General features: G+C 71.3%; 211 protein-coding genes, 3 tRNA genes, 3 rRNA genes and 1 pseudogene (2 of these 218 only partly in view). 162 read left to right on the top strand and 56 right to left on the bottom strand.

The features are described from left to right. The 3 genes in view from AA0Z99_RS07290 to AA0Z99_RS07280 are tightly spaced (at most 31 nt apart) and all read left to right on the top strand, a layout consistent with a single transcriptional unit that may run on beyond the window. Positions 1–1,433, top strand: partial view of an aldehyde dehydrogenase family protein gene (locus AA0Z99_RS07290; protein ID WP_413316375.1) — the 3' portion only. 7 nt of this gene lie to the left of the window's left edge; 1,433 of the gene's 1,440 nt are visible here — the last part of the coding sequence; its start codon lies beyond the left edge, outside the window; it ends in the stop codon at positions 1,431–1,433. Then, a complete protein-coding gene (locus AA0Z99_RS07285) occupies positions 1,433–2,329 on the top strand; it encodes an aldehyde dehydrogenase family protein (protein ID WP_413316373.1) in 897 nt (298 codons plus the stop codon). The genes AA0Z99_RS07290 and AA0Z99_RS07285 overlap by 1 nt, the downstream gene beginning before the upstream one ends. 31 nt (positions 2,330–2,360) lie before the next feature. Next, a complete protein-coding gene (locus tag AA0Z99_RS07280; protein ID WP_413316371.1) occupies positions 2,361–3,287 on the top strand; it encodes a cation diffusion facilitator family transporter in 927 nt (308 codons plus the stop codon). Positions 3,288–3,791: 504 nt separating this feature from the next. Here AA0Z99_RS07280 and AA0Z99_RS07275 read toward each other — a convergent pair. Further along, positions 3,792–5,114: a M20/M25/M40 family metallo-hydrolase gene (locus AA0Z99_RS07275; protein WP_413316369.1), complete on the bottom strand. Its 1,323-nt coding sequence runs from the start codon at positions 5,112–5,114 to the stop codon at positions 3,792–3,794. 59 nt (positions 5,115–5,173) lie between these two features. Here AA0Z99_RS07275 and AA0Z99_RS07270 point away from each other — a divergent pair, with 59 nt between their 5' ends. The 6 genes from AA0Z99_RS07270 to rpsO all read left to right on the top strand — a co-directional run bounded on the left by AA0Z99_RS07270 (position 5,174) and on the right by rpsO (position 11,698). After that, positions 5,174–6,043 (top strand): tryptophan 2,3-dioxygenase, encoded by an 870-nt coding sequence (locus tag AA0Z99_RS07270; RefSeq protein WP_413316367.1) that lies wholly within the window; start codon positions 5,174–5,176, stop codon positions 6,041–6,043. After that, complete coding sequence (locus AA0Z99_RS07265; protein ID WP_413316365.1) at positions 6,040–7,092, top strand: hydrolase; 1,053 nt, start codon at positions 6,040–6,042, stop codon at positions 7,090–7,092. Before AA0Z99_RS07270 ends, AA0Z99_RS07265 begins: the two co-directional genes overlap by 4 nt. Then, complete coding sequence (locus AA0Z99_RS07260; protein WP_413316363.1) at positions 7,089–8,408, top strand: kynureninase; 1,320 nt, start codon at positions 7,089–7,091, stop codon at positions 8,406–8,408. The genes AA0Z99_RS07265 and AA0Z99_RS07260 overlap by 4 nt, the downstream gene beginning before the upstream one ends. Before the next feature lie 90 nt (positions 8,409–8,498). Next, positions 8,499–9,995, top strand: coding sequence for an aspartate ammonia-lyase (locus tag AA0Z99_RS07255; protein WP_413316361.1), 1,497 nt, complete (start codon positions 8,499–8,501; stop codon positions 9,993–9,995). Positions 9,996–10,029: 34 nt separating this feature from the next. After that, entirely contained in the window at positions 10,030–11,283 is a 1,254-nt protein-coding gene (locus AA0Z99_RS07250) for a PrsW family intramembrane metalloprotease (RefSeq protein ID WP_413316359.1), read from the top strand. 145 nt (positions 11,284–11,428) lie between these two features. After that, a complete protein-coding gene (rpsO, locus tag AA0Z99_RS07245) occupies positions 11,429–11,698 on the top strand; it encodes a 30S ribosomal protein S15 (RefSeq protein ID WP_413316357.1) in 270 nt (89 codons plus the stop codon). Positions 11,699–11,800: 102 nt separating this feature from the next. On the opposite strand, the gene AA0Z99_RS07240 is transcribed toward rpsO, so the two are convergent. Further along, the gene (locus AA0Z99_RS07240) at positions 11,801–12,625 is read right to left on the bottom strand and encodes a hypothetical protein (RefSeq protein WP_413316355.1); all 825 of its coding nucleotides are present in this window, start codon (positions 12,623–12,625) and stop codon (positions 11,801–11,803) included. 260 nt (positions 12,626–12,885) lie between these two features. On the opposite strand from AA0Z99_RS07240, the gene AA0Z99_RS07235 reads away from it, so the two are divergent. From AA0Z99_RS07235 to AA0Z99_RS07225, 3 genes are all read left to right on the top strand, one after another. After that, the gene (locus tag AA0Z99_RS07235) at positions 12,886–15,174 is read left to right on the top strand and encodes a polyribonucleotide nucleotidyltransferase (RefSeq protein ID WP_413316353.1); all 2,289 of its coding nucleotides are present in this window, start codon (positions 12,886–12,888) and stop codon (positions 15,172–15,174) included. Positions 15,175–15,296: 122 nt separating this feature from the next. Then, the gene (locus AA0Z99_RS07230) at positions 15,297–16,670 is read left to right on the top strand and encodes a M16 family metallopeptidase (protein ID WP_413316351.1); all 1,374 of its coding nucleotides are present in this window, start codon (positions 15,297–15,299) and stop codon (positions 16,668–16,670) included. Between the two features lie 67 nt (positions 16,671–16,737). Next, a complete protein-coding gene (locus tag AA0Z99_RS07225) occupies positions 16,738–17,340 on the top strand; it encodes a histidine phosphatase family protein (protein WP_413316349.1) in 603 nt (200 codons plus the stop codon). A 9-nt stretch (positions 17,341–17,349) separates the two neighbouring features. On the opposite strand, the gene AA0Z99_RS07220 is transcribed toward AA0Z99_RS07225, so the two are convergent. Next, the gene (locus AA0Z99_RS07220) at positions 17,350–17,808 is read right to left on the bottom strand and encodes a GNAT family N-acetyltransferase (protein WP_413316347.1); all 459 of its coding nucleotides are present in this window, start codon (positions 17,806–17,808) and stop codon (positions 17,350–17,352) included. 90 nt (positions 17,809–17,898) lie between these two features. Between AA0Z99_RS07220 and dapB the strand changes: the two genes are divergently transcribed. From dapB to AA0Z99_RS07200, 4 genes are read left to right on the top strand one after another with little or no spacing between them, the layout of a single operon-like run. Then, complete coding sequence (gene dapB, locus AA0Z99_RS07215) at positions 17,899–18,603, top strand: 4-hydroxy-tetrahydrodipicolinate reductase (RefSeq protein ID WP_413316345.1); 705 nt, start codon at positions 17,899–17,901, stop codon at positions 18,601–18,603. Then, positions 18,600–19,106 (top strand): hypothetical protein, encoded by a 507-nt coding sequence (locus AA0Z99_RS07210; RefSeq protein ID WP_413316343.1) that lies wholly within the window; start codon positions 18,600–18,602, stop codon positions 19,104–19,106. Before dapB ends, AA0Z99_RS07210 begins: the two co-directional genes overlap by 4 nt. Beyond that, positions 19,103–19,903: a thymidylate synthase gene (locus AA0Z99_RS07205; protein WP_413316341.1), complete on the top strand. Its 801-nt coding sequence runs from the start codon at positions 19,103–19,105 to the stop codon at positions 19,901–19,903. Before AA0Z99_RS07210 ends, AA0Z99_RS07205 begins: the two co-directional genes overlap by 4 nt. Before the next feature lie 26 nt (positions 19,904–19,929). After that, positions 19,930–20,517 carry a dihydrofolate reductase gene (locus AA0Z99_RS07200; RefSeq protein ID WP_413316339.1) on the top strand — a complete coding sequence of 196 codons (588 nt, stop codon included), beginning with the start codon at positions 19,930–19,932 and terminating at the stop codon, positions 20,515–20,517. A 24-nt stretch (positions 20,518–20,541) separates the two neighbouring features. Here AA0Z99_RS07200 and AA0Z99_RS07195 read toward each other — a convergent pair whose 3' ends face one another. Then, positions 20,542–22,128 carry a cell wall-binding repeat-containing protein gene (locus AA0Z99_RS07195; RefSeq protein ID WP_413316337.1) on the bottom strand — a complete coding sequence of 529 codons (1,587 nt, stop codon included), beginning with the start codon at positions 22,126–22,128 and terminating at the stop codon, positions 20,542–20,544. 132 nt (positions 22,129–22,260) lie between these two features. Then, positions 22,261–22,794 (bottom strand): GNAT family N-acetyltransferase, encoded by a 534-nt coding sequence (locus AA0Z99_RS07190; RefSeq protein ID WP_413316336.1) that lies wholly within the window; start codon positions 22,792–22,794, stop codon positions 22,261–22,263. Between the two features lie 48 nt (positions 22,795–22,842). On the opposite strand from AA0Z99_RS07190, the gene dapA reads away from it, so the two are divergent. From dapA to dapF, 13 genes are all read left to right on the top strand, one after another. After that, positions 22,843–23,817, top strand: coding sequence for a 4-hydroxy-tetrahydrodipicolinate synthase (dapA, locus tag AA0Z99_RS07185; RefSeq protein ID WP_413316334.1), 975 nt, complete (start codon positions 22,843–22,845; stop codon positions 23,815–23,817). 85 nt (positions 23,818–23,902) lie between these two features. Next, complete coding sequence (locus AA0Z99_RS07180) at positions 23,903–25,576, top strand: ribonuclease J (protein WP_413316332.1); 1,674 nt, start codon at positions 23,903–23,905, stop codon at positions 25,574–25,576. 106 nt (positions 25,577–25,682) lie between these two features. After that, a complete protein-coding gene (locus tag AA0Z99_RS07175) occupies positions 25,683–28,598 on the top strand; it encodes a DNA translocase FtsK (protein WP_413316330.1) in 2,916 nt (971 codons plus the stop codon). Positions 28,599–28,611: 13 nt separating this feature from the next. Next, on the top strand, positions 28,612–29,214 hold the full coding sequence (gene pgsA / locus AA0Z99_RS07170) for a CDP-diacylglycerol--glycerol-3-phosphate 3-phosphatidyltransferase (protein ID WP_413316328.1): 603 nt from the start codon (positions 28,612–28,614) through the stop codon (positions 29,212–29,214). Beyond that, complete coding sequence (locus AA0Z99_RS07165; protein WP_413316327.1) at positions 29,211–29,870, top strand: CinA family protein; 660 nt, start codon at positions 29,211–29,213, stop codon at positions 29,868–29,870. Before pgsA ends, AA0Z99_RS07165 begins: the two co-directional genes overlap by 4 nt. Before the next feature lie 121 nt (positions 29,871–29,991). Next, positions 29,992–30,318: a helix-turn-helix domain-containing protein gene (locus AA0Z99_RS07160; protein ID WP_413320803.1), complete on the top strand. Its 327-nt coding sequence runs from the start codon at positions 29,992–29,994 to the stop codon at positions 30,316–30,318. 3 nt (positions 30,319–30,321) lie between these two features. Further along, on the top strand, positions 30,322–30,543 hold the full coding sequence (locus AA0Z99_RS07155) for a DUF3046 domain-containing protein (RefSeq protein WP_413316325.1): 222 nt from the start codon (positions 30,322–30,324) through the stop codon (positions 30,541–30,543). 197 nt (positions 30,544–30,740) lie between these two features. After that, complete coding sequence (gene recA / locus AA0Z99_RS07150) at positions 30,741–31,817, top strand: recombinase RecA (protein ID WP_413316323.1); 1,077 nt, start codon at positions 30,741–30,743, stop codon at positions 31,815–31,817. Then, positions 31,814–32,461, top strand: coding sequence for a regulatory protein RecX (locus tag AA0Z99_RS07145; protein ID WP_413316321.1), 648 nt, complete (start codon positions 31,814–31,816; stop codon positions 32,459–32,461). Before recA ends, AA0Z99_RS07145 begins: the two co-directional genes overlap by 4 nt. Before the next feature lie 83 nt (positions 32,462–32,544). After that, positions 32,545–33,012: a hypothetical protein gene (locus AA0Z99_RS07140; RefSeq protein WP_413316320.1), complete on the top strand. Its 468-nt coding sequence runs from the start codon at positions 32,545–32,547 to the stop codon at positions 33,010–33,012. Positions 33,013–33,085: 73 nt separating this feature from the next. Continuing rightward, positions 33,086–34,585, top strand: a complete 1,500-nt coding sequence (gene miaB / locus AA0Z99_RS07135) for a tRNA (N6-isopentenyl adenosine(37)-C2)-methylthiotransferase MiaB (RefSeq protein ID WP_413316318.1) — start codon at positions 33,086–33,088, stop codon at positions 34,583–34,585. Further along, positions 34,582–35,490: a tRNA (adenosine(37)-N6)-dimethylallyltransferase MiaA gene (miaA, locus tag AA0Z99_RS07130; RefSeq protein ID WP_413316316.1), complete on the top strand. Its 909-nt coding sequence runs from the start codon at positions 34,582–34,584 to the stop codon at positions 35,488–35,490. The genes miaB and miaA overlap by 4 nt, the downstream gene beginning before the upstream one ends. Further along, positions 35,487–36,407 carry a diaminopimelate epimerase gene (gene dapF, locus AA0Z99_RS07125; RefSeq protein WP_413316314.1) on the top strand — a complete coding sequence of 307 codons (921 nt, stop codon included), beginning with the start codon at positions 35,487–35,489 and terminating at the stop codon, positions 36,405–36,407. The genes miaA and dapF overlap by 4 nt, the downstream gene beginning before the upstream one ends. Here the strand turns inward: dapF and AA0Z99_RS07120 are convergent. Further along, a complete protein-coding gene (locus tag AA0Z99_RS07120; RefSeq protein ID WP_413316312.1) occupies positions 36,391–36,996 on the bottom strand; it encodes a class I SAM-dependent methyltransferase in 606 nt (201 codons plus the stop codon). The genes dapF and AA0Z99_RS07120 overlap by 17 nt on opposite strands. A 27-nt stretch (positions 36,997–37,023) precedes the next feature. On the opposite strand from AA0Z99_RS07120, the gene hflX reads away from it, so the two are divergent. Beyond that, positions 37,024–38,538, top strand: coding sequence for a GTPase HflX (gene hflX / locus AA0Z99_RS07115; protein ID WP_413316310.1), 1,515 nt, complete (start codon positions 37,024–37,026; stop codon positions 38,536–38,538). 64 nt (positions 38,539–38,602) lie between these two features. On the opposite strand, the gene lexA is transcribed toward hflX, so the two are convergent. Then, a complete protein-coding gene (lexA, locus tag AA0Z99_RS07110; RefSeq protein ID WP_413316308.1) occupies positions 38,603–39,226 on the bottom strand; it encodes a transcriptional repressor LexA in 624 nt (207 codons plus the stop codon). 254 nt (positions 39,227–39,480) lie between these two features. Between lexA and AA0Z99_RS07105 the strand changes: the two genes are divergently transcribed. The 6 genes from AA0Z99_RS07105 (at position 39,481) to AA0Z99_RS07080 (ending at position 43,906) form a co-directional block, all read left to right on the top strand. Then, complete coding sequence (locus AA0Z99_RS07105) at positions 39,481–39,846, top strand: hypothetical protein (protein ID WP_413316306.1); 366 nt, start codon at positions 39,481–39,483, stop codon at positions 39,844–39,846. A gap of 66 nt (positions 39,847–39,912) precedes the next feature. Beyond that, positions 39,913–40,992 (top strand): histidinol-phosphate transaminase, encoded by a 1,080-nt coding sequence (locus AA0Z99_RS07100; RefSeq protein WP_413316305.1) that lies wholly within the window; start codon positions 39,913–39,915, stop codon positions 40,990–40,992. A 9-nt stretch (positions 40,993–41,001) separates the two neighbouring features. Continuing rightward, on the top strand, positions 41,002–41,601 hold the full coding sequence (gene hisB / locus AA0Z99_RS07095) for an imidazoleglycerol-phosphate dehydratase HisB (protein WP_413316303.1): 600 nt from the start codon (positions 41,002–41,004) through the stop codon (positions 41,599–41,601). Continuing rightward, on the top strand, positions 41,598–42,230 hold the full coding sequence (gene hisH, locus AA0Z99_RS07090) for an imidazole glycerol phosphate synthase subunit HisH (RefSeq protein WP_413316301.1): 633 nt from the start codon (positions 41,598–41,600) through the stop codon (positions 42,228–42,230). Before hisB ends, hisH begins: the two co-directional genes overlap by 4 nt. A 73-nt stretch (positions 42,231–42,303) precedes the next feature. Beyond that, positions 42,304–43,053, top strand: a complete 750-nt coding sequence (priA, locus tag AA0Z99_RS07085) for a bifunctional 1-(5-phosphoribosyl)-5-((5-phosphoribosylamino)methylideneamino)imidazole-4-carboxamide isomerase/phosphoribosylanthranilate isomerase PriA (RefSeq protein WP_413316299.1) — start codon at positions 42,304–42,306, stop codon at positions 43,051–43,053. A 7-nt stretch (positions 43,054–43,060) separates the two neighbouring features. Beyond that, positions 43,061–43,906: an SseB family protein gene (locus AA0Z99_RS07080; RefSeq protein ID WP_413316298.1), complete on the top strand. Its 846-nt coding sequence runs from the start codon at positions 43,061–43,063 to the stop codon at positions 43,904–43,906. Positions 43,907–43,965: 59 nt separating this feature from the next. Here the strand turns inward: AA0Z99_RS07080 and AA0Z99_RS07075 are convergent, their stop codons facing one another. Then, positions 43,966–44,325, bottom strand: a complete 360-nt coding sequence (locus AA0Z99_RS07075; protein ID WP_413316296.1) for a DUF1844 domain-containing protein — start codon at positions 44,323–44,325, stop codon at positions 43,966–43,968. 203 nt (positions 44,326–44,528) lie between these two features. On the opposite strand from AA0Z99_RS07075, the gene infC reads away from it, so the two are divergent. The 23 genes from infC (at position 44,529) to AA0Z99_RS06960 (ending at position 71,372) form a co-directional block, all read left to right on the top strand. Further along, complete coding sequence (infC, locus tag AA0Z99_RS07070) at positions 44,529–45,692, top strand: translation initiation factor IF-3 (protein ID WP_413320802.1); 1,164 nt, start codon at positions 44,529–44,531, stop codon at positions 45,690–45,692. A 9-nt stretch (positions 45,693–45,701) separates the two neighbouring features. After that, positions 45,702–45,896, top strand: a complete 195-nt coding sequence (gene rpmI / locus AA0Z99_RS07065) for a 50S ribosomal protein L35 (RefSeq protein ID WP_072313115.1) — start codon at positions 45,702–45,704, stop codon at positions 45,894–45,896. A gap of 35 nt (positions 45,897–45,931) precedes the next feature. After that, positions 45,932–46,318 (top strand): 50S ribosomal protein L20, encoded by a 387-nt coding sequence (gene rplT, locus AA0Z99_RS07060; protein WP_413316293.1) that lies wholly within the window; start codon positions 45,932–45,934, stop codon positions 46,316–46,318. A 1-nt stretch (position 46,319) separates the two neighbouring features. Further along, positions 46,320–47,132, top strand: coding sequence for a TrmH family RNA methyltransferase (locus AA0Z99_RS07055; protein WP_413316291.1), 813 nt, complete (start codon positions 46,320–46,322; stop codon positions 47,130–47,132). A 64-nt stretch (positions 47,133–47,196) separates the two neighbouring features. Then, positions 47,197–47,934 carry an amino acid ABC transporter ATP-binding protein gene (locus AA0Z99_RS07050; RefSeq protein ID WP_413316290.1) on the top strand — a complete coding sequence of 246 codons (738 nt, stop codon included), beginning with the start codon at positions 47,197–47,199 and terminating at the stop codon, positions 47,932–47,934. Between the two features lie 29 nt (positions 47,935–47,963). After that, positions 47,964–48,887, top strand: a complete 924-nt coding sequence (locus AA0Z99_RS07045) for a glutamate ABC transporter substrate-binding protein (protein WP_413316288.1) — start codon at positions 47,964–47,966, stop codon at positions 48,885–48,887. A gap of 82 nt (positions 48,888–48,969) precedes the next feature. Next, positions 48,970–49,617, top strand: coding sequence for an amino acid ABC transporter permease (locus tag AA0Z99_RS07040; RefSeq protein WP_413316286.1), 648 nt, complete (start codon positions 48,970–48,972; stop codon positions 49,615–49,617). Continuing rightward, a complete protein-coding gene (locus tag AA0Z99_RS07035; protein ID WP_413316284.1) occupies positions 49,614–50,552 on the top strand; it encodes an amino acid ABC transporter permease in 939 nt (312 codons plus the stop codon). Before AA0Z99_RS07040 ends, AA0Z99_RS07035 begins: the two co-directional genes overlap by 4 nt. Before the next feature lie 26 nt (positions 50,553–50,578). Next, positions 50,579–51,625, top strand: a complete 1,047-nt coding sequence (gene pheS, locus AA0Z99_RS07030; protein WP_413316282.1) for a phenylalanine--tRNA ligase subunit alpha — start codon at positions 50,579–50,581, stop codon at positions 51,623–51,625. Next, positions 51,625–54,129, top strand: coding sequence for a phenylalanine--tRNA ligase subunit beta (pheT, locus tag AA0Z99_RS07025; protein WP_413316280.1), 2,505 nt, complete (start codon positions 51,625–51,627; stop codon positions 54,127–54,129). The genes pheS and pheT overlap by 1 nt, the downstream gene beginning before the upstream one ends. A gap of 10 nt (positions 54,130–54,139) precedes the next feature. After that, positions 54,140–54,856 (top strand): SIMPL domain-containing protein, encoded by a 717-nt coding sequence (locus tag AA0Z99_RS07020; RefSeq protein ID WP_413316279.1) that lies wholly within the window; start codon positions 54,140–54,142, stop codon positions 54,854–54,856. Positions 54,857–54,865: 9 nt separating this feature from the next. Further along, on the top strand, positions 54,866–55,912 hold the full coding sequence (argC, locus tag AA0Z99_RS07015; RefSeq protein WP_413316278.1) for an N-acetyl-gamma-glutamyl-phosphate reductase: 1,047 nt from the start codon (positions 54,866–54,868) through the stop codon (positions 55,910–55,912). Continuing rightward, positions 55,909–57,087: a bifunctional glutamate N-acetyltransferase/amino-acid acetyltransferase ArgJ gene (gene argJ, locus AA0Z99_RS07010; RefSeq protein WP_413316276.1), complete on the top strand. Its 1,179-nt coding sequence runs from the start codon at positions 55,909–55,911 to the stop codon at positions 57,085–57,087. Before argC ends, argJ begins: the two co-directional genes overlap by 4 nt. Next, the gene (gene argB, locus AA0Z99_RS07005; RefSeq protein ID WP_413316274.1) at positions 57,077–58,033 is read left to right on the top strand and encodes an acetylglutamate kinase; all 957 of its coding nucleotides are present in this window, start codon (positions 57,077–57,079) and stop codon (positions 58,031–58,033) included. Before argJ ends, argB begins: the two co-directional genes overlap by 11 nt. Then, on the top strand, positions 58,030–58,959 hold the full coding sequence (argF, locus tag AA0Z99_RS07000; RefSeq protein WP_413316272.1) for an ornithine carbamoyltransferase: 930 nt from the start codon (positions 58,030–58,032) through the stop codon (positions 58,957–58,959). The genes argB and argF overlap by 4 nt, the downstream gene beginning before the upstream one ends. Continuing rightward, positions 58,956–60,383: an argininosuccinate lyase gene (gene argH / locus AA0Z99_RS06995; protein ID WP_413316270.1), complete on the top strand. Its 1,428-nt coding sequence runs from the start codon at positions 58,956–58,958 to the stop codon at positions 60,381–60,383. The genes argF and argH overlap by 4 nt, the downstream gene beginning before the upstream one ends. A 10-nt stretch (positions 60,384–60,393) precedes the next feature. Then, entirely contained in the window at positions 60,394–61,707 is a 1,314-nt protein-coding gene (gene tyrS / locus AA0Z99_RS06990; RefSeq protein ID WP_413316268.1) for a tyrosine--tRNA ligase, read from the top strand. 645 nt (positions 61,708–62,352) lie between these two features. Further along, positions 62,353–63,875 (top strand): 16S ribosomal RNA (locus AA0Z99_RS06985). 405 nt (positions 63,876–64,280) lie between these two features. Beyond that, a 23S ribosomal RNA gene (locus AA0Z99_RS06980) occupies positions 64,281–67,393 on the top strand. Between the two features lie 110 nt (positions 67,394–67,503). Continuing rightward, positions 67,504–67,620, top strand: a 5S ribosomal RNA gene (rrf, locus tag AA0Z99_RS06975). The 16S, 23S and 5S rRNA genes sit together here, the layout of an rRNA operon. Before the next feature lie 223 nt (positions 67,621–67,843). After that, on the top strand, positions 67,844–69,079 hold the full coding sequence (locus tag AA0Z99_RS06970) for a hypothetical protein (RefSeq protein WP_413316266.1): 1,236 nt from the start codon (positions 67,844–67,846) through the stop codon (positions 69,077–69,079). Beyond that, positions 68,995–70,347: a hypothetical protein gene (locus AA0Z99_RS06965; RefSeq protein WP_413316264.1), complete on the top strand. Its 1,353-nt coding sequence runs from the start codon at positions 68,995–68,997 to the stop codon at positions 70,345–70,347. Before AA0Z99_RS06970 ends, AA0Z99_RS06965 begins: the two co-directional genes overlap by 85 nt. After that, complete coding sequence (locus AA0Z99_RS06960; RefSeq protein ID WP_413316262.1) at positions 70,347–71,372, top strand: HAD-IIA family hydrolase; 1,026 nt, start codon at positions 70,347–70,349, stop codon at positions 71,370–71,372. The genes AA0Z99_RS06965 and AA0Z99_RS06960 overlap by 1 nt, the downstream gene beginning before the upstream one ends. 39 nt (positions 71,373–71,411) lie before the next feature. Here the strand turns inward: AA0Z99_RS06960 and AA0Z99_RS06955 are convergent, their stop codons facing one another. Then, positions 71,412–72,263, bottom strand: a complete 852-nt coding sequence (locus tag AA0Z99_RS06955; RefSeq protein WP_413316260.1) for a phosphotransferase — start codon at positions 72,261–72,263, stop codon at positions 71,412–71,414. A gap of 209 nt (positions 72,264–72,472) precedes the next feature. Between AA0Z99_RS06955 and AA0Z99_RS06950 the strand changes: the two genes are divergently transcribed. The 18 genes from AA0Z99_RS06950 to der all read left to right on the top strand — a co-directional run bounded on the left by AA0Z99_RS06950 (position 72,473) and on the right by der (position 90,384). Beyond that, positions 72,473–73,468, top strand: a complete 996-nt coding sequence (locus tag AA0Z99_RS06950; RefSeq protein ID WP_413316258.1) for a reductase — start codon at positions 72,473–72,475, stop codon at positions 73,466–73,468. Next, positions 73,465–73,611, top strand: coding sequence for a hypothetical protein (locus AA0Z99_RS06945; RefSeq protein ID WP_413316256.1), 147 nt, complete (start codon positions 73,465–73,467; stop codon positions 73,609–73,611). The genes AA0Z99_RS06950 and AA0Z99_RS06945 overlap by 4 nt, the downstream gene beginning before the upstream one ends. After that, positions 73,604–74,416 carry a TlyA family RNA methyltransferase gene (locus AA0Z99_RS06940; protein WP_413316254.1) on the top strand — a complete coding sequence of 271 codons (813 nt, stop codon included), beginning with the start codon at positions 73,604–73,606 and terminating at the stop codon, positions 74,414–74,416. Before AA0Z99_RS06945 ends, AA0Z99_RS06940 begins: the two co-directional genes overlap by 8 nt. Further along, positions 74,413–75,315, top strand: coding sequence for an NAD kinase (locus AA0Z99_RS06935; RefSeq protein WP_413316252.1), 903 nt, complete (start codon positions 74,413–74,415; stop codon positions 75,313–75,315). The genes AA0Z99_RS06940 and AA0Z99_RS06935 overlap by 4 nt, the downstream gene beginning before the upstream one ends. Continuing rightward, on the top strand, positions 75,312–77,021 hold the full coding sequence (gene recN / locus AA0Z99_RS06930; RefSeq protein ID WP_413316250.1) for a DNA repair protein RecN: 1,710 nt from the start codon (positions 75,312–75,314) through the stop codon (positions 77,019–77,021). Before AA0Z99_RS06935 ends, recN begins: the two co-directional genes overlap by 4 nt. 50 nt (positions 77,022–77,071) lie before the next feature. After that, positions 77,072–78,778, top strand: coding sequence for a CTP synthase (locus AA0Z99_RS06925; RefSeq protein ID WP_413320801.1), 1,707 nt, complete (start codon positions 77,072–77,074; stop codon positions 78,776–78,778). A 7-nt stretch (positions 78,779–78,785) separates the two neighbouring features. Then, positions 78,786–79,400 (top strand): NUDIX domain-containing protein, encoded by a 615-nt coding sequence (locus AA0Z99_RS06920; RefSeq protein ID WP_413316248.1) that lies wholly within the window; start codon positions 78,786–78,788, stop codon positions 79,398–79,400. 74 nt (positions 79,401–79,474) lie between these two features. After that, a complete protein-coding gene (gene xerD / locus AA0Z99_RS06915) occupies positions 79,475–80,371 on the top strand; it encodes a site-specific tyrosine recombinase XerD (protein WP_413316246.1) in 897 nt (298 codons plus the stop codon). 100 nt (positions 80,372–80,471) lie between these two features. Then, on the top strand, positions 80,472–81,497 hold the full coding sequence (locus AA0Z99_RS06910; protein ID WP_413316244.1) for a 1-aminocyclopropane-1-carboxylate deaminase: 1,026 nt from the start codon (positions 80,472–80,474) through the stop codon (positions 81,495–81,497). Positions 81,498–81,598: 101 nt separating this feature from the next. Further along, a complete protein-coding gene (locus tag AA0Z99_RS06905; RefSeq protein ID WP_413316242.1) occupies positions 81,599–82,213 on the top strand; it encodes an FMN-binding negative transcriptional regulator in 615 nt (204 codons plus the stop codon). Then, complete coding sequence (locus AA0Z99_RS06900) at positions 82,210–83,691, top strand: amidohydrolase (protein ID WP_413316240.1); 1,482 nt, start codon at positions 82,210–82,212, stop codon at positions 83,689–83,691. Before AA0Z99_RS06905 ends, AA0Z99_RS06900 begins: the two co-directional genes overlap by 4 nt. 271 nt (positions 83,692–83,962) lie before the next feature. Further along, positions 83,963–84,811, top strand: a complete 849-nt coding sequence (locus tag AA0Z99_RS06895) for a ParA family protein (protein ID WP_413320800.1) — start codon at positions 83,963–83,965, stop codon at positions 84,809–84,811. Next, complete coding sequence (locus AA0Z99_RS06890) at positions 84,795–85,610, top strand: segregation and condensation protein A (protein WP_413316239.1); 816 nt, start codon at positions 84,795–84,797, stop codon at positions 85,608–85,610. The genes AA0Z99_RS06895 and AA0Z99_RS06890 overlap by 17 nt, the downstream gene beginning before the upstream one ends. Then, on the top strand, positions 85,597–86,244 hold the full coding sequence (scpB, locus tag AA0Z99_RS06885) for an SMC-Scp complex subunit ScpB (protein ID WP_413316237.1): 648 nt from the start codon (positions 85,597–85,599) through the stop codon (positions 86,242–86,244). The genes AA0Z99_RS06890 and scpB overlap by 14 nt, the downstream gene beginning before the upstream one ends. Then, complete coding sequence (locus AA0Z99_RS06880; protein ID WP_413316235.1) at positions 86,241–86,990, top strand: pseudouridine synthase; 750 nt, start codon at positions 86,241–86,243, stop codon at positions 86,988–86,990. The genes scpB and AA0Z99_RS06880 overlap by 4 nt, the downstream gene beginning before the upstream one ends. 10 nt (positions 86,991–87,000) lie before the next feature. Continuing rightward, on the top strand, positions 87,001–88,080 hold the full coding sequence (locus tag AA0Z99_RS06875; protein ID WP_413316234.1) for a prephenate dehydrogenase: 1,080 nt from the start codon (positions 87,001–87,003) through the stop codon (positions 88,078–88,080). Beyond that, complete coding sequence (gene cmk, locus AA0Z99_RS06870; protein WP_413316232.1) at positions 88,077–88,769, top strand: (d)CMP kinase; 693 nt, start codon at positions 88,077–88,079, stop codon at positions 88,767–88,769. Before AA0Z99_RS06875 ends, cmk begins: the two co-directional genes overlap by 4 nt. Continuing rightward, entirely contained in the window at positions 88,762–90,384 is a 1,623-nt protein-coding gene (gene der / locus AA0Z99_RS06865; RefSeq protein ID WP_413316230.1) for a ribosome biogenesis GTPase Der, read from the top strand. Before cmk ends, der begins: the two co-directional genes overlap by 8 nt. Positions 90,385–90,442: 58 nt before the next feature. On the opposite strand, the gene pdxY is transcribed toward der, so the two are convergent. Genes pdxY through AA0Z99_RS06845 form a run of 4 tightly spaced genes read right to left on the bottom strand, consistent with a single transcriptional unit; the run spans position 90,443 to position 93,473 of the window. After that, positions 90,443–91,309 (bottom strand): pyridoxal kinase PdxY, encoded by an 867-nt coding sequence (pdxY, locus tag AA0Z99_RS06860; RefSeq protein WP_413316228.1) that lies wholly within the window; start codon positions 91,307–91,309, stop codon positions 90,443–90,445. A gap of 52 nt (positions 91,310–91,361) precedes the next feature. After that, positions 91,362–91,874, bottom strand: a complete 513-nt coding sequence (locus AA0Z99_RS06855; protein WP_413316226.1) for a DUF2017 family protein — start codon at positions 91,872–91,874, stop codon at positions 91,362–91,364. Next, positions 91,871–92,212: an ATP-dependent Clp protease adaptor ClpS gene (locus tag AA0Z99_RS06850; protein WP_413320710.1), complete on the bottom strand. Its 342-nt coding sequence runs from the start codon at positions 92,210–92,212 to the stop codon at positions 91,871–91,873. The genes AA0Z99_RS06855 and AA0Z99_RS06850 overlap by 4 nt, the downstream gene beginning before the upstream one ends. Continuing rightward, positions 92,199–93,473 carry an MFS transporter gene (locus AA0Z99_RS06845; RefSeq protein ID WP_413320708.1) on the bottom strand — a complete coding sequence of 425 codons (1,275 nt, stop codon included), beginning with the start codon at positions 93,471–93,473 and terminating at the stop codon, positions 92,199–92,201. Before AA0Z99_RS06845 ends, AA0Z99_RS06850 begins: the two co-directional genes overlap by 14 nt. Before the next feature lie 102 nt (positions 93,474–93,575). Between AA0Z99_RS06845 and AA0Z99_RS06840 the strand changes: the two genes are divergently transcribed. From AA0Z99_RS06840 to AA0Z99_RS06765, 16 genes and pseudogenes are all read left to right on the top strand, one after another. Further along, a complete protein-coding gene (locus AA0Z99_RS06840) occupies positions 93,576–94,373 on the top strand; it encodes a siderophore-interacting protein (RefSeq protein ID WP_413320706.1) in 798 nt (265 codons plus the stop codon). A gap of 108 nt (positions 94,374–94,481) precedes the next feature. After that, a complete protein-coding gene (locus AA0Z99_RS06835) occupies positions 94,482–95,924 on the top strand; it encodes a glyceraldehyde-3-phosphate dehydrogenase (RefSeq protein ID WP_413320704.1) in 1,443 nt (480 codons plus the stop codon). 102 nt (positions 95,925–96,026) lie between these two features. Further along, entirely contained in the window at positions 96,027–96,521 is a 495-nt protein-coding gene (locus AA0Z99_RS06830) for an FBP domain-containing protein (RefSeq protein WP_413320702.1), read from the top strand. Next, on the top strand, positions 96,521–97,735 hold the full coding sequence (locus tag AA0Z99_RS06825; RefSeq protein WP_413320798.1) for an amidohydrolase family protein: 1,215 nt from the start codon (positions 96,521–96,523) through the stop codon (positions 97,733–97,735). Before AA0Z99_RS06830 ends, AA0Z99_RS06825 begins: the two co-directional genes overlap by 1 nt. Then, positions 97,728–98,924, top strand: a complete 1,197-nt coding sequence (locus AA0Z99_RS06820; RefSeq protein ID WP_413320700.1) for an acetyl-CoA C-acetyltransferase — start codon at positions 97,728–97,730, stop codon at positions 98,922–98,924. Before AA0Z99_RS06825 ends, AA0Z99_RS06820 begins: the two co-directional genes overlap by 8 nt. A gap of 39 nt (positions 98,925–98,963) precedes the next feature. Next, a complete protein-coding gene (locus AA0Z99_RS06815; RefSeq protein WP_413320698.1) occupies positions 98,964–100,451 on the top strand; it encodes a S10 family peptidase in 1,488 nt (495 codons plus the stop codon). Between the two features lie 227 nt (positions 100,452–100,678). Then, positions 100,679–100,752: transfer RNA gene (locus AA0Z99_RS06810), tRNA-Pro, on the top strand. Positions 100,753–101,292: 540 nt separating this feature from the next. Then, positions 101,293–102,171: a hypothetical protein gene (locus tag AA0Z99_RS06805; protein ID WP_413320696.1), complete on the top strand. Its 879-nt coding sequence runs from the start codon at positions 101,293–101,295 to the stop codon at positions 102,169–102,171. Between the two features lie 55 nt (positions 102,172–102,226). After that, a pseudogene (gene mobF, locus AA0Z99_RS06800) lies at positions 102,227–105,761 on the top strand (MobF family relaxase). 276 nt (positions 105,762–106,037) lie between these two features. After that, the gene (locus tag AA0Z99_RS06795) at positions 106,038–106,379 is read left to right on the top strand and encodes a hypothetical protein (RefSeq protein ID WP_413320694.1); all 342 of its coding nucleotides are present in this window, start codon (positions 106,038–106,040) and stop codon (positions 106,377–106,379) included. Positions 106,380–106,416: 37 nt separating this feature from the next. After that, positions 106,417–106,614, top strand: coding sequence for a helix-turn-helix domain-containing protein (locus tag AA0Z99_RS06790; RefSeq protein WP_130629193.1), 198 nt, complete (start codon positions 106,417–106,419; stop codon positions 106,612–106,614). A gap of 23 nt (positions 106,615–106,637) precedes the next feature. Next, positions 106,638–107,240 (top strand): DUF1643 domain-containing protein, encoded by a 603-nt coding sequence (locus AA0Z99_RS06785; RefSeq protein ID WP_413320796.1) that lies wholly within the window; start codon positions 106,638–106,640, stop codon positions 107,238–107,240. Positions 107,241–107,260: 20 nt separating this feature from the next. Beyond that, entirely contained in the window at positions 107,261–108,604 is a 1,344-nt protein-coding gene (locus AA0Z99_RS06780; RefSeq protein ID WP_413320692.1) for a hypothetical protein, read from the top strand. Continuing rightward, a complete protein-coding gene (locus AA0Z99_RS06775; protein ID WP_413320690.1) occupies positions 108,597–111,161 on the top strand; it encodes an ATP-binding protein in 2,565 nt (854 codons plus the stop codon). Before AA0Z99_RS06780 ends, AA0Z99_RS06775 begins: the two co-directional genes overlap by 8 nt. 8 nt (positions 111,162–111,169) lie before the next feature. Further along, on the top strand, positions 111,170–113,026 hold the full coding sequence (locus AA0Z99_RS06770; protein ID WP_413320688.1) for a hypothetical protein: 1,857 nt from the start codon (positions 111,170–111,172) through the stop codon (positions 113,024–113,026). A 438-nt stretch (positions 113,027–113,464) separates the two neighbouring features. Further along, positions 113,465–114,475 carry a Shedu anti-phage system protein SduA domain-containing protein gene (locus AA0Z99_RS06765; RefSeq protein WP_413320686.1) on the top strand — a complete coding sequence of 337 codons (1,011 nt, stop codon included), beginning with the start codon at positions 113,465–113,467 and terminating at the stop codon, positions 114,473–114,475. A gap of 361 nt (positions 114,476–114,836) precedes the next feature. Here AA0Z99_RS06765 and AA0Z99_RS06760 read toward each other — a convergent pair whose 3' ends face one another. From AA0Z99_RS06760 to AA0Z99_RS06735, 6 genes are all read right to left on the bottom strand, one after another. After that, entirely contained in the window at positions 114,837–116,276 is a 1,440-nt protein-coding gene (locus AA0Z99_RS06760; protein WP_413320684.1) for a dihydrolipoyl dehydrogenase family protein, read from the bottom strand. A 109-nt stretch (positions 116,277–116,385) separates the two neighbouring features. Then, positions 116,386–117,147, bottom strand: coding sequence for an SDR family NAD(P)-dependent oxidoreductase (locus AA0Z99_RS06755; protein ID WP_413320682.1), 762 nt, complete (start codon positions 117,145–117,147; stop codon positions 116,386–116,388). 9 nt (positions 117,148–117,156) lie between these two features. Then, positions 117,157–117,411: a glutaredoxin domain-containing protein gene (locus AA0Z99_RS06750; RefSeq protein ID WP_413320680.1), complete on the bottom strand. Its 255-nt coding sequence runs from the start codon at positions 117,409–117,411 to the stop codon at positions 117,157–117,159. A gap of 89 nt (positions 117,412–117,500) precedes the next feature. Continuing rightward, positions 117,501–117,812: a hypothetical protein gene (locus AA0Z99_RS06745; protein ID WP_413320678.1), complete on the bottom strand. Its 312-nt coding sequence runs from the start codon at positions 117,810–117,812 to the stop codon at positions 117,501–117,503. A gap of 18 nt (positions 117,813–117,830) precedes the next feature. Then, positions 117,831–118,511, bottom strand: coding sequence for a class F sortase (locus AA0Z99_RS06740; protein WP_413320676.1), 681 nt, complete (start codon positions 118,509–118,511; stop codon positions 117,831–117,833). 27 nt (positions 118,512–118,538) lie between these two features. After that, entirely contained in the window at positions 118,539–119,249 is a 711-nt protein-coding gene (locus AA0Z99_RS06735; protein WP_413320674.1) for a CHRD domain-containing protein, read from the bottom strand. 244 nt (positions 119,250–119,493) lie between these two features. On the opposite strand from AA0Z99_RS06735, the gene AA0Z99_RS06730 reads away from it, so the two are divergent. The 15 genes from AA0Z99_RS06730 (at position 119,494) to AA0Z99_RS06660 (ending at position 131,636) form a co-directional block, all read left to right on the top strand. Then, positions 119,494–120,018 carry a sigma-70 family RNA polymerase sigma factor gene (locus AA0Z99_RS06730; RefSeq protein ID WP_413320672.1) on the top strand — a complete coding sequence of 175 codons (525 nt, stop codon included), beginning with the start codon at positions 119,494–119,496 and terminating at the stop codon, positions 120,016–120,018. Next, positions 120,005–120,820, top strand: coding sequence for a hypothetical protein (locus AA0Z99_RS06725; RefSeq protein WP_413320670.1), 816 nt, complete (start codon positions 120,005–120,007; stop codon positions 120,818–120,820). The genes AA0Z99_RS06730 and AA0Z99_RS06725 overlap by 14 nt, the downstream gene beginning before the upstream one ends. Positions 120,821–120,875: 55 nt before the next feature. Beyond that, positions 120,876–121,772, top strand: a complete 897-nt coding sequence (locus AA0Z99_RS06720; RefSeq protein WP_413320668.1) for a hypothetical protein — start codon at positions 120,876–120,878, stop codon at positions 121,770–121,772. A 55-nt stretch (positions 121,773–121,827) separates the two neighbouring features. Further along, positions 121,828–121,983, top strand: a complete 156-nt coding sequence (locus AA0Z99_RS06715) for a DUF2256 domain-containing protein (protein ID WP_413320666.1) — start codon at positions 121,828–121,830, stop codon at positions 121,981–121,983. Beyond that, positions 121,980–123,425 carry a cryptochrome/photolyase family protein gene (locus tag AA0Z99_RS06710; RefSeq protein WP_413320664.1) on the top strand — a complete coding sequence of 482 codons (1,446 nt, stop codon included), beginning with the start codon at positions 121,980–121,982 and terminating at the stop codon, positions 123,423–123,425. Before AA0Z99_RS06715 ends, AA0Z99_RS06710 begins: the two co-directional genes overlap by 4 nt. Before the next feature lie 56 nt (positions 123,426–123,481). After that, on the top strand, positions 123,482–123,961 hold the full coding sequence (locus AA0Z99_RS06705) for a MarR family winged helix-turn-helix transcriptional regulator (protein ID WP_413320662.1): 480 nt from the start codon (positions 123,482–123,484) through the stop codon (positions 123,959–123,961). A gap of 129 nt (positions 123,962–124,090) precedes the next feature. Beyond that, on the top strand, positions 124,091–124,513 hold the full coding sequence (locus AA0Z99_RS06700; RefSeq protein WP_413320660.1) for an organic hydroperoxide resistance protein: 423 nt from the start codon (positions 124,091–124,093) through the stop codon (positions 124,511–124,513). Beyond that, complete coding sequence (locus tag AA0Z99_RS06695) at positions 124,506–124,961, top strand: DoxX family membrane protein (RefSeq protein ID WP_413320657.1); 456 nt, start codon at positions 124,506–124,508, stop codon at positions 124,959–124,961. Before AA0Z99_RS06700 ends, AA0Z99_RS06695 begins: the two co-directional genes overlap by 8 nt. 114 nt (positions 124,962–125,075) lie before the next feature. Then, positions 125,076–126,053, top strand: a complete 978-nt coding sequence (locus AA0Z99_RS06690; RefSeq protein WP_413320655.1) for a zinc-binding dehydrogenase — start codon at positions 125,076–125,078, stop codon at positions 126,051–126,053. A 144-nt stretch (positions 126,054–126,197) separates the two neighbouring features. Continuing rightward, positions 126,198–127,925 carry a carbon starvation protein A gene (locus AA0Z99_RS06685; protein ID WP_413320653.1) on the top strand — a complete coding sequence of 576 codons (1,728 nt, stop codon included), beginning with the start codon at positions 126,198–126,200 and terminating at the stop codon, positions 127,923–127,925. 4 nt (positions 127,926–127,929) lie between these two features. Further along, a complete protein-coding gene (locus AA0Z99_RS06680; protein ID WP_413320651.1) occupies positions 127,930–128,226 on the top strand; it encodes a cory-CC-star protein in 297 nt (98 codons plus the stop codon). After that, positions 128,217–129,191 carry an ArsA family ATPase gene (locus AA0Z99_RS06675; RefSeq protein ID WP_413320649.1) on the top strand — a complete coding sequence of 325 codons (975 nt, stop codon included), beginning with the start codon at positions 128,217–128,219 and terminating at the stop codon, positions 129,189–129,191. The genes AA0Z99_RS06680 and AA0Z99_RS06675 overlap by 10 nt, the downstream gene beginning before the upstream one ends. A 158-nt stretch (positions 129,192–129,349) precedes the next feature. Continuing rightward, positions 129,350–130,090 carry an ATP-binding cassette domain-containing protein gene (locus AA0Z99_RS06670; protein ID WP_413320647.1) on the top strand — a complete coding sequence of 247 codons (741 nt, stop codon included), beginning with the start codon at positions 129,350–129,352 and terminating at the stop codon, positions 130,088–130,090. Continuing rightward, on the top strand, positions 130,087–130,812 hold the full coding sequence (locus AA0Z99_RS06665; protein ID WP_413320645.1) for a methionine ABC transporter permease: 726 nt from the start codon (positions 130,087–130,089) through the stop codon (positions 130,810–130,812). Before AA0Z99_RS06670 ends, AA0Z99_RS06665 begins: the two co-directional genes overlap by 4 nt. Further along, on the top strand, positions 130,809–131,636 hold the full coding sequence (locus AA0Z99_RS06660; RefSeq protein ID WP_413320642.1) for a MetQ/NlpA family ABC transporter substrate-binding protein: 828 nt from the start codon (positions 130,809–130,811) through the stop codon (positions 131,634–131,636). Before AA0Z99_RS06665 ends, AA0Z99_RS06660 begins: the two co-directional genes overlap by 4 nt. A 189-nt stretch (positions 131,637–131,825) precedes the next feature. Here the strand turns inward: AA0Z99_RS06660 and AA0Z99_RS06655 are convergent, their stop codons facing one another. The 5 genes from AA0Z99_RS06655 to AA0Z99_RS06635 form a co-directional block, all read right to left on the bottom strand. Next, positions 131,826–133,064, bottom strand: a complete 1,239-nt coding sequence (locus AA0Z99_RS06655) for a beta-ketoacyl-[acyl-carrier-protein] synthase family protein (protein ID WP_413320640.1) — start codon at positions 133,062–133,064, stop codon at positions 131,826–131,828. Then, the gene (locus tag AA0Z99_RS06650; protein WP_413320638.1) at positions 133,061–134,680 is read right to left on the bottom strand and encodes a class I adenylate-forming enzyme family protein; all 1,620 of its coding nucleotides are present in this window, start codon (positions 134,678–134,680) and stop codon (positions 133,061–133,063) included. The genes AA0Z99_RS06655 and AA0Z99_RS06650 overlap by 4 nt, the downstream gene beginning before the upstream one ends. Positions 134,681–134,725: 45 nt before the next feature. Beyond that, positions 134,726–135,877, bottom strand: a complete 1,152-nt coding sequence (locus tag AA0Z99_RS06645) for a PQQ-dependent sugar dehydrogenase (RefSeq protein ID WP_413320636.1) — start codon at positions 135,875–135,877, stop codon at positions 134,726–134,728. A gap of 219 nt (positions 135,878–136,096) precedes the next feature. Beyond that, positions 136,097–137,284, bottom strand: a complete 1,188-nt coding sequence (locus tag AA0Z99_RS06640) for a trans-sulfuration enzyme family protein (protein WP_413320634.1) — start codon at positions 137,282–137,284, stop codon at positions 136,097–136,099. A gap of 103 nt (positions 137,285–137,387) precedes the next feature. Further along, positions 137,388–138,644 carry a hypothetical protein gene (locus AA0Z99_RS06635; protein ID WP_413320632.1) on the bottom strand — a complete coding sequence of 419 codons (1,257 nt, stop codon included), beginning with the start codon at positions 138,642–138,644 and terminating at the stop codon, positions 137,388–137,390. A gap of 96 nt (positions 138,645–138,740) precedes the next feature. On the opposite strand from AA0Z99_RS06635, the gene AA0Z99_RS06630 reads away from it, so the two are divergent. Continuing rightward, positions 138,741–140,720: an FAD-dependent oxidoreductase gene (locus AA0Z99_RS06630; RefSeq protein WP_413320630.1), complete on the top strand. Its 1,980-nt coding sequence runs from the start codon at positions 138,741–138,743 to the stop codon at positions 140,718–140,720. Positions 140,721–140,869: 149 nt separating this feature from the next. Then, a complete protein-coding gene (locus AA0Z99_RS06625; protein ID WP_413320628.1) occupies positions 140,870–141,292 on the top strand; it encodes a VOC family protein in 423 nt (140 codons plus the stop codon). 56 nt (positions 141,293–141,348) lie between these two features. Here the strand turns inward: AA0Z99_RS06625 and AA0Z99_RS06620 are convergent, their stop codons facing one another. Continuing rightward, on the bottom strand, positions 141,349–141,519 hold the full coding sequence (locus AA0Z99_RS06620; RefSeq protein ID WP_413320626.1) for a hypothetical protein: 171 nt from the start codon (positions 141,517–141,519) through the stop codon (positions 141,349–141,351). Positions 141,520–141,620: 101 nt separating this feature from the next. On the opposite strand from AA0Z99_RS06620, the gene AA0Z99_RS06615 reads away from it, so the two are divergent. Together AA0Z99_RS06615 and AA0Z99_RS06610 are read left to right on the top strand one after the other, a co-directional pair. Beyond that, entirely contained in the window at positions 141,621–142,799 is a 1,179-nt protein-coding gene (locus tag AA0Z99_RS06615; RefSeq protein WP_413320624.1) for an acetyl-CoA C-acyltransferase, read from the top strand. A 60-nt stretch (positions 142,800–142,859) separates the two neighbouring features. Next, positions 142,860–143,858 (top strand): LLM class flavin-dependent oxidoreductase, encoded by a 999-nt coding sequence (locus tag AA0Z99_RS06610; RefSeq protein ID WP_413320622.1) that lies wholly within the window; start codon positions 142,860–142,862, stop codon positions 143,856–143,858. A 66-nt stretch (positions 143,859–143,924) separates the two neighbouring features. Here AA0Z99_RS06610 and AA0Z99_RS06605 read toward each other — a convergent pair whose 3' ends face one another. From AA0Z99_RS06605 to AA0Z99_RS06595, 3 genes are read right to left on the bottom strand one after another with little or no spacing between them, the layout of a single operon-like run. Then, positions 143,925–145,058: a glycerate kinase gene (locus AA0Z99_RS06605; RefSeq protein ID WP_413320620.1), complete on the bottom strand. Its 1,134-nt coding sequence runs from the start codon at positions 145,056–145,058 to the stop codon at positions 143,925–143,927. Beyond that, the gene (locus tag AA0Z99_RS06600) at positions 145,055–145,774 is read right to left on the bottom strand and encodes a glutamine amidotransferase-related protein (RefSeq protein WP_413320618.1); all 720 of its coding nucleotides are present in this window, start codon (positions 145,772–145,774) and stop codon (positions 145,055–145,057) included. The genes AA0Z99_RS06605 and AA0Z99_RS06600 overlap by 4 nt, the downstream gene beginning before the upstream one ends. Continuing rightward, positions 145,771–146,421 carry a DNA-3-methyladenine glycosylase I gene (locus AA0Z99_RS06595; RefSeq protein WP_413320616.1) on the bottom strand — a complete coding sequence of 217 codons (651 nt, stop codon included), beginning with the start codon at positions 146,419–146,421 and terminating at the stop codon, positions 145,771–145,773. Before AA0Z99_RS06595 ends, AA0Z99_RS06600 begins: the two co-directional genes overlap by 4 nt. A gap of 85 nt (positions 146,422–146,506) precedes the next feature. On the opposite strand from AA0Z99_RS06595, the gene AA0Z99_RS06590 reads away from it, so the two are divergent. From AA0Z99_RS06590 to AA0Z99_RS06570, 5 genes are all read left to right on the top strand, one after another. After that, entirely contained in the window at positions 146,507–147,211 is a 705-nt protein-coding gene (locus tag AA0Z99_RS06590) for an AzlC family ABC transporter permease (RefSeq protein ID WP_413320614.1), read from the top strand. After that, on the top strand, positions 147,208–147,522 hold the full coding sequence (locus tag AA0Z99_RS06585; protein WP_413320612.1) for an AzlD domain-containing protein: 315 nt from the start codon (positions 147,208–147,210) through the stop codon (positions 147,520–147,522). The genes AA0Z99_RS06590 and AA0Z99_RS06585 overlap by 4 nt, the downstream gene beginning before the upstream one ends. A 250-nt stretch (positions 147,523–147,772) precedes the next feature. Further along, positions 147,773–148,141 (top strand): FHA domain-containing protein, encoded by a 369-nt coding sequence (locus tag AA0Z99_RS06580; protein WP_413320794.1) that lies wholly within the window; start codon positions 147,773–147,775, stop codon positions 148,139–148,141. Further along, complete coding sequence (locus AA0Z99_RS06575) at positions 148,138–148,821, top strand: MerR family transcriptional regulator (protein ID WP_413320610.1); 684 nt, start codon at positions 148,138–148,140, stop codon at positions 148,819–148,821. Before AA0Z99_RS06580 ends, AA0Z99_RS06575 begins: the two co-directional genes overlap by 4 nt. A gap of 175 nt (positions 148,822–148,996) precedes the next feature. Then, positions 148,997–149,560: a MerR family transcriptional regulator gene (locus AA0Z99_RS06570; protein ID WP_413320608.1), complete on the top strand. Its 564-nt coding sequence runs from the start codon at positions 148,997–148,999 to the stop codon at positions 149,558–149,560. 749 nt (positions 149,561–150,309) lie between these two features. Here AA0Z99_RS06570 and AA0Z99_RS06565 read toward each other — a convergent pair. Beyond that, a complete protein-coding gene (locus AA0Z99_RS06565) occupies positions 150,310–151,230 on the bottom strand; it encodes a ParA family protein (protein ID WP_413320792.1) in 921 nt (306 codons plus the stop codon). 64 nt (positions 151,231–151,294) lie between these two features. Here AA0Z99_RS06565 and AA0Z99_RS06560 point away from each other — a divergent pair, with 64 nt between their 5' ends. Together AA0Z99_RS06560 and AA0Z99_RS06555 are read left to right on the top strand one after the other, a co-directional pair. Then, the gene (locus tag AA0Z99_RS06560) at positions 151,295–154,699 is read left to right on the top strand and encodes a pyruvate carboxylase (protein ID WP_413320606.1); all 3,405 of its coding nucleotides are present in this window, start codon (positions 151,295–151,297) and stop codon (positions 154,697–154,699) included. Further along, positions 154,696–155,187: a peptide deformylase gene (locus AA0Z99_RS06555; RefSeq protein WP_413320604.1), complete on the top strand. Its 492-nt coding sequence runs from the start codon at positions 154,696–154,698 to the stop codon at positions 155,185–155,187. The genes AA0Z99_RS06560 and AA0Z99_RS06555 overlap by 4 nt, the downstream gene beginning before the upstream one ends. Before the next feature lie 69 nt (positions 155,188–155,256). Here the strand turns inward: AA0Z99_RS06555 and AA0Z99_RS06550 are convergent, their stop codons facing one another. After that, on the bottom strand, positions 155,257–157,092 hold the full coding sequence (locus AA0Z99_RS06550) for an AMP-dependent synthetase/ligase (protein WP_413320602.1): 1,836 nt from the start codon (positions 157,090–157,092) through the stop codon (positions 155,257–155,259). A 127-nt stretch (positions 157,093–157,219) separates the two neighbouring features. Here AA0Z99_RS06550 and AA0Z99_RS06545 point away from each other — a divergent pair, with 127 nt between their 5' ends. Then, positions 157,220–157,927: a lysophospholipid acyltransferase family protein gene (locus AA0Z99_RS06545; RefSeq protein ID WP_413320600.1), complete on the top strand. Its 708-nt coding sequence runs from the start codon at positions 157,220–157,222 to the stop codon at positions 157,925–157,927. A gap of 61 nt (positions 157,928–157,988) precedes the next feature. Further along, positions 157,989–159,386, top strand: coding sequence for a class II 3-deoxy-7-phosphoheptulonate synthase (locus tag AA0Z99_RS06540; RefSeq protein ID WP_413320598.1), 1,398 nt, complete (start codon positions 157,989–157,991; stop codon positions 159,384–159,386). A gap of 79 nt (positions 159,387–159,465) precedes the next feature. Here the strand turns inward: AA0Z99_RS06540 and pknB are convergent, their stop codons facing one another. Next, positions 159,466–161,388, bottom strand: coding sequence for a Stk1 family PASTA domain-containing Ser/Thr kinase (gene pknB / locus AA0Z99_RS06535; RefSeq protein WP_413320596.1), 1,923 nt, complete (start codon positions 161,386–161,388; stop codon positions 159,466–159,468). Between the two features lie 94 nt (positions 161,389–161,482). Here pknB and AA0Z99_RS06530 point away from each other — a divergent pair, with 94 nt between their 5' ends. Further along, on the top strand, positions 161,483–161,827 hold the full coding sequence (locus tag AA0Z99_RS06530) for an Rv2175c family DNA-binding protein (protein ID WP_413320790.1): 345 nt from the start codon (positions 161,483–161,485) through the stop codon (positions 161,825–161,827). 13 nt (positions 161,828–161,840) lie between these two features. Here AA0Z99_RS06530 and AA0Z99_RS06525 read toward each other — a convergent pair whose 3' ends face one another. Further along, a complete protein-coding gene (locus AA0Z99_RS06525) occupies positions 161,841–162,953 on the bottom strand; it encodes a polyprenyl synthetase family protein (protein ID WP_413320594.1) in 1,113 nt (370 codons plus the stop codon). Positions 162,954–163,025: 72 nt separating this feature from the next. Between AA0Z99_RS06525 and AA0Z99_RS06520 the strand changes: the two genes are divergently transcribed. The 24 genes from AA0Z99_RS06520 (at position 163,026) to AA0Z99_RS06405 (ending at position 190,454) form a co-directional block, all read left to right on the top strand. Beyond that, entirely contained in the window at positions 163,026–163,406 is a 381-nt protein-coding gene (locus tag AA0Z99_RS06520) for a DUF3040 domain-containing protein (protein WP_413320592.1), read from the top strand. A gap of 386 nt (positions 163,407–163,792) precedes the next feature. Then, the gene (gene mraZ, locus AA0Z99_RS06515; protein ID WP_413320590.1) at positions 163,793–164,224 is read left to right on the top strand and encodes a division/cell wall cluster transcriptional repressor MraZ; all 432 of its coding nucleotides are present in this window, start codon (positions 163,793–163,795) and stop codon (positions 164,222–164,224) included. A gap of 98 nt (positions 164,225–164,322) precedes the next feature. Beyond that, on the top strand, positions 164,323–165,333 hold the full coding sequence (gene rsmH, locus AA0Z99_RS06510) for a 16S rRNA (cytosine(1402)-N(4))-methyltransferase RsmH (protein ID WP_413320588.1): 1,011 nt from the start codon (positions 164,323–164,325) through the stop codon (positions 165,331–165,333). Next, positions 165,330–166,004 carry a hypothetical protein gene (locus AA0Z99_RS06505; protein ID WP_413320586.1) on the top strand — a complete coding sequence of 225 codons (675 nt, stop codon included), beginning with the start codon at positions 165,330–165,332 and terminating at the stop codon, positions 166,002–166,004. Before rsmH ends, AA0Z99_RS06505 begins: the two co-directional genes overlap by 4 nt. A 138-nt stretch (positions 166,005–166,142) precedes the next feature. Next, the gene (locus tag AA0Z99_RS06500; protein WP_413320584.1) at positions 166,143–167,930 is read left to right on the top strand and encodes a peptidoglycan D,D-transpeptidase FtsI family protein; all 1,788 of its coding nucleotides are present in this window, start codon (positions 166,143–166,145) and stop codon (positions 167,928–167,930) included. Positions 167,931–168,040: 110 nt separating this feature from the next. Beyond that, positions 168,041–169,618 carry a Mur ligase family protein gene (locus AA0Z99_RS06495; protein ID WP_413320582.1) on the top strand — a complete coding sequence of 526 codons (1,578 nt, stop codon included), beginning with the start codon at positions 168,041–168,043 and terminating at the stop codon, positions 169,616–169,618. Positions 169,619–169,658: 40 nt separating this feature from the next. After that, entirely contained in the window at positions 169,659–171,062 is a 1,404-nt protein-coding gene (locus AA0Z99_RS06490; RefSeq protein WP_413320580.1) for a UDP-N-acetylmuramoyl-tripeptide--D-alanyl-D-alanine ligase, read from the top strand. Then, positions 171,062–172,150 (top strand): phospho-N-acetylmuramoyl-pentapeptide-transferase, encoded by a 1,089-nt coding sequence (mraY, locus tag AA0Z99_RS06485; RefSeq protein WP_413320578.1) that lies wholly within the window; start codon positions 171,062–171,064, stop codon positions 172,148–172,150. The genes AA0Z99_RS06490 and mraY overlap by 1 nt, the downstream gene beginning before the upstream one ends. Then, the gene (gene murD / locus AA0Z99_RS06480) at positions 172,147–173,667 is read left to right on the top strand and encodes a UDP-N-acetylmuramoyl-L-alanine--D-glutamate ligase (RefSeq protein ID WP_413320576.1); all 1,521 of its coding nucleotides are present in this window, start codon (positions 172,147–172,149) and stop codon (positions 173,665–173,667) included. The genes mraY and murD overlap by 4 nt, the downstream gene beginning before the upstream one ends. After that, positions 173,627–174,871 carry a putative lipid II flippase FtsW gene (ftsW, locus tag AA0Z99_RS06475; RefSeq protein ID WP_413320574.1) on the top strand — a complete coding sequence of 415 codons (1,245 nt, stop codon included), beginning with the start codon at positions 173,627–173,629 and terminating at the stop codon, positions 174,869–174,871. The genes murD and ftsW overlap by 41 nt, the downstream gene beginning before the upstream one ends. 3 nt (positions 174,872–174,874) lie before the next feature. Then, complete coding sequence (gene murG, locus AA0Z99_RS06470) at positions 174,875–175,957, top strand: undecaprenyldiphospho-muramoylpentapeptide beta-N-acetylglucosaminyltransferase (protein WP_413320572.1); 1,083 nt, start codon at positions 174,875–174,877, stop codon at positions 175,955–175,957. After that, positions 175,954–177,369: a UDP-N-acetylmuramate--L-alanine ligase gene (gene murC / locus AA0Z99_RS06465; RefSeq protein WP_413320570.1), complete on the top strand. Its 1,416-nt coding sequence runs from the start codon at positions 175,954–175,956 to the stop codon at positions 177,367–177,369. The genes murG and murC overlap by 4 nt, the downstream gene beginning before the upstream one ends. Further along, positions 177,366–178,613 (top strand): cell division protein FtsQ/DivIB, encoded by a 1,248-nt coding sequence (locus AA0Z99_RS06460; RefSeq protein WP_413320568.1) that lies wholly within the window; start codon positions 177,366–177,368, stop codon positions 178,611–178,613. Before murC ends, AA0Z99_RS06460 begins: the two co-directional genes overlap by 4 nt. A gap of 200 nt (positions 178,614–178,813) precedes the next feature. Further along, complete coding sequence (gene ftsZ / locus AA0Z99_RS06455; protein ID WP_413320566.1) at positions 178,814–180,022, top strand: cell division protein FtsZ; 1,209 nt, start codon at positions 178,814–178,816, stop codon at positions 180,020–180,022. A gap of 26 nt (positions 180,023–180,048) precedes the next feature. Then, the gene (locus tag AA0Z99_RS06450) at positions 180,049–180,720 is read left to right on the top strand and encodes a YggS family pyridoxal phosphate-dependent enzyme (RefSeq protein WP_413320564.1); all 672 of its coding nucleotides are present in this window, start codon (positions 180,049–180,051) and stop codon (positions 180,718–180,720) included. 27 nt (positions 180,721–180,747) lie between these two features. Beyond that, the gene (locus AA0Z99_RS06445; RefSeq protein WP_413320562.1) at positions 180,748–181,218 is read left to right on the top strand and encodes a cell division protein SepF; all 471 of its coding nucleotides are present in this window, start codon (positions 180,748–180,750) and stop codon (positions 181,216–181,218) included. Between the two features lie 4 nt (positions 181,219–181,222). Further along, positions 181,223–181,525, top strand: coding sequence for a YggT family protein (locus AA0Z99_RS06440; RefSeq protein ID WP_413320560.1), 303 nt, complete (start codon positions 181,223–181,225; stop codon positions 181,523–181,525). 125 nt (positions 181,526–181,650) lie between these two features. Then, on the top strand, positions 181,651–182,418 hold the full coding sequence (locus AA0Z99_RS06435; RefSeq protein WP_413320558.1) for a DivIVA domain-containing protein: 768 nt from the start codon (positions 181,651–181,653) through the stop codon (positions 182,416–182,418). An 8-nt stretch (positions 182,419–182,426) separates the two neighbouring features. Continuing rightward, positions 182,427–183,062 carry a signal peptidase II gene (lspA, locus tag AA0Z99_RS06430; RefSeq protein ID WP_413320556.1) on the top strand — a complete coding sequence of 212 codons (636 nt, stop codon included), beginning with the start codon at positions 182,427–182,429 and terminating at the stop codon, positions 183,060–183,062. Continuing rightward, on the top strand, positions 183,062–183,982 hold the full coding sequence (locus AA0Z99_RS06425; RefSeq protein ID WP_413320554.1) for an RluA family pseudouridine synthase: 921 nt from the start codon (positions 183,062–183,064) through the stop codon (positions 183,980–183,982). Before lspA ends, AA0Z99_RS06425 begins: the two co-directional genes overlap by 1 nt. Positions 183,983–184,025: 43 nt before the next feature. Then, a complete protein-coding gene (gene dnaE, locus AA0Z99_RS06420; protein ID WP_413320552.1) occupies positions 184,026–187,532 on the top strand; it encodes a DNA polymerase III subunit alpha in 3,507 nt (1,168 codons plus the stop codon). 113 nt (positions 187,533–187,645) lie between these two features. After that, positions 187,646–188,974 carry a histidinol dehydrogenase gene (hisD, locus tag AA0Z99_RS06415; protein ID WP_413320550.1) on the top strand — a complete coding sequence of 443 codons (1,329 nt, stop codon included), beginning with the start codon at positions 187,646–187,648 and terminating at the stop codon, positions 188,972–188,974. Then, a complete protein-coding gene (gene nrdR / locus AA0Z99_RS06410; protein ID WP_413320548.1) occupies positions 188,974–189,438 on the top strand; it encodes a transcriptional regulator NrdR in 465 nt (154 codons plus the stop codon). Before hisD ends, nrdR begins: the two co-directional genes overlap by 1 nt. After that, entirely contained in the window at positions 189,435–190,454 is a 1,020-nt protein-coding gene (locus AA0Z99_RS06405; RefSeq protein ID WP_413320546.1) for a quinone-dependent dihydroorotate dehydrogenase, read from the top strand. The genes nrdR and AA0Z99_RS06405 overlap by 4 nt, the downstream gene beginning before the upstream one ends. 48 nt (positions 190,455–190,502) lie before the next feature. Here the strand turns inward: AA0Z99_RS06405 and AA0Z99_RS06400 are convergent, their stop codons facing one another. Next, a complete protein-coding gene (locus AA0Z99_RS06400) occupies positions 190,503–191,063 on the bottom strand; it encodes a DUF3043 domain-containing protein (protein ID WP_413320544.1) in 561 nt (186 codons plus the stop codon). Between the two features lie 83 nt (positions 191,064–191,146). Here AA0Z99_RS06400 and AA0Z99_RS06395 point away from each other — a divergent pair, with 83 nt between their 5' ends. From AA0Z99_RS06395 to AA0Z99_RS06375, 5 genes are all read left to right on the top strand, one after another. Then, a complete protein-coding gene (locus AA0Z99_RS06395; protein WP_413320542.1) occupies positions 191,147–192,571 on the top strand; it encodes a dipeptidase in 1,425 nt (474 codons plus the stop codon). Positions 192,572–192,620: 49 nt separating this feature from the next. Beyond that, positions 192,621–192,962 (top strand): HesB/IscA family protein, encoded by a 342-nt coding sequence (locus AA0Z99_RS06390; protein WP_413320540.1) that lies wholly within the window; start codon positions 192,621–192,623, stop codon positions 192,960–192,962. Positions 192,963–193,117: 155 nt separating this feature from the next. Next, positions 193,118–194,023: a cytochrome c oxidase subunit II gene (locus AA0Z99_RS06385; protein WP_413320538.1), complete on the top strand. Its 906-nt coding sequence runs from the start codon at positions 193,118–193,120 to the stop codon at positions 194,021–194,023. Continuing rightward, the gene (gene ctaD, locus AA0Z99_RS06380; protein ID WP_413320536.1) at positions 194,020–195,744 is read left to right on the top strand and encodes a cytochrome c oxidase subunit I; all 1,725 of its coding nucleotides are present in this window, start codon (positions 194,020–194,022) and stop codon (positions 195,742–195,744) included. The genes AA0Z99_RS06385 and ctaD overlap by 4 nt, the downstream gene beginning before the upstream one ends. 1 nt (position 195,745) lies before the next feature. Beyond that, on the top strand, positions 195,746–196,162 hold the full coding sequence (locus AA0Z99_RS06375) for a cytochrome c oxidase subunit 4 (protein WP_413320534.1): 417 nt from the start codon (positions 195,746–195,748) through the stop codon (positions 196,160–196,162). A 69-nt stretch (positions 196,163–196,231) separates the two neighbouring features. Here the strand turns inward: AA0Z99_RS06375 and AA0Z99_RS06370 are convergent, their stop codons facing one another. The 4 genes from AA0Z99_RS06370 to pepN are packed head-to-tail and all read right to left on the bottom strand — an operon-like array spanning position 196,232 to position 201,829. Continuing rightward, positions 196,232–197,896 (bottom strand): FAD-binding dehydrogenase, encoded by a 1,665-nt coding sequence (locus AA0Z99_RS06370; protein ID WP_413320532.1) that lies wholly within the window; start codon positions 197,894–197,896, stop codon positions 196,232–196,234. 25 nt (positions 197,897–197,921) lie between these two features. Next, positions 197,922–198,320, bottom strand: a complete 399-nt coding sequence (locus tag AA0Z99_RS06365) for a globin (protein ID WP_413320530.1) — start codon at positions 198,318–198,320, stop codon at positions 197,922–197,924. Beyond that, positions 198,317–199,279, bottom strand: a complete 963-nt coding sequence (locus AA0Z99_RS06360) for a mechanosensitive ion channel family protein (RefSeq protein ID WP_413320528.1) — start codon at positions 199,277–199,279, stop codon at positions 198,317–198,319. Before AA0Z99_RS06360 ends, AA0Z99_RS06365 begins: the two co-directional genes overlap by 4 nt. Positions 199,280–199,291: 12 nt before the next feature. Next, positions 199,292–201,829, bottom strand: coding sequence for an aminopeptidase N (pepN, locus tag AA0Z99_RS06355; RefSeq protein ID WP_413320526.1), 2,538 nt, complete (start codon positions 201,827–201,829; stop codon positions 199,292–199,294). A gap of 100 nt (positions 201,830–201,929) precedes the next feature. Here pepN and AA0Z99_RS06350 point away from each other — a divergent pair, with 100 nt between their 5' ends. From AA0Z99_RS06350 to AA0Z99_RS06340, 3 genes are read left to right on the top strand one after another with little or no spacing between them, the layout of a single operon-like run. Next, the gene (locus tag AA0Z99_RS06350; protein WP_413320524.1) at positions 201,930–202,595 is read left to right on the top strand and encodes a DsbA family protein; all 666 of its coding nucleotides are present in this window, start codon (positions 201,930–201,932) and stop codon (positions 202,593–202,595) included. Next, a complete protein-coding gene (locus AA0Z99_RS06345) occupies positions 202,595–203,080 on the top strand; it encodes a ribose-5-phosphate isomerase (RefSeq protein ID WP_413320522.1) in 486 nt (161 codons plus the stop codon). Before AA0Z99_RS06350 ends, AA0Z99_RS06345 begins: the two co-directional genes overlap by 1 nt. Before the next feature lie 15 nt (positions 203,081–203,095). After that, a complete protein-coding gene (locus tag AA0Z99_RS06340; protein WP_413320520.1) occupies positions 203,096–204,118 on the top strand; it encodes an Fpg/Nei family DNA glycosylase in 1,023 nt (340 codons plus the stop codon). A 15-nt stretch (positions 204,119–204,133) separates the two neighbouring features. On the opposite strand, the gene AA0Z99_RS06335 is transcribed toward AA0Z99_RS06340, so the two are convergent. Beyond that, complete coding sequence (locus AA0Z99_RS06335; protein ID WP_413320518.1) at positions 204,134–204,805, bottom strand: hypothetical protein; 672 nt, start codon at positions 204,803–204,805, stop codon at positions 204,134–204,136. Positions 204,806–204,854: 49 nt separating this feature from the next. Continuing rightward, positions 204,855–204,928 (bottom strand) — tRNA-Gly (locus AA0Z99_RS06330). A gap of 71 nt (positions 204,929–204,999) precedes the next feature. Here AA0Z99_RS06330 and AA0Z99_RS06325 point away from each other — a divergent pair. After that, the gene (locus AA0Z99_RS06325) at positions 205,000–206,448 is read left to right on the top strand and encodes a GH1 family beta-glucosidase (RefSeq protein WP_413320516.1); all 1,449 of its coding nucleotides are present in this window, start codon (positions 205,000–205,002) and stop codon (positions 206,446–206,448) included. Between the two features lie 201 nt (positions 206,449–206,649). Here AA0Z99_RS06325 and AA0Z99_RS06320 read toward each other — a convergent pair whose 3' ends face one another. From AA0Z99_RS06320 to AA0Z99_RS06310, 3 genes are all read right to left on the bottom strand, one after another. Beyond that, on the bottom strand, positions 206,650–207,642 hold the full coding sequence (locus AA0Z99_RS06320; RefSeq protein WP_413320514.1) for a 2-hydroxyacid dehydrogenase: 993 nt from the start codon (positions 207,640–207,642) through the stop codon (positions 206,650–206,652). Then, on the bottom strand, positions 207,639–208,946 hold the full coding sequence (locus tag AA0Z99_RS06315; RefSeq protein WP_413320512.1) for an MFS transporter: 1,308 nt from the start codon (positions 208,944–208,946) through the stop codon (positions 207,639–207,641). Before AA0Z99_RS06315 ends, AA0Z99_RS06320 begins: the two co-directional genes overlap by 4 nt. A gap of 145 nt (positions 208,947–209,091) precedes the next feature. Continuing rightward, positions 209,092–209,784, bottom strand: coding sequence for a fasciclin domain-containing protein (locus AA0Z99_RS06310; protein ID WP_413320510.1), 693 nt, complete (start codon positions 209,782–209,784; stop codon positions 209,092–209,094). A gap of 200 nt (positions 209,785–209,984) precedes the next feature. Here AA0Z99_RS06310 and AA0Z99_RS06305 point away from each other — a divergent pair, with 200 nt between their 5' ends. The 3 genes from AA0Z99_RS06305 to AA0Z99_RS06295 all read left to right on the top strand — a co-directional run bounded on the left by AA0Z99_RS06305 (position 209,985) and on the right by AA0Z99_RS06295 (position 213,204). Beyond that, the gene (locus tag AA0Z99_RS06305; RefSeq protein ID WP_413320509.1) at positions 209,985–211,790 is read left to right on the top strand and encodes a cytochrome c biogenesis protein CcdA; all 1,806 of its coding nucleotides are present in this window, start codon (positions 209,985–209,987) and stop codon (positions 211,788–211,790) included. Between the two features lie 192 nt (positions 211,791–211,982). After that, positions 211,983–212,060: transfer RNA gene (locus AA0Z99_RS06300), tRNA-Pro, on the top strand. Between the two features lie 619 nt (positions 212,061–212,679). Further along, positions 212,680–213,204 carry a hypothetical protein gene (locus tag AA0Z99_RS06295; RefSeq protein ID WP_413320507.1) on the top strand — a complete coding sequence of 175 codons (525 nt, stop codon included), beginning with the start codon at positions 212,680–212,682 and terminating at the stop codon, positions 213,202–213,204. Between the two features lie 29 nt (positions 213,205–213,233). Here AA0Z99_RS06295 and AA0Z99_RS06290 read toward each other — a convergent pair whose 3' ends face one another. From AA0Z99_RS06290 to sigK, 13 genes are all read right to left on the bottom strand, one after another. Beyond that, positions 213,234–213,434, bottom strand: a complete 201-nt coding sequence (locus AA0Z99_RS06290; RefSeq protein WP_413320505.1) for a helix-turn-helix transcriptional regulator — start codon at positions 213,432–213,434, stop codon at positions 213,234–213,236. Beyond that, the gene (locus AA0Z99_RS06285; RefSeq protein WP_413320503.1) at positions 213,427–213,831 is read right to left on the bottom strand and encodes a hypothetical protein; all 405 of its coding nucleotides are present in this window, start codon (positions 213,829–213,831) and stop codon (positions 213,427–213,429) included. Before AA0Z99_RS06285 ends, AA0Z99_RS06290 begins: the two co-directional genes overlap by 8 nt. Before the next feature lie 983 nt (positions 213,832–214,814). Beyond that, entirely contained in the window at positions 214,815–215,492 is a 678-nt protein-coding gene (locus AA0Z99_RS06280; RefSeq protein ID WP_413320502.1) for a response regulator transcription factor, read from the bottom strand. Beyond that, positions 215,489–218,017 carry an ATP-binding protein gene (locus AA0Z99_RS06275; protein WP_413320500.1) on the bottom strand — a complete coding sequence of 843 codons (2,529 nt, stop codon included), beginning with the start codon at positions 218,015–218,017 and terminating at the stop codon, positions 215,489–215,491. Before AA0Z99_RS06275 ends, AA0Z99_RS06280 begins: the two co-directional genes overlap by 4 nt. Before the next feature lies 1 nt (position 218,018). Beyond that, positions 218,019–218,630, bottom strand: a complete 612-nt coding sequence (kdpC, locus tag AA0Z99_RS06270; RefSeq protein WP_413320498.1) for a potassium-transporting ATPase subunit KdpC — start codon at positions 218,628–218,630, stop codon at positions 218,019–218,021. An 11-nt stretch (positions 218,631–218,641) separates the two neighbouring features. Further along, a complete protein-coding gene (gene kdpB, locus AA0Z99_RS06265) occupies positions 218,642–220,801 on the bottom strand; it encodes a potassium-transporting ATPase subunit KdpB (protein ID WP_413320496.1) in 2,160 nt (719 codons plus the stop codon). After that, positions 220,801–222,492, bottom strand: coding sequence for a potassium-transporting ATPase subunit KdpA (kdpA, locus tag AA0Z99_RS06260; protein ID WP_413320494.1), 1,692 nt, complete (start codon positions 222,490–222,492; stop codon positions 220,801–220,803). Before kdpA ends, kdpB begins: the two co-directional genes overlap by 1 nt. Next, positions 222,492–222,581, bottom strand: a complete 90-nt coding sequence (locus tag AA0Z99_RS06255) for a potassium-transporting ATPase subunit F (RefSeq protein ID WP_413320492.1) — start codon at positions 222,579–222,581, stop codon at positions 222,492–222,494. The genes kdpA and AA0Z99_RS06255 overlap by 1 nt, the downstream gene beginning before the upstream one ends. Next, entirely contained in the window at positions 222,578–222,715 is a 138-nt protein-coding gene (locus AA0Z99_RS06250; RefSeq protein WP_413320490.1) for a hypothetical protein, read from the bottom strand. Before AA0Z99_RS06250 ends, AA0Z99_RS06255 begins: the two co-directional genes overlap by 4 nt. A gap of 170 nt (positions 222,716–222,885) precedes the next feature. After that, positions 222,886–223,833 (bottom strand): phosphatase PAP2 family protein, encoded by a 948-nt coding sequence (locus AA0Z99_RS06245; RefSeq protein ID WP_413320488.1) that lies wholly within the window; start codon positions 223,831–223,833, stop codon positions 222,886–222,888. Between the two features lie 11 nt (positions 223,834–223,844). Then, the gene (locus tag AA0Z99_RS06240; protein ID WP_413320486.1) at positions 223,845–224,786 is read right to left on the bottom strand and encodes a DMT family transporter; all 942 of its coding nucleotides are present in this window, start codon (positions 224,784–224,786) and stop codon (positions 223,845–223,847) included. 53 nt (positions 224,787–224,839) lie between these two features. Then, positions 224,840–225,769 (bottom strand): anti-sigma factor, encoded by a 930-nt coding sequence (locus AA0Z99_RS06235; RefSeq protein WP_413320484.1) that lies wholly within the window; start codon positions 225,767–225,769, stop codon positions 224,840–224,842. Beyond that, a complete protein-coding gene (gene sigK, locus AA0Z99_RS06230) occupies positions 225,766–226,314 on the bottom strand; it encodes an ECF RNA polymerase sigma factor SigK (RefSeq protein ID WP_413320482.1) in 549 nt (182 codons plus the stop codon). Before sigK ends, AA0Z99_RS06235 begins: the two co-directional genes overlap by 4 nt. A gap of 258 nt (positions 226,315–226,572) precedes the next feature. On the opposite strand from sigK, the gene tig reads away from it, so the two are divergent. The 3 genes from tig to AA0Z99_RS06215 all read left to right on the top strand — a co-directional run bounded on the left by tig (position 226,573) and on the right by AA0Z99_RS06215 (position 229,340). Next, positions 226,573–227,934, top strand: coding sequence for a trigger factor (gene tig / locus AA0Z99_RS06225; RefSeq protein ID WP_413320480.1), 1,362 nt, complete (start codon positions 226,573–226,575; stop codon positions 227,932–227,934). A 123-nt stretch (positions 227,935–228,057) separates the two neighbouring features. Continuing rightward, positions 228,058–228,669: an ATP-dependent Clp protease proteolytic subunit gene (locus AA0Z99_RS06220; protein WP_413320478.1), complete on the top strand. Its 612-nt coding sequence runs from the start codon at positions 228,058–228,060 to the stop codon at positions 228,667–228,669. Next, positions 228,669–229,340, top strand: coding sequence for an ATP-dependent Clp protease proteolytic subunit (locus AA0Z99_RS06215; protein WP_413320476.1), 672 nt, complete (start codon positions 228,669–228,671; stop codon positions 229,338–229,340). Before AA0Z99_RS06220 ends, AA0Z99_RS06215 begins: the two co-directional genes overlap by 1 nt. Before the next feature lie 61 nt (positions 229,341–229,401). On the opposite strand, the gene AA0Z99_RS06210 is transcribed toward AA0Z99_RS06215, so the two are convergent. After that, positions 229,402–230,091 carry a copper resistance protein CopC gene (locus AA0Z99_RS06210; protein ID WP_413320474.1) on the bottom strand — a complete coding sequence of 230 codons (690 nt, stop codon included), beginning with the start codon at positions 230,089–230,091 and terminating at the stop codon, positions 229,402–229,404. Positions 230,092–230,213: 122 nt separating this feature from the next. Here AA0Z99_RS06210 and clpX point away from each other — a divergent pair, with 122 nt between their 5' ends. Beyond that, on the top strand, positions 230,214–230,686 hold the start of the coding sequence (clpX, locus tag AA0Z99_RS06205; RefSeq protein WP_413320472.1) for an ATP-dependent Clp protease ATP-binding subunit ClpX. Its footprint extends 805 nt past the window's final position; only the first 473 of its 1,278 coding nucleotides appear in the window; its start codon is at positions 230,214–230,216; its stop codon lies beyond the right edge, outside the window.

The raw sequence follows: 230,686 nt of genomic DNA, 5'->3' as shown, positions 1-230,686 counted from the left end.
TCCTCGACTACGCGCCGGCTCCCGAGTCGACCGCCATCCTCGACCTGCGCGAGCAGTACGGCCTGTACATCGGCGGTGAGTGGGTGCCCGGCGGCGGCACGCCCTTCGCCTCGATCTCGCCCGCGACCGAGCGGCGCATCGCGATGTTCGGCAGCGCCGACGACGGCGACGTGGATGCGGCGGTGCGGGCAGCGCGCACCGCGTTCCGCGACACCTGGGGCCCGATGTCGGGCCGCGACCGCGGCAAGTACCTCTTCCGCATCGCGCGCATCCTGCAGGAGCGCGCCCGCGAGCTCGCCGTGGCCGAGTCGCTCGACAACGGCAAGCCGATCCGCGAGACCCGCGACGCCGACGTGCCGCTCGTGGCCCAGTGGTTCTTCCACTGCGCCGGCTGGGCCGACAAGCTCGACTGGGTCGGCCTGGGTGCGCGCCCGCGAGCGCTCGGCGTCGCCGCGCAGGTCATCCCCTGGAACTTCCCGCTGCTGATGCTCGCCTGGAAGGTCGCGCCCGCCCTCGCCGCCGGCAACACCGTCGTGCTGAAGCCTGCGGAGACCACGCCGCTCACGGCGATGCTCTTCGCCGAGATCTGCGAGCAGGCCGGCCTGCCGGCGGGCGTCGTCAACCTCATCACCGGCGCGGGAGAGACGGGCGCGGCGCTCGTGCGCCACCCGGATGTCGACAAGGTGGCCTTCACGGGCTCGACCGCCGTCGGCCGCGAGATCGCCAAGGCGCTCGCCGGCACGCAGAAGAGGCTCACCCTCGAGCTGGGCGGCAAGGGCGCCAACATCGTCTTCGACGACGCGCCCCTCGACCAGGCGATCGAGGGCATCGTGGACGGGATCTTCTTCAATCAGGGGCAGGTCTGCTGCGCCGGCAGCCGACTGCTGGTGCAGGAGAGCGTGCACGACGAGGTCATGGAGCGGCTCAAGGAGCGCATGGCGACGCTCCGCCTCGGCGACCCGCTCGACAAGAACACCGACGTCGGCGCGATCAACTCCGCCGAGCAGCTCGCGCGCATCACGCGCCTCGTGGATGCGGGCATCGCCGAGGGCGGAGAGGCGTGGAGCGCGCCGTGCGAGCTGCCGTCGGAGGGCTACTGGTTCGTGCCGACCGTCGTGACGGGCGTGGAGGCCTCCTCGAGCCTGGCTCGCGAGGAGATCTTCGGACCGGTGCTCTCGGTGCTGACCTTCCGCACGCCCGACGAGGCGATCGCGAAGGCCAACAACTCGCCCTACGGCCTCTCGGCGGGCATCTGGAGCGACAAGGGCAGCCGCGTGCTGGCGGTGGCCGACAAGCTGCGCGCCGGTGTGGTCTGGACGAACACGTTCAACAAGTTCGACCCCGCGAGCCCCTTCGGCGGCTACAAGGAGTCGGGCTACGGCCGCGAGGGCGGCCGCCAGGGCATGCAGGCATACCTGAAGGCAGGCGAGTGATGGCGACCACGAAGACCGGCGCGAAGGCCTCGACGCGCACGAGCGATCGGCTCGGCGTGCCCAAGACCTACAAGCTCTTCATCGGCGGCGCCTTCCCACGCAGCGAGTCCGGGCGCGTGACCGAGGTGACGGATGCGCGGGGCCGGTTCGTGGCGAACGTGGCGATGGCGTCGCGCAAGGATGCGCGCGAGGCCGTGCGCGCGGCGCGCAAGGCGCAGCCCGGCTGGGCGGGCGCCACGGCCTACAACCGCGGCCAGGTGCTCTACCGCGTCGCGGAGGTGCTCGAGGGCCGCAAGGCGCAGTTCGTCGACGAGCTGCAGCAGACCGAGGGCCTCACGGCCGCCCGGGCGCTCAAGCAGGTCGAGGACGCGATCGACCTGTGGGTCTGGCACGCGGGCTGGACCGACAAGATCGCCCAGATCGGCGGCAGCGCCAACCCGGTCGCCGGCCCCTACTTCAACCTCTCCGTGCCCGAGCCGACGGGCGTCGTCGCCATCGTCGCGCCGCAGTCGAGCGCGCTCCTCGGGCTCACGTCCGTGATTGCGCCAGCGCTGGTGACGGGCAACGCGGTCGTCGTGGTGCCCGCCGCGTCCGCGCCCCTGTCGGCGATCTCGCTGGGAGAAGTGCTCGCCACCAGCGACCTTCCGGGCGGCGTCGTGAACGTGCTGACGGGCGACCCGGCAGAGCTCGCGCCGTGGCTCGCGGGCCATGCCGACGTCAACGCCCTCGACCTCACGGGTGCCGGCGACCTCGACTGGGTGGAGCTCGAGCAGCTCGCTGCCGAGACGCTGAAGCGCGTCATCCGCCCCGAGCCCGGCATCGCGCCGGAGACGCCGCTGCGCATCCTCGCGCTGACGGAGACGAAGACCGTCTGGCACACGAAGTCGCGCCTCTAGTGGCGCGCTAGGCCCACGGCGGGGGCGAGCGATGGCAGGCGGTCACGCGCACGCGCACGGGCACGACGCGGACGGCTCAGGCGCGATGCGCATCGCCGTCGCGTTCGGCATCACGTCGACGCTGCTGGTCGCGCAGGTGATCGGGTCGATCCTCACCGGCTCGCTCGCGCTCCTCGTCGACACCGTCCACATGCTCACGGATGTCGCGGGGCTCGGCGTGGCGCTCGCGGCGCAGCGGCTCCTGCGGCGTCCGCCGAAGGGGCGGCGCACCTGGGGCCTTGTGCGGGTCGAGGTGCTCGCCGCGGCAGCCCAGGCCGCGGCGCTGCTCATCGTGGCGCTGGTGGTGGTGATCGAGGGCGTCCGCCGCATCGGCGAGCCGACCGAGGTGCCCGGCCCGCTGCTGCTGGTCTTCGGCGTCGTCGGGCTCGCGGGCAACCTCGTCTCGCTCGCGGTGCTCGCCGGCCGGCGCGGGTCGAGCCTCAACCTGCGGGCGGCGTTCCTGGAGGTGCTGAACGACGCGATCGGCTCGGTCGCGGTCATCGCGGCGGCGATCGCGATCTGGGTGTGGGACTTCCAGCAGGCGGATCTCATCGCGAGCGCGCTCGTGGCAGCGCTGATCGTGCCGAGGTCGGTCGTGCTGCTGCGGGACGCGGGGCGCATCCTGCTGGAGTCGGCGCCGGAGGAGCTCGACCTCGACGAGGTGCGCGCGCACCTGCTCGAGCTCGAGCACGTGGTGTCGGTGCACGACCTGCACGCCTCGACGCTCGGCACCGGCATCCACCAGCTGACCGCCCACGTGGTGGTCGAGGAGGCGTGCTTCACCGACGGTCACGCGCCGCGCATCCTGGATGCGCTGCAGGAGTGCGCGGCGGAGCACTTCCCGCTCCCGCTCGAGCACGCGACCTTCCAGCTCGAGCCCCCGGGCCACGCCACCCACGAGCCGCACCTGCACGACTGACCCCGCGCCGCCGCCCGCCGCCCGCCTCCCGCCTCCCGCCGCCCGCCTCCCGCTCGAGTGGCGCCTCCCGCCCCCGAGTGGCGCCCCCGGTGCTCGAGTGGCGCCTCCCGCGCTTGAGTGGCGCCCCCGGTGCTTGAGGGGCGCCTTCCGCGCCTGAGTGGCGCCTTCCGTGCGTGAGTGGCGCCTGCGGTCTCTGAGTGGCGGGGGAGGTGGCACCCAGGACAGGAAGTCGCCGCTCGATCGCGGGATGCGCCATAGGGGTGCGGGAGGCGCCAGTGAGGTGCGGGAGGCGCCACTCAGGTGCGGGAGGCGCCAGTGAGGTGCGGGAGGCGCCACTCAGGTGCGGGAGGCGCCAGTGAGGTGCGGGAGGCGCCGGTCAGGTGCGGGAGGCGCCAGTGAGGTGCGGGAGGCGCCACTCAGGTGCGGGAGGCGCCACTCAGGTGCGGGAGGCGCCGGTCAGGTGCGGGAGGCGCCATTCGAGCGAGGAGCCGGCGACGCGCCGTGTCAGCAGCTGGTCTCGAGCAGGTCCGCGTACCACCGGCACCCGGCCAGCCACGTGTCGATGCGGATGCGCTCGTCGCGCGCGTGCAGCGTCAGCCGCTCCTCTCGCGTCATCTCGAACGGCGCGAAGCGGTAGACGCGATCGGTGATGCGGTGCGCGTGCCTGCCGTCGGTGCCGCCGAGCATCACGTAGGGCACGGTCAGCACATCGGGCCGCGCTCGAGCGATCGCCGCCGCGACGGCGTCCCAGCCGGCCCCGCTCGCCGGGCTCTCGGGGCTCGGCCCGTGGCCGTGCAGGACGGCCAGCTCGACGGCGTCGTCGGCGACGGCTCGGCGGATGCGCTCGAGCGTCTCCTCGACGCTCGAGCCGAGCGCGATGCGCGCGTTGACGACGGCGACCGCCTCCTCGGCGAGCGCGTTGGCGGCGGCGGCGCCCGAGAGCTGCGTCACCACCGAGGTGGTCGACAGCATCGCGCGGGTCTCGTCGCCGCGCGCGAGGATCCGCTCGACGAGCGGTCGCGCCCGCCGCACGTTGCGCAGCACCGCGCCCCGCGCGCCCTCGGCCTCGGCGCCCAGCAGCTCCAGCATCCGCAGCGCCGGCTCGGGCAGCGTGCGGGGCCAGCGCGCGACGTCGAGCCGCCGGATCGCGCGCGCCAGCCTCGATGTGGCGGGCAGGGCCGGAGGGGTCGACGCGTGCCCGCCGACCTGCGCCACGCGCATCCGCACGTTGGCGAACCCCTTCTCCGCCACGCCCACGACCGCGACGTCGCGCGAGACGCCCGCGATGGGCGGCTCGATGATCGCGCCGCCCTCGTCGAGCGCCCACGCCGGGCGCACACCGCGCCGGTCGAGCTCGGCGATCGCGTCGGCGGCGCCGGTGCCCATGGTCTCCTCGTCGTGGCCGAAGACGAGCCACACGTCGCGCTGCGGGCGGAACCCGTGCCCCAGCAGCGCCTCGATCGCCACGCAGATGCCGATCAGCGAGCCCTTGTCGTCGAGCGTGCCGCGACCCCAGACGTGCGTGGCGTCGCGGTGGCCGGAGTACGGCGGGTGCGTCCACGCGGCGCCGGCGGGCACGTCCCCTTCGCGGGCCTCAGGCGCGGGCACCACATCCTGGTGCGCCATGAGCAGCGTCGGCGCACCGTCGCCGAGGCCTCGCCAGCGAGCCAGCAGCGTCGAGCCGATCGCCTCCACCTCGAGCTCGGCGAAGAGCCGCGGGAAGCGCTCGCGCAGGAGCGCCTGGAACGCCGGGATCTGCGCCTCGGTCTCGGTCGGCACGCGGATCGCGGCGATCAGGTCGTCGAGGGCATCGTCGGTGATGAGCACCCGCGCAGGCTATCGCCGGAGCGCGTTACCGTTGGTGCACGAGCAGCGAGGAGGCCGACGTGGCCGTGGAGGAGAACACCCGCGAGATCGAGGCGGGCGTCGTCACCGATCTCAGCGACCGGATGACCTACGGCAGCTACCTGGCGCTCGACACGCTGCTCGCGGCGCAGCAGCCGCGCAGCGAGCCGGAGCACCACGACGAGCTGCTGTTCATCATCCAGCACCAGACGACCGAGCTGTGGCTGAAGCTCGTCATCCACGAGCTCGACGACGCCCGTCGCCTGCTCGCCGCCGACGACCTCGGAGCCGCGCTCAAGCGCATCGCGCGCGTGAAGCACATCCAGGAGGTCCTGACGCAGCAGTGGTCGGTGCTCGCGACGCTCACGCCCACCGAGTACGCCCAGTTCCGCGGCTTCCTCGCGAGCGCATCGGGGTTTCAGAGCGCGCAGTACCGCATGGTCGAGTTCGCGCTCGGCAACAAGCACGCGCGCATGCTGCAGGTGTTCGAGTCGAGCCCGGCCGATCACGCGGCGCTCGAGGCAGAGCTGCACCGCCCGAGCCTGTACGACGAGTTCCTGCGCCACCTCGCGCGCCGCGGCCACGCCGTGCCGACGGCGCTGCTCGAGCGCGACGTCACGAAGGCCCACGTCTACAGCGAGGAGCTCGTGCCGGTCTTCCAGGCGATCTACCAGGACGCCGGGCGAGCCGACGGCGCCGAGGACTGGCGCGCCTACGAGGCCTGCGAGGAGCTCGTCGACCTGGAGGACAACTTCCAGTTCTGGCGGTTCCGGCACCTGCGCACGGTCACGCGCACGATCGGCATGAAGCACGGCACGGGCGGCTCGAGCGGCGTCGACTTCCTGCGGCGCGCGCTCGAGCTCACGTTCTTCCCCGAGCTCTACGCGGTCCGCACCCGGATCGAGGAGTGAGGCCGCCGATCATCGCCCGGGTCGACCGGGCGCGCATCGCCGGTCGCTGGGTGACGGATGCGCTGGTCGAGCTGGGCGACACCGGCATGCGGCTGGTCCCGGACGGCGAGGCCGCGGGCCGCGCTCGCGACCGCGCCCGCATCCGCGCCACGCTGGTGCCGCCGATCACCGACGCGCACGTGCACCTGGGCCTCGCCGACGTCGCCGCGGCGGGCCCGACGACGCTCGGTCGCGTGCTCGACCTCGGCTGGGCGCCGCAGGCGCTGCCGGGGCTGATCGACGCCGCCACCGCCGCGCACCGCGGGCTCGACGTGCGCGTCGCCGGCCCCTTCCACGCGGCCCTCGGCGGGTACCCGTCCGATCGCGCCTGGGCGCCGCCCGGATCCGTCGTCGAGCTCCCAGACTCGGGCGAGGCGGCGCGCTCGGTGCGCGAGCGCGCGCATGCCGGCGCCTCCGTCGTCAAGGTGACGCTCAACGCCGATGCCGGGCCGGTGCCGGACGACGCGCTGCTCGCCGCGATCGCCGACGCGACCCATGCCCTGGGGCTGCTGCTGGTCGCGCACGTGCAGGGCCAGGGCCAGGCGCTGCGCGCGCTGGACGCCGGCGTCGACGTGCTGGCGCACGCCCCCTGGACCGAGCGCTTGGACGACGAGACGATCGCCCGCGCAGCGGCGAGCCAGACCTGGATCTCGACGCTCGCGATGCACGACCGCGACGGCGACCGCGCAGCGCTCGAGCGCGCGAGCGACAACCTCGCGCGCTTCGCCGACGCAGGGGGAGCGGTCGCCTACGGCACCGACCTCGGCAACGGCCTCCGCCGCCTCGACCTCGACCCGAGCGAGATCGCCGCGCTGCGACAGGCGGGCATCGAGGGCACGGCGCTCGTCGACGCGCTGCTCGCCGAGTCCCTGCTGCCGCCGGGGCCGACGCTCACGAGCTGCAGCAGCGACGTCCGCGACGACGCGTCGCTCGTGGCCGCGCTCATCGGCCCGCCCCGCGATCGGCCGCGACCGCTGCCGCGCACCTGGTTCGACCTGGAGGACGCATGACCGACACCGCCGCACGCGACACGCCCGCCGACGCCACCGACGCCTTGGCCGCCGAGCTCGACGCCGCCGACCCGCTCGCCGCGCACACGAGCGCCTTCGTGCGCGGCGGCGACGTCGTCTCCTACCTGGACGGCAACTCGCTCGGCCGCCCGCTGGCCGACCTGCCGGAGCGCTTCGCCGGCTTCGTCGGCGACGACTGGGGTGCGCGCCTGATCCGATCGTGGGACGAGCAGTGGATGCGCCGGCCCTACGACCTCGGCGACCGCATCGGCGCGCTCGTGGGGGCGGCGTCCGGCCAGTGCTTCGTCGGCGACTCGACGACGGTGCTGCTGTACAAGCTCGTGCGCGCGGCGGTCGACGCGCCGTGGCTGCGCGCGGACGAGCGTCGCCGCGAGATCGTCATCGACGACGACAACTTCCCGACCGATCGCTTCATCGTCGAGGGCGTCGCCGCCGAGCGCGGCATGACGATCCGCTGGATCGAGACCGATCCGGCCGCTGGCGTCACGCTCGAGCAGGTGCAGGAGGCGGTGGGCGAGCGGACGGCGCTCGTGCTGCTGAGCCACGTCGCCTACCGCTCTGGCTTCCTCGCCGACATGGCCGGGATCACGGCGGCGGCGCACGAGGCGGGGGCGCTCGTGCTGTGGGATCTCTGCCACTCGGCCGGCGTGATCCCGACGGAGCTCGACGCGAGCGGCGTCGACCTCGCCGTCGGCTGCTCCTACAAGTACTTGAACGGCGGGCCAGGCTCGCCCGCGTTCGGCTACGTCGCCGAGCGCCTGCAGGCCGAGCTCGCGCAGCCGATCCAGGGGTGGATGGGCGCCGCCGACGTCTTCGGCATGGAGCGCAGCTATCGCGCAGCACCTGACGTGCGCCGCTTCGTCAGCGGCACCCCGCCCGTGCTCGCGACGGTCGCGCTCGAGGCGATGGTCGAGCTGATCGAGCGGGTCGGCATGCCGGCCATCCGCGCGAAGTCGGTCGCGCTCACCGACTTCGCCGAGGCCGCGCTGCGCGAGCACGTGCTGGGGGAGCGCGGGCTCGGCGACCGCGCCGGAGCCGCCGCGCCGGCGGTGCTCGCCAGCCCGCCCGCCGGGCCGCACCGCGGCAGCCACCTGACGATCGCGCATCCGGCGTTCGCCGCCGTCAACGCCCGGCTGTGGCAGCGCGGCGTGATCCCCGACTTCCGCGCTCCCGACGGCATCCGGATCGGCCTCTCGCCGCTGTCGACCACCTTCGCGGAGGTCGAGCTCGGCATCGCCGCGCTGGGGCAGGAGCTGCGCGAGCAGCTGCGGTCGGAGGCGCGCCCGGCGAGGTGATGCGCGTCGGGCTAGGCTCATGGCGCGGGCCACCAGCCCGCACGCATCGCACGCCGCCCACGAGGCACACGGAAGGCAACGGAGCCCGCTATGACCGACACCCCTGCATACAAGCTCGACCCCGCACCGCAGGGCGAGCGCAGCTACGCCGGCCCCACGAGGCTCGAGCGCGACTCGCTCGGCGAGCTGCCGGTGCCGGCCGACGCCTACTGGGGCATCCACACCGAGCGGGCGCTCAACAACTTCCCGATCACGGGCCGATCGATCTCGGTGTACTCCGACCTCGTCAACGCGCTCGCGGTCGTCAAGCAGGCCTGCGCCCGCGCCAACAAGGAGATCGGCTCGCTGGAGCCCGAGAAGGCCGACCTGATCGAGCGCGTGTGCGAGCGCATCCGCGCCGGCGAGCTGCACGACCAGTTCAAGGTGGGCGTCATCCAGGGCGGCGCCGGCACCTCGACCAACATGAACACCAACGAGGTGATCGCCAACGCGTGCCTCGTCGAGCTGGGGCACGAGAAGGGCGACTACGAGCGCTTCAGCCCCATCGACGACGTCAACCGCTCGCAGTCCACGAACGACACCTACCCCACGTCGATCAAGGTGGCGATGGCGTTCACGCTGCGGCGCCTGCTCGACGAGCTGGCGAGGCTGACGGATGCGTTCGACGCGAAGGCGGTCGAGTTCCGCGACGTGCTGAAGGTCGGCCGCACGCAGTTGCAGGACGCGGTGCCGATGACGCTCGGTCAGGAGTTCCGCGGCTTCGCGGTGACGCTGCGGGAGGACTACGACCGCCTCGAGGAGACCATCAAGTGGCTCGCGGAGGTCAACCTCGGCGCCACCGCGATCGGCACGGGCATCACCGCCGATCCGCGCTACGCGGAGGCCGCCAGCCGCCACCTCGCCGACCTCACCGGCCTGCCGATCGTCACCGCGAGCGACCTGATCGAGGCCACGAGCGACACGGGTGTCTTCATGACCGTCTCCGGGGCGCTCAAGCGCTGCGCCGTCAAGCTGTCGAAGATCTGCAACGACCTGCGCCTGCTGTCCTCCGGCCCGCAGGCCGGCTTCGGCGAGATCTCGCTGCCGGCGAAGCAGGCGGGCTCGTCGATCATGCCCGGCAAGGTCAACCCCGTCATCCCGGAGGTCGTCAACCAGGTGGCCTTCGCCGTCATCGGGTCGGACGCCACGGTCACGGCCGCGTCGGAGGCCGGGCAGCTGCAGCTGAACGCCTTCGAGCCGGTCATCACGCACCAGATCCTGCAGAGCCTGCACTGGATGACGCAGGCGTGCCTGACGCTGCGCGTCAACTGCGTCGACGGCATCGAGGCCAACCGCGAGCGGCTCGGCCTCATGGTGGGGTCGTCGGTCGGGGTCGTCACGGCGCTGACGCCCTACCTGGGCTACGCAGACTCGGCGAAGCTCGCGCACGAGGCGCTCACGAGCCACAAGTCGATCGCCGACCTCGTGGTCGACAACGGGCTGATGGAGCGCGAGCGGGTCGAGAAGCTGCTCGAGCCCGCGCGGCTGTCGGGGCTCCAGCCGGTGACGCAGGCCATGCCGGTCATCGTCATCGACGACGAGCGGTGACGCGGCGCGGGGCGCTCCTCGATACGATCTGCGGGTGAGCGCCCCCGTCCCGCTGTCTCCGCTGGCCCGGAAGCAAGGCCCGAACGTCGGCGTCATCGCCGGCGTGATCGGCATCGTCGTGCTGGCGCTGGCGTCGTTCGCCGTCATCTTCATCCTCGACGGCGCGATCGGCGATTCGGCGCTGGTCGCGAGCTCCGGCCTGATGGCGCTGTTCCCGCTCGCCTTCGTCATCTGGGCGGTGGCGGCGATCGACCGGTGGGAGCCCGAGCCGCGCATCGCGCTGTGGTTCGCGGCGCTGTGGGGCGGCATCGCGGCCGTGCTCCTGACGCTGCTGCTCAACCAGGGCGTGCTCGAGCCGCTCGTCGTGCCGCTCCTGCAGTCGCAGGAGCAGTACGAGTTCTACGCCACCGTCATCCAGGCCCCCTTCACCGAGGAGCTGTGGAAGGCGATCCCGGTGGTCATCATGTTCCTGTTCTTCAGGAAGACCTTCGACGGGCCGGTCGACGGGATCGTGTTCGCGGCGCTGTCCGCCGCGGGCTTCGCCTTCACGGAGAACATCCTGTACTTCGGCACCTCGCTGAGCGAGAGCGGCGACGGCTCCTTCATCTTCTTCCTGCGCGGCATCATGAGCCCGCTGACGCACGCGATCTTCACCGCGGTCGGCATCGGTCTCGCGCTCGGCTTCGCGGCGCGACTCCGCAGCCGCTGGTGGCTGCTGCTGGCCTTCCCCGTCGGCCACCTGGTGTCGGCGCTGCTGCACGCGCTCTGGAACTCCGCCAGCTGGTGGGTGCCGGGCGGCACCCTCGGCTTCTTCGTGTACTACCTGCTCGTGCAGGTGCCGCTGTGCATCATCGCGGCGGCGCTCGTGTGGCTGCTGCTGCGCCAGGAGATCAGGATCACGCGCGCTCGCCTGCACGACTACGGTCGCGCCGGCTGGTTCAGCCGGGAGGAGGTCGAGCGGCTCTCCTCCGGCGATGGTCGTGCGCTGCTGCTGCAGTGGGCGAAGCGGCGAGGACTGCGGAAGCCCATGCAGCAGTACATCCAGACCGCGACCCGGCTCGCGAACCACCGCCAGCGCGCGCTCGTCGGTCGCGACAAGGCGAAGCACGTCGCCGACGAGGTCTCGCTGCTGTCAGAGCTCGTGGACCTGCGCCGCTCGATGGCGAGCGCGGCGATGGGCCAGCCGGTGCAGATGCAGCAGGGGATCGCGGTCGCCGCGCCGACGGGAGCGCGCGTGCAGCGCTTCGGCGACCTCGAGCTCGAGAGGGCCTGGCCGCCGCGTCGCTGAGCGATGCAGGCCGGGCACCGGTGCGCGCTCCACTGCTCGCGCAGACCTGGTATTCTTGACAGGTTGCCGTGAACCGGCCGCGGAGAAAGAGCGCTCGTGCATCCGGCACGGGCACCGCGCTGTGAGCAGAGAGGGGCCCCATCACATGAGCCTGAACGCAGAGATCAAGAAGGCCATCATCGAGGAGTACGCCACGCACGAGGGCGACACCGGGAGCCCCGAGGTGCAGATCGCGCTGATGTCGCGTCGCATCAAGGACCTCACGGAGCACCTGAAGGAGCACAAGCACGACCACCACTCGCGTCGTGGTCTGCTGCTGCTCGTCGGTCAGCGTCGCCGCCTGCTCGGCTACCTGTCGGACGTCGACATCGAGCGCTACCGCTCGCTGATCGAGCGCCTCGGCCTCCGCCGATAGCCTGATGACTCTCGAGGGCCGCCCCGCACGGGGCGGCCCTTCGTCGTGCCACGGGCCGCGCGCCGGATCCGTCGCGCAGGGGTGGCGCTGCCAGGCTCCGGCTCAGGCCAGCAGCCGTCCCAGCAGCGACGTGCCGACCGCGATCAGGACGGCGCCGACCACCGCGCCGGCACCGACGCGCAGCTGCGCCCGCGCCCGCTGCCTGCCGGCATCGGTCGAGTCGATCGCCGTGGGCCGCTCGACGCTCGCGGCGCTCTGGCGCGCCATCGTCGCGAGGATCGAGCGCACGTCGTGCACGAACCGCTGCACGGCGGGATCCTCCTGCGACCATCCGTCGTGCGCGATCAGGCTGAGGCGACCGTCGCGCAGCACCAGGCGGCACGGGATCCCGACCTCGGCGATGTGGTCGCGCAGCACCAGCAGGGTGGGGTCCTCCGCGGGGTCGCCCGGCGAGGCGTAGGGCACCTCGATGCAGCCGTGGCGGCGCTCGGTGCGGTCTGGCTGCGGGACGGCGAGCACGCCCCAGTCGGCGCCGTCGTGGGCGCGCAGCGCGTCCTCCAACCGGCCACCGGGCAGCAGCGCCGCGGCGGCGTAGGCGAAGCCGTTCGCCTCGGCGAAGGCGAGCAGGCGCACCTCCCGCCGGCGCTTCGAGCGCCGCCCCACCGACCGCCCGACGAGCAGGGCGAGCCCGATGGCGGTCATGACCGAGCCGACGATGAGCATCGCCAGCTCCTCGGGCCGGGCGAGGGCGGCCAGCACGATCACGAGGCCCGGCAGCAGCATCACCCACCCCGCGACGGCGGCCCCGATCGCCCTGACGTCGGCGGGTCGCCTCGTGGCGCGCCTCCAGCGACGGGCTGCGCTCCGGTGCTCGGCGGTGAGCGGTTCGCGCAGCGGTCGCAGGTCGAGGGGCGGGATGCTGGCCATGCGCGCGATCCTACGGCGCGCCGGCGCGCCGGCGCGCGGTCGTCGCGGCCCCGAGCCGCGTCGGTGCCCGACTGCTACCATGCAGAGCGGTCGCAGCATCTGCTCGCGACCGCAGCGCATCCGCTCACGAGACCGAGGCTGGTCGTTGGTGGAGGATGCCGAAGCAGCAGGCTTCGACCTCCTCCACTGATGACCACCTCCTCACCGCGGGTGCCGCGACGTTCGACAGCGCGCCTGCGCGCCTACGAGAGGAGGGACCCTTGGAGGGTCCAGAGATCACATTCGCCGAAGCCATCATCGACAACGGCAAGTTCGGCACCCGCACCGTCCGGTTCGAGACCGGCCGGCTCGCGCAGCAGGCGCAGGGCGCCGCTGTCGCGTACATCGACGACGAGACGATGCTGCTGAGCGCCACGAGCGTCGGCAAGCACCCCAAGGACCACTTCGACTTCTTCCCGCTGACGGTCGACGTCGAGGAGCGGATGTACGCCGCTGGCCGCATCCCGGGCTCGTTCTTCCGTCGCGAGGGCCGCCCCTCGACCGACGCGATCCTGACGTGCCGCCTCATCGACCGGCCGCTGCGCCCGTCCTTCGTCGAGGGCATCCGCAACGAGGTGCAGGTCGTCGTCACCGTGCTCGCGATCGAGCCCGACGAGCTGTACGACGTGCTCGCGATCAACGCGGCCTCGATGTCGACCCAGCTGAGCGGCCTGCCGTTCGACGGCCCCATCGGCGGCGTGCGCGTCGCGCTCATCGACGGCCAGTGGGTCGCCTTCCCCAAGCACTCGCAGCTCGAGCGCGCCGTGTTCAACATGGTCGTCGCCGGCCGCGTGGTCACCGACGCCGCAGGCGTCGAGGACGTCGCGATCATGATGGTCGAGGCCGAGGCCACCGACAACGCCTGGCAGCTCATCGAGGGCGGTGCCGTGAAGCCGACCGAGGAGGTCGTCTCGCAGGGCCTCGAGGCCTCGAAGCCCTTCATCAAGCAGCTCGTCGCCGCGCAGGCAGAGGTCGCGAAGACCGCCGCGAAGGAGACGCAGGACTACCCGCTGTTCCCGCCCTACTCGGACGAGGCGCTCGAGGCCGTCCGCGGCATCGCCAAGGACCGCCTGAGCGAGGTCTACCGGATCGCCGGCAAGATCGAGCGCAACGACGCCGACGACCAGCTCAAGGAGCAGGTCAAGCAGGAGATCAACGAGCGGATCGAGCGCGGCGAGCTGCCCGCGGTCGTCGCGACGCAGGTCTCCGGCGCCTACAAGGCGGTGACGAAGGAGGTCGTCCGCGGCCGCATCCTCACCGACCAGATCCGCATGGACGGACGCGGCCTCGCCGACATCCGCCCGCTCGACGCCGAGGTCGCGGTCGTGCCGCGCGTGCACGGCTCCGCGATCTTCCAGCGCGGCGAGACGCAGATCATGGGCATCACCACGCTCAACATGCTCAAGCTCGAGCAGCAGATCGACTCGCTGAGCCCTGTCACGACGAAGCGCTACATGCACAACTACAACTTCCCGCCGTACTCGACGGGCGAGACGGGCCGCGTCGGCAGCCCGAAGCGCCGCGAGATCGGTCACGGCGCCCTGGCTGAGCGCGCGCTCATGCCCGTGCTGCCGAGCCGCGAGGAGTTCCCCTACGCGATCCGCCAGGTCTCGGAGGCGCTGGGCTCGAACGGCTCGACGTCGATGGGCTCGGTCTGCGCATCGACGCTCGCGCTGCTGAACGCCGGTGTGCCCCTCAAGGCTCCCGTCGCCGGCATCGCGATGGGCCTCGTCAGCGACACGGTCGACGGTGAGACCCGCTACGCGGCGCTCACCGACATCCTGGGCGCTGAGGACGCGCTCGGCGACATGGACTTCAAGGTCGCGGGCACGCCGGAGTTCATCACGGCGATCCAGCTCGACACGAAGCTCTCGGGCCTGCCGGCCTCGGTGCTCCACGGAGCGCTCGGTCAGGCCAAGGAGGCGCGCACGAAGATCCTCGAGGTCCTCAACGCCGCCATCGATGCACCCGACGAGATGGCGCCCACCGCGCCGCGCGTCATCAGCGTGCAGATCCCGGTCGACAAGATCGGCGAGCTGATCGGCCCGAAGGGCAAGACGATCAACCAGATCCAGGACGACACGGGCGCCCAGATCTCCATCGAGGACTCGGGTGTCGTCTACATCGGCGCCGTCGACGGGCCGTCGGCCGAGGCTGCGCGCGCCGCGGTCAACGCCATCGCGAACCCCTCGAACCCCGAGATCGGCGAGCGCTTCCTCGGCACCGTCGTGAAGATCGCGTCCTTCGGCGCGTTCGTCTCGCTGATGCCCGGCCGCGACGGCCTGCTGCACGTGACCGCCATGCGCACGCTGAACGGCGGCAAGCGCATCGAGGCCGTCGAGGACGTCGTCTCGGTCGGCCAGAAGGTCCAGGTCGAGATCACGAAGATCGACGACCGCGGCAAGCTCTCGCTCGAGGTCGTCGACGACAGCCAGCCGGTCGCTCCGACCGCTGCAGCCGGCGACGCGGAGTCGTCGGTCTCGGCCGACTCGGCCGACTCCGCGGAGTAGCCAGACCCGCACCGCGACGGATGCCCTCACCCAGCCGGGTGGGGGCATCCGTCGTCCGCGCCCGTGCACAGCGCGTGGTCGTCGTCGGCGAGCGCGCCCTCCATCGGCGTTAGGATCGTCGGATGCCCGCTGTCGCCCTGCCGCTCGAGACCCCTGAGATCGTCATCAACGCCGCCGGCGGCGCGGTCGTGCGGCGCTCCGTGCTGCCGAGCGGCGTGCGCGTGCTCACCGAGCGCGTGCCCGGCGCGGCGAGCGCCTCGGTGGGCTTCTGGGTGCCGGTCGGCTCGCGCGACGAGCGAGACGACGCGCGCGGGGCCACGCACTTCCTCGAGCACCTGCTGTTCAAGGGGACCAGGACGCGCACGGCCTTCGACATCGCCGTCGCCTTCGACGAGGTCGGCGGCGAGCACAACGCGCTCACCGCGAAGGAGCACACCTGCTACTACGCGAAGGTGCGCGACCGGGACCTCGGCATGGCCGTCGACGTGCTGGCCGACATGGTCACCTCGTCGCTGCTGGACGCCGCCGAGTTCGAGCACGAGCGCGAGGTGATCCTGGAAGAGCTCGCGATGGCGGACGACGACCCGGGCGACGTCGCCGGGGAGCGCTTGAGCGAGCTCGTGCACGGCCTGGAGGCGCCGCTCGGTCGCCCGATCGGCGGGACGGGCGCCTCCATCCGCGCCGTGTCGCGCGACCGCGTCGCCGAGCACTACCGCGAGCACTACGACCCCAGCGAGCTGGTCGTCACGGTCGCCGGTGCCGTCGACCACGACACGGTCGTCGAGCAGCTGCAGGAGGCGCTCAGCCGCTACGGCTGGGCGCTCAGCGAGGGCAGCCCGAAGGAGCGCCGATCCGGCGCGCTGCAGCCGTACACCGACGGCGGGCTGACCGTCGTGCGGCGGCCGCTCGAGCAGGTGAGCCTGATGCTGGGCACGCCCGGGCTGACCGCTGGCGATCCTCGGCGCAGCACCATGGCCGTGCTGAACGCCGTGCTCGGCTCCGGCATGTCGTCGCGCCTCTTCCAGGAGATCCGCGAGCGGCGGGGCCTCGCGTACTCGGTCTACTCCTTCGCCTCCGGCTATGCCGACGCGGGGCTCATGGGGATGGCGGCCGCGTGCCAGCCGCACAAGACGCTCGAGGTGGCGGGGCTCATGCTCACCGAGCTCGAGCGGCTCGCGGAGGGCGTCGCCGATGACGAGCTGCGCCGCGCGAAGGGTCAGCTCGCCGGCGGTTCGGCGCTCGCGCTCGAGGAGAGCGACACGCGCATGTCGCGGCTCGGGCGGGCGGAGCTGACGCTCGGCGAGTTCCTCGACATCGATGCGACGCTGGAGCGCATCGAGCGAGTCAGCGAGGCGGATGTCCGAGCGCTGGCCGTGGAGCTCGCGGGCGGGCCTCGCTCGATCGCTGCCGTCGGCCAGGTGCCGGAGGGCTTGGACGCGCTCGTCGTGTCAGCGCGGCGGGATACGGTGGAGGCGGCGGCCCCAGCCGCTCGCTAGAGAAGGGCCCGTTCGCGCGCCCGCAGCACCGAGACCGGGCGCATCGTCGCGCTCACGCGGAGGAACGATGGCCCACCTGCTCTACCTCGTCAGGCACGGCGAGCAGCTCGACGCCGAGCACGGTGTCGACGATGGCAAGCTCTCGGGGCGCGGCAAGCGCCAGGCGCAGGCGATCGCGCAGCGCCTCTCGGGCGTCGACTTCGACCGCGCCTGGACCTCGCCGCTCATGCGCGCCACCGAGACCGCGGCGATCATGCAGGAGCGCCTGACGGCCGTCGAGTTCGAGAAGTCGGCGCTGCTGCTCGACTGCATCCCCTCCGGCAAGGACGAGCACACGCCGGTGGGGTTCCACCGCTTCCTCGACAGCGTGCGCCCCGAGGAGGCCGAGGCCGGCGCGGCGCAGATGCAGGATGCGGGCGATCAGTGGCTGCGGCCGTCGCGCGGCGACGTCAACGAGCTGCTCGTCACGCACAACTTCGTGATCGGCTGGTTCGTCCGCGAGGTCATGCAGTCGCCCGACTGGCAGTGGATGAGCCTCAACCAGGCCAACTGCGGCCTCACGATCATCCGCCGCCGCTCCGGCAAGCCGGCGCAGCTGGTCGTGCACAACGACCTCGGGCACCTGCCGCCAGAGGACCGCACGGGCATGCCGATCCCGCAGCCCTACTGAGGCCGCGCCTCAGGCGAGCGGCTTCGCGAACCAGCGCGTCGCGTTCGGGTTCTCGTTGTAGGGGGCGATGGCCGCGTAGCCGCGGCTCGTGTAGAGGGCGTTGGCCGCCTTGAGGGCGCTGTTCGTGTCGAGCACGACCTCCGTGGCGCCGAGCTCGGCCGCGCGCGCCTCGAGCGCGCTGAGCAGGGCAGCGCCCGTGCCCTTCCCGCGGCCCGCCGGGGCGACGAAGAGGTGCTTCACCTCGAAGCGGTGCGGCTCGAGGCGCCGCAGCGCACCGCATCCGACCGGCGCGTCGCCGTCGCGAGCGACCAGGAAGGCGCCATCGGGCGCCCGAAGCGTCGCCGGATCGGCCGGGCGGGGCGTGTAGGTGCCGCCGATGAAGGTGATGGCGCGATCGGAGAAGTAGGCCTGCAGGAGCGACTGCGCGACCTCGGTCGCGGGATCCTCGGGAGCGATCGTGATGGGCACCCGCTCACTCTAGGACGACGGCGCGGCGCGCGCCGACGGCGGCTCGCGCCGGCCATCCGAGCGCGCCGCCGGACGCCGTAGGCTGGATCCATGGCACCAACCAGGCGCGTCGGCATCGCCGGCGCCACGGGCCGGCTCGGCTCGCTCGCCCTGCGGATCGCGCGAGAGGCCGACGACCTCGAGCCGGTCGAGCTCGACGTGCGCGAGGGCGTGGACCTCACGGGACTCGACGTGGTGTTCGACGCGACGGTGCTGGGCGCGAGCGCCAAGCTCGTCGCGGCCGCGACCGAGGCATCCGTGCCGATGGTGATCGCCACGAGCGGCTGGAGCGACGAGCGCATCGCGGTCCTGCGGGAGCGGGGCGTCGAGCGCATCCGCATCGTGCCCAACTTCTCGCTCGGCAGTGTGCTCGAGACGCACCTGGCGACCATCGCCGCCCGCCACTTCGAGGCGGTCGAGATCGTCGAGGCGCACCACGACCGCAAGCGCGATGCGCCGAGCGGCACCGCGACGCGGACCGCGGAGGCGGTGGGTGCGGTGCGCGGGTTCCTGCCAGCCACGCCCGACGAGCCCGGCCGCGGTGCGATCATCGCCGGCGTGCCGGTGCACGCGATCCGCCTGCCCGGCGTCGTCGCGCGCCAGGAGGTCGTCTTCGGCGGCATCGGCGAGACCCTCACGATCCGCCACGACACCAGCTCGAACGACTCCTACAGCGCAGGCATCCTGCTCGCGCTCCGCGCCGAGCCGCAGCCGGGCGTGACCGTCGGCATCGACGATCTGCTGGGGCTCGCGTGAGCGAGCCGGTGGCCGCCCGGCGCGCCGCGCCCGCAGGCATGGGCATGGCGCTCGCGCTCGTGATGGCCGGCGCCCTGGCCCTCTACCTCGTGCTCGCCGGCGACCGCGCCGTGCGCCTGATCGCGTCGGGCGAGCTGATCGGCATCGTCACGGGCATCGCGCTGCTGGTCTTCTTCGTCGTCGGGGCGTGGGCGCTCGGCCGCGAGCTCGTCTTCGGCGCGCAGCTGCATCGCGCGGTGCGCGAGCTCGACGCGCAGGGCGGCATGCCGCTGCCGCTGCCCGCCATGCCCTCCGGCCGCGCCGACCGCGAGGCCGCCGAGGGCGCCTTCCCGATCGCGAAGGCCGATGTGGAGGCGCATCCCGAGTCGTGGCAGTCGTGGCTGCGGCTGTCGATGGCCTACGACGCCGCGCGCGACCGCAAGCGGGCGCGGATGGCGGCGCGCAAGGCGCTCGCGCTCCGGCGAGCCGCAGGCAGCAGCACCGAAGCACAGGAGGCACCATGACCGACCACCCCTACGAGTCGCTGCTCGCAGACGTCTTCGAGCACGGCGAGCACAAGGGCGATCGCACCGGCACCGGCACGCGCTCGGTGTTCGGCAGGCAGCTGCGCTACGACCTGTCGCAGGGCTTCCCGCTCATCACCACGAAGCGCGTGCACTTCAAGTCGATCGCGCTCGAGCTGCTGTGGTTCCTGCGCGGCGAGTCCAACGTGCGCTGGCTGCAGGAGCAGGGCGTGACCATCTGGGACGAGTGGGCCGACGCCGACGGCGAGCTCGGCCCCGTCTACGGCGTGCAGTGGCGCTCGTGGCCCGACCCGCACGGCGGCTCCATCGACCAGATCGCGCAGGTCGTCGAGTCGATCCGCACGAACCCCGACTCGCGCCGCCACATCGTGTCGGCCTGGAACCCCGCCGACATCCCCGACATGGCGCTGGCCCCGTGCCACGCGTTCTTCCAGTTCGACGTGACGGACGGGCGGCTCAGCTGCCAGCTCTACCAGCGCTCGGCGGACATGTTCCTCGGCGTGCCGTTCAACATCGCCAGCTATGCGCTGCTGACGCACATGATCGCGCAGCAGACGGGCCTCGAGGTCGGCGACCTCATCTGGACGGGCGGCGACTGCCACGTCTACGACAACCACGTCGAGCAGGTCGAGCGCCAGCTCGCGCGCGAGCCCTTCGCGCTGCCGACGCTCCGCATCCGCCGCCGCCCCGACAGCATCCTCGACTACGACCTCGACGACTTCGAGGTCGTCGGCTACGAGCACCACCCCGGCATCAAGGCGCCGGTGGCGGTCTGAGCGACCGGTCGACGAGGGGCGAGCGGATGCTGGGCATGATCTGGGCGCAGGCGCGCGGCGGGGTGATCGGCGAGGCCGGCGACATGCCGTGGAGCCTGCCGGAGGACATGGCGCGCTTCAAGGCGATCACCATGGGCCATCCGGTCGTGATGGGGCGCCGCACCTGGGAGTCGTTCCCCGAGCGGTTCCGGCCGCTGCCCGGCCGCGACAACATCGTCATCTCCTCGAACCCCGACTACCTCGCCGCTGGCGCACGCACCGTCGCGAGCTTGGAGGAGGCGCTGTCGGCGGCGCGCGCCATCGCCGGCCCCGAGGGCGAGGTGTGGGTCATCGGCGGCGGCCGCGTCTACCGCGACGCCCTGCCGGTCGCCGACCGCCTCGAGATCACCGACATCGACCTCGACGCGCCCGGCGACACCGTCGCCCCCGACCCCGGGACCCACTCGCGCGCCGGCGCCCCCGACCCCGGGGCCCCCGGCCCCGGCGCGCACGACGCAAGCCCGCCGGACGCGCCCTGGGCCGAGATCGCGCGCGATCCGACGACCGGCTGGCACACCAGCGCCTCGGGCTTGCGCTATGCCTACCGCTCGCTCGAGCGCGCGCTGCGCGACTGAGCAGCACGCCCTCGCGTCGGTCGGTCAGCGGATCCGCAGCGTCCAGTCGTTCGCTCGGACCTGCACGACCGAGGGCCCGGCGTGCAGCCGTCCCGACCCCGGCCGCAGGCTGCCGGCGGTGGACACCTCGTCGAGCTGCCGGGCTCCCCAGTGCTCGGTGACGAATGGCCGCAGCGGGGAGGAGGCGGTCGTGAAGTCGACGGCGCCGCCGCTGCCCCCGTAGAGGAAGACGGCGTCGTGACCGCCGCTCGCCGCGCTGCCGAGCACGGGCGCGCTGGTGAGGTCGCGCACCTCCAGCGCCCACGCGCCCGTCGCATCGACGCGGATGTAGCGAGTCGCCGTGCCGTGGGGCTGGATCAGGGTGGTGCCGACGTAGGAGGAGGACCCGTCCGCGAAGGTGTCGAGGTGCGCGCGCGAGGCGTCGAGGGAGTGCAGCGCGAGGAAGCCGGAGGAGCGGATCCGCGCGACCACCTGCGCGTAGGCGATGCTGCGCCCCAGGTCGATGGTGCGCGGGCCGGTGCCGGTGTGTCGCTGCATGGGGAAGGTGCCGTAGATCTGCCCGATCTGCTGCGGCAGCGGTGCCGTGCAGGGCGAGAGCGCGAGCGTGCGATCGCTGAGCGTCGCCTCGCTGCCCAGCCCGACCACCGTCTGCGTGCCGAGCCTGCCGGTCTCGGCGACCAGCATCGCTCGGATCGCCGCGTGGCAGGACTGCGGGGTCAGGTACATCGGCACGCCAGCGGTGGCGGAGAGCACCGCTCCCGCCAGCGCATCCGGGAAGTTCTGCCCGGTCGCGAGGAGGATGTGGGGCGAGGCGGGCGCGCCCGGGATCGACTCGTTGATCAGTCGCGCCGTCTCGTACCGGTCGCGGCCGGCGTATCGGTGCGTGGACGTGGCTCCGGCTCGCTCGAGCCCCACGCGGTCGGCCTCGCTGACCGACGGCTCGCCGCCGGCGATCTGCAGCCCGAGCCCGCGCACGTGCGGTCCCACGAGCTCGAGCCACGCGCGCGAGCCGGCGCTCCCGGGTGCGTGGTGGTCGAGGATGACGGCCTCGCCGTAGCGACCCGCGACCGAGGCTGCCACGAGGGCATCGGGGAAGTTCGCACCCGACACGATCCACGCAGCCGTGACCGGCCCGCTCTCGCGCAGCCGATCCAGCAGCAGCAGCGAGGTCTCGACTCGGTTGACCCCACCGATGCGCGTCTGCTGGAGGTCCGTGCCACTGCCAGCGCTCGCGGCTTCCGCCGCCTGATCGAGGACCGCGTCCGAGACGGACGCGGTCGACCCCACGACGACGATCTCTGCGGGCGCGAGCTCCCAGATGCGCTCCGCGACCGAAAAGGGAAGCCGGTCAGGGAGGGTGAGCAGCAGGTCCCCGCCCTCGGCGGCGACGACCGGCGCGGCTGAGAGCGCATCGGGGAACGTGAGGCCGTTGGCGAGGAAGACGACGCCGCCCGTGATGTCGCCGAGGTTCCGGGAGACCTCGACGCTGGTCTCGAAGCGGTCGCTGCCGGCGATGCGGTCGACCGCCAGTGCGCGGGCGGGCGCGGCGGCCGTCGCGAGGCCGGTGGCGACGAGCGCGAGCGCGGTCGCGAGGGCGAGGAAGGGGCGCATGGGGATCCTCATCGAACGTGGCGGCGCCGCCGCGGTGACCGGGGTGAGGCTGAGCCTAACCTTGAGGCTGAGGTTCACAGCGCCGAACCCATAACGATCGCATCACGGGCGAGCACCGGCCGATCGGCCGCCTCAGCCCAGCGCGATCCAGTAGCGCTCGTAGGTGCCGTGCTCGTCGCTCCAGCGCGCATCCTCCAGCACGCCGCCGGCACCGACGATCGTCGCGCGCGACGCCGGGTTGTCCGCCTCGCAGGTGACCAGCACCCGCTCGATCCCCATCGCCGCGGCGCGCTCGAGCACGAGCCGCAGGGCGGCGCTCGCGACCCCGCGGCCGCGCGCGGAGGGGCGCACGCCGTAGCCGATGTGGCCGCCCTCGGCGAGCAGCCAGTCGTTCAGCTCGTGCCGCAGGTGGATGGAGCCGAGCACCGTGGTCGGCGCCTCGTCGTCCACGATCCACCACGCCGTGGCCGGCACGAAGCCGTCGATGCCCTCGGTCTGCTGCCGCCGCTCCCGCTCGAGCCAGCGAGAGAACCCCGCAGCCGTCGCCAGCTCCTCGACCTCGAAGCCGAAGGTCGAGAAGCCGTGCAGCACGGCGCCGTCGAACTCGCGCATGGCCGCCAGCCAGGGAGCGTGCAGCGCGGGGGAGGGCTCCTCGAGTCGGATCATCCGTCGACGCTACCTGCCGGGCACCGGGCGGCGCGATAGCCTGGGGGCGTGACACACAACCCCTTCGGCCAGGTCCTCGTCGCGCTCGTGACCCCCTTCAGCGCCGATGGCGAGGTGGAGTGGGCCGATGTCGAGCGGCTCATCGACGATGTCGTCACGGGCGGCGCCGACGGCATCGTGGTCTCCGGCACCACCGGCGAGACGTCGACCCTCACCGACCCCGAGAAGATCCGGCTGGTGGAGGTCGCCAAGGCCGTCGCCGGCGACCGCGCCAAGGTGATCCAGGGCGGCGGCTCCAACGAGACCGCGCACGCGATGGACCTCTACCGCCAGGCCGAGCAGGCCGGTGCCGACGGCGTCATGATCGTCACGCCGTACTACAACAAGCCGACGCAGGCGGGCGTGCTGACGCACTTCCGCATGATCGCCGACGCGACCGATCTGCCGGTCATCCTCTACGACATCCCCGGGCGCTCCGGCATCCCGATCCGCTTCGAGACGATCCTGCGGGCCGCGAAGCACCCGAACATCCTGGCGGTGAAGGACGCGAAGGGCGACTTCGCCGAGGTCAGCCGGGTGCTCAACCAGACCGATCTGCTCTACTTCTCCGGCGATGACGCCAACGTGCTGCCGCACCTCGCGATCGGCGCCTCCGGCCTGATCGGCGTGACCGCGAACGTGGCGCCGAGGCCCTACCGCACCATGGTCGACGCCGTGAACGCAGGCGACCTCGCCACCGCGCAGGCGCAGCACAAGGCGCTCGAGCCGCTCGTCCGCGCTACCATGACCCATGTACCCGGCACCGTCGCCGCGAAGTACATCCTCCACGGCCTCGGCCGCATCGGCAGCCCGCGCGTGCGCCTGCCGCTCGTCGGGCCGGAGGATGCAGAGGCGGCGCTCATCGAGGACGAGCTCGCGCTCGTCTCCGGCGTCGACGGTCTCGACCTCACCCGCTTCCGCCCCGACCGCAACGCGGCCGCAGGCGGTGCGCTGCCCAGGGTGCACGGCACCACCAGGCAGTAGCTCGACACAGACATCCATGCGCGCGAGTCGTGCGCAACCACCACATCCGCTCGCACCACTGCGAGCCCCATATCGAAGGAGGGCCATGACGGCCATCACCCAGCCTGCCCCGCTCGCGGCAGGCACGCTCCGCATCTTCCCGCTCGGCGGCCTCGGCGAGGTCGGCCGCAACATGACGGTCTACGAGCAGGACGGCAAGCTGCTCATCGTCGACTGCGGCGTGCTCTTCCCCGAGGAGCACCAGCCGGGCGTCGACCTGATCCTGCCCGACTTCGGGCCGATCCGCGATCGCCTCGACGACGTCGTCGGCCTCGTGCTGACGCACGGGCACGAGGATCACATCGGCGCAGTGCCGTACCTCTTGCGCCTGAAGGCCGACATCCCGCTGCTCGGCTCGCAGCTCACGCTCGCGCTCATCGAGGCGAAGCTCAAGGAGCACCGCATCAAGCCCTACACGCTCACCGTCAAGGAGGGGCAGAAGGAGCAGCTCGGGCCGTTCGAGACCGAGTACATCGCGGTCAACCACTCGATCCCCGACGCCCTGGCGGTCGCGATCCGCACCTCTGCGGGCCTCGTGCTGCACACGGGCGACTTCAAGATGGATCAGCTGCCGCTCGACGACCGCATCACCGACCTGCGCGCCTTCGCGCGCCTGGGCGAAGAGGGCGTGGATGCGTTCCTGGTCGACTCGACGAACGCCGACGTGCCGGGGTTCACGGCTCCCGAGCGCGAGATCGGCCCGGTCCTGTCGCAGGTGATCGCCAAGACCTCCGGCCTCGTCGTGGTCGCGTCGTTCTCGAGCCACGTGCACCGCGTGCAGCAGGTGCTCGACGCCGCCGCCGAGAACGGCCGCAAGGTGGCCTTCGTCGGTCGCTCGATGGTGCGCAACATGGGCATCGCCGCTGATCTCGGCTACCTGAAGGTGCCCGACAAGGTCGTGGTCTCGCAGAAGGAGGCCGAGAACATGCCGCGCGAGCAGGTCGTGTTCATGTCGACCGGATCGCAGGGCGAGCCGATGGCGGTGCTCAGCCGCATCGTCAACGGCGAGCACCGGATCGAGGTGGGGGAGGACGACACGATCATCCTCGCCTCGAGCCTCATCCCGGGCAACGAGAACGCGGTCTTCCGCATCATCAACGGCCTCATGCAGCTGGGTGCGAAGGTCGTGCACAAGGGCTCCGCGAAGGTGCACGTCTCCGGGCACGCCTCCGCGGGCGAGCTGCTCTACTGCTACAACATCCTCGGCCCGGCGAACGTCATCCCCGTGCACGGCGAGTACCGCCACCTGCACGCCGCGGCGCAGCTCGCGATCGACACGGGCGTGCCGCGCGAGCGCGCGCACGTCGGCGAGAACGGCACCGTCTGGGATCTCAAGGATCACCGCATCACGGTCGCCGGACAGCACGAGATCGGCTTCGTCTACGTCGACGGCTCCTCGGTCGGTCGCATCGACGAGGCCGACCTCAAGGATCGTCGCATCCTCGCCGAGGAGGGCTTCATCTCGATCTTCATCGCCCTCGAGTCGCAGACCGGCAAGGTGATCGTCGGGCCCGAGATCCACGCCCGCGGCTTCGCCGAGGACGACTCGATCTTCGACGACATCCGCCCCAAGATCGTGAAGGCGCTCGCCGAGGCCGGTGAGCAGGGCGTGCGGGACCAGCACCAGTACCAGCAGGTCGTGCGCCGCGTCGTCGGACGCTGGGTGGGCACGCGCATCCGCCGTCGCCCCATGATCGTGCCGGTGGTCATCGAGGCGTAGTGCCGACGCTGGCGCTCATCCGCCGGGATGGGCGCCAGGCGCGGCGGCGCGTTCCGCGGCATCGCGGAGCGCCTGCGCGCCCGTGTGGCCGGCTCGACCTACAGTGATGCGCATGTCCAGCACGAAGCCGACGCGCCCGATCGCGCCCAAGAGCCCGGCGAAGGGCAAGCAGACCGCTGCCACCACCAAGGTGCAGCGGCAGGCGCGCGCGACGAAGGCGCAGCCCGTCTTCGAGGACGACGGCCCCGGTCTCGGCCAGCGCGCCTGGATGGGCCTCGCGCACGCCACGGGCGGCGCCGCCCGCGTGTTCGGCCGCGAGGAGCTGGCCAAGGACGAGCGCCGCGACGGCGTCCCCTTCTTCCTGACCCTGCTGGCGATCCTCGGCGCCGTCGTCGAGTGGATCATGCCCGCCAACGCGGTCGCCGAGGCGATCTCCGCCTACACCTTCGGCGGACTCTTCGGCCAGGTGGCGGTCGCGCTCCCGGTGGTGTTCGTGCTGCTCGCGCTCTGGATGTTCCGCCACCCCGCGTCCGTGAGCGACAACGGTCGCGTCGGCGTCGGCCTCGTGCTGCTGCTCGTCTCGGTCGCCGGTCTGTGCCACGTGATCGCGGGCATGCCGGATGCGTCGCTCGGCATGCCCGCACTGGCCGACGCGGGCGGCATCCTCGGCTGGGTCGCCTCCGCGCCGCTCGCAGCGCTGCTGCAGCCGATCGGCGCAGGCATCGTCTGCGGCATCATCGCCGCGCTCTCGGTGCTCGTCGTCACGCGCACAGCGCCCAACCGCATCCCGCAGCGCCTCGTCGAGCTCTACGGCTACCTCTTCGGGGTCGACACCGGCACCGAGGAGGAGCGCGAGGAGTCCCGCCGCGCGCGCCGCGAGGCCAAGGAGCTCGCGAGGGCGGAGGCCGCGGAGGCAGCCGAGGAGGAGCCCGTGGAGGGCGCCGACGCCCTGCCGTTCTGGCGGCGCAACGCGACCGGCCGCGAGGTCGACCCGCCCTACGAGGGCGTCGAGGCGCTCGATCTCGGCGACGCGCACGAGCTCCCCTACGACAGCCCCGTGGTCGTCGATCGCGAGCTGCCGACCACGCGGGTCGCTGCCGTGCCGGCGAACCCCGTCGAGCCGCGGCCAGGCGATGCAGTCGGCGTCGACCACGACGACTACGCGACCTCCGTCCTGGCCTCCCTCGAGCACGCGGAGGAGGCGATGCGCAAGCACACGGGCGAGATCGTGGCGGCCGACGGCGGCGACACCGCGCTGGACGCACCGACCTCCGGCGAGGGCGCAACCGCAGCAGCAGCGGCGCCTCAGCGCGAGCGGCCCTACCGACTGCCGTCGATCGCGTCGCTCGGCCAGGGCGACCCGCCCAAGGCGCGCTCGCAGGCCAACGACGACATCGTGGCGGCGATCACGCAGGTGCTCTCGTCCTTCAACGTCGACGCCAAGGTCACGGGCTTCTCCCGAGGCCCGACCGTCACCCGCTACGAGGTCGAGGTCGCCCCGGGCGTCAAGGTCGAGCGGGTCACCGCGCTCTCGAAGAACCTGTCGTACGCCGTCGCCTCGAACGAGGTGCGCATCCTCTCGCCCATCCCCGGCAAGAGCGCGATCGGCATCGAGATCCCGAACCCCGACCGCGAGACGGTCAAGCTCGGCGACGTGCTGCGCTCGCGCGCGGCCGCCGACTCGAAGCACCCGATGACGATCGGCATCGGCAAGGACGTCGAGGGCGGCTTCGTGGTCGCGAACCTCGCGAAGATGCCCCACCTGCTCGTCGCCGGCTCGACCGGCTCCGGCAAGTCGTCCTTCGTGAACTCGATGATCACGAGCCTGCTCATGCGCGCGACGCCCGCAGAGGTGCGCATGGTGCTCGTCGACCCCAAGCGCGTCGAGCTGACCGCCTACCAGGGCGTGCCGCACCTCATCACCCCCATCATCACGAACCCGAAGAAGGCAGCGGAGGCGCTGCAGTGGGTCGTGAAGGAGATGGACATGCGCTACGACGACCTCGCGTCGTTCGGCTACAAGCACATCGACGACTTCAACGCCGCGGTGCGCGCGGGCGAGATCGTGCTGCCCGCAGGCAGCCAGCGCACGCTCAAGGCCTACCCCTACCTGCTCGTCGTGGTCGACGAGCTCGCCGACCTGATGATGGTGGCGCCGCGCGACGTGGAGGATTCGATCGTGCGCATCACCCAGCTCGCGCGCGCCGCCGGCATCCACCTCGTGCTCGCGACCCAGCGCCCCTCGGTCGACGTCGTCACCGGGCTCATCAAGGCCAACGTGCCGAGCCGCTTCGCCTTCGCGGTCTCGAGCGTCACGGACTCGCGCGTCATCCTGGACCAGCCCGGTGCGGACAAGCTGATCGGCCAGGGCGACGGACTGTTCCTGCCGATGGGTGCGAACAAGGCGATGCGCGTGCAGGGCGCCTGGGTCGAGGAGGCGGAGATCCAGCGCGTCGTGCAGCACGTCACGGGGCAGGCTCGGCCCGAGTATCGCGACGACGTCGCCGAGGTCGCGGAGAAGCGCGAGATCGACGCAGACATCGGGGACGACCTCGAGGATCTCTGCGCGGCGGCCGAGCTCGTCGTCTCGACGCAGTTCGGCTCGACCTCGATGCTGCAGCGCAAGCTGCGCGTCGGCTTCGCCAAGGCCGGTCGCCTCATGGACCTGATGGAGTCGCGCGAGATCGTCGGCCCCTCCGAGGGTTCGAAGGCCCGCGACGTGCTCGTGCCGCCGGACGGCCTCGCTGCCGTGCTCGCCTCGCTGCGCGGCGAAGGGCCCGCCGGCGGCCCTGCGCCCGCGCCTGCGCGCGCACCGACGCAGGCGGCAGCAGCCTCGGCCGCGCCGGCGGTCGCCGCCGCGGACGACGATCCCGTCGACGCGCCCCTCGGGGACGGCTCGTGGAGCCAGGCCGACGACCCCTACGCCGATCCGTTCGACGACGCCAACGCCGCTGGCCTCGAGGTGGTCGAGGCCGAGGGCGACGACGGCGAGGACGCCTGGTCGTTGACCGGCCGGGACTGAGGAGCCGTTCCGCATGGGGATCCTGAGCCCGTGGCGCGGGCGCGTGTGGCGACGCGGTGACGAGCCCGCCAGCGTGGCGAGCGTGCCGAACCTGATCTCGGTCGCGCGCATCCTGCTGACGCCGGTCTTCATCGTCGTCGCGCTCATGAACCCGGAGCCCGGTCTCGCCCGCACGCTCGGTGCGGTGCTGTTCGCCGTGCTGATCGCGACCGACTTCGTCGACGGGCAGATCGCTCGCGGTCGAGGCCTCGTCACCGACTTCGGCAAGCTCATCGACCCCATCGCCGACAAGGCCATCACGGGCAGCGCGTTCGTGGTGCTGTCGGTGCTCGGCGAGCTCGACTGGTGGATCACGGCCGTGGTGCTGCTGCGCGAGTGGGGCATCACCGCATACCGCCTGGTGGTGGCCAACCAGGTCGTGATCGCGGCAGACTGGGCTGGCAAGGCGAAGACGATGGCCCAGGCGATCGCGCTGCCGCTCGCGCTGGTGCCGGTGCAGGCCTGGATCGGTGAGCCGGGCGTCTGGATCTGCACGATCACGATGACGATCGCGGTGGCGCTCACGATCTACTCGGGCGTCGAGTTCGTGATCCACGCGGTGAGAGGGCGACGATGACCGAAGCGGCAGGGCGCGCGACGCGCACGACGAGCACGGACGCCGACCGCAGCGGCGGCACGCAGGGCGGCGACGGTGCGCGTGGCAGCAGCGAGGCGCGGGGCTCGTTCGCCACGGTGCGCGAGATCTCGCAGCTCGCCGCCTCCATCGTCCCGCGCGCGGCCGCGCGAGGGGTCACGATCGCGGTCGCGGAGTCGCTGACCGGTGGCCTCGTCGCCGCGACGCTGGTGCGCATCCCCGGCGCCTCCGGGGTGCTCCGCCTCGGTGTCGTCGCCTACGCGACCCCGATGAAGCAGGAGGTGCTGCGCGTCCCGGCGCAGCTGCTCGCCGAGCGGGGCGCCGTCGACCCCCACGTCGCGATCGCCATGGCGCGCGGGGTGCGCCAGCTCGCGGCCGTCGATCGCTCGGAGTGCACGATCGGCATCGCCACGACCGGCGCGGCCGGGCCCGGCTCCCAGGACGGCCGCCCGCCGGGCGAGTTCCACATCGGCCTGGAGATCGAGACGACGGATGGACGCGTTGCGCTCTCCTCCTCGCACCACGCCACCGGCGACCGGGAGGCGGTGCGCGCTGCGGCGCTGCTCGCAGCGCTACGAGCGCTGTCCTCAGCGCTCGACCGCACCGACCTCCCCATGCACAGCGAATCCACAACCTGACCTGGGCGCGCTGCGGAATGCGTGATGTGACATGGGTGTTGTCAACTTCGTGGGCATCACGGCAGATCGCAGGAGAGCTGCCAGTAGGCTGATGCATCCGACCACGGTGAAGGGGGAGACCATGGTGCTGGTTCGACAGGAGATCGGCGATGTGCTGCGCGACACGCGGCTGCGCCAGGGCAGGACGCTGCGTCAGGTCGCGTCGCGCGCGTCGGTGGCGCTCGGCTACCTGAGCGAGGTCGAGCGAGGCCAGAAGGAGGCCTCCAGCGAGATCCTCGCATCGGTCGCCGAGGCGCTGGACGTGCCGCTCTCGAGCGTGCTGCGAGAGGTGGGGGACCGTCTCGCCGTGCTTGAGGGGCTCACCTTCGGCGAGCTCGACTCGCTGTCCACGACCGTGCCGGACACGCTGCCCGCCGACATGGTGGCGGAGTTCGACCCGGTGCACTGAGCGGTGCGGGCGAGCGAGCTGCAGACCGCGGTCGCCGACGAGTTCGGCGCTCTCGGCTCCGTGCTGATGACCGATCTGACGCTCAGCAGCCTCGGTGGCCGGACGGGCGCCGAGGCGCTGGCCGCCGGAGTCTCCGCCCGGGACGTGTGGCGGGCGCTGTGCGACGCGAAGGACGTCCCGACGCAGCGGCGCCATGGCCGCGGCCTCCAGGAGCCGCAGCGCTGATCTCGGCCGGGTCGGTGCGGTCGCCGCATGCGCGACACGCCGCCGATCGTTCGAAGATGCGTTCGATCGACGCGTAGGCTGCAGAGGTACGAGAGGCCCGCCATCCACAGGCGGGCCAACGGGTCGCACCCATGTCAGTGGCCCGACGTACCGTGAGCGCACAACACCAGCCATGCACGGCGAACGGAAGGCCAGCAATGCCCACACCCGCAGACCGCGAGAAGTCGCTCGAGGCGGCGCTCGCACAGATCGACCGCCAGTTCGGCAAGGGGTCGGTGATGCGCCTCGGGAGCGAGGACCGCGCGCCGGTCGAGGTCATCCCCACAGGCTCCATCGCACTCGACGTCGCGCTCGGCGTGGGCGGCCTGCCCCGCGGTCGCATCATCGAGATCTACGGCCCCGAGTCCTCCGGCAAGACCACGCTGACGCTCCACGCGATCGCGAACGCGCAGCGCAACGGCGGCATCGCGGCGTTCATCGATGCAGAGCACGCGCTCGACCCCGAGTACGCGAAGAAGCTCGGCGTCGACATCGACGCGCTGCTCGTCTCGCAGCCCGACACGGGTGAGCAGGCGCTCGAGATCGCTGACATGCTCGTGCGCTCGGGCTCGATCGACCTCATCGTGATCGACTCCGTCGCCGCGCTCGTGCCTCGCGCCGAGATCGAGGGCGAGATGGGCGACAGCCACGTCGGCTTGCAGGCGCGCCTCATGTCCCAGGCGCTGCGCAAGCTGACCGGTGGCCTGAACCAGACGCAGACGACGATGATCTTCATCAACCAGCTGCGCGAGAAGATCGGTGTCTTCTTCGGCAGCCCCGAGACGACCGCGGGCGGCAAGGCGCTGAAGTTCTACGCGTCGGTGCGGCTCGACATCCGTCGCATCGAGACGCTGAAGGACGGCACCGACGCCGTCGGCAACCGCACCCGCGTCAAGGTCGTCAAGAACAAGATGGCCCCGCCCTTCAAGCAGGCGGAGTTCGACATCCTCTACGGCGTCGGGATCTCGCGCGAGGGCAGCTTGATCGACTTCGGGGTCGAGCACGGCATCGTCCGCAAGTCGGGCGCCTGGTACACCTACGACGGCGACCAGCTGGGTCAGGGCAAGGAGAAGGCCCGTCAGTTCCTGATCGACAACGCAGACCTGGCGCTGCAGATCGAGCGCCAGATCCTGGGCAAGCTCGGCGTCGGCGCGGCAGGCAAGGCGATCGCGGCCGAGCAGCAGGCAGCCGTCGAGTCGCTCGATGCGCGCAGGCAGGAGCGCCAGGGCGCGTGAGCGACCTCGAGCGGCGCGACCGCGACCGGCGGTTGGCAGCCGTGACCGAGCTCTCCACCTGGATCGCCTCGAAGGAGGACGATCCGGTGGAGGCCCGCACCTTCGCCCGTCACGCGGGGTGGCCGCCGTCGGACGACGATGCCGACGAGCGCTCGGAGGCGGTCGACGAGCCTGCGGAGGCGATCGACGAGGAAGCGGCGCGCTCGATCGCGCTGCGGGCGCTCGGGCGCCGCGCGGCCAGTCGACAGGAGCTCGATCGCACGCTCGAGCGGCGCGAGGTGGGACCGGAGGTGCGCGACGCCGTGCTCGACCGGCTCTCCTCCGAGGGGCTGGTCGACGATGCCCAGCTGGCGCAGGACTACGCCGAGCGCCTCCGAGAGCGCAAGCGTCTCGGTGAGCGCGGCGTCGCGGCCGAGCTGCGCAAGCGCGGTCTCGACGCGGCTGCGCTCGAGCCGAGCGATGAGGATGCCGAGCTGCAGCGCGCGGTCGACGCTGCGAGCGAGCGGCGCAGGCGCATGGGCAGCCTCGACGACGCCACCGCGGAGCGCCGATTGGCAGGATTCCTGCAGCGCCGCGGCTTCGGCGGTTCGGCGGTGCGCATCGCCATCGAGCGGAGCCGCCCGACAGGCCCGCGCTTCCGCTGAGCCGGCGGTCGTCGATCGGTGCACGGGATCGAGGCGTCCGCGCGCTCAGGTGCAGGCCGTGCATCCTGGGCTATGTTGAGGCCATGAAGAAGACCAGGATCCTCGCGCTTCCGGCCGTCGCGGCCGTCTCCCTGCTCGCCCTCACGGGCTGCTTCCAGGCGCCGCCCATCGGCGGCACCACACCTGACACCAGCACCGAGGACTCGGGGACCGAGACCGAGGAGGGCACCGAGACGCAGGCGCCCGATGACGGCGCCTCGGTCGACCTGACGGACACGGCGTGGTCGGGCACCGACTCGGCGGGCAACACGATGGACCTCGTGCTCGAGGCGGACGGCACCGTCCTGCTCAACGACTGGAACGAGCAGAACTGGGATGAGCCGTCGGACACGTGGGTCGTCGATGGCGACCAGATCACGATCTTCATCAGCGGGATCCAGGACATCCAGAGCCTCGAGTACACCGGCACGGCCGAGCTGGGAACCATGAACCTGAGCGGCGTCGACGGCAACGGCGACGAGGGCTACGACCTCACGCTCGAGCAGGGCTGACCTCCTTCCACTTCGACGCCGCCTCGAGCCACGGCTCGGGGCGGCGTCGTCGTGCGCCGGTATCCTGGGGAGCATGTCGCTGACCGCGCCGCCGCGCACCTACGAGGTGAAGACCTTCGGCTGCCAGATGAACGTGCACGACTCCGAGCGGCTGCGTGGCTCGCTGGAGGATGCGGGCTACCGCGAGGCGACGGACGGCACGCCCGATGTCATCGTCATCAACACGTGCGCGGTCCGCGAGAACGCCGACCAGAAGCTCTACGGGCACCTCGGACACCTCGCGAAGACGAAGCGCGAGCGGCAGGGGTTCCAGATCGCGGTCGGCGGCTGCCTCGCGCAGAAGGACCGGTCGACGATCATCGAGCGGGCGCCGTGGGTCGACGTGGTCTTCGGCACCCACAACATCGGCTCGCTGCCGACACTGCTCGATCGCAGCCGACACAACGGCGAGGCCGAGGTCGAGATCCTCGAATCGCTCGAGGTGTTCCCCTCCACCCTGCCGACGAAGCGCGAGTCCACCTACGCCGGCTGGGTCTCCATCTCGGTCGGCTGCAACAACACCTGCACCTTCTGCATCGTGCCCTCGCTGCGCGGCAAGGAGCGCGATCGGCGCCCGGGAGAGATCCTCGCGGAGGTGCAGGCGCTCGTCGACGACGGGGCGGTCGAGGTGACGCTGCTCGGGCAGAACGTCAACTCCTACGGCGTCGAGTTCGGCGATCGCCTGGCGTTCGGCAAGCTGCTGCGCGCCGCGGGTGAGGTGGAGGGCCTCGAGCGCATCCGCTTCACGAGCCCGCATCCGGCCGCCTTCACCGACGACGTCATCGATGCGATGGCCGAGACCCCCGCGGTCATGCCGCAGCTCCACATGCCGCTGCAGTCCGGCTCCGATCGCATCCTGCGCGCCATGCGCCGCTCCTACCGCTCGACGCGGTTCCTCGGGATCCTGGATCGCGTGCGCGAGCGCATCCCGCACGCCGCGATCACGACCGACATCATCGTCGGCTTCCCCGGCGAGACCGAGGAGGACTTCGCCGAGACGATGCGGGTCGTCGAGGCCTCCCGCTTCGCCTCTGCGTTCACCTTCCAGTACTCGATCCGACCGGGGACGCCTGCGGCGACCATGCCTGACCAGGTGCCCAAGGCGATCGTGAAGGAGCGCTTCGAGCGACTGGTCGCGCTGCAGGATCGCATCTCGCTCGAGGAGAACCAGCGCCAGGTCGGCCGCGCGGTCGACGTGCTCGTGTCGGTCGGCGAAGGCCGCAAGGACGCCGAGACGCACCGCCTGAGCGGGCGCGCGGAGGACAACCGGCTGGTGCACTTCATGCCCGGCGAGCAGCAGCCGCGGCCGGGCGACGTCGTCACGGTCGAGGTCACAGCGGCCGCCACGTTCCACCTGATCGCCGACGGCGCCCCTCTGGCGCTGCGACGCACGCGCGCCGGCGACGCGTTCGATCGGGCGCAGGCCGAGAGCTGCGGCGTGCCGAGCCCGTCCGGTGCCGCAGCGCAGCCTGCGGGCCCCGTGTCGCTGGGCCTGCCGACGCTGCGGCTGCCGTCCGCTGCCACCGGCGCGTGACGCTGATCGCCGTCGTCGGCGCGACCGGCACCGGCAAGACGGGGCTGTCGCTCGACGTCGCCGACGAGCTGGTGCGCCTGGGCGCTCGGGCAGAGATCGTCAACTGCGATGCCATGCAGCTCTATCGCGGCATGGACATCGGCACCGCGAAGGCCACCGTCGCCGAGCGCCGCGGGCACCCGCATCACCTGCTCGACGTGCTCGAGCCCTGGCAGGATGCCGCGGTCGCCGCCTATCGCGAGGCCGCGCTCGCCGCGCTGGCCGACATCGAGGCCCGCGGCGCCGTGCCGATCCTGGTGGGCGGCAGCGGGCTCTACGCCTCGAGCGCCCTCTACGACTTCGCCTTCCCCGCCACCGACGAGGCGCTGCGCGCGCAGCTCGAGGCGCAGCTCGAGCGGGAGGGCGCCGGGGCGCTGCACGCGCGGCTGCTGCTGGTCGACGCCGCCGCCGCGGAGGCGATCGGCCCCCACAACGGTCGCAGGCTCGTGCGCGCGCTCGAGGCCGTGACGCTGACGGGAGAGCCCTTCCGCGTCGGCCTGCCGCCGGAGGAGTCGATGCTGCGACCGACGCTGATCCAGCACGTGCGGGTCGATCGCGCGGTGCTCGTGGCCCGGCTCGACGAGCGCGTCCGGCGGATGTGGGAGCTCGGCATCGTCGACGAGGCGCGCGCGCTGCGGGAGCGCGGCATCGAGCGGGGCACGACCGCGCAGCAGGCGATCGGCTACCGCCAGGCGCTCCAGCAGCTCGACGGCGCGCTGACCGCCGCGGAGGCGATCGAGCAGACGCAGGCGCTGACGCGACGCTACGCGCGCCGACAGGTCTCCTGGTTCCAGCGCTACCCCGCGGCGCCGCCCACCGATGCCACCAGCCTCGCGCGCGCCGTGCTCGATAGCCTGGAGCCATGACAGCGCTGCGCACGGGAGCTTTCGCCAAGGGGCACGGCACGGGCAACGACTTCGTGCTGATCGCCGACCCCGACGGCTCGACGCCGTTGACCGCGGAGCGCGTGCGCCAGCTCGCCGACCGCCGGTTCGGCGTCGGGGGCGACGGCGTCATCCGCGCGGTGCGGGCCGGCGCGACCGGCGACCAGGCGCTCGACGACGCCCCGGCCGGCACCTGGGCGATGGACTACTGGAACGCCGACGGCTCGCTCAGCGAGATGTGCGGCAACGGCGTGCGCGTCTTCGTGCGGTTCCTGCTCGAGGAGCAGCTGGCGGAGCTGGAGGACGGCAGTGCCATCGACGTCGCCACGCGCGCCGGGACCAAGCGCGTGGTGCGGCGCGGTGACCTCCTGTCGGTCGACCTGGGCCGCTTCGAGCTGGGCGGTGACCGCCTGGTCGCGGCGCACGGGCTCGACGTCGCCCGCCCGGGGCTCGATGTGTCGACAGGCAACCCCCACGTCGTCGTCGCCCTCGCGAGCGAGGAGGAGCTCGAGGCGCTCCAGCTGCACGCGGCCCCCGCGCTCGACCCGGTCGCGGCATCCGGCGCGAACGTCGAGTTCGTCGTCCCCGGCGCGATCGCCGACGGCATCGGGGCGATCCGCATGCGCGTGCACGAGCGCGGCTCGGGTGAGACGCTCTCCTGCGGCACGGGTGCCGTCGCAGCCGCCGTCGCGACGAGGCACTGGTCGGGGGATGCGGCGGATCGCTGGATCGTCGACGTGCCGGGCGGCAGGCTCGAGGTCGAGGTCGACGAGCGCGGCCACGCCTGGCTGACGGGGCCCGCGCAGATCGTCTTCCGCGCCACTGCGGCGCAGCCCGGCGCCGGCGCCGCCGCTCGGCCTGCGACGGACGAGCCCGAGAGGATCAGTCCGGTGCTGTGACGGCGATGATGCGGTACGTGCGCTTGGAGTCGGCGCGCTCGACGTCGAAGTCGGCGAAGCGCTCGGTCAGCCAGCGCAGCAGCGAGTCGGCGCCCAGGTGCTTCTGCACCACGAGCCAGGCGGTCGCGCCCGGAGCGAGCCGGGGGATCCACGTCTCGAGCAGCTCGTGCAGCTGCTGCTTCCCGATGCGGATCGGCGGATTCGACCAGATCGTCGAGAAGCGTACCGATGCAGGCACGAGCTCTGGTGTCGCCGGCGTGATGTTCGATAGACTGAGCAGCTCGGCATTCCGCTCCACGAGCGAGAGCGCACGGGCGTTGACGTCGACCGCCCACACGCTCGCCTCGGGGGAGCGCGTCGCGAGGGTCGCGGCGATCGGTCCCCAGCCGCAGCCGAGATCGAGCAGATCCCCGCGCTCGGGAGGCGCGGGAACCGCATCCAGCAGCACCTCGGTGCCGACATCGAGTCGGTCGCCGGAGAACACACCGGTCGCCGTGACCATCTCTCGCTCACGGCCGTCGATCGGCACCCGGATCGTCCGGACCGACTTGGGCGCGACGGGATCGGGAGAGAAGTAGTGGTCCGGCACGGACTCGACAGTAGCGAAGGAACAACGATGGCAGAACCGCAGGACGCGGGCACCGGCGCCGACGCCGGACAGGAGCACGGCCGCGCGACGGAGCGGATCCTCCGCTGGGCGCAGCCGACGGACGGCGAGGTGCGGGCGCGAGCGCAGGCGCTGCAGGGCGACGATGCCTTCAGCGACACCGACGGCGAGCAGCTGGAGCGCGCAGATCGCGCGGCCCTGCGCCGCGTCGACGGGTTGCGCACCGAGCTCGAGGACGTCACCGAGGTCGAGTACCGGCAGCTGCGGCTCGAGAACGTCGTGCTCGTCGGTGTGTACTCGGGATCTGCGACGGATGCGGAGAACTCGCTGCACGAGCTCGCGGCGCTCGCCGAGACCGCTGGGGCGCAGGTGCTCGACGGCGTGCTGCAGCGCCGGCCGAACCCCGATCCCGCCACCTACGTCGGCCGGGGCAAGGCCGACGAGCTGGCGACGATGGTGAAGGAGCTGGGTGCCGACACGGTGATCGCCGACAGCGAGCTCTCCCCGAGCCAGCGACGCGCGCTCGAGGACCGCGTGAAGGTGAAGGTGATCGACCGCACCGCGGTGATCCTCGACATCTTCAGCCAGCATGCGAAGAGCCGCGAGGGCAAGGCCCAGGTCGAGCTGGCGCAGCTCGAGTACCTGCTGCCGCGCTTGCGCGGCTGGGGCGAGTCGATGTCGCGCCAGGCCGGTGGCCAGGTCGGCGGTCAGGGCGCCGGCATGGGATCGCGCGGACCGGGTGAGACGAAGATCGAGCTGGATCGCCGCCGCATCCACACCCGCATGGCGAGGCTGCGCAAGCAGATCAAGGGCTTCGCCCCCGCGCGGCAGGCGAAGCGCGCGAACCGCGACCGCTTCGAGGTGCCGGGGGTCGCGATCGCCGGCTACACGAACGCCGGCAAGTCGTCGCTGCTGAACCGCATCACGGGGGCCGGGGTGCTGGTGGAGAACGCGCTGTTCGCGACGCTGGACGCGACCGTGCGGCGCGCGCAGACGCCGGACGGTCGCGAGTTCACGATCGCCGACACGGTCGGCTTCGTGCGCAACCTGCCGCACCAGCTGGTCGAGGCGTTCCGCTCCACCCTCGAGGAGGTCGCGGAGTCGGAGGTCGTCGTGCACGTCGTCGACGGCAGCCACCCAGACCCCGCATCGCAGATCGCCACGGTGCGCGACGTGCTGGGGGAGACCGGTGCGCGCTCGATCCCGGAGATCGTCGTGTTCAACAAGGCCGACCTGATCAGCGACGACGACCGCCTGGTGCTGCGCGGGCTGCAGCCGGATGCGATCTTCGCCTCCGCGCGCACCGGCGAGGGCGTCGACGCGATCCTGGCGCGCATCGCCGAGGTGCTGCCGCGCCCCGAGGTCGCGGTCTCGCTGCTGGTGCCCTTCGATCGCGGCGACGTGATCGCGATGCTGCACGACCGCTTCGAGGTGCTCGATGAGCGCTACGAGGAGGCCGGTACCCGCGTCGACGCCAAGGTCTCCGAGGCGGCGGTGAGCCAGCTGGCGGCCTTCCGCGTGTAGCAGCAGGCTGCAGCGATGACGAAGGCGCGGACCCCGTGGGGCCCGCGCCTTCGTCGTACGACGCTCAGACGGAGCGCAGCACCGCCACGACCTTGCCGAGCACCTCGGACTCGTCGCCCAGGATCGGCTCGAAGGCCGAGTTGCGCGGCAGCAGCCAGGTGTGGCCGTCGCGCTGCTTGAACACCTTGACGGTCGCTTCGCCGTCCAGCATGGCCGCGACGATGTCGCCGTTGACCGCGTCGCGCTGCTGGCGCACCACCACCCAGTCGCCGTCGCAGATGGCGGCATCGATCATCGATTCGCCGACCACCTTCAGCATGAAGAGGTCGCCGCCGCCCACGAGCTGCTTCGGCAGCGGCATGACGTCCTCCACCTGCTCCTCGGCCGTGATGGGGATGCCGGCCGCGATGCGGCCGACCATCGGCACGAAGGTCGCCTGGTCCATGCTCCCGACGGAGGGGTCGAGCTCGTCGGGGACGAGCACCTCGATCGCGCGGGGCCGCGCCGGATCCCGCCGGATCATGCCTGCCAGCTCGAGCTGCCCCAGCTGGTGCGTGACGCTCGAGAGCGAGGAGAGGCCGACGGCGTCGCCGATCTCTCGGTAGCTCGGCGGGTACCCGCGCTGCCGCACGGCCTTCTGGATGACCTGCAGGATCGCCTGCTGCTTCTCGGTCAGCTGCCTCGTCATACCGCTCCGCTCCTGCCGATCCCTGGGCCCGAGCGCCCGCGGACGGGCGTGTGGGTGGTCTGGGATTGACTGCTCCTGGTTCGAAAGCGTATCCGACGGAGCGCTCGGATCAAACGGATGTTCGAGCGTGTCGTGGAGAAACTCCGCGATATCCCTTGACGCATCCGGCGGATCGAAGATAGGTTCGAAACAGAGATTCGCAGGCGGTGCTCCCGGCCGAGCACCGCCTGCGGGTCCAGACCGAAGGAGCATCGATGACTGCCATCGCCACCGCCGCAGTGACCAGCGCAACGCCTGGCACGCGCATCCGCATGACCGCTCGCGGCCGCCGCGCGCTCGCCCTGCTGGTCGCCGCCCCCGTGCTCGCAGCCGGCGCGCTCGCCGGCGTCGGGCTCGTCGGCGACGCCATCTCCGGCGCTGTCGCATCCTCCTCGACGGAGGGTGTCGAGCTCGAGCAGATCTCCGTCATGCCCGGCCAGTCGCTGTGGCAGATCGCCCGGTCGGTCGCGCCCGAGGCAGACCCTCGCGATGTGATCGCCGAGATCGAGCTGCTCAACGGCATCGGCGGATCCATCCAGCCCGGCGAGCTGCTCGCCATCCCCGCGCACTACTCGCGCTGAACGTCCCGCCCCGTGCGGCGCACGTCGCGTCGCGCGAGGCATCACACATCGTCCTAGGCTGGTCGGGTGACCGGCCTCGACGACCTCCCCATCCGCGATGACCTCCGCGGGCTGACGCCCTACGGCGCCCCGCAGCTCGAGGTGCCGGTGCTGCTGAACGTCAACGAGAACGCCTACCGCGTCCCCGAGGCCGTCGCCGTCGACATCGTGCAGGAGATCGCACGAGTGCTGCCGAACGCCAACCGCTACCCGGATCGCGAGTTCGACGGGCTGCGGGCATCCTTCGCCGCCTACCTCGGCCACGACCTGCAGCCGGAGCAGATCTGGGCCGGCAACGGTTCCAACGAGGTGCTGCAGCACGTCTTGCAGGCCTTCGGCGGCCCGGGCCGCTCGCTGCTGTCGTTCACCCCGACCTACTCGATGTATCCCCTCCTCGCGCAGGGCGTCGGCATGCGCTGGGTGCCGGTGCCGCGCGCCGAGGACTTCACGCTCACGCCGGAGGCGGTGCGCGCCGCGATCGCCGAGCACGACCCCGACGTGGTGTTCCTCTGCTCGCCCAACAACCCGACCGGGACGGCGATCGGTCTCGACGTCGTCGAAGCCGCGCTGGAAGCGGCTCGCGGCATCGTGCTCGTCGACGAGGCCTACGCGGAGTTCGCCCACGACCGCACGCAGACCGCGCTCGCCCTGCTCGACCGGTTCCCGCGCCTGCTGGTCTCGCGCACGATGAGCAAGGCATTCGCCTTCGCGGGGATCCGGGTCGGCTACCTCGCGGCAGCGCCCGCGGTGATCGACGCGCTGCGCCTGGTGCGGCTGCCCTACCACCTCTCGGCGATCACGCAGGCGGCGGCGCTCGCAGCGCTGCGGCACAGCGACGAGATGCTCGCGCGCGTCGACCAGCTGCGCGAGCAGCGCGATCGCCTGGTCGACGAGCTCGCCGCGCTCGGCCTGCGACCGCACCCCTCTGACGCCAACTTCGTCCTGGTGGGCGGCATCGCCGACCCGCAGGCGATGTTCTCGGCGCTGCTCGAGCGCGGGATCCTCGTGCGCGACGTGGGCCTGCCCGGCACGCTGCGGATCACGGCGGGCACGCCGGGGGAGACGGGCGCCGTGCTCGCCGCGCTCGCATCGCTGACCGCGGAATAGGATCGAGCCATGCCCCGCACCGCAACGATCGAGCGCGCGACCAGTGAGTCGAGCATCCGCCTCTCGCTCGACCTCGACGGCACCGGCCGCTCGTCGGTCTCGACGACCGTGCCGTTCTTCGACCACATGCTGACCGCCTTCTCGAAGCACTCCCTCATCGACCTGGAGGTCGCCGCGACCGGGGACGCCGACATCGATGCGCACCACACCGTCGAGGACACGGCGATCGCGCTCGGCCTCGCGCTGCACCAGGCCCTCGGCGACAAGGCCGGCGTGCGCCGGTACGGCGACGCCACGGTGCCGCTCGACGAGGCGCTCGCTCGCGCGGTCGTGGACCTCTCCGGCCGACCCTTCCTCGTGCACTCCGGTGAGCCGGCTGGCTTCGAGCTGCACCGCATCGGCGGTCACTTCACGGGTTCGCTCGTGCGTCACGCGTTCGAGGCGATCACGCTCAACGGTCGCATCACCGCGCACGTCGAGGTGCTGGCGGGTCGCGACCCGCACCACATCGCAGAGGCGGAGTTCAAGGCCTTCGCCCGCGCCCTGCGGGTCGCCGTGGAGCCCGACCCCCGCGTGACGGGTGTGCCCTCGACCAAGGGTGCGCTGTGACGCGTCCCACCGTCGCGCTGCTCGACTACGGCCTCGGCAACGTCCACTCCGCCGCCAAGGCGCTCGAGGCCGCCGGCGCGGACGTCTCGCTGACCGCCGATCGCGCGACGGTGATGGAGGCCGACGGCCTCGTGGTCCCGGGCGTCGGCTCGATCGCCGCGTGCATGGCAGGCATCCAGGCGATCCGGGGCGGGGAGCTCATCGGCCGCCGACTCGCCGGAGGCCGACCGGTGCTCGGGATCTGCGTGGGCATGCAGGTGCTCTTCTCCGCGGGAGAGGAGGGCGGTGTGCACACGGACGCTCTCGACGAGTGGCCCGGCACGGTGCGCCGCCTGCAGGCGGACGTGCTGCCGCACATGGGCTGGGCGCAGGTCGAGGCCCCCGCGGGGTCCGTGCTCTTCGACGGCATCCGCGACGAGCGCTTCTACTTCGTCCACTCGTACGCGGCCACCGAGTGGAGCATCGATCCGCATCCGCGCATCCGCCAGCCGCACGTGACCTGGGCGACCCACGGCGAGCGCTTCATCGCCGCCGTGGAGAACGGCCCCCTGACCGCCACGCAGTTCCACCCCGAGAAGTCGGCGGAGGCCGGCATCCGGCTGCTGACGAACTGGGTTCGCAGCCTCTGATCCTCCGGAGTAGCATCGCACCGGCCGCCGTCGCGCGAGCGCTCCGCCCCGCACCCCGAGAAGGCACTTCACCATGACCGATTTCAACCAGTCGCCCAAGCTGCAGCTGCTGCCCGCCATCGACGTCGCCGGCGGCAAGGCGGTGCGGCTCACGCAGGGCGAGGCCGGCACGGAGACCTCCTTCGGCTCGCCGATCGACGCCGCCGAGGACTGGGTGCGCCAGGGGGCCGAGTGGATCCACCTCGTCGACCTGGACGCAGCGTTCGGCCGCGGCGACAACCGCGGCATCATCAAGAAGGTCATCAAGGCCGTCAGGGGTCAGGTGCAGGTCGAGCTCTCCGGCGGCATCCGCGATGAGGCCTCGCTGAGCGCCGCGCTCGCCACCGGCGTCAAGCGCATCAACCTCGGCACCGCCGCCCTCGAGAACCCGGAGTGGACAGCCTCCGTCATCGCCGAGTACGGCGAGCAGATCGCGGTCGGCCTCGACGTGCGCGGCACGACGCTCGCGGCGCGCGGCTGGACGCAGGAGGGCGGCGACCTCTGGCAGGTGCTCGACCGCCTCGACGCAGCCGGCTGCAGCCGCTACGTCGTCACCGACGTCACGAAGGACGGCACGCTGCAGGGGCCGAACCTCGAGCTGCTGCGACAGGTCGCGGACCGCACCGACAAGCCGGTGGTGGCCTCCGGCGGCGTGTCGAGCCTCGACGACATCGCGGCGCTGCGCGAGCTCGTGCCGCACGGCGTCGAGGGCGCGATCGTCGGCAAGGCGCTCTACGCGGGTGCGTTCACCCTGGTCGCGGCGCTGGACGTCGCCGGCCAGTAGGCGCCACGTGCAGCGATCGGATTCGGCGGGGCGCCCGTGGGAGGGCCGCTCGTTCGACCACCACGACACGGCCTACGCGGGCGACGACGGCTCCGCCCCGGGTCGGTACCTCGCGGCGGTCGCCGCGCTCGTCGAGGGCTCGGCCGGTCGGGCAGGGGTCGTCGACGCGCTTCGCGGCGAGCGGCTGCTCGTGCCGCTGCTGGCGAAGGCCGGCGAGACGGGCATCGACGAGCGCGGTCGCACGATCGACAAGACGCAGGAGCTCTCGATCGTCACCGTGCAGGGCCCTGACGGCGCCGCGATCCTGCCGATGTTCTCGCACGTGCAGGCGATGCAGGCGTGGAACCCCCGCGCCCGACCTGTCCCGACGAGCGTGCAGCGCGCCGCCGCCGCCGCGATCGACGGCCCCGCGCGCATCGTGGTCGACCCCGGCACCGAGAGCGAGTTCGTGCTCTCGCGCACCATGCTCGAGGCACTGCTGGCGGATGCCGCGTGGGCGTGGGGCGTCGGGGATCCCGAGGTGCAGGGCAGGGTCGCCGACGCGGTGTTCGGCGCTCCCGCGGTGCAGGCGATCGTGCTCGCCACCGGAGACCCGCGCAGTCGCCTCGCCGGCGCCGATCTCGAGGTGCACGCGCTCGTCGATGCGACGGCCGAGGCCGAGGATGCCGCTGCGCAGCTGCAGCAGGCGGCTGCGCGGCTCGGCGACGATGCCGTGGTGCGGGCGCGCATCGAGAGCGTCGCGCTGCGCATCCATCGCTGGGACGGGGGAGCGGTGGAGCTGCCGCTCGTCGCGCCGGCGGCGCTGGCGCTCTCTCGATCGGAGTGGGTCAACGCGCAGCGTCCCAGCGCCTGAGGCCAGCGCGCAGCGCCACGGTGCCTGAGGCCGGCGCGCAGCGCCCGCGCGGCCGGCGGTCAGACGACCGAGCCGGTGAGCTTCTCCCCGGGCCCCTTGCCGGGCAGGTCGGGGATCGTGGAGGCTTCCCGGAACGCGAGCTGCACCGAACGGAGGCCGTCGCGCAGCGGCGCGGCGTGCATGCTGCCGATCTCCGGGGCGGCCGCGGTGACGAGCCCGGCGAGGGCGTTGATGAGCTTGCGGGCCTCATCGAGGTCGAGCTGCTGCTCGGGGTCGTCGGCGAGGCCCACCTTGACCGCCGCTGCGCTCAGCAGGTGGATGGCCACGGTGTTGATGAGCTCGACGGCCGGCACCTCCGCGATGTCCCGTGCCTGCCCGAGCGCGTCGTCCCCGTGGGTGTGCTGGCTGGCGTCGGTCATCGCGGTCTTCTCCTGAAGGATCGTCTCTGGTAAGGTTGTGCAGGTTTCGGGCTCTCGCCCGGAGGTGAAAGAGGAGCAATCCCACCCGCAGCCGCTTCCAGGCTACCGGGTCAGCGGCACCGGGCGTTCGTCGCCACAGGTGCTGAGCCACGCGGCAGCGATCGCGTCCTGGCTCCTCTTCTCGCCGTGCACCAGCACACAGAATCATCGAGAAGGAGCCCGCGATCAGCGATCCCCGCACCAATGAGCGCATCCGCGTTCCCGAAGTCCGACTGGTCGGACCTGCCGGTGAGCAGGTCGGCGTCGTCCGGGTCGAGGATGCACTTCGTCTTGCCCGCGAGGCCGAGCTCGACCTCGTCGAGGTCGCGCCGAACTCGCGCCCGCCCGTGGTCAAGATCATGGACTACGGCAAGTTCAAGTACGAGCAGGCGCAGAAGGCCAAGGAAGCCCGTCGCAACCAGGCGAACACGATCCTCAAGGAGGTCCGGTTCCGCCTGAAGATCGACGAGCACGACTACGAGACGAAGCGCAAGCGTGCACAGGGATTCCTGGAGGCCGGCGACAAGGTCAAGGCGATGATCCTCTTCCGCGGCCGCGAGCAGTCGCGCCCGGAGCTCGGCGTGCGGCTCCTGCAGCGCTTCGCGGAGGACATCCAGGAGTACGGCTCGGTCGAGTCGAACCCCACCATCGACGGCCGCAACATGGTGATGATCGTCGGGCCGATGCGCTCGAAGTCGGATGCCAAGGCTGAGCAGAACGCCGTGCGCATCGCGACCAAGAAGGCGGAGCAGGAGAAGCGCCGCCTCGAGGCCGAGAAGCAGGCGGCGCACCAGGCCGCGATCGAGGCCGAGCGCCCCGCCCGCCCCGCTGTGCCCGCGCAGAGCCGGGTGCGCAGCGAGCCGGAGCCCACGCGCTCGAGCCGCCCGTCGCCGTCCTCGCGCCCGTCGACCTCGTCGTCCTCGTCGCGCCCCCGCACCGACGCGCGCTCGGAGCCCCGCTCGGAGCCGCGCTCCGAGCCGCGGAGCGAGTCGCGCCCGACCTCGAGCGCCGACTCGCGCCCGAAGCAGACCGCGCGCACCGTCCAGCCCACCCCGGCTGGCGCCCCGCGTCCGCCCGGCGCCCCGCGTCCGGGCGGCCCGGCAGCGGCAGCGCGCCCGGCCGGTGCCTCGAGCCCGCCCGCAACGCCCGCCGCGAAGCCGGCGGCGGACGCCAAGCCCGCTGCCTCTGCAGCACCCAAGCCCGCCGCGAAGCCCGGCGCCGCCCCGAAGCCTGCGGCCAAGCCCGCAACGCCCTCGGCGGCCGCCAAGCCCGCGACGCCCAAGGCCAAGCCGGCGGCCAAGCCCGCCGGCGAGCCAGCATCCGAGTAGGAGAGAAGAATGCCCAAGCAGAAGACGCACTCCGGTGCGAAGAAGCGCTTCAAGGTCACCGGCAGCGGCAAGATCCGCAAGCAGCAGGCTGGCATGCGCCACAACCTCGAGGTGAAGTCGTCGGTCCAGACGCGCCGCCTCAACAAGGACAAGGTCCTGGCCCCGGCCGACGCCAAGGTCATCAAGAAGCTGCTCGCCCGCTGACGCGCGCGACGAAGAAGAGATAGAGAGAACCACTCATGGCACGTGTCAAGAGAGCAGTCAACGCGCACAAGAAGCGTCGCGTCATCCTCGAGCAGGCCTCGGGCTACCGCGGTCAGCGCTCGCGCCTGTACCGCAAGGCCAAGGAGCAGCTGCTCCACTCGCACGTCTACGCCTTCCGCGACCGCAAGGCGAAGAAGGGCGAGTTCCGCCGCCTCTGGATCCAGCGCATCAACGCCGCTGCACGCCAGAACGGCCTGACCTACAACCGCCTCATCCAGGGCCTCGGCATCGCAGGCATCGAGGTCGACCGCCGCATGCTCGCCGAGCTCGCGATCCACGAGCCCGCGACGTTCACCGCGCTCGTCGAGGCGGCGAAGGCAGCGCTCCCGACCGACACGTCGGCGCCCAAGAGCGCAGCCTGACATGATCGACAGCCCCCGCGCGCCCCGCGTGCGAGAGGCTGCGAGACTCCAGCAGCGAGCAGCCCGGTCACAGACCGGGCTGTTCCTGTTGGAGGGCCCGTCGGCGCTCGAGGAGATCGTGCGCTGGCAGCCGGCGCAGCTCGTCGACGTCTTCGCGACCGACGCAGCGCGCGAGCGCCACGGCGAGCTGCTGGTGGCAGCGGCGCAGCACGCCCCCGTCACCGCCGTCTCGGAGCGCGCGCTCTCGGCGATCGCCGACACCGTGCACCCGCAGGGCGTCGTGGCGGTCGCGAAGCAGGCCCCCGTGCGGCTGGAGGATGCGGTCGCGCGCGCCGCGGGCGCCGAGCACCCCCTGCTCGTGCTCCTGCACGAGGTGCGCGACCCGGGCAACCTCGGCACCATCCTGCGCGCTGCAGACGCGGCCGGCGCATCCGCCGTCGTCGTCACGGCGAACTCGGTCGACCCCTACAGCCCCAAGGTCGTGCGCTCGACGACCGGCTCGCTCTTCCACGTCGACATCTCGGTCGGCGCCTCGACCTCGGATGCGATCGACGCAGCAGCAGCGGCCGGCCTCACCGTGCTCGCAGCCGACGTCAGCGGCGACGACCTGCTGGCGCTCCAGGCCGACGGCGTGCTCGCCCGGCCCACCGCGTGGCTCTTCGGCAACGAGGCGCGCGGCCTCGACGACGCCACGCTGCGGCTCGCCGATCGCGCCGTGCGACTGCCCGTCTTCGGGCACGCCGAGTCGCTCAACCTCGCGACCGCGGCCTCCGTCTGCCTCTACCAGAGCGCCTTCGCCCAGCGCCAGATGTAACCGTTTGATTTCGATCTGTGGGATCGACGCTCCGGCTATCCATAGGCTGTGCTTTGATGAGCGCATGCAGCCCCTCGTCGAGCTCGACCACGTCAACAAGCACTACGGCGAACTCCACGTCCTGAACGACATCAACGTCACGATCCCCAAGGGACAGGTCGTCGTCGTCATCGGTCCTTCCGGTTCTGGCAAGTCCACCTTCTGCCGGGCGATCAACCGGCTCGAGACGATCGACGACGGCGAGATCCGCATCGATGGCACGCCCCTGCCGGCCGAGGGGCGCGGGCTCGCGCAGCTGCGCGCAGACGTCGGGATGGTCTTCCAGTCGTTCAACCTGTTCGCCCACAAGTCGATCCTCGAGAACGTCACGCTCGGTCCGATCAAGGTGCGCGGCAAGAAGCGCAAGGAGGCCGAGGAGCACGCGATGAGCCTGCTCGAGCGCGTGGGCATCGCGAACCAGGCGCACAAGATGCCTGCGCAGCTCTCCGGCGGGCAGCAGCAGCGCGTCGCGATCGCTCGCTCGCTCGCCATGGAGCCGAAGCTCATGCTCTTCGACGAGCCGACGAGCGCGCTCGACCCCGAGATGATCACCGAGGTGCTCGACGTGATGGTCGAGCTCGCGCACGGCGGCATGACGATGATCACCGTCACGCATGAGATGGGCTTCGCGCGCAAGGCGGCCGACCGGCTGCTCTTCATGGCGGACGGCAAGGTGATGGAGGACACGACGCCCGAGTCCTTCTTCCAGGATCCGCAGACCGACCGCGCCAAGGACTTCCTGTCGAAGATCCTCAGCCACTGATCCCCACCACACCCCACAGAAGGAGCACCATGCGCAGCAAGGTCATCATCGGAGCGGCAGCGCTCTCGATCCTCGCCCTCACGGCTTGCGGCGGCCCCGCCGGCACGACGTCGACCGGCGAGGCCGAGGAGCCCGCCGAGACCGGCGCCTCCAGCGAGCACCCCTACGGCCTCGAGGTCGTCGAGTCGCCCGAGTTCGAAGAGGGCTCGACGATGGCAGAGCTGGCCCAGGCGGGCAGCATCACGATCGGCACGAAGTTCGACCAGCCGCTGTTCGGTCTCGTCGGCCCTGACGGCAACCCGGTGGGCTTCGATGTCGCGATCGGTTCGCTCATCGCTGCAGAGCTCGGCATCCCCTTCGAGAACATCGAGTGGACCGAGACGGTCTCGGCCAACCGCGAGCCCTTCATCGAGCAGGGTCAGGTCGACATCGTGGTGGCCACTTACACGATCAACGACGACCGCAAGCAGGTCATCGACTTCGCGGGCCCGTACTACCTCGCCGGTCAGGCGCTGATGGTGCAGCAGGGCAACCCCGAGGGCATCATGGGCCCGGAGGACGTCGAGGGCCAGCCGGTGTGCTCGGTCGAGGGCTCCACGCCCGCGGAGCGCATCGTCGAGGAGTACGGCGCCAACCTGCAGGCCACGGACGTCTACTCGAACTGCCTCGACCCGCTGCGCAACGGCCAGGTCGTCGCGCTCACCACCGACAACGTCATCCTGGCCGGCTTCGTCGACCAGAACGAAGGCGAGTTCGAGCTCGTGGCAGACGGCGACACCTTCACCGACGAGCCGTACGGCATCGGCCTCCAGAAGGGCGACGACGAGTTCCGCACGTTCATCAACGATGTGCTCGAGGCCTCGTACGAGGACGGCCGCTACGCCTCGCTGTGGGAGCAGACGGCTGGCGTCGTCCTGCCGACGCCCGAGGGCCCGGCGGTCGACCGCTACTGACCCTCAGCCTCGCGGCTGAACCGACAACGACCGGGCGGGGTCCAGAGCTTGGACCCCGCCTCGTCACGACCGACGGAGGAGCATGGAAGCCCTGCTCTCGAACGGCCCGCTCTGGTGGGACGGCATGCGCAACACGCTCATGCTCACCGCGATCACGACGCTCATCGGGTTGCCGCTGGGTGCTGTGCTCGCGGGCATGCGAGTCTCGCCGGTCGCTGCCCTGCGGGTGGCCGCGGCGGTCTTCACCGAGCTCGCGCGCAACACGCCGCTGACGCTGGTGTTCTTCTTCGTCTTCTTCGTCCTGCCCAGGCTCGGGGTGACGCTCGACTTCTTCCTCTCCGCGGTCATCGCGCTGAGCTTCTACACCACGGCGTTCTTCGCCGAGGCGATCCGCTCGGGCATCAACTCCGTCGCCTTCGGACAGGCTGAGGCGGCGCGGTCGATCGGGCTGCGCTTCGGGCAGACGATGTCGGAGGTGATCCTGCCGCAGGCCATCCGCTCGGTGGTGCCGCCGCTCATCAACGTCGTCATCGCCCTGACGAAGAACACGTCGGTGGCGATGGGCTTCTTCATCTTCGTGCTGACCTCCGTCGCCCAGCGGCTCTCCTCGAGCAACGGCAGCCAGATCATCGAGATCTTCCTGGGCGTCGCCCTGAGCTACCTCCTGATCACCGTGCCGCTCGGTCAGCTGGCCGACTACCTCGAGAAGAAGTGGAAGGTCGTGCGATGAGCGCCAGCGTCCTCTACGACGAGCCGGGCCCCCGCGCCCGTCGCCTCTCCCGCATCCTCTCGGTCGTCTTCGCCCTCGTCTTCGCGGGCGTCATCGGTTGGGTCGTCTACCAGCTCTGGCTCGGCGGGGCCTTCTACGCCGACCGCTGGGACATCTTCTTCGAGCCCGACTACTGGACCGAGCGCCGCGGCCTCCTGCTGGGCCTGCGCAACACGCTCATGACCGCCGCGATCGCTTCGGTGCTCGCGATCGTCATCGGACTCCTGTTCGCCATCGGTCGCAGCGCCCGCAGCCGTTGGGTGCGGATCCCCGTCACCATCGTGCTCGAGTTCTTCCGCGGCATGCCCGTGCTGCTGATGATCCTGTTCGTGCTGCTCGCGATGCGGTTCGGCCCCATCGAGTCGGTCATCGCCGCGCTCGCCGTGTACAACGGCGCGATCATCGGCGAGGCGATCCGCACCGGCGTGGCCGCGCTGCCGAAGGGCCAGCGCGAGAGCGGCCTGGCGATCGGCTTGAGCCCGCTGCGCACCCTCGCGCTCATCGAGCTGCCGCAGGGCATCCGCATCATGCTGCCGGTGATCATCGCGCAGCTCGTCGTGCTGCTGAAGGACACCGCGCTCGGCTACATCGTCTCGGCGCCGGAGCTCATCACCATCGGTCGCGACCTCGCCGAGTTCTACGGCGCTGGCCAGTACGCGCTCTCCACGACGTTCGTGCTGCTCGGCATCTACCTCGCCATCAACCTCTCGCTCACCTGGCTCGCGCACCGCGTCGCCGCATGGGCTTCGAGGCCGCGCACGAAGGGCAAGCGCCCGGACGGCACCCCGACCACCAGCATCCCCGTCTCCACTCGGGCGATCCGTCAGCAGCGGCAGGATCCCAGCGCAGACATCACGCGGCTGCCGGGCGCGGGCTCGGGCGGCGGCGTCGACTGATCCGCCGCCGCCGGTAGGATCGTCGGGTGCCCCACCCCGATGATCCTGCCGGCCTCGGCGCGCGCGTCGACGCCGCCGTGACCGCGGCGCTCGCCGCGATCGACGCCGCCCAGTCCACCGCCGAGCTGCAGGCCGCGAGGGCCGCGCACAACGGCCAGGGGAGCGAGCTCGCCGCGCTCAACGGCAGCCTGCGCGACGTCGCTCCCGAGGAGCGGAAGGCCGCCGGCCAGGTCATCGGCGCCGGCCGAGGCCGCGTCGGCGCCGCGATCGCCGAGCGGCAGGCGCAGCTCGCCGCCGCCGAGGAGCAAGCGCAGCTCGAGGCCGAGCGCATCGACGTGACCGCGCTGCCGCGCATCCGCGCCGTCGGTGGGCGGCATCCGCTCACGATGCTCATCGACGAGATGAGCGACGTCTTCGTCGGCATGGGCTGGGAGGTCGCAGAGGGGCCGGAGCTCGAGCACGAGTGGTACAACTTCGACTCGCTCAACGTCGACCCCGACCACCCCGCTCGCGGCGAGTCCGACACGTTCTACGTCGCGCCCGCCGATCGGCACATGGTGCTGCGCACGCAGACGAGCCCCGTGCAGATGCGCTCGATGCTCACGCGCGAGCTGCCCATCTATATCGTCGCGCCCGGCCGCGTCTACCGCACCGACGACATCGACGCGACCCACCTGCCCGTCTTCACGCAGATCGAGGGGCTCGCCGTCGACGAGGGCCTCACCATGGCCAACCTGCGCGGCACGCTCGAGCACCTCGCCCGCGTCATGTTCGGCGAGGAGGCGAAGATCCGCCTGCGCCCCAACTACTTCCCGTTCACCGAGCCGAGCGCCGAGATGGATGTCTGGCACCCGGGCATGCGCGGCGGCCCGCGCTGGGTGGAGTGGGGCGGCTGCGGCATGGTGAACCCCAACGTGCTGCGCGCCGCGGGCATCGACCCCGAGGTCTACTCGGGCTTCGCGTTCGGCATGGGCATCGAGCGCACGCTGCAGTTCCGCTACCAGCTCGACGACATGCGCGACATGATCGAGGGCGATGTGCGCTTCACCGAGCAGTTCGGGATGGTGATCTGATGCGGATCCCGCTGTCATGGCTCGCGGAGCACGTCGAGCTGCCCGCTGAGCAGCCCGCCGAGTGGCTGCACGAGCAGCTCGTGCGCGTCGGCTTCGAGGAGGAGGCGGTGCACGGCGGCGACCTGCGCGGCCCGATCGTCGTCGGCCGCGTGCTCGAGCTCGTCGAGGAGCCGCAGAAGAACGGCAAGGTCATCCGCTGGTGCCAGGTCGACGTGGGCGAGGCCAACGGCGGCGTGCGTGGCATCGTCTGCGGTGCCCTGAACTTCGTCGAGGGCGACCGCGTCGTCGTCACGCTGCCCGGCTCCGCGCTCGGCGACTTCGAGATCGCGGCCCGCAAGACCTACGGCCACGTCTCCGACGGCATGATCGCCTCGGTGCGCGAGCTCGGGATCGGCGACGACCACGACGGCATCATGCGCCTCGACGAGCTGGGCATCCCCGGCGAGGTGGGAGCGGATGCGCTGGCGCTGCTGGGTCTGGACGACCAGGCGGTCGAGATCAACGTCACGCCCGACCGCGGCTACGCCCTCTCGATCCGCGGCATCGCCCGCGAGCTGGCGTCATCGATCGGCGCGCCGTTCACCGACCCCGCCGAGACCGCGCGCCGCGCCGTCGACGTCGGCACCCCATCCGGCTTCGCCCTCTCGATCGACGACGACGCGCCGATCCGCGGCAACGTGGGCTGCTCGCGCTTCATCGTGCGCGTCGTGCGCGGGATCGACCAGTCGCGACAGACGCCGGCGTGGATGGTCTCGCGGCTGCGCCTGGCGGGCATGCGCTCCGTCTCGATCGGCGTCGACATCACGAACTACGTGATGCTGGAGCTCGGCCAGCCGACGCACGCCTACGACCTCGGCAAGCTGCGCGGCGGCATCTCGGTGCGCCGCGCTCGGCCGGGGGAGCGCATCACGACGCTCGACGACGTGGATCGCGCGCTCAGCCACGAGGATCTGCTCATCACCGACGACCGCGGGCCCATCGGCATCGCCGGCGTCATGGGCGGTGCCGAGACCGAGATGGATGCGTCGACGACCGACGTGGCGCTCGAGTCGGCGACCTTCGACGCGGTCTCGATCGGCCGGGCATCGCGTCGCCACCGCCTGATCTCCGAGGCCTCGAAGCGCTACGAGCGCGGCGTCGACCCTGCCGTCGCCGATGCTGCGGCAGCGCGCGTCGCGCAGCTGCTCGTCGAGCTCGCCGGCGGCACCATCGACACCGAGCTCGGCGCCGAGGTCGGCGGGGTGCCCGAGATGCAGCCGATCTCGATCCCGGTGGGCTACTGGAGCGAGCTCACGGGCGCCGACTACACCGTCGACGAGGCTCGCAGCGCCCTGCTGGCGATCGGCGCCTCGGTCGAGGAGCGCGAGGGCGCAGCGAAGGGAGCGGCGGCGACCTGGCTCGTGACGCCGCCGACGTGGCGCCCCGACCTGGTGGATCGCGAGAGCCTCGTGGAGGAGGTCGCGCGCATCGTCGGCTTCGACCGGATCCCCTCGGTGCTGCCCGTCGCCCCGCCCGGCCGTGGCCTCACCCGCGCCCAGCGGCTGCGGCGCAGCGTCGCCAACGGCCTCGCGGCGGCCGGCCTCACCGAGGTGCTGGTCGCGCCCTTCGTGACCGAGCGCCAGGCGCGCATGACGGGGGACGAGCCCGTGCGCCTCGAGAACCCGCTCGACGGCGAGCGCCCCTGGCTGCGCACCGCCCTCGTGCCCGCGATGCTCGACACCGCGCACCGCAACCTCGGCCGCGGCCTCACGGATCTGGCCCTGTTCGAGCTCGGGCGCGTCTTCCACGCGGTCGAGGGGCAGGGCTCCGAGCAGCTGCCCGACGCGAGCGCCCGCCCCGACGACGCTGTGCTGGCCGAGCTCGACCGGCTGCCGGCGCAGCCCGACCGCGCCGCCGTGCTGCTGCTCGGCGAGCGCGTGCGGAAGCAGCCGGGCCGCGCGGCCGAGCGCTATGGCGTCGCGGACGCGATCGAGGCAGCGATGCTCGTCGCTCGGACGCTCGGGCTCGAGCTCGAGGTGCGCCAGGCGCAGCGCGAGTGGTTGCACCCGGGCCGCGGCGCCGAGCTGCTGGTGGGCGATGAGGTCGTCGGCGTGGCCGGCGAGCTCTTGCCGCAGGTCGCGGCCGACGCTGACCTGCCGCGCGTGGTCGCAGTGGCGGAGCTCGACCTGAGCGCGCTGGTGCGGCTCGCTCGCGTCGGGCTCGACACGCAGGTGATCGCTCCGGTGCCGGCGGCGACGCAGGATCTCTCGCTCGTGGTGCCGATCGATGTGCCCGCCGGCGACGTGCGCCGCGCGGTGCGCGAGGGCGCTGGCACGCTGCTCGAGCACATCGCGCTCGTCGACGACTACCGGGGGCGGGGGCTCGAGGCGGACGAGAAGTCGCTCACCTTCGCGCTGCGCTTCCGCGCCGCCGACCGCACGCTCACGGCCGCGGAGGCGTCCGAGGCGAAGCTCGCGGGCCTCGCGCTCGCGACGGAGCGGTTCGGCGCCAGGCTGCGGGAGTAGCATCCGCCCCATGGTCGACATCACGGTGCGGGGCACAGCGATCGAGCGCGCGAGCGCAGAGCTGGCGACGGTGACCGTCCGCGCTCGGGCGAGCGCTGCCTCGCCCGAGGCGGCGATGCGCACGGTCGCGGACGCGCACGAGCGGCTCGTCGCCGACGCGCGCGGCCACGTGCAGGCGGGTGCCGCGGCGTCCTGGCATGCCGACCGCGCCTGGATATCGCATCACGAGGAATGGGTCGGTGAAGGCGAGCCTCGCCGCTCGGTCTTCACCGCGGCCGCCGCGGTCACCGTGCGCTTCACCGACTTCGAAGCGCTCGGCGCCTGGATCGGTGCCGTCGGCATGCACGAGGCGCACGAGGTCGGCGGCATCGAGTGGTCGCTCACCGACGCCACCGAGCGCGAGCGATCGCGCCTGGCCCGCACGCGCGCGATCGCCGACGCGGTCGAGCGCGCCGCCGACTACGCGAGCGCCGCAGGGCTCGCCACCCCGGTCGTCGACGCCATCCAGGAGCCCGGCACGATCTCGCCGCCGCTGCCCATGGCGAAGGGCGCGCCGCGCATGGCGATGCTGTCGGCGGAGGCGGATGCAGCGCCGACGGTCTCGCTCGAGGCCGGCGAGATCGAGGTGGGCGCGACCGTCGAGGTGCGCTTCGTGGCCGATCCCGCGTCGCGCGGCGACGGGTCAGCGGCCACCGCACCGGCGAGCGGTGCATCGCAGGCCCAGTAGCCTGGAGGCATGAGCCTCTCCGTCGCCGTCGCAGGCGCGAGCGGATACGCAGGTGGCGAGCTGCTGCGGCTGCTCGCGCAGCACCCGGAGCTCGAGGTGCGCACGGTCACCGCGCACTCGAACGCCGGTCAGCCCCTCGTCTCCGTGCACTCGCACCTGCGCTCCCTCGCTTCCCTGACCTTCCAGGAGACCGCGCCAGAGGTGCTCGCGGGGCACGACGTGGTCTTCCTCGCGCTGCCGCACGGGCACTCCGGCGCGCTCGCCGCGCAGCTGCCGGAGTCGACGCTCGTGGTGGACGCGGGAGCCGACCACCGGCTGGAGAGCGCCGATGACTGGCAGGCATTCTACGGCAGCGAGCACTCCGGCACCTGGCCCTACGGCATGCCGGAGCTGATCCTCGCCGACGGCGGCCGCCAGCGTCGCGAGCTGCGGGCCGCTCGGCGCATCGCCGTGCCGGGCTGCAACGCCACGGCCGTCACGCTCGCGCTCGCACCCGGCATCGCCGCCGGCCTCATCGACGCCACCGCCATCACCTCGGTGCTCGCCGTGGGCTCGTCGGGCGCCGGACGCGCCGCGAAGACGAGCCTGCTGGCCGCGGAGCTCACCGGCTCGGCGACCCCCTACGGCGTGGGCGGCACGCATCGCCACCTTCCCGAGATCGCGCAGAACCTGCGCGCGGCCGGTGCGGAGCGCATCGGCCACTCCTTCACGCCGGTGCTCGTGCCGATGTCGCGCGGCATCCTCGCGACCGTGACGGCGCCGCTCGTCGGCGACGCCTCGGCTGAGCTCGTGCGCTCGGCGTGGCTGAGCGCCTACGGCGACGAGGCCTTCATCCACATCACCCCAGCCGGCGAGTACCCGCGCACCGCCGATGTGGTCGGCTCCAACGCCGTGCACCTGGGCATCGGGCTCGACGAGGCCGCGGGGCGCGTCGTCGTCATCGCAGCGATCGACAACCTGGGCAAGGGCACCGCGGGCGCCGCGATCCAGTCGGCGAACATCGCGCTCGGCTTCGACGAGGGACTCGGGCTCTCGATCGACGGGGTCGCACCGTGAGCGTCACGGCCTCGGCGGGCTTCCGGGCAGCCGGCGTGACCGCGGGTCTGAAGGCGAGCGGCGGGCTCGACGTCGCCCTGGTCGTCAACGACGGCCCGCTCTCGGCGGCAGCAGGTGTCTTCACCGCCAACCGCGCGAAGGCCAACCCCGTGCTGTGGAGCCAGCAGGCCCTCCAGGGCGGCAGCGCGCGCGCCGTGATCCTGAACTCCGGCGGCGCCAACTGCTTCACCGGCTCCTTCGGCTTCCAGACCACGCACCAGACCGCCGAGCGGGTCGCCGAGCGGCTGAGCGCCGAGGGCTCGCCGATCGGCGCGATCGACGTGCAGGTCTGCTCGACCGGCCTCATCGGCATCGGCGACGAGACCTTCCGGCAAGGCGTGCTGCGCGGCGTCGACCTGGCGGCGGATGCGCTGGCGAGCTCGGGCGGGGAGGATGCGGCGGCCGCCATCATGACGACCGACAGCCGCTCCAAGCAGGCCGTCGCCACCGGCGCCGACGGCAGCTGGACGGTCGGCGGCATGGCGAAGGGGGCTGGCATGCTCGCACCCGGACTCGCGACGATGCTCGTGGTGCTCACGACCGACGCGGTCGCCGAGCCGGCGATGCTCGACCGCGCGCTGCGGGCCGCGACCCGCGTCACCTTCGACCGGCTCGACTCCGACGGCTGCATGTCGACGAACGACACCGTGCTCCTGCTCGCGAGCGGCGCATCCGGCATCGCCCCTGACGAGGCGGCGCTGACCGCCGCCGTCACCGCCGTCTGCGACGACCTGGCCGAGCAGCTGCAGCTCGACGCCGAGGGCGCGAGCCACGACATCACCATCGAGGTGCGCACGGCCGCGAGCGAGGACGACGCGGTCGTCGTCGCGCGCTCCGTCGCGCGCTCCAACCTCTTCAAGGCCGCGATCTTCGGCAACGACCCGAACTGGGGCCGCGTGCTCGCCGCGATCGGCACGACCGACGCCGCCTTCGATCCCTACGCGGTCGACGTCTCCTTCAACGGCGTGCGCGTCTGCCACGCGGGCGAGCCCGATCGGCCGCGCGAGGAGGTCGACCTGCAGCCGCGCGCGACCCACATCGTGATCGAGCTCTTCGCGGGCGACGCGACCGCGAGCATCCGCACCAACGACCTCACCCACGACTACGTGCACGAGAACTCCGCGTATGCCAGCTGAGGCGGGAGAGCGGGCGGCGATGCTCGCCCGGAAGGCCGAGACGCTCATCGAGTCGCTGCCGTGGCTCGAGCGCTACCGCGGCGCGACGATGGTCGTGAAGTACGGCGGCAACGCGATGATCAGCGAGGAGCTGCAGCGCGCCTTCGCCGAGGACATGGTGTATCTCCGCCACGTCGGCATCTCGCCGGTCGTCGTGCACGGCGGCGGGCCGCAGATCAACGAAGCCCTGCGCATCCACGGCATCGAGAGCGAGTTCCGCGGCGGCTACCGCGTCACGAGCCCCGAGGCGATGGATGTGGTGCGGATGGTGCTCACCGGCCAGGTGGCGCGCACGCTCGTCTCGCTCATCAACCGGCACGGCCCGCTCGCGGCGACCCTCTCCGGCGAGGACGCCGGGCTCTTCACCGGCCGCCGGCGCGGCGCGCTCGTCGACGGCGAGCTGCACGACCTCGGCCAGGTGGGCGACGTCGTCGCTGTCGATCCCGCACCCGTCCTGCGGCTGCTGGATGCCGGGCTCATCCCCGTCGTGTCATCGATCGCGCCCGACGGCGACGCGCCGGGCGAGTCGCTCAACGTGAACGCGGATGCGGCCGCCGCGGCGCTCGCGGCAGCGCTCGGTGCCGCGAAGCTCGTCATCCTCACCGACGTCGAGGGCCTCTACCGCGACTGGCCCGACCGCTCGAGCCTCGTGAGCGAGCTCACCGACGTCGAGCTCGAGGCGCTGCTGCCGAGCCTCGAGTCGGGCATGATCCCCAAGATGCAGGCGTGCCTGACCGCGGTGCGCGCCGGCGTGCCGAAGGCCGCGATCATCGACGGCCGCTCGCCGCACTCGATCCTCACCGAGCTCTTCACATCCGCGGGCTCCGGCACCGAGGTCGTGCCGGCACCCGCCGACGCACCGGCGACCACCACCTCCGACCACCCCTCCGACAAGGAGCACGCATGACGCGCCACTTCCTCCGCGACGACGACCTGAGCCCCGCCGAGCAGCGCGAGGTGCTCGAGCGAGCGGTGCGCATGAAGGCCGACCGCTGGGCTGAGCGCCCGCTCGAGGGGCCGCAGTCGGTCGCCGTCATCTTCGACAAGTCCTCGACCCGCACGCGCGTCTCGTTCCACGTCGGCATCTCCGACCTCGGCGGCTCGCCGCTCATCATCTCGACCGCCTCGAGCCAGCTCGGCGGCAAGGAGACCGCGGCCGACACCGCGCGCGTGCTCGAGCGCCAGGTCGCCGCGATCGTGTGGCGCACCTATGCGCAGGCGGGGCTCGAGGAGATGGCGGAGGGCACCACCGTGCCCGTCGTCAACGCGCTCTCCGACGACTTCCACCCGTGCCAGCTGCTCGCCGACCTGCTGACGATGCAGGAGCACAAGGGCGAGCTCGCGGGCCTCACCGTCGCCTTCGTGGGCGACGGCCGCTCGAACATGGGCCAGTCCTACCTGCTCGCCTGCGCGACCGCCGGCATGCACGTGCGCGTCGCCTCGCCAGAGGCTCACGAGCCCGAGCCCGATGTCGTCGCGTCGGCGGTGCGCATCGCCGAGCAGACCGGCGGCAGCGCCGCCGTGGTGCGCAGCGCATCCGAGGCCGTCTCCGGCACCGACGTCGTCGTCACCGACACGTGGGTCTCGATGGGCAAGGAGGAGGAGAAGGCCGAGCGCGTCGCGACCTTCGGCGACTTCCGGGTCGACCAGGCGCTGATGGCGCAGGCGAAGGCGGATGCGGTGTTCATGCACTGCCTGCCCGCCGACCGCGGCTTCGAGGTGACCGCCGACGTGATCGACGGCCCGCAGTCGATCATCTGGGACGAGGCGGAGAACCGCCTCCACGCGCAGAAGGCGCTGCTCGCCTGGCTGCTCGAGCGGGCCGACGCGTGAGCGCCGCGGCGCAGGGCGGCGACGCCCACGGCACCAACGAGGGCTCCCTCTGGGGCGGGCGCTTCGCGTCGGGCCCCAGCCCCGAGATGGCGCGGCTGTCGAAGTCGACGCAGTTCGACTGGCGGCTCGCGCAGCTCGACATCCGCGGCTCGAAGGCGCATGCCGCGGCGCTGCACGCTGCGGGGCTGCTCGACGACGAGCAGCTCGCAGCCATGCGCGGTGCGCTCGACGAGCTGAGCGAGCGGGTGCGCAGCGGGGCGTTCGTCGCGGCGGACTCCGACGAAGACGTGCACGGTGCGCTCGAGCGGGGCCTGATCGAGATCGCCGGGCCGGACCTCGGCGGTCGGCTGCGCGCGGGACGCTCGCGCAACGACCAGATCGCGACGCTCGTGCGGGTCTGGATGCTCGAGGAGACCGAGGAGGTCGCCCGCGGCATCCGCGCGGTGATCGAGGCGCTCCGCATGCAGGCCGATGCGCACCCGGACGCGCCGATGCCGGGCCGCACCCACCTGCAGCACGCGCAGCCGGTGCTGCTCTCGCACCACCTGCTGGCGCACGCGTGGCCGCTGCTGCGCGACCTCGAGCGTCTCGCCGACTGGCGGGTGCGGGCGGGGGAGTCGCCCTACGGTGCGGGTGCCCTCGCGGGCTCGACGCTGGGCCTCGACCCCGCGCTGGTCGCGCGAGAGCTCGGCCTGGCCGCGCCGAGCCCGAACTCCATCGACGCGACGGCGGCGCGCGACGTGGTGGCGGAGCTCACCTTCGTGCTGACGATGACGGCGATCGACCTCTCGCGCCTCGCGGAGGAGGTCATCTTCTGGTCGACCCGCGACGTCGGCTTCGTCAGGCTGCACGATGCCTTCTCGACCGGCTCGTCGATCATGCCGCAGAAGAAGAATCCCGACATCGCCGAGCTCGCGCGCGGCAAGGCCGGCCGACTGATCGGCGATCACGCCGGCCTGCTCGCGACGCTGAAGGCGCTGCCGCTGGCGTACAACCGGGACCTGCAGGAGGACAAGGAGCCGGTCTTCGACGCGGTCGACCAGCTGCAGGTGCTGCTGCCCGCCTTCGCCGGCATGGTGGCCACCCTCGACTTCGACGAGGGGCGGATGCGCGCCGGGGCCGCCGCCGGCTACGCGCTCGCGACGGATGTGGCCGAGTGGCTGGTGCGTCGGCGCGTGCCGTTCCGGGATGCGCACGAGATCTCGGGCGCGCTGGTGCGGCTGTGCGAGCAGCGCGGCGTCGAGCTCGACGAGGCGAGCGACGAGGACTACCGCTCGATCTCGGAGCACCTGACGCCGGAGGTGCGCGAGGTCCTGACGGTCGACGGCGCGATCGCTTCGCGGTCGGGGATCGGCGGCACGGCGGGCACCGCGGTCGCGGAGCAGCGGCGCGCGCTCGACGAGCGGCTCGACCGACTCGGGTAGATTCGACCGCGTGATCGCACCCGCACCCATCCAGCTCGACCCGGCATTCGACAACGTCTGGGACGAGCTGCAGTATCGCGGCAGCGTGCACGTCTCGACCGATGCCGAGGCGCTCGAGGAGCTGCTCGGCGGCGAGCCGATCACCTACTACTGCGGCTTCGACCCGACGGCGCCGAGCCTGCACCTGGGCAACCTGGTGCAGCTCATCGTCATGCGCCGGCTGCAGCTCGCCGGCCACAAGCCGCTCGCGCTCGTGGGCGGCTCGACCGGCCTGATCGGCGACCCGAAGCCGACGAGCGAGCGGCAGCTGAACGAGCGCGAGACCGTCGCCGAGTGGGTGACCTATCTGCAGGCCCAGGTGCTGCGCTTCCTCTCGGACGAGGGGGAGAACGCGGTGCGGCTCGTCAACAACCTCGACTGGACGGCGCCCATGTCGACGGTCGACTTCTTGCGCGAGGTCGGCAAGCACTTCAGGGTCGGCACCATGCTGCGGAAGGACGCGGTGGCGTCGCGCATGGAGTCGGACGAGGGCATCTCGTACGCCGAGTTCAGCTACCAGGTGCTCCAGGGGCTCGACTTCCGGGAGCTGTACCTGCGCTACGGCTGCGTCCTGCAGACGGGCGGCAGCGACCAGTGGGGCAACCTCGTCTCGGGCACCGAGCTGCTGCGCAAGGCCGAGGGGGTGCACGCGCATGCCATCGGCACCCCGCTCATCACGGATGCCGACGGGACGAAGTTCGGCAAGAGCGAGGGCAACGCCGTCTGGCTCGACGCGAACCTCACGACGCCCTACGCGATGTACCAGTTCTGGTTGAACCAGGATGACGCGATCGTCGTCCAGCTGCTGAAGACCTTCACGTTCCTGCCCTCGGCCCGCATCGAGGAGCTCGCGCAGGCGACGATCGACGCGCCCTTCCGCCGCGAGGCGCAGAAGGAGCTCGCGGTGCAGGTGACGTCCTTCATCCACGGAGCGGAGGAGACGCAGCGCGCCATCGATGCGTCGAGCGCCCTCTTCGGATCCGGGGATCTTGCGGCGCTCGACGAGCCGACGCTCGCGGCCGCGGTGCGCTCGCTCGACAAGCAGGCGACGGCGACCCCGGATGCCCCGGTGCTGCAGCTGCTGCAGGAGACCGGCCTTGTCTCGACCTTGTCGGAGGGGCGTCGCGCCTTCGCGCAAGGCGGCATCAACGTCAACAACGAGCGCGTCGACGATGCGGCGGCGACCCTCGAGGGGAGGCTGCTGCACGGCAGGTACGCCGTGCTGCGTCGAGGCAAGAAGACCCTGGCGGGGATCGATGCCGGCGTCGGCGGCGGCACGATCTGACCGCGCGGATGAGACGGGGGCCTGCGGGCCCCCGTTCGCGTCTTCCGCGAGATCCCGCGGCGACACGCCCGGGATGCACGCGCTTTGCGGAGCGGCGCCCGCGTCCGTGTAATGTTTCTACCTGTCACCCCAAAGACGCAGAGCCGAGAGGCCAGCGGATCAAGAGGGACCACCTCCTCGCCGATCGGCACCACGCACTTGCGTGCTGAGCCGGAACGCGAGTACGGTGACAACTCCACTTCAACGATGAACGTGCGGAGCGCAGGTCGGTAGCGAGAGCAGCTGACCAGCGCTGACGACGGCTGCTCCGTCGTCCCTGGCTGCGCGACCGATACCGGTCGCCGCGGGGGAAGATCGAGCGCATGGCCGGCGCCAGATTCCGCACGGCGTGTCGAATTGACATGGTCTGGGAAGTGGTTATGATTGAGAAGTTGCCTCGGCGCTGATCCCTGATGGGGTGAAGCACGGGAGCGTCCGATCCTTGAGAACTCAACAGCGTGCACAATGTCATATGCCAAATTATTTACTCGTCCTGCCTTCGGGCAGAACGATTCCTTTGGATGAGACAGATTGTCAGTAGACAGTCTTTTTTGTCAGTTTCGAACTCGCTGCCGCTCGGTTTTTCCCGGGTGGTATGCATTTTTCTTTACGGAGAGTTTGATCCTGGCTCAGGACGAACGCTGGCGGCGTGCTTAACACATGCAAGTCGAACGATGAAGGAGGAGCTTGCTTCTCTGGATTAGTGGCGAACGGGTGAGTAACACGTGAGCAATGTGCCCTTGACTCTGGAATAAGCGCTGGAAACGGCGTCTAATACCGGATACGACCTTCGGAGGCATCTCCTGGGGGTGGAAAGAACTTCGGTCAAGGATCAGCTCACGGCCTATCAGTTAGTTGGTGAGGTAATGGCTCACCAAGACGACGACGGGTAGCCGGCCTGAGAGGGTGACCGGCCACACTGGGACTGAGACACGGCCCAGACTCCTACGGGAGGCAGCAGTGGGGAATATTGCACAATGGGCGCAAGCCTGATGCAGCAACGCCGCGTGAGGGACGACGGCCTTCGGGTTGTAAACCTCTTTTAGCAGGGAAGAAGCGAGAGTGACGGTACCTGCAGAAAAAGCACCGGCTAACTACGTGCCAGCAGCCGCGGTAATACGTAGGGTGCAAGCGTTGTCCGGAATTATTGGGCGTAAAGAGCTCGTAGGCGGTTTGTCACGTCTGCTGTGAAATCCCGAGGCTCAACCTCGGGCTTGCAGTGGGTACGGGCAGACTAGAGTGCGGTAGGGGAGATTGGAATTCCTGGTGTAGCGGTGGAATGCGCAGATATCAGGAGGAACACCGATGGCGAAGGCAGATCTCTGGGCCGTAACTGACGCTGAGGAGCGAAAGCATGGGGAGCAAACAGGCTTAGATACCCTGGTAGTCCATGCCGTAAACGTTGGGAACTAGATGTGGGGACCATTCCACGGTCTCCGTGTCGTAGCTAACGCATTAAGTTCCCCGCCTGGGGAGTACGGCCGCAAGGCTAAAACTCAAAGGAATTGACGGGGGCCCGCACAAGCGGCGGAGCATGCGGATTAATTCGATGCAACGCGAAGAACCTTACCAAGGCTTGACATATGCGAGAACGCACTGGAGACAGTGAACTCTTTGGACACTCGTATACAGGTGGTGCATGGTTGTCGTCAGCTCGTGTCGTGAGATGTTGGGTTAAGTCCCGCAACGAGCGCAACCCTCGTCCTATGTTGCCAGCACGTTATGGTGGGAACTCATGGGATACTGCCGGGGTCAACTCGGAGGAAGGTGGGGATGAGGTCAAATCATCATGCCCCTTATGTCTTGGGCTTCACGCATGCTACAATGGCCGGTACAATGGGCTGCGATACCGTAAGGTGGAGCGAATCCCAAAAAGCCGGTCTCAGTTCGGATTGAGGTCTGCAACTCGACCTCATGAAGTCGGAGTCGCTAGTAATCGTAGATCAGCAACGCTACGGTGAATACGTTCCCGGGCCTTGTACACACCGCCCGTCAAGTCATGAAAGTCGGTAACACCCGAAGCCGGTGGCCTAACCTTTTGGAGGGAGCCGTCGAAGGTGGGATCGGTGATTAGGACTAAGTCGTAACAAGGTAGCCGTACCGGAAGGTGCGGCTGGATCACCTCCTTTCTAAGGAGCATCTCGCCGGTTCTGCCGGCGCAGAGCCACTTCGGTCGCACACGTCGACCGGTGGTCAGCTCATGGGTGGAACATTGACATTGGTGCTCGAGTGATCGGGTCCTCCTGAGTACGGCTGCTTCGGCAGTCTGGAAGGGGAGGGCGTGGGAGCTCGGGTGCATGCACGCTGTTGGGTCCTGAGGGACCGGACGGCGCCTTTTGGCGTTGTTGGGCCCTCGGACCGGCCGGTGGATGCGCGTAGGCGTGTTCGTCGTCGGTACCGACCGTAAGTTGAGAACTACACAGTGGACGCGAGCATCTTAGATTCGGGCTTCGGCTCGAGTCTTGATGATCTTTATAGATCATTGGTCGCCATCGTTTCGACGGTGGTGTCCTAACCAAAATACTCATGTATGTGGTCAAGTTTCTAAGAGCAAACGGTGGATGCCTTGGCATCTGGAGCCGATGAAGGACGTAGTAATCTGCGATAAGCCTCGGGGAGCTGATAAACGAGCTGTGATCCGAGGATCTCCGAATGGGGAAACCCCGCTGGGCAGCGTGCTGACCCAGTGACTCCCGCCTGAATATATAGGGCGGGTAGAGGGAACGTGGGGAAGTGAAACATCTCAGTACCCACAGGAAGAGAAAACAACAGTGATTCCGTCAGTAGTGGCGAGCGAACGCGGAAGAGGCTAAACCGATCGTGTGTGATAGCCGGCAGGCGTTGCACGGTCGGGGTTGTGGGACATCTCCGCTGATCTGCCGATCAGCAAGCGTGACAGACCGCGGTAGGCGAAGGACTTGGAAAGGTCCATCACAGAGGGTGACAATCCCGTAGCCGAAACCGCGCGATGGCGCGAGGTTCATCCCAAGTAGCACGGGGCCCGAGAAATCCCGTGTGAATCTGCCAGGACCACCTGGTAAGCCTAAATACTCCCAGATGACCGATAGCGGACAAGTACCGTGAGGGAAAGGTGAAAAGTACCCCGGGAGGGGAGTGAAATAGTACCTGAAACCGTTTGCTTACAAACCGTTGGAGCAGCCCTGGTAGCTGTGACAGCGTGCCTTTTGAAGAATGAGCCTGCGAGTTAGCGATATGTGGCGAGGTTAACCCGTGTGGGGTAGCCGTAGCGAAAGCGAGTCTGAATAGGGCGATTCAGTCGCATGTCCTAGACCCGAAGCGAAGTGATCTATCCATGGCCAGGTTGAAGCGAGGGTAAGACCTCGTGGAGGACCGAACCCACTTAGGTTGAAAACTGAGGGGATGAGCTGTGGATAGGGGTGAAAGGCCAATCAAACTTCGTGATAGCTGGTTCTCTCCGAAATGCATTTAGGTGCAGCGTTGCGTGTTTCTTGCCGGAGGTAGAGCTACTGGATGGCCGATGGGCCCCAAAAGGTTACTGACGTCAGCCAAACTCCGAATGCCGGTAAGTGAGAGCGCAGCAGTGAGACGGTGGGGGATAAGCTTCATCGTCGAGAGGGAAACAACCCAGACCACCGACTAAGGTCCCTAAGCGCGTGCTAAGTGGAAAAGGATGTGAAGTTGCTGAGACAACCAGGAGGTTGGCTTAGAAGCAGCCACCCTTGAAAGAGTGCGTAATAGCTCACTGGTCAAGTGATTTTGCGCCGACAATGTAACGGGGCTCAAGCACGCCACCGAAGTCGTGGAATTCGTACAACAGCTCGGCAGCTTCGGCTGTCCAGGCGTACGGATTGGTAGGAGAGCGTCGTGTGGCGAGTGAAGCGGCGGAGGAATCCAGCCGTGGACGCCACACGAGTGAGAATGCAGGCATGAGTAGCGAAAGACTGGCGAGAAACCAGTCCTCCGAATGACCAAGGGTTCCAGGGTCAAGCTAATCTTCCCTGGGTAAGCCGGGACCTAAGGCGAGGCCGACAGGCGTAGTCGATGGACATCAGGTTGATACTCCTGAGCTGGCGAAGAACCGCCCAAGCCAAACCAGTGATGCTAAGAGTCCGAATCCTTGGACCGATCCCTTCGGGGTGACGTCCTTGGCCTAGCACTCGACCCTATGCTGGGGCGGCTAGCGTATTAACAGGTGTGACGCAGGAAGGTAGCAGAACCGGGCCGATGGTTGAGTCCGGGTAAGCCGTAGGGCGTGGGATAGGCAAATCCGTCCCACACATAGCCTGAGAGCTTTGCCGAACCCTAGAGGGAAGTCTGTGATCCTATGCTGCCAAGAAAAGCATCGACGCGAGGTTCAAGTCACCCGTACCCCAAACCAACTCAGGTGGTCAGGTAGAGAATACTAAGGAGATCGAGAGAATCGTGGTTAAGGAACTCGGCAAAATGCCCCCGTAACTTCGGGAGAAGGGGGGCCTGAGGCGTGACGGCACTTGCTGCCGGAAGCGTTTGAAGGCCGCAGAGACCAGTGGGAAGCGACTGTTTACTAAAAACACAGGTCCGTGCGAAGACGCAAGTCGATGTATACGGACTGACGCCTGCCCGGTGCTGGAAGGTTAAGAGGAAGGGTTAGCGCAAGCGAAGCTCAGAATTTAAGCCCCAGTAAACGGCGGTGGTAACTATAACCATCCTAAGGTAGCGAAATTCCTTGTCGGGTAAGTTCCGACCTGCACGAATGGCGTAACGACTTCCCAGCTGTCTCAACCGCGAACTCGGCGAAATTGCACTACGAGTAAAGATGCTCGTTACGCGCAGCAGGACGGAAAGACCCCGTGACCTTTACTACAGCTTGGTATTGGTGTTCGGTGTGGCTTGTGTAGGATAGGTGGGAGACTGTGAAGCTCGGACGCTAGTTCGGGTGGAGTCATTGTTGAAATACCACTCTGGTCACTCTGGATATCTAACTTCGAACCGTAATCCGGTTCAGGGACAGTGCCTGGTGGGTAGTTTAACTGGGGCGGTTGCCTCCCAAAAAGTAACGGAGGCGCCCAAAGGTTCCCTCAACCTGGTTGGCAATCAGGTGTCGAGTGTAAGTGCACAAGGGAGCTTGACTGTGACAGTGACAACTGGAGCAGGGACGAAAGTCGGGACTAGTGATCCGGCAGTGGCTTGTGGAAGCGCTGTCGCTCAACGGATAAAAGGTACCTCGGGGATAACAGGCTGATCTTGCCCAAGAGTCCATATCGACGGCATGGTTTGGCACCTCGATGTCGGCTCGTCGCATCCTGGGGCTGGAGTAGGTCCCAAGGGTTGGGCTGTTCGCCCATTAAAGCGGCACGCGAGCTGGGTTTAGAACGTCGTGAGACAGTTCGGTCCCTATCCGCTGCGCGCGTTGGAAGTTTGAGAGGATCTGACCCTAGTACGAGAGGACCGGGTTGGACGAACCTCTGGTGTGTCAGTTGTTCCGCCAGGAGCACCGCTGATTAGCTACGTTCGGGATGGATAACCGCTGAAAGCATCTAAGCGGGAAGCCGGCCTCAAGATGAGACTTCCGTGCCTTCGGGCGAGAGGCTCCCAGCCAGACTACTGGGTTGATAGGCCGGATGTGGAAGTGGGGACTAACGACCCATGAAGCTGACCGGTACTAATAAGCCGATGACTTGATAACATATATATGAGCTTGCTGCTCGCGTCCACTTTGTGGTTCTCGATGTACGGTCGAGGACTGCAGCCCTCCACGAGAGTGGAGAGCTGTGCAGACTGAAACATCAACAGTGTTTCGGCGGCCATAGCGAGAGGGAAACGCCCGGTCACATTCCGAACCCGGAAGCTAAGGCTCTCAGCGCCGATGGTACTGCAGGGGGGACCCTGTGGGAGAGTAGGACACCGCCGGACTTCTTTTGGAAAGGGGCCCCAGATTCGTCTGGGGCCCCTTTTTCCGTTTGTGCTACGTGATGGGAGCATGGGGCCATGAACGACCAGGCAGATTTCCGCTCCGACCGCGGAGGCGACCGTCGCCGCGACGGTGATGGCTCCGGGCGACCCCGCCGCGACGACGGTCGCGGGCTGGCGCGCGATGGCGAGCGCCGCTTCAGCGATCGGAAGCCCCCTCGCGACGGTGACCGTCGCCCGCCGCGAGACGGCGATCGTCGCTTCGGCGATCGCGACGCCCGACCGCAGCGCGACAGCGACGGTCGAGGCGGCGGTGCCGGGGAGCGGAAGCTGCGCCCCGGTGACCGTGGCTACCGCCCTGACGGTGACCGGCGACCTGCGGCGGACGGCGGTCGTCGCCCGCAGCGGGACGGTGAGCGCCGCTTCGGCGACCGGGACCAGCGCCCCCAGCGCGGGGATCGCCCATACGGCGACCGGCAGCCTTCGCGCGACGGCGACCGACGACCGACTCGTGACTCCGACCGTCGTCCTCCGCGTGACGGCGACCGTCGTCCGCCTCGCGATGGCGAGCGTCGCGTCGGTGACCGCGACCAGCGCCCGCAGCGCGATGGTGACCGTCGCTTCGGCGACCGCGGACCGCAGCGCGGTGGCACGGGCCGTCCGCAGCGCGACGGCGACCGGCGCTTCGGCGACCGCGAGCAGCGCCCGCAGCGCGATGGCGAACGCCGCTTCGGCGACCGCGACCAGCGCCCGCGACGCGATGGCGACCGGTCGTTCGGCGACCGCGGACCGCAGCGCGGTGGCACGGGCCGTCCGCAGCGCGATGGTGACCGGCGCTTCGGTGACCGCGAGCAGCGCCCGCAGCGCGATGGCGACCGGTCGTTCGGCGACCGCGGACCGCAGCGCGGTGGCACGGGCCGCCCGCAGCGCGATGGTGACCGGCGCTTCGGTGACCGCGAGCAGCGCCCGCAGCGCGATGGCGACCGGTCGTTCGGCGACCGCGGACCGCAGCGCGGTGGCACGGGCCGCCCGCAGCGCGATGGTGACCGGCGCTTCGGTGACCGCGAGCAGCGCCCGCAGCGCGATGGCGACCGGTCGTTCGGCGACCGCGGACCGCAGCGCGGTGGCACGGGCCGCCCGCAGCGCGATGGTGACCGGCGCTTCGGCGACCGCGACCAGCGCCCGCAGCGCGCGGGTGACCGCCGCTTCGGCGACCGTGACGGTCGACCCACCCGTGACGGTCAGGGCTTCGGCCGCGGCGATCAGGGGCGTCGCGACGACCAGCGCGCGCGCAACCAGGGACCGCAGCGTGATGCTGCACGCCCTGGCCGCGACTTCGAGCGCCGCGGCGATGGCTCCGGCGAGAGCTTCAAGCAGGTGCGCGACGACGACTTCATCGCACCGGAGCTGCCGGAGGACATCCAGGCAGACGACCTCGACATCGGGGCGCGCGCGCAGCTGAAGACGCTCACCAAGGACAACGCCGAGTACGTCGCGAAGCACATGGCGCGCGCGGGCCAGCTCATCGACGACGACCCCGCGCTGGCGCACCAGCACGCGCTCACGGCAGCCCGACGCGCGGGCCGCATTGGCGTCGTGCGCGAGACGCTCGCCATCACCGCGTATCAGCTGGGCGACTTCTCGCTCGCGCTGCGCGAGCTGCGCACCTATCGCCGGATCACCGGCCGCGACGACCAGCTCCCCCTGATGGCGGACTGCGAGCGCGGCCTCGGACGCCCGGAGAAGGCGCTCGAGCTCGCTCGGTCCGTCGACGCATCCACGTTGGACACCGCCGTGCGCGTCGAGCTGGCGATCGTGAAGTCGGGCGCACGGCTCGATCTGGGGCAGAAGGATGCCGCGCTCGAGGAGCTGCGGATCCCGGAGCTCCGCAAGGACAAGGCGTTCGAGTACAGCCCGGCGCTCTTCGCCAGCTTCGCGGGCGTCCTCGAGGAGCTGGGTCGCGACGAGGAAGCGGCAGAGTGGTTCGCGCTCGCCGACCGAGCGATCGATGCGCTGGAGGCCGCGATGGCGCCGGGCGAGCTCGAATCCGTCGGCATCGTCACCGAGCGCCTCGAGACCGAGGACGCCCCGGAGGATGAGGGCGTCGCGCTGAGCGATGCGGATGCGGACGCGGATGCCGTCGAGGCGACGCGCGAGGCCGGCTCGGAGGACGAGCCGCAGGCGATGATCGCGGTCGACGACGTGCCGAGTGCGGGCACGCCTGCTGCCGACGGCACGGCTGCGGATGCGGACGAGGCGGGAGCGGAAGCTGCCGCAGTGCCCGACCTCCAGCGCACCGATGCCGGCGATGCCGCCGATGCCGCCGCCGAGGCCGATGCCCCTGCGGTCCTGCAGAGCGCGGACGTGCCTGATGCTGCGGCCGAGCCCGTGGAGCCTCTGCACGACGAGGCACTCGTCGACGCAGCGGATGTGCCGGAGGTCGCCGACGCGCCGGAGCCCGCCCCGGAGACCGCGCAGGTCACCGCGTCGGCGATCGAGCCCGAGGTCGATCCCGTGGTCGAGGTCGGCGACGCCGCGGCAGCGGAGCCTGCCGCTGTCGACGCCCCCGCTCCGGCGGACGACGCGCACGATGACGCGCTCTTCGGGGACGCGCTGTTCGGCGACGACCTGATCGCGGACGGTTCGGGCTCCGAGGCCGAGCACGACGGCGCCGAGGACACGACGGGGGAGGCGCGGCCGAGCACCTCTGGCACCGAGGACGGCCGCTGATGGCGCTGTTCCGCAAGGCAGTCGCGACCCCCGAGCCGACGCCGATCGACGGGGTGGACTGCCTCTACCTCGATCTCGACGGCGTCGTCTACAAGGGGCCGGACGCCATCCCGCACGCCGTGGACAGCATCCGCGGCGCTGGCGTGCGGTCGATCTACCTGACGAACAACGCCTCGCGCACCGATGCGGAGGTCGCCGAGCACCTGTCCTCCTTCGGGCTCGACGTGCAGCCAAACGACGTGGTGACGAGCCCGCAGGCCGCCATGCGCCTGCTCGCCGCGCACCTCCAGCCCGGCGACCCCGTGCTCGTCGTCGGCGGAGCGGGCATCGTGGTCGAGGTCGAGGCGCGTGGCTGGCGCGTCGTGCGCACCGCGGCCGAGCAGCCGAAGGCCGTCGTGCAGGGATTCCACCCCTCGGTGGGATGGACCCAGCTCGCCGAGGCTTCGTTCGCGCTGCACACCGGCATCCCGTGGGTCGCGACCAACGGCGACTGGACGATCCCGGTCGCCGGCGGCATCGCACCCGGCAACGGCACGCTCGTCTCCGCCGTGCACACGGCAGTTGGCAGGCTGGCCGAGTTCGCGGGCAAGCCCGAGCGGCACATGTACGACGTCGCGACCGAGCGCTTCGCCGCGCAGGCGCCGGCGATGGTCGGCGACCGCCTGGACACGGACATCCTGGGTGCTCGCCGCGCAGGCATCCGCTCGATCGTCGTGCTGACGGGCATCGATCGCGGTGCGCACCTCATCGGTGCGGACGAGTCGATGCGCCCCGATCACGTGATCGAGGATCTGCGCGGGCTCACCGAGCCGATCGCGCCGCTGCGGGAGACGCTCGAGACGTCGACGGGCGACACCTACTTCGAGGTCGGCACGGCGGCCGTGCGGCGCAGCGGCATCGACATCACGCTCGTCCGCGCGGGGCAGCGGCAGGTCGACACCATCCGCGCCGCGTGCGCAGCGGTGTGGACGGCGGATCGGCCCGTGCTGGGGCTCCGCATCGCCGACGAGCTGCTCGCGCTGTAGGCGCTGCCGCCCGGCGCGTCACCACACGCGCCCCGCAGGTCACACAGGGGCGCCCCAGCGCGATCGCCAGCCGCGGATGCGCTCCGCATCCGGCTCGACGCCGTAGGCCGACCAGAACGCGGGCTCGCCATCGGCGAGGCCGTTCCACTCGAGCGACCACGAGGCGATCGCGAGGTCCGACCAGGGATCGCCGACGCCGAGCCGCCCGAGGTCGACGATGCCGACGAACGCGCCGTCGCGCACGAGGGTGTTCGGGGCGCACGGATCCCCGTGGCAGATGACGGACGCGCGTGCAGCGCTCGCGGCGCCAGCACCGGATGTCGCGGTGCCGGATGCCGGGTTGCCGGGCATCGCGGTGCCGGGCGTCGCGGTGCCGGATGCCCTTGTGCTGATGGTCGTGATCGCGGTGGTGGTGGGAGCGACGGAGGCGGTCCAGTCGGGAGCGGGGAACGGGCACTCGGCCACCGGCAGGTCGTGCAGCAGGCGGAGCCCGGTGCCGATCGCCGCTGCCGCGCGCTCGGGGTCGCGGCGGCCGTGCACGGAGGCCGCGGAGTCGCCGGGGAGCGCTGCGGTCACCAGCAGCTCGCCGCCGGCCTCGGCGCGCAGCTCCAGCACGGTGGGCACGAGCAGCGGCGCCGCACCCGCCTCGGCGCGTGACGCGACCAGGTCGGCCAGCCAGCGCATCCGCTCGGCCTCGTCGGCGAGCGATTCGGTCGTGCCTCCCGGGTTCCACTTCGCGAAGACGGCGCCCGAGGGTCGGTCGATGCGCGCGGTGACGCCGCCGACCTCGTTCTGCCACACGAGCTCGACCGGATGGTGGTCCGCGAGGCGCGCGATGGCCGTGGGCACGGGCGTGCCGGCCGGCGGCGGCGCGGCGAGGTCGGACTGCACGGCTCGACGCTATCGGGCGCGATGGGCGGCCTCTCCCGGAGCGCGGCGGCTTCGCTGCCCGCTCTGCGCTGCGGAGTTGCGCCCTGCGCCGCGGAGTTGCGCTCTGCGCCGCGAGGTTGCGCTCTGCGCCGCGGGTCCCGCCGCTGCCTCGGCGTGCGCCCGCGGCGAACGGCCACGTGCCGGCCGCGCAGCCGTGGTGGAGTGGGCACATGGCGACGACGCAGGCTCCGCAGCGGGTGCTCGTGCTGGGCGGCACCCGATGGCTCGGCCGGCGCATCGCGCAGGCGCACCTGGATCGCGGAGCGGAGGTGACGTGCCTGGCGCGCGGCCTCGAGGGAGCCCCGCCCGCGGGCGCGCGGCACGCGGTGGGCGATCGGGATGCGGCGGATGCCTACGCGGCGCTCGCGGGCGACTGGGATGAGATCGTCGACGTGACGCGCCTGCCGCAGCACGCGCAGGGAGCGCTCGACGCGCTCGCCGATCGTGCCGGTCACTGGACGTTCGTCTCCTCGGTCTCCGCCCAGCGGCTCGAGGGTGCGCCCGTCGGCGCGGACGAGCACGACGCGCTGGTGCCGGAGGATGCCTCCGGCGAGGAGTACGGCGGGGCGAAGGCGTGGATCGAGCGCGTCGCCCGGGAGCGGCTCGGGGAGCGGCTCGCCGTCGTGCGCCCGGGGCTCATCGGCGGCCCCGACGACGACACCGGCCGCTTCGGGCACTGGGTCGCGCGCCTCGCGCTCGCCGGTGACGAGCCGGTCCTCGTGCCCGCCCGCGACCAGCCCACGCAGACGATCGACGTGCGCGACCTCACGACGTTCCTGGTCGAGCAGGCGCCGCGCCGCAGCGACGTCGTGAACGCCGTCGGCGAGCAGCACCGGCTGCATGAGCTGATCGCGCTCGCGCGCGAGGTGGCAGGGCACAGCGGCGAGCTCGTCGCGGCGAGCGACGTGCAGCTCGCCACCCTCGACATCGGGCACTGGGTCGGGCCCCGAGCGCTGCCGCTGACGCTGCCGGCCGCGCTCGCATCGCACGGCCAGCGGTCGAACGCGCACTACCGCGCCTCGGGCGGCACGCTCCGACCGCTGCGGGAGACGCTGCGTGCCACGCTCGAGAGCGAGCGCACGCGCGGGCTCGACCGCGCGATTCCGCACAGGCTGTCGCGCGCCGACGAGCTCGCCGCCATCGATTCGCTAGCCTCGCTGACATGACTGCAGCAGACGGGCTCGAGGCGACCGACGGGCTGCTGGACGAGCTCGACCTGCTCGAGCAGCAGCCGCTCGAGGCGCGCGCCGAGCAGCTCGCGCGCATCCACGACAGGCTCCAGGCCGAGCTCGGCGCGGTCCGTGGCTGACGCGCTCGGCGAGCCCGCGAGCGACCCGCTGCGCCTCGACCAGGCGCTCGTCGAGCGCGGCCTCGCGCGCAGCCGCACGCAGGCGCAGCAGCACATCGCCGCCGGCCTCGTGACGGTCGACGGGCGCGGCGCGACGAGGTCGAGCGCGAAGGTCGGTGCAGCTGCGGTCGTCGCCGTCGAGGGCGCGGACCGGTGGGTCTCGCGCGCCGCGCACAAGCTGCTGGCCGCGCTCGATGCCTTCGGGATCAACCCGACCGGTCGCAGCGCGCTCGACGCGGGCGCGTCGACGGGCGGCTTCACGCAGGTGCTGCTGGCGCGCGGCGCCGCGCACGTGACGGCGATGGACGTCGGGCACGGCCAGTTCGCGCTCGACGTCGACGCGCATCCGGTCACCCTGGTCGAGGGGCAGAACGTGCGCGAGCTCGCGCCGGGCTCGCTGGATCCGGCTCCCTCGATCGTGACCGCAGATCTCTCGTTCATCTCGCTCGCGCTCGTCTTCGAGCCGCTGGTCGGCGTGGCCGCGCCCGACGCCGACTGGGTGGTGCTCATCAAGCCGCAGTTCGAGGTAGGCCGCACCGGCGTGCGCGAGGGCATCGTGACGGATCCGACGCTGCGCGCCCAGGCGATCGAGCAGGTGCTCTGGGCGGCGTGGGATGCGGGGCTCGGCACCGCCGGGCTCATCGGGAGCCCGATCATCGGCGGCAGGGGCAACCTCGAGTACCTCGCGCACCTGCGGGCCGGCGGCGGCTCGAATCCGACAGAATGGCTGGAGGAGTCCGTCAGGCTGTCGAAGGAGGCGCGGTGAGCGATCGCAGGTTCCTGCTGGCGTTCCACCCCGGGCGATCCGAGGCGGTCGCGACGGCGGCGACCATCGCCCGGCGGCTGCTCGCGTCGCAGGTGACGCCCGTCGTGCTGGCCGCCGATCGCGCGGTGCTGCTGGACGCGCACGAGGGCCTCGACGCGGTCGAGCCGTACGGCGCCGCCGACGCCCCCGACGTCGAGCTGATCATGACCCTCGGCGGCGACGGCACGATCCTGCGCGCGGCCGAGCTGCAGCGCGCCATCGACGCACCGCTGCTCGGCATCAACATGGGGCACGTCGGGTTCCTCGCGGAGGCCGAGGTCGCCGAGACCGCAGAGGTGGTCGAGCGCGCGCTGCGTCGCGACTACGAGGTCGAGCACAGGCTGGTGCTGCGCGTGCAGGTGTTCGTCGACGACGCGCTCGTGCACGAGACCTGGGCCGTCAACGAGGCGGCGATCGAGAAGGCCGGCTCCGGGCGCATGATCTCCACCCTCGTCGAGATCGACGGACGGCCCATCTCATCCTTCGGGACCGACGCGGTGATCCTCGCGACCCCCACCGGGTCGACCGCCTACTCGTTCTCGGCGGGCGGGCCTATCGTCTGGCCGACCGCGGAGGCCCTGCTGCTCGTGCCGCTCGGCGCGCACGCGCTCTTCACGCGGCCGCTGGTCGTCGCGCCGACCTCGACGATGTCGGTCACGATCGCCGACGACTCGACGAGCGCCGCGGTGCTCTGGTGCGACTCGAGGCGAGCGGTCGACCTGCCGCAGGGCGCGCGCGTCGACGCGACGCGCGATGCGCGTCCGCTGCGCTTGGCGCGCCTGTCGGCAGCCCCGTTCGCCGACCGCTTGGTCGCCAAGTTCCACCTGCCTGTCGAAGGCTTCCGGCGGAAGCGCTCGTGACGCGACTCGACGAGCTCACGATCCGCTCGCTCGGCGTGATCGACGAGGCGCGCGTGCCCTTCGGCGCGGGCTTCACGGCGATCACCGGCGAGACCGGTGCCGGCAAGACGATGGTCGTGCAGGCCCTCGCGCTGCTGCGCGGTGAGCGCGCCGACGCCGGCGCGATCAGGGCGGGCGAGGATCGCGCCGCCGTGCAGGGCGTCTGGCTCGTCGACGACGCCGATGCGGTGGAGCTGGTGGAGGACGCCGGCGGCAGCATCGACGACGGCGAGCTGATCCTCGGGCGCGGCCTCTCCCGAGGGGCGGACGGTGCCGCTCGGTCGCGCGCGCAGGCCGGCGGCGCCGCGGTGCCGGCGGGGGTGCTGCGCGAGCTCGCCGATCGGCTGGTCGCCGTGCACGGCCAGGCCGACCAGCAGCGCCTGCGCTCCGCGGACGCGCAGGCGACCGCGCTCGACCGCGCAGCCGGGGCGGCGCTCGACGGGGTGCTCGCGGACTATCGCCACGAGTTCGCGGCGTGGAGCCAGGCGCGCGACGCGGCGGCCACGATCCGTGCGCAGCACGACGCGCGGGCGGCGGAGGCCGCATCGATCCGCGCCGAGCTGGAGGCGCTCGAAGCGCTCGACCCGCAGCCCGGGGAGCAGGACGAGCTCGCCGCGATCGCGAACCGGCTCGAGCACGCGGAGTCGCTGCGCGCCGAGCTCGTCGAGGCCCACGCGGCGCTGTCGAACGACGACGACGGCCCCGACGCGGTGGCGCTCGCGGGCACGGCGCGGCGGCTCGTGGAGCGCGCATCCGTCGACGACGCGTCGCTGACGGAAGCGCTCGAGATGCTCGTGCAGGCGGATGCGCTGCTGCAGGAGGCGTCAGCATCCATCGTGAAGGCGCTCGACGACCTCGAGCGACCCGAGCGCAGCCTCGACGAGGTGCAGCAGCGGCGCGCCGACCTGACGGCGCTGGAGCGCCGGCTCGGGCGCGCGCTCGACGCCGCGCTCGAGGAGGCCCCGGAGGGCGCGCTGCGGCTGGCGGAGCTCGAGGGCGACGACGACGAGCTCGCCCGCCTCGCCGCCGAGGAGCAGCGCCACCTCGACGCCGCGACGGCGCTCGCCGATCGGCTGAGCGCGCTGCGGCAGACCGCGGCGCGCGAGCTCGAGGAGGCCGTCGGCGCCGAGCTGCGCGCGCTCGCGATGCCCAACGCGCGCCTGGTCGTCGAGGTCGCGCACGCGGAGGCGCTCGGCGCCACCGGCCGCGACCGCGTGACCATGCTGCTCGCGCCGCATCCCGGTGCCGAGCCGCGCCCGGTGCAGAAGGGCGCCTCCGGCGGTGAGCTGAGCCGCGTGATGCTCGCCATCGAGGTGGCGCTCGCCGCGGGCCCGCTCGCGGACGGCAGCGTGCCGACCATGGTCTTCGACGAGGTCGACGCCGGGGTCGGGGGTGCCGCGGCGATCGAGATCGGCCGTCGCCTGGCTCGGCTCGCCGAGCACTGCCAGGTGATCGTCGTCACGCACCTGGCGCAGGTGGCGGCATTCGCCGAGCAGCACGTGCGCGTCGAGAAGGGCACCGACGGCCGCATCACCGCATCGCAGGTGAGTCGGGTCGACGGGGACGACCGCCTGGCCGAGCTCGCGCGCATGCTCTCGGGCACCGCATCCGAGACCGCACTCGCCCACGCCCGCGAGTTGCTCGAAGATGCGCGGCCGGTGGGTTAGGCTCGAAGCCCGTGAACCTCGTTGCGCCAGACGCCGACCAGCAGCCCACGGTGACCCCGGAGGCGGCAGCCTCCGCTCGAGCCGCGTCCGCTCGAGCCAAGGTGACGAAGCAGATCTTCGTGACGGGCGGTGTCGTCTCCTCGCTCGGCAAGGGCCTGACCGCCGCGTCGCTCGGCAACCTGCTGACCGCGCGCGGCCTGCACGTCGTGATGCAGAAGCTCGACCCCTACCTCAACGTCGATCCCGGCACGATGAACCCGTTCCAGCACGGCGAGGTGTTCGTCACGGACGATGGCGCCGAGACCGACCTCGACATCGGGCACTACGAGCGGTTCCTGGACGTCGACCTGTCGCAGGCGGCGAACGTCACGACCGGTCAGATCTACTCGCGTGTCATCGAGCGCGAGCGCCGCGGCGAGTACCTCGGGGACACCGTGCAGGTGATCCCGCACATCTCGGACGAGATCAAGCGCCGCATGCGCCTGCAGTCCGAGCAGGACCCGCAGCCCGACGTGATCATCACCGAGATCGGCGGCACGGTCGGCGACATCGAGTCGCAGCCCTTCATCGAGTCGGCCAGGCAGATCCGCCACGAGCTCGGCCGCCAGAACGTCTTCTTCGTGCACGTCTCGCTCGTGCCGTTCCTCGGCGCATCCGGCGAGCAGAAGACGAAGCCGACGCAGCACTCGGTCGCGACGCTCCGCTCGATCGGCATCCAGCCCGACGCACTCGTGCTGCGCAGCGATCGGCCGGTCTCCGACTCCAACCGCAAGAAGATCGCCCTGATGTGCGACGTGGAGGAGGAGGCGGTCGTCAACGCGATCGACAAGCCCTCGATCTACGACATCCCCACGATGCTCACCGAGCAGGGCCTCGACTCCTACATCATCGGCCAGCTGGGCCTCGAAGCGGGGGAGGTCGACTGGTCGCGCTGGCAGCCGGTGCTCGACGCCGTGCACACCCCCAAGCACGAGGTCACGATCGGGCTGGTCGGCAAGTACATCGACCTGCCGGATGCCTACCTGTCGGTGACGGAGGCGGTCAAGGCCGGCGGCTTCGCGAACCAGACGAAGGTCACGGTGCGCTGGGTGCGCTCGGACGACTGCGAGACACCGGAGGGCGCGGCGGCGCAGCTGGGGGAGCTCGACGGCATCGTCGTACCCGGCGGCTTCGGGATCCGCGGCATCGAGGGCAAGCTCGGCGCGCTGAAGTTCACGCGCGAGAACGAGATCCCCACGCTCGGCATCTGCCTGGGGCTGCAGTGCATGGTCATCGAGGCCGCCCGCAACCTCGCCGGCATCGAGGGCGCATCCTCGACCGAGTTCGACGAGGCCACGCCGGCGCCCGTCATCGCCACGATGGCCGAGCAGAAGCAGCACCTGCAGGGCGGCGACCTGGGCGGCACGATGCGCCTCGGCCTCTACGAGGCGACGCTCGCCGAGGGCTCGCTGGCCGCCCGGCTCTACGGGGCGAACGTCTCGCACGAGCGCCACCGCCACCGCTACGAGGTCAACAACGCCTACCGCGAGCAGATCGCCGAGGCGGGCATGGCCTTCTCCGGCACCTCGCCCGACGGCGCGCTCGTCGAGTACGTCGAGATGCCGGACCACCCGTTCTACATCGCGACGCAGGCGCATCCCGAGCTGCGCAGCCGCCCGAACCGCGCGCACCCGCTCTTCCGGGGCCTCGTCGAGGCGGCGCTCGATCGCCAGGGCGCGTCGCGCCTGTTCGACGAGACCGACGAGTCGGGCGAGTAGCCCGGCGATGATCGAGGACACCCTCGGCGCGAGGCCCCTGGTCGCGCGCGAGCGGCTGCTCGAGGGCCGCATCTTCGACGTCGAGGCGCACGAGTTCGAGCTCGGCGGCAACCGCATCCGGCGCGAGGTGGTCGTGCACCCCGGCGCCGTCGCGGTCGTGGCGCTCAACGACGCGGACGAGGTCTGCCTCGTGCACCAGTACCGCCACCCGGCCGGCGGCACCCTGTGGGAGCTGCCCGCCGGCCTCCTCGACGTCGAGGGCGAGGACCCGCTCGTGGGCGCGCAGCGCGAGCTCGCGGAGGAGACCGACCTGGAGGCCGGCACCTGGCACGCGCTCGTCGACGTCTCGACCACCGGAGGCGGCTCGACCGAGATCATCCGCGTGTACCTCGCGACCGACGTGCGCGATGCGGCCGACGCCTTCGCCCGCGAGCACGAGGAGGCCGAGATGGAGCGCCGGTGGGTGCCGCTCGCGGAGATCCTCGAGGCGGCGGCCACCATGCGGCTGCACAACGCCACGCTGCTCGCGGCGATGCTCGCGCTCACGCAGCTGCGTGCGCGCGGCCTCGAGCCCCAGCCCGCCGATGTGCCCTTCGACTGGCACGCATCCGCTCGCCCGTGACCGGCCGCCCGTGACCTGCGCGTCGGCCGGGAAGACCGCGGCATGAGGATGCCCGCCGCGCCCCGGGAGCGCCCGTGACGCCGCAGCAGGCGGTCGAGCGGCTGCTGCGGCAGCTCGCGATCGAGCGCGGCCTGTCGGCACACACGATCGCCGCGTACCGCCGGGATCTGCGCGGCTACCTCGCGGTGCTCGAGCAGCGGCAGGTGAGCGACGCATCGGCCATCGCCGCCGGGGACGTCGCGGCCTTCCGCGCGACGCTCGCCGATCGCGGGCTCGCGGCCTCGTCGGTCGCCCGGCACCTCTCGGCGGTGAAGGCGCTGCACCGCTGGCTCGTCGACGAGCGGGTGGCGGTCGAGGATGTCGCGAAGGACCAGCGGCCGCCGAAGCTGCCGCAGCGGCTGCCGAAGGCGATCTCGGTGTCGCAGATGCAGCGGCTGCTCGAGGCGGCGGGCGGCGACGGCTCCGACCCGGCAGGCCTCCGCGATCGCGCGCTGCTCGAGCTGCTCTATGCCACGGGCGCCCGCATCTCGGAGCTCATCGCGCTCGACGTCGACGACCTCGCCGACGACCTCGTGCGCGTGACCGGCAAGGGGGCGAAGCAGCGCCTGGTGCCGGTCGGCTCCTATGCGCGGGCGGCGGTGGATGCGTGGCTCGTGCGGGGGAGGGCGGCCTTCGCCGCGAAGGGGCGCGGCACGCCCGCACTGCTGCTGGGCGCGCGCGGAGGGCGGCTCAGCCGCCAGGCCGCGTGGGAGATCATCCAGCGCGTGGCCGAGGAGGCCGAGGTCGCGCACGTGTCGCCCCACACGTTCCGGCACTCGTTCGCGACGCACCTGCTCGAGGGCGGCGCCGACGTGCGCGTGGTGCAGGAGCTGCTCGGGCACGCCTCGGTCGCGACCACGCAGATCTACACCCACGTCACCGCAGACACCCTGCGCGACATGTACACGACGGCCCACCCGCGCGCGCGGTGATCGGTCGCGCGTCGGCGACAGGATCGGCGTCGAGGCCACCGGCTCCGCCGCCTGCCGCCCGCCGCCCGCCGACGGCGCTCGCGCTCGCTAGGGTCTGGTCATGGGCATCGCTGACTTCGACCGCTATCCGCTGACCTTCGGGCCGAGCCCCGTGCATCCGCTCGACAACCTCACGAAGCACCTGGGCGGCGCGTCGATCTGGGCGAAGCGGGAGGACGTCAGCTCCGGCCTCGCCTTCGGCGGCAACAAGACGCGCAAGCTCGAGTACATCGTGCCCGACGTGCTCGCCTCCGGCGCCGACACGCTCGTGTCGATCGGCGGCTACCAGTCGAACCACACGCGCCAGGTCGCCGCCGTCGCGGCGAAGCTCGGCCTCGCGTGCCGGCTGGTGCAGGAGCGCTGGGTCGACTGGGAGGACCCGGTGAACGACAAGGTCGGCAACCTGCTGCTGTCGCGCATCATGGGCGCCGACAGCCGCCTCGACGACTCCGGCTTCGACATCGGCATCCGCTCCTCCTGGGAGGAGGCGCTCGCGGAGGTCGAGGCTGCCGGCGGCACGCCCTACGGGATCCCCGCCGGCGCGAGCGAGCACCGGCTCGGCGGGCTCGGCTTCGCCAACTGGGCGTACGAGGTGGCTGAGCAGGAGCGCGAGCTCGGCGTCTTCTTCGACACGATCGTCGTCTGCACCGTCACCGGCTCGACGCACGCGGGCATGATCGCCGGCTTCGCGGCGCTCGAGGACGCAGGGGGCCGACCGCGACGCGTGCTCGGCATCGACGCCTCGGCCACGATCGAGAAGACCCGCGACCAGGTCGCACGCATCGCCCGCCACACCGCCGAGCTCATCGGCCTCGGGCGCGAGCTTCGCGATGACGAGATCACCGTGCTCGAGGGGTGGGCGGGCGACCTCTACGGGATCCCCGTCGAGTCGACGATCGACGCGATCCTGACGAGCGGCCGCACCGAGGCGATGATCATCGACCCGGTCTACGAGGGCAAGTCGATGGCGGGTCTCATCGACCTCGTGCGCTCCGGCGAGATCGCTGCCGACTCCACCGTGCTCTACGCGCACCTGGGCGGCCAGCCCGCCCTCAACGCCTACTCGGGCGCCTTCCCCTGGTCCTGACCGCGCTGCGGTGACGCGCGCGCGCGATCCGCCCGCAAGGCGATCGCCGCCGCAAGCCGAGGTGCGCGCCGCGGCATGTCGCGTCGTGCGATGCTGGCCGCATGCGACGCACGCCCCACTCCATCGTGACCGATCCGGATGCCGTCAAGGACCTCATCCGCAGCAACGCGTGGGCGACCATCGTCGCGAGCACCGCGAAGGGGCTCGTCGCCTCGCACTACCCGGTCGTGCTCGAGGAGGACGCGGAGGGCATCAGCATCGTCAGCCACGTCGGACGGCCGGACGACCGAGACCTGGAGCTCGGGCAGTCGGAGGTGCTGGTCATCATCCAGGGCCCGCACGGCTACGTCTCGCCCGGATGGTACGCCGAGGGGCCGGCGGTGCCCACCTGGAACCACGTCACCGCGCACCTGTACGGGACGCCGGAGATCCTGAGCGACGAGGAGAACTGGGAGGTGCTGCGGGGCCTCGTGCACCACTTCGAGGATCACGCGCCGCATCCCAACCTGCTCGAGCACAACGAGGAGTACGGCCGCCGGATCGTCGGCGGCACGGTGGGGTTCCGGATGCGGGTCGACCGCTTCGAGATGCGCGCGAAGCTGAGCCAGGACAAGTCGGCGGCGACCGTCGACGGCGTGATCGAGGAGCTCGCAGGCGGCAGCTCGTGGCCGCAGCCCGCGCTCGCTGAGGAGATGCGCCGGGAGCACGGCAGGTGAGCGCGTCGCTGCTGCTGCGCGACGCGAGCGTCGACGGAGCGCGCGTCGACGTGCTCGTGCGCGATGGCGCCATCGCGGAGATCGGCCAGATCGACGCGCGCACGGCCGACGTCGAGCAGGTGCACCTCGATGGTCGCGTGCTGCTGCCGGGCCTGTGGGACAACCACGTGCACATGAGCCAGTGGGCCCTGCACGCCAAGCGCCCGAGCACGTTCCACGCGACGTCGGCCCGGGAGGCGGCGGGGATGATGGCGGCCGCGCTCGCGAGCGCCGGCGCGCTGCCCCTCGATGAGCACGGCCGGGTGCTGCCGCTGGTGGGCACCGGCTTCCGCGACGGGCTCTGGAGCGACCTGCCCTCGCGCGACCTGCTCGACGAGGCCGTGCCGGGCGCGCCCGCGGTGGTCGTCAGCGCTGACCTGCACGCCGTGTGGCTCAACTCCCGGGCACTCGAGCGCTTCGGCCTCGGCGATCACCCCACGGGTGTGCTGCGCGAGGAGCCGGCGTTCGAGATCGAGGGGCAGATCAACGACCTGCCGCCGGAGGTGCTCGACGCCTGGGTCGTGGACGCGGGCCGCGACGCCGCGGCGAGGGGCGTCGTGGGGATCGTCGACCTCGAGATGGCGTGGAACGCAGACACCTGGATGCGCCGGCTCGGCCGTGGCTGGCGCTCGCAGCGGGTGGAGCTCGGCATCTACCCGCAGCACCTCGAGCGCGCCATCGAGCTCGGCATGCGCACGGGTGACGCGCTCGATGCGCTGCTCTCGGTGGGGCGGCTGAAGATCATCACCGACGGATCGCTCGGCACGCGCACCGCCTACTGCTTCGACCCGTACCCGGGCATGCAGGGCGCCGAGGCGCACGGGCTGCTCGCGGTGCCGCCGGCGGAGCTCGAGGCGCTCGTGCTGCGGGGGCTCGACGCCGGCATCGCGCCGACCGTGCACGCGATCGGCGATCACGCGAACGCGCACGTGCTCGACGTCTTCGAGCGCCTCGGCATCCGGGGGAGCGCCGGCCGGATCGAGCACGCGCAGCTGCTGCGCGCCGCCGACGTCGCCCGGCTCGGCGCGCTCGGCGTCGATGCGAGCGTGCAGCCCGAGCACGCGATGGACGACCGAGACCTCGCCGACCGCCACTGGCACGGTCGCACCGACGGCGCCTTCCTGGTGCGGTCGTTGCTCGAGGCGGGCGCCACCCTCGCGCTCGGCTCCGACGCGCCCGTCGCTCCGCTCGATCCGTGGGTGAGCATGGCGGCTGCTGTCGAGCGCGCGAAGGACGGCCGCGAGCCCTGGCACCCCGCCGAGGCGATCGACGTCGCCGACGCGCTGCGCGCATCCGTGCGCTCGCGCGTGGCGGTGGGCGAGCCCGCCGACCTCGTCGCCCTCGACGCCGACCCGATCGGCGCCGACGGGGCGGCGCTGCGCGCGATGCCTGTCGCGCTCACGCTGCTCGCCGGGCGCCCGACGCACACCACGCTCTGACCCGGACGCGGCGCCTCAGCGCGCGAGAGGCTTGCCCGCCGCGGGCCAGCGTCGGCGCCGGGCGTCACGAGCAGAGGCGATGCGAGCGGGATGGCGCAGATCCTCCTCTGTCGGTGACGGCGTGCTCAGATCCTCCTCCGCTGGTGACCAGCGGGCGACACTTGAGCCTCAACCAGAGGTTGAGATACACGCCGCACGGGCCTACCGGCCGAAGCCCGCGGGGGTTCCTAGACTCGGGAGCGTGAGCACGAGCAACGAGACCCTGGCCGGCATGGAGGCGCCCGTCCTCGGGCCGACCGGGCGCCCGGTGCGGGAGTTCCCGATGCCCGCGCCCCTCACCTCGCACGGCCCCGCGCGCATCATCACGATGTGCAACCAGAAGGGCGGCGTCGGCAAGACGACCACCTCCATCAACCTGGGCGCGGCCGTCGCCGACTACGGCCGCCGGGTGCTCGCGATCGACTTCGACCCGCAGGGCGCGCTGAGCGCCGGCCTGGGCGTCGACAACCACGACGCCACGACGATCTACGACCTGCTGCTCAACCCGCGCATCGATCCGCGCGAGGCGATCCAGCAGACCACCGTCGAGGGGCTCGACGTCATCGCCGCGAACATCGACCTCTCGGCGGCCGAGGTGCACCTCGTCAACGAGGTCGCCCGCGAGCAGATCCTGGCCCGCGTGCTGCGCCGCGTCGCCGACGACTACGACCTGATCCTCATCGACTGCCAGCCCTCGCTCGGCCTCCTGACGGTGAACGCGCTGACCGCCGCGCACGGCGTGCTCATCCCGCTCGAGAGCGAGTACTTCGCGCTCCGCGGCGTCGCGCTGCTCAAGGAGACGATCGAGAAGGTGCAGGATCGCCTGAACCCCGCGCTCGAGCTCGACGGCATCCTCGTGACGATGTTCGACTCGCGCACCCTGCACGCCCGCGAGGTCATGGATCGCGTCGTCGAGACCTTCGGCGACACCGTGCTCGACACGGTCGTGCGGCGCACGGTGAAGTTCCCCGACGCATCCGTCGCCGGCGTGCCGGTGACGCAGTTCGCCCCCGAGCACGCGGCAGCCGAGATCTACCGCCAGCTCGCCCGCGAGCTGATCGCCCGTGGCGCGATCGCCTGACGACGAGCAGGCCGACGGCGGCTTCCGCCTCGCCCTCGACAACTTCGACGGGCCGTTCGACCTGCTGCTGACGCTGATCGGCAACCGCTCGCTCGATGTCACCGAGATCGCGCTCAGCCGCGTGACCGACGAGTTCATCGCGTACGTGCGCACGCTCGACACCCACGAGGAGCTCGAGCAGGCGAGCGAGTTCATCGTCGTCGCGGCCACGCTCCTCGACCTGAAGATCGCCTCGCTGCTGCCCGCCGGCGACGTCGTCGACAGCGAGGACGTCGCGCTGCTCGAGGCTCGCGACCTGCTCTTCGCGCGCCTGCTGCAGTACCGCGCGTTCAAGCAGGCAGCGCTGTGGGCCGCCGAGCGCATCGGCGAGGAGTCGAGCAGGCACCCGCGGTCGGTGCGGCTCGAGGATCGCTTCCGGCAGCGCACGCCGGAGCTGCGGTGGACGCTCTCCGCCGACGACTTCGCGGCGCTCGCGCTGCTGGCGCTCACGCCCAAGGAGCTGCCGACCGTCGGCCTCACGCACCTCCACGCGCCGCTCGTGTCGATCCGCGAGCAGGCGGCGCACATCGTCTCGCGCCTGCGGCACGCCGGCACGACCACCTTCCGAGAGCTGATCGCTGGGGAAGCGACCCGCGGCGTCATCGTCGCGCGCTTCCTCGCGGTGCTGGAGCTCTATCGGCACGCGGCCATCACCTTCGAGCAGCTCGAGCCGCTCGGCGAGCTCTCGATCAGCTGGACGGGCCACGACTTCCGCGACGAGGACCTCGTGAGCCTGGGGGCAGACTATGACCATGCATGAGACGGATGCGGCGCCCGCCGACGGCACGGATGCGGCGGGGGCCGAGGCGCAGCCCGGCGCCGCGGGGGAGCAGGTCGCCGATCGCTCCCACCTGCCGCTCGAGCGCCGCATCGAGGCCATCCTCATGGTCGCCGACGAGCCGCAGGGCGCCGTGCACCTGGCGACCGCGCTGCGCGCGCCCGTGCGCGCCGTGAAGGCGGCCATCGAGGCGCTCCGCGACGACTACGACGGCCGCGGCGAGGGGCCGGAGCGCGGCTTCGAGCTGCGCGAGGTCGGCGGCGGGTGGCGCATCTACGTGCGCGCCGCCTACGACGTCGACGCCGCCGACTTCGTGCTCACCCAGACCCCCACGAAGCTCTCGCAGGCGGCGCTCGAGACGCTCGCCGTCATCGCCTACAAGCAGCCCATCACGCGCGGTGCCGTCGCCGCGATCCGCGCCGTCAACGTCGACTCCGTCGTGCGGACGCTGCTGGGCCGCGGCCTGATCCGCGAGGCCTTCGCCGACGCCGAGACCGGCGCCATCAACTACGAGACGACCGAGCTGCTGCTGACCCAGCTGGGGCTCAACTCGCTCGACGAGCTGCCGCCGATCAGCCCCCTGCTGCCGGACGGCGAGGAGGACGTGTTCGCATGACCGATCCCAGCACCGAGGGTGAGCGCCTGCAGAAGGTGCTCGCCGCCGCCGGCGTCGCCAGCCGCCGCGTCGTCGAGGACATGATCGTCGCGGGCCGCATCACCGTCGACGGTCGCGTCGTCACCGAGCTCGGCAGCCGCATCCGACCCGACGCGCAGGTGACCGTCGACGGCACGGCCGTGCAGCTCGACACCACGAAGCGCTACCTGATGCTCAACAAGCCCACCGGTGTCGTCTCGACCATGGCCGACGAGCGCGGGCGGCCGGATCTCCGCGAGTTCGTCGCCGACATCGAGGAGCGGGTCTACAACGTCGGGCGCCTCGACGCCGACACCTCGGGCCTCCTGATCCTGACCAACGACGGCGACCTCGCGCACGTGCTCGCGCATCCCTCGTTCGGTGTCGAGAAGACCTACGTCGCGAAGGTGCGCGGTGCCGTCGACCAGCGCGCGATCCGTCGCCTGCTCGACGGCTTCGAGCTGGAGGACGGCTCGATCAGGGCGGACGACGCGCGCGTCATCGGCACGCCCTCGAAGGGCTTCTCGATGGTCGAGCTGACGCTGCACTCGGGACGCAACCGCATCGTGCGCCGCATGCTCGACCACGTCGGGCATCCGGTCGTCGACCTCGTGCGGCGCTCCTTCGGGCCGCTGCACCTCGGCACGCTCCGGTCGGGGGCCGTGCGCGAACTCACTACGATGGAGCGCGGTGCCATCCTCACGCTCTCGAGGGGTGCCAAGAGCTGAAGGAGCCCCTGTGACCCACCGACTGCGCGGCCCCGTGCGCATCGTCGGCACGGGCCTGCTCGGCACCTCCATCGGCCTCGGCCTCGCCGCGCGCGGTGTGGAGGTGCAGCTCGTCGACGCCTCGCCGACCGCGATGCGCCTCGCCGCAGACTACGGGGCCGGCCGCCTGGCCGAGCCCGGTGACGCACCGGAGCTCATCGTCGTGGCCGTGCCGCCGGACGTCACGGCGCAGGTCGTCGCGGCCGAGCTCGCAGCGTTTCCGGAGGCGGTGGTCACCGACGTCGCCTCCGTCAAGGCCGTGCCGCTCGCGCAGCTGCGCGAGCTGGGCGCCGACGTCAGCCGCTACCTCGGCTCGCACCCGATGGCCGGCCGCGAGCGCTCCGGGGCACTGGCCGGCAGCGGCGACCTCTTCGTCGGCCGCCCGTGGGTGATCGCCGGGCACGACGCGATCTCGTACCAGCGGGGCAGCCTCGTCGACGACCTGATCCTCGACCTCGGCGCGGTGCCGATCGAGTCGACACCAGACGAGCACGACCGGGCCGTCGCGATCGTCAGCCACGTGCCGCAGCTCGTCTCCTCGCTCATGGCCGCCCGCCTCGCCGACGCTCCCGACGAGGCGCTCCGCCTCGCAGGTGGCGGCGTGCGCGACGTGACGCGCGTGGCGGCGAGCGACCCCGCCCTCTGGATCCAGATCCTCGGCGCCAACGCGCCGGCCGTCGTCGAGCAGCTGCGCGCGCTGCAGGTCGACCTGCAGGCGCTCGTCGACGCGCTCGACGCGCCCGACGCATCCGGCAGCCGCAAGGCGATGGCGGATGCGCTGCGCGCCGGCAACGAGGGCGTCGCACGGCTGCCCGGCAAGCACGGCACGCACACGCGCTTCACGCGCGTTCAGGTGCGGGTCGACGATCGACCGGGTCACCTCGCGAGGCTGCTCGCCGACATCGGCGACGCGGGCGTCAACCTCGAGGACCTGCGGCTCGAGCACGCGGAGGGCGCGCAGTTCGGCGTCGCCGAGATCACCGTGCTGCCCGAGACCGTCGTGCACCTGCACGAGGCGCTCGAGCAGCTGGGCTGGCAGGTGGTGGCATGAGCGCGGATGCGGTGCGCACCGACCGCAGCGGCACGGTGATCGCGATCGACGGGCCCGCCGGCAGCGGCAAGTCCTCGGTCGCGCGCGCGGTCGCGCGCGAGCTGGGCTTCCAGTTCCTCGACACCGGCGCCGCCTACCGCGCGCTCGCGTGGCTGATCCTGGAGCGCGGCGGCGACACCGACGACCAGCAGACGGTGATCGGCAGCCTCGAGGCGCTGGCGACGCTGGAGCTGACGGTGGACGCCGCCGGGCAGCGCGTCGCCATCGGGGGGCACGATGTGACGGAGGCGATCCGCGCGGAGCGCATCTCGGGCGCCGTCTCCGGCGTCGCGCGCACCATCGCCGCGCGCGAGGCCGTCAACCTCCGCTTCCGCGACATCATCGCGAGTGCCCGGCCCGGCATCGTCGCCGAGGGCCGCGACATCACGACCGTCGTCGCGCCCGATGCCGACGTGCGCGTGCTGCTGACCGCCGACGAGGCCGTGCGCATCCGGCGCCGCTTCGGCGACGTCGGCGGCGACCAGCACCAGGTGGGTGCGCGCCTCGCGGCACGCGACGCCTCCGATTCCCAGGTGGTCGACTTCCTGCACGCTGCAGAGGGCGTGACCGTGGTCGACTCCACCGACCTGACCTTCGACGAGACGGTCGACGCGATCGTCCGCCTCGCGACCGAGGAGCACCATGACTGACCAGCACGACCACCCGCAGGACGCCGGCGCCGAGGCGGGGGCGACCTCGCCCGAGGCCCAAGCGCATGACGCCGACGCGCCCGACACCGACGCGCCCGACACCGGGGCCACCCAGGGCGGCGCGCTCGAGCGCGACGACGTCGAGACCGATGACGTCGAGACCGACGACTTCGAGACCGATGAGGCGCGCGTCAACGCGCTGCGCGCCGGCCTCGCCGACTACGAGCTCGACGAGGAGGACGCGGCGCTCCTCGACCTCGAGGAGCTCGACCCCGATGCGCTGCGCATCATGCCCGCGCTGCCGGTGCTCGCCATCGTCGGGCGCCCCAACGTCGGCAAGTCGGCGCTCGTGAACCGCATCCTCGGCCGCCGCGAGGCCGTCGTCGAGGACACGCCGGGCGTCACCCGCGACCGCGTCTCCTACAAGGCCGAGTGGAACGGGCGCCGCTTCACGCTCGTCGACACCGGCGGATGGGAGCCCGATGCCCGCGGCATCGACCGCTCTGTCGCGCTGCAGGCAGAGATCGCCGTCGAGCTCGCGGACGCCGTGCTGTTCGTCGTCGACGTCAACGTCGGCCCGACCTCGACCGACGAGCACGTGGTGCGCATGCTGCGCCAGTCGAACCGCCCCGTGATCCTGGTGGCGAACAAGTCCGACGACCAGCGCCGCGACATGGAGGCCTCGTCGCTCTGGAGCCTCGGGCTCGGGGAGCCGAACCCCGTCTCGGCGCTGCACGGCCGCGGCGTCGCCGACGTGCTCGACCTCGCGATGGCCGCGCTGCCGGATGTCTCCGCGGTCGCGAAGGAGGAGTACGGCGGGCCGCGGCGCGTCGCGCTGCTGGGTCGCCCGAACGTCGGCAAGTCGAGCCTGCTCAACAAGGCGGCGGGGGAGGAGCGGGTCGTCGTCAACGAGATGGCCGGCACCACGCGCGACCCCATCGACGAGCAGATCGAGCTCGGCGGGCGCGTCTGGCGCTTCGTCGACACCGCGGGCATCCGCCGCCGCGTGCACCTGCAGCAGGGCGCCGACTTCTACGCCACCCTGCGCACGCAGGCCGCGCTCGAGAAGGCCGAGGTCGCCGTCGTGCTCCTCGACGTGACCGCGCCGCTCAGCGAGCAGGATGTGCGGATCATCGACCTCGTGCTCGAGTCGGGCCGCGCGCTCGTGCTGGCGTTCAACAAGTGGGATCAGCTGGACGACGAGCGCCGCCGCTACCTCGAGCGCGAGATCGAGCAGGATCTTGCGCACGTGGACTGGGCGCCGCGCGTCAACATCTCGGCGCGCACGGGCCGCCACCTCGAGAAGCTCGTGCCGGCGCTCGAGACCGCGCTCGACTCGTGGGACACCCGCATCCCGACCGGCAAGCTCAACGCGTTCATCGCGGACATCGTCGCCGCCCACCCGCACCCGCTGCGCGGCGGCAAGCAGCCGCGCATCCTCTTCGCGACGCAGGCCTCGACGCGCCCGCCGACCTTCGTGCTGTTCACGACCGGGTTCCTCGACCCGCAGTACCGCCGCTTCATCACGCGGCGCCTGCGCGAGGACTACGGCTTCGAGGGCAGCCCGATCGTCGTGAACATGCGTGTGCGCGAGAAGCGCACGCGTCGCACGTAGCCTTCGGAGGTCGAGGAGCGCGCGCCGCGGGCGCGCACGTCACGCCCGGCGAGCGACCTCAGCGCACCTGGCGCGCGCTGAACTGCATGCGAGGGTTCGCGAACGCATCCTGCGCCTGCACGATGCGCAGCTCGCGCTCGCCCGACTCGATCGTCACCTGCAGCAGGTCGAAGACGCTCGAGGCCGTGCGCTCCAGCGCCGTCGCGGCCGAGCCCGTCTCGCGGTAGTGCGCGGTGAAGAGCGCGCTCGTCACGTCGCCGGAGCCGTTCGCCTTGAACGGCAGGTGCGGCGTCTGCACGATCCAGGCGCCCTCGTCGTCGACGGCGAGCATCTCGATCGTGCCGGAGCCGTCGGGCATGCTCTCGCGGTCGGGGCGGAGCACGCTCGTGACGAGCACGGTGCGCGGGCCGAGGTCGCGGGCTCGGTCGGCCGACTCGAGCGTGGAGGCCAGCGTGTCGGGCTCGGTGTGCGTCATGAAGCCCAGCTCGAACTGGTTGGGCGTGATGATGTCGGCGTGCGGCACCACCCGCTCGCGGATCAGCGGCGGGATCGTCGGGGCGACGAAGCAGCCGGAGGTCGCGTTGCCCATCACCGGGTCGCAGGTGAACGAGGCTGCGGGGTTCGCCGCCTTGACGCGGGCCACCGCATCCACGACCACGTCGACGATCTCCTCGCCGCCGAGGTACCCGGAGAGCACGCCGTCGACCGTGGGCAGCACGCCGCGATCCTCGACGCCGGCGACGACCGCGCGCACGTCGTCGGCCGCGATCGCCGGCCCGCCCCACGCGCCGTAGCCGGTGTGGTTCGAGAAGTTGACGGTGAGCACGGGCCACACCTCGTGGCCGATGCGCTGCAGCGGGAAGACGGCGGCGGAGTTGCCGACGTGCCCGTAGGCGACGTGCGACTGGATCGACAGGAACCTCATGCTGCGATTCTTCCACCGCGCGGCGGTCGCTGCGACCGCGCCCCGGGCGCGGCTACTCGAGCGCCTCGAGCAGCGTCGCCTGGGCGAACCCCAGCCACTCGACGACGTCGCGCAGCTGCGCGATGTCCTCCTCGGTGACGTCGGGGTCGAGCTGCGCGCGATCCTGCCCGGTGCGCACGAAGAGCACCAGCCGCACCTCGCCGAGCGACCGCAGCCACGCATCCGCCCCCTCGGCATCGACCGCGATCTGCAGCTCGGCGTCGTCGCGCTCGTCGCCCTCGTCCGGCAGCGCCGTCTCGAGGTCGACCACCATCCGGGTCAGGGTCTGGATGCGCTCCGCGGCGATGTCGGGAGACGCGAGCCTGCGGAACTCGGCGGCCTCGGCGGCGCTGCCGTAGGCGCTCGGGTAGAGGCGCTCCATGACGTGATCCTCCAGCAGCGCGCGCTCGTCGATGACGGCCCGGTGCAGCTGGAGCACCTGGCGGCCGAGGTTCGCGAGCATGTCGGCCTCGTCGGGCAGCATCGAGCAGCGCGCGCCCGCTCCGTCGCGGCGCCACGACCTCATGCCGAGAGCCGCTCGAGCGTGGCGACGAGGCCGTCGGCGTGGAGGCCGGCGACGTGCATCTCCTGCTCCTCGCGCGAGCCCTGCGCGACGGCGGTGCGCCCGTCGCGCTCGGCGAGCCGCATGAGCTCGTCGGCGCGCGCGCGGCTGTAGCCGAAGCGGCGCATCAGCACGTGCACGACGTAGGGCTGCAGGGTCACGGGGTCGTCCCACAGCATCGTCGACCACTCGCCGCCGAGCGGCGCCTCGCCGGGCGTCGAGCTCGGGGCCTCCGCGGGAGCGCCGCTCGGCGCCGAGTCGGTCGCGGCCAGCACGCCCGTCAGCCGGTCAGTCGCGCGCACGGTCGATCACCTCGAAGCCTGCCGTGGTGGGGCCGAGCACCGTCACCACGATCGGGTGCTGCGCCGTGTCGGGCGTGCTGCGATCGATCGCGAGGCTCCACAGCGCGAGCAGGAAGCCGGCGCCGGCGAGCGCGACCCCGATCCACGCCGGCGCCAGGTAGCCGAACCCGGCAGCGATGACCGCACCGCCGAGCGCTGCGCCGAGCGCGTTGCCGACGTTGAAGGCGGCGTGGTTCGTGGCGGCGCCGAGCAGCTCGGCCTCGCCGGCGATGCGCATGATGCGCGCCTGGATGGTCGGGTTCAGCACCGAGCCCGTGCCTCCGATCATGAAGGCGAGCACGAACATCGCCACCGGTTGCCAGCCGAGCAGCGCGAAGAGCGCGAGCGAGAGGATGAGCAGCGGGAACGCGATGATGATGGTGCGGCGGATGCTGCGGTCGGCCGCCCAGCCGCCGATCACGTTGCCGACGGTCATGCCGACGCCGATCGTGGCGAGCAGCCAGGCGATCGCCGACTGCGGCAGCTCTGCCACGCGCGTGACGATCTCTGCCGCGTAGGAGTAGACGGCGAAGAAGCCGCCGAAGCCGATGCAGCCGACCGCGATCATCAGCCACAGTCGCGGGTTGCGGAAGGCGCGCAGCTCGCGACCGGCGCGGCGCGAGGGATCCCCGGGCACGTGCGGCAGCGCGAACCAGGCGAGCACGAGCGTGACGGCGAAGATCACCGCCACCGCGACGTAGGTCCAGCGCCAGCCGGACACCTGCCCGAGCCAGGTGCCCAGCGGCACGCCGATGATGTTCGCGATCGTCAGCCCGGAGAGCGCGAGCGCGACCCCGGCGCCCTGGCGGCCGGGGCCCATGATGCGGGCGGCGAGCAGGGCGGCCACCCCGAAGTAGGCGCCGTGGGGGAGGCCGGAGACGAATCGGGCGGCGACGGTGAGCTCGAAGCTCGGCATGAGCGCGCTCGCGAGGTTGGAGACCGCGAAGGCCGCCGCGAGCGCGAGCACGAGGGTGCGCTGCGACATGCGCGCCGCCCACACGGAGACGAGCGGCGCGCCGACGACGACGCCGAGGGCGTAGGCGGAGATCAGCCAGCCGGCCTGCGCGATGCCGCCGGCGGGGTCGGCCTCGAAGCCGGGGACCAGCTCGGTGGCCGCCAGCGGGAGGATGCCCATGGTGGCGAACTCGGTGGTGCCGATCCCGAAGCCGCCGAGTGCGAGGGTGAAGAGCGCGAGGAACCTGCGCGCGGGAGTGAGCTGCATGCTGCTCACGATCGTACGCGGATGCGGCGGCCCGGGGTGCTTTGCTACATTGGTTAGGCTTGCCTCACTTCGAGGCCGATCCACATCCACGGAGGCTCCCTCATGGCCGGACCCGAGCGCGTCGCAGCGGTCGCACCGAAGTTCATCGAGCTCGAGGTGCTCGAGAACCAGCAGGTCTCGCCGCACATCCGCCGGGTGACGCTCGGCGGCGACGAGGTCTCGGCGATGACGCCCCAGGGCTACGACCAGTGGTTCCGCTTCTTCATGCGGCGCGAGGGCCAGGAGTCGCTGCACGTGCCGCAGAGCCCCTCCACGTGGTTCCCGCAGTACCTCGCGATGCGCGCGTCGAACCGGCCGTGGATCCGCAACTACACCGTGCGCGGCTTCCGCCTCGAGAGCGGCGAGCTCGACATCGACTTCGTCTGCCACGAGGACCCGGGCCCCGGCGCCGCGTGGGCCATGCGCGCCGTGCGCGGCGAGCGGGCCGTGCTGCTCGACGAGGGCCTGCTCTACAACGACAACGGCCTGCCGGGCGACGTGCTCATGGTCGGCGACGAGTCCGCGCTGCCCGCGATCGCCGGCATCTGCGAATCGCTCGACGAGGGCGTGCGCGGCACCGCCGTCATCGAGGTCGGGCACCGCGACGACATCCAGCAGTTCGAGCGCCCCATGGAGGTCGACGTGCGCTGGGTCGAGCGCGGCCAGGCTCGCGCCGGCGACGCGGCGCTCGAGGAGCTCCGCGGCCTGCACCTCTCCGACGACCTCGGCTACGCCTACTCGGCCGGCGAGCAGCTGCTCGCCACGGGCACCCGCCGCCACCTGGTGCGCGACCGCGGCATGGAGAAGCAGCGCATCACCTTCACCGGCTACTGGAAGCTCGGCAAGTCGTACGTCTCCTGATGCCCGGTGAGGGAAAGTTCGCGAGAACTTTCGCCTCAGGCACGTTGAAGCCAACCTGACGCGCGCTCCCCGGCGTGTGGCCCGCGTCCGCTTGCCTATCGTGAAGACGTGCCCACCGCATCACCGCTTCCCGTCGACAGCGCCCACCAGGCGTGGCTCGACCGCGTCGCCCTGGCCGAGCAGGCCGTGCCGATCATCGGCCGCCTCTACCGGGAGCGCGACGTCGTCACGCACGTGCACGGCAAGAAGCTCGTCAACCAGTCGCCGATCGACATCCTGAAGGCGCACAAGTGGGCCCGCCGGATCGGCGAGCGCGTGCTGAGCGTCGACGAGACCATGGCGGTGCTGCGGATCGCCGACGAGGAGGGCCTGCGCGGCGTCTCCCTCGACCTGGGTCGGCTGCTCCTCGACGCGCCCGCCGACGGCTTCGACGCCTACGTGCGCGAGCACCTGGCCGCCCTGCCCTCGTGGTCGCAGGACGAGCCCACCGACGTCGTGCTCTACGGCTTCGGCCGCATCGGGCGCCTGCTGGCGCGGATCCTCATCGGCCACGCCGGCAGCGGCCTCGGGCTGCGGCTGCGCGCCATCGTGGTGCGCAAGGGCGGCGAGGACGACCTGGAGAAGCGCGCGAGCCTGCTGCGGCGCGACTCCGTGCACGGCGCGTTCCTCGGCACCATCGACGTCGACCGCGAGGCGAGCACGATCCTCGCGAACGGCACGCTCATCCAGGTCATCTACTCCGACGACCCGACCACCGTCGACTACGCGCAGCACGGCATCGAGCGCGCGATCGTCGTCGACAACACGGGCCGCTGGCGCGACGAGGCCGGCCTCGCGCAGCACCTCGAGTGCCCCGGCATCGAGCGCGTCGTGCTGACGGCGCCCGGCAAGAGCCCGCTGAAGAACATCGTCTTCGGCGTCAACCACGACGCGATCGCCGACGACGACCGGATCGTCACCGCGGCCTCCTGCACGACGAACGCCATCACGCCGGTGCTGCAGGTCATCAACGAGGCCTACGGCATCGAGCACGGCCACGTCGAGACGGTGCACTCCTACACGAACGATCAGAACCTGATCGACAACTTCCACAAGGGCGCGCGCCGCGGCCGCTCGGCGGCGCTCAACATGGTGCTCACCGAGACGGGGGCTGCGAAGGCCGTCGCGAAGGCGCTGCCGGAGCTCGAGGGCAAGCTGACGGGCAACGCGATCCGCGTGCCCACGCCGGATGTCTCGATGGCGATCCTGAACCTGCACCTGGAGCAGGCGGTCGATCGCGACGCCGTCAACGACCTGCTGCGCCGCACCTCCCTCACGGGCGCCCTGCGCGCGCAGATCGACTTCACCGACTCGCCCGAGGTCGTCTCGACCGACTTCGTGGGCAACAACCGCGCCGGCATCGTCGACGGACTCGCGACCATCGCCTCCGGCCGCCATGTCGTGCTCTACGTCTGGTACGACAACGAGTACGGCTACTCGTCGCAGGTCGTGCGCGTGATCGAGCACATGGCCGACCAGCTGGCGAAGGCGCGCCAGCTGCTGCCGGCCTGACACAGACTTGCCGCCGTCGGGACTCTCCTGGGTGGAGGCCCGACGGCGGCAAACCCCCTCGCTCCGCTCCGGTGCGCAGGCGCATCCGATAGCGTCGATCGCATGCGTGAGGTGACCGAGACCGAGCTGCGGGGCTGCTTCGTCAACGCGACGCGGAGCGAGCTCGAGCAGCTGCCGATGCCCGGCCTGCACGAGACGATCTGGGCGGAGCGGGAGTTCCTCGGCTGGCGCGACCCGCGCTTCCGGCGCCTCGGCTACCTGGTGCACTGGAGGGACGACGAGCTGGTCGGCCTCGTCGTGCGCGGGGCCCCGGGCGGGCTGCGACCGGGCATCGCCGCCATGTGCTCGCTCTGCCACTCGACGCAGCCGGCGACGCAGGTGCGCATGTTCAGCGCGCGCCTCGCCGATCTCGACGGCGACACCGGCAGCACGATCGGCACCTACATCTGCGAGGCGCTCGACTGCTCCCACATCATCCGCACGGGGCCTCCGGTGCTGCTGACCTCGGACCGCATCGCCTCGCGCTCCGCTGCCCTGCTCGAGCGGGTGACGCGCTTCACCGCGCGCGTCGAGCGCGCCGTCAAGGAGTCGCGGTGATGCGCCGGCTCGCCGGCATCGAGCGCGTGCGCCCTTGGGGCGGGTCGGCGGTCGACCTCGTCTTCGCGGGCGACCGCATCGAGGCGGTCCTGCCGCACGAGCCCGGCGCGCTCCAGGGACGAGCCGGTGAGGGCGAGGTGCTGGACGGCCGAGGGCTGTTGTCGCTGCCCACGATCGTGAACGCGCACGCGCACGTCGACAAGTCGTGGCTCGGCCTGCCGTGGCAGCCCTACGGCGGCGAGGGCGGCACCGACGGCCGCATCCAGCACGAGCGGGCTCGTCGCGACGAGTTGGGGATCCCGAGCGTCGAGCGCACCGCCGCGGTGCTGGACGCGCACGTGCGGCACGGCACCACGGCGCTCCGCACGCACGTGGACGTCGACCTGGGCGTCGAGCTGCGCGGCATCGAGGCCGTGCGCGAGGCCGTGGCGGCCTACGACGGCGCCGTCGAGGCGACGATCGTCGCGTTCCCGCAGGACGGCGTGCTGCGCCGACCCGGCGTGCTCGAGCTGCTCGCGGCGGCAGCGGCAGCGGGTGCCGACCACGTCGGCGGGCTCGACCCCGCCTCCATCGACCGCGACCCCGTCGGGCAGCTCGACGGCATCTTCGCGCTCGCCGAGCGCCACGGCGTCGGCGTCGACATCCACCTGCACGACGCCGCCGAGCTCGGCGCGTTCCAGCTCGAGCTCATCCTCGAGCGCACGGCTCGGCTCGGGCTCGCCGGCCGCGTGAACATCGCCCACGGCTTCGCCATCGCGCAGCTCGAGGCGTCGCGCCGCACCGACCTGCTGCAGGCCATGGGCGAGCTGGGCATCACGTTCACAACGGTCGCGCCGCTGCGCCTGCCGCAGCTGCCGCTCGCCGAGCTCGACGCTGCCCGGGTGGCGTTCGCCTTCGGGACCGACGGGATCCGGGATCTCTGGAGCCCCTACGGCGACGGCGACACGCTCGCGATCGCCCGGCAGTACGCGCGGGCGTCGTCGATCGTGCGCGACGAGGACCTGCAGCGCGTCGTCGAGCTCGCCACGCGCGATGCCGCGCGCTTCGTAGGCCGCGAGGTGCACGACCTGGTCGCCGGAGCGCGCGCCGACGTCGTGCTGCTCGACGCCGAGCACGCGATGGACGCGCTCGTCAGCACCCCGCCGCGCGCAGCCGTCGTGGGTGGCGGGCGACTGCTGCACGAGGAGCCGAGCGAGGGGGACCACCGTGGCTGACGCCTTCATCCTGGACGCGCTGCGCACCCCGCGCGGGCGTCGCCGCGGCGCGCTCGCCGAGGTGCACCCGGTGCAGCTCGCGGGCGGCCTCCTCGGGGCGCTCGCTGGTCGCGGCATCGAGGCCGACCGCATCGACGACGTCGTGCTCGGCACCGTGTCTGCGGTCGGGGAGCAGGGCGGTGTGCTCGCGCGCGCCGCGGTGCACGCAGCCGGGCTGCCGGACACCGTGCCCGGCATGCAGGTGAACCGCTACTGCGCCTCCGGGCTCGAGGCGGTCACGACCGCCGCGGGCCGCGTGTCGGCCGGCTTCGACGAGCTGATCGTCGCCGGCGGCGTCGAGTCGATGTCGCGCGTGCCGCTCGGCTCCGACGGCGGGCCCTACGCGATCGATCCGTCGACGCTGCTGCCGTGGAGCCTCATCCCGCAGGGCGTGAGCGCCGACGCGATCGCCTCGCTCGACGGCTTCACCCGCGACGACGTCGATGCCTACGCCGTGCAGTCGCAGCAGCGCGCGGCCGCAGCGTGGCAGCGCGGCGGCTTCGCCCGCTCGATCGTGCCGGTGACGGGTGAGGGTGGCGTCGTGCTGCTCGAGCACGACGAGCACCTGCGGCCGGGCACCACCGCGGATGCGCTGGCCGGGCTGGCACCGGCGTTCGCGGCGTTCGGGGAGGCCGGCTTCGACGCGCTCGTGCGCGAGCGCCACCCCGAGATCGACCGCGTCGAGCACGTGCACACCGCGGGCAACTCCTCCGGCATCGTCGACGGCGCCGGCCTCGTGGTGGTCGGCAGCGGCGAGGCGGCCTCGTCGCTCGGGCTCGCACCGCGCGCCCGCATCGTGGCAGCGACCTCCGTCGGCTCCGACCCGACCCTGATGCTGACCGGGCCGGTCGCCGCGACGGAGAAGGTGCTCGCGCGCGCAGGCCTCGGCCACGACGACATCGACCTGTACGAGATCAACGAGGCCTTCGCATCCGTCGTGCTGCACTGGCTGCGCGAGACCGGGGTCGACCCCGAGCGCACCAACGTCTCTGGAGGGGCGATCGCGCTCGGGCATCCGTTGGGCGCGACGGGAGCCATGCTGCTGGGCACCGCGCTCGACGAGCTCGAGCGGCGGGATCAGCAGCGCGCGCTGGTGTCGCTGTGCGTCGGCGGCGGCATGGCGTCCGCGATGATCATCGAGCGGGTCTGACGGCGCGGCGCCACGAGGGGCGCTCGATAGGCTCGACGGGTGAGTGATGACGCCGCCAAGACCGAGTCCGCAGTCGAGCGCAAGGCTTCCGAGAGCGCTGAGCCGTCGGTCACCGACGAGCTCGTGATCACGCAGCACACGCTCACGACACCCGAGGGCGAGCTCGCCTACACCGCCCGTGCGGGCCGCGTGGTGCTGTGGGAGGAGCGCGTCGAGGACGACGTCTTCCGCGGCCGCAAGCCCCGCGCGCAGGTCGCGATCACCGCCTACACGCTCGACGGCGCCGACCCGACGACGCGCCCCGTGACCTTCGCCTTCAACGGCGGGCCGGGTTCGGCGAGCGTCTGGCTGCACATGGGCGTGCTCGGGCCGAAGCGCGTCGTGATGGGCGATGCGGGCGAGCTCGCGCCGCCGCCCTACGCCGTCGCCGACAACCCGGAGTCGCTGCTGGCGGTGAGCGACCTCGTCTTCATCGACCCGGTCTCCACCGGGCGCTCGCGGCCCGTCGAGGGGCAGAAGGCGAAGGACTTCCACGGCTTCACCGCCGACATCGAGTCGGTGGCCGAGATCATCCGCCAGTGGGTCACGGCCGAGGGCCGCTGGCTGAGCCCGAAGTTCCTGGCGGGGGAGTCGTACGGCACGACGCGCGCCGCCGGCCTCGCCCAGCACCTGCAGGAGGAGCTGGGCATGTACCTCAACGGCCTGCTGATGATCTCCAGCGTGCTCGACTTCTCGACCGCCAACTTCTCGCGCGGCGGCGACCGCGCCCACGCGCTGTACCTGCCGTTCTACGCCGCGACCGCCTGGCAGCACGGCTTCCACGAGGGGCGCTCGCTCGAGGAGGTCGTCGACGAGGCCCGCGACTACGCCGCGCGCGACTACCCATACGTGCTGGGGCGCGGCGCCCGCCTGACGGCGGACGAGCGGGCGGAGGCGGTGGCCACCGTCGCGCGCCTCACCGGCCTGTCAGAGACCTACGTCGACCGCGCGAACCTCCGCATCGAGCACTGGCGCTACTTCGGCGAGCTGCTGCGCGACCGCGGGCAGAGCGTCGGTCGTCTCGACTCGCGGTTCACGGGGCCGGCGGCGAGCGGCATCGCCGAGCACATGGATGCCGACCCGTCGATGGACGCCATCCTCGGCCCGTACGCGGCGGCGTACCAGCACTACCTCCACCACGAGCTCGACGTGCGCGACAGCGGCCCGTTCCACGTCTTCGGCAAGGACGTGATCGAGCACTGGAGCTACAAGGAGTTCGAGAACGCCCCGGTCTACGTGATCGACAAGCTCTCGCGCGCGATGCGGCAGAACCCGCACCTGGCGGTGCACTTCGCCTATGGCTGGTTCGACGGCGCCACGCCCTTCTCGGCTGCCGAGGACTCGGTCGCGCACCTGCAGATCCCGGATGCGCTGCGCGACAACCTGGAGCACCGCTACTACGAGGCGGGCCACATGATGTACGTGCACGAGCCCTCGCGCCTGGCCCAGTCTGTCGACCTCGCCGACTTCATCCGCCGCCGCTGCTGACGGTCGCCCGCCGCCCGTCGGTCGAGGAGCGCGCCCGCCCCGTTGGTCGAGGAGCGCGCCCGGCGAAGCCGGGCACGCGTCACGAGACCCGCGCCCCAGGCGCCGAGCCCCCTCGCCCCCTGAGCCGCTCCGCGCCCCAGGCGCCGAGCGTGTCGAAGGGAACGCGCCACCCCACAGATGCGCTAGTCTTTCTTGGTTGCCTTCGGGCACCTCGATCGCAAGATCGACGGGCTGTGGCGCAGCTTGGTAGCGCACTTGACTGGGGGTCAAGGGGTCGCAGGTTCAAATCCTGTCAGCCCGACCGCAAGCCCTGGTGAGAGGCAACTTTCACCAGGGCTTAGTCGTTTCTGGATGTGGTCAGTGGCTCGTCCATCTGATCGATCTGCTCCAGCCCTCCGCTGACTAGGAGGACCGATTCAGTTCGGGCTCGTCGCCCGTGGGCTGCTCCAATAGGTGCCTATGAGGTGGACCATAACCCGGGCAGGTCGATGCTCCGGCCCCTTCTGGGACGGGCCGAGCGACAGGTCTTGTCGAGCTCGCGAATAGAGACCACTCGGCTTCCTGCACATCCGCCGTCGGAGCTACCACGCCTTTTGCGGGTCGAGGAGCGACACCCGTGCTGGATAATGGGTGCATGGCTGAATCTTGTGCTTTCTGTGGTTCGGTGGAGCCTCTGACCCGCGAGCACGTTTTCGGTCAGTGGGTGAGCAGAACTGGCTTGGAGCTCGCTCCGATGCGTCATCACGCGGGCCCGTTGAATGCTCTGCCGCGCAACATGGGGGAGCAGCCCCCATTTCGGCAGACAGTGAAGAGCTTCTGCGGCTCGTGTAACAACGGGTGGATGAGCAACCTCGAAACGGTCGCGCAGCGAGTGCTGACCCCGTTGATCCTCGACGAGCCCGGGACGATCGCGCCGGAAGACCAGGCGGCGATCGCCACGTGGGTGCAGAAGACCGCGCTGACAGCGATGCTCCTGTCCAGCAAGGAGCAGCGGGAGAACGGCTACGGGCTCGCCCCGTCGGAGTATAGGGCACTCTACGAGCGCCGCGAGCTGGCGCAACCGCTGGATTTCAGCCAGTTCTGGGTCGGCCGATTCGAGGGAGTCAAGGGATTCTCGGCTGTACGCGTTACTCCGCTGACGGTTCGCATCCCAGACTTTCCCGAGCCGCCGCTGCCTCAGGGCTACGCGATGACGATCGTCCTTGGAGCGCTCCTCCTGCACGGCGTGCGGTTCACTACTCCAGGTCTTCAGGCGGACACGAATACGGAGCTGGGGATGCCACCGTTGTGGCCGTCGGAAATGTCGGTGATGTGGCCAGCGGGGCAGACGTGCACGGAGAAGTCTCTGCTCGCTCTCGCGGATGGGGGGACGTTGCGCGCAACGGGCGGGGAGGTACGACTGGAACCCTGGTCTCACGCAGCTCACCTCCCGCAGAGCGCGTTCGAGAACGGTGCAATCAAGGTCCCGGCGCTGTGCCGCAAGCACGACATCTACTACCCCGCGGCACTATTGCAAGAAGCGCACCAGGGACGGTTCTACGCATTCATGACTTCGTGCGAGTGCAGCGCCTATCTGATCCATACGGACTCTGACCGCATCCGCTTCCGAGCCGCGGGCGAACCGGAAGGCATCGCGGCCATGTACGCGGACATGGTTGGCGACGAGTTCCTCATCGAGGACCAAATCGGGGAGTTCGCCTGCAAAAGGTTACCCGCCTGAGGCGACCGGCAGCGCCAAGCGCGGGGAGGCGCACCTGCTGCATGTGACGGTCTCGATGCGAGTGATGTCCGCAGGTGATGGCTACAAGTACCTGTTGCGCACGGTCGCCGTCGCAGACGGCGACAGATCGTTTTCTACGCCCTTGACTCGCTACTATGCCGAGGCGGGAACCCCGCCGGGCCGATGGCTTGGGTCGGGCGTCGCGGCCCTCGGGGGCGGCCAGCTCGCGGTGGGTGATCGGGTGTCCGAGGCGCAGCTCCAGCTCCTTATGGGGATGGGCCGTGACCCGATCACTGCAGATCCCCTTGGGTTAGCGTTCCCGGCCTATAAGTCCGTGTCAGGGCGGATCGACGCGCGGACTGCAGACCTCGACTCAACTATGTCTCCCGGTGCAATGGGAGACGCGGTCGTGCAAATCCAGGCCGAGGAGACCGAGCGCGAGACGCGACGGGCGGTGGCCGGGTTCGACTTCACCTTCTGGACTCCGAAGTCTGCATCCGCGTTGTGGGCGGTCGCGGATGCAGGGACGCAGGCGTTGGTAGGGCAGGCGCACCACGCGGCAGTTGCGGAGGTAGTTGCATTCATGGAACGCGAGGTTGCAGCCACTCGCACCGGCGCAACCGCCAGCGACGGAGCCGTTGCGCAGGTCGATGTCACAGGACTGGTCGCGACGGCCCTCGAACACTTCGACTCCCGTGCCGGTGACCCCCACCTGCACACCCACGTCGTCATCCCCAACAAAGTCCAAACCGCTCTCGACGGGAAGTGTCGGAGCCTAGATGGACGGCCGATGCACGCCGCCGTCGTCGCGCTATCCGAATTGCACGAGGCCGTGTTCGCCGACCAAATGACCCGCACATTCGGCGTCGAGTGGGAAGCCCGTGACAGGGGTCGTGACCGCAACCCCGTGGGCGATCAGCGGCGTACCGGAAGAGTTAGTGTCCGAGTTCTCGACTCGCGCCCGGCACATTGATACCGAGACCGACCGCCTCATCGCCGACTACTTGAGCAAACACGGCAGGCGGCCACCCCGGCGACGATCCTGAAGCTGCGCGCCCAAGCAACCCTCTCCACACGGCCCGACAAGGAGATCCGGTCGCTGGCTGACCTCACTACCGAATGGAATCGCGCGCCACCGCCGTTCTCGGTCAAGACGCCCCTACCTGGGCACGCAACCTTACAAACAACAACAGCCCCTCCTGCTGCGCGCCGACGACGTGCCGCTGAAGAGCATCGAAGCACTCGGTACCGCTGTAGTCGAGATCGTCGGCGAGAAGCGGTCGACCTGGCGGCGATGGAACCTGATGGCTGAGGCCTCGCCGCAGACGATGCACTGGCGCGTCGCGTCCATGCAAGAGCGAGAGGCGATCGTCGGAATGAGTGCTGACGCTGCCGAACATGCATCGCTGCGGCTGACCCCACCGGACCTTGCCCCCAGCCCGGCGGCATTCCGGCGCGGCGATGGAACCAGCGTGTTCCGGCCCAAGCACTCGACCATGTTCTCCTCCGAGCTGTTGCTGGCCGCCGAAGACCGGCTACTCGACCGCTCACGCGCGCTGACGGCACCCGCGGTCTCGGTGCGTTCGGTCGAGAAGATCACCTCTCGCCCCGACGCCGAGGGCCGGATGCTGAGTGAGGACCAGGCCGATGCGCTCATGAAGATTGCCGTCTCTGGCCGGATGCTTGATGTGCTGGTCGGCCCTGCCGGCGCGGGCAAGACGACGGCCGTGCATGCCCTGAGCCGCGCTTGGGAAGCCGAACACGGCAGAGAGTCCGTCGTCGGGCTCGCACCGTCCGCGGTGGCCGCGCAAGTGCTGGCGGACGATCTCGGCATCCAGACCGACAACATGGCGAAATGGTGGCAGAACCACCTCGTGCACGGGACCTCGTTTGACGCAGGTCAGCTCGTCATCATCGACGAGGCGTCGCTGGCTGGCACCCTGTCCTTAGATCGGATCACGCACCTGGCTGAGCGGGCAGGAGCGAAGGTGTTGCTAGTCGGCGATTTCGCCCAGCTCCAGTCCGTAGACGCAGGCGGCGCATTCAATCTCCTGGTGGTCGACCGGGACGATGCACCGGAACTGGTTGACGTTCACCGCTTCACGAACGCGTGGGAGAAGCCCACATCACTCGCGTTACGTCACGGACGCACGGCAGTGATCGGCACCTACCTCAACCACTACCGAATCCTAAGCGGTGAGGCCGACCTGATGACCGATGCCGCTTACTCGGCATGGCGAGCCGACATAGATATGGGACTGGCATCGGTATTGGTCGCGGAAACCCGCGACCAAGCGACCGCGCTCAATACCCGCGCCCGCGCAGACCTCATTCTCGACGGCACCTTGACGCCAGGCCCAAAAAGTCGAACTCGCTGACGGGACGATGGCCGGCGCGGGGGACACGATCGTCACCCGCCGCAACGACCGCAGACTGCGCAACCGGCAAGGACTGGGTCCGCAACGGCGACACCTGGGCCGTTAAGGACGTCCGCGACGACGGCTCGGTCACCATCCGCCGGACTGGACGCCGCTTCGGCGGAGCGATCGTGCTCCCGGCTGCCTCCGTGGCCGAGCACGTCGACCTCGGCTACGCAGTCACGGCCCATCGCGCACAGGGCATCACCACCGATACCGCCCACGTCCTGGTGGAGCCGACCACGACGAGGGAGAACTTCTACGTCTCGATGACCCGCGGTAAGCGCTCCAACCACGCCTATGTGGTCCTCGACCGAGCCGACGACGGCCAAGCCGCCCCGCACCCGGGCGACAACCCGGACGCCACAGCACGTTCGGTGCTTTACGGCGTCCTGCGACACGTCGGTGCCGAGCTGTCCGCGAGCGAGACCATCACCAACGAACACGAACAGTGGGGCTCAGTCGCCAGCTTGCCGCGGAGTACGAGACCATCGCAGCGGCCGCTCAACGCGACCGCTGGGCCACTCTCATCCACGACTCCGGTCTCAGCGAAGAACAGGCAAGCGCCGCTGTCGACTCCGATGCGTTCGGGGCTCTGACTTCCGAGCTACGCCGGGTCGAGGCAAACCATCACGACCTCGACCCATTGCTCCCGCGTCTCGTGGCCGCGCGCGGTTTCGGTGACGCCAACGACATCGCCTCGGTCCTCCACCACCGGGTGGCGATGGCAACCGCACGCCCGGCACGCTCCGGCCGCGGACGCGAGGCACCGCGGCTAATCGCAGGACTTATCTCCGCTGCGAGCGGTCCCATGGCCGACGACATGCGCCAAGCGCTCGACGAACGACGCGACCTGATCGAAAAGCGAGCCGATGCCGTGCTCGACCGCGCCTTCAGCGAGGGAGGCGCATGGACAAAAGCTCTCGGATCGCCACCTCGCCCGCAGGCGAAGCGACGAGCCTGGCTCAGGAATGCCCGCATCTGGCCGCCTACCGCGACCGATATGGCATCACCGACGACACTCCTCTCGGCCCCACCCCGGTGGCGACCGCGCAGAAGATTGATGCCGCCCGTGCGAAGGCGGCGCTCGACGTGGCACGTAGCGTCACAGCCGGCCTGGAAGAGGCGCCGGGGCGGCAAGGTGGACGCGAGCCACTGGGCCGTTCGTTGTGATCGCCGGCCCTTCCCGGTGTCGCCGCGAAGTCGTATCGTAGATATCGAGGCGGCCTCTATATTGGCGCTGTCGCTGGTCGCGACAGTATGACTTCCCCAGCAACGGGCGGTCCTTTCAAGTTCTTGTCGCCGAACCCCTGGAGAGGACTGTCCAGGTTCCGACTCGTCTGGGCCCTCAGCGTCCGCCCCCGGTACTTCCTGCGCCGCTACGTGCCCCTCAACATCCTGCTCGACGCAATCCGCACCAGGCGCGGCCTGCGATGGGGAGTCCCAGCGATGGTGCTGGCGATCCCGTACCTGTACGCCGCGAGCATCTGCGCGCAGCTCGCAGAGAACGGCGGTCCCGGGTGGCTGCACCTCTTGGTGCTTCTGTGCATCTGGAACGCGCTGAAGATGGCCTGGATCGGGCCGATGTCGGTCTTCCAGCTCCTCAAAGTTCAGATCGTGAAGCGACGCGAAAACCACAGCCGGCCGTCTGAGGTCGAGCAGCTTGTCACGTCGGATGGGTCGGTGTCGTATCTGACGCTGGACCGACCGCGAGTACGGAGACTGCATCTCGCGGGTCAATTCGACCTCATCTCAGCGTGCTTCGCCCATCCCAAGCCACCGCCCTGGTAGCGTGAACTTACCACCCGCCAAAGGAGATTACAGGAAGATGGCAGAAGAGCACGAAGTCTTGACAGCGGAAGAAGCCGCAGCTTTGCTCCGCGTCAGTAGCAAGACTCTTCTGTCCCTTGCGCGCAACGGAGCGCTCCCCGGGGAAAAGGTAGGGCGCGCTTGGCGATTCCTGAAGAGCGACGTCCTCGCCTATGTCAGAGGAGACAAGGACACTAAGGCGCGTGAGGAGCAGTGACTGTGCAGATTGAGACCGCCCCGATGGCTCGCTCGCTCGGAAACGCTGATGGTCCCGCTCTGTGCGCCGTTCTGCTCAACCCATCGTTCTTAGGAACCCACTCTGTCAGTCACGGGAATCTCCGTGTGGCCGCAGAAGCTCTGGGCTTCTGCCGAGTGTCGATCGTGAACCTTGTCGGACTACAAACCCGCAACTCTCGTGATCTTGCCGAGCTGGCGACCACTCCTGATGCATGGCAGGCAGCCCGGCCTGGGATCGAAGATGCAATCCGAAAGTCGGACTACCTCTTGTTTGGATGGGGTGACTCACGCCTACGTGGGATTGCGAACACCTGGAAACGTGAGCAGATCACATGGACGGTGGCGCGAGCGATCGAACACGGTCACCAACACGTCTTGATGATGGATGAAAGCGCTCGCCATCCGTCCCGGTGGCGGCAATATGTTGGGCCCCAGCGAGGTCTCTACACAGGCTCCAGCATTGAACACCGATTCGTGCAGGCTCTGCGGCTGCACCGGACGGAGTCGATGCTTGGGCGCCGTCAGCCCGACGGGGGGTCGATTGCCTCGATGGCACTGGATACGGTCGACATCATCAGGTTTGCACGCGTGAGGACTTCCGCTTGAGCCTCCCGATCCAGCCCCGCGTGGAACAGACGGCCAGTCCGTCCGACCTACTGCGAGACCTGCTTGCGCAACGGATCCAGGACGACCCGGAGTTCTGGTCATTCAACGCGCTACGGAGCCGGTCAGGCAACCACGCGCTCTTCCAGTATCCGGCGATGATGGTCCCAGAGCTTCAAGGCGCACTGCTAGACGACCTGCTGGCGATCGAACCAGATACTTCGCTCGTGTACGACCCCTTTTCGGGGTCAGGGACAGTCATGCTGGAGAGCTTGTATCGAGGGCTCGACTTCCACGGAAGCGACATCAACCCACTTGCTATCTTGCTCTGCCAGGTCAAGGCCACGCCGCCGACTTTGGGCGCCGCACAGCTCGCAATACGCCGGACGATCAGCGAGGCATTAACGACGTATAGCGACGCTCAGGCTCCCGATTTTCCAGGCGTCGACAAGTGGTTCAAACCAGAAATCAAAGCTGGGCTCGCCAGCCTTCGGGAAGCAATAAAGCACCGCAGCAATCTAGTCACCCGGCGCTTCATGTGGATCTGCTTCGCCGAAACCATCCGCTTAGTCTCAAACTCGCGCATCTCAACCTTCAAGCTTCACACCTACACCCAAGATGAGATCGACCGACGTGAGACCGACGCGATCAAGGTGTTCCGCGCGGTCGCAGGGCGCAACGCCGTGCGTCTGAAGCTGCACTGGACGAAAATGTCGGCCGTTGGCGACGATCATCTTCCGACGGCGACGCTGCTGCCCGGTTCAGTTACCGATCGCTGGGTAGCACCCCGGAAGGCGGACGTGCTCATGACCTCGCCTCCATACGGAGACAACAAGACAACAGTCCCGTACGGACAGCACAGTTATCTTCCGCTTCGGTGGATCGATACACGCGATATCCCCGGCGGTTTTGACCCAGCTCTTCTGAACTCAACCTCTCGGATCGACTCACTTAGTTTGGGTGGTTCACTCAAGCACGCTGATGATGCCCGGGATGAGCTGGCAAGCGTCTCGAAGTCCTTAAAGCAATTCATCCTGGAGATCGACAGTGCCCCGCCCCTGCGACGCAAGGTCTTGTCGTTTACTCGTGACTACCGTGATGCGCTCAGCGCCGTCAGCGCACGACTCAAGGACGGTGCCTTTTGCTTCTTCACTCTTGGAGAGCGACGTGTAGGCAAACAAACCTTCCCACTCGTGGACATCACACGGGAGCTTCTGGAAGCTGAGAATCACGAGATAGTCACCATCATCGAGCGCACGCTGCCTGGATCGCGCAAGCGCATGGCCGCGAAGAACAGCGAAGGTGCGACCATGGCGCGCGAGTGGATTCTGGTCACACGCACATGGCGGAAGAGTGACCATGGCTGACTCCGTAGACGAAACGATTGCCGACACGCTGCGGCTGGAGGTTCACCCTTCCGTCGTCTTCAAACTGGGTGCCGACCTGATCACCGACGACATGCAAGCTCTCAGCGAGTTGGTCAAGAACTCATACGATGCCGACGGAACCAGAGTCCGAGTCGTCATCGATACGAACGTCCTTACCGACGCGGTAACCGGTGAAGTCATCTCGGAAGACTCTCGCGAGCAATCGGACGAGACGCCCCGCGCGACACTTCGTGGCTCGATCACGATTGAGGATGACGGCACCGGCATGGACCTTGAAGCAATTCGTCGCGGGTGGCTGACCGTGTCGCTTAGCCACAAGCAGGACATGAAGGCGCGCGGCGAGACTACGGCCAAGAAGCGGACTCCTCTCGGAGACAAAGGGCTAGGTCGTCTCGGCGCCCAACGGCTTGGGGACGTGCTCACACTCACCACTCGCACGCGGGACCTAGCAGAAGAATCCCCGCCGTTGAAGGTGTCGATGATCTGGAGCAGATTCGCCGCTGCCGATAGCCTCAACGCCGTTCCGATTGAGGTACACCGGCTGCCGCCCGGATCGTTGAAGCCGGGGACGACGCTGGAGATCCGCGGCCTGCGCGACCCAGAATTCTGGAAACAGAACGAAACCAACGACCTCCAACGCGAGCTGGCAGCGATGATCTCGCCGTATGAGGGAGTCGCCGGATTCCGGATGACTCTCGCAATCGACGATAAATCGATCAACCTCCGCGAGACTGCACAGAGCATCCTGGCTGCCGCGCCGATCTCCTACAGCTTCAATTTTGACGGCAGAGAATTGTGCATAGAAGGCCGATTCACCGCGGAGGTTCTCCGTCCACCGCAAGGTCGGGCCGACATCGCCACCTTTGACGAGTTGATCGGTTTCGACAACGGCTACGCTTTCACCGAGTGGCTGCTGAACGAGAAGGCAAAGAACGGAAAGGCTCTCGGCGTCCAGCTAGGCGACGACAAGCACTTCCTCACGAGTACCTTCAGCCAGAGGCTAGAGGAACTGAGCAAGGTGGAGATGGTCGGTGACGTTCCGGTGAATCCCGGCGCATTCCACGGCGAGGTGAGCGGAATCCCACTGACCAGGGACACCACCAGCGTCTTTGACAAGGCATCCGACTACCGCGAGTTCGTCAAGGCACTCGTCGGGATCAAGGTCTACCGCGACGGTTTCGGCGTTCGGGTCGATGACGACTGGCTGGGCCTCGGCGCCAAGTGGACATCCGGTGCCTCCTACTACAGCCTCCGCCCCGGCAACGTCACGGGCTACGTCAGCATCAGCGCGAAGGAAAATGCTGCTCTCGAAGAGACAACTAACAGGGAAGCATTCAGGGACACTCCTGCGTACCGGAACTTCTACAGACTCTTGACTGCCTGGGCAGACTACACAGGACGGGTCCAGGAGTATCTGCGGAGAAGCTACAACGAGTACCGCGCAGAACGACTCGGGCAAGCGGCGAACATCGAGCCGCGCGCGACGCCCGAGGACCTCATCCGCAATGCAACCAGTCAGATCGACGAAACCAGCCGTCTCGCACGTCAAACGGCGAACGCCAGTTCTTCGATTCAGCAGATTCAGAAGGCGACCGAGGAACTCGAACGACAGAAGGAAGTGAGCGAGTCCATGGTCTTCCAGGACCCGGCACTGACGAAAGCCTTGCATCAAACGATCTCCCGGGTTCGTCTCGCTGCTTCTGAGGCCGAAAACCTCATCCGTAACCTTGACAGCCTCCTGAACGAGCAAGAGTCGCTGAAGCAAGGCGTTGAACTCCTCGCCCAACAGCTCGATCTGGCGCAGGAGCAGATTAGTGATGCATGGGAATCAGTAGCCCTCGGCCTCAGCGCGGAAACGCTCGCGCACGAGGTGCAGCACGTCAGTGACGGGCTTCGAGCTCGAAGCGCGCAGATCACGACATATCTCAATAGCATCAACCACAAGGATCAGCGTGTGTGGACATTTGTTGAGCACGTGAGATCGTCCTCCGGAGCGCTGAGTAAACAAGTCTCGCGTCTCACGCCATCGCTGCGATACATGCGCGAGCGCCGGGATGACATAGCAATCTCGGATGAGATCGAGACTCTTCGCAGGTACTACCTCGAACGGTGGGGTGCGAACCGATTGCGGATGGAAACCAACGTCGTCAACGACTTCTCCATTCGTGCCAACTCGGGAAAGCTCACGCAGGTCCTCGATAACTTGGTTCTAAACAGCGAGTACTGGCTTCTCCAGGGTCTAGCAACGAAAACGATCGACGAGGGCGTCATCACGGTGACTGTTGATGAGCCCCACATCACTGTCGAGGACAACGGCATGGGGTTCGATGAGTCGATCGAGGAGCTTGCATTCGAGCCATTTATCACCATGAAACCCGCGCAACAGGGACGCGGACTGGGCCTGTTCGTCGTTCGACAACTCCTCGACTCGATGGACGCATCAATCGCCTTGGCGCCGGATCGAAACGCACAGGGAAGGCGCAGCCGCCTTCGATTGAGCTTCGCACGAGCCCTATCGTCGACAAGAGATGCCTGAGAACTGACATGACAGACGAAGAACTGAGCGAACAGTCCGACGGGCCTGAGGATGTTGCGCAGACGAAGAGACTGACTCGACAGCTGTTGGACGCTCTTGGTATTACCCGGGTGATCAACGTGGATGACGACCATGCCCAAGGTCAGATTCAAAGCAAGGAGTCGGTCATCGGTGCGCTACGTGCAGGCACCCTAGACACAGTCCTAGTCGCACGGTTCATTCTCCCGGACGAGAAGGACGGGTCCGCCGATGCTCTCGACTTGGACGAGGCCATCACGCTAGTAGAAGAGCGCTGGGAAGAACTCGGCGACGACAACCGAGTCGAACTGAGTTTCGCTGCGTCGCGCGCGGCAGGCGAAGGACCTCTTGAAGGGCAACCGGAGGCGGTCGTCAGCAACAACGCTGCCCTGCTTGCGCTGCCTGATCTGCTCGGCGATGACATTGAACTAGTCAGAATGGGGCTCGTGGAATGGCGAGCCACTGGACAGCAGCTCCTCGTCGATGTGAGGCCGACTCTCCTCCTGTTCGATCGCAGTTTCGAGAATGAGGGACAGTCCGCGACCGCCGGAGACGACCTGGTGCGGGGAGTCCTAGGGCGAGACGATCGCGACCACGTTTACGTAGGTTTGCTCACCCACACGGCTTCCGACGAAGGGCGCGAAGACGAGATCGCACGCGAGATCAGCGCGGGCGTCACGCCGCCCCGGCCGGTCATTGTCGTGGCGAAACGGCGCCTCCAGACGGACTCGTTTCCCGAAGCCCTGAGGGTCCTGCTGTTCTCGAGAGAACTTGAAGAGTTCAGAGCGCACGCGATACGGAGTCTCGAGATTGCGGGCGCTCAAGGTATCAACTTCATGCGTGACGTGACCAGGTACGCCTTGCTCGCATCGTTCGAAGCAGCCAGGTCGGAAGGGGTTTTCGAAACCGACCTAGCTATGCGAATGCCGGCTGCTGTGTCTCGCAAGCATCTAGCCAAAGAGTTGAGAGATGGCGCCTTTATTGAAGGTGCCCTAGAACAGCTACGCAACGCGGCGGGTATTGAACTGTATTTCGAAGCGGCCGAGAAGCCGTCCGAGATTTCCAAGATCGAGTGGGATGAACGGTTTGATGACGCAACCACTCTCTCCGGCCTGGCACTTCCACTGGAGATAGGTGACATATTCCGCGTACACGACTTGCTTGAGAACGGAAGGTCACGAGGTGCCGACAGGTACTACATTCTTCTCGCGCAGGCCTGTGACCTCAGCGTCCGGGCAGACGGCAAACGCGGCAACGAAGTCAACTCCCTGGTTCTGACCGAGATTCGTCGAGCGGTCAAAGTCCCAGGCACGGACACGTATAGAGACCTCAAAGACAACCAGGCAGACGTAGGAATTCTTATTCCTAGCGAAAAGGAACTGTGGCGAATCCAGTTCGCTCGACAGATTCATGTGCCGACACTGGCGCTGGATGCCTGCATCACCAGCGGCTCCGGGAAGTCGATCATCAAGACAGACGCATCAGCCTCGAAGTCTCTCCCCAGCTCGTGGCTCCGTCGATTCGAGCGAATGAAGTCCGAGTGCGCAGAACTGCTCAAGGAATATGAGACCTTGGAGCAGGGCACCTCGGTCGTCGAGGGAAAAGAGGCGGAGGGTCGAGCAGTCACCAGGCATCTGGTAGCCGCGCTGTTGAGTACGAAGCCCAAGCACAAACTCGGTCTGACAGCCAAGATTGAACCGGCCAAAGACACGATCGAGTTTGGCTTAGAGCGATACGCGCGAATCGCAGATAACGCCGCTCGGGGACTCTTGGCGCTACTCGCGAACCATCATGCACGGCCAGCGTTCGATGCTCCCTTGTTTATTGAAGCCGAAGAAGAGGTGTAGTTGCGGGCCTGAGACGTAAGTTGTCGACCACGAACGTCCGGATAGCACGTCCTCGCGCAGCATGGTCGGCCGGCGTCACGACTTCGGATTGATCATCGGAACAACGAGAGCGGAATGAGGACGCGCGATATGTTGAACAGCGACGGACAGGCCGGGTCCTTGACAACGTTTCCTCGGTGGCAGTTGGTTGCCGACCGCCTCAATACGCTAGTAGCCGGGCCCTCAGCCGAGCAGTTGGTCGTGGCGAAGAGCCTCTGAGTGCCGCTTCTCGGTTCGTTACCGGCGCCAGTCGCGGCGGTGGTGATACGTCACTATCTGAGCGCCGAGCTGAGAATCGGGTTCCGAGCGGTTGACAATGTCCCCGAAGTACTCGGGGACATCGAGGACGAATTAGGCGTCACGCGTACCGAGTCCCTCATTACGGGTACGCACGAGGAGGTGACGGCATGGTTTGAGTCGCGCTACATCCTGAAGACGATTCGTGGCTTGCGTGCCCTGCGACCCCAAGTCGGCGATGTCGTTTCGAGTGATGGTTGGAAGGCCGGTGAACGCAGGGTCATTTCCTCCATCCAGGACAGTGGCCGTATCTTCATGAAGCTAAAGCCAGTTCGGAGCGCATGGCCGAACAATCTCAAAACGGTCGAGCGCGTCGGATCTCCGGGGTATGCGGCTGCGGTGAAGAGCGTCGGTGAGTCTGTGCTGAACGCGACCGTCTCAGCCTCCGCGAACCTAGATAGTTTCGCTCCTCTGGCGAAGTACGAACTCAAGAGTCACGTACCGGCACCGGAGGCGATTCGAGCGCTCGAAGAGTTGCTCGAATCAGGGGAGAAACGCGAAGAGCCGCTGCAGAAGGTGCTGACCCAGTATCCCGAACTGCTGGCATCAACCGTCGTCGGAGGCTGGAAGACCTTCGTGATTCCGAAGCCGCGACTTGGCTCCGAGTATGTGCCCGACTTCCTCGTCCTAGGTATCAATAGTGTCGGGCCTCAATGGGTGACGATCGAGATCGAAGGCGCGCGGCACAAGATTCTGACGGACAAGGGCAAGCTCGCACAACAGACGCGACACGCAATAGAGCAGGTTGAGGACTGGCGGGAGTGGCTCACTCGCAATGTCAGCTATGCGCAGATGGAGCAGGGCTATCACGGGCTTACTACGCGCGCTCCGGGACTTGTGCTTATCGGCCGCGACGATCCTGCAGCCGAGCGGCAGGCGTCTCGGGCACGGTCTGAGGAGGCCGCCAGAATCGCGGTGCACTCGTGGGATTGGCTGCTCCGAGGTGCGCGGAACTTGAGTGGACACGCTCTGTACAAGACCAAGTTCGCAGTGGACAATCTGAACGAGCAGGTTGGCAAACAGGTCGTTTCTCTTCCGGTGTCATCTGCATCCACGTTTGATGAGCTTTTCGCTGAAGACGAGGACGAGGAGTTTAATCGACTGCCATGGTGAAGCGGGCGGCAGAGCCATCGACCGCCCCGGGGAGCGCCGGGACGCGCTTTGGCCCCCGCGGTGGAGTGGACCAATTAGGTGACCAACGGCCTGAAAACCATGAAAAGCGTGACGTGTGAAGCTCTCTCTGTTAAGGCAGAACCCTTGGCTGTGCGGCCTTGGAGGACTACTGATGGCACCTGGGGGTCAAGTGGTCGCAGGTTCAAATCCTGGCAGCCCGGCCAGCATTGGATTGCGAGAACCACTGGACTCGCTGAGGCCGGTGGTGGTCGAAGAAGAAGAGCCTTTCGCAGCATTGCGGGAGGCTCTTCTTCTTGCCCCTCGCTCGAGGTCTGCGTCGGGGCGGGTCGGTGGCCGGCCCTCAGGTGAGCATCGCGGGCGAGCTTGCCTCCGCCATCGCGAGCCGCGCCGCCGTGCCGATGACGGCCGAGTACGTCGGGTACGCGAAGCGCACCTCGGCGAGCGTCTGCACGTGCACGCCCGCGGCCATCGCCGTCGTGACGGCCTGGATGACCTCGACCGCGTTCTCGCCTGCCGCGTGCGCCCCGAGCACGGTCGTGTGGCGGCGGTCGACGACGAGCTTGAGGAACCCCGAGCCCCGGTCGTCGATGACGGCGCGGTCGAGCTGCTCGTACGGCGCCGTCACGACCACGCACTGCGGGTCGCGCTCACGGGCCTCATCCTCGGTGAAGCCGACGCCCGCGTAGTCCGGGTCGGTGAAGCCGCCAGCCGGCAGTAGCGTGTGCGGGGCGCGCACGCTCGCACCGAGCACCGAGTTCTCCGCGGCGGCCTCGCCCTCGAACTGCGCTGCCTGCACGAGCATGTCTCGGCCGTTCGCGTCGCCGACGGCGAAGATGTGCGGCACCGCGGTGCGCAGATAGCGGTCGGCGGGGATCGCGCCGCGCTGGATCTCGAGGCCCGCGTGCTCGAGCCCGAGGTCGTGCACATCGGCCGGCCAGCCGGTGGCCATGATGACCGCGTCGACCTCGACGCTGCGCTCGATGGGCTCGGCGCCCTCGTCGGCGCCGTCCTCGCGCTCCGTCCACACCAGGTCGATCGCGCCGGATGCCGAGCGCTCGAGCCGGGAGACGCCCGCGATGCCCGTGCGCACATCCACGCCGTGGCCGCGGAACGACGCGGTCACGTGGGCGGCGACGTCGGCATCGGACGGCATGAGGATGCGCGGTGCGACGTCGAGCAGGGTGACGGATGCGCCGAACGCGTCCAGCACCGTGACGAGCTGCGCGCCGGTGTTGCCGCCGCCGATGACGGCGACGCGATCCGGGAGCGCGGCCAGGCCCAGCACCTCATCAGGCACGATCGCGAGCTCGGCGCCGGGGATCGGCAGCCGCCGCGCATGCCCGCCGACGCACACCAGGATCGAATCGCCAACGATCCGCCTGCCGCTGTCGAGCTGCAGCGTCTGCTGATCCACGAAGCGGGCGCGGCCCTCCTGGATCAGCTCGACTCCGGCGGCGGCGAAGCGCTCGGCCTCGCGCTTCACGGCGCGTATCTCGTCGACGCGCGAGTGCACGCGATCCACCACGCGGCGCCAGTCGACCCGCACTTCGCCGGTCTCGATGCCGTAGTCGCCGGCGGCCCGCGCCTCGCGCACGAGCCGCGCCGCCTTCGCGAGCACGCGGGTGGGCACGCAGCCGGTGTTGACGCACGTGCCGCCCGTGCGCGCCGCCTCCACGACGGCGACCGACGCGCCGAGCTCGGCGGCACGGAGCGCCGCCGCAGTGCCTGCGGGGCCAGCGCCGATGACGACGACGTCGTAGCGGGCGGGGGAGTCGGTCATGGGTGCTCCAGGGGCCGGATGCTGTGGCTGCTCCCAGTATGGGAGATCGCGGCCGGAGAGCGCGGAGATTCTCGACCGCCCGGTTCGGCAGTGACGTGTCGGGAGTGGCTCAGGTGCGCAGGTAGGAGGCGCCGTTGAAGTCGAGGACGCCGCCGGACGACCAGGCGGCCGCGGGCGAGCTGAGGAACAGGACGGCCTCGGCGACCTCCTCCGGCGTGCCGACGCGCCCGAACGGGCTCTGCCCGCGGAGGCCCGCACCATCGGCGCCCTCGAGCTTGGCGGTCTGGCGCTCGGTGCTGATGAAGCCCGGCGCGATCGACGTCACGACGATGCCGTGCGGTGCGAGCGCCACCGCCATCGACTGGCCGAAGGCGTGGAGCCCGGCCTTCGCGGCGCCGTAGGCGGGGAACTCCGGCTCGCCGCGGAACGCGCCGCGGGATCCGACGTTGACGATGAACCCCGGCGCCTCGCGGTCGATCAGGCGACGGGCCACGAGGTACGTCATGTGCGCGGCGCCGAGGAGGTCGACGTCCACGATCTGCCGCCAGGCCGCCTGCCACTCGTCGAAGTCGACCTCGTCGACGACATGGCGATTGGCGTCGTTCGGGGCGACGGCCGCGTTGTTGACCAGGATGTCCACGCCGCCCAGCGCGTCGTCAGCGGTCTGGACGATCTCGGCGGCCACCTGCGGCTCGCTGAGATCCCCGGCGACGAGGATGTGGCCCGTGCCCACCATCGAGCGGAGCGTCTCCTCCGCCGCGGCTCGGTCGGCGCCGTAGTGCACCGCGACGCGGTCGCCGCGCTCGGCGAGCGCGCGGGCGATGGCGCGGCCGATCCCGCGCGAGGCTCCCGTGACCAGTGCAGTGGGCATGACCGCGGCTCAGATGAGCGCGAGCTCGCGCAGCTTGGCCTCGACCTCTGCGTTCGACGGCTCCACCTGGTGGGCGCCATCGGGGTAGACGACGACGGGGATGTTCATGCGGCCCGCGATGCGCTGCGCCTCGGCGGCCGCCGCATCGTCGTGCTCGACGTCGATGTACTCGTACTCGACGGGCAGGCCGTCGAGCTGCTGCTTCGTCCGCCGGCAGTCGCGGCACCAGTCGGCACCGTAGACCCGGATCGTCTGCTCGCTCATCGCTCCACCCTACGCGCGGCAGCGGTGCGGCTCTCGGGCGTCCGTCCGTCGTTGAGTGGCGCTGGATGGCGCGATCGCGCGACTCGGGTTCAGGAAGTCCGAGGCCCTCGCACCTCCGACGACCACGCCGGGTAGGAGTTGCGGGCATCGGGAACGTCGCCGTCCCAGCCGAGCAGCCGCACGAGGTCGACGCCCTGGTCGAGCGACGAGGGAACGACAGCGAAGAGCGAATACCTTCGGCCGCCAGCATGCTCATATGCCCACGAGATCGCGGTGTCGACTTCGCACTCCACCAGCTGCCACTCGTCGGAGGAGCCGTCGTCCGACCAGAAGTGGACGCGGTACTCGGGCGCGTCGTGCAGGCCGGAGGCGTCGCGGGGGTCGATCGGAAAGGAACGCACGCTGCCACGCTAGCCGCGTCAGTCGCTGCCGACCCGCTCCGCGTACACGACGCGGTTCTCGTCGTAGGTGGCGCTCGCGGGATCGAAGACGCCGCCGCAGGTGATGAGCCGCAGCTCGTCCGCTGCGGTCGCGCCGAAGACGTCGCCGGTCGGGAAGTCGGCCTTCACGTAGTCGGCGACGTCGGTGACGACGTAGCGGAACACCGTGCCCGCCGCATCCGTCACCTCGACGGCATCGCCCTCGCCCAGCTCGTGCAGCCGGTGGAAGACGCCCGGCCCCGTGGTCGAGTCGACGTGCGCGGCGATCACCGTCGGTCCGTGGCCGCCCGGTCGCCCGCCGCCGGTGAACCAGCCGACCTCGTCGTAGTACACCGGCACCTCCATGTCGCCCTCGTCGGTGATGCCGAGGTCGATGAGCGGTGCTGCGAGACCGATGGATGCGATGGTCACGTCGGTGGGCGGGAGGGGCGTCGCCGCGTCGTCCTCGGGCAGCCGCGCAGCCGACGGCGCGGGCGCGGGTGCTGCGGGCTGCTGCGTCGCCTCGGCCGAAGTCGAGGGGGTCGCGGCGGGCTCGGTGTCCGCTGTCGGCGCCGCGCATCCGGTGACCGCGACCAGCACGAGGAGCGTCGCGGCGCACGCAGGCCGCAGCGCCCGACCGATGAGGGTCGAGCGCTGCGGCGCCTGCGAGGCTGTGGGCATCAGTCCGAGCGGATCGGGCCGAGCCGATCAGGCCTCGGCGCGCTGGCGGCGGTGCGCGACGACGCCGACGCCTGCGAGCAGGGCGAGGATGCCGGCGCCCGCGACGGACATGCCGGTCGCGTCGAAGCCGGTGGCCGTGCCACCGGCACCCGTGTCGACGCCGCCGAGCGGCACCTCGGTGAGCTGTCCGCGCACGACACCGGCGGCGAAGTCGACGGTGTGCGAGTCACCCGTGAACGCGGCCGGGTCGGCCTCGATCTGCGCGAGCGTGAAGCCCTCGCCGGTGTCCATGCCGTTGTCGGCCTCGACGCCGGTCGTGAACGGGCCCTCCATGCAGCCGGAGCTGGTGCGCGGGCCCTCGCCGATCGGCTCGGGGTTGGGGAAGGCGATGCGGGGCGGCCCAGGCTCGCCCTTGGCGGCCTCGTGGATGTGCGTCGCGGTGTTGGCCGGGCTCTCGTAGTCGCCCGAGACGCCTTCGAGCGTGATGTCGTAGCAGATGACGTCCAGCTCGGAGTTGATGCGGAACATGAACGTGCCGGTCGCGCCCTCCTGGCCGGGGGCCACTTCGCCGTCGGCGTTGATGACCTGGTCGGGCGTCGCCATCACCGTGAAGGCGCTCGTGAACTCGGCCGGCTCCTCGACCTGGGAGGCCGCGTGCGCGGGTGTGGCGATGGCGATGAGCCCGACGGCAGCGGCAGCGCCGAGCGTCAGGTTGCGGGTGGATGTCTTCTGCAGCATGGTGTTGACCTCTCGACGCGCGGATGCCGGGTGCATCCCCTGTGAGGAGATACGCCGGTGGAGTGCCGGGCGTTCATCGCGGCACGCGAGTTGCCGTCGATGGCCTGATATCTGCCGAGCGTGAACGTCGGCGATCGCGCAGACGTACTCCCTGATGACCCGCCTCTCCAGCGACGTCGATCGCCTAGCCTGAGGGGAGCGTGCCATCGTGACCGCACATGCGCCGCAGCCCGGAGGAAGCCTGATGGAGCATCCGCTCGACGAGCCCGTCGCCTTCGACGCCGGGCGCGCGTTCGACGACCACGGCGCGGCGCTGCTCGGATTCGCGGTGAACGCGCTGCGCGATCATCCGCTCGCCGAGGACTGCGTGCAGGAGACCTTCCTGCGCGCCTGGCGGGCGCAGGAGCGCTACGACCCTGCCCGCGCGTCCGAGCGCACCTGGCTGTTCGCGATCGCCCGCAACGTGATCGCGGATGCGCTGCGGTCGAGGGCGCGCACGCCCAGCTTCGGCGACGAGGCGCTGCTCGACGAGCGACCGGCGAGCCCGGTCGACCCGCTCGAGCGGCTGCGGATCGCCGAGGCGCTCGCGATCCTCAGCGCGCCGCATCGCGAGGTCATCGTCGCCGTGCACCTGCGCGGCCACTCCTACCAGGAGCTCGCGGACGCGACGGGCACCCCCGTCGCCACGCTCAGGACGCGCGCGTTCCACGCCCTGCGGGCGCTGCGCGGCCACCTCGAAGGATCGGAAGAAGCCCATGCCCACAGCTGACGACCGGCGCTCCGAGCTCATCGCCGCCGCGGTCTCCGACGCGCTGAGCGAGGCGGAGCGCGCCGAGCTCGACGCCCTCCGCGCCGGCGATCCCACGATCGATGCCGAGGTCGAGGGCCTGCGATCGATGCTGCAGGCGGTCACCCGGTCGACGCCCGACTGGGAGGAGCCGGAGCCGACCGCGACGCTCCGCGATCGCGTGCTGCGCGCGACCGGCAGCGAGCCGGAGGGCGTTGCAGCGACCGAAGCGCCTCGCGCATCCCTCGAACCCGATGCTCCCGCCGCGGCCGGTGCGCCCGAGGCGGCCGGTGCACCCGCCGCGGTCCCCGCCTCGGCGCAGCTCGGGGTGCGCGCCCCGCGCAGCGCGAAGCGAGGCAGGCGCGGCCGTGCGTGGGTGCCGCTCCTGGCTGCCGCCTGCCTCGCCGTCGGTATCGGGGTCGGCGCGGTGCTGCCGCCGCTGCTCGCTCCGACGCCCTCGGGTCCGCCCGGCACGCTCGGCGCGATCGAGGCGGTGGAGGTCCGCGACGACCTGCAGGACGGCGTGGTCGAGGCGGAGATCGTGGCGCACACGTGGGGCACCGAGGCGATCCTCGATGCCGAGGGGCTCGACGTCGGCGCCACCTACGACGTCGTGCTGATCGGCACGGACGGCACGGAGTTCTCTGCCGGCGCGATGCTCGGCTCGGAGGTGCGCATCCACTGCCGCGTCAACGCCGCGGTGCTGCGCGAGGATGTCGTGCGGCTCGAGATCCGCGGGGAGGACGCGGGCGTGGTCGCCGTCGCCGACCTGCCGAACGTCTGACGCAGGCGCCTCACCTCCCATCCCGCGCTCGGCGGCGCTGGCTAGGCTCGCAGCCATGCCCCTCTCGCTCCGCGCTGCGCTCGCGCGCGCCAACGACCCCTCGAGCGTCGCGCACGGCGCCGTCTCCACCGCCGCGATCGCCGGTCTCACCCTCATCGAGCCGCGAGCGCTCGGCGTGGGCAGCCGGCTCGCCTACCGCGCGGCCGCGGCCGGCGTCACGGCGTGGACGACGTGGGTGTCGCTGCAGGACGACGGCTCGCAGGTGCCGCTCGCGACGCGCGCCGGGCTCACGGTGGGGGCTGCGGGCGCGGCCCTCGGGATGGCCGAGGCGGGGGAGGCGATCGACGCGCGGGTGCACGACGGGCTGCGCCGCGCCGGCGTGGGCCGACCTCGCGCGCTGCTCGCCGCCGGCGCGGGCGCTGCCGCGCTCGGCAGCTGGTGGCTCGCTCGCCGCGCCATGGCCCAGGCGGCGGCGACGCGGGACGAGGTGGTCGACGACGAGGCGACCGAGACGCTCGTCGAGGTTCCGGCCGAGGTGCGAGCGCTGGCCGAGCGCCTGCTCGGCGCGAGCGACGGCTTCGGCGCCGGCGAGCTGCGCGCGCAGCTCGCCGAGGCGCGAGCCACGCTCTGGGAGGGGCCGGAGGCTGGCGGGTTCTGGCCGGGCATCGGCTTCGCGGTGCCCGCGGCCGCGCCGCTGGCCGTGCCGGGCGACGCGAGCTTCCCGGTCATCGGCCGCTACCGCCCGCTGGACGGCCGCTCGTTCGACGTCTCGATCGGCGTGCAGGAGGGGCGGCTCGCGATGCTCTCGATCGCGGAGGGGCGCGACTGGAGCGAGGAGGAGCACGCGGCATGGCTGGAGGCCGACCGCGGCGTGCACGAGCTGACAGGGTGGCCGAGCCCCGACGAGCTCGAGCTGCTGATCGAGACGCCCGAGGGCCTGCGACCGGTCTGACCGCCCGGCCGGCCGTGCAGCGGTCGGGCACAGCCTCATCCGCCACACTGAGGCCATGGCACGCCCAGCTCCGGAGCAGAAGCCGTGCGCGCACTGCGGCAGGCCCTTCGCAGATCGCAAGCGCTGGGCGAGCCGTGACCAGTGGGAGGCCGTGCGCTACTGCTCCCGTCGCTGCCGTGCTGCCGCTGCACGATCGCGGAGGCGCGCGTGAAGGCGGCGCTCATCCTCGGCACGCAGCTGCTCGAGCGGCATCCCGCCTTCGACGACGGTGCCATCGACGAGCTGCTGCTGGTCGAGTCGGCGGCGCTGTTCGACCGCCTGCCCTACCACCAGCACAAGATCGTGCTCGTGCTCTCGGCGATGCGGCACTTCGCCGAGCGGCAGCGCGAGCAGGGCCGCGTCGTGCGCCATCTGCGGCACACCGATGGCCACGGCTTCGCGGGCGGCGTCGCGCACCTGATCGAGCAGCACGGCATCGACGGGCTCGCCTGGATGCGCGCGGCAGACCGCGGCGTCGACCGCCGGATCGACCGCATCGCCGCTGCCGCCGGGATCCGCTCCAAGCGCTACGCCGACCGCGCGTTCCTCACGCCGGAGCCCGAGCTCGACGCGTGGTTCCGCGAGCATCCACGCGCTCGCATGGAGGACTTCTACCGCTGGCAGCGGCAGCGCACCGGCATCCTCATGGAGGGCGCGCACCCGGCAGGCGGCCGCTGGAACTACGACGCCGACAACCGCGAGCCGCTGCCGAAGGCCGGCATCCCCATCCCGCCGCTGCCCGTGCTCGAGCCCGATGCCATCACGCTCGAGGTCATCGACGAGGTGCGCGAGCGCTTCCCCGATCATCCTGGCGACGCGCGCGAGTTCTGGCTGCCCGTCACGCACGCCGACGCGCGCGCGTGGCTCGCCGCGTTCGTCGACGAGCGGCTGCGCGACTTCGGCCGCTACGAGGATGCGATGGCGGCCGACGAGCCCTTCCTGTTCCACTCCGTGCTCACCCCCGCCCTCAACACGGGGCTCCTCGCCCCGCAGGACGTGGTGGATGCGGTGCTCGGCGCGAGCGAGGACGTGCCGCTGCCGTCGCTCGAGGGGTTCCTGCGCCAGGTGATCGGTTGGCGCGAGTACATGCGCGGCATGTACCGCGCGCATCCGGAGCTCGACGGCGCGAACGCGCTGGGCCTCACGCGCGAGCTCGAGCCCTGGTGGTACACGGGGGAGGGCGTGCCCGAGGATCTGCCGGTGCCGGTGCGCACGGTGCTCGAGCGCGTGCTCCGGCACGGCTACGCGCACCACATCGAGCGGCTCATGGTGCTCGGCAACTGGTTCCTGCTCGAGGGCTACGCGCCGGCCTCCGTGCACCGCTGGTTCCTCTCGCTCTTCGTCGATGCGTACGAGTGGGTGATGGTGCCCAACGTCTTCGGCATGAGCCAGTTCGCCGACGGCGGCCTGGTCGGCACGAAGCCCTACGTCTCCGGCGGCGCCTACCTGCAGCGCATGGGCCGGTGGTGGCCGTCGCAGCAGGCGGCGAAGGAGTCGGCGTTCACGGATGGCTACTGGGACTTCCTGCAGCGGCACGAGGCGGTGCTCGAGGGCAACCCGAGGCTCGCGCGCCCGCTCGCGCAGATGCGGTCGAGGCGCGCGGCGGAGCGCTGACCCGCCGGGCCACGAGAACAGTTGTGCACAATTCGATTGTGTGCGATCATCGAAGCATGCAGCCGCAGGCGAACGAGCAGCGCGTGACCGACCAGATGGTCTGCTTCGCGCTCTACGCCGCGGCGCGCGCGACGACGCAGGCCTATCGCAGCCTGCTCGAGCCCTGGGGCCTGACCTACCCGCAGTACCTCGTGCTCGTGACCCTCTGGGTCGAGGGGCCGCAGAGCGTGAAGGCGCTGGGGGAGCGGATGCAGCTCGACAGCGGCACGCTCTCGCCGCTGCTCGCCCGCATGGAGCAGAGCGGCATCGTCCTGCGCGAGCGCGGCGGCAGCGACGCGCGCGTCGTCACCGTGCGCACCACCGACCGCGGCGCCGCGCTCCGCGCCGAGATGGAGGGCGTGCCGGCCGCGGTCGCACGCGGGCTGGGCCTCGCCGACGGCGTCGACGGCGAGCACCTGCTCCAGACGCTCCACGGCATCTCGGCATCGATGCACGCCGTGGCCGACGATCCGTCGTCGGTGCTGGCCGCGCCCTGACCACCGCCCCACCGAGGCGCTCCGCCGCTGCTCGCGGCAGGGCGCGACCGGAGCGACACACCGCAACGACACACCGCAACGCTGCACCCGTGCGACGCACCCGCGCCGCCGCTGACGAGAGGAACCACCATGGACGTGCTCTACACCGCTGAGGCCCTGTCGACCGGCGCCGGCCGCGACGGCCGCGTGACGACGATCGACGGGCAGCTCGACCTCCAGATGGCGGTGCCCGCCGAGATGGGCGGCTCGGGCGACGGCGCCAACCCCGAGCTGCTGTTCGCCGCCGGCTACGCGGCGTGCTTCCACTCCGCGCTGCAGTCGGTGGCGCGCGCGCAGAAGGTCGCGCTGCAGGACTCGAGCGTCGGCGGCCGCGTGCAGATCGGGCCCGACGGCTCGGGCGGCTTCATGCTCGCCGTGCACCTCGAGGTCGTGCTACCCGGCGTCCCCGAGGATCGCGCTCGCGAGCTCGCCGACGCCGCGCACGCCGTCTGCCCCTACTCCAACGCCACGCGCGGCAACATCGACGTCACGATCGCCGTCTCCGATGACTGACCCCGAGCACGAGGGCGAGCCGCGCCGATCGCTCCCGCGCACCATCGCGCGAGTGCTGCTCGGGGTCGCCCTCCTGCTCGCGGGCGTCGGCCACCTCACCTTCGCGCGTCAGGAGTTCCAGGCCCAGGTGCCGAGCTTCCTGCCGCTCGACCCCGACCTCGTGGTGCTCGCCTCCGGCGTCGTCGAGGTCGCGCTCGGCGCCGCGCTGCTGGTCGTGCGCCGTCACCGGGTCTGGGTGGGGCTGATCGTCGCGGCGTTCTTCGTCGCGGTCTTCCCCGGCAACATCGCGCAGTGGCTCGAGGGCCGCGACGGGTTCGGGCTCGACAGCGACGGCGCGCGCTTCGGCCGCCTGTTCTTCCAGCCGCTGCTCGTCGCCATGGCGCTGTGGTCGACCGGGGCGTGGGATGCGCTGCGCCGATGGCGGCGCGACCGATCGCGCGGCGCCTGAAGCACCTGCAGCTCCCGGTCGACGGGCGCCTCGCGCGCTCTGAAGCACCCACCACCGTCCCGGATCAGCGCATCCGGAACCACCGCATCCGTCACCCACCCGAGAGGAGCACCCATGCGTGCCGTCATCCATGAGCAGTTCGGCGAGCCCGAGGACGTCCTGCGCGTCGTCGACCGCCCCACCCCCGAGCCCGGGCCCGGCGAGGTGCGCGTGCGCACCACGCTCGCCACCATCCACAACCACGACCTCTGGACGGTGCGCGGCACGTACGGCTTCGTGCCCGAGCTGCCGGCGCCCAGCGGCACCGAGGCGGTCGGCGTCGTCGAGGCGCTCGGCGAGGGCGTCGACGCGCTCGCGGTCGGCGATCGCGTGATCGCCGGCGGCGTCTTCGGCGTCTGGGCCGAGCAGTTCGTCGCGAAGGCCGCGGGCCTCATGCCGGCCCCTGCCGAGCTGCCCGACGAGGCGGCCGCGCAGCTGGTCGCCATGCCCTTCAGTGCCGTCAGCCTCCTCGAGGATCTGGCGCTCGAGCCCGGCCAGTGGCTCGTGCAGAACGCGGCGAACGGCGCCGTGGGCCGCATGGTCGCCCAGCTCGCCCGTGCCCGCGGCATCCGCGTCGTGGGACTCGTGCGCCGCGCCGAGGCGATCGACGAGCTGCGGGCGGCCGGCATCGGCGAGGCGGTGACGACGTCGGAGGCGGGCTGGCGCGACCGCGTCGAGGAGATCACCGGCGGAGGGCGCGTCGTCGCGGCCGTCGACTCGGTCGGCGGTCCCGCTGCGGCAGAGCTGCTGTCGGTGCTCGGCGAGGGCGGCACGCTGATCGCGTTCGGCGCCATGGGCGACGCGACCCTCGAGGTGCCGGTCGGCGACCTCATCTTCAAGCAGGCCACCGTGCGCGGCTTCTGGGGCAGCACCGTGAGCCGGGGCATGCAGCCGGAGGTGCGCCAGCGACTCTTCGCCGAGCTGGCCGAGCGCCTGGCCGCAGGCGACCTCACCCTGCCGGTCTCGAGCATCCACGCGTTCGACGACGTGCAGGCGGCGGTGCGGGCGAGCCTGACGCCGGGGCGCGTGGGCAAGGTGCTGCTGCGACCGTAGGTCGTGCAACCAGCAGGGTCCGACCGGCGTCGGCCGGTCGGACCCTGGGGAGCCTCACAGGCTGCGTTAGGGTGATGCAGAGGCGACGCCTGCGGGCGACGTCCACCACCAGCAATGACGCTCGCGGCGAAGGGGGAGAACTCGATGGGTTCCCTGGTGCTCCTGATCATCGGTCTGACCATGTTCGCGGTCGGGTACTTCGTCTACTCGAGGTACCTCGCCAGACGGGTCTTCAAGCTCAGCGGCTCGTTCAGGACGCCGGCGCACGAGCTGCGCGACGGCGTCGACTACATGCCGACCAACAAGTTCATCCTGTGGGGCCACCACTTCACCTCCGTCGCGGGTGCCGCGCCGATCGTGGGCCCGGCCATCGCCGTCATCTGGGGCTGGCTGCCCGCGTTCCTGTGGGTGACGATCGGCACGGTGTTCTTCGCGGGGATGCACGACTTCGGTGCGCTCTGGGCGTCGCTGCGCAACAAGGGCAAGTCCATCGGCGCGCTCTCGGAGCGCTACATCGGCAAGCGCGGCGCCAACCTGTTCCTCATCGTCATCTTCCTGCTGCTGCTGATGGTGATCGCGGCCTTCGCGGTCGTGATCAAGAACCTCCTCATCGCCACGCCGACCGCGGTGATCCCGACGTGGGGCGCGATCATCGTCGCCCTGCTCGTCGGGGTGGCCGTCTACCGGATGCGGTGGCCGCTCATCCCCGTCACGATCGTCGGCGTCGTGGCGCTCTACGCCCTGATCCTGCTGGGCGACAGCATGCCGGTCGTGCTGCCCGAGTCGTTCCTCGGCATGAGCCCGGCGACCGTGTGGATCCTCGCCCTGTTCATCTACGGCGCGATCGCATCGCTGCTGCCGGTGTGGGTGCTGCTGCAGCCGCGCGACTACATCAACGGCGTGCAGCTCTTCGTCGGCCTGATCCTGCTGTTCGGCGCGGTCATCATCGGCACGCTCTTCATGGCCGACAAGCCCGACATCGTCGCCCCGATGATCAACGGCAACCTGCCGGACGGCACGCCGAGCCTCGTGCCGCTGCTCTTCGTCACGATCGCGTGCGGCGCCATCTCCGGCTTCCACGGCATGGTCTCCTCCGGCACCACCTCGAAGCAGATCGACAAGGAGACGGACGCGCGGTTCGTCGGCTACTTCGGCGCGGTGGGCGAGGGCATGCTGTCGCTCGGCACGATCCTCGCGGTGATCGGCGGCATCCAGACGGTCGGCGAGTGGGAGGAGATCTACAGCTCCTTCGGCGCCGGCGGCGTGAACGCGTTCGTGCAGGGCGGCGGCCAGCTCATGGAGAGCGGTCTGGGCCTGCCCGCGTCGCTCAGCGCCACGGTGCTCGCGACGATGGCCGTGCTGTTCGCGGCGACGACGATGGACACCGGCATGCGCCTGCTCCGCTTCGTCGTCCAGGAGATCGGCGACGCGTTCAAGGTCCGCATCACCAAGATCCCCGCGACCATCGTGGTGGTCGTCGTCGGCCTGGGGCTGACGTTCTCGCAGGGTCTCGGCGGTGAGGGCGGCCTGCGCATCTGGCCGCTGTTCGGCACGACGAACCAGCTGATGGCCTCGCTCACCCTGTCGATCATCGCGGTCATGCTGATCCGGAAGCGGCGCAATCCGCTGCCTGCGCTCATCCCGCTCGTGCTCGTGTTCGTGCTGTCGTTCTGGGCGGCGCTCGAGCAACTGGTGGGCTTCACGAGCGCCGGCAACGAGGATTGGCTGCTCTTCGCGCTCGACGTGATCATCATCATCTCGAGCGTCTGGGTCGCGGTCGAGGCGGTGCTGGCGATGCGCCGCGCCTACGCGGAGCCGCCGGAGTCGGAGCACGAGGACTCCGAGCTGGTCGCGACGCGCGAGCAGGTCTGATCGGGTGACACCCGCAGGCAGCGCCGCCCAGCGCCGGACCAGCTGGTCCGGACGCTGGGCGGCGTTCCGCGAAGGGCTGCAGGAGTACTACGCCGGCCCGTACCGGCAGATGCTCCTGCGCGAGCGCCGCAGCGAGGACGACCTGTTCATGATCGTCGTGCTGGGCGAGGCGCTCGGGGTGCCGGACCCGGCGGCCTACTACTCCGCAGAGCTGCTGCCCGCGGTGTGGGAGGACTTCCACGCCTGGCACCGTCGCGTCGGCATCCCGAGCTCGCCGCTGGATCACGTCGCGTGCTGCTGACGCTCGCGCGCGAGCGCCGCGTGCTCTTCGTCGGAGGCAAGGGCGGTGTCGGGAAGACGTCGATCGCCGCTGCGCTCGCGGTCGCACGCGCACGCGAGGGCGGCAGGGTGCTGCTCGTCTCGACCGACCCGGCGCACAACCTCGGGCACGTCTGGGATCGTGCGCTCGGGGATGCGCCGACGCGCGTCCTCGACGTCGGCGCGGGCTGCGTCGACGCGATCGAGATCGACCCGGGCGCCACGATCGACCGGCACTTCGCCGCGGTCGGCCAGACGATGCTGCGGCTGCTGCCCGAGCGCCTGCACGCCTCGGCCAGGCAGCACCTCGAGCAGGCCCGCAGCGCGCCCGGCAGTCACGAGTCGGCGGTGCTGGAGCGGGTCGCCCAGGTGATCGAGCAGAGCCGCGACAGCCACGACCTGGTCGTGTTCGACACCGCGCCCTCCGGCCACACGCTGCGCCTGCTGGCGCTGCCGGAGCAGCTCGGGGGCTGGGCCGAGACGCTGCTCGCGAGCCGCGACCGATCCGAGCGCTTCGCCGCCGCAGCGCGCAGCGTCGTCGGCACGAAGGATCCCGCCTCGAGCGCCGATGCCGAGCTGCGGCGCACGCTGATCGCCCGTCGCGACCGGTTCGCCCTCATGCGCGGCATCGTCGGCGACGCGGCCCAGACCTCCTTCGTCGTGGTCGGCATCGCCGAGCGCCTGCCGATCGCCGAGTCGATCGACGTCGTGCGGCAGCTCGCCGCGCTCGGGATCGATCCGGGCGCGGTCGTCATCAACCGTCGGTCACCGGCGGATGCAGGCCCCCTGCTCGCCGAGCGCCGCGCGCTGGAGGAGCAGCAGCTCGGCGTGCTCGAGGCCGCGATCGACGGCACCCCCATCGTCGAGGTGCCGCTGCTGCCCGGCGACCTCGCGGGGGTCGAGGCGCTGGGGCTCCTGGCCGAGCACCTCGCCGCGCGACCGCGCTGAGCGACGGTCGCGCTGAACGACGGCCTCGCTGAGCGACGGCCGCGCTGAGCGACGGCCTCGCTGAACGACGGCCGAGCCAGCGCGGCGGGGGAAGATCGCGCGCCGCGCTATTGTTGTACCGAGCACAACAATCAGTCCTCCCTCGGAAAGCGGCAGCAGTGCACCCCTCTGATCCCATCGCCTCGCTCGAGGGCGTCACCGTCCGCTACGGCGGTCGTGCCGCGCTGGAAGGGGTCTCGCTCGAGGTGGCGCGCGGCGAGATCCTCGGCGTCGTCGGCGAGTCGGGAGCCGGCAAGTCGACGCTCCTGCACCTGCTCGACGCCGCCGCGCATCCGACCGAGGGCCGCGTCACGATCGACGGCACCGACCCGGCGACGCTCCGAGGCCGCGAGATCCGACGGCTTCGCCGGCGCATCGGCATGGTGTTCCAGGGCTTCAACCTGCTGGCGAACCGCACCGCGCAGCAGAACGTGGCACTGCCGCTGACCCTGCAGCGCGCGCAGGATCCGGCGCTCGTCGCCGAGCTGCTCGACTACGTCGGCCTCGCCGATCGCGCCGGCCACTACCCGGCGCAGCTCTCCGGCGGCCAGCAGCAGCGCGTCGCCATCGCCCGCGCCCTCGTGACGCGGCCCGGCCTGCTGCTCGCCGACGAGCCCACCAGCTCGCTCGACACCCGAGCCACGGAGGACGTGCTCGAGCTGCTCGCCGCGACCCGACGCGACTTCGGCGCGACGGTCGTGCTCGTCACGCACGAGCTCGACTCGGTCGCCGCGATCGCCGATCGTGCTGCCGTGCTCGAGCGGGGGGTGCTGCGCAGCGTCTTCCCGGTCGCGCGCTCGGCCGCGCGCGAGCGCCGCGACTCCTACGCCGCGCACGTCGAGCGGGTGCTCGGCGCGTGAGCGGCTTCCTCGACTCGCTCGCCGCGAACGCCGACCAGATCGGCATCGCCATGGCGGAGACCGGCTTCATGCTCGCCTTCTCGCTCGCCGCCGCCGTGCTGCTCGGGCTGCCGCTCGGCGTCCTCATCTTCCTCACGCGGCCGGGCGGCCCCAAGGAGCACCGCGTGCTCTGGGCGGTGGCGAACCTCTACGTCACCGTCGTGCGGTCGTTCCCGTTCCTGCTCTTCGTCGTCTTCCTCATCCCGCTCACCCGCCTGCTCTACGGCACCACCTTCGGCACCGGGGCCGCCACCTTCCCGCTCTGCTTCGTGGGCGTCGCCATCTACGCCCGGCTCGTCGAGCAGATCCTGCTCGAGGTGCCCTCCGGCGTGCTGGCGGCCGCGCGCTCCATGGGGGCGGATGTGCTCCAGACGGTCTGGCACTTCCTCCTCGTCGAGGGCCGGTCGGGCCTCGTGTACGCGCTGACCAGCGCCGCGATCAGCCTCATCTCCTACTCGACGGTGCTGGGCATCGTCGGCGGAGGAGGGCTCGGCGACTTCGCGCTGCGCTTCGGGTACCAGGAGTACGACTACCCCCTCATGTACTCGACGATCGCCATCGTCATCGTCTGCGTGATGCTGCTGCAGACCCTCGGCGAGCAGGTCTCCGCGCGGCTCGACAAGCGCCGCGCCTCCAGCCCCGCCACCCTTCGCACCCGCCGCCCACTCCGAGAGGCATCATGAGCATCCGATCCCGTTCCGCACTCGCCGCAGCCGCAGCCGCCGCCCTCGCCCTCGCGCTGGGCGCGTGCTCCGCGCCCGCCGGCGGCGGCGCATCCGAGCCGGCCGACGCATCCGACACCGTCACGATCCGCGTCGCGGCGACCGTCACGCCGATGACCGACGCGGTCGAGGCCGCCGCGGCGGTCATCGAGGAGGGCTACGAGGTCGAGCTCGTGCCCGTCAACGACTACGTGCAGCCGAACGTGCTGCTGCAGCACAGCGAGATCGACGCGAACCTCGTGCAGTTCGAGGGGTTCATGGAGGAGTTCAACGCCGCCAACGGTGCCGAGCTCGAAGTCGTGCAGCCGGTCTACGCGACCGTCGTGGCGTTCTACTCGAAGACGCTCGACGACCTGCAGGAGCTGCCGGAGGGCGGGCGCCTGGCGATCCCGAACGACGTCTCGAACGCGGGCCGCGCGCTGCAGATGCTGGCCGACGAGGGCCTGATCGAGCTCGATCCGGCAGCGGAGCGCTTCGCCGCGCGCCCGAGCGACATCATCGCCAACCCGCGCGACCTGCAGATCACGCAGATCGACCTGCTGCAGCTCAACACGGCGTACGACGAGATGGATGCGGTGTTCAACCTGCCGTCGTTCGCCCGGCAGCTGGGGCTGACGCCGCAGGACGACGGGCTGGCGATCGAGCAGGATCCCGCGTTCGAGGTGTCGCTCGTCGCACGCCCCGACAACGCCGACTCGCCCGAGATCGCAGCGCTCGTGCGCGCGCTCACGAGCGACCACGTGCGCGAGGTGCTCGAGGAGCTCGGCGTGCCCGCCGCGTTCTAGCCGCGCGGCTGCGCGCCGACGGCTGCCGCGCGTCGCCGGCTGCCGGAGCGCGGCGCGAACAGAGGTGCCGCTGCCCGGAACCTGCCAACGGCACCTCTGTTCGCGGCATTCCGCGAATCGCACCTCGATTCGGGACGGGCGGCGAGGTGAGGCTCGGCCTGGCTCGGCTCTGCGCAGCGCGGCCCGGCGCTAGACGGCGCGCAGCACGAGCGCCGCGTTGTGGCCGCCGAAGCCGAACGAGGTCGAGAGCACCGTCCGCAGCGCCGTGGGCCGCGCCTCGTGGGCGACCACGTCGAGCTGCGGGAACTCGGGGTCGTCGAGGTTGATCGTCGGCGGGATCACCCCGTCGCGCATGGCGAGCAGCGACAGCGCGGCCTCGAGCGTGCCGGCGCCGCCCAGCAGGTGGCCGGTGGTCGACTTCGTCGAGGTGACGGGCACGCCGGCCAGCGAGGGGCCGAGCACCGCGGCGAGCGCCCGGGCCTCCATCGCGTCGTTCAGCGGCGTGCCGGTGCCGTGGGCGTTCACGTGGTCGATGTCGGCAGCGGAGCGTCGCGCATCGTCGAGCGCCGCGCGCATCGCCGCTGCCGCGCCGCGGCCGTCCGGCTCCGGCGCCGTCGCGTGGAACGCATCCGAGCTCGCGCCGTAGCCGGCCAGCTCACCCAGCACCATCGCCCCGCGGCGACGCGCGTGCGCCTCCGACTCGACCAGCACGGCAGCGGCGCCGGCCGACATCACGAAGCCCGACCTGCCGCGGTCGAAGGGGCGGGATGCGCGCCACGGCTCGTCGGCGTACCCCGGCGCGAGCGACCCGAGCGTCGCGTTCACGCCGAGGTTGACGCGGTTGAGGCAGTCGTCCGCGCCGACGACCAGCACCGCATCCGCATACCCGTGCCGGATGGTGCGCAGGGCGTCGCCGAGGCCCACGGCGCCGGACGCGCACGTGGCGGAGACGCCCGCGCTCGCCCCGCGCGCGCCGTAGCGCTGGCTGAGGTAGGCCGCGGCGCCGTCGGGCCCGCCGTAGATCACGACGCCGGGAGGCACGCGGCGCGGGCCGTGCTCGTCGAGCGCGCGCACCGCGTCGTGGGTGAGCGCGACCGCGCCGGAGCCGGTCGCCGCGGTGATCGAGAAGCGCGAGGGATCGGCGGGGGAGAAGCCCGCCAGCGCTTCGGCGGCAGCCGCGATCGCGAAGAGCGCGTGCCGGTCGAGCCGACGGGCGTCGGAGCGCGAGACGTGCGCGAGCGGATCGAAGCCGCGCACCTCGCCGCCCACCTTGACCGCGAGGTCGGCGACGTCGACGCCCTCGAGCGCGCGGACGCCGCTGCGGCCTGCGACGACGGCCGCCCAGGTGTCCGCGAGGCTCAGCCCATTGGGGGTGACGGCGCCGAGCCCCGTGACGACGACGCGCTCGCCGCGCCCGCCGTCGCTCACAGCCGCTCCGCCGATCCCGCGGCGACGAGCTCGGCAACCGCAGTGCGGCGGATCTTGCCGCCGGCCGTGCGCGGCAACTCGTCGACGCGGTAGTAGCGGCGCGGCACGAACTGCTCGGGCAGCAGCCTCCGCAGCGCGTCGCGCATCACGCCCTTCGCCGGCACGCCCGTGGTGGCGGGGTGCTCCGCCTCGCGCTCGCCGGCTCGCGCCTCGCCGGCTGGCGCCTCGGCGTCGCGCTCGTCGCCATCGCTCCCCGGGCCCTCGACGACCACCGCCACGATCGAGCCGAGCGCCGCGTCCGGCAGCGCGACGGCGCAGCACTGCTCGCAGCCGGGCACCGTCGCGAGCGCCCGCTCGACCTGCGGCAGCGACACCTTGTGCCCGCCGCTGACCGCGATGTCGCCGGCCCGCCCCGCGAGCGCGATGGTGCCGTCGACGATCGCCGCGAGGTCGCCCACGCTCGACCACCCATCAGCGCCCGTGATGCGGTCGTCGCTCGTCGCCGCCAGGTAGCCCTCGACCGCGGAGGCGACGCGGATGTGGAGGGTGCCGATCTCGCCCTTGGGCACCGGCGCGCCGTCGTCGTCGCGCACGATCGCCTCGACCCCGTCGAAGGGCGTCAGGCGCGTGCCGTCGCCCGCGTCGCTGAAGCCGATGAACCCGATCTCGCTCGCCCCGTAGTAGCTGCGCAGTCGCGCGTGCGGCGCGGCTGCGGTGAAGGCGTCGCGGATCCGCTGCGACTGGTTGGCGCCGCCCGTCACGACCCAGCGCAGCGAGGACAACGACGCCTCGCCCTCCCGCCGCGCCGCCGCGGCGAGCGCGAGCAGCATCGACGGCACCCCCACGAAGCGCTCGATGCCGTGGCGCGCGATGGTGCGCACCGCGTCCCGCGCGTCGAAGCGCGACTGCAGGAACAGCGAGCCGCCTGTCGCGAGCACCTCGACGAGCGCGTAGAGCGTGAGGCTGTAGGAGACGGGGCCCGGCGCGATGGTCTGGACGCCCTCCGCGGCGAAGAGCGCGCGGCGACTGACGGCGACGTTGACATCCCAGCTGCCGCGGGTGCGCAGGAAGCCCTTCGGCAGGTCGGTCGTGCCGGAGGTGAACAGCAGCAGGAAGGGCTCGTCGCGCGGGCGGATCTCAGGGCCCAGGGAGGCGTGCGCAGCGGCAGCGGCGGCCTCGAGGCGCTCGAGCGAGACCGCGCTGCCGTGCCAGTGCTCCAGGTCGGCGAGCGCCGCCTCGAGCTCCGGCTCGTCGGTGATGACGAGCGCCGGCTCGACGCGGCGCACCGTCTCGAGGCGGTGCGAGCGCGGCCAGAGCGGATCGAGCACCGCCACGATCGCGCGGAACGAGGCGATGCCCGCCACCAGGCGCCCGACGTCGATCGCGCGCGAGAGCGAGACGGCGATGACGGGGATGCCGTCGGTGGCGCTGCTGGCGCCAGTGGCGCTGCCGTCGTCGCCGGGCCCCCGCGCGCCCAGCAGCGCTTCGATGCCCGCACGGATGCGCGCGGCCTCCGCCACCAGCTCGGCGTAGGTGAGGCGCACGTCGTCGCCTGCGAGCGCGAGCCGGTCGGGATCGGCCGCCGCGACCTCGAGCATCGTGCGGGTGAACGTCACCCTCGGAGTCTACGGAGGGAGCCTCCGGTTGGAGCCTCCGGAGGCCTACGGCACGAAGCGCAGGATGCGATCGTCGCCGTCGCTCGGCTGACCGCGGCCGTCCGTGGCGTTGGTGAGCGCCCAGAGCGAGCCTTCCGGCGCCGCGACCACGTCGCGCATCCGCCCGAACCTGCCCTCCCAGTGCACGGTGGAGCCCGCGGGGTCGTCGAGCGAGACCTCGCGCACGGATTCCCCGCGCAGGTTCGCGATCCAGAGGCTGCCGCCTGCCGCGGCCATGCCGCTCGGGCTCGCCTCGCCAGGCGACCACTGCTGCACCGGGTCGGTGAAGCGCGGCACCTCGGCGATGCCCTCGACCGCGGGCCAGCCGTAGTTCGCGCCGGCCTCGATGCGGTTCAGCTCGTCCCAGGTGTCCTGCCCGAACTCGGTCGCGTACATCGTGCCGTCCTCGGCCCACGCGATGCCCTGCGGGTTCCGGTGCCCGAGGGTGAAGACGGGGGAGCCGGGCACGGGGTTGTCCGCCGGGAGCGTGCCGTCGGGCTCGAGCCGCAGGATCTTGCCCGCGAGGTCCTCCGGATCCTGTGCCGCGCCCGGTGCTCCCGCGTCGCCCGTGGTCACGTAGAGCATGCCGTCGGGGCCGAAGGCGAGGCGGCCACCGTTGTGGTTGCCGGCGACCGGGATGCCGGTGAGGACCTCCTCGGGCTGCCCGATCAGGATGCCGTCGTCGTCGGTGATGGTCGCGCGCATGACGCGGTTGTCGTCGGCCGTGGAGAGGTACCAGTAGAGGTGGCCGTCGCCGATCGCGAGCCCGAGCAGGCCGCCCTCGCCGCGGGCCGAGCCGCCCGAGAGCTCCGCGATCTGCTCGGCCTCGCCGCTCGGAGCCCCGGACTCGTCGAGCACGAGCCTCCGGATCACCATGGTGTCGCGCTCGCTGACGAGCGCGGTCCGCTCGTCGAGGAACGCGATCGACCACGGCGCCTGCAGCCCGGTCGCGAGCTCGGCCGGCGCGTCGAGCGAGCCGAGCGCGGCCGCTGCGGGGTCGGATGCGCCGGGCTCGGCCGGCGCATCGGTGGTCGCCGGGCTCGTCGACGCCGGCGGCGATTGGGACGCCGCCGGGCCGGGGTCGCCGCATGCCGTCAGCAGCAGCGCGCTCCCGGCGATCGTCGCGAGCAGGGCGGTGGTGTGGCCTCCACGTGGCACGGCAGGCACCTCGTCTCGTGTCCGAAGGGACGCGACCGCGCGGTGGCGCTCGCGGGATGCGACCAGGCTACGAGGCGCACCTGTGCGCGAGCGTCGCGAGCCAGCCCTGCCGGCGAGCACCGTCGGTGCGCGCCGCCGTGCCGGATCGGCGCCGCCCACCGATGCGGCGCCCGGCAGCGCCCCGCGGCGCGCGCTCGGCGGGGGCGCTGCCGATCGGCCTCACCGCAGCGCGAGCGCCTGCTCGAGGTCGGCGATCAGGTCGGCCGGATCCTCGATGCCGATCGAGAGCCGCACGATGCCGGCGTGCGGCTTCGCCTCCGGTGCCACGGGGCGATGGGTGAGTGACGCGGGGTGCTGGATCAGCGAGTCGACGCTGCCGAGCGAGACGGCGTGGGTGAACAGCCGCACGCCCTCGGTGAGCGAGGCGGCTCGGGCGGCGGTGCCGACGTCGATCGAGATCATCGAGCCGGGGCCCGTCATCTGGCGCCCCGCTCCGACGAGGCCCGCGGGGTCGCATCCGTCGAGCCCCGGGAAGCGCACCTCGCGCACGCCCGGCAGCTCCTGCAGCGCCAGCGCCACCTGCAGCGCGCCCGCCTGCTGGGCGCGCACGCGCAGCGGCAGGGTCTGGAGCCCGCGATGCATGAGGTAGGCGCTGAGGGGATGCGCGATGGCGCCGGTGATCGCCCGCACCGGTCGGAGCGCCCGCGCCCACTCCGCCGAGCACGCGACGACGCCGCCGAGCACGTCGCCGTGCCCCCCGATGTACTTCGTCGCCGAGTGCAGCGAGAGCGCCGCGCCGTGCGCGAGGGGCCGCTGCAGCACGGGGGTGGCGAAGGTGTTGTCGACGAGCACGGGGGCATCGCCGGCGGCCGCGACGAGCGCGGTGAGGTCCACGAGCTCCAGGGTGGGATTGGCGGGCGTCTCGGCGATCACGAGGCCGGTGTCGGGCCGCACCGCGCGCTCGACGTGCTCCACGGCATCCACGAAGGTCGTCTCGGTGCCGAGGAGCCCGGTCGCGAGCAGGTGGTCGGTGCCGCCGTAGAGCGGTCGGAGCGCGACGACGTGGGGACCTCGCCGCTGCTTCGCGGCGGTCAGCGCTGCGGTGACCGTCGCCATCCCCGAGGCGAAGGCGACCGCGGCTTCGGCGCCCTCGAGCGCTGCGAGGGCCTGTTCGAAGCGGGCGACCGTCGGGTTCCACAGCCGCTGGTAGACCGCCGATCCGTCGCCGATGTCGCCGCCCGTGGCCATGCGCTCGTAGGCATCGCCGCCGGCATCCACCCCCGGCAGCGGGGAGGTCGAGGAGAGGTCGATGGGTGTCGCGTGCACGCCCAGGGACTGGAGGTCCTCGCGGCCAGCATGCACCGCGAGCGAGTCGAGTCGGAGGCGAGCGTCATTGCTCGTCGTCATGCCGACGATCATGCCGCATACCGGCACTGATGGCGTGGCCCGCAGCCGCGGCCGCAGCGGACGACTGCCCGGACCGCGCGCCGCACCGGCCGCCGCGACCCGCTCACGTCTCGGGCAGCGGCTCCTGCGGCGGCGCGTCGCCCGCACCGGGTTCGACCGGCGTCGTGGGCTCGGGCTCGGGCTCGGGCTCGGGCTCGGGCGAGGTGGGCGGCGGATCGCTCGGCGAGGGCTCGACCGGCGGCTGGGTCGTCGGCGGCGGCGGAGGCGTCGTCGGCGTCGTGGGCGGCGTCGTCGGGGCGGGTGTCTCCGGCGGCGGAGCCGGTGACTCCTCGCGCGGTGGCACGGTCGGCGTCGGTCGGCCGGTGCCGGGGTCGGTGATCGGGCGCGGCGTGGCCTCCGCGATCGCATCGCGCGTCGCCTGCGATGCTGCGGCGCGCGCCGCGGCTGCGTCGACCTCGCCCTGCGCCTCGAGCTGGAACGCCTCGGCCATCCACGCCGCGGCGACGTGCAGGCTGAGTCCCTCCACGAGGTCGAGCGCATCGGATGCGGTGTGGTCGCCCGCGAGCACGGCCAGCAGCGCGCTCAGGTGGGCATCGGAGTCCTGCAGGCTCGCGAGCGCCTCCGCCGGCGCGAGCGCGAGGTCGAGCTGCAGCGTCGCGACGTCCGTGCGCAGCTCGGCGGTCGAGATCGCGGCGGCCTGCAGCTGCTGGAGCGCCGCCTCGAGGCGATCGATGCGCGCATCGTCGAAGTCGCGCGGGTCACCGAGGGCCCGCAGCTCACGGGCGAGCGCATCGGCGCGCTCCGCCGTGACGCCGGCGATCGGCTCGCGCTGCTCGGCGGCGGCGTCGACGCACGCGGCGGTCACGTCGAAGGACTCGGGGTCGCCGGAAGCATCCGCGCGCGCCGACCAGGCGTCTGCGAGCTCCCGATCGTCGTCGCTCACGAAGCCGCCCTCGGCGATCGTCGCCAGGATGGCGTCCCGGTGCTGTCCCAAGGATGCGCGCTCCGCCGCCGGCAGCACCCAGTCGGCCGCGACCACGTGCTCCGCGGCCTCCAGCACGTCCTGCGCGCGGCGCTCGAGTCCGACGGCGCTGACGATCCGCTCGGTGAGCTCGCAGCCGGCGAGCTCGTGCTCGACGTGCCATGCCTCGATCTGCCCGGCGAGGTCGCCCGCTCGCGCCTGCGAGCTCCATGCCACGACCGAACCCGAGACGATGAGCGCGGTCGCGGCGGCTGCGGCGAGCCCGACGGTCCAGCGGCGGCGATTGCGGCGGCGGCGCAGCTCGGCCAGCACTGTGATGCGACGGCGCGCCTCGGCGTCGGCCGAGCTCGAGGGCTCGATCGATGCCTGCTCGTCCACGGGCGGGACCTCACAATCGTGCGTGATGTGCAGGTTCATGCTAGACGACGTGGGGGACGCCGCGCCGAAGCGGTCGCGTGATGCCAGGATCGAGCCGTGAGCATCCTCTCCCGCCCGCTGCGCATCGGCAGCTTCGAGGCGCCCAACCGCATCATGCAGGCCGCGCACTCGAAGCAGTACTCCGATCGCGTGGAGTCCGACCGCGAGACGGCCTACTTCGAGCGTCGTGCCCGGGGCGGCTGCGGGCTCTTCGTCGCCGGCAACCACCTGGTGCACCCCACCGCCTCGACGCGCGGCTTCGAGGATGCGTGGCGGCCCGAGGCCGTCGACGCGAACCGGCGGATGACCGATGCGATCCACGAGGCGGGCGCGCGGGTGCTCGTGCAGCTCAACCACCACGGGGCGCAGGCATCGCCGGAGGGGCCGGACGGGCCGCGGCCGGTCTTCGCGCCCAGCCGCGTGCTCTCGCCCTCGACCTCGGTCGCGACGCGCGCTGCGAGCCACGCGGAGATCGCGCGCTTCGTCGAGGCGTGGGCCGACGCCGCCGAGCGCTCGCGCCTGGGCGGCTTCGACGGCGTCGAGATCCACCTGGCGCACGGCTACCTGCTGCACCAGTTCCTCAGCCCGCTCTCCAACCGGCGGGCGGATGCCTACGGCGGCGACCTCGAGGGCCGCACGCGCTTCCCGCGCGAGGTGCTGCGCGCGGTGCGGGCTCGCGTCGGCGACGACTTCACCGTCGGCATCCGCATCGTCCTCGACGAGCACAACGCGGCGGGGCTCGACCCGGCAGCCTGCCGCGAGATCGTCGCGGCGCTGCGCGAGGAGGCGCGCATCGACTTCCTGGACACCGCTGCCGGCGGCTACGACGACGTGCACTGGGTCTTCCCCTCGTCGGCGATGCCCGAGGCCTGGCTGCGCGACGAGGTGGCGGCGCTGAAGCGCGCGAACCCTGACATCCCGGTGTTCGGCGTCGGTGCGGCACGCAGCGTCGAGCAGGCCGAGGAGGTGATCGCCAGCGGCATCGCCGACATGGTCGCTCTCACGCGAGGGCAGCTCGCCGATCCCGATCTCGCGGCCAAGCTCCTGACGGGCGCGACCGACGGCATCCGGCACTGCATCCGACTGAACCAGGGATGCCTCGGGCGCGGCAGCCAGGGGCTGGCGGTCACCTGCACGGTCAACCCGGAGGCCGGCCGCGAGCTCGAGGCGTCGCCCCGCACCGCGGCCTCGCCGCGCCGCTGGACCGTCGTCGGCGGCGGCCCGGCGGGCCTGCGCGCAGCGCTCGACCTCGCGCGCCTCGGCCATGCGGTGACCCTGCTCGAGCGCGAGGAGCGGCTCGGCGGGCAGCTGCTGCGCGCCGCGCGCGTGCCGGGCCGGTCCTCCGTGTCGCTGCTCGTGGCCGACCTCGAGCGCGACGCCAGAGCCGCGGGCGTCGACATCCGACTGGGTGCGCTCGCCGACGCGGCGACCATCCGCGCCACTGCTGCTGCCGGGGTGGTGCTCGCGACGGGTGCGGTCGCGCCGGCGACCACCTCCCTCGCGGTCGACGGCGCGTTCCTGGGGGAGCGGCCGGCGACCGTCGACGCGTGGACGGCGCTCGACGATCCGGCAGCGCTCGGCGACCGCGTCCTGGTGGCCGACGACGACGGCACCGCCTACGCCTCCGGTGTGCTCCTGAGCCTCGTCGCGAGCGGTGCCTCCGTGCGTGTCGTGACGCCCTTCGAGCAGCTGCTGCCGCACGTGGGCACGGGCTACGACCGGCAGCTGGTGCTGCGCACCCTCGCGGCGGGGCGCTTCGAGCGCGTGACCGGCGCGCGCGTGCGAGTCGACGGCGGTGCTCTCGTCGCGGTCGACGCGCTGACCGGAGCGGTGCAGCCGCTGGAGCAGCCCACCGCCATCGTCGCGCTCACGCCTCGCGAGCAGGTCGGCCTCGATGGGCGAGCCGGTGACGACGTCGCGGCGCTCGAGGCGAGCCTCGGCATCCCCGTCGCCGTCATCGGCGATGCGGTCGCGCCGCGCGGCATCGACGCCGCGATCTCCGAGGCATGGCGGTTCGCGCGCACCACGGCCGAGTAGGGCGCTCGGCCATCGCCCCGGCCCCTCCGGGTGATGGGTCGGCGTGCGGCCTGCGGCGTCCGGTCTGCGGCGACGGTGCCGCTGGCGCTCCGGGCGTCGTTGCGCGATGCTGGCCCCGCGGTCGCCCGGCCGCGGAGAGGAGCAGCCGCATGGCGACCACGATGAACCCCTACCTGGCCTTCGAGCGCGAGGCGCGGGAGGCGATGAACTTCTACCACGGCGTCTTCGGCGGCGACCTGGTGCTGACGACCTTCGGCGAGGGCGGGATGCCGCACGAGCCGCAAGATGCGGAGCTCGTGCTGCACGCGCAGCTCACGACCGCCGAGGGCGGCACCCTGATGGGCAGCGACACCCCCACGGGCGTCGAGGCGCCGCAGCGCGGTCAGCAGGTGTCGGTCTCCGGCGACGACGGCGAATCCCTCACGCGCACCTGGGATGCGCTCTCCGAGGGCGCCCGGATCCTCGAGCCGCTCGCGGTCGCGCCGTGGGGCGAGACCTTCGGGATGCTGGTCGACCGCTGGGGCGTGACGTGGATGGTGAGCATCGCCGCGGAACCCTCGCAGACGGCGTAGCCCCGCAGGGACGGGCTGAGCCCGCGCTCCTCGGAGCGAGGGCTCAGCCCGTCGGCCTACGCGTCGTCGCTGGGCGGGTCGGCCGGGCCGCCCGAGGCCGTGTCCTGCTCGGTCTCGGGGTCGTGGCTCGTGTGCGTGTGCGAGGAGACCTCCGTGGTCTCCTCCTTGTCGAACGAGTCGCCGTGCTGCTCCTCGTGGTGGTGCTCGTGGTGCTCGTGGTCGCTCATGAGTGCCTCCTGTCGTCGGGCCTCCGTTGTACACCGCGCCGGTGTGCGTCGGCCGACAGCCGTAGGCTTGGGGCATCCACGACCTGCGAAGGAGCAGCCCCATGCCCGAGACGATCATCGCCGGCTACGCACGCACGCCGTTCGCCAAGTTCCTGGGCCAGCTGGCGCAGACCCCCTCCACCGAGCTCGGCGCGCACGCGGCGAAGCACGCGCTCGAGAAGGCCGGGGTCGACGCGGCAGCGGTCGACGCCGTCGTGGTCGGACAGGTGCTGCAGGCGACCGTCGGGCAGAACCCGCCCCGCCAGACCGCCGTCGGCGCGGGCATCCCCATGACGGTGCCGGCCCTCGGCGTGAACGCCGTGTGCCTCTCCGGCACGGAGGCCGTCGTCACCGGCCACCGCATGATCCAGCTCGGTGAGGCCGACGTGGTCGTGGCCGTCGGCCAGGAGTCGATGTCGCTCGCGCCTCACGCCGCACCCATGCGCGCAGGCAGCAAGTTCGGCAGCGTCGGGCTCATCGACACGATGCAGTTCGACGGCCTCACAGACGCGTTCGACCGCGTCGCGATGGGCGAGTCGACGGACGGCTACAACGCGGCCTACGACATCACGCGCGAGCAGCAGGATGCGCTGGCAGCGGCCTCGCACGCGCGACTGGCGCGCGCGCAGGCGGACGGCGCGCTCGACGACGAGATCGTGCCCATCGAGGCGAAGGCCGGCCGCTCGACCGCGACCGTGTCGGCCGACGACGGCGTGCGCGCCGACACCACCGTCGAGTCGCTCGCCGGGCTCCGCCCCGCCTTCACGAAGGACGGCACGGTGACCGCCGGCAACGCGTCCCAGATCACCGACGGTGCGGCGGCCCTCGTGCTCGTTTCCGACCGCTACGCCGCCGAGCACGGCCTCACGGGGCTCGCGCGCATCGTGTCCACCGGCTTCGTCGCGGGCGCGGACGTCTCGCTGCACTCCCAGCCCGCCGACGCCATCGAGCAGGCCCTCGGGCGCGCGGGCCGATCGGCGAGCGAGCTGCAGGCGGTCGAGATCAACGAGGCGTTCGCCGCGGTGGGCGTGGCCTCGACCCGCCAGCTCGGCGTCGACCCCGAGATCGTGAACGCCAACGGCGGCGCGATCGCCCTCGGCCACCCGATCGGCGCATCGGGCCTGCGCATCGTCGGGCACCTCGCCCGCCGCCTGCAGCAGCTCGGCAGCGGCTCGCTGGGCGCGAGCGGCATCTGCGGCGGCGGCGGCCAGGGCTCGGCCGTCGTGCTCGAGGCGCTCTGAGCGTTCCGCCCGCAGCGGATCCGCTGCAGGGCGCGCACCCGTCCGGCCTAGGCTGGGCGGGTGCGTCTGTCTGTGCTGGATCTTGCTCCCATCAACCCCGGTGAGACCGCCGGCCAGAGCCTGGCAGGCTCGGTCGAGCTGGCGCGGGCCGCAGAGCGCGGGGGCTTCGCCCGCGTCTGGTACGCGGAGCACCACAACATGGCGACCATCGCCTCCAGCGCCACCAGCGTGCTCATCGCCCACGTCGCCGCGCACACCGAGACCATCCGCCTCGGGGCAGGCGGCGTGATGCTGCCGAACCACTCGCCGCTCGTCATCGCCGAGCAGTTCGGCACGCTCGCCGAGCTCCACCCCGACCGCATCGACCTGGGGCTCGGGCGCGCACCGGGCACCGACCAGCGCACGTGGGCGGCGCTGCGCCGCGACATCCGCGCGTCGGAGCAGTTCCCGCAGGATGTGGTGGAGCTGCGCGGCTACCTGGCCGGCGAATCGGTCGTGCCCGGCATCCGCGCGGTGCCCGGGCACGGCACGAGGGTGCCGCTGACGATCCTCGGCTCCTCGCTGTTCGGCGCGCAGCTCGCGGCCGCGCTCGGCCTGCCCTACGCCTTCGCCTCGCACTTCGCCCCCGACGCGCTGCACCAGGCGATCGCGGTGTACCGCGAGCGCTTCGAGCCGAGCGAGCAGCTCGACGCGCCCTACCTCATCGCCGGCATCAACGCCGTCGTCGCCGAGCGCCGCGACGAGGCGATGGCGATCCAACGGGCGATGGTGCGCGCGCGCGTGCGCGGCCTGCTGCTGCGCGACAGCCCGATCGCGCAGACGGTGGGCGACGACGAGCTCGACGCCCTCGCGCACAGCCCGCAGGCCGCCGGCATCATGAAGATGACGCAGCACACAGCGCTCGGCACCGGCGAGGAGGCCGTCGCGACGCTGCGCCGCTTCCAGGTCGAGGCCGACGCCGACGAGCTGATCATGGCGGTGCACGGCACGACCGCGGAGCGCGTGCGCGCGCTCGAGCTGATCGAGGCGGCCGGCGGACTCGCCGACGCCGCCGCCTGAGCAGCGAGGCGGGGCCGCCGCGCGGGTCTGCCCGGCACTGCGCCTCCGGCCCGCGCCGCCCGCCGCCTAGCGAGGCCGCGCGAGCAGGCGGGTGACGGATGCTGCGGTCGCCGCGAGCAGCTCGGCCGCGTCGCGCTGCAGCTCGGCGAGCGCCGCCGGTCCGGGCGCGAGCGAGAACGCCGGCACCGCCATCGCTCGCGCCGCATCGGCGTCGACGGAGCCGGCGATGACGACCAGCGGCACCCCGTGCCGCTGCGCGGCCGCGTGCACGACCGACACGACCTTGCCGCCCGCGGACTGCGCGTCGAAGCGGCCCTCGCCCGAGATCACGAGGTCGGCCCCCGCGACCGCGGCGTCGAGCCCGACCAGCTCGGCGAACCAGTCGCCCCCGGCGACGATCTCTCCGCCGGTCAGTGCGCGCAGCACGCTGGCAACGCCGCCGGCAGCGCCGGCTCCCGGCACCTCGATGATGGATGCCGCGTCGACGCCGAGCGCCGCGGCGCCCACGCGCGCGAAGCGCTCGAGCGCCGCATCGAGCGTCGCGACGGCTGCCGCGTCGGCGCCCTTCTGCGGCCCGAAGACGGCGGCGGCGCCGCGCGGGCCGGTGAGGGGGGCGTCGACGTCGGTGACGAACCGCCAGCGCGCGGCGAGCGCTCGGGGATCGATGCCCGTCGCGTCGAGGTGCGCGATGGCCGCGAGCCCGCCGCCGCCCGGGCCGAGGGGCGCGCCTGCCGCATCCGCGAGGTGCACGCCGAGCGTTGTCAGCACCCCGGCGCCGCCGTCGCTGGTGGCGGATCCCCCGAGCAGCAGCGTGACCTCGGTCGCGCCCCGCTCGAGCGCGTCGAGCACCACGCGGCCGAGCCCGGCGGTCGAGGCGGCGAGGGCCTGCAGCGGGGCGTCCTCGACCTGGGGCAGCCCAGCGGCCTGCGCGAGCTCGATGACCGCGTGGCCGCCGTCGAGCGCCCAGTGCGCGCTGGCCGGGCGCCCGATCGCGTCGACGGTCTCGGTCACCGCCTCGATGCCGCCGCGGGCGAGCACGGCCTCGAGCGAGCCCTCACCGCCGTCGGCCATCGGCACCTGCACGACCTCGGCCTCGGGCGCGACGGAGCCGACGCCGCGCGCGACAGCGACGCACGCCTCGGCGGCGCTCAGGCTGCCCTTCAGGGAGTCGAGCGCGACGACCACCCGCAGCGCGGTCACCGCACGAGCCCGTAGCGATCGGTGAAGCGGGCGAGGATCGTCTGCGGGTGGGTGACGTCGGCGGCGCGGCCGGCGGCGACGAGGTCGTCGACCTCCTCCGGGGAGAAGTAGCCGTGGTCGCGATAGGCGCGGATCCGCTGCTCGAGCCCGGCGCTGTCCAGCTCGGGGTGGAACTGCGTGCCGACGACGTGCTGGCCGACGCGCACCATGTGCACGCAGGCGGCGGAGACCGCGAGCGTCGTGGCGCCCTCCGGCGCCTCGGCGATGCCCTCCTTGTGGCCGCCGAACGCCGTGAACGCCCGGGGGAGGCCGTCGGTGAGCCAGTCGTCGCCGACGAGGCTCAGCTCGACGGGCGCGACCGACTCGGCGATGCCCCGCACCATCCGGCTGCCGAGCGCGTGCACGAGCGCGCCGAGTCCGAGGCAGGCGCCGAGGTAGGGCACGTCGTCGCGGATCACCTCGCGCGCGAGGTCCGTGAGCCACGCCGTCGTCTTGGCGTGCTCAGGCTGCCGACCGTGCCCGTCGCTGAAGTTCGCCGGCCCGCCGCCGACCAGCACGGCGTCGACGTCGCGCAGGTCGAGGGCCGGCTGCTCGCGGTCGAGCCGCACGCGGCGGATCCGCGTGTCGTCGAGCCTGCCGAAGCGCACCATGCCCTCGAGCTCGGCGTCGGCGACGTCGTCCTCCGGTCGCGACTGCACGATGAGGATCTGCCTCACGCGATGCCCCGCTCGGTCGAGGGTGCTGCGACGGCAGGGGCGGGTGCCCTCGTGCCGTCCGCGGACCACACGCCGCTCGAGCCGCGTCGATGCGAGCCGACGAGGTGCGTGTCCACGATGCCCACCGCCTCCATGAGGGCGAACATGGTCGTCGGGCCGACGTGCGCGAATCCGCGCCGCTTGAGCTCCTTCGACAGGGCGAGCGACGCAGGGCTCTGCGTCGGCACCTCGGCCTGCGAGGCGGGCACCGGCGTGGTCTCCGGCTGGAACGACCAGATGAGCGCCGGCAGCCCGCCCTCGTCGCGCAGCGCGACGGTGGCGCGGGCGTTCTGGATCGTGGCGTCGACCTTGCGACGGTTGCGCACGATGCCGGCGTCGGCCATCAGGCGTGCGGCGTCGCCCTCGTCGAAGCGCGCCACGGCGTCGGGCTCGAACCCTGCGAAGGCCGCGCGGAACGCGGGCCGCTTGCGCAGGATCGTCACCCAGGACAGGCCCGATTGGAAGGCCTCGAGCGAGAGGCGCTCGAACAGGCCCGTCTCGTCGCGCACCGGCACGCCCCACTCGTGGTCGTAGTAGTCGCGCAGCAGCGGGTCGGAGGCCGCCCACGCCGGGCGGGCGAGGCCATCCTCGCCGACGATGAGGTGCATGCCCACAGGCTAGCCGCCGCTCGTGCGGCCGCTCGCCGCACGACGCGGGCGGTCGCGGCATGCGCGGGCGTCCTAGGCTGTGGCGGTGCAGGCAGACGCGACGCGGTCGGAGGCGGTGGCCCGCGCCTGGCGCGAGGGGGCTTCGGTCGCGCTCGCCACGAGTGCCTACGGACTCTCGTTCGGTGCGCTGTCGATCGCGAGCGGCCTCGACCTGTGGCAGACGATGGCGCTGAGCCTGCTGATGTTCTCGGGCGGTTCGCAGTTCGCGTTCATCGGCGTGATCGCCGCGGGAGGCGGCGTCGCCGGCGTGGCGAGCGCCGCGATGCTCGGGCTGCGCAACGCCCTCTACGGCATGAGCATGCGCAGCGTCCTGCAGCCGCGTCCTGCGATGGTGCCGCTCACCGCGCACCTGACGATCGACGAGTCGACCGCGGTCGCGCTCGCCCAGGAGGAGCCGGCGGCGCGACGGGTCGGCTTCTGGGTGACGGGCGTGGGCATCTACGCGGGGTGGAACCTCGCGACCCTCGCCGGTGCCCTGCTGGGCGACCTGCTCGGGGATCCGAAGCAGTGGGGGCTCGATGCCGCCGCTGCCGCTGCCTTCGTCGGGCTGCTCTGGCCGAGGTTGCGCGCCCGGCAGGCGATCGCCGTCGCTGCGGCGAGCGCGGCGCTCGCGGCCGCGCTGCTGCCGGCGCTGCCGTCCGGCATGCCGGTGATCGTGGCCGCCACCGTCGGCGTGGTCGTCGGGCTCACCGACTGGTTCGCGCCTCGGTCGTCGGGAGAGCCCGCATGACGCTGTGGCACCTGATCCTGCTCGCCGCGATCGCGGTGCTCGCGATCAAGCTCGTCGGCTATGCCGTGCCGCAGCGCCTCTTCGAGCGCCCTCGCCCGCGGCGCACGCTGGAGCTGCTGACGGTCTCGCTGCTGGCCGGCTTGGTCGCCGTGCAGACCCTGGGCGGCGACGACGGCGTGGTGGTGGATGCGCGGATCCCAGCGGTGCTCGTGGCGGCCGGGCTCTTCGCGGTGCGAGCGCCGTTCATCGTCGCGGTGATCGCCGCCGCTGCGGTCGCCGCGCTGCTGCGTCGGTTCGCCGGTCTCGCCTGATCGACGGGCGAGGCGCGCGTCGCCCGCGAGGCCCGGGCATTCGCTAGGGTGGACGTCTCAGGCGGCGAACGCCAGCCGCTCGGGCCGAGGCGCGAGCACAGGCGGCATCGCTATGCTGATCGTCCGCCGGCTCCCGCCGGCCCCGTCCGCGTGGAGGAAGCGCATGACTGAGCACGACGCCGGCAAGCCGGGCAACGACGGCGAGAGCACGCAGTCGTGGGGTGACGACTACCGCGCTCAGCTCGCCGCCATGATCGAGGGCACCACGGCAGAGGATCGCGACGCGGTCGCATCGCTGCCGTCGGGCTCCGCGATCCTCGTCGTGCGCCGCGGCCCGAACGTGGGTGCGCGCTTCCTGCTGGACCAGGACTCGACCGTCGCCGGCCGCCACCCCGACGCCGACATCTTCCTCGACGACGTGACGGTCTCGCGTCGCCACGCGGAGTTCATGCGCGACGGCACGGCCTTCGAGCTGCGCGACCTCGGCTCGCTGAACGGCACCTATCACAACGGCGAGCGGGTCGACTCGGTCGTGCTGCGTGACGGCGCCGAGGTGCAGGTGGGCAAGTTCCGCCTGACCTTCTACCGCTCGCGGCTCGACCTCGAGCCCCGCGCGTGAGCGCGCAGGCTGCGCGCAAGCCCGCCGGCCTGCTCTCGATCGGGCAGGTGCTCGCGAAGCTCGGCCCTGAGTTCCCCGACCTGTCGCCGTCGAAGCTGCGGTTCCTCGAGGATCAGGGGCTCATCTCGCCGCAGCGCACCGCGAGCGGCTACCGCAAGTTCGACGGAGCCGACCTCGAGCGCCTGCGCTACATCCTGACCCTGCAGCGCGACCACTACCTGCCCCTCAAGGTGATCCTCGGTCACCTGGAGGACATCGACGCCGGCCGCACCCCGCAGATCCCGGGTGCGAACGTCCGCGTCGAGGCGCCCTCCATCCTGGGCGCCGAGCGCCGCCTCTCGCGCGCCGAGCTGCAGAGCGAGGCCGGCGCCTCCAAGCAGCTGCTCGCCGAGGCCGTCTCCGCGCAGCTCGTGCCGGGTGCCGAGCCCTTCGGAGAGGCGGCGGTGCAGTCGCTCAAGGCGCTCGTCGAGCTGCAGCGCTTCGGCATCGAGCCCCGTCACCTGCGCGGCATGCGGCAGTCGGCGCAGCGCGAGGCCGCCCTGATCGAATCAGCGCTCAAGCCCATGCGAGGTCGCCGCGAGACGGGCAGCCAGGCGAAGGCCGCCGAGGCTGCGCGCGACTTGGCGAGCCACATCCAGTCGGTGCGCGAACAGATGATGCGCGACGCGCTCGGCGCCTGATCGGGCGACGACCTGCCGAGTGGTGCCTGGGCCTCGTCAGGGGCAGGGGGTAGGCTCGCACCCGACACGCCGCACCGCGCGCGAGATCCCCGCAGTCGGGGCCGCGGGTGGATACGGTGGGCCATCACTCAACCGCGACTTGAAGGTTGAGCCCAGCACAGCGGAAGGGACGGCCATGCGCGACGGCAGCGGAGACCAGGGCGACACCGGCGGTCGCGACCTCGGTCTGCTGTTCACGGACGGCCTGCCGCAGCAGGACGACTCGGTCGGCTACAAGGGCGCCATCGCCGCGGACGCAGCAGGCATCACCTACCGCCAGCTCGACTACTGGGCCCGGACGGGGCTCGTCGTGCCGACGGTGCGGCCTGCGCACGGCTCCGGCAGCCAGCGCCTCTACTCCTTCCGCGACATCCTCGTGCTGAAGCTGGTCAAGCGGCTGCTCGACACCGGCATCTCGCTGCAGCAGATCCGCGTGGCCATCCAGCAGCTCCACGACGCGGGTGTGCGCGACCTGACGCAGACCACCCTCATCTCCGATGGCGCGAGCGTCTACCTGTGCACGTCGAGCGACGAGGTCATCGACCTCCTCGGCCGCGGCCAGGGCGTGTTCGGCATCGCGGTCGGCAAGGTGCTGCGCGAGGTGGAGACCCAGCTCATCGAGCTCGAGGTCACGCCGGTGGAGCAGCAGCCGGTGGACGAGCTCGCCGCGCGCCGCGCGCGCAAGAGCCGCACCGCCTGAGCCCGCCGCCTGAGCCGCACCTCCGTCCCCTCACTGGCGCCTCCCGCCCCTGACTGGCGCCTCCCGCCCCTGAATGGCGCCTCCCGTGCCTGAGTGGCGCTTCCCGTGCCTGAGTGGCGCTTCCCGTGCCTGAGTGGCGCTTCCCGTGCCTGAGTGGCGCTTCCCGCGCCTGAGTGGCGCTTCCCGTGCCTGAGTGGCGCTTCCCGTGCTTGAGTGGCGCTTCCCGTGCTTGAGTGGCGCTTCCCGTGCTTGAGTGGCGCTTCCCGTGCTTGAGTGGCGCTTCCCGTGCTTGACTGGCGCCTCCTGCGCCTGAGTGGGGCCTCCGCATGTGAGTGGCGCTTGCTGCGTGTGACTGGCGCCTCCCGCGCCTGAGCGGTCATCGCATGGAGACACTCCTCGCATTCGGCACTCGCCAGGACATCTTCGGAAGGCGCCTCGCAGACTGATGGCGCTACTCGTGCGCGGAAGTCGCCACTCAAGTTTGCTGCACGCCACCCGCGTGCTGCAGTCGCCACTGACACGCGGGAGGCGCCACTGACGCGCGGGAGCCGCCAATGACGCACCGGAGGCGCCAATGACGCACCGGAGGCGCCACTCAGGCGCGGGAGGCGCCACTCACGGGCGGGAGGCGCCATTCAGGCGCGGAAGGCGCCACTCAGGCGCGGAAGGCGCCACTCAGGCGCGGGAGGCGTCACTCGCGGGCGGGGCGGCGAAGCGTAGGGCGGACCCGGGGGCGGCGCCGGCCGGCGCTAGCGCTGCGGCGACTCGTCGGTCGCGTCGGGGGCCGACGCGGCAGCGGCTGCTTCTTCCAGCTCGGCGGCGGCCGTCGCGTCGACGGCAGCGGTCGGCGCCGGCACCTTGCGACCGGAGGCGGCCTCGTCGCCCGCGCGACCGGCAGAGGTCTGCACGATCTGGAGCAGCTCGTCGAACTGCAGCGCCATCTCCTGCGCGCCCTCCCCGGGCCACACGTGCAGCGGCCGGGCAGCGCCCTGCGCCTGCTGCATCGACGTGCGCTCCGGCAGCACGGTGTCGAGCACGAGCGGACCGAACATGTCCTTGAGCTCCTGGATGCGGTACTGGTGCTCGAGCGACTGCGGCCGAGCGCGGTTCACGACGATGCCGAGCGGCTGGAGGCGCGGGCTCAGGCCGCGGCGGATCTCCTCGATGGCGCGCAGCGCGCGGTCTGCGGCGGCGACCGAGAAGAGCCCGGGCTCCGTCACCACGAGCACGCGGTCGGAGGCGGCCCAGGCCGTGCGCGTGAGCGCGTTCAGCGAGGGGGCGCAGTCGACCAGCACCAGGTCGTAGTCGTTCTCGACCGTCGTCAGCGCGGTCTCGAGCTTCCAGATGTCCTTGATCGTCGGGTGCGGGCCGTCGAAGTTGATCGCGGAGGGCGAGCCGATCAGCACGTCGATGGTGCCGCCGTGCCCCTGCGTCCACCCGGAGGGCGAGATCGCCTGCTGCACGACCTTGTCCTTGGGGTTCGCCAGCACATCGGCGATGTTGAGCCTGCCCTCGATCTCGATGTCCATGCCGGTCGAGGCATCGGACTGCGGGTCGAGGTCCACCACCAGTGTGCGGAGGCCTTTCGCGAATGCGGCGGAGGCGAGACCGAGCGTCACCGTGGTCTTGCCGACACCGCCCTTGAGCGAGCTGATCGAGAGTACGTGCACGGCGGCCAAGCCTAGCGGCACTAGATTGGATCGGAAGCGCCGCCACACCTCGGAGGTCTCCTGCATGTTCAAGAAGCTGCTCGTCGCCAACCGCGGCGAGATCGCGATCCGTGCCTTCCGAGCAGCGAACGAGCTCGGCATCAAGACGGTCGCGGTCTACGCCCACGAAGACCGCAACTCGCTCCACTGCCAGAAGGCCGACGAGGCGTACCAGATCGGCGAGCCCGGCCGCCCGGTGCGCGCGTACCTGAGCGTGAGCGAGATCATCCGGGTCGCGCAGGACGCGGGTGCGGATGCGATCTACCCCGGCTACGGCTTCCTGAGCGAGAACCCCGAGCTCTCCACGGCGGCGGCCGCTGCCGGCATCACCTTCGTGGGCCCCGGGCCCTCGGTGCTCGCGATGGCGGGCAACAAGGTCACCGCCAAGGAGCACGCCATCGCCGCGGGCGTGCCCGTGCTGCGGTCGACGCCGGCCACGACCGACGTCGACGCGCTGCTCGCGGGGGCGGACGAGATCGGCTTCCCCGTCTTCTGCAAGGCCGTCGCCGGCGGCGGCGGCCGCGGGATGCGGCTGGTGGAGCGACGCGAGGATCTCAAGGATGCGCTCCAGGCCGCCATGCGAGAGGCCGACAGCGCCTTCGGCGATGCCACGATGTTCATCGAGCAGGCGGTCGTGCGCCCTCGCCACATCGAGGTGCAGATCCTCGCCGACGCGAGCGGCGAGACCGTGCACCTGTTCGAGCGCGACTGCTCGGTGCAGCGCCGCCACCAGAAGGTGGTCGAGCTCGCCCCGGCGCCCAACCTGAGCGACGAGCAGCGCCAGGCGCTGTACCGCGACGCCGTGGCCTTCGCGCGGTCGATCGGCTACGTCAACGCCGGCACGGTCGAGTTCCTCCTCGACACGGCCGGCGAGCGCGCCGGCGAGCACGTGTTCATCGAGATGAACCCGCGCATCCAGGTCGAGCACACCGTCACCGAGGAGATCACCGACGTCGACCTGGTGGGCAGCCAGATCCGCATCGCGGCGGGGGAGAGCCTCGCCGACCTCGGCCTGCTGCAGGATCAGATCTCGATGCACGGGGCTGCGCTCCAGTGCCGCGTCACCACCGAGAACCCCGCCGACGGCTTCCGACCGGACACCGGCCGCATCACCGCCTACCGCTCGCCCGGCGGCGCGGGCGTGCGCCTCGACGGCGGCACGATCAACCCCGGCACCGAGGTCAGCCCGCACTTCGACTCCATGCTCGCGAAGGTCACGTGCCGCGGCCGCGACCTCGACACCGCGATCCGCCGCGCCCACCGCGCCGTGAGCGAGTTCCGCATCCGCGGCGTCGCCTCGAACATCCCGTTCCTGCTCAACCTGCTCGACAACGAGGAGTTCCGAGCCGGCGACGTCTCGACGCACTTCATCGACGAGCACCCCGAGCTCACCCGCATCAACCCGCCGAAGGATCGCGCCTCGAAGGTGCTGTCCTGGCTGGCCGACGTCACGGTCAACAAGCCCCACGGCTCGGCCGACGGCGTCATCAACCCGGCGATCAAGCTGCCGGCGATCGACCTCGAGGCGCCCGCGCCCGACGGCGAGCGCCAGCGGCTGCAGGAGCTCGGCCCGCAGGGGTGGGCGGATGCGCTCCGCCAGCGCACCTCGCTCGCGGTCACCGAGACCACCTTCCGCGACGCGCACCAGTCGCTCCTCGCCACCCGCGTGCGCACGGCCGACCTCGTCGCGGTCGCCCCGCACGTCGCGCGCATGACGCCGCAGCTGCTCTCCATGGAGGCGTGGGGAGGCGCGACCTACGACGTGGCGCTGCGGTTCCTCGGTGAGGACCCGTGGGAGCGCCTGTCGCGCATCCGCGAGGAGATGCCGAACATCCCGCTCCAGATGCTGCTGCGAGGCCGCAACACCGTCGGCTACACGCCCTACCCGACCGAGGTGACGAACGCCTTCGTCGACGAGGCCGCGGCCACCGGCATCGACATCTTCCGCATCTTCGACGCGCTCAACGACGTCGACCAGATGCGCCCGGCGATCGACGCGGTGCTCGAGACGGGCTCGACGGTGGCCGAGGTGGCGCTGTGCTACTCGGGCGACATGCTCGATCCGGCCGAGGATCTCTACACGCTCGACTACTACCTCGGGCTCGCGGAGCGCATCGTCGACGCGGGCGCGCACGTGCTGGCGATCAAGGACATGGCGGGGCTGCTGCGCGCGGGCGCTGCGACGAAGCTCGTGGCGGCGCTGCGCGAGCGCTTCGACCTGCCCGTGCACCTGCACACGCACGACACCGCCGGGGGGCAGCTCGCCACGCTGCTCGCCGCCTCCGCGGCGGGTGTCGACGCGGTCGACGTCGCGAGCGCGGCGATGGCGGGCACCACGAGCCAGCCCTCGCTCTCCGCGCTGGTCGCCGCCGTCGCGCACACCGAGCGCGACACGGGCCTCTCGCTCTCCGCCGTCAGCGACCTCGAGCCCTACTGGGAGGCCGTGCGCCGCCTCTACAAGCCGTTCGAGTCGGGCCTGCCGGGCCCCACCGGCCGCGTCTACCACCACGAGATCCCCGGGGGCCAGCTCTCCAACCTGCGCCAGCAGGCGATCGCGCTCGGCCTCGCCGACGACTTCGAGAAGATCGAGGACTGGTACGCGGCCGCCTCGCGCATCCTCGGCCGCCCGACGAAGGTGACCCCCTCGTCGAAGGTCGTCGGCGACCTCGCGCTGCAGCTCGTGGCGCAGGGCGTCGACCCCGACGACTTCGAGCGGGACCCCCGCAAGTACGACATCCCGGACTCGGTGATCGGCTTCATGGCCGGCGAGCTCGGCGACCTGCCGGGCGGCTGGCCGGAGCCCTTCCGCTCGAAGGTGCTCGAGGGCCGCGACGTCGACATCTCGGTCACGCCGCTCGAGCCTGCCCAGGCTGCGCGGCTCCAGGAGCGGGGCGCCGACCGCCAGCACGCGCTCAACGAGCTGCTCTTCGCCGGCCCGACGAAGGCCTTCGACGAGAGCCGTCGGCTCTACGGCGACCTCTCGGTCGTCGACACGATCGACTACCTCTACGGCATGCAGGCGGGGGAGGAGCACCAGGTCGGCATCGGCCGCGGCGTCACCCTCAACGTGGAGCTCGAGGCGGTCGGCCAGCCCGACGACGACGGCATCGTCACCGTGATGACGGTGTTGAACGGCCAGCTGCGCCCCGTCTACGTGCGCGACCGCTCCGTGACCGTCGACAAGCCGCAGGTCGAGAAGGCGGATGCGTCGGTGCCGGGCCAGGTCGCGGCCCCGTTCGCCGGGGCGGTCACCGTCAAGGCCGCCGTGGGCGACGTGCTCGCCGCCGGCGACGCGGTCGCCACGATCGAGGCGATGAAGATGGAGGCGGCGATCACGACCCCGGTCGCAGGCACCGTCGAGCGCCTCGCGCTCACCGGTACGACGCCCGTGGAGGCCGGTGACCTCATCGCGGTGGTGAAGCCGGCGTGAGCGTCCGCGAGATCCGGGTGTTCGGCGACCCGGTGCTGCGCGAGCGCGCGACCCCCGTCGACCCGACGGCACCTGCCACCGCGGCGCTCGTGCAGGATCTGCTCGACACCGTGCAGGTGCCCGGACGAGCCGGCGTCGCAGCAAACCAGATCGGCGTCGCGAAGGCTGCCTTCTCGTTCCTGGTCGACGGCCGGCTCGGCTACGTGCTGAACCCCCGCATCGACGAGGTGCGCGGCGAGCCAGAGCTCGTCGACGAGGGCTGCCTCTCGGTGCCGGAGCTCGGCTTCCCGACCCCGCGGCACCCCTTCTGCCGCGTGATCGGCGTCGACCTCGCCGGCGACGAGCTGGTGGTCGAGGGTGAGGGGCTGATGGCGCAGATGCTGCAGCACGAGGTGGCGCACCTCGACGGCAGGCTCTACCTGCAGGCGCTCGAGAAGGACATGCGCTCGGTCGCGATGGCCGAGGTGCGCAAGGCCGCCTGGTACTGAGCGCGGCGCAGACGAGGGATGCCCCGGGCCGCGGCCCGGGGCATCCCTCGTCTGCGCGTCAGGCGGTCGTCACTCCCCGACGTCGTGCGCCGTCGAGTTGGACGCGTAGATGTCCTCGATCTGCGCCTCGAAGTCCTTGAGGATGTTGTGGCGCTTGATCGACATCTTCGGCGTCAGGTGGCCGTTGGCCTCGATGAACTCGACGGGGATGATCGTGAACTTGCGCACCGACTCGGCGCGCGAGACCTGCTTGTTCGCCCGCTGGATCGCCGAGCGCACCTCGTCGATGACCGGCGGGTAGGCCGCGGCCTGCTCGAGCGACATCGAGGCGTCGTGGCCGTTGTTCTTCAGCCACGTGGCGAGCATCTCGGCGTCGAGGGTGATGAGCGCGGCGATGAACTTGCGCTGGTCGCCGACGATGACCGGCTGGCCGATGATGGTGTTCGAGCGGATGGGATCCTCGAGCACGTTCGGCGCGACGTTCTTGCCGGCGGCGGTGACGATGATCTCCTTCTTGCGGCCGGTGATGGTGAGGTAGCCGTCGGCGTCGAGCTGACCGATGTCGCCCGTGTGGAACCAGCCGTCCTCGGTGAACGACTCGCGCGTGGCCTCCTCGTTGTTCCAGTAGCCCTGGAAGACGGCGAAGCCCTTGCCGAGGATCTCGCCGTCCTCGGCGATCTTGACGCCGTTGCCCGGCAGCGCGGGCCCGACGGTGCCGATCTTGAACTTCGAGGGCACGTTGACCGTGAGCGGCGCCGTCGTCTCGGTGAGGCCGTAGCCCTCCAGGATGCGGATCCCGAGCGAGCGGTAGAAGTGCGCGAGGAAGGAGCCGAGCGGCGCGGAGCCGGAGACGGCGTACTTGACGTTGCCGCCGAGGGCCACGCGCAGCTTCTTCAGCACCAGCGCGTCGAGCGCCGCGAAGCGCAGCTTGAGGCCCAGCGGCACCTTGCCGGCGTCGAGCGCCTTCGAGTGCTCCACCGCGGCCTTGGCCGCTGCCCGGAAGATGTTGCCCTTCCCGCCGGCCTCGGCCTTCTGCTCGCTCGCGTTGTAGACCTTCTCGAACACGCGCGGCACGGCGAGGAAGAACGTGGGCTTGAACGACGACATCGCCGGCAGCAGCTTCGTGGTGTCGGCCTGGTGCCCGACGCGCACGCCCGCCGCCACCGCGAGGATCGAGATGAAGCGCGCGAACACGTGGGCCTGGGTCACGAACAGCAGCGTCGACGACCCCGGGGCCACGACCTCCGCCATCTCGACCTTCGCGTTGCGGCAGAGCTCGACGAAGTTCGAGTGGGTGAGGATGGTGCCCTTGGGCCGGCCGGTGGAGCCGGAGGTGTAGATGAGGGTGGCGAGGTCGCTGCCGACCGCTGCGCTGCGGCGGCCGTGGATCTCGTCGTCCGAGACCTCCTTGCCCTGCTCGACCAGCCGCTCGAGGTCGCCGCGGTCGATGCGCCACACGTCGGCGATGGCGGGGAGGTCGCCGTGCGCCTCGTCGAAGCGCGACACCAGGTCGGCGTCCTCGAGGATCACGCGCGATGCCCCGCTGTCCGAGAGGATCCACTGGATCTGCGACGGTGCGGAGGTCTCGTACACGGGCACCATGTGCGCGCCGGCGTAGAAGAGCGCGAAGTCGACCAGCGAGAACTCGTACCGCACCTTGCACATGAAGCCGACGGCGTCGCCCGGCTGCACGCCGGCGGCGACGAAGCCCTTGGCCAGCTCGATGACGCGGCGTCGGAACTCGCTCGCGGAGATGTCTCGCCAGCCCTCGCCGTCGGGGACGGAGAACAGTGCCAGCTCGGGGTGCGCGGCGACGGTGTCCTCCAGGAGGTCCGTGATGTTCGCGTCCGGGTCGGGGGCGACGACAGGAGGGATGACACCCTCTGGGGCGGTGAACTGAGGCACTGGGACTCCTTCGGCGTTCGTGCGTTGTGCGTCAGTCTACGGTCGAGGCTGCCGAGGATCCCTCACGGCGCGCATGTCTGTCGAGAGCCACCGACTGCCCTAGGCTCGATGCACCGAGGAGGTGGCGATGATCTACTGGCTGCTGCGGCATTGGGTCGTCGGCCCGTACATGACGCGCGTGTTCCGACCCTGGGTCGTCGGGCTCGACAACCTGCCGGAGCAGGGCGGCGCGATCATCGCCGGCAACCACCTCTCGGTCATCGACTCCTTCCTCATGCCGCTCGCGCTCGATCGCCGCGTCTACTTCCTGGCGAAGTCCGACTACTTCGACGGCAAGGGCGTCAAGGGCAAGCTGATCCGCTGGTTCTTCCTCGCCATCGGCCAGCTGCCGATCGATCGCTCCGGCGGCGAGCGCAGCTCGCAGAGCCTGGACGCCGCGCTCCAGAAGCTGCAGGAGGGGCAGCTCATCGGCATCTACCCCGAGGGCACCCGCAGCCCCGACGGCAAGCTCTACCGCGGCCGCACCGGCGTCGCCCGCATGGTGCTCGACGCCCGCGTGCCGGTGGTCCCGTGCGTGATGGTCGACACCGAGAAGATCATGCCCATCGGCCGCCGCCTGCCGCGGGTGGGCCGCATCGGCATGATCTTCGGCGAGCCGATCGACTTCTCCCGCTACTACAACCTCGAGGGCGACCGCTTCGTGCTCCGCTCCATCACGGACGAGATCATGGTGAGCCTCAACCGGCTCTCCGACCAGGAGTACGTCGACGTCTACGCCTCGAGCGTGAAGGCGCGCGTCGAGGCGGAGCGCAAGGCGCTCGCCTCGCGCCGCTGACGCATCCCATCTCAGTAGACTGATCCGCGGCGCACTCGCGCCGCTGAGCATTGAGGCATGCATGACTGACACGATCGCCAACCCCGAGGTCACCGGGAGCGGCTCCGCCGACCCCGTCTCGATCGAGCGGGGCCTCGACGCCTATCGCTCGCTGGCCATCAGGCAGCAGCCGGCGTGGCTCGACGAGGCTGCGATCGACCGCGTGCGCCGCGAGCTGCGCAGCGCCCCGCCGCTGGTGTTCGCCGGTGAGGTCGACCAGCTGCGCGACCGCCTCGCTGCCGCCGCGCGCGGCGAGGCCTTCCTGCTGCAGGGAGGCGACTGCGCCGAGACCTTCGCCGGCGCGACGGCCGACAACATCCGCAACCGGGTGAAGACCATCCTGCAGATGGCGGTCGTGCTCACCTACGGCGCCGCGATGCCCGTCATCAAGATGGGGCGGATGGCCGGGCAGTTCGCGAAGCCGCGCTCGAGCGACACCGAGACGCGCGGCGACCTGACGCTGCCGGCCTACCGCGGGGACATCGTCAACGGCTACGAGTTCACGCCCGAGTCGCGGGCCGCGGACCCGGAGCGCATCCTGCGCGGCTACCACATGGCCGTCTCGACCCTCAACCTCGTGCGCGCGTTCACGCAGGGAGGCTTCGCCGACCTGCGGCAGGTGCACTCCTGGAACAAGGGCTTCGCGCAGAACCCCTCCTTCGCGCGCTACGAGGCGCTCGCAGGCGAGATCGACCGCGCCGTGCGCTTCATGGAGGCCGCCGGCGCGAACTTCGACGAGCTCAAGGGCGTGGAGTTCTTCACCGGCCACGAGGGCCTGCTGATGGACTACGAGCGCCCGATGACGCGCATCGACTCGCGCACCGGGCTGGCGTACAACACCTCGAGCCACTTCCAGTGGATCGGGGAGCGCACGCGCGAGCTCGATGGTGCGCACGTCGACTTCTTCTCGCGGGTGCGCAACCCCATCGGCGTGAAGCTCGGACCGACGACGACGCCCGCAGACATGGAGGCGCTCGTCGACAAGCTCGACCCCGAGCGCGAGCCGGGCCGCCTGACCTTCATCACCCGGATGGGCGCCGGTCGCATCCGCGACGTGCTCCCGGGCCTGCTCGAGGCATCGAAGTCGCTCGAGTCGACGCCGCTGTGGGTGACCGACCCGATGCACGGCAACGGCATCACGACGAAGAACGGCTACAAGTCGCGCCGCTTCGACGACGTGGTGGACGAGGTGCGCGGCTTCTTCGAGTCGCACAAGCAGGTGGGCACCTTCCCGGGCGGCATCCACGTCGAGCTCACGGGCGACGACGTGACCGAGTGCCTCGGCGGCTCGGAGGCGATCGACGAGCTCGCGCTCGAGAGCCGCTACGAGTCGCTCTGCGACCCCCGCCTCAACCACATGCAGTCGCTCGAGCTGGCGTTCCTCGTCGCCGAGGAGCTGCGCTCCGCCTCCCGCGCGTAAGGGCGCCGCGGCGGCGTCGCGCGCACCGCCGAGCCGGCTCGTGCGCTCAGCGCACAGCCGGGCCGCGTGCGGGCGGGGTCTAGAAGGTCGCGGTGAGCACGACGGTCGAGTCGACCTCGACCATCGTGCCGGGCTCGGTCTCCTGCGAGACGATGTCCATCCCAGGCACGCCCCAGAGCTGCTCGGGGATGCCGGTCTGCAGGTCGGGCACCAGTCGAGCGTCGCGGAGGAGCTGCAGCGCCTCCTCGACGGGGCGGCCGACGACATCCGGCACCTCGACCAGCTCGGGCCCGAGCGAGACGACGCCGGTGATGGTGGCGCCCTGCCGCACGGCGCCCTCGGGGACGGTGACGCTGATGAGGTGCCCGACGGGCACCTCCGCCGAGTGCTCCTCGGCGGAGAAGTCGGCGATGAGGCGAGCGGCCTCGAGGGCGGCGCGCGCCTCGTCGGCGGGCTGGCCAGCCGCAGCGGGGACGGGTCCGAGCGAGACGCGCAGGGCGATCTCGGAGCGCTCCTCGAGCGCCTCGAGCTCGACGATGGGGGTGCCGTCGGGGGCGAAGCCTGCCAGCACCGTGCCCGCCTCGCTGTCGTCGAAGAGCGAGTCCCCACGCTCGGCGACGCGGAACTCGGCCGCCTCGATGGCGTCGCGCGCCTGCTCCTGGGGCAGGCCGGCGACCTCGGGGAGCGGCAGCTGCCGGCGCCCTGAGGAGAGCACGAGCTGCACGCTCTCGCCCCTGCCGAGCACCGTCCCCACCGGGGGCGAGGTGTGCAGCGCCGTGCCGCGCGGCACGTCGTAGTCGGGCTGCTCGACGGTCTCGGCGACCTCGATGCCCGCGTCCGCCAGCAGGGCGACCGCCGCGTCCCGGCTCTCGCCGGCGACCTCCGGCACCGTCGTGTCGCCGCCGGGCCCGAGGTTGAACCACCAGCCGACGCCTGCTGCCGCGAGCGCGCCGATGAGCACGAGCGCGAGCCACAGGATGCCGCGCCGTCGCCGCACCGTCACGCGTCGTGCGAGCGCGGTGGTGGCGACGCCGTCGCCGGCATCCTGCACGACCTCCGGCTCGGCGGCGATCGGCCGGCGCTGCCGCTTGGGGCGCTCGATGACGGTCGTCGAGCGGTCGTCCTCGGTGAGGAACGGCAGCACCGTCGTCGGGGTGTCGATGCCGCGCTCGCGGATCGCGTGCAGCTCCGCGAGCATCTCGCCGGCGTCGGCGGGGCGCAGGTTCGCGTCGCGCTGCGTCGCCCAGTGCACGAGCCCGTCGAGAGCCTCGGGGATCCCGTGCGCCGCGCTCGAGGGCAGTGGCACCGCGTCGTTGGCGTGCTGGAAGGCGATCTGCATCGGCTCGTCGCCCGTGAAGGGCTGCGTGCCCGTCAGCATCTCGAAGAGCATGATGCCGACGGCGTAGATGTCGCTGCGGGCGTCGGCGATGCCGCGCGTGACGAGCTCGGGGGAGAGGTAGGCGATCGTGCCGAGCAGCGCCTTCCCGGTCGCGGTGTTCGCGGTCGCCGCGCGCGCGAGCCCGAAGTCGCCGATCTTGATGCGCCCGTCGTGCGCGAGCAGGATGTTCTCGGGCTTCAGGTCGCGGTGCACGATGCCGGCGCGGTGCGCCGCGGCGAGTCCCGCCAGCACGGCCTCGAGCACGTCGAGCGATTGCTCGGGGGTGATGCGGCCGCGCTCGGCGAGCAGGTCGCGCAGGGTGATCGACGGCACGAGCTCCATGACGAGCCAGGCGAGATCGCCCTCCTCGCCCTGGTCGTAGGTGTTCACGACGTTGGGGTGCGCGAGCCGCGCCGCGGCCTTCGCCTCCTGGATGAAGCGCTCGCGGAAGTCGGGGTCGTCGCCCAGGTGCGGGTGCATGACCTTGACGGCGACCTTCCGGTCGAGCCGCAGGTCGACGCCCTCGTAGACGCTCGCCATGCCGCCGCGAGCGATCCGGTCGCCGACCTCGTACCGACGATCGATCGTGCGCCCGATGACGGGGTCGCGGGAGTCGGCAGTCACGCAGCGAGACTAGGCGCTGGGGGGCGAGAAGGCCGTGCTCCACGCCGTCCGCCGCGCGACACGCTGCCCGCGAGCACGGCATGATGGATGCGTGATGCACGACACCGCGAACCCGGAGCACGCCTGGCTCACCGTCCCCGACCTCGTGGAGCTCCTCGGCGAGCCCGTGGGGCGCATCCACCGCCTCATCGAGGAGCACCGCCTGCCGGCGACCCGGCGCAACGGCCCCGTGCAGGTGCCCGCCGCTGTGCTGCGCGACGGCGAGCCGATGTCGGAGGTGCGCGGCACGCTGCTCGTGCTGCTCGACCTCGGGCTCACGGAGGACGAGGCGATCGACTGGCTGATCGATGTCGACGACGCCCTCGGCACGACGCCGCTCGAGGCGCTCAAGCAGAACCGCAAGGCCGAGGTGCGGCGAGTGGCCCAGACGCAGGGCTGAGGACGCGGCGCGGCTAGCGGTCGCGGCGCGCGAGCGTGTCGGCGAGCCGCTCGAGCTCGAGCACGGCCGAGCGCGACAGCCGACCCTCGTGCAGCGCCTCGAGCGCCTCGCCGACGGCGCGGTCGATCATGGTCTCCAGCCGCTCCGGTGCCTGCGAGCGCTGGATCGCGTCCTGCAGGATCGCGATCTGCCGCTCGTCGAGGTCGCGGTCGCCCAGCAGCTCGTCGAGCATCGTGCGCACCCCGGAGGAGAGGCGCTGCCGCGCGATCTCGATCAGCACGGTGCGCTTGCCCTCCCGCAGGTCGTCGCCGGCGGGCTTGCCGGTGACCTCGGGATCGCCGAAGACGCCCAGCAGGTCGTCGCGCATCTGGAACGCGACGCCGACCGGCAGCCCGTAGCCGGCGAGCGCCTCGAGCTGGCCCTCGTCCGCGCCGCCGAGCAGTGCGCCGAGCGTCAGCGGCGCCTCCACCGAGTACTTGGCCGACTTGTAGATCGCGACGGTGTGCGCGCGTTCGAGCAGCGCACCCGGCTCCTGCCGGATCCATGCCGCCTCCTCGAGCACGTCGAGGTACTGCCCGAAGGTGACCTCCTCGCGCATCCGCCGATAGGCGTCGTGCACCGCGTCGCCGTTCGCGGTGGCGCGGGTGGCGCCGAGCATCCGGTCGTCGGCCCAGTTGAGCAGCAGGTCGCCGACGAGCACCGCGGCGTGCTCGCCCCAGGGGGCGGCGTCGCCGACCCACTGGCCCTCGCGGTGCATCGCCTCGAGCGAGCGGTGCATCGCCGGCCTGCCCCTGCGGGTGTCGGACTGGTCGATGATGTCGTCGTGGACGAGCGCCGCCGCGTGGAAGAGCTCCATCGCCGTCGCGACACCGACGGCGTCGGCCCAGCCCTGGTCCTGCTCGGTGCCCGCCGTGCGGGCCGCGTCCGGCCGCGCGGCCGTGACGGCGTGCCAGCCCCACAGCACGAAGGCGCTGCGCACGCGCTTGCCGCCGGAGACCATCTCCCGCACGAGCCGCAGCAGCGGCGCGGCGTCGGGGGAGATGTCGACGAGCGCCTGCTCGCGCGCATCCAGGTAGTCGTGGATCGAGGCCTCGACGGCCTGGGCGAAGCGCTGCTGTGCTGACACAAGACACATGCTATTGACAGCCGGAGTGCATAGACTGTCGTCGGCACCGGTCGAACGTGAAGGGGGTGCGAGATGGGCCTCTCCGAGCACGAGCAGCGACTGCTCGACGAGATGGAGCGCAATCTCTACAAGCACGAGGCTGACATCGTCAGCACGTCAGCCGGTCCGCGCACCGTCGACTACACGAAGGTGGCCGTCGGGCTCCTCGGTGTCGTCGTCGGCTTGGTGCTCATCGTCGTGGGCGTGAGCATGAAGCTCGCGATCATCGGCGTCGCCGGGTTCGCCGTGGCCGTGCTCGGCGCGCTCTGGGCGCTGTCGGCATCGCGGCCCGCCACGGGCGACGAGGCTGCCGCCGCGCGCGGCGCCACGAAGGGGCCGACCGCGACGAAGCAGGGGCCGAGCCTGATGGATCGCCTCTCGCAGGAGTGGGACGACCGCAACCAGCAGCGCTAGGCGGCGCTCCACTCCGCTCCACACGAAGGACCGACCCGCGAGGGTCGGTCCTTCTTCGTGGTCGGGGGGCGATGCGTCGAGCCGCCCGCTCGGCGGCGCCGCGCTCCGCGCTCGCTGCTGCCTGCGCTGTCCCTCCACCTCCCTCCACGGGCCCGCCCGAGCGGCCGGTGCGGCAGCGGTGAGCGGCTCCACGGCGCCGGCGACCGCCGGCGGCTCTCTGTGCGCTCGCGGCAGCGCTGAAGTCCTCCACCGCGACATCCCATGTGAATCCTGGGAACACGCCGCTGCTGATCGCACATTCTCGGGAATAGTGGCGCGTTGTGGAGTACTGTGGAGGGAATCGGCAGACGCCGGTGGATCTCGCAGGCCGGACGAGAGGGGGCGACGTGTTCCTCGGCACGCACACCCCCAAGCTCGACGACAAGGGCCGCGTGATCCTGCCCGCCCGCTTCCGCCAGGAGCTCGAGGGCGGCCTCGTCCTCACCCGCGGCCAGGAGCGGTGCATCTACGTCTTCTCGGTGCGGGAGTTCGAGCGCGTGCACGAGCAGATCCGCCAGGCGCCGCTCACCTCAGCCGGCGCGCGCGACTTCCTGCGCCTGTTCCTCTCCGGCGCCTCGAGCGAGCAGCCCGACAGCCAGCACCGCGTGACCATCCCGGCCAACCTCCGCGACTACGCGGGCCTCGGCCGCGAGCTCACCGTCATCGGCGCCGGCACCCGCGCCGAGATCTGGGACACCTCGGCGTGGAACGAGTACTACGCGGCCAAGGAGGCCGACTTCGCGAGCACGACGGAGGAGGTGATCCCCGGCATCTTCTGACCCGGCTCGTGACCCTCAGCTGGGCGCCGCGACACACCTTCCCCGGTGTCGCGTCGCGCGGATGGGGATCAGGGGCCGGGACGGAGCAGGGAGACGACATGGACGCATCCGAACTGCACACCCCCGTCATGCTCGAGCGCACGCTCGAGCTGCTCGCGCCGGCCATCGAGGCGGCCGCGGCCGCCGGCCGTGCGCCCGTCGTGGTCGACGGCACGCTCGGCATGGGCGGCCACACCGAGGCGATGCTCGCTGCGCACCCGACCCTCGTGGTCGCCGGCATCGATCGCGATCCTGACGCCATCCGCCTCGCGGGCGAGCGCCTGGCGCGATTCGGCGACCGCTTCCTGCCGGTCCAGACCACCTACGACCGCATCGACCTGGCAGTCGAGGCCGCCGGGGCGCAGCAGGCCGACGGCATCCTGCTCGACCTGGGCGTCTCCAGCCTGCAGCTGGATGCCGCAGACCGCGGCTTCGCCTACGCCAAGGACGCCCCGCTCGACATGCGCATGGGCCAGGCGGGCGACGTGACCGCCGCGACGATCATCGCCGAGCGCAGCGATCGCGAGCTCTCCCGGCTGTTCCGCGTCTACGGCGACGAGAAGCTCGCCGACCGCTACGCCCGCGCCATCGTGGCGGCGCGCGCCGCATCGCCGATCGAGACCTCGGCGCAGCTGGTCGAGATCCTGCAGGCGGCGACGCCGCGCGCGCTCATGAACCAGGGCCACCCGGCGAAGCGCGTCTTCCAGGCGCTGCGCATCGAGGTCAACCAGGAGCTCGCGATCCTGGAGCGCACCATGCCCGCCGCGATCGAGGCGCTCGCGCTCGGCGGGCGCCTCGTGGTGCTCGCGTACCAGTCGCTCGAGGATCGCATCGTGAAGCGTGCGCTGCAGGCCGCGGCGAGCTCCACCTCACCCCGCGACCTGCCGGTCGAGCTGCCGGAGCACGCCCCGCACCTGCGACTGCTCGTCCGGGGCGCGGAGCTCGCGGACGAGGCCGAGCGCGCTCGCAACCCGCGGTCGGCGCCCGTGCGCCTGCGCGCGGCCGAGCGGATCCGCCCCACCGACACCACCCGTTCGCAGACCCACTCGACCAAGGGGGAGCAGCCATGAGCGCCGTTGCCATCGCACGCATCCACTCGCAGCCGGAGCCTCAGGAGACCGCTGGGCCGCAGCAGGAGACGGGGCTCGACCGCCACCTGCGGGCACTGCCGACGCCGAGCGTGCGCCGTGCGCCCCGCCTCGTGCACGGCGCGCTCGCGCTCGCGGGCCTCGCCGGCATCGTCGTCGCCCAGCTCGGCCTGACGGTCGTCATCAGCGAGGGCGCCTACCGGCTGTCGGCGCTGCAGGGCGAGTCGAGCTCGCTCGCGCGCAGCGAGCAGGCGCTCGCCGAGGACGTCGCGGTGCTCGGATCGCCGCAGCACGTGGCGGTCGCCGCCGACGAGCTCGGCATGCTGGCCGGGCAGCCCTCGCAGTTCCTGACGCTCTCGGGCACCGCCACCGCGGGGGGTCCGGATGCGCTGCACATGCAGGTGCCCGCGCTCGACCAGCACGGGATGTACGTCCCGAACGCGCTGCTCGAGTCGCAGCCGCAGGCCGCGGCTGTCGTGCACGAGGTGGCGGAGGCGGCCATCCGCCCGCACCCCGGCATGCTGCTGCCGCCGGGCGAGGGCGCCGCCGCTCCCGCGGCGACGACCGAGGCCGACGCCGCTCCGCCCGCGGCGGCGCCGGAGGCCGAGCAGCCCACGCCCGGCACCCTGCTGCCCGCGACTGCGGGGGAGTGAGGGCGTGGCGGCGCGGGGGACGCCGACGCCGTCGGTAGCGTGCGAGGTGGTCGCAGCGACCGGACCCGTCGGGGCCCGCACCGCTGCGGTCGACGCAGGTGAGGCTCGCTCGCGCGGGTCCGAGAGGCGGAGGTGACGGTGGCGATCAAGCCCAAGCGGGCGCACACGAAGGTGCGCACCACGGTCGTGGCGATCCTGACCTTCGCGCTGCTGGCGACGTTCGTCGTGCGGCTGGCCGACATCCAGGTCGTGCGCGCGGAGGCGCTGAACGCCGAGGCCGACGGGCGGCGGGGCGTCTCGCAGACGCTCTTCGGTGCCCGAGGGCCGATCGTCGACGCGACCGGCGCCGTGCTCGCCGAGAGCGTCGATCGATGGGATCTCACGGTCTCGCCGCAGTACGTGCTCGACCCCCGGCCGAACGACGCCGGCGAGGTCGTCGGGCTGCGCGTCGCGGACGCGCTCATGCAGCTCGCGGCCATCACCGGCGACGACCCGCACGACCTGCAGGCGCGCATCCACGCAGAGCTCGAGCGCAACCCGGACTCCGACTACCTGCTGCTCTCGAGCGGGCTCGACGCCCGGCAGTACGAGGCAGTGCGGCAGCTCGGCATCTCCTGGGTCTACCTGCGCCTGCACCCGCAGCGCGTCTACCCAGCCGGGGCGGTCGCGGGCAACCTCGTGGGCTTCACCGGTCAGAGCGAGCCCCTCGCGGGCGTCGAGCGCAGCCACGACGCTTGCCTCGCGGCGCGATCCGGCGTGCGCACCTTCGACCGCTCGGCGGACGGCACGCCGATCCCCGGCTCGGTGGTCACCGACCCGGCGGTCGACGGCGGCACCGTGCAGCTCACGATCGACGCCGACCTGCAGTACCAGGTGCAGCAGCTGACCGCGCAGTACACCGCGCAGCTGCAGGCGCGCAGCGGCACCACGGTCGTGATGCGCACCGACGGCACCGTCGCGGCCGTCGCCGAGTCGCCCACCGTCGATCCCAACGAGCCCACCGCATCCCGATCGCAGGATCGCGGCTCGCGCGCCTTCACCGCCGCCTACGAGCCCGGGTCGATCTGGAAGACCTTCGCCTTCGCCACGATGCTCGAGCTCGACCTGATCGAGACCGACGACGAGCTGAGCGTGCCGTGGGTGTACGAGGCGGCGGGCGCGCGGGTGCGGGATGCCCACTCGCACGGCGTCGAGCAGTGGACGGCGGCCGGCGTGCTCGTGAACTCCTCGAACTCCGGCATGTCGCGGCTCGCGGAGGACCTCGACCGGGTCGAGCTCTACGACGCCTTCGAGCGCTTCGGCTTCGGCGAGCCCACCGCCGTCGGCTTCGCGGGCGAGCAGCGCGGCGTGCTGCACGACCCGAGGACGATCGACCCGCAGACGCAGCTGACCTCGCTGTTCGGCCAGGGCCTCTCGGCGACGCCCATCCAGCTCGCCTCCGGCTACCAGGCGCTCGCGAACGACGGCGTGCACCTGCCGGTGCGCCTCATCGAGAGCTGCACCACGCCCGATGGCGAGGTGGTGGAGCCCGAGATGCCCGCGGGCGAGCGCGCCGTGACGGCTGAGACCGCGCAGGAGACGCTGGAGGTGCTCGAGCACGTCGTGACCGACTACGGCTACGACACGTTCCCGATCGAGGGCTACCGCATCGCCGCGAAGACCGGCACGGCGCAGATGGCCTTCGAGAACGGCTCTGGCTACGACCCGAGCCGCATGATGATCTCGGTCGCGGGCGTGTTCCCCGTCGACGACCCCGAGTTCGTGGTCGTCACGCTGTTCGACAGCCCGCAGACCAACCGCACCAGCGGTGGGGCCATCCCGGCCTTCCACGATATGGTGAACCTCCTGATCCGCCAGTACGACATCCCTCCCAGCACGACGCCGGCGTCCGACATCCCGCTGGAGTGGCAGGCGGAGCAGCCCTAGGCCGGAGGCGGTCGGCGGGTGCCGCCGACGGCGCCGAGCGGCGGCGGCCCCGCACTCCCATACACACACTTCACAGGCCCGGACGGGCCGACAGACACCCTGAGGAGACGATGTCCGTGGCGGGCGTGACCCCGAGGATCCTGCGACCGGAGCACCCTGCACCGCGACCGCTCGCCGGCCTCGTCGACGAGTTCGACCTCGACCTCGACATCGACCTCGATGGCGTCGAGGTCTCCGGCATCACCAACGACTCCTCGGACGTGCAGCCCGGCGACCTGTTCGCGGCGCTGCCGGGCGCGCGCCGCCACGGGGCGGAGTTCGCCGCGGCCGCCGTCGAGCGGGGCGCGGTCGCCGTCGTCACCGATGCGGCCGGCGCTGCGCTGCTCGGCACCGCCGTGCCGGCGCTCGTGATCGAGGACCCGCGCGCGGCGCTGGGAGAGATCGCCGCGTGGGTGTACCGCACGGGCGAGCACCCTCCGAAGCTCTTCGGCATCACCGGCACGAACGGCAAGACCTCCACCGCGTTCATGCTGGAGGGGCTGCTGGCCGACCTCGGCTTCGTCACCGGCCTCTCGACGACGGCGGAGCGCCACGTCGGCGACCTCGTCGTCACCTCGAAGCTCACCACCCCCGAGGCGAGCGAGCTGCACGCGCTGCTCGCCCGCATGCAGGAGGCCGGCGTGCGCGCGGCCGTGCTCGAGGTGAGCGCGCAGGCCATCGAGCGCCACCGCGTCGACGGTGTGCTCTTCGACGTCGTGGCCTTCACGAACCTCAGCCACGACCACCTCGACGACTACGGCACGATGGAGGCGTACTTCGACGTCAAGCTCGAGCTGTTCACACCGGACCGCGCGGTGCGCGGCGTGGTGTGCGTCGACACCGACTGGGGCTCGCGCGTCGCCGAGCGCAGCCGCATCCCCGTCACCACCGTCACGAGCGACCCCGACCGGCAGGCCGACTGGCACGTCGACATCTGGGAGGAGACGCCCGTGTCCACGTCGTTCACGCTGACGGGCATCGACGGCGGCGCGATCGAGGTGCAGATCCCCTTCATCGGTCGGCACATGGCGGTCGACGCGGCCATCGCCATCCTCATGCTCGTGGAGGACGGCTTCGAGATCGAGGGCGTCGCGGAGGCGATCGATCGCGGCATGCGGCCGACGCTGCCCGGCCGCATCGAGCGCGTCTCGGGCGACGAGGGACCGGCGGTCTTCGTCGACTACGGCCACAGCCCCGACGCCTTCGAGCAGACCCTCGTCGCGCTGCGCCGCGTCACCCGGGGCCGGCTCATCATGGTCTTCGGCGCGGACGGCGACCGTGACGCGACCAAGCGCGCCGACATGGGTCGCATCGCGGCCGAGCTCGCCGATGTCGTGGTCGTCACCGACTTCAACCCGCGCTCCGAGGATGCTGCGAGCATCCGCGCCCAGGTGCTCGCCGGTGCGCGCGCCGCTGCCGGCGACAAGCCGGTGCTGGAGGCCTCGCCCGAGGAGGCCGCGATCCGCCTCGCGATCGAGCAGGCGGGGCCGGGCGACACCGTGCTGTGGGCCGGGCCCGGCGATGCCGACTACCGCGACGTCGCGGGGGTGCGCGAGCCCTTCGTCGCGCGCGACGAGGCCAGGCACGCCCTCCGCGAAGCAGGCTGGGCGACGGACGCGGACAAGCGCCGCGAGAGCGACGCGCGGTGATGCGCGCGACGGGCCGGGCACCGCAGACGGGCGGTGCCTGATGCTGCGGCTGCGCGCGAGCGAGATCGCGCAGGCCGTGGGCGGTGAGCTGCGCGGCGACGACGTGCTCGTGACGGGCGCCGTGGAGACCGACTCGCGGCTCGTGGCGCCAGGAGGCGTGTTCTTCGCCATGCCCGGCGAGGAGACCGACGGCCATCGGTTCATCGACGCGGCGGTGGCGAGCGGTGCCGCGCTCGTCGTCGCTGAGCGCCCGCTCGAGCAGCCCATCCCGCACGTCGTGGTCGACCGGGGCGTCGTCGCGCTCGGCGCGCTGGCCGCGGAGGTGATCCGTCGCGTGCGCGAGGCAGGCGCGCTGACCGTCATCGGGGTGACCGGCTCGAACGGCAAGACCACGACCAAGAACATGCTGCAGGCGATCCTCGAGCAGCACGGTCCCACCGTCACGCCCGTGAAGTCCTTCAACAACGAGGTCGGCGCCCCCATGACGATGCTGCGCATCGACGCGTCGACGCGCTACCTCGTGCTCGAGATGGGGGCGAGCGTCGAGGGCGACATCGCGCGCCTCACGGCCATGTCGCATCCCGACATCGGCGTCGTGCTGAAGGTGGGGCTGGCCCACGCGGGCGAGTTCGGCGGCATCGAGACCACCACGCGCGCCAAGACGGAGATGGTCAGCGACCTGGCCGCCGACGGGATCGCGGTGCTCAACCGGGACGACGAGCGGGTGCGCGGCATGGCCGCGGCGACCGGCGCGAGCGTGCGCTGGTTCGGCACGGAGCCGGGGCCCCTCGACGACCCCTCCACGCTCTGGGCCGACGGCATCGACTCGACCCTCGAGGGCACCGTCGCCGTCATCCATCGCGGCGAGGAGGCGCTGCCGCTGCGCATGCGCATCCTCGGCGAGCACCACGTCATGAACGCGCTCGCCGCGCTCGCCGTCGCAGACGCGCTCGGCGTGCCGCTCGCGCCCGCCATCGACGCGCTCGCCACCATGGAGCGCGCCGAGCGCGGGCGCATGGAGATCCTCGAGCCGGGCGGCGGCATCACGGTCATCAACGACGCGTACAACGCCAGCCCCGACTCGACCGCGGCCGCGCTGCGCTCGCTCGCCCACATGACGCGCCAGGCCTCGCGGCGCTCGATCGCCGTCCTGGGCGAGATGGCAGAGCTCGGCCCGCACGCGGTCGAGGAGCACGACCGGCTCGGACGCCTCGCCGTGCGGGTGCGCATCGACCGGCTGGTCGTCGTCGGCCCCGGCGCCCGGGCGATCCACGACGCGGCAGAGCTCGAGTCGTCGTTCGGTCAGCACACCACCTGGGTGGCGACCGCCGAGGAGGCGGAGGCGCTGCTGCGCAGCGAGCTCGCCGAGGGCGACGTCGTGCTGTTCAAGTCGTCCAACGTGTCGGGCCTCCAAGCCCTCGCAGAGCGGATCGGGGGCCTCTGATGCTCGTGCTGCTGGCATCGGCGGGCATCGGCCTGCTCGTCTCCCTGATCGGCACGCCGCTGTTCGCGCGCCTCTTCTCCCGCATCGGCTGGGGGCAGTTCATCCGCGACGACGGCCCGCAGTCGCACCACGTCAAGCGCGGCACGCCGACCATGGGCGGCATCGTCTTCATCGTGGCGACGGTCCTGGGCTACTTCGGCGGCAAGCTGCTCGGCCAGGACCCGCCCACGATGCCCGCGCTGCTCATCCTGCTGCTCATGGTGGGCATGGGCGCCGTCGGCTTCATCGACGACTTCCTCAAGATCTCCAACCAGCGCTCGCTCGGCCTCGGCGGCTGGGCGAAGGTCGCCGGTCAGGTCGTCGTCTCCGTGCTGTTCGGCGTGCTCGCGATCACGGTGCCGGTCGGCACCGGCGGCCAGCCGGTCGTCGACGCGGTGATCTCCGGCGTGCGCGACATCCCCTGGCTCGACCTGACCGCGTGGGGCGCGATGGGCGGCATCGTCTTCGTGCTCTGGATCCTGCTCATGAACGTGTCGGCGTCGAACGCCGTGAACGTCACCGACGGCCTCGACGGGCTCGCGACGGGCTCCGTCATCCTCTCGGCGACGGGCTTCGCCTTCATCGCCTTCTGGCAGTTCAACCAGTCGTGCTTCTCGGCCGATCCCGGCGCCGGCTGCTACGACGTCGCGCAGCCGCTCGACGTCGCGACGGTCGCAGCGACCCTCGTCGGTGCGCTCGTCGGCTTCCTCTGGTGGAACACCACGCCCGCGCAGATCTTCATGGGCGACGTCGGCTCGCTCTCGCTCGGGGGCGCGCTCGCCGGCTTCGCGATCATGACCGATACGCACCTGCTGCTGCTGCTCATCGCCGGCCTGCCGATCATCGTCACGGGCTCCGTCATCGTGCAGCGCGCCTACTTCAAGATGACGGGCGGGAAGCGCATCTTCCTCATGACCCCGCTGCACCACCACTTCGAGCTGAAGGGCTGGGCCGAGGTCACGATCGTGGTGCGCTTCTGGATCCTGGGCGGGCTCTTCGTCGCGGCCGGCATCGGGCTGTTCTACTTCGAGTGGGCGCTGCAGGGATGATGCGCGACCTCGACGCGCTCACCTCCTGGCACAGCGACTGGGCCGGTCTCGAGGTCGCCGTCCTCGGCCTCGGCGTCACCGGCTTCTCCGTCGCCGACACGCTCGCCGAGCTCCGCGCATCCGTCACCGTCGTCGCCGAGCGCGTCGACGAGGAGCGCCGCACGATCCTCGGCGTGCTCGGAGTGCCCATCGTCGAGGCCGGCGCCGACGAGCTGCCGGCCGCGATCGCCGAGGCAGAGGTCGTCGTCGCCTCGCCCGGGCTCCGGCCCGACCACCCGTGGCTGGTCGCTGCCGCCGAGCGCGGCATCGCCGTCTGGGGCGACATCGAGCTGGCCTGGCGCGTGCGCGACAAGGTGCGGGCGGCCGAGTGGATCCTCATCACGGGGACGAACGGCAAGACCACGACCAGCCAGCTCACCGCGCACATGCTGCGCGAGACGGGCCTGCGCGTCGCTCCCGTCGGCAACATCGGCACGCCGGTGCTCGACGCGGTGCGCGACCCGGGCGGCTTCGACGCGCTCGTCGTCGAGCTCTCGAGCTTCCAGCTGCACGCGCTGCCGGCGACGGGCGCGGGCGCGCTCTGGCCCCACTCCGCCGCCGTGCTGAACGTCGACGACGACCACCTCGACTGGCACGGATCGGCGGACGCCTACCGCGCGGCGAAGGCGAAGGCGTACGGCAACGCACGCGTCGCGGCGGTCTACAACGTCGAGGACCCTGCGACGATGCGCATGGTGGAGGAGGCCGAGGTCGTGGAGGGCTGCCGGGCGATCGGCTTCGGCCTCGGCATCCCCGGACCGAGCGACCTCGGCATGGTCGAGGACGTGCTGGTCGACCGCGCCTTCCTCGACGAGCGGCGCGCGCAGGCGCTGGAGCTCGCGAGCCTGGCCGACCTGGAGCCGGCCGGTCTGCGCTCGCCGCACATGGCGCGCAACGTGCTCGCCGCCGCGGCACTCGCGCGCGCGCTCGGCGCCGAACCGGTGCACGTGCGCGACGCGATCCGCTCCTTCCGCCTCGACCGCCACCGCACCGAGCTCGTGGCCGAGCAGGGCGGCGTGCGCTTCGTCGACGACTCGAAGGCGACGAACCCGCACGCGGCAGAGGGCAGCCTGAGCGCCTTCGACCGCGTCGTGTGGATCGTCGGCGGCCTCTTCAAGGGCGCAGACCTCGCGCCGCTCGTCGAGCGCCACGCGAAGCGCATCGTCGCGGCGGTCGCGATCGGCGTGGATCGGGCGCCCGTGCGCGAGGCGTTCGCGCGACACGCGCCCGGCATCCCGCTCGTGGAGGTCGACACGGCAGACACTGGCTCCGTGATGCGCGTCGCCGTCGAGGCGGCCGCAGCGCACGCCGCGCCGGGCGTGACGGTCCTGCTGGCGCCGGCGGCAGCATCGATGGACCAGTTCAAGGACTACGCGGAGCGCGGCGATCGGTTCGCCGAGGCGGTGCTCGCACGCGAAGAGCAGGGGAGGGGCGCCCATGGCGACGACGACGGCACCCCGAGCCGCGACCGCGACTGACGAGCGCGCGAGCCGCGGGGAGCGGGTCGGCAGGCGCGCGCTCATCCGCGTGCGCTCGATCTTCGGCGCGCCGACGCTGAACGCCGCGCTGCTGCTGGGCACCACGATGTTCCTGACGATCTTTGGCCTCGTGATGGTGCTCTCCTCCTCGTCGGTGGAGAGCTACGTCGCGAGCGACTCCTTCTTCACCGCCTTCGTCAAGCAGGCGGCCTTCGCCGCCATCGGCGTCGTGCTGATGCTGATCGCCGCTCGGATGCCGGCGACGATCTGGCAGCGCTTGGCGTGGATGGGCATCATGCTCGGCATCGTCCTGCAGGTGCTCGTGTTCACCCCGCTCGGCTTCGGCGCCGGCGGCAACCGCAACTGGATCGGCTTCGGCGGCTTCTCGATGCAGCCCTCCGAGTTCGTGAAGGTCGCGCTGTGCGTGTGGCTCGCGATGATCATGACGCGCAAGCAGCGGCACATCGGCAGCTTCTGGCAGGCGTGGATCCCGGCCGGCCCCGTCGCGGCGCTCTCGATCGGCCTCGTGCTGCTGGGCAGCGACCTCGGCACCGTCGTCATCATGGTGATGCTCTCCTTCGGCGCCCTCTGGTTCGCAGGGGTTCGCTGGTGGCACCTGCTGCTGCCGGTGCTGGGGCTGGCTGTGCTCGCGGTGCCGGTCGTGCTGGCGAGCCCCTCGCGCGTGACCCGCATCACGTCGTTCCTGCAGGGCTGCACCGACGCCGACTACTACGACGGATGCTGGCAGCAGCTGCACGGCACGTGGGCGCTGTCGGCGGGCGGGCTGTTCGGCGTCGGCCTCGGCAACTCGCGCGCGAAGTGGTCGTGGCTGCCGGAGGCCGACAACGACTACATCTTCGCGATCATCGGCGAGGAGCTGGGGTTGCTCGGCGCCATCGTGGTGCTCGCCCTCTTCGCGCTGCTCGCGTGGACGATGCTGCGGATCGTCCGGCAGGCGAAGCAGCAGATGACGCGGGTCGTCACGGGCGCTGCCGTCGTCTGGCTCGCGGGGCAGGCGATCGTGAACATCGGCGTGGTGCTCGGCCTGCTGCCCGTGCTCGGGGTGCCGCTGCCCTTCATCTCCTCCGGCGGCTCGCAGCTCATCGCCGCGCTGCTCGTCATCGGCGTCGTCCTCTCCCTCGAGCGGGTCGACAACCCCAGGGCCCGCGGCGAGGAGCCCCGGCTCGCAGCGGCGAGGGGCTGAGCGATGCGCGTGCTCCTCGCCGGCGGTGGCACCGCCGGCCACGTCAACCCCCTGCTCGCGACCGCGCAGCGGCTGCGGGAGCGCCACCCAGGGGTCGAGATCACCGTGCTGGGCACGGCTGAGGGGCTCGAGCGCGAGCTGGTGCCTCGGGCCGGCCTCGAGCTCGTCACGATCGCGAAGCTGCCCTTCCCGCGACGGCCCGACGCGGCGGCGCTGCGGTTCCCGGGGCGCTGGCGCCGTGTCGTGCGCGAGGTGCGCACCCTGATCCGCGACCGCAGGCCCGACGTGGTGGTCGGCTTCGGCGGCTACGCATCGGCACCCGCGTACCGCGCGGCGCACCTCGAGGGCGTGCCGATCGTGATCCACGAGGCGAACGCGAAGCCTGGCTTGGCGAACCGGCTCGGCGCCCGCTGGACCGACCTGGTCGGCCTCTCCTACCGCTCGACCACGCTCGAGGGCGAGCTGGTGGGCATGCCGCTGCGCCCCGAGATCACCGGCCTCGACCGCACGGAGCTCCGCGCGGAGGCGCTGGCCGAGCTCGGCCTCGCGCCCGACCGCCCGACGCTGCTCGTCACGGGCGGCTCGCAGGGTGCCCGCTCGATCAACCGCACGATCGTCGAGACCGCCGGCGACGTCGTCGACGCGGGCTGGCAGATCCTCCACCTCTCCGGCGGCAGGCAGACCGACTTCGAGCCCGCTGGCGTGCCGCACTACGTGGCGATCGAGTACCTCGATCGCATGCACCTGGCACTGGCGGCAGCCGATCTGGTCGTGTGCCGCGCCGGGAGCCTCACGGTCTCCGAGCTCATGGCCGTCGGCCTGCCCGCGGTCTACGTGCCGCTGCCCTACGGCAACGGCGAGCAGGGGGCGAACGCCGCCGATCAGGTCGCCGCCGGTGGCGCACTGCTCGTCGCGGACGCCGAGTTCACGGCACAATGGGTGCGCACGCGGCTCGTACCGCTGCTGCGGAGCGCCGATCGGCTCGCCGAGATGGCCTCTGCGAGCGCGGGTGCGGGAGCGAGCGACGGCAGCGACCGCATGTGCGATCTCATCGAGCGGGCCGCGGCCACGAGGAGGCAGTCGTGATCGAACCGGACTTCAACCAGCCGATCCCCGAGCGGATCGAGCGCGTGCACTTCATCGGCATCGGAGGCTCGGGCATGTCGGGCATCGCCCACATGATGCTCGACGCCGGGCTCATCGTCTCGGGCTCCGACCGCTCCGGCTCGGCCACCGTGGACCGCCTGGTCGAGCGCGGGGCGACCGTCACGATCGGCCACGACGGGGCGAGCGTGCCGGTCGAGGGCGAGGGTCGCGTCGACGCGGTGGTGGTCACGAGCGCCCTGTGGCCGGACAACCCGGAGCTGCTCGCGGCGCGCGAGCACGGCATCCCCGTGCTGCATCGCTCGCAGGCCCTGCACGTGCTCGCGCGCGGCAAGCGCGTGGTCGCCGTCGGGGGCGCGCACGGCAAGACGACGACCACCGGCATGCTCGTCGTCGGGATGCACGGCCTCGGCGTCGACGCCGGCTTCGTGAACGGCGGCGTCATCGCCGGGCTCGACGCGTCGAGCTCGCAGGGCAGCTCCGACCTGTTCGTGCTGGAGGCCGACGAGTCCGACGGCTCGTTCCTGCTCTACGACGTGGCCGTCGCGCTCATCACGAACGTCGACACGGATCACCTCGACCACTACGGCACCCCCGAGGCCTTCGACGAGGCCTTCGCCGCGTTCGCGAACCGGGCCAGCGAGGCCGTGGTCATCTCCGCCGACGACGAGGGCGCGCAGCGCGTGCGGGGCCTCATCCACCACGAGCGCGTCGTCACCTTCGGGGAGTCCGAGGGCGCCGACGTCCGGATCCTGGAGATCCGGACGGGAGCGACGGCCTCGTGCGCGCTCGAGATCGCCGGCCAGCGCCTCGAGCTCGAGGTCGGCGTGCCCGGGCGGCACAACGCCGTCAACGCCGCCGGTGCCCTGGCGACGCTCGTGGCGCTGGGCTTCGCCCCCGCCGACATCGCCGGCGCGCTCGGCGCCTTCCGCGGCACGGGTCGCCGCTTCGAGCTGCACGGCGAGCGCCGGGGCGTGCGCGTCTTCGACGACTACGCGCACCACCCGGCGGAGGTCGACGCCGCCCTCACCGCGGCGCGCACCGTGATCGGCGACGGGCGCATCATCGCCATCCACCAGCCGCACCTCTACACGCGCACGCGCGACATGGCCGCCGAGTTCGCCTCGGTCTACGAGCGGGTCGCCGACCACACGGTGGTGCTCGACGTCTACGGCGCCCGAGAGGATCCGATCCCCGGTGTCACGGGCGCGCTGGTCGCCGACCGCTTCGCCGACCCCGCCGACGTCGACTTCCTGCCCGATTGGCAGCGGGCCGCCGAGCGCGCCGCCGAGCTCGCGCAGCCGGGCGACATCATCGTGACGCTCTCCTGCGGCGACGTGTATCGCATCATCCCGCAGGTGCTCTCGGCGCTCGAGGACGGCGCCGAGGCGTGAGGCGGCCCGAGGGGTTCGACCGCCCGGCCGACCGCGACGGCGACGGCCGGGCCGAGGGGGCGGATCGCGGCGATGACCGGGCGCGCGCGCTCGCGGCAGACGTGCGCGAGGTCGTCACGCTCGACGCGCTACGACGTCGGCGCGAGCGGGCGCTCGAGGAGGAGGCGGAGCGGGCCGCCGGCGTGCCGACGTCCGCGCGGCCGGAGCCGCGCCGCTGGGCGCTGAGCGCCTACGCAGGGATCGACGACGAGGAACCGGCGAGCGGCACCGACCCGGGGAGCGACGCCGCGGCTGCCCCGCGGCGCGGCTCCGAGGGCGCGGCGCACGATGCAGCGCTCGTCCACGAAGGGCTCGCCGACGCAGCGCTCGTCGACCCCGCGGCCGAGCCGCTCGCCGAGGGCGAGTCGCACGCCCAGCGCGTGGATCGGGCCTGGCGCCGCTCGCAGCGCGAGCAGCGCCGGCTCGACCGCGCAGAGCTCGCAGACACGCGGCGCGAGGCGCGCATCGCGAAGCGGGAGCGCGTGCGTCGGGAGCGCGCCGAGGTCCGCAGGTTCACGGCTGAGCGCCGTCGGCAGCTGCGCACCGCGCTGCTCGCCGCGGGCGGTCTCGTGCTGGCGCTGCTCGTGCTCGTCGGCCTCGTCTGGTCGCCGCTCATGTCGGTGCGCGAGGTGCAGGTGGAGGGCGCCGACCGCATCGACCCGGCTGCCGTGCAGGAGGCGCTGGCCGATCAGGTGGGCCAGCCGATCGCGACGGTGACCGAGGCAGGGATCGCCGAGCGGCTCCAGGCGATCCCGCAGATCGAGTCCTTCCGCGTCGACGTGGTGCCGCCCTCCAGCGTCATCGTCCACCTGGTCGAGCGCCGCCCGGTCGCGGTCGTCGAGTCCGGGGCCGGGGCGTCCGTCATCGATGCGGCCGGGGTCGTGCTCGGCTCGGTCGACGAGACGACGGATGCGCTGCCGCGCCTCACGGGGGTCGAGACCGGCACCGAGGAGTTCGAGGCGGTGGCGACGCTGCTCGTCTCGGTGCCCAGCGAGGTGCTCGCCGCGACCGAGACGATCGAGGCGCCCACCGCGTCCGACATCAGGCTGACGCTCGACACGGGGCAGCAGGTGCAGTGGGGCGGTGCCGACCAGAGCCCGCTGAAGGCCGACGTGCTCGCCGCGCTGATGTCCACGCAGGATCCCGAGACCGCTCGCGTGCTCGACGTGCGAGCACCTGAGCACCCGGTGGTCCGCGGCTCCTGACCGGTTCCCGCGCGCGATGCGGCCGCCGCACCGCGCCGCAGGAACGTGACGAAACTTTTTCTTCGTGGATCCGGTCGCGACACGCCCTGTCGGTCACGCCGCCGTGCTCCGCCCGCCCGTACCGTCGGAGTCGTCAGCATGAAATGAGGAATTCTCTAAACTTCAACTAGAGGTTGAGAGTTCGATCGAGGGGCCGGAACGTGACTTCCAACAACAACTACCTCGCCGTCATCAAGGTGGTCGGCGTGGGCGGCGGCGGTGTGAACGCCGTCAACCGCATGATCGACCTCGGTCTCCGGGGCGTCGAGTTCATCGCGATCAACACCGACGCGCAGGCGCTGCTGCTCAGCGACGCCGACGTGAAGCTCGACGTGGGCCGCGAGCTCACGAAGGGGCTCGGCGCAGGCGCGGACCCCGAGGTGGGTCGCCGTGCCGCGGAGGACCACGCGGAGGAGATCGAGGAGGCGCTCGCCGGCGCCGACATGGTCTTCGTCACCGCGGGAGAGGGCGGCGGCACCGGCACGGGCGGCGCCCCGGTCGTGGCGCGCATCGCGAAGAGCCTCGGTGCGCTGACGGTCGGCGTCGTGACGAAGCCGTTCTCGTTCGAGGGCCGCCGCCGCCAGGCGCAGGCCGAGGCGGGCGTCGAGGCGCTCAAGAACGAGGTCGACACGCTCATCGTCGTGCCGAACGACCGCCTGCTCGAGATCTCCGACATGGGCATCTCGATGGTCGAGGCCTTCGAGACGGCCGACCAGGTGCTGCTCGCCGGCGTGCAGGGCATCACCGACCTCATCACCACCCCTGGCCTCATCAACGTCGACTTCGCCGACGTGAAGTCGGTCATGCAGGGCGCGGGCAGCGCCCTGATGGGCATCGGCTCCTCCCGCGGCGCCGATCGCGCCATCAAGGCGGCAGAGCTCGCGGTCGCGAGCCCGCTGCTCGAGGCCAAGATCGACGGTGCGCACGGCGTGCTGCTCTCGATCCAGGCCGGCAGCAACCTCGGCATCCACGAGACCTACGACGCGGCCAAGCTCGTGCAGGAGGCCGTGCACCCCGAGGCGAACATCATCTTCGGCACGGTCATCGACGACACGCTCGGCGACGAGGTGCGCGTCACCGTGATCGCCGCCGGCTTCGACGGCGCGGGCCCGACCGTGAAGGACGACGACTCGGTGCTGCGGACGGCTGCGCGCGACGAGATGGGACTGCGCTCGTCGAGCTCGCCCTCCGCGCCGCGCGAGGAGGAGCGCCGCGACGAGCGCCGCGCCGACGTGCGTCGCACGGAGGAGCCGGCGGAGCGCCGCGCCGTGCCTGCCGTGCCCGTCGCCGACCACCTCACCGGCCCCGTGCAGCCGCTGACGCAGGTCGACGAGGAGGAGGACGAGTTCCTCCCCGACTTCCTGCGCTGACGACACCGCATCCGCTGACCGCGAGCATGACTGACGCCCCCGCGCGCCTGGCCGCCTTCCTCGAGGACCTCGAGGCGGCGCGCCAGGCGCGCGAGGTCACGGTCGTGGTCGTCACCAAGTTCCATCCCGTCGAGCTCGTGCGCGAGCTCGCCGACGCCGGGCATCGCCACTTCGGCGAGAACCGGCACCCCGAGGCGCGCGACAAGGCCGTGGCGCTCGGCGAGCTCGGCCTCACCTGGCACTTCCTCGGGCAGCTGCAGCGCAAGAAGGCGCGGCAGGTCGCCCGCTACGCCGACGTGCTGCACTCCGTCGACTCGGTCGAGCTGGTCGAGGCGCTCGAGGGCGGCGAACCGGGGGAGCAGCGACCGGTGCGCGACGCCCTGGTGCAGCTCAACCTGACCGACGATCCCGCCCGCGGAGGCGCCGCGCCCGACGGCCTCGAGCCGCTCGCGGAGCGCATCGCCGCCTCGGATGCGCTACGGCTTCGCGGCGTCATGGCGGTCGCGCCGCTCGACGAGGAGCCGGCTCGGGCCTTCCAACGACTCGCGGCGCACGCCGAGCGCGTGCGCCGCATCGACCCATCCGCCGACTGGATCTCAGCCGGCATGAGCGGCGACTGGCGCGAGGCGCTCCAGCACGGCGCGACACACCTGAGAATCGGCACGGCAATCACGGGAAACCGCCCCAGCGGCGGATAGCGTGAACGCACGCCACGAGGAGGATCCATGAGCAACGCACTGAAGAAGGCGGCGATCTACTTCGGCTTCGCCGAGGAGGATGAGCTGACCCAGGAGGTCCGCCCCGTCGAGCGGACCGAAGAGCACGACCGTGCTCCGCAGCAGCAGCCGCGCGAGCGCGTCGAGGAGCCGCGCCGCGCTCCCGTCACCAAGCTCCGCGCCGCACAGAAGGTGAGCGACATGAGCGAGATCCTCACGGTGCACCCGCGCCAGTACAAGGATGCCAAGGCCATCGCCGAGGCCTTCCGCGACGGCACCCCCGTCATCATCAACCTGTCGCAGATGACGGACGGCGACGCTCGTCGCCTGATCGACTTCTCCGCAGGCCTCACGCAGGGCCTCGAGGGGCGCATCGAGCGCGTCACGACCAAGGTCTACCTGCTGACGCCCGAGCACATCGCGGTCTCGGGCGGGCGTGGCGTCGACGAGGACGCGGACGCAGCCGTCTTCGCCCACTGACCCGGTGTCGATCGTCCCGATCCTCGCCTGGGCCGTCCACACCGCCCTGCTCGTCTCGTTCTACGTCCTCTGGGCGCGGATCATCCTCGACTTCGTGCGGCAGGTGCGGCGTGATTGGCGACCCAAGGGCTTCTGGCTCTTCGTCTCGATCTGGCTGCTGCGGCTCACCGATCCGCCGCTGCGGTTCGTGCGGCGCTTCGTGAAGCCGATCCGCATCGGCGGCGCGATGCTCGACATCGCGATGCTCGTGCTGCTGCTCGGCCTGCTGCTGCTCATGACGCTCGTCGGCCAGTTCCGCTACGCCTGACCCGAGCGCGCTGAGAGGCGCGCTCGCCCGCTCGACGCTACGATCTCCGGAGCGCGAACCGCGCCGGGTACAGTGAACCTGTGCCGCCTGCCCACCGGCAGGCGACTGACCAAGAAAGGCACGCCATGGCTCTGACTCCTGACGACGTCGTCCACAAGCGCTTCGAGACGACGCGCTTCCGGGACGGCTACGACCAGGACGAGGTCGACGACTTCCTCGACGAGGTGGTCACGGAGCTCCGTCGTCTGAACGAGGAGAACGAGACGCTCCGCGCCGAGAACGAGCAGCTGAAGTCGGGCGGCGCCAGCGCCGCTGCGACCGAGGTCGCCGCTCCCGCCGAGCAGGCGCCCGTCGTGCAGGCAGCGCCCGCCCCGCAGGTCGACACCGCGGAGCTCGAGCAGCTCCGCGCCGAGAACGAGCGCCTCGCGAAGGAGCTCGCCGACCGCGACGAGGCCGCTGCCGCTGCCGCTGCGGAGGCCGACGCGCAGCCGGCCGAGGCGCACACCCCGTCCGAGACCGAGGCGCCCGCGGCCGCGGAGCCCGCATCGCCGTCGGTGGCGCAGTCCGACAGCCTCATCAAGCTGGCGCAGCGCGTGCACGACGAGCACGTCGCCGAGGGCGAGCAGAAGCGCGACGAGCTGATCGCCGCCGCCGAGGCCAAGGCCCAGCAGATCGAGGACGCCGCGGAGCAGCGCAAGGTGGCGCTGCAGGGCGAGTTCGACGACGCGAAGGCCAAGCTCGACGAGCAGAAGGCCGGGCTCGAGGCCAAGATCGATGAGCTCAAGAGCTTCGAGCGCGACTACCGCCTGAAGCTGCGCGGCTACATCGAGAGCCAGCTGCGCGACCTCGACCGCTCGTCCTCGCTCGCCTTCGGCGGGCAGAGCGGCAGCTGAGCCGCTCGGTGACGGACCACGGCGCGACCGCGCACGGCTCGCGCAGGCGCAGCGGCGCCCCACGCCCGACCTGGCTGATGCTGGGGATCGTGCTGGGCACCGCTGCGCTCGCGTGGGTGGCCGACTTCCTCACCAAGGAGTGGGTCGTCGCCACCATGGCCGAGGGCGAGCAGCGCGAGGTGCTCGGCGAGGTGCTGCAGTGGCACTTCGTGCGCAACCCCGGCGCCGCCTTCTCCTTCGCCGCCGGATCGACGTGGATCTTCACGATCCTGGCCGCGGCCGTGGTGATCTTCATCGCGACGCAGGTGCGACGCATCCGCTCGATCCTGTGGGCCGTCGCCTTCGGCGGGGTCCTCGGCGGCACCCTCGGCAACCTCACCGATCGCCTGACGAGAGAGCCAGGGTTCTTCGTCGGGCACGTGATCGACTTCATCCAGGTGTGGGGCTTCCCCGCGATCTTCAACATCGCCGACATCTTCATCGTCGGCTCGATGATCGGCGTCGTGCTGCTCGTGCTGCTCAACATCGGTCTCGACGGCCTGCGGCACACCGACGATCCGGCGCACACGCGGCCGGCGGCAGACGAGGATCCCGACGCGACGCAGCCGCTCGGCCCCGAGGATCGCCCGGGAGCCGGCTCCTGATGGAGACCCGGTTCCTCCAGGTGCCTCCGGGGCTCGAGGGCACCCGCGCCGACGCCGGGCTCGCGAAGCTGCTGGGGCTCTCCCGCACCGCAGTCGTGGCGATGCTCGACGCGGGTGGGGCCGTGCAGGACGGCACGGTGCTCGGCAAGTCGGACCGGCTGCGCGGCGACGCCTGGCTCGACCTGTCGTGGCAGCCGCGCGAGGAGCCGAGGCTCGTCCCGACGCCCGTGCCCGACCTCGGCATCGTCCACGACGACGCCGACATCGTCGTCGTCGACAAGCCCGCGGGCGTCGCGGCGCACCCCTCGGTCGGCTGGCAGGGCCCGACGGTCGTCGGCGCCCTCGCCGCTGCGGGCTTCGACATCGCGACCTCCGGCGCCGCGGAGCGGCAGGGTGTCGTGCACCGGCTCGACGCGGGCACCAGCGGCCTCATGGTGGTCGCCAAGAGCGAGCGCGCCTACGCGCACCTGAAGGCCGCCTTCCACGACCGCGAGGTCACGAAGATCTACCACGCGGCGGTGCAGGGGCACCCCGACCCGCTCTCGGGCACGATCGACGCGCCGATCGGGCGGCACCCCAGCCACGAGTGGCGGTTCGCGGTCGTCTCGAGCGGCAAGCACGCGATCACGCACTACGAGACGCTCGAGGCCTATCGGGGCGGCAGCCTGCTGGAGGTGACGCTCGAGACGGGTCGCACGCACCAGATCCGCGTCCACATGGCGGCCAGGAAGCACCCGTGCCTCGGCGACACGATGTACGGCGCCGACCCGACGACCTCGGCGCGGCTCGGGCTCGAGCGGCAGTGGCTGCACGCGATGCGCCTCGGCTTCCGGCATCCGGCGACGGGGGAGCAGGTGCTCTACAGCTCCTCCTACCCGGCGCCGCTCGAGCACGCGCTCGAGCTGCTGCGCGAGGACTAGCGCGGCACGTCGCGTGGGCGCCGCGACGTAGGATCGATGGGCCATGGCAGACTCCTTCGCGCACCTCCACGTCCACACCGAGTACTCGATGCTGGACGGCGCAGCACGCATCAAGGACCTGATGCAGGCGGTGCACGACGAGGGCATGCCCGCCGTCGCGATGACCGACCACGGCAACGTCTTCGGCGCCTTCGAGTTCTGGAGGGCGGCGAAGGCGCAGGGGCTGAAGCCCATCATCGGCACCGAGGCCTACATCACGCCCGGCACCCACCGCTCGGAGCGCACCCGCGTCAAGTGGGGCGACCAGGGCGCGCCCTCCGGCGACGACGTCTCCGGCGGCGGCGCGTACACGCACATGACGCTGCTGGCCGAGAACAACGAGGGGCTCCACAACCTCTTCCGGCTGTCGTCGTACGCCTCCATGGAGGGCTACTACTTCAAGCCGCGCATGGATCGCGAGCTGCTCGAGCAGTACTCCGGCGGGCTGATCGCCACGACCGGCTGCCCCTCCGGCGAGGTGCAGACGAGGCTCCGACTCGGGCAGTTCGACCAGGCGCTCGAGGCCGCCGCCTCCTACCGCGACCTCTTCGGCGCCGACAACTACTTCCTCGAGCTCATGGACCACGGCCTCGAGATCGAGCGACGCGTGCGCGACGGTCTGCTCGAGATCGGCTCGCGGCTGGGGCTGCCGCTGCTGGCGACCAACGACCTGCACTACACGCGCGCCGAGGATGCCAAGAGCCACGACGCGCTGCTGTGCGTGCAGTCCGGTTCGACGATGGACGACCCGAACCGGTTCCGGCTCGACGGCGGGGGCTACTACGTGAAGTCCGCCGCAGAGATGCGGCACCTCTTCCGCGACCTGCCGGAGGCGTGCGACAACACGCTGCTCATCGCCGAGCGGTGCGACGTCGAGTTCGACACGAGCGCCAACTACATGCCGCGCTACCCGGTGCCGGAGGGGCACGACGAGCACTCCTGGTTCCGCCACGAGGTGCACGCGGGGCTCGAGCGCCGCTACCCGAGCGGCATCCCCGACGCGGTGCGGGCGCAGGCCGAGTACGAGATCGGCGTCATCTCGGGCATGGGCTTCCCCGGCTACTTCCTCGTGGTCGCCGACTTCATCAACTGGGCGAAGGACAACGGCATCCGCGTCGGACCGGGGCGCGGCTCCGGCGCCGGCTCGATGGCCGCCTACGCGATGCGCATCACCGACCTCGACCCGCTCGAGCACGGCCTCATCTTCGAGCGGTTCCTCAACCCCGATCGCGTCTCGATGCCCGACTTCGACATCGACTTCGACGATCGTCGCCGCGGCGAGGTCATCCGCTACGTCACCGAGAAGTACGGCACCGAGCGCGTCGCGCAGATCGTGACCTACGGCACGATCAAGCAGAAGCAGGCGCTCAAGGATGCGAGCCGCGTGCTGGGCTTCCCCTTCGGCATGGGCGACAGGCTGACGAAGGCGATGCCGCCGGCGATCATGGCGAAGGACATCCCGCTCACCGGCATCACGGATCCCTCGCACGAGCGCTACAAGGAGGCCGGCGACTTCCGCGCGCTCATCGAATCCGATCCCGACGCGAAGACCGTCTACGAGACCGCGCTCGGCCTCGAGAACCTCAAGCGCCAGTGGGGCGTGCACGCGGCGGGCGTCATCATGTCCTCCGACCCGCTGATCGACATCATCCCGATCATGAAGCGCGAGCAGGACGGCGCGATCATCACGCAGTTCGACTACCCCGCGTGCGAGTCGCTCGGCCTGATCAAGATGGACTTCCTGGGGCTGCGCAACCTCACGATCGTCTCGGATGCGCTCGACAACATCCGCGCGAACCGCGGCGAGGAGATCGACCTCGAGACGCTGCCGCTCGACGACCGCGGTGCCTACGAGCTGCTGCAGCGCGGTGACACCCTGGGCGTGTTCCAGCTCGACGGCGGGCCGCTGCGCTCGCTGCTGCGGCTCATGAAGCCCGACAGCTTCGGCGACATCTCGGCGGTGATCGCGCTCTACCGGCCGGGCCCGATGGGCGCCGACTCGCACACGAACTACGCGCTGCGCAAGAACGGCGCGCAGCCGATCACGCCCATCCACCCCGAGCTCGAGGAGCCGCTGGCCGAGATCCTCTCGGAGTCCTACGGCCTCATCATCTACCAGGAGCAGGTGATGGCGGTCGCGCAGAAGGTCGCCGGCTACACGCTCGGCCAGGCCGACATCCTCCGGCGCGCGATGGGCAAGAAGAAGAAGGAGGAGCTCGACAAGCAGTTCGAGGCGTTCTCCGGCGGCATGCTGGAGCGCGGCTACTCCGCCGCGGCCGTGAAGGCCCTGTGGGACATCCTGCTGCCCTTCTCCGACTACGCCTTCAACAAGGCGCACTCCGCCGCCTACGGCGTCATCTCCTACTGGACCGCGTTCCTCAAGGCGCACTACCCGGCCGAGTACATGGCGGCGCTGCTGACGAGCGTCGGCGACTCCAAGGACAAGATGGCGATCTACCTGTCCGAGTGCCGACGGATGGGCATCACGGTGCAGCCGCCGGACGTCAACGAGTCCACCCTCTACTTCACGGCAGTCGGCGACGACATCCGCTTCGGCCTCGGTGCCGTGCGCAACGTCGGCGAGGGCGTCGTGGACGGCATCGTGGCGGCCCGCAAGCGCGAGGGCGCGTTCGCGTCGTTCCACGACTTCCTGAAGAAGGTGCCGCTCGGCGTCGCCAACAAGCGCACCGTCGAGTCGCTCATCAAGTCGGGCGGCTTCGACACGATGGGCGTGACCCGACGGGCGATGCTCGAGATCCACGAGGATGCGGTGGACGCGGCCGTCTCCATCAAGCGCAACGAGGCGAACGGGCAGGTCGACCTCTTCGGCGACATGTTCGACGACCTGGACGCGGTCGCCGATCGCGTGCCGGATCGGCCGGAGTGGGGCAAGCAGGACAAGCTGGCGTTCGAGCGCGAGATGCTCGGGCTCTACGTCTCCGACCATCCGCTCTCCGGCCTCGAGCTCGAGCTCGCGAAGCACGCGACGCACCAGATCCAGGAGCTGCAGGAGGTCGAGGACGGCGAGCACGTCTCGCTCGCCGGGCTCATCACGAGCGTGCAGCACCGCGTGGCGCGCAACTCGGGCAACCCCTACGGCATCATCGCCGTCGAGGACTTCAGCGGCGAGCTCGAGATCATGGTGCTCGGCAAGACCTACACGGAGTATCGCGCGGCGCTGCAGGCCGATCAGGTGGTGGTGGTGCGCGGTCGCGTGCGCACACGCGACGACTCGGTGTCGGTGCACGCGAACGCGATCGACACGCCCGACGTGCAGCCGATCGACGAGACGAGGCCGCTCGAACTGCGGATCCCGGAGCGGCGCGCCTCCATGACGGCCATGCGCGAGCTGCGCGGTCTGCTCGAGCGCCACGCCGGGCCCACCGACGTGCGGATCGCGCTGCAGCGGCCAGACCTCGAGCGGGTGTTCTCCCTGCCGCAGCGGGTGCGCGTCTCCTCCGACCTCTTCGGCGAGATCAAGAGCCTGCTCGGCCCCGCGTCGATCGCCTGACTCGCGGGCGCTCCGTCGCAGGCAGCTGCGGCGAGGGCTCGTCCGACGTCGTCGCCCCCGTGGCGGCGACCACTCGCCATCGGCAGCGCCCCGAGCGATCTACGATGGAGACCGTGCTCCGACGAATCGATCTGACGACCTTGCCCGGCGACGAGGAGCTCCGCGCTCTGCTGCCGCGCCCCGCGATCGACGTCTCGGCATCCCTGACGGCCGCGACCGAGCTCATCGACGCCGTGCGCGAGCGCGGCGCCGACGCGCTCGTCGAGCAGGCCGAGCGGTTCGACGGCGTGCGTCCCTCGGCCATCGCGGTGCCCGCATCGGCGATGGCGGATGCGCTGGACGCGCTCGACGCCGACGTGCGATCGGCGCTCGAGACGGCGATAGAGCGCGTGCGCGTCGGCTCGAAGGCGCAGGTGCCGCCGCCGATGATCGCCCACCTCGGCGCGGGCGCCGAGATCGAGCTGCGCTGGCAGCCGGTCGACCGCGTCGGGCTCTACGTGCCAGGAGGCAAGGCGGTGTACCCGTCGAGCGTCGTGATGAACGTGGTCGCGGCGCAGGCGGCCGGTGTGCGCTCCATCGCGGTCGCGAGCCCGGCGCAGGCGGAGCACGGCGGCCTGCCCCACCCCACCATCCTCGCCGCGTGCGCGCTCCTCGGCATCGACGAGGTCTACGCGATGGGCGGTGCCGGCGCCATCGGCGCCCTGGCGCACGGCATCCCAGCGATCGGGCTCGCCCCGGTCGACGTGGTCACGGGGCCGGGCAACGTGTTCGTCGCCGCCGCCAAGCGCGTCGTCGCGGGCACCGTCCGCGTCGACGCCGAGGCCGGCCCGACCGAGATCCTCGTGATCGCCGACGCCGCTGCCGATGCCGAGCTCGTCGCGGCCGATCTCGTCAGCCAAGCCGAGCACGACGAGCTCGCCTGCGCCGTGCTCGTCACCGACTCGGCCGACCTCGCCGACCGCGTCGAGGCAGCCCTGACCCGTCGCGCCGGCGCCGCTTCGGCCGCCGAGCGCGTGCGTGCCGCGCTGACCGGGGAGCAGTCGGCGATCGTGCTGGTGGCCGACCTCGAGGCCGCCGCGCGCGTCAGCGACGCCTATGCGCCCGAGCACCTCGAGATCATGACGCGCGACGATGACTCGGTGCTCGCGCTCGTGCGGCACGCCGGCGCCATCTTCCTCGGCCCGGACACCCCGGTGAGCCTCGGCGACTACGCCGCCGGCTCCAACCACGTGCTCCCGACCGGCGGCCAGGCGCGCCGCGTGCCGGGGCTCGGCGCCGCGACCTTCCTGCGAGCCCAGCAGGTCGTGCGCTACGACCGCGCCGCCCTCGCCGAGGTGCGTGCGGAGGTGAGCGCGCTCGCCGCCGCGGAAGGGCTCCCCGCTCACGGCGAGGCGGTCGAGGCGCGCTTCGACCGCAGCGCCGAGCCCACCGGGGCGCGCTGATGCACTGCCCCTTCTGCCGCAACCCCGACTCGCGCGTGGTCGACTCGCGCACGAGCGACGACGGCACGTCCATCCGCCGACGCCGCCAGTGCACCGAGTGCGGCCGTCGCTTCACCACCACGGAGACCGCGAGCCTGTCGGTGGTGAAGCGCTCCGGCGTGCTCGAGCCCTTCCGTCGCGAGAAGGTCATCGAGGGCGTGCGCAAGGCCGTGCGCGGCCGCCCCGTCACCGACGCCGACCTCGCGGGCGTCGCGCAGTCGGTCGAGGAGACCATCCGGGCGACGGGCGCGAGCCAGATCGACGCGAACGAGATCGGCCTCGCCGTGCTGCCGCCGCTGCGCGAGCTCGACGAGGTCGCCTACCTGCGCTTCGCCAGCGTCTACAACAACTTCGACTCGCTCGACGACTTCGAGGCGGCGATCGGCGCGCTGCGCGCTGCGCGCCCGGAGGGTGCCACCGAGTGAGCGCCTACGACCTGCTGTTCCGGCACGGCTTCGCCCGCGTCGATCCCGAGCGCGCGCACCACCTCGGCGCCACGGCCATCAGGGCGATCGGCGTCGCGCGCCCCGGTGTGCGCACCGACCCGGCGCTGCGCACCCGAGCGCTCGGCCGCGCGTTCCCCACGCCGTTCGGCGTCGCCGCGGGGTTCGACAAGGACGCGACCATGATCGCCGGTCTCGGCGCGCTCGGCTTCGGGCACGTCGAGGTCGGCACCCTGACCGCGCAGCCGCAGCCCGGCAACCCGCAGCCGCGGCTGTTCCGACTCACGGAGGACCGCGCGCTCATCAACCGCATGGGCTTCAACAACGGGGGAGCGGCCGCCGCCGTCGAGCGCATCGCCGCAGCCCGCGCGGCTCGCTCGCGGCCCGTGATCGGCGTCAACATCGGCAAGAGCCGCGTCGTCGACGCCGACGACGCCGTCGCGGTCGAGCGGGACTACCTGCGGTCGACGCGACTGGTGGCGCCCGTCGCCGACTACCTTGCGGTGAACGTCTCGTCGCCCAACACGCCAGGGCTCCGCGGCCTGCAGGAGACCGAGGTGCTCGAGCCGCTGCTCGCGGCCATCCGCGCAGCCGCCGGCGCGACGCCCGTGCTCGTGAAGATCGCTCCCGACCTCGACGACGAGCAGGTCGAGGGCATCGCCGCGCTCGCCGCGCGCCTCGAGCTCGCCGGGGTCATCGCCACCAACACCACGATCCGTCGGGCGGGGCTGCGCTCGAGCGCTGATGCCGTGGCGCGGGCCGGTGCTGGCGGCCTGTCCGGCCCGCCGGTCGCCCGCCGCTCGCTCGAGGTGCTGCGGCGGCTGCGCGCGGCGCTGCCCGAGCAGATCGACGTCGTCTCCGCCGGGGGTGTCGAGACGGCCGACGACGTGCGCGAGCGGCTCGCCGCGGGCGCAGCGCTCGTCCAGGGCTACACGGCCTTCGTGTACCGCGGCCCGGGCTGGGCGCGCGAGATCAACCGGGGCCTCCGCAGCGGCTGAGCCGCCGTCGCGCTCACCGCCGACCTGCGCAGCGGCTGCGGGCGACGCCTACTCCGGGTAGCGGAAGAGCTTCGTCTGCGGCTTCGGCATGCGCATGAACGGCAGCTGCACCGAGCGCATCGTGGCGTACCAGCCGTGGCCCTTGGCATCCTTGTCGCCGAACTTCGCGCGCACCGCGCGGCGCACCTGCCACGCCATCAGCACCGAGTCGAGGATGACGACGGCGACGAACGCCCACAGCACGAGGTTGGCGATCAGGCGCCACTGCGGGTCGTTGATGAAGGTCAGGATCAGCACCACGACCATGACGGGCATGGCCGCCGTGCCGATCGAGAGGCGCGCGTCGACGAAGTCGCGCACGTAGCGACGCACGGGCCCCTTGTCGCGCGGCGGCAGGTACTTCTCGTCGCCGCGCTCGAACCCGACGCGGGCCTTCTGGCGCTCGGCGCGCATCTTCTCCTGCACCTGGCGCCGGGCCTCCTTGCGGTCCTCCGGCACCAGCGGGCGGCGGTTGCGGGCGACCTGCTCCGACTGCTTCGGCGTCCTCCGGCCTTCCTGCAGGGGCTCGGTCGGAGCCTTGTCGTCGGCAGAACGGCTGAACAGCGCCACGGGGAGGTCCTTCTCGAGTCGGTCGCGGGGGATCGCTCCATGGTACCGCCGCGACGCGCAGGGGGCCGCCTAGGATCGAGCGCATGACTGCACACGACGCTGACCCCAGCGCGCCCTCGCGCGACGCCCTCTCCGACCGCGACCGCGCCGTCCTCGCCGCCGTCGATGCCGGCTTCGATCGCGCGGTCGACGACCTGAAGGCGCTCGTGCGCATCCCCTCGGTCGCGTGGGACGCCTACGACCCGGCGCAGGTGCAGGCGAGCGCTGAGGCGGTCGCCGCGCTCGCCGAGGGCACCGGCGTGTTCGAGCGCGTCTCCATCGAGCGCGCGCCGATCGGCGACACCGAGCAGCTCGGCCAGCCCGCCGTGCTCGCGGTGCGCGCCGCCAGGGGCGGCAGGCCGACGGTGCTGCTCTACGCCCACCACGACGTGCAGCCGTGGGGCGACGAGGCGCTGTGGCGCACGAAGCCCTTCGAGCCCACCGAGATCGACGGCCGCCTCTACGGTCGCGGCGCATCCGACGACAAGGCCGGCGTCATCACCCACATCGCCGCGATCCGCGCGCTCGCCGAGGCCGTCGACCCCGAGGTGGGCCTCGCGCTGTTCATCGAGGGCGAGGAGGAGCACGGCTCCCGCTCGTTCCAGCGGTTCCTGGAGCTGCACGCCGACGTGCTGCGCGCAGACCTCATCGTGGTGGCCGACAGCGACAACTGGTCGACCGAGATCCCCTCGCTCACGGTGGCGCTGCGCGGCAACGCGGCGTGCAACGTGACGATCACGACGCTCGAGCACGCGAGCCACTCCGGCATGTTCGGCGGCGCGGTGCCCGACGCCATGATGGCCTTCGCCACGCTCGCCGCCAGCCTCTGGGCCGACGACGGCTCGGTGGCGGTCGAGGGCCTCACGGAGGCCGACCTCGACGTGCCCGAGCAGACCGAGGCGCACGTGCGCGCCGAGGCGGGCCTCCTGGAGGGCGTCGGGCTCGTCGGCTCCGGCCCCGTGCTCTCGCGGCTGTGGGCGAAGCCGGCCATCACCATCACCGGCATCGACGCACCCGCGGTGGCCGACGCGTCCAACACGATCCTGCCCAGCGTGCGGTTCCGCCTCTCGGCGCGCATCGCGCCCGGCCAGACGGCGGCCGACGCCTTCGAGGCGCTGCAGCGGCACATCGCGGCGCACGTGCCCTTCGGCGCGCACGTCGCCTACGACAGCGTCGACCTCGGCGACCCGTTCCTGGTCGACTCGACCGGCTGGGGCGCGACCGCGGTCACGCAGGCAATGGCGGATGCGTGGGGCGCGCAGCCGGTCGAGGCGGGCATCGGCGGTTCCATCCCGTTCATCGCCGACCTGGTGCGCCAGTTCCCCGAGGCGCAGATCCTCGTGACGGGCGTCGAGGATCCGGCGACGATGGCGCACAGCCCGAACGAGTCGCAGCACCTCGGCGTGCTGCGCAAGTCGATCGCCGCCGAGGCGCTGCTGCTCTCGCGCGTCTCGGAGGGTCGCGAGTAGCATCGAGGGTGACGGGATCACGGTCCCGTGGCTTTCGAGAGGAGCTGAGATGACGGATGTCATGACGCACGGCGTCAACCTCACCGACACGGCCGCCGACAAGGTGCGCCGCCTGCTGGACCAGGAGGGGCGCGACGACCTGCGCCTGCGGGTCGCGGTGCAGCCGGGCGGCTGCTCGGGGCTGATCTACCAGCTCTACTTCGACGAGCGTCGGCTCGACGGCGACTCGATCCGCGACTTCGACGGCGTCGAGGTCATCGTCGACCGCATGAGCGTGCCCTACCTCGACGGGTCGACCATCGACTTCGAGGACACGATCCAGAAGCAGGGCTTCACGATGGACAACCCGAACGCCGGCGGGTCCTGCGCCTGCGGCGACTCGTTCCACTAGGTCGCGATACCGCGTCCTTCCGCGACACGCCGCCGATCCTCGGATCGGCGGCGTGTCGCTTTCCACCGGCCCTTGTGGGGAGCGTCGCAGGAGCCTGAGCGGCGTCTGTGGGTACTAGGATCGAAGCAGACGTTCACAAGAGTCGGAGGAAGACATTGCGCACTCGTCGATCTCGTTGGATCGCGGCCCCGCTCGCCGTGGTGGTGGCGCTGGCGCTCGCCGGTTGCACCCAGGCACAGCTGCAGGGGTACATGCCGTCGGAGTCCGGCCTCACGAACCACGTCGACCGCATCATGGGTCTGTGGACGACCTCGTGGATCGTCCTGCTGGGCGTCGGCCTCATCACCTGGGGCCTGATGATCTGGGCGGGCATCGCCTACCGCCGCCGTCGTGGCCAGAGCGGCCTGCCGGTGCAGCTGCGCTACCACATGCCGTTCGAGATCTTCTTCACGATCGTGCCCGTCATCCTCATCGCCGGCTTCTTCGCCTTCACCGCGCGTGACCAGGCAGCCATCGAGGAGCCGATCGAGGATCCCGACTACTCGCTGACCGTCTACGGAAAGCGCTGGGCCTGGGACTTCGTCTACGAGCGCGAGGGTCAGGACCCGGTCTACTTCCAGGGGCTGCAGGCGCAGACCGACCCCGAGACCAACCAGATCGACGCCGAGTCGCTGCCCACGCTGTACCTCCCGACGGACTCCTCGATCGAGATCACCCTCGAGGCCCGCGACGTCGCGCACTCCTTCTGGATCGTGGAGTACCTCTACAAGAAGGACATGCTCCCCGGTCTCACCAACCACATGTACTTCGAGACCGGCTCGCAGGAGGGCACGCTGACCGGCAAGTGCGCCGAGCTCTGCGGCGAGTACCACTCGCAGATGCTCTTCGACGTCGAGCTCGTCAGCCCCGAGGAGTACGACGCGTACCTCGAGAGCCTCGAGGCCGCCGGCAACGTCGGCGCGATCGACGAGTCGCTCAACCCCTTCACGGGCGACGGCGACGTCGACCCCGAGGCGGACGAGGAACAGGACACCACGTACGAAGGCGAGAGCGACCGATGACCGCCACCGCGACGCGCGACACGACCCAGACGCCGGTGAGCCCCAGCGCTCAGCGCAAGGGCAACGTGCTCGTCAGCTGGATCACCTCCACGGACCACAAGACGATCGGGTACATGTACCTGATCACGTCGTTCCTGTTCTTCCTGATCGGCGGCGTGATGGCGCTGCTGATCCGCGCGCAGCTGTTCGCGCCGGGCCTCGCGGTCGTGCCGACCGAGGAGCAGTACAACCAGCTCTTCACCATGCACGGCACGATCATGCTGCTGATGTTCGCGACGCCGCTGTTCGCGGGCTTCGCCAACGTCCTCATGCCGCTGCACATCGGCGCCCCGGACGTCGCCTTCCCCCGCCTGAACGCGCTGGCCTTCTGGCTCTTCTCGTTCGGGTCGATGATGGCCGTCGCCGGGTTCCTGACGCCCCAGGGCGCAGCCTCCTTCGGCTGGACGGGCTACGTGCCGCTGAGCACGACGGCGTTCTCGCCCGGCATGGGCGGCGACCTCTGGGTGCTGGGCCTCGCGATGTCGGGCTTCGGCACGATCATGGGTGGCGTCAACTTCATCACCACGATCATGACGATGCGCGCCCCCGGCATGACGATGTTCCGGATGTCGATCTTCAGCTGGAACATCCTCATCACGTCGATCCTCGTGATCATCGCGTTCCCGGTGCTCGCCGCAGCCTTCTTCGGCCTCGCGATCGACCGCATCCTGGGCGGCCACGTCTACGACCCGGCCAACGGCGGCGTCGTGCTCTGGCAGCACCTGTTCTGGTTCTTCGGGCACCCTGAGGTCTACATCATCGCGCTGCCGTTCTTCGGCATCATCTCCGAGGTCATCCCGGTCTTCAGCCGCAAGCCGATCTTCGGCTACAACACGCTCGTCGGCGCGACGATCGCGATCGCCGCGCTCTCGGTCACGGTGTGGGCGCACCACATGTACGTGACGGGTACCGTGCTGCTGCCGTGGTTCGCGCTCATGACGATGCTGATCGCGGTGCCGACCGGCGTGAAGATCTTCAACTGGATCGGCACGATGTGGCGCGGGTCGATCACGTGGGAGTCGCCCATGCTGTGGGCATTCGGCTTCCTCGTGACGTTCACCTTCGGCGGCCTCACCGGCATCATCCTCGCCTCGCCGCCGCTCGACTTCCACGTCTCCGACACCTACTTCGTCGTCGCGCACTTCCACTACGTCGTCTTCGGCACGGTCGTGTTCGCCATGTTCTCGGGCTTCTACTTCTGGTGGCCGAAGTGGACCGGCAAGATGCTCAACGACCGGCTGGGCCACGTGCACTTCTGGATGCTGTTCATCGGCTTCCACGTCACCTTCCTCGTGCAGCACTGGCTGGGCGTCGTCGGCATGCCGCGCCGCTACTACACGTACCTCGAGGAGGACGGGTTCACCTGGATGAACCAGCTCTCCACCGTCGGCGCGATGATCCTGGCGGCGTCGATGATCCCGTTCCTCTGGAACGTCTGGATCACCGCGCGCACCGCGCCCAAGGTCGAGGTGGACGACCCGTGGGGCACCGGCCGCTCGCTCGAGTGGGCGACCAGCTGCCCGCCGCCCCGCCACAACTTCAACTCGATCCCGCGCATCCGCTCGGAGTCGCCCGCGTTCGACCTGCACCACCCGAACGCCGGCATGCAGGTGGGCGTCGGCCCGCTGAAGGATGCACCGGAGCGACCGGTCAAGGATCTCTCGAACGACGAGGTGCGCTGACATGCGGGCGAACATCATCCTGCTGGGGATCATCTCGGTGTTCTTCTACCTGTGCGCCGCGGCGTACACGGTGTGGAGCCTGATCTCCTACGACAGCGTCGAGTGGACGGGCACGCTCGGCATGGCCCTCACGGGCGTGCTGGCGACCCTGATCGGCTTCTACCTCGTGCTCGTCTACCGCGGGCAGCGAGGCGAGTTCGCGGCCGACCGCGCCGATGGCGAGCTCGACGACGACGACCCCGAGATGGGGCACTTCGCGCCGTGGAGCTGGTGGCCGATCGGCCTGGCCGCAGCGCTCGCGCTGCTCTTCTTCGGGTTCGCCGGCCCCACCTTCCTGTTCCCGATCGGTGGCGGCCTGCTGGCGATCACGATGGTCGGCTGGGTCTACGAGCACTACCGCGGCAACTTCAGCCGCTGAGACGGAGCCGCTCGCGGCGGCCGCGCGAAGCGCCCCGCCCCCTCGTGGGGCGGGGCGCTTCGTCGTGCGTCAGATGACGCGGCCGGCGCGCAGCCCCGTGTGGAGGCATCCGCCGAGGAACGTGCCCTCGAGCGCGCGGTGGCCGTGCACGCCGCCCCCGCCGAAGCCGGCCGCCTCGCCGACCGCGAAGAGTCCGGGCACCGGCTCGCCGTCGGCGCTGAGCGCCCGCGAGTCGAGGTCGGTCTGGATGCCGCCGAGGGTCTTGCGTGTGAGGGTGCGCAAGCGCACGGCGATGAGCGGCCAGTGGCGCTCGTCGAGGATCCGGTGGGGCGATGCGGTGCGAACGAGCCGGTCGCCGAGGTACCGGCGGGCGCGTCGGATCTCGACCGCCTGCGGGTCGGTCGAGGCAGGGTCGGCCACGGCGGCGTCGCGCTCCTCGATGGCCGCGACGACCGCCGCGCGATCGATGGCGGTGGTGCCGTCGGCGCCCGCGCCGAGGCGCTCCATGCCGTCGAGCAGCTCGGTGAGCGATCCGGCGACGATGAAGTCCTCGCCGTGGTCGAGGAACGCCTGCACGGGCGCGGGGGCGCCGGGCAGGATGCGCTGCGCGAGGCGTCGCAGGCTGCGGCCGGTGAGGTCGGGGTTCTGCTCCGAGCCCGAGAGGGTGAGCTCCTTCTCGGCGATCGACTGCGTCAGCACGAACCACGAGTGCTCCGCGCCGACGGAGCGGAGGTGCGCGAGCGTCGTCAGGGTGTCGAAGCCCGGGTAGTTGGGGGAGGGCAGGCGGTGCCCCCGGTGGTCGAGCCAGAGGCTCGAGGGACCGGGCAGGATGCGGATGCCGTGGTCGGGCCAGACCGGATCCCAGTTCTTGACGCCCTCGGTGTAGTGCCACATCCGGTCGCCGTTCACGAGTCGAGCCCCGGCCTCGCCCGCGAGCGCCAGCCCGGAGCCGTCGACGTGCACAGGCACCCCTCGCACGGCCTCGGCCGGCGGGGAGCCGAGCGAGGCCGGCCACAGCGCTCGCACGCGATCCAGTGCGCCGCCGATGCCGCCGGTGGCGACGACGACGCTCTCTGCGCGCAGCGCGAAGTCGCCGACGACCTCGCGGCTGGAGGGCTCGCCCCGCACGGTGACGTCGTCGGCGAGCCGATCGCCGGCGACGCCCACGACGCGGCCCTCCTCGACCAGCAGCTCCGTCACGCGGTGGCGGAAGGCGAGGCGCGCACGGCCCTCGCGCACCGCGTCCCGCAGTCGCCGCGTGAACGGCGCGACGATGCCCGGGCCGGTGCCCCAGGCGATGTGGAAGCGAGGCACGGTGTTGCCGTGGCCGCCCTCGGTGCGCGCGCCGCGCTCGGCGTGCCCGACGATCGGGAAGAGCGGGATGCCGAGCTCCCGCAGCCACGGCCGCAGGTCCCGGTGGGCGAAGTCGAGGTACGCGTCGGCCCAGCGGCGCGACCAGCGGTCCTGACCGTCGGCGTCGTCGCGGTCGAAGCCGGCTGCGCGCTCCCAGTCGTGCCAGGCGAGCTCGAGCGAGTCGTCGATGCCCAGCCGGCGCTGCTCGGGGGTGTCGACGAGGAAGAGCCCGCCGAAGGACCAGAAGGCCTGCCCGCCGATCGACTGCGGGCCTTCCTGCTCGACGATCGTCACGGTGCGGCCGCGATCGAGCGCCGTGCACGCGGCGACGAGGCCCGAGAGTCCGCTGCCGATGACGATCGCGTCGGTCTGGTGGGCCATGGTGCCTCCTCGGTGCGGCGCTCGCTCAGCGGAAGAGCGGGTTGCGGTTGACCATCGCGGTGGCCGCGCGGTCGAAGTAGTCCTCGAGCTCTGCTCGGTGCAGCGGCGCGGGATCCAGCTCGTCGAGCGCCGCCGTCATGCAGGCGATCCAGCGGTTGCGCGCGTCGTGGTCGATCGGGAACGGCGAGTGCCGCATGCGCAGCCGCGGGTGGCCGCGCTGCGCGCTGTAGGTGCCCGGGCCGCCCCAGTACTGCATCAGGAAGAGGCTGAAGCGATCCTCGGCGCCGGCGCGATCCTCCTGCGGGTACATCGCGCGCAGCACGGCATCGGCCCACACCCGCTCGTAGAACTCGTGCACCAGGCGGCGGAAGAAGGGCTCCCCGCCGACGGCGTCGAAGAGGGTCTGCTCGCGCGATCCCGTCATGGTGCGCCGCTCTCGTCCATCCCCTTGACGACGATCTTCTGCAGCGAGGGGAGCGTGACGCCGAGGTCGTCGAGACCCTCCTTGACGCGCCGGCGCAGCTCGCGCCCCGCCGCGTACTTCGCGCTCGCGCGCGTCTTGACCACGAGGCGGATGACGACGGCCTCGGCCGAGACCGACTCGATGCCCCACACCTCCGGCTTGTCGATGATGCGGCCGAGCCACTCGACGTCCTCGCTCATGTCGGTCGCGACCTGCAGCAGCCGATCCGTCACGGCGTCGATGTCGGATTCGTAGGGCACGGCCTGGTCGATCACGACGCGGGCCCAGCCCTGCGACTCGTTGCCGACGCGGACGATCTCGCCGTTGCGCACGTACCAGAGCGTGCCGTTCACGTCGCGCACCTGCGTGATGCGGATCCCCACCGATTCGACGACGCCGGAGGCCTCGCCGAGGTCGACGGTGTCGCCGATCCCGAGCTGATCCTCGAAGACCATGAAGAGGCCGTTCAGGAAGTCCTTGATGACGCCCTGGGCGCCGATGCCCGCCGCCGCGCCCAGGAAGCCGGCCATCGCGACGAGCGACGCAGGCTCGACGCCCAGGATGCTGAGGATCAGGATGAGCGCGAACGCGCCGATCAGCCATCCGGCGAGGGTGTTGAGCACGCTGCCGATCGCGCGGGTGCGCTGCACGACGCGCACCTGCGCGAGCGGTGAGTTGACGAGCGCCTCGGTGTCGGCCGCGTCCGCCTTGCGCTTGACGCCCGTGACGACGCCGTCGACGACGCGGCGGACCACGGTCTTCAGGATCGCGTAGGCGATGAAGGCGCCGACGACCACGAGCAGCACGCCGATGGGCGTGCCCCAGGCCTCCCACCAGGCGGCCACTGCCGCCCAGTCGACGCCCTCGCCCTCGCCGCCCGTCGCAGCAGCGCCGACCACGGCGGAGCCCGTCTCAGCCACGCGCGCCTCCGATCAGGCGTCTCGCCGCTGCGCTGCGAGCGCCCGCTCGACGCCCGCGAGGTGCTCGACGATGATGCGGCGCAGCGCCGGCACCGGCTCGTTGGCGGCGAGCCAGCTGCGCGTCGCGTCGGCGAGCTCCTCGCTCGCGATCACGGCCGGGTACAGGCCCACGAGCAGCGCGTCGGCCACCTGGTAGGTGCGCGAATCCCAGATCTGCTGGATCGCGCCGTGGTAGCGCGCGACCACGTCGGCGAGGACGGCGGGGTCGTTCACGTGCTGCAGGCCGAGACCGGTGTAGCGGACGATCATGTTCGACGCGCCCGGCTGGTCGGCGACCGACGCGAACGCGGCCTCCTTCGCCTCCGGCGTCGGGATGGTGGCACGGGCACGAGCGGCGAACTGGCGGCCGGTCGCGGTGTCGTCGCCCGCGAGCTCCGCGGCGATCTCTGCCTCGCCGGCGGCGCCGGTGAGCACGAGGCCGTCGAGCAGCTGCCAGCGCAGGTCGCTGTCGACCTCGAGGCCGTCGAGCGCGCGCGTGCCGTCGAGCAGCCCGCGGAGGATCTCGCCGTGCTTCGCGCTCGAGGCGAGCGCAGCGAAGGCGCCGACGAACTGGAACTGCGCGTCCGAGCCGTCCTCGGCCTTGCGCGCGAGCTTCCAGAGGCGGTCGCCCACCTTCTCGATCGTCGCCGCGCGGCGCGAGGGGTGCACGTAGGTGCGCGCGGCCTGCGCGAGCTGCGCGAGGGCGAGTCGGATGGTGGTGGACTCGGTCTCGGCGTCGATGTTGTCGAGCACCAGGTCGATGTAGTCGCTCGCCGGCGTCTCGGCGTCGCGCGTCGCATCCCACGCGGCACCCCACACGAGCGCGCGCGCCAGCGGGTCCTCGATGGTGCGCAGGCCCGAGAGGGCCGTGGCCATGGAGCGCTCGTCCAAGCGGATCTTCGCGTACGCGAGGTCGTCGTCGTTGATCAGCACGAGCGCCGGGCGCACGTGGCCGACCAGCTGCGGCACCTCGGTGCGGGCGCCGGCGACGTCGATCTCGACGCGCTCGGTGCGGCGCAGCATGCCGCCCTTCTCGTCGTAGAAGCCGATCGCGAGGCGGTGCGGGCGCAGCGTCGGGTGGTCGGCGGGGGCCGTCTGCTCGATCGCGAAGGCGGTGATGATGCCGTCCGGCGTCGTCTCGATGGCGGGGCGCAGGGTGTTGACGCCCGCGGTCTCGAGCCACAGCTCGCTCCACTGCCCGAGCTCGCGGCCGCTCGCGGCCTCCAGCTCCGTCAGCAGGTCCTGCAGCTCGGTGTTGCCCCAGGCGTGCTTGCGGAAGTAGGCGCCGACGCCCTGCATGAAGGCCGGCAGGCCCACCCAGGCGACCAGCTGCTTCAGCACCGAGCCGCCCTTGGCGTAGGTGATGCCGTCGAAGTTCACCTGCACGTCGTCGAGGTCGCGGATCTCGGCGACGATCGGGTGCGTCGAGGGCAGCTGATCCTGGCGGTACGCCCAGGTCTTCTCCATCGCCTGGAAGGTGGTCCACGCGCCCGTCCACTCGGTCGCCTCGGCCGTCGCGAGCGTCGATGCCCACTCGGCGAAGGACTCGTTGAGCCACAGGTCGTTCCACCACTTCATGGTGACGAGGTCGCCGAACCACATGTGGGCCAGCTCGTGCAGCACCGTCACGACGCGGCGTTCGCGGATCGCGTCGGTCACCTGCGCTCGGAACACGTACGACTCGGTGAACGTCACGCATCCGGCGTTCTCCATCGCGCCGGCGTTGAACTCCGGCACGAAGAGCTGGTCGTACTTCGCGAAGGGGTAGGCGACGCCGAACTGCGCCTCGAAGAAGGTGAAGCCCTTGCGGGTCGTCTCGAAGATGTACTCGGCGTCCATGTGCTCGGCGAGCGAGGCGCGGCAGAAGATGCCGAGCGGGATGGTGCGGCCGTCGCTCGAGGTGAGCTCGGAGCGCGTGACCGTGTAGGGCCCGGCGACGAGTGCCGTGATGTAGCTCGAGATGCGCGGTGTCGGCTCGAACGCCCAGACGCCGGTGTCGCCGTCGATGCGGGGCTCGGGGGTCGGCTGGTTCGAGACGACCTGCCAGGCAGCGGGCGCGGTGACGGTGAAGGCGAAGGTGGCCTTGAGGTCGGGCTGCTCGAAGACCGCGAAGACGCGGCGCGAGTCGGGCACCTCGAACTGCGAGTAGAGGTAGACCTCGCCGTCGACCGGGTCGACGAAGCGGTGCAGGCCCTCGCCGGTGTTCACGTACATGGCGTCGGAGACGACGGTCAGCTCGTTCTCGGCCGCGAGGCCGTCGAGCTGGATGCGCACCCCGTCGTCCACGGCGGACGCGTCGAGGTCGACGCCGTTCAACGTCACGGAGTGCACGGTGCGGGAGATGTGGTCGATGAACGTCGAGGCGCCCTCGGTGGCGGTGAACCTGACCGTCGTGGTCGAGCGGAACACCTCGTCGCCGGTGGTGAGGTCGAGGGCGATGTCGTAGCTCTCGACCTGCACGAGCGCCGCGCGCTCCTGTGCTTCGACGCGAGTGAGGTTCTCTCCGGGCACGCTGGACTCCTTCGGCAGTGGTGTGCTGGTGCGTCCAGCGTAGTCCGGTCGCCCGGGGCGGTGCTCTCGCGGCGACCCCGCTGGTCGATACGATCGACCCATGACGGATGAGGCTCAGCAGCAGGCTCCGCAGCGCGTGCGGATGTGGTTCGACCCGACATGCCCGTGGGCATGGATGACCTCCCGCTGGCTCGGCGAGGTCGCCGAGGCGCGGGGCTTCGAGGTGGACTGGCAGGTGATGAGCCTCGCCGTGCTGAACGAGGGCCGCGACCTGCCCCAGGCGTACGCGAAGCGCATGCCGCGCTCGATGCGCCTCACCCGGCTCGTCACGGCCGCGCGCGCCGCCGGCGGTGACGCGGTCGTCAAGCCGCTCTACGACGCGCTCGGCGAGCGCATCCACCACCAGGGCCGCAAGGACGACGACGCGCTCATCGCCGAGGCGCTCGCCGAGGCCGGCGTCGACGCATCCCTCCTGCAGGAGACCGACGAGCACGACGCGAGCCTGCGCGCCTCGCACCAGGTCGCGATCGACCTCGTCGGCGACGACGTCGGCACGCCCGTGATCGCGGTCGACGACGTCGCCTTCTTCGGGCCGGTCGTCAGCCCGGCGCCCACGGGGGCGGATGCGCTGCGGCTGTTCGACGGCATCGTCGCGGCCGCGTCGATCGACGGCTTCTTCGAGCTCAAGCGCTCGCGCACGCGCGATCCGCAGTTCGACGTCGCCCCGGCGGCCGACGCTGCGCAGCGCGCCGACGGCACCGCCTGATGCGCATCCACGTCGCCACCGACCACGCGGGCTTCGAGATGTCGCAGCGGCTCGTCGAGCACCTGCGGCAGCAGGGGCACGAGCCGGTGGACCACGGGCCGAGCGCCTACGACGCGGAGGACGACTACCCCTCCTTCTGCATCAACGCCGCGCGCGCCGTGGTCGCCGATCAGCGCGCAGGCGTCGAGGCGCTCGGCGTCGTCTTCGGCGGCTCGGGCAACGGCGAGCAGATGGCGGCGAACAAGGTCGAGGGCGTGCGCGCGGCGCTGGCCTGGAGCCTCGTCACGGCGCAGCTCGCGCGCGAGCACAACGACGCGAACGTCGTCGCGGTCGGTGCCCGACAGCACGAGGAGCACGAGATGCTCGCGATCATCGACGCCTTCGTCGCGACCCCGTTCTCCGGTGCGGAGCGGCACGCTCGCCGCATCGCGCAGCTGGGGGAGTACGAGACGACGGGCGCCATCGCCGGTCACGAGATCGTCTGACGCAGGCCCGCCACGATGCCCGAGGGCCACTCCGTCCACCGCATCGCGCGGCAGTTCGACGCCAACTTCGTGGGCCGCACCGCCGCGGTCTCGAGCCCGCAGGGTCGGTTCGAGGTCGGCGCGGCCGAGCTCGACGGTCGCGAGATCGTGGCGTCGCAGGCGATCGGGAAGCACCTGCTGCTCGGCTTCGCCGGCGACGCGGGTGATGCGGCGGGGCCGACGCTGCACGTGCACCTGGGCATCTACGGCGCGTGGGACTTCGCGGGCGCCATCTCGGTCGACCCGACGATCCTCGCGTCGCGCGCCGCGGTCGGTGCGGCGCGCATGGGGCAGACGGGCATGCGCGGGGTCGCCGATGGCGCGGGCACGCGGGGCGAGAACGAGGAGTCGATCGCGTCGATCGGCGCACCTCGGCTCGCGCGCCTGCGCGCCGGCGAGCACGAGAGCCTCGCCGAGCCGGTCGACTTCCCGCCGGAGCCGGTGGGGCAGGTGCGCGTGCGGCTCCTGACCGAGACGGCAGTGGCAGACCTGCGCGGCCCGACGGTGTGCGAGGTGCTGGAGCCCGCGCAGGTGCAGGCGCTCGCGCAGCGGCTCGGCCCCGACCCCGAGGCCCCCACCGAGTCGAGGGCGAAGGCCCAGGCGCGCTTCGTCGCCCGCGCGTCGCGATCGAACCAGGCCATCGGGCAGCTGCTGATGGATCAGTCGGTCGTCGCGGGCATCGGCAACGTCTATCGCGCCGAGCTGCTGTTCCGCGCCCGCATCGATCCGCACCGACCGGGCAGCCAGGTGACGGCGGAGGAGCTGCGCGCGCTCTGGCGCGACTGGGTGAAGCTGCTGCGCATCGGCGTCGAGACCGGGCAGATGCTGACGATCGACGGGCTGCGGGGAGCCAAGCGCACAGCGGCGCTCGCGAACCGCGCCGACCGCCACTGGGTCTACAAGCGCGAGGGGCTGCCCTGCCGACGCTGCGGCACCGCTGTCGCGCTCGAGACGATGCAGGCGCGCAAGCTCTACTGGTGCCCGGGCTGCCAGCTGTAGCTCAGGAGCGAGGGCTCACCGCCAGCGGTACAGCGTCGACGCATCCTGCGTGCTCTGCTCCGGGCTGATCACCCACGAGCCGGTGGTCGCCGCATCCTCGCGCACCGCGACGATCACCTGGGCCGTCTGCGTGTCACCGGGAGCGAACTCCCAGATGCAGCCGAGGTCGAAGGGCGCCGCAGCGATCGCCGCGGAGTTCTGATCCGAGATCGGCCCGCCGTCGGGCTGATAGCCGAAGGTCATGTCGTGCATCGGGTGCGTGGTGATGACCCCGACGTTCGTGATCACGAGGTCGAGCATCACGAAGCGCTCGCCGGCGCGCGGGATCGCCGACCCGCCCGTGCCCTGGCAGCCGAGCGAGGCCTGGTCATCCGCCGGGTCCGTCGATTCCAGCGCCGTGATCTCCCAGGTCGAGCCGTGCGAGGTGTGGATGGTCGCAGCGTCGCCGAAGGAGAACTCGCCGGGGGCGGTCGTCGGCACCGGGGGCTCGGTGGGGCCGTTCGTGGTCGGCGGGGGAGCGAGGTCGGTGAAGACGGGCGTCGGCGAGGACGGGATCGCAGGGTCGCCGGGCGTCGAGGCGGGCATCGCCACGCACGCGGCGAGCGAGAGCGCCACCGTGGCCACCAGCGCAGCGCCGAGCGCGCTGGAGCCGCGGCCGCGCGGGCGGGAGACGAGCCTGGACTGCACACGGGCACGCTATCGGACTGTGCTGTCGGCGAGCCGTGGCGGAGGCTGCTGGAGCGGGCGACGGGAATCGAACCCGCGTAATCAGTTTGGAAGACTGAGGCTCTACCATTGAGCTACGCCCGCGCGCCCCGCGATCGGGACTGCACGAATCTACCGCATCCGCACCGGTGCCGGTGTCGGGATACGCTCGTGGCGTGCAGCGAAGCATCCCCTCAGACCTCATCCTCGGCGGCGCGACCGCCGCCTACCAGATCGAGGGCGCAGCGGCCGAGGACGGCCGTCGCCCCAGCATCTGGGACACGTTCGCCCGCGTGCCGGGTGCCGTCATCGACGCGCACAACGGCGACGTCGCATGCGATCACTACCACCGGATGCCGCAGGACGTCGCGCTCATGCGCGAGCTCCGCCTGCAGGTCTACCGCTTCTCGACCAGCTGGGCGCGCGTCTGCCCCGATGGCGGTGCGCCGAACGCGCAGGGCCTCGACTTCTACTCGCGACTCGTCGACGAGCTGCTCGAGGCCGACATCATGCCCTGGCTCACCCTCTACCACTGGGATCTGCCGCAGGCGCTGGAGGATGCCGGGGGCTGGCCGCACCGCGACACCGCCCACCGCTTCGTCGACTACGCGCTCGCCGTGCACGATCGGCTGGGCGATCGCGTCACCAACTGGACGACCATGAACGAGCCCTGGTGCTCGTCGTTCCTCTCCTACACGGCCGGTGCGCACGCGCCCGGGCGGCAGAGCATCGCCGACGGCCTGCAGGCCGCGCACCACCTCCTGCTCGCGCACGGCATGGCGGTGGGCGCGCTGCGCGAGGCGGGCGCCGAGCGCGTCGGCATCACCCTCAACTTCCAGCCGGCCGAGCCGCTCGACGCGAGCAGCGCCTCGGACCGCGAGGCCGCCCGGCGCCTCAACGACCAGTACAACCGCTTCTTCGTGCACCCGATCATGCGCGGGGAGTACCCCGAGTCGCTGCTCGCCGACGTCGGCCACCTGGGGCTCGACGAGGTGGTGCAGCCGGGCGACCTCGACATCATCGCCGCGCCCATCGACGTGCTCGGCGTGAACTACTACCACGACGACGTCGTCTCCTACGAGGCGCCGGTGGTGCCGCTCGTGAACGACGCGCCGACCGACCGGGCGATCGCCAGCCCCTACCCGGCTGCCGAGGGCGTGCACGCGCACCCGCGCGAGCTGCCGACCACGAACATGGGCTGGGAGGTCAACCCCTCCGGGCTCACCGCACTGCTGCGGCACCTGCACGAGGAGTACACCGGCGCCGCCGGCATCGAGCTGTGGGTGACGGAGAACGGCGCGTCCTTCGACGACGAGGTCGTGCACGAGCAGGCGGACGCGACGGCTGCGACGGATGCCGCGCATGCATCGACGGGCGGCGCGCGAGTGCACGACCCGGAGCGGGTCGCGTTCCTGCGCGGCCACGTCGGCGCGGTGCTCGACGCCATCGAGGCAGGCGTGCCCGTCAAGGGATACATGTACTGGTCCCTGCTCGACAACTACGAGTGGGCGTGGGGCTACCACAAGCGCTTCGGCATCGTGCGGGTCGACTACGACACGCAGGAGCGCACGGTCAAGGACTCGGGGCTCGAGCTCTCCCGCATGATCCGCGAGCGCACGCTCTAGCTGTACCGGGTCGTCACCTTGGTGACACTCGGGCTGCGGGGACCTGAACAGCTCCACTCAGCCCGGAGGTCCTCCCCGCTCACAAGACCCGAACTGTCACCAACGTCCCGGCGCAGTACATCGAGCGGCTCGGTCGCGACGACGCCCGCGCCGCTCGAGCATCGAGCGGGGCGGGCGTCGCGCGCGCAGCGTGCGAGCGGGTCAGCGCAGCGCCTCGACAGCCGCCGGGTTCAGCGCGTTGCGCGGCGCCTGCCCGCGCGAGACGGCGATGATGTCGTCGTTGGCCGCGCGCGTGACCGCGGCGGTGAACGCATCCGTCCAGCACAGCGAGTGCGGCGCGAGCGTGACGTTCGGCAGCGACAGCAGCGGGTCATCGGGCTCCGGGGGCTCGGGGTCGAAGACATCCAGCCCCGCCGCGCGGATCGTGCCGTCGCGCAGCGCGTCGACGAGTGCCGGCTGGTCGACGAGACCGCCGCGGCCGATGTTGACGAGCACCGCGTCGGAGCCCATGAGGGCGAGCTCGCGCGCACCGATCAGGCCGCGCGTCTCGGGCGTGAGCGCCGCGCACAGGACCACGACGTCCGCCGCCCGCAGCAGTCCATCCAGGGCGACGAGCTCGACGCCGAGCCGGCTCGCCGCCTCGCTCCTACCGGAGCGATTGGTGCCGATCACGGTGAGGCCCACGCCCTGCGCGAGCTCCGCGAGCTCGGCCCCGACGCTGCCGAAGCCGACGATCCCGAGGGTCGCGGCCTCCGTCGCCGTGCCACGCCACGCCTCGCGCTCGTCCCACCGGCTCTCGACCGTGAGCCGGTGCTTCTGCACGAGGTTGTGCGTCGTCGCCAGCACGAGCGTCAGCCCGGCGAGCGCGAGCGGCCGCCGCACTGCCGCCGGCGTGTTGGTCACCACGACGCCCGCCGCTGTGCAGGCGTCCAGGTCGATGGTGTCGTAGCCGGCGCCGAAGCGCGCGACGTGCCGCAGCCGCGGCGCTGAGCGCAGCACCTCGGCATCGAACCGGCGGTGCCCGAGCGCGTAGACCGCGTCGAGCTCGGCGAGGTCGTCGTCGTCCTCGGGGTGGGCCGCGATGATGCGCCACTCGATGCCCGCCGCCGCGAGCTCGTCGAGCCGCAGGTCGCCGTGCACGCTCGAGCCGTCCGCCTCGATCGCGTCGTCGGTGATGCCGAGGAGGTAGCTCACGCGAGTGCCTGCTGGTTGAGCGGCTTGCGCACCAGCACCGTGTAGGCCACGGCCGCGAGCGCCGCGATGATGCCGCCGATGATGAACGAGGGGGCGTAGGAGCCGGTCGCGTCGGCGATGATGCCCGTCAGCAGCGGCGCGAAGGCACCGCCGAAGTAGCCGCCGAAGTTCTGGATCGCTCCGACGGAGGCGACCTGCTTCGAGTGCACGACATCGCCGGGCATGGCCCAGGCGGCCGCCTGCATGGTGGCGACGAAGCCGAGCGCGACCGTCATGACGATCATCGCGAGCCACAGCTCGCCCACGAGCGGGATCAGGCAGATCAGCACGCCGGCGACGATCGCGGCGACCGACATGACGTGGCGCTTCGCGGTGAGCGCGTCGAGGCCGGAGCGCTTCGTGTACTTCGTCATCACCCAGCCGCCGGTGATGCCGAGGATGGCGGCGCCGAGGTAGGGGATGGCCGCGAGCCAGCCGGAGCCGGCGATGGAGGCGCCGCGCTCCTCCTGCAGGTAGAGCGGCAGGAAGACGATGAAGATGTTCCAGATCCAGATGACGCAGAAGAAGCCGGCCATCATGCCCCAGATCTGGCGGTGCTTGAACAGCGACAGCCACGAGACCTGCGCCGTGCCGGTGTCCTGCGCCTGCTCCTGCGACCTGATGAGGTCGAGCTCCTCCTGCGAGATCGAGGGGTGCAGCTCGGGCCGGCGGTAGAAGATGTAGAACGCCACGGCGAGCACGAGGCCCAGGGCGGCAAGGAAGACGAAGATGGCCTGCCAGCCGAAGGTGATCATGATGCCGGTGAGGATCGGGGGAGCGATCGCCGGGCCCCACTTCGAGCCGGAGTCCCAGATGGCGGTCGCCTGCCCGCGCTCGTGGCGGGGGAACCAGTCGGCGGTGAGGCGGGCGCTCGCCGGGCCGTTCGGCGCCTCGGTGACGCCGAGCAGGAACCGGAAGGTGACGAAGTGCCACAGCGTCGAGCCGATGGCCATGAGGCCGGTCGCGATCGACCAGCCGGCGATGGCGAGGAAGTACATGCGGCGGGCGCCGAGCTTGTCGACCAGCCATCCGGCGGGCAGCTGCGCGAAGGCGTAGGTCCAGCTGAAGACGGTGCCGAGCAGGCCGATGTCGGTGCGGGTGAGGCCGAGCTCGTCGATCAGGTAGGGCGCGGCGACCGAGATCGCGCTGCGATCCATGTAGTTGACGATGCCCGCGATGAGGGCCCAGCCGAGGATCCACCACCTGAGGTTCTTGATCGTGCGCCGTGTGGCGCTCTCGCGCACGGGCGTCGTCTCTGTGCTCACGTCTTCACTCCTTCGTGAAATTGCTCGGCTGCGGTGCCGCTGCGGAAGATCCTATAGGAAACAGAATCTTCGGCAAATCGTGAGCACAGCGAAGGGGCCGGCCTCGTGGTGAGACCGGCCCCTTCGGGTGTGGATCGAGGCTGGATCAGCCCATCGACGGCGGCATCAGCACCGAGTCGATCAGGTAGACCGTCGCGTTCGCGGTCTGGACGCCGCCGCAGAGCACGGTGGCCTCGCCGACCATCAGCTCGTCGCCGGAGCCGGTGACCTCGACGTCCTCGCCCTGCACGGTGGTGTGCGTGCCCTCGATCGCGTCGGGCGCGACCTGGCCGGGCACCACGTGGTAGGTCAGGATGCTGCTGAGCGTCTCGGCGCCCTCAGGCGTCTGGAGCATCTCGACGGTCTCGGCCGGCAGCGCCTCGAAGGCCTCGTCCACCGGTGCGAAGACGGTGAACTCGTCGCCGTTCAGCACGTCGACCAGGTCGACCTCGGGGTTCAGCTGGCCGGAGACGGCCGCGACGAGCTGCGTGAGCATCGGGTTGTTGGAGGCGGCGACCGCGACCGGGTCCTGCGACATGCCGACGATCGAGCCGGCGCCGTCCGGCACCTCCTCGTCGTACATCGCGCACGCTGCGCCGACGAGGTTCGCGTACGCCGGGTCCATGTCGGTCGACTCGGTCTCCATGGGCTCCTCGGTCATCGGCTCCTCTGCCGACGGAGCCGTGGTGCCCTCGGTCTCGGCATCCGTGGTGCCGCCCATGGAGCAGCCGGCGAGCACGAGCGTGGCGGCGCCGACGAGCACGAGGCCAGCCATCTTGGGGTTCTTCTTGGTGAGCATCGCTGCTCTCCTTCCGGTCGTCTTCCTCGGTGATGTCCCGACCCGTGCGAGTCGGTGATGCAGGGGCTTCGGAGCCCGGGCGGGCGCGGATTGGAACCGGATCGGGTGCAGCCACGACCCATCCGCATGGCCGCTCGTGCCGAACCCTGAGCACGTCGAGGCCACGATCGCGGGCACGGCGCAGCTGCCAAGGAGGCACCATGCTCGCCCTCATCGGATTGCTCGGTGGATTCATCACCGGCATCTCGCCATGCATCATCCCGGTGCTGCCGGTCATCCTCTTCTCGGGCGGCATGCAGTCCGCGCGCGACGAGCGCAGCACCGGCGAGGGGGCGGATGCGGCTGCCGCCGCAGGGGGAGACGGCGGCGGGCAGGGCAGCGTCGCCACCGCGGTGCGGCAGCAGCCGGTGCGCACCATCTCGCGCTGGCGTCCCTACCTCGTGATCTCGGGCATCGTCGTCAGCTTCACCCTCATGACCCTCGCAGGCAGCCTCGTGCTGAGCCTGCTCGGGCTGCCGCAGGACGTGCTGCGCTGGGCGGGCATCATCGTGCTGAGCCTCATCGGCATCGGCCTCATCGTGCCGGCCTTCCAGCACCTGCTCGAGAAGCCGTTCGAGCGGCTGCCGTTCCTGCAGCGCGCCGGCGAGCGGTCGAGCAAGCTGCAGGGCTTCCCGCTCGGGCTCGCGCTCGGCGCCGTCTACGTGCCCTGCGCCGGGCCCGTGCTCGCGGCGATCACCGTCGCCGGCTCGACGGGCCAGATCGGCAGCGACACCATCGTCCTCACGGTGTCGTTCGCGATCGGTGCCGCGCTGCCGCTGCTGTTCTTCGCGCTCGCGGGCCGTCGCCTCGCCGAGCGCATCGCGGCCTTCCGCAAGCGCCAGGGCATCATCCGCATCGTCTCCGGTGCGCTCATGATCCTGCTGGCGCTCGGCCTCGTCCTCGACCTCCCCGCTCGCCTGCAGCGCCTCGTGCCTGACTACACCTCCGCCATCCAGGGTGCGATCGCCGACAACGACGAGGTGCGAGAGGCGATCTCGATCGGCGGCCTCGAGAACGAGGAGAACGCCGACCTCGACCTCTGCGACCCCGGTGCGACCGAGCTGCAGGAGTGCGGCACGGCGCCGAGCATCCGCGGCATCGACTCCTGGTTCAACACCCCGGGCGATGCGCCCATCGACCTCGCGTCGCTGCGCGGCGAGGTCGTGCTCATCGACTTCTGGGCCTACTCCTGCATCAACTGCCAGCGCTCCACCCCGCACATGAACGCCTGGTACGACGCCTACGCGGATGCGGGCCTGAACGTCATCGGCGTGCACAGCCCGGAGTACGCCTTCGAGAAGGAGCGCCAGAACGTGATCGACGGCGCCGAGGCGCTCGGCATCGAGTACCCGGTGGCGATCGACAACTCGCTCTCGACCTGGACGAACTACCGCAACGCCTACTGGCCCGCGCGCTACCTGATCGACGCCGAGGGCACCGTGCGCAACGTGCACTTCGGCGAGGGGCAGTACGCCGAGGGCGAGCAGATGCTGCGCGCGCTGCTCGAGGAGGCCGACCCCGGCGTCGAGCTGCCCGCGGCCACCGAGACGGGCGACGAGACGCCCGACAACGCCGACATCACGCCCGAGTCCTACCTCGGCACGACGAAGGTGCAGAACTTCGGCGGCGAGGAGCGCTACTCGGCGCAGACCGAGTCGTTCGCCTTCCCCGCGGAGCTGGCGCAGGACACCTTCGCCCTCGACGGCGACTGGCAGCTCGAGACGCAGTTCGCGACGCCGCGCGGCGACGCCGCGCGCATCCGCCTCGAGTATCGAGGGCAAGAGGTGCGGATGGTGCTGGCAGGCTCCGGCACGGTGGTCGCCGATGTCGACGGGGAGCGCGTCGAGCTCGACGTCTCGGGCACGCCGCGGTCGTACCGCCTGCTGCTGGCCGACGACCTGCAGGCCGGCACCATCGAGGTCACGCTGCCGGCCGGCGTCGAGGCCTACTCGTTCACCTTCGGGTGATCGGCGAGCGGACGGGGGCGCTGCGGGGCGCCGCCGCCCGCCTGAGCCCGGTCGACCTCCGACCCCTTCCGCCGAGCACGACCTGGTGCACCGTGTCGCGCTCGGCGGGAGGGGTCGGCCTCGTCGGCTGCGTCGTGACAGCCGGGGCGGCCGGCGGCGGTAGGCTGGCCTGCTGTACGGGAGCGATCCCTACGGGGCGTAGCTCAGCTTGGCTAGAGCGCCCGCTTTGGGGGCGGGAGGTCGCAGGTTCGAATCCTGTCGCCCCGACCAGACCGGCCCCGATAGGCGTCTTGTGCGCACATAGCTCGTCGACGTTGGACGCGACGACCAGGAGGCCGAGATCGCGCTGCAGCTGCCCGTCGGCCGCGCGCTCGGGCTCTTGCAGCGGCTCGGCCTCATACGGCGCCTGCCCGACCGCGACATGCAACAGCCGCTCGAGAGTCTGCGCGGCGACTTCATCGACCCGAAGCGCGCGGCCGAGGTCAGCGCTGGGCGGGCGGTAGGCGGCCGAGGTGCTGCTCGAGCAGCTGCCGCAGGTGGTCGACCGCGCCGCATGACGGACTGGTCGTATGACGGACTGGTCGCAGCGGCGCGACGTCAGTGGGGCCGCAGGAGGGGCTCTGTGAAGAGCGCAGATGTGCCGCCAACGGATTGGCGACTGTCGGGCGAGCTGCGGTCGTGTTCGACCGCAGCAACCGATCGCCTCACGCGCGCATCTCACGCTCTGCGCAGGAGCACCGAACACGCTGCGAAAACCGCAGTGATCGCACGCGCGTGTAGAACTCCTGCCGCGCCGCGCTCGTCCGATCTCTGCTCTGGCCATGAAAACAACCCGACAGCAATACGCCCCCTCGCCCTTTCCATCGGGGCTATTGTGACGACAGTCGCGATGCTGATGCAGTTCACCCCGGCCCCCGCCGAGGCCGCGGTTCCAACCGCACCACCCTCGTCCGGTCTGTCCGCTACGTCCGGCCTCAGCGGTGCCGACGTGGAGCAGCTCATTGAGGAACTGGTCGCTAGCGACCTCGTGCGTTCGACCGAAGTGACGGCGACATCCGTCGACTACGTTTTCGAAGTGCCAACTGAGGTAGGTCTCTTCGAGCTGCCTATTTCGGTTCCCATTCAGGCCTCCCCTGCTGCCCGGAAGGGAATTGTTCAGACGAACCTCTCATTCGGGCGCCACAACTTCTACGGCGCGTACGTGGACCTCAATCGGTGGGACCAGGGCATGATCGTGAGTGGAGGAGCCGCAGCCGTCAACGCTGCCCTGTGCGCTGTCCCCGCAGTTGGTGCCATCAGCTGCGGAGTGATCTTTACGCTGCTGCTCATCGCCTCGAACACCATCACGACGAGTGGGATGTGCCCCAGGGTGTACCGCATGTATCTGTCTGGGCGCGCAGGGCACTGCGCCTGATCTGTAGTCAGCGCGGCGCGCCGCGCTCGCTACAGATCGTCCTCTGGCTGAAACAGCGACTCAATCGGAGTGCTGAGTTCTCGAGCGAGGGCGAACGCCAGGGGAAGCGAAGGTTCTGAGCGATCGAGTTCAATGCTCAACACGGTGAGTCGAGAGACACCGCATCGTTGTGCGAGCTCGTTCTGTGAGAGGCCTAGTTCTCGCCGTAGCTCGCGAATCCTGTTACGCAACCGTGGTCATCCGCCGAAGCGCGATGAGATAGGCGGCCCAGTAAGCGGCGATCGCCGCAACCAGCGTCGCCGCACCCACAGCAAATCCCACCCCGCCCCACGCATACGTGAGGCACACCGTGAGACCAGCGATCAGGACGAGGCACACCTCGAAAGTGAACTCACTTGCCTGTTCTGATGCCCTTCGCTCGACCGAGCCAGGCTGCCTCGATCTCGTGCGGCTGGCCCTCGTGCGCTTATAGATGAGCGTCAGCGTCGCGGCACCACCCAGCAAGAGCGCCAGCGGCAGGACGTTCGCTAGACCTCCTCCGAGAAATTCTTCTGGCCACCAGAAGGTGTAGGCGCCAAACGCGCCGAAGAGTGAGATGAGGGCAAGGATGTAGGCGGGCCTGGACATGTGCTGCTCCCTCGGTTCAAGGTATAGCCAACCATACACCCGGGTCGGGGTGACGCTCGGTGTGGTGCGACAGTGGCGGCTTGGAGCGAGATGACAGCGGCGAACGTCTTCTCACGCGTTGCTTGCCCGAGGTTGACGGCCATCGCGCTCCGCCCAGCGGCGTCTCGCGTGCCATCTTGGCGGCCGCCACCTGCCTCGAAGCTGCTGAACGCCACTTCGCCGCCACTCATGCGGGCAGCTCCGCCGACGGCTGCATGCGTGCCAGCTCGCTGCAGAGCGTGGCGCGGGAGCAGCCGAGATCGCGCGCGATGGTGGCTTTCGGCACTGGGGTCGCTGTCGCCGGGGGAGAACGACAGCGACGCATTCAGGAACCGTACGGTCGCGCCCTTGGCGGTATCTCCTCGACGATGCTCTGCAGGTCGGCGAGCGACCGGGCCAGGCGGTCCATCGACGGCGGCAGGCCGCTGCCGTCGAGCAGCGTCTGGGACGGTGGCGTGCTGATGTCGTGCCACCGCGGGGAGTCCCATGGCAAGAGATGCTCGTGTGAGGAGGGCTGCTGCGATAGCCAGGTGCTCTCGCTTCACCTCAACGGCGACGAGCCGGGCTGGTGGCTCGTCGCGACCGTCGGGTCGGCGCACCTACTCTCGACGACGCCAGACTGGCGGCACGTTCAGCTCGCCGACGGCGAGGCATCGCGGGCGAGGGAGTTCCGAGTCTCGGGCTCAGATTCGACTGGCGCCGACCTCTGGGTACGGTCAGTTGGCGATTCGCTCGTGACAGCTCTGCGCGCGTCGCTTCGCGTCAGCTCAGAGATCCTCGACCTGTCAGCAGAGTGGAGCGAGAACCCGCGAAAGCACAGGGGAGTAGGGGCGTCGGCAGGTCGTTGCGCCGGGACCAGATCGTGCGATTGCATGGCGGGAGGTCGCAGGTTCGAATCCTGTCGCCCCGACCAGACCGGCCGCTGGCCGGGCGTCACGCCGCCCTCACCCGCCGCCCTTCTCGAATCGATAGCCGCCCGACGAGGTGATGAAGTGCACCGGCTCGTGCGGATGGGGCTCGAGCTTGCTCCGGAGCTGCGCGATGTGGAAGCGCAGCGCGCTCGAGTCCGGCAGGTATCGGGCTCCCCAGATCTGCTGCGTGAGCTCGGATCGCGTGATGACCCGCCCTTCGCCCTGCACGAGCAGCTCGAGCAGCTTCCACTCGGTGGGCGTCAGGCGGATCTCGTCGCCGGCGCGGCGCACCACGCGAGTCGCGAAGTTCACGCTCGTCGTCGCGAACTCCACCCCCACCATGGACGCGGTCGCGGGGATGCGCCGTCCCAGCGCCCGGATCCTCGCGAGCAGCTCGTCGATCTGGAACGGCTTCGTGACGTAGTCATCGGCGCCCGCGTCGAGCGCGCCGACCTTGTCGGCCGCGCCGGTGCGGCCCGAGACGACGAGGATCGGGGTCTCCGACCAGCCGCGGATGGCTTCGATGACCTCGACGCCGTCGAGCTGCGGCATGCCGAGATCGAGCATGATCACGTCGGGCTGCTCGTCGATGGCCGCGGCGACGGCTTCCTGCCCGTTGCTCGCGGTGCACACCTCGTAGCCCTTCGCCACGAGGGTGATGCGCAGCGCGCGCAGCAGCTGCGGGTCGTCATCGGCGATCAGGACCTTCATGAGCGCGGCACCTCCGTCACGGCTCCTTCCGCGCCGCCGTCGGGAGCGCGGCGCTCCTGGGCGACCGCCTCGAGCGCGACCACCATCGTGAGCCCCCCGCCTGGCGTGTCCTCCGCGACCAGGGTCCCGCCCATGCCCTCCACGAACCCGCGGGAGAGCGCGAGCCCCAGGCCGAGCCCGGCGGTGTTGTCGGTGTCGCCCAGTCGCTGGAACGGCACGAAGACGTCCTCCCGTCGCTCGACGGGGATGCCCGGCCCGTGGTCGACGATGCGCAGCTCGACGTGACCGGCGAACGCGCTCGATGCGATCCTGACCCTCGACCCGTCCGGGGCGTGCCGCTGCGCGTTCGCCACCAGGTTGACGACGACGCGCTGCAGCAGGACGGGGTCAGCGAGCGCTGGCGTGGTCCGCGGATCCAGGTCGAGCTCGACATCGTCCGGCGTCAGGCCGAGCTCGCCGAGCGCGAGGAGCACGACGTCCGCGGGGTCGACGGGCGACTTCGCGACCGCGAGCACCCCGGCCTGCACGCGCGAGACGTCGAGCAGGTCGGTGAGGAGCGAGGTGAGCGCGTGCAACGACTCCTCGGCCGTGCCGAGCAGCTCCTCCCGGTCGCTGTCCGACAGCTGGGCACCGGTGGCTCGCATGCCGCCGACGGCCGCGATGGCCGAGGCCAGCGGTCGTCGCAGGTCGTGGCTCAGCGCCGCGAGCAGTGCGCTGCGCACCTTGTCGGTCGCGGCCAGAGGGGCCACCTCGCTCGCGGTCTCCGCGAGGTCGTCCCGCTCGAGCGCTGCCTGGAGCTGCGCGACGATGACCCCGAGCAGTCGACGCTCCCCGGCGTCCAGGTCGCGTCCGTGGAGCAGGAGGGATGCGCCCTCGCCCACGACGAGGCTCGTCGACGGCCCTTCGAGCGAGCCGGCACTGGCTGTGACGGCGCCGCGGTCGACGAGCGCGACGCCGTCGAGGGAGAAGGCCTCGTGGACCCGGTCGACGAGCGCTCGCACCGCGCCGGTGCCGCGCAGCACGCTGCCGGCGACGGTCGCGAGCAGCGCGGACTCGGCGGCGGCGCGGCGGGCATGCCGTGCCTCGCGAGCCGCGCGGTCCACCACGATGCTGACGAGGACGGCGATGATGACGTAGAGCACGATCGCCGCAGCGTGCGTCGGATCCGCGATCACGACCGTGAAGTAGGGCGCGACGAAGAGGAAGTCGAGCGTGATGCCGCTCATCACGGCCGCGAACACGGCGGGCCAGAGCCCGCCGACGAGCGCGACGACCACGACGAGCAGCTGGAACGCGAGGACGTGGGTGGTGATGGATGCAGGGCTGCGGATCGTCCAGAGCCCCCACGCGAGCAGCGGCCCCGCGACGAGCGCGACAGCGAGGCCCGCGAGGCGGCGTCGCAGGGAGAGCGCTCCACCGAGGCGGGGGAGGCCGCGCCTGGAGGCGGCCGCTGCGTGGGTCACCACGTGCACGTCGATGTCCCCGGAGTCCCGGATGACGTCGTGGCCGATGCCCGGTCCCGTCAGCGCCGACTGCAGACGACCGCGACGGGAAGCCCCGATGACGAGCTGCGTGGCGTTGACGGCTCGCGCGAACCCGACCAGCGCCTCGGGGACGTCGTCGCCGACCACCTGGTGGTAGGTGCCGCCGAGCGCTTCGACGAGCTCGCGCTGCCGTGCGAGCGCGTCGGGGTCGCCGCGTCGCAGCCCGTCCTGGCTGATCACGTGCACTGCGAGGAGGTCGCCCCCGGAGGCGCGGGCCGCGATCCGCGCCCCGCGTCGCAGCAGCGTCTCGCCTTCGCGGCCGCCGGTGAGCGTCACGACGACTCGTTCGCGGGCCTCCCACGTCGCATCGATGCCCTGCTCGGCGCGGTACCGCTGCAGGGCTTGGTCCACCTCGTCGGCGAGCCACAGCAGCGCGAGCTCGCGCAGCGCGATGAGGTTGCCGAGGCGGAAGTAGTTGGAGAGCGCCGCGTCGATGCGCTCGGCGGGGTAGACGCGGCCACCGGCGAGACGGTCGCGCAGCGCTTGGGGTGAGAGGTCGACGACCTCGACGCCGTCGGCCTCGCGCAGCACGTGATCGGGGATCGTCTCCCGCTGCGCGATGCCGGTGATGCGCTGGACGACGTCGTGCAGCGAGTCGATGTGCTGGATGTTGACGGTCGAGATCACGTCGATGCCGGCGGCGAGCAGCTCGTGCACGTCCTGCCACCGCTTGCCGTTGCGACTGCCGGGCGCGTTCGAGTGGGCGAGCTCGTCGACGAGCGCGACGTCGGGCGCTCTGCGGAGCACGGCATCGACGTCCATCTCCTCGAGCGCCATCCCGCGGTGCGCCACGCGCGTGCGCGGCACGACCTCCAGGCCCTCCAGCATCGACGCCGTCGCGGCGCGCCCATGGGTCTCGACGAGCGCGACCACGACGTCGGAGCCCTCGAGCGCCAGCCTCCTGGCCTCCTCCAGCATGGCGTAGGTCTTGCCGACGCCGGGGGCGGCGCCGAGCAGCACGCGCAACCGCCCCCGTCGCATGTCAGCCCCTCATCTCGTCGAGCGCCAGGTTCAGCTCGAGCACGTGCACCACCGGGGCGCCGACGTAGCCGCCGATCGGCTGCGCGGTGTGATCCTCGACGAGCGCCCGCACCTCGTCCGTGGTCATGCCTCGAGCCGACGCGACGCGCTGCACCTGGATCGAAGCGTACTCGGGGGAGATGTGCGGATCGAGCCCCGACGCCGATGCGGTCACCGCGTCCGCGGGCACCTCCTCGACCCGCACGTCGTTGAGCGCGGCGACCTGCTCGCGTCGCTCCGTGACGGCAGCGATGAGGTCGGGATGCTCGGAGCCGTGGTTGGACCCGCCGGACGACTGGCCGTCGTAGCCGTCGCCGGCGGCGGAAGGACGAGGCTGGAAGTAGGCGGCCAGCGGCGAGCCAGCGGCGTCGGCGAACGGCTGTCCGATGAGGGACGAGCCGACGACTCGGCCCTGCGCGTCGCGGACGAGCGATCCGTCGGCCTGCGAAGGGAGCAGGAGCTGCCCGATCCCGGTGACGACGAGCGTGTAGAGCACGCCGGTGACGATCGTGCAGAGCGCGATGGCCCGGATCGACACCCAGAGGGTGCGCACGGTGGTCCTGGTGGTAGCCATGATGTCTCGATTCAGAATCCGGGCACGAGGCGCACGACGAGGTCGATGAGCCAGATGCCGATGAACGGGGCGACGAGTCCGCCGAGGCCGTAGACGAGGAGGTTGCGCCCGAGCAGCTTCGGTGCGGAGACCGGCCGGTAGCGCACTCCTCGCAGGGCGAGCGGGATCAGCAGCACGATGACGATCGCGTTGAAGATGACGGCGGAGAGCACCGCTGAGGCAGGGGAGTGCAGTCCCATGAGGTTGAGCGCTGCAAGCCCCGGGAAGGCCCCCATGAACATCGCCGGGATGATCGCGAAGTACTTGGCGACGTCGTTGGCGATCGAGAAGGTCGTCAGCGCACCGCGGGTGATGAGCAGCTGCTTGCCGATGCGGACGATGTCGATGAGCTTCGTCGGGTCGGAGTCGAGGTCGACCATGTTGCCGGCCTCCTTCGCCGCCGAGGTGCCCGACTGCATCGCCACTCCCACATCCGCCTGCGCGAGTGCCGGGGCATCGTTGGTGCCGTCGCCCGTCATCGCCACCAGGTTGCCGCCCTCCTGCTCCGCCCGGATCAGCGCGAGCTTGTCCTCTGGGGTCGCCTCTGCGAGGAAGTCGTCGACGCCCGCTTCCTTCGCGATCGCGGCGGCTGTCAGCGGGTTGTCGCCCGTGATCATCACCGTGCGGATGCCCATCGCCCGCAGCTCGGCGAACCGCTCGCCGAGGCCGTCCTTGACGACGTCCTTCAGATGGACGACGCCCAGCGCGCGCGCTCGATCGTCCTTCGCGGCGACGGCGACCACGAGCGGCGTACCGCCCGACTGGGAGATCGCGTCGGTCGCCGCCTCGAGCTCGCGCACGCTACCCGCATCGAGCGGGGCGCCCTCCGATGCGAGCCACGCCTGCACCGCGGAGCCGGCGCCCTTGCGGATGCGGCTGCCGTCGGGCCGATCGAGCCCCGACATGCGGGTCTCGGCCGTGAAGGGCACGACGTCGCTCCCGTGCTGCTCGGTGACGGTCAGCCCCTCGGCACGCGCCAGGTCGACGATCGATCGTCCCTCGGGAGTGGGATCCGCGAGCGATGACATCGCGGCGAGCTCGAGGAGCTCGGCGCGACCGACGCCCGCGAGGGGCGCGACGTCGGTCGCGCGACGGTTGCCGTAGGTGATGGTGCCGGTCTTGTCGAGCAGCAGCGTCGTGACGTCCCCGGCCGCTTCGACGGCGCGGCCCGACATCGCGAGGACGCCCCGCTGCACGAGCCGATCCATGCCGGCGATGCCGATCGCGCTGAGCAGCGCGCCGATGGTCGTCGGGATGAGGCAGACCAGCAGCGCGACGAGGACCGCGATGGAGACCGGGCTCGCGACGTACGCGGCGACGGGGTTGATGGTGAGCGTCACGACGACGAACACGATCGAGAGCGAGGCGAGCAGGATGTCGAGCGCGATCTCGTTCGGGGTCTTCTGCCGAGCGGCGCCCTCGACCAGCGAGATCATGCGGTCGACGAAGGTCTCTCCCGGCTTCGCGGTGATCCGCACCACGATGCGATCCGACAGCACGCGCGTGCCGCCGGTGACGGCGCTGCGGTCGCCGCCGGACTCGCGGATCACGGGGGCCGACTCGCCGGTGATCGCGGACTCATCGACGGAGGCGACACCCCACACGACGTCGCCGTCGCCCGGGATGATCTCCCCGGCGGTCACGACGACGTGGTCGCCGAGGCGGAGGTCGCTGGATGCGATCGTCGAGCACTCGGTCGACGCGGCGCTCGCGTCGACCGCCGCGTCGTACGCCGCGACCCTGGTGGCCGTGGTGCTGGTGCGCGTGGCGCGGAGGCTGTCGGCCTGGGCCTTCCCGCGTCCCTCCGCGATCGCCTCCGCGAAGTTGGCGAAGAGGACGGTGAGCCAGAGCCAGAGGGCGATCAGGATCGTGAAGATCGCCGGGATCTCGGAACCGGCCGAGGTCTCTGGGCCGCCCAGGAGCGGCTCGGCCACGGACAGCAGCGTCGTGAGCACGGCACCGACCCACACGATGAGCATGACGGGGTTGTGCCAGAGGTGGCGCGGATCGAGCCTGCGGACGGCGCCGGGGAGCGCTTGGCGCACCTGCGTCCAGCTGAGGCCCGAGCGAGGGCTCCCCAGGGGTGCTGCGGCGCTCGGCGCCTTCGGGGTGGGAGCGGTGGTGGTGGACATCAGAGCGAGAGCCCTTCTGCGAGCGGACCGAGGGCGAGCACCGGGAAGTAGGTGAGCGCGGTCACGAGGATGATGACGCCGACGAGCAGTCCGACGAACTGCGGGCGGTGCGTGGGAAGGGTGCCGGCGGTCACCGGCACGGTGTCCTGCCGGGCGAACGAGCCAGCCAGCGCGAGCACGAGGATGATCGGGACGAAGCGGCCGAGCAGCATCGCCACGCCGAGCGCCGCGTTGAGCCAGTCGGTGTTGGCGGTGAGGCCGGCGAACGCGGAGCCGTTGTTGTTCGACGCCGACGCGAAGGCGTAGAGCAGCTCCGTCACGCCGTGCGTGCCCGGGTTCCAGATCGAGGTGGAGGTCACCTCGTCCTGCACGCCGGGCAGGCCGAGCGAGAGCGCGACGCCGCCGAGCAGCAGCACAGGGGTCGTGAGGATGAGCAGCGCGGCGAGCTTGATCTCCCGCGCCGTCACCTTCTTCCCCAGGTACTCAGGCGTGCGTCCGACGAGCAGGCCAGCGACGAACACAGCGATGATCGCCATCACGAGGATGCCGTAGAGGCCAGCGCCCACGCCGCCCGGGGAGACCTCGCCCAGCATCATGTTCACGAGCGGCACCATGCCGCCCAGCGAGGTGTAGGAGTCGTGCATGGAGTTCACGGCACCCGTCGAGGTGCCGGTGGTCGACACCGCGAAGAGCACGGAGCCGGGGATCCCGAAGCGGGTCTCCTTGCCCTCCATCGCTGCACCCGCGAGCTGTGTCGCCGTGCCAGCGCCCGCGAGCTCGAAGGCCGTCGCAGCCGTCCATGCCGCGAGGTACAGCGTCGTCATGGCCGCGACGATGGCGTAGCCCTGACGGCGGTCGCCCAGCATGGTCCCGAGCATGCGCGGCATCGCCGAGGGGATGAGCAGCAGCATGATGACCTGCAGCATGCTCGTCCAGCCGGTCGGGTTCTCGAACGGGTGCGCCGAGTTCGCGTTGAAGAAGCCGCCGCCGTTGGTGCCGAGCAGACGGATGGACTCCTGCGATGCGACCGGCCCGCCGGGGAGGACCTGCGTGAGCCCGGTGAGCGTGGAGGTCTCCTGGAAGCCGTCGAAGTTCTGGATCACGCCGCCGGCCAGGAGGACGAGTGCGCCCAGCAGCGACAGCGGCATGAGGATGCGCAGCGTCCCGCGGGTCAGGTCGACCCAGAAGTTGCCGATCGTGCCGGTGCGGCGCGACGCGAAGCCTCGGACGAGCGCGACCGCCACGGCCATGCCGACGGCGGCGGAGACGAAGTTCTGCGTCACGAGGCCGGCGAGCTGCACGGTGTAGCCGAGGGTGGCCTCGGGGGAGTACGACTGCCAGTTGGTGTTCGTGGTGAAGGAAACCGCGGTGTTGAACGACAGCAGCTCAGGGACGGCCGGCAGCCCGAGCGAGTGCGGCAGCAGCTCCTGCGCCCGCTGCAGCAGGTAGACGACCAGCACGCCGACGAGGGAGAAGGAGAGCACCGACCGGGCGTACGCGGTCCAGGTCTGGGCAGAGGAGGGGTCGACGCCGATGATCCTGTAGACGCCGCGCTCGATGCGCCAGTCCTTCGTCGTCGTGTAGACCCACGCCATGCCGTCGCCGAGCGGCCGGTGCAGGATCGCCAGGGCGACGAGCACCGTGACGAGGGATGCGATGGATGCGGCCCACTGCTGGCCGAGATCGGGCATCAGAACCGCTCCGGGTGCAGCAGGGCGCTGACGAGCAGGCCGATGGCGCCGATCGCGAGGGTCGCCGCGAGGACCTCGAAGACGATCACAGCCGCTCGACCCCCTTCACGAGCAGCCCGAGGAGGGCGAACAGGGCGAGCACGCTCGCCAGGACGAAGGCGTCGAGCATGGTGGTGCATCCAGACGGTGGTGATCGGCGCAGCCCGGTGCGGGCGGCGGGCATCCGGTCGAGACGCCGAGAGCGATCAAATACCCGCGCAGGATGGCCGGGCGATCGTCCTCACGGAACCCTCACGCGCCGCGGAGAACTCTCACGGCTTGCCTACGGCCGGCGCGCGCGAGGCGGCCTCGCCGGCTCCCGTGCCGAGGTGCTGCTGGAGCTCGGGTGCGCGATCAGTGCGTCGGCTGCGACCGACCGTGCCGCAGCCGCACGGTCAGGTAGAGGCGATGCGCGGTGATGATGAGTGCCACCCAGGCTGCCCCGAGGAGCCAGCCGGCCACCACATCCGTCACCCAGTGGTGTCCGAGGTAGACGCGGCTCGCCGCCACCAGCAGCGTGCAGACGACCGTCGCGGTGATGATGGCGGTGCGCGACCAGGCCGTGCGACGGCGCAGCACCAGCAGGTAGGCGATCATCCCGAGGATCGCGACGGCGTTCAGCGTGTGCCCGCTCGGGAACGACGCCGACACCTCGAACGGCGGCACCGCGTCGGCGACCGGCGGCCGATCGCGCCCGACGACGACCTTGCCGGCGATCGTCATCAGCAGCGAGCCGGCACCGGCGGCGACGATCAGCACCACCGGCGTCCACGACCGACGGCGGATGCCGAGGATCAGGAGCGCTGAGACCGCGATCAGCGGCATGCCGACCGTGCCGGCGAGATCGGTGAACCCGGTGATCAGCGCCGCGGCCTGGGGATCCCGGATGGTCAGGATCGCATCGAGCACCGGGCGGTCGATGCCCGCGACGCCATCGGCATCGGTCACCGCGTCGTAGACCTCGGCAGCGAGCGCGCCGAGCGCGGCCGTGACGGCCAGGCCGATCGCGAGGATCACCAGGAGCGCGGCGTACGGCCCGAGCGCTGCACCGACGCGACCGGCCAGCGCAGCGAGCGCCCGACCGATCGGCGTGCGCCAGCGCGTGAGGTCGACCGCGCCGACCCTCGCATCCTCCCGGCCCTCGCCGGCGGCGCCGTGCTCGGGCCTCGTGGGAGCCACGGCGGCGCGCAGCCGGTCGATGATCGGGCGATCACCGGAGCGGTCGCCGACGGAGCGGTCACCGACGGAGCGATCACCGACGGAGCGGTCGCCGATCGGGCGGTCGCTCATCGGCTGCTGCATGAGGAGCGACGCTATCGCGGTGGCCCGTGCCGACGCTGTGCGAGCAGCACGATGGCGACGCCGGCGGCGGCCACCGCCATGCCGACGACGCTGAGGACCGACACCGGGACGCCGAAGAAGAGCCAGACCCAGAGCATCGTGGTCGGCGGCGTCAGGTAGAGCATCGTCGACACGAAGGTCGCGCCGTGCGAGCGCGTGACGGTGACGTAGAGCAGGTAGCCGCCGAGGCTCGCGAAGGCCACCAGCCACAGGATCGCGACCCAGATCTCCGGCGTCGCCGGGGGAGCCGCGTGCCCGCGGGCGAGCGCCACGAGCATGAAGGCTCCCGCGGCGACCACGGCGTGCATCAGCAGCGTCTGCAGCAGGTCGTCGTGCATGTGCCAGCGCCGCTGCAGCACGGTGCCGCTGCCGAGGCAGGCGACGCCGAGGAGCGGCAGCAGGTACGCCCAGGCGGGCGCGCCGGTCGCGCCGAGCTGCCCCGAGACCACGAGCGCGACGCCCCCGAGGCCGACGAGCATGCCGAGCCACATCCAGCGGTCCGCCCGCTCGCCGAGGAAGCGCCCGGCGAGCGTCGCGACGAGCATCGGCTGCAGCGCGGCGATGAGCGAGACGGTGCCGCCGTCGACGCCGAAGCGCACGCCCTCGAACACCATCAGCAGGTAGCCGAACTGGCTCAGCAGCGCGATCGCGCCCTGCCGCATCCAGCTGCGCCAGCGCGGCCACTGGCGTCGCACGACGAGCATCGCCAGCGCCAGGATGCCGGCGAGCACCGTGAAGCGCCAGGCGAGCACCGTGACGGGCTCGCCGCCGGCCCGGTCGGCCAGCTCTGCGCCGACGAAGCCCGAGCTCCAGGTGACGACGAGCGCGACCGAGGCGACGGCGATCGCCGTCGTGCCGAGCCGCGTCGAGCCACTGCTGGCGCCGCCAGGCTCGGGTCGTGCGGGATCTGACACCGCTCGATCCTGCCAGGTCGCAGCGCTGCGCGCGCGACGACCGGGCGGATGCGTCAGGTCTGGACGACGAGGAACGGCTCGGTGGTCGGCGCCTCGGAGCCACCCTCCGGCTCGACCGTGACGCCCACGACGACCCCCGCATCCAGCTCGCCCTCGAGCAGCACCGCGGTGCTGCTGCCCTCGGCGTCGAAGGTGCCGGCGCTGTGCGGACCGGCCTCATCGATGTACCAGGCCTGGTAGGCCCGTCCGCTCGGCGCGGGCTCGAGGTCGTCGAAGAGCAGCACGGACTGGCCCAGCTCGGTCGACCAGATCGCGGTGGCGGTCGCGCCTCCTTCGAGGTCGACCTGGGTGCGCTGCGCGTCGTCGGCCGCGATGACGGCGCCGAGCGCCTGGACCTGCGAGTCGCGGTTCAGCTGGGAGCCGATCGCGACCCCGCCGGCGAGCAGCACGGCGCCCGCCGCGACGCCCGCGAGCAGCCGCATGGGCCGCCAGCGCGCCTGCGCGCGTCGCTCTGCGGGCCCGGGCCGGCGGGAGCCGGGCTCGGAGGCCTCCTCGAGGGCCGGTCGTGCCGGCGCCGCTTCGTCGCGCGGCACCGCTCGCAGCACGGGCGCTGCACCTGCGGCGCCTGTCGCGGGCGCCGAGGTGTCGGCGTGTCGGGGTGCCCGCTCCTGCGGCTCGGCGCCGATGGCATCCAGGATGCTCGCGCGCAGGCTCGGCGGAGGAGCGACCTCGTCGGCGGCGAGCAGCGCAGCGGTGTCCGCGAGCTCCTCCGCCTCGCGGCGCGCAGCCGGCGAGGCCTGCGCCTCGAAGCGCGCGCGATCCGCGGGCGAGAGCGCGTCGAGCGCATACGCGGCTGCGAGCTCGTCGATGGCCCGCTGGTCGTCCTGCATCTCGTCACCCCCGCTCATCCCGCTGTCCTTCCCGTCGAAGCCCTGCTCGCCCCTGCCCGTGTCGCGGCCTCCGCCATGCGCGTCGTCGCTCATGCCGTCACCCCCAGCAGCTCGCGCAGACGACGCATGCCGTCGCGCATCCGGGTCTTGACGGTGCCGAGCGGGGCGCCGATGCGCTCGGCGATCTCGGTCTGCGTGAGGCCCCCGAAGTAGGCGAGCTCGATCGCCTCGCGCTGCGCCTCGCTCAGCTCGGCGAGCGCGCGCTTGGCGCGCGCCGACTCGAGCGAGGTCTCGACGCGCTCGGCGACGTCGTCGACCGGTATCGCGGTGTCGCGCAGACCGATCCGCGCGTCGCGGTCGCGCTGCGACTGCGAGGAGCGCACGCGGTCGACCGCTCGTGCGTGCGCGATCTGCAGCAGCCAGCTGATGGCCGCGCCGCGCGTCGGGTCGAAGCGCTCGGCGCGTCGCCACGCCTCGAGGTAGACCTCCTGCGCGACCTCCTCCGCCTGCGCCCGATCCACGAGGATCCGCAGCACGAGGCCGAACACGCGCGGCGCCGACGCGTCGTAGAGCTGCGCGAAGGCCCGCTCGTCGCCGCCCGCGGCGCGGACGAGGCACTGCTCGAGGTCGGGTGACACGATCCTGAGTATCGCAGGCTCGCGCGGCACAGCGCGCAGGATGCGCGGATGCGGCATCGGCGTGGCGAGCTGGAGGGCGGTCATGCCGGTGGTTCGGCGCCGAGGCGCGGTCGGATTGCGAACGCCCGATTGCGGCGCGCAGCCGCGCGGCCGGTAGACTCGGGCGGTGGTCCGCCCTCTCGCGGCGGATCTGGCGCGCCACAGCGTCGCAGGCCGGCACGGCCGGCACATCCCACGAACCCCTCAGGAGACCACCTCGTGAAGACCACGGTCGAGAAGATCGAGAACACGCGCGCCAAGCTCACCATCGCGGTCGAGCCTGAGGAGCTGCGCCCCGCGATCGACCAGGCGTACAAGACCGTCGCCGAGCAGATCAGCGTGCCCGGCTTCCGCAAGGGGAAGGTGCCCTCGGCGATCATCGACCAGCGCATCGGCCGCGGCGAGATCCTGAACCAGGCCGTCTCCGACTCGATCGACGACTTCTACCGCCAGGGCGTCGCCGAGGCGGGCGTGCGCCCGATGGGCCGCCCGCAGGCCGACATCGCGTCGCTGCCCGAGGTCAAGGACTTCTCGGGCCAGCTGGTGCTGGAGATCGAGGTCGACGTGCGCCCCGAGTTCGACCTCCCCGAGGTGGAGGGACGGACGATCACCGTCGACGCCATCGAGATCGGCGACGACGCCGTGCAGAAGGAGCTCGACGAGCTGCGCACCCGCTTCGGCACCCTCGTGACCGTCGACCGCCCTGCTGCCAAGGGCGACTTCGTGCAGCTCGACCTGATCGCGACCATCGACGGCGAGACCGTCGACTCGGCCAGCGGCATCTCCTACGAGGTGGGCTCCGGCGAGCTCATCGACGGCGTCGACGAGGCCGTCGAGTCGCTCACCGCGGGCGAGGAGACCACGTTCACGTCGACCCTCGTCGGCGGCGATCACGCCGGCAAGGACGCCGAGGTGAGCGTGACGGTGCAGGCCGTCAAGGAGCGCGAGCTCCCCGAGGCCGACGATGACTTCGCCCAGATGGCGAGCCAGTTCGACACGATCGACGAGCTCAAGGCAGACCTGGCCGAGCAGGCCGGTCGCTCCGGCCGACTCGGCCAGGCCGAGCAGGCGCGCCAGCGGCTGCAGGACGAGCTGATCGAGGCCGTCGAGGTCGAGGTCCCCAGCGCCGTCGTCGAGGACGAGGTGGAGCGCCACCTCGCCGCCGAGAACCGCTCGGAGGACACCGAGCACGGCGAGGAGGTGCGTCAGGAGACCCGCAAGCTGCTCAAGCAGCAGATGCTCTTCGACCGCTTCGCCGAGGAGGAGAACCTCCAGGTGACGCAGCAGGAGCTGACGCAGATCATCGTGCAGCAGGCCGCGCAGTACGGCATGGGCCCGCAGGAGCTCGTGCAGGCGCTCGAGCAGAACGGCCAGCTGCCGGTGCTGCTCGGCGACATCCTCCGCGGCAAGACGCTCTCGACGCTGCTCGGCCGCGTGACCGTCGTGGACGACAAGGGCGAGACGGTCGACCTGAGCGACTTCCTCCCCCCGGCGGAGTCGGACGAGGTCAACGAGGACGACGTCGACGCCGCGATCCGCGACACCGAGGCGAAGCTCGCGGCGCAGCACGCCGAGGACTGATCCACCAGCGAAGGGCCGGGCGCGAGCCCGGCCCTTCTCGCTACCCTCCGCCTGCGGCGAACACGGCCCGATCCGGCCCACTCGCTCGCCTAGGGTTGAAGCAATCGAGAGAAGGAGTCACCTGTGGCTGAACCCGTCTTCGCACAGTCGGTCTTCGACCGCCTGCTGCGCGACCGCATCATCTGGCTCGGCGAGGAGGTGCGCGACGACAACGCGAACGAGATCTGCGCGAAGATCCTGCTGCTCGCCGCTGAGGACCCGACGAAGGACATCTTCCTCTACATCAACTCGCCCGGCGGCTCGATCACGGCCGGCATGGCGATCTACGACACGATGCAGTTCGTGCAGAACGACATCGTCACCGTCGGCATCGGCATGGCCGCCTCGATGGGCCAGCTGCTGCTGACCGCCGGCACTGCCGGCAAGCGCTACATCACGCCGAACGCCCGCGTGCTGCTGCACCAGCCGCACGGCGGGTTCGGCGGCACGTCGAGCGACATCCAGACGCAGGCGCAGCTGATCCTCGACATGAAGCGGCGCCTCGCCGAGATCACCGCGGCACGCACGGGCAAGTCGGTCGAGCAGGTCAACGCCGACGGCGACCGCGACCGCTGGTTCTCTGCGGAGGAGGCGCTCGAGTACGGCTTCGTCGACCACCTGCGCGCATCGGCGGCAGATGTCGTCGGCGGCGGCGGCACCGAGCAGGACGACAGCGGCCAGGAGGGCAGCAACTGATGGAGACCCCCACGTTCCAGGCAGGCGGCAACGCCCTGCAGATGCCCGGCTCGCGCTACATCCTGCCGAGCTTCGAGGAGCGCACGGCCTACGGCTTCAAGCGCCAGGACCCGTACGCGAAGCTCTTCGAGGACCGCATCATCTTCCTCGGCGTGCAGGTCGACGACGCCTCGGCCGACGACATCATGGCGCAGCTGCTCGTGCTCGAGTCGCAGGACCCGGATCGCGACATCGTGATGTACATCAACTCGCCCGGCGGCTCGTTCACGGCCATGACGGCGATCTACGACACGATGCAGTACATCCGGCCCGCGGTGCAGACCGTGTGCCTCGGCCAGGCCGCCTCTGCCGCTGCGGTGCTGCTGGCCGCTGGCGAGCCCGGCAAGCGCCTCGCGCTGCCGAACGCGCGCATCCTCATCCACCAGCCCGCGACGTCCGACGCCGGCCGCGGCCAGGCATCCGACATCGAGATCCAGGCCCGAGAGGTGCTGCGGATGCGCGGATGGCTTGAGGAGACGCTCTCGAAGCACTCGAACCACGACGTCGAGAAGGTGTCCAAGGACATCGAGCGCGACACCTTCCTCTCCGCGGAGGAGGCGTTCCAGTACGGCCTGATCGACCAGGTGCTGACCAGCCGCAAGATCGCAGCCCAGGCGCAGCTCAGCAGCTGAGCCGCACGACGAAGGGCCGGCCTCCCCGCAACGGGGAGGCCGGCCCTTCGTCGTGCGGGGATCAGGCGCCGTCGGTGCCCTCCGAGCGGTCGCGCCCCGCGTCCTTGCGGAGCCGGTTGGCGCGGTAGGCGATGAGCGCGAGCACCGCGAGCACCGCGAGGATGCCGACCGTCAGGAACGGGAACGGCGAGGCCTCCTCCTCGGCACCATCGCCCTCGACGCCGGCGCCCTGGTCGGAGGAGGCGGTGGCCGGCGCAGGATCCTGGTCGGAGGGAGCGTCGGTCTCCGCGGCTCCGGGCTCCGACGCGGCTGGCTCGCTCGCCGCGGGCTCCGAGGCAGCGGGCGCGGCCTCGCCGCACACCGGTGCGGCCTCGGCGCCGGGCTCGCCCTCCTCGCCGGCTGCCGGCTCGAAGGCGAAGGCGATCGTGTCGGAGACCGGGTGGCCATCGGCGGAGACCACCTGGAAGGTGAGCGTGTAGTCGCCGGCCTCGCCCAGCTGTGCCTGCGTCGACGCGGTGTCTCCGTCGACCGCGACGCATCCGTCGCCGTAGAAGCGGCCGTCGGCGTCGGTGATCTGCAGCGCGTTGGCGCCGTCGGCGCCGTCGACCGACAGGATCTCCTCGTTCATGACGACGCTGATGGTGCCCGGCTGCTCGGTGAGGGTGTCGCCGTCGCCCGGCGTCGACCCGATGAGGGAGGCGTGGGCGGGCAGGAGCACGACGGCCGAGAGCACGGCGAGGGTGGGGAGCATGCTCCCAGCGTAGCGAGGGGGATGCGGGGCGCACCGGCGTGGGCGGTGGCGGTGTCACCGGGCGGGGCTAGGCTCGTGACGACGGGCGCAGCCTGCGTTCGACGACGATCGGGAGATGCGAGATGGCGCGACTGGGAGAGAGCGGCGATCTGCTCAAGTGCTCCTTCTGCGGCAAGAGCCAGAAGCAGGTGCAGCAGCTGATCGCGGGTCCCGCGGTGTACATCTGCGACGAGTGCGTCGAGCTGTGCAACGAGATCATCGAGGAGCGCATGGCCGAGGCCGATGGCGCGACGCCCCGCGAGGGCTTCACGCTGCCGAAGCCTCGCGAGATCTTCGAGTTCTTGGAGGAGTACGTCGTCGGCCAGGAGAGCGCGAAGCGCTCGCTCGCCGTGGCGGTCTACAACCACTACAAGCGGGTCGCCGCCTCGCAGCAGCTGGAGTCGGCGGACAGCCTCGGCGACGCGGTCGAGATCCAGAAGTCGAACATCCTGATGGTCGGCCCGACCGGCTGCGGCAAGTCCTACCTCGCCTCCACGCTCGCGAGGCAGCTCAACGTGCCGTTCGCGGTCGCCGATGCCACCGCGCTCACCGAGGC

It is taken from the genome of Agrococcus phoenicis, from assembly GCF_047302415.1.
Taxonomy (GTDB): domain Bacteria; phylum Actinomycetota; class Actinomycetes; order Actinomycetales; family Microbacteriaceae; genus Agrococcus.
Note: the sequence above shows the minus strand (reverse complement) of the source record. Positions and strands in the feature narration are given on the sequence as shown.

Coding starts and splice junctions, on each gene's coding strand:
- AA0Z99_RS06755 (WP_413320682.1), bottom strand. CDS start 117,147: ATGCCCACTGCACTGGTCACGGGAGCCTCGCGCGGGATCGGCCGCGCC.
- AA0Z99_RS06730 (WP_413320672.1), top strand. CDS start 119,494: ATGGAGCATCCGCTCGACGAGCCCGTCGCCTTCGACGCCGGGCGCGCG.
- AA0Z99_RS06910 (WP_413316244.1), top strand. CDS start 80,472: ATGGGCATCGCTGACTTCGACCGCTATCCGCTGACCTTCGGGCCGAGC.
- murD (WP_413320576.1), top strand. CDS start 172,147: ATGATGCGCGACCTCGACGCGCTCACCTCCTGGCACAGCGACTGGGCC.
- pgsA (WP_413316328.1), top strand. CDS start 28,612: ATGGGGATCCTGAGCCCGTGGCGCGGGCGCGTGTGGCGACGCGGTGAC.
- AA0Z99_RS06795 (WP_413320694.1), top strand. CDS start 106,038: ATGGTGCTGGCGATCCCGTACCTGTACGCCGCGAGCATCTGCGCGCAG.
- der (WP_413316230.1), top strand. CDS start 88,762: ATGACTGACCAGCACGACCACCCGCAGGACGCCGGCGCCGAGGCGGGG.
- AA0Z99_RS06760 (WP_413320684.1), bottom strand. CDS start 116,276: ATGACCGACTCCCCCGCCCGCTACGACGTCGTCGTCATCGGCGCTGGC.
- AA0Z99_RS06895 (WP_413320800.1), top strand. CDS start 83,963: ATGGAGGCGCCCGTCCTCGGGCCGACCGGGCGCCCGGTGCGGGAGTTC.
- argC (WP_413316278.1), top strand. CDS start 54,866: ATGAGCCTCTCCGTCGCCGTCGCAGGCGCGAGCGGATACGCAGGTGGC.
- AA0Z99_RS06785 (WP_413320796.1), top strand. CDS start 106,638: ATGGCTCGCTCGCTCGGAAACGCTGATGGTCCCGCTCTGTGCGCCGTT.
- recA (WP_413316323.1), top strand. CDS start 30,741: ATGCCCACACCCGCAGACCGCGAGAAGTCGCTCGAGGCGGCGCTCGCA.
- AA0Z99_RS06545 (WP_413320600.1), top strand. CDS start 157,220: ATGATCTACTGGCTGCTGCGGCATTGGGTCGTCGGCCCGTACATGACG.
- AA0Z99_RS06530 (WP_413320790.1), top strand. CDS start 161,483: ATGCACGACACCGCGAACCCGGAGCACGCCTGGCTCACCGTCCCCGAC.
- miaB (WP_413316318.1), top strand. CDS start 33,086: ATGTCGCTGACCGCGCCGCCGCGCACCTACGAGGTGAAGACCTTCGGC.
- AA0Z99_RS06490 (WP_413320580.1), top strand. CDS start 169,659: ATGCTGCGGCTGCGCGCGAGCGAGATCGCGCAGGCCGTGGGCGGTGAG.
- hflX (WP_413316310.1), top strand. CDS start 37,024: ATGGCAGAACCGCAGGACGCGGGCACCGGCGCCGACGCCGGACAGGAG.
- AA0Z99_RS07240 (WP_413316355.1), bottom strand. CDS start 12,625: ATGGCCAGCATCCCGCCCCTCGACCTGCGACCGCTGCGCGAACCGCTC.
- AA0Z99_RS06585 (WP_413320612.1), top strand. CDS start 147,208: ATGACGCTGTGGCACCTGATCCTGCTCGCCGCGATCGCGGTGCTCGCG.
- AA0Z99_RS06560 (WP_413320606.1), top strand. CDS start 151,295: ATGTTCAAGAAGCTGCTCGTCGCCAACCGCGGCGAGATCGCGATCCGT.
- rpmI (WP_072313115.1), top strand. CDS start 45,702: ATGCCCAAGCAGAAGACGCACTCCGGTGCGAAGAAGCGCTTCAAGGTC.
- AA0Z99_RS06395 (WP_413320542.1), top strand. CDS start 191,147: ATGACTGCACACGACGCTGACCCCAGCGCGCCCTCGCGCGACGCCCTC.
- AA0Z99_RS06210 (WP_413320474.1), bottom strand. CDS start 230,091: ATGCTCCCCACCCTCGCCGTGCTCTCGGCCGTCGTGCTCCTGCCCGCC.
- AA0Z99_RS06620 (WP_413320626.1), bottom strand. CDS start 141,519: ATGAGCGACCACGAGCACCACGAGCACCACCACGAGGAGCAGCACGGC.
- AA0Z99_RS07255 (WP_413316361.1), top strand. CDS start 8,499: ATGACCGACACCCCTGCATACAAGCTCGACCCCGCACCGCAGGGCGAG.
- pdxY (WP_413316228.1), bottom strand. CDS start 91,309: ATGAGGTTCCTGTCGATCCAGTCGCACGTCGCCTACGGGCACGTCGGC.
- AA0Z99_RS06880 (WP_413316235.1), top strand. CDS start 86,241: ATGACCGATCCCAGCACCGAGGGTGAGCGCCTGCAGAAGGTGCTCGCC.
- AA0Z99_RS06725 (WP_413320670.1), top strand. CDS start 120,005: ATGCCCACAGCTGACGACCGGCGCTCCGAGCTCATCGCCGCCGCGGTC.
- AA0Z99_RS07200 (WP_413316339.1), top strand. CDS start 19,930: ATGCTGGGCATGATCTGGGCGCAGGCGCGCGGCGGGGTGATCGGCGAG.
- AA0Z99_RS07140 (WP_413316320.1), top strand. CDS start 32,545: ATGAAGAAGACCAGGATCCTCGCGCTTCCGGCCGTCGCGGCCGTCTCC.
- AA0Z99_RS07165 (WP_413316327.1), top strand. CDS start 29,211: ATGACCGAAGCGGCAGGGCGCGCGACGCGCACGACGAGCACGGACGCC.
- AA0Z99_RS06685 (WP_413320653.1), top strand. CDS start 126,198: ATGGGTTCCCTGGTGCTCCTGATCATCGGTCTGACCATGTTCGCGGTC.
- AA0Z99_RS06520 (WP_413320592.1), top strand. CDS start 163,026: ATGGGCCTCTCCGAGCACGAGCAGCGACTGCTCGACGAGATGGAGCGC.
- rpsO (WP_413316357.1), top strand. CDS start 11,429: ATGAGCCTGAACGCAGAGATCAAGAAGGCCATCATCGAGGAGTACGCC.
- AA0Z99_RS07040 (WP_413316286.1), top strand. CDS start 48,970: ATGGAAGCCCTGCTCTCGAACGGCCCGCTCTGGTGGGACGGCATGCGC.
- AA0Z99_RS06735 (WP_413320674.1), bottom strand. CDS start 119,249: ATGCTGCAGAAGACATCCACCCGCAACCTGACGCTCGGCGCTGCCGCT.
- AA0Z99_RS06275 (WP_413320500.1), bottom strand. CDS start 218,017: ATGCGACGGGGGCGGTTGCGCGTGCTGCTCGGCGCCGCCCCCGGCGTC.
- AA0Z99_RS06580 (WP_413320794.1), top strand. CDS start 147,773: ATGATCGAGGGCACCACGGCAGAGGATCGCGACGCGGTCGCATCGCTG.
- dapF (WP_413316314.1), top strand. CDS start 35,487: ATGACAGCGCTGCGCACGGGAGCTTTCGCCAAGGGGCACGGCACGGGC.
- AA0Z99_RS07195 (WP_413316337.1), bottom strand. CDS start 22,128: ATGCGCCCCTTCCTCGCCCTCGCGACCGCGCTCGCGCTCGTCGCCACC.
- AA0Z99_RS06340 (WP_413320520.1), top strand. CDS start 203,096: ATGCCCGAGGGCCACTCCGTCCACCGCATCGCGCGGCAGTTCGACGCC.
- AA0Z99_RS06505 (WP_413320586.1), top strand. CDS start 165,330: ATGAGCGCCGTTGCCATCGCACGCATCCACTCGCAGCCGGAGCCTCAG.
- dnaE (WP_413320552.1), top strand. CDS start 184,026: ATGGCAGACTCCTTCGCGCACCTCCACGTCCACACCGAGTACTCGATG.
- ctaD (WP_413320536.1), top strand. CDS start 194,020: ATGACCGCCACCGCGACGCGCGACACGACCCAGACGCCGGTGAGCCCC.
- ftsW (WP_413320574.1), top strand. CDS start 173,627: ATGGCGACGACGACGGCACCCCGAGCCGCGACCGCGACTGACGAGCGC.
- AA0Z99_RS06370 (WP_413320532.1), bottom strand. CDS start 197,896: ATGGCCCACCAGACCGACGCGATCGTCATCGGCAGCGGACTCTCGGGC.
- kdpB (WP_413320496.1), bottom strand. CDS start 220,801: ATGTCCACCACCACCGCTCCCACCCCGAAGGCGCCGAGCGCCGCAGCA.
- AA0Z99_RS06845 (WP_413320708.1), bottom strand. CDS start 93,473: ATGCAGCTCACTCCCGCGCGCAGGTTCCTCGCGCTCTTCACCCTCGCA.
- AA0Z99_RS06445 (WP_413320562.1), top strand. CDS start 180,748: ATGAGCAACGCACTGAAGAAGGCGGCGATCTACTTCGGCTTCGCCGAG.
- AA0Z99_RS06775 (WP_413320690.1), top strand. CDS start 108,597: ATGGCTGACTCCGTAGACGAAACGATTGCCGACACGCTGCGGCTGGAG.
- AA0Z99_RS06435 (WP_413320558.1), top strand. CDS start 181,651: ATGGCTCTGACTCCTGACGACGTCGTCCACAAGCGCTTCGAGACGACG.
- AA0Z99_RS07020 (WP_413316279.1), top strand. CDS start 54,140: ATGGTCGACATCACGGTGCGGGGCACAGCGATCGAGCGCGCGAGCGCA.
- AA0Z99_RS06595 (WP_413320616.1), bottom strand. CDS start 146,421: ATGCACCTCATCGTCGGCGAGGATGGCCTCGCCCGCCCGGCGTGGGCG.
- argF (WP_413316272.1), top strand. CDS start 58,030: ATGACGCGCCACTTCCTCCGCGACGACGACCTGAGCCCCGCCGAGCAG.
- AA0Z99_RS06750 (WP_413320680.1), bottom strand. CDS start 117,411: ATGAGCGAGCAGACGATCCGGGTCTACGGTGCCGACTGGTGCCGCGAC.
- cmk (WP_413316232.1), top strand. CDS start 88,077: ATGAGCGCGGATGCGGTGCGCACCGACCGCAGCGGCACGGTGATCGCG.
- rplT (WP_413316293.1), top strand. CDS start 45,932: ATGGCACGTGTCAAGAGAGCAGTCAACGCGCACAAGAAGCGTCGCGTC.
- AA0Z99_RS06235 (WP_413320484.1), bottom strand. CDS start 225,769: ATGAGCGACGACGCGCATGGCGGAGGCCGCGACACGGGCAGGGGCGAG.
- AA0Z99_RS06920 (WP_413316248.1), top strand. CDS start 78,786: ATGATCGAGGACACCCTCGGCGCGAGGCCCCTGGTCGCGCGCGAGCGG.
- AA0Z99_RS07225 (WP_413316349.1), top strand. CDS start 16,738: ATGGCCCACCTGCTCTACCTCGTCAGGCACGGCGAGCAGCTCGACGCC.
- AA0Z99_RS06625 (WP_413320628.1), top strand. CDS start 140,870: ATGGCGACCACGATGAACCCCTACCTGGCCTTCGAGCGCGAGGCGCGG.
- AA0Z99_RS06790 (WP_130629193.1), top strand. CDS start 106,417: ATGGCAGAAGAGCACGAAGTCTTGACAGCGGAAGAAGCCGCAGCTTTG.
- AA0Z99_RS06450 (WP_413320564.1), top strand. CDS start 180,049: ATGACTGACGCCCCCGCGCGCCTGGCCGCCTTCCTCGAGGACCTCGAG.
- AA0Z99_RS07035 (WP_413316284.1), top strand. CDS start 49,614: ATGAGCGCCAGCGTCCTCTACGACGAGCCGGGCCCCCGCGCCCGTCGC.
- AA0Z99_RS06905 (WP_413316242.1), top strand. CDS start 81,599: ATGCGACGCACGCCCCACTCCATCGTGACCGATCCGGATGCCGTCAAG.
- AA0Z99_RS06350 (WP_413320524.1), top strand. CDS start 201,930: ATGACGGATGAGGCTCAGCAGCAGGCTCCGCAGCGCGTGCGGATGTGG.
- AA0Z99_RS06495 (WP_413320582.1), top strand. CDS start 168,041: ATGTCCGTGGCGGGCGTGACCCCGAGGATCCTGCGACCGGAGCACCCT.
- AA0Z99_RS06245 (WP_413320488.1), bottom strand. CDS start 223,833: ATGCAGCAGCCGATGAGCGACCGCCCGATCGGCGACCGCTCCGTCGGT.
- AA0Z99_RS06615 (WP_413320624.1), top strand. CDS start 141,621: ATGCCCGAGACGATCATCGCCGGCTACGCACGCACGCCGTTCGCCAAG.
- AA0Z99_RS07260 (WP_413316363.1), top strand. CDS start 7,089: ATGACCGACACCGCCGCACGCGACACGCCCGCCGACGCCACCGACGCC.
- AA0Z99_RS06390 (WP_413320540.1), top strand. CDS start 192,621: ATGACGGATGTCATGACGCACGGCGTCAACCTCACCGACACGGCCGCC.
- AA0Z99_RS06295 (WP_413320507.1), top strand. CDS start 212,680: ATGCTGATGCAGTTCACCCCGGCCCCCGCCGAGGCCGCGGTTCCAACC.
- AA0Z99_RS07285 (WP_413316373.1), top strand. CDS start 1,433: ATGGCGACCACGAAGACCGGCGCGAAGGCCTCGACGCGCACGAGCGAT.
- AA0Z99_RS06830 (WP_413320702.1), top strand. CDS start 96,027: ATGCGTGAGGTGACCGAGACCGAGCTGCGGGGCTGCTTCGTCAACGCG.
- AA0Z99_RS07175 (WP_413316330.1), top strand. CDS start 25,683: ATGCGCATGTCCAGCACGAAGCCGACGCGCCCGATCGCGCCCAAGAGC.
- AA0Z99_RS06705 (WP_413320662.1), top strand. CDS start 123,482: ATGCAGCCGCAGGCGAACGAGCAGCGCGTGACCGACCAGATGGTCTGC.
- AA0Z99_RS06660 (WP_413320642.1), top strand. CDS start 130,809: ATGAGCATCCGATCCCGTTCCGCACTCGCCGCAGCCGCAGCCGCCGCC.
- AA0Z99_RS07105 (WP_413316306.1), top strand. CDS start 39,481: ATGACTGCCATCGCCACCGCCGCAGTGACCAGCGCAACGCCTGGCACG.
- AA0Z99_RS06805 (WP_413320696.1), top strand. CDS start 101,293: ATGAGCAACCTCGAAACGGTCGCGCAGCGAGTGCTGACCCCGTTGATC.
- argB (WP_413316274.1), top strand. CDS start 57,077: ATGCCAGCTGAGGCGGGAGAGCGGGCGGCGATGCTCGCCCGGAAGGCC.
- AA0Z99_RS07045 (WP_413316288.1), top strand. CDS start 47,964: ATGCGCAGCAAGGTCATCATCGGAGCGGCAGCGCTCTCGATCCTCGCC.
- AA0Z99_RS06640 (WP_413320634.1), bottom strand. CDS start 137,284: ATGACGACGAGCAATGACGCTCGCCTCCGACTCGACTCGCTCGCGGTG.
- AA0Z99_RS06700 (WP_413320660.1), top strand. CDS start 124,091: ATGGACGTGCTCTACACCGCTGAGGCCCTGTCGACCGGCGCCGGCCGC.
- AA0Z99_RS06740 (WP_413320676.1), bottom strand. CDS start 118,511: ATGCCCACAGCCTCGCAGGCGCCGCAGCGCTCGACCCTCATCGGTCGG.
- kdpA (WP_413320494.1), bottom strand. CDS start 222,492: ATGCCCGATCTCGGCCAGCAGTGGGCCGCATCCATCGCATCCCTCGTC.
- hisB (WP_413316303.1), top strand. CDS start 41,002: ATGCCCCGCACCGCAACGATCGAGCGCGCGACCAGTGAGTCGAGCATC.
- AA0Z99_RS07055 (WP_413316291.1), top strand. CDS start 46,320: ATGATCGACAGCCCCCGCGCGCCCCGCGTGCGAGAGGCTGCGAGACTC.
- scpB (WP_413316237.1), top strand. CDS start 85,597: ATGACCATGCATGAGACGGATGCGGCGCCCGCCGACGGCACGGATGCG.
- murG (WP_413320572.1), top strand. CDS start 174,875: ATGCGCGTGCTCCTCGCCGGCGGTGGCACCGCCGGCCACGTCAACCCC.
- AA0Z99_RS06950 (WP_413316258.1), top strand. CDS start 72,473: ATGGCGACGACGCAGGCTCCGCAGCGGGTGCTCGTGCTGGGCGGCACC.
- AA0Z99_RS06855 (WP_413316226.1), bottom strand. CDS start 91,874: ATGAGGTCGTGGCGCCGCGACGGAGCGGGCGCGCGCTGCTCGATGCTG.
- AA0Z99_RS06720 (WP_413320668.1), top strand. CDS start 120,876: ATGCCCCTCTCGCTCCGCGCTGCGCTCGCGCGCGCCAACGACCCCTCG.
- dapB (WP_413316345.1), top strand. CDS start 17,899: ATGGCACCAACCAGGCGCGTCGGCATCGCCGGCGCCACGGGCCGGCTC.
- AA0Z99_RS07050 (WP_413316290.1), top strand. CDS start 47,197: ATGCAGCCCCTCGTCGAGCTCGACCACGTCAACAAGCACTACGGCGAA.
- AA0Z99_RS06570 (WP_413320608.1), top strand. CDS start 148,997: ATGCGCGACGGCAGCGGAGACCAGGGCGACACCGGCGGTCGCGACCTC.
- AA0Z99_RS07205 (WP_413316341.1), top strand. CDS start 19,103: ATGACCGACCACCCCTACGAGTCGCTGCTCGCAGACGTCTTCGAGCAC.
- nrdR (WP_413320548.1), top strand. CDS start 188,974: ATGCACTGCCCCTTCTGCCGCAACCCCGACTCGCGCGTGGTCGACTCG.
- pheT (WP_413316280.1), top strand. CDS start 51,625: ATGCGGATCCCGCTGTCATGGCTCGCGGAGCACGTCGAGCTGCCCGCT.
- AA0Z99_RS07190 (WP_413316336.1), bottom strand. CDS start 22,794: ATGATCCGACTCGAGGAGCCCTCCCCCGCGCTGCACGCTCCCTGGCTG.
- AA0Z99_RS06770 (WP_413320688.1), top strand. CDS start 111,170: ATGACAGACGAAGAACTGAGCGAACAGTCCGACGGGCCTGAGGATGTT.
- AA0Z99_RS06310 (WP_413320510.1), bottom strand. CDS start 209,784: ATGCTCACCAAGAAGAACCCCAAGATGGCTGGCCTCGTGCTCGTCGGC.
- AA0Z99_RS07160 (WP_413320803.1), top strand. CDS start 29,992: ATGGTGCTGGTTCGACAGGAGATCGGCGATGTGCTGCGCGACACGCGG.
- AA0Z99_RS06695 (WP_413320657.1), top strand. CDS start 124,506: ATGACTGACCCCGAGCACGAGGGCGAGCCGCGCCGATCGCTCCCGCGC.
- AA0Z99_RS06690 (WP_413320655.1), top strand. CDS start 125,076: ATGCGTGCCGTCATCCATGAGCAGTTCGGCGAGCCCGAGGACGTCCTG.
- AA0Z99_RS07180 (WP_413316332.1), top strand. CDS start 23,903: ATGACGGCCATCACCCAGCCTGCCCCGCTCGCGGCAGGCACGCTCCGC.
- AA0Z99_RS06715 (WP_413320666.1), top strand. CDS start 121,828: ATGGCACGCCCAGCTCCGGAGCAGAAGCCGTGCGCGCACTGCGGCAGG.
- AA0Z99_RS07280 (WP_413316371.1), top strand. CDS start 2,361: ATGGCAGGCGGTCACGCGCACGCGCACGGGCACGACGCGGACGGCTCA.
- AA0Z99_RS06540 (WP_413320598.1), top strand. CDS start 157,989: ATGACTGACACGATCGCCAACCCCGAGGTCACCGGGAGCGGCTCCGCC.
- rsmH (WP_413320588.1), top strand. CDS start 164,323: ATGGACGCATCCGAACTGCACACCCCCGTCATGCTCGAGCGCACGCTC.
- AA0Z99_RS06305 (WP_413320509.1), top strand. CDS start 209,985: ATGCTCGCCCTCATCGGATTGCTCGGTGGATTCATCACCGGCATCTCG.
- AA0Z99_RS06375 (WP_413320534.1), top strand. CDS start 195,746: ATGCGGGCGAACATCATCCTGCTGGGGATCATCTCGGTGTTCTTCTAC.
- AA0Z99_RS06250 (WP_413320490.1), bottom strand. CDS start 222,715: ATGCCCGCCGCCCGCACCGGGCTGCGCCGATCACCACCGTCTGGATGC.
- AA0Z99_RS06285 (WP_413320503.1), bottom strand. CDS start 213,831: ATGTCCAGGCCCGCCTACATCCTTGCCCTCATCTCACTCTTCGGCGCG.
- mraY (WP_413320578.1), top strand. CDS start 171,062: ATGCTCGTGCTGCTGGCATCGGCGGGCATCGGCCTGCTCGTCTCCCTG.
- AA0Z99_RS06840 (WP_413320706.1), top strand. CDS start 93,576: ATGGCCGGACCCGAGCGCGTCGCAGCGGTCGCACCGAAGTTCATCGAG.
- kdpC (WP_413320498.1), bottom strand. CDS start 218,630: ATGGCTACCACCAGGACCACCGTGCGCACCCTCTGGGTGTCGATCCGG.
- lexA (WP_413316308.1), bottom strand. CDS start 39,226: ATGACGAGGCAGCTGACCGAGAAGCAGCAGGCGATCCTGCAGGTCATC.
- priA (WP_413316299.1), top strand. CDS start 42,304: ATGACCGATTTCAACCAGTCGCCCAAGCTGCAGCTGCTGCCCGCCATC.
- AA0Z99_RS06365 (WP_413320530.1), bottom strand. CDS start 198,320: ATGACGGGATCGCGCGAGCAGACCCTCTTCGACGCCGTCGGCGGGGAG.
- AA0Z99_RS07075 (WP_413316296.1), bottom strand. CDS start 44,325: ATGACCGACGCCAGCCAGCACACCCACGGGGACGACGCGCTCGGGCAG.
- AA0Z99_RS06960 (WP_413316262.1), top strand. CDS start 70,347: ATGGCGCTGTTCCGCAAGGCAGTCGCGACCCCCGAGCCGACGCCGATC.
- AA0Z99_RS07230 (WP_413316351.1), top strand. CDS start 15,297: ATGCCCGCTGTCGCCCTGCCGCTCGAGACCCCTGAGATCGTCATCAAC.
- AA0Z99_RS06825 (WP_413320798.1), top strand. CDS start 96,521: ATGCGCCGGCTCGCCGGCATCGAGCGCGTGCGCCCTTGGGGCGGGTCG.
- AA0Z99_RS06345 (WP_413320522.1), top strand. CDS start 202,595: ATGCGCATCCACGTCGCCACCGACCACGCGGGCTTCGAGATGTCGCAG.
- AA0Z99_RS06215 (WP_413320476.1), top strand. CDS start 228,669: ATGGAGACCCCCACGTTCCAGGCAGGCGGCAACGCCCTGCAGATGCCC.
- AA0Z99_RS06280 (WP_413320502.1), bottom strand. CDS start 215,492: ATGAAGGTCCTGATCGCCGATGACGACCCGCAGCTGCTGCGCGCGCTG.
- AA0Z99_RS06425 (WP_413320554.1), top strand. CDS start 183,062: ATGGAGACCCGGTTCCTCCAGGTGCCTCCGGGGCTCGAGGGCACCCGC.
- AA0Z99_RS06945 (WP_413316256.1), top strand. CDS start 73,465: ATGACTGCAGCAGACGGGCTCGAGGCGACCGACGGGCTGCTGGACGAG.